This is a genomic window from Methylophilus sp. 5, assembly GCF_000515275.1.
Classification (GTDB): Bacteria; Pseudomonadota; Gammaproteobacteria; order Burkholderiales; family Methylophilaceae; genus Methylophilus.
In genome coordinates this window covers 691,253-919,850 of record NZ_KI911560.1, presented here as the reverse complement: position 1 = coordinate 919,850, position 228,598 = coordinate 691,253, and the positions used below count along the sequence as shown (strand labels likewise).

The 228,598-nt window shown below is 50.7% G+C and carries 228 protein-coding genes and 1 other RNA gene (1 of these 229 only partly in view); 132 read left to right on the top strand and 97 right to left on the bottom strand.

Going from position 1 to position 228,598, the window contains the following annotated elements; genetic code table 11:
* The 4 genes from METH5_RS0104290 to METH5_RS0104275 form a co-directional block, all read right to left on the bottom strand.
* Positions 1–467: the 5' portion of a DUF2490 domain-containing protein gene (locus tag METH5_RS0104290; protein WP_198290678.1), read on the bottom strand. Its footprint begins 226 nt before the window's first position; only the first 467 of its 693 coding nucleotides appear in the window; the start codon lies at positions 465–467; the stop codon falls past the left edge of the window.
* A 208-nt stretch (positions 468–675) separates the two neighbouring features.
* The gene (locus METH5_RS0104285) at positions 676–1,209 is read right to left on the bottom strand and encodes a cytochrome b (protein WP_029147349.1); all 534 of its coding nucleotides are present in this window, start codon (positions 1,207–1,209) and stop codon (positions 676–678) included.
* A gap of 41 nt (positions 1,210–1,250) precedes the next feature.
* A complete protein-coding gene (locus METH5_RS0104280; protein ID WP_029147348.1) occupies positions 1,251–1,661 on the bottom strand; it encodes a hypothetical protein in 411 nt (136 codons plus the stop codon).
* A gap of 254 nt (positions 1,662–1,915) precedes the next feature.
* Positions 1,916–2,251 (bottom strand): hypothetical protein, encoded by a 336-nt coding sequence (locus METH5_RS0104275; protein ID WP_029147347.1) that lies wholly within the window; start codon positions 2,249–2,251, stop codon positions 1,916–1,918.
* Between the two features lie 126 nt (positions 2,252–2,377).
* Between METH5_RS0104275 and METH5_RS0104270 the strand changes: the two genes are divergently transcribed.
* Together METH5_RS0104270 and rnk are read left to right on the top strand one after the other, a co-directional pair.
* Positions 2,378–3,283 (top strand): LysR family transcriptional regulator, encoded by a 906-nt coding sequence (locus METH5_RS0104270; RefSeq protein WP_029147346.1) that lies wholly within the window; start codon positions 2,378–2,380, stop codon positions 3,281–3,283.
* Between the two features lie 240 nt (positions 3,284–3,523).
* Entirely contained in the window at positions 3,524–3,883 is a 360-nt protein-coding gene (gene rnk / locus METH5_RS0104265) for a nucleoside diphosphate kinase regulator (protein ID WP_029147345.1), read from the top strand.
* Between the two features lie 74 nt (positions 3,884–3,957).
* Here the strand turns inward: rnk and METH5_RS0104260 are convergent, their stop codons facing one another.
* On the bottom strand, positions 3,958–4,419 hold the full coding sequence (locus tag METH5_RS0104260; protein WP_029147344.1) for a YccF domain-containing protein: 462 nt from the start codon (positions 4,417–4,419) through the stop codon (positions 3,958–3,960).
* A 302-nt stretch (positions 4,420–4,721) separates the two neighbouring features.
* On the opposite strand from METH5_RS0104260, the gene METH5_RS15395 reads away from it, so the two are divergent.
* Together METH5_RS15395 and METH5_RS0104250 are read left to right on the top strand one after the other, a co-directional pair.
* Positions 4,722–4,874 carry a DUF3309 family protein gene (locus METH5_RS15395; protein ID WP_081726701.1) on the top strand — a complete coding sequence of 51 codons (153 nt, stop codon included), beginning with the start codon at positions 4,722–4,724 and terminating at the stop codon, positions 4,872–4,874.
* A 33-nt stretch (positions 4,875–4,907) separates the two neighbouring features.
* Entirely contained in the window at positions 4,908–5,798 is an 891-nt protein-coding gene (locus METH5_RS0104250; protein ID WP_029147343.1) for a membrane protein, read from the top strand.
* Positions 5,799–6,085: 287 nt separating this feature from the next.
* Here the strand turns inward: METH5_RS0104250 and METH5_RS15735 are convergent, their stop codons facing one another.
* From METH5_RS15735 to METH5_RS14730, 15 genes are all read right to left on the bottom strand, one after another.
* A complete protein-coding gene (locus METH5_RS15735; RefSeq protein WP_051412847.1) occupies positions 6,086–6,769 on the bottom strand; it encodes a hypothetical protein in 684 nt (227 codons plus the stop codon).
* A 485-nt stretch (positions 6,770–7,254) separates the two neighbouring features.
* Positions 7,255–8,883 (bottom strand): pilus assembly protein TadG-related protein, encoded by a 1,629-nt coding sequence (locus tag METH5_RS0104240; RefSeq protein ID WP_029147342.1) that lies wholly within the window; start codon positions 8,881–8,883, stop codon positions 7,255–7,257.
* A complete protein-coding gene (locus METH5_RS0104235) occupies positions 8,861–9,130 on the bottom strand; it encodes a DUF3613 domain-containing protein (RefSeq protein WP_029147341.1) in 270 nt (89 codons plus the stop codon). Before METH5_RS0104235 ends, METH5_RS0104240 begins: the two co-directional genes overlap by 23 nt.
* Entirely contained in the window at positions 9,127–9,831 is a 705-nt protein-coding gene (locus METH5_RS0104230; RefSeq protein WP_029147340.1) for a M48 family metallopeptidase, read from the bottom strand. Before METH5_RS0104230 ends, METH5_RS0104235 begins: the two co-directional genes overlap by 4 nt.
* On the bottom strand, positions 9,828–10,745 hold the full coding sequence (locus METH5_RS0104225; RefSeq protein WP_029147339.1) for a type II secretion system F family protein: 918 nt from the start codon (positions 10,743–10,745) through the stop codon (positions 9,828–9,830). Before METH5_RS0104225 ends, METH5_RS0104230 begins: the two co-directional genes overlap by 4 nt.
* Positions 10,746–10,747: 2 nt before the next feature.
* Positions 10,748–11,665: a type II secretion system F family protein gene (locus METH5_RS0104220; protein WP_029147338.1), complete on the bottom strand. Its 918-nt coding sequence runs from the start codon at positions 11,663–11,665 to the stop codon at positions 10,748–10,750.
* Positions 11,662–12,927 carry a CpaF family protein gene (locus METH5_RS0104215; RefSeq protein ID WP_232410948.1) on the bottom strand — a complete coding sequence of 422 codons (1,266 nt, stop codon included), beginning with the start codon at positions 12,925–12,927 and terminating at the stop codon, positions 11,662–11,664. Before METH5_RS0104215 ends, METH5_RS0104220 begins: the two co-directional genes overlap by 4 nt.
* A 10-nt stretch (positions 12,928–12,937) precedes the next feature.
* Positions 12,938–14,146 (bottom strand): lipoprotein, encoded by a 1,209-nt coding sequence (locus METH5_RS0104210; protein WP_029147336.1) that lies wholly within the window; start codon positions 14,144–14,146, stop codon positions 12,938–12,940.
* 5 nt (positions 14,147–14,151) lie between these two features.
* Positions 14,152–15,510 (bottom strand): type II and III secretion system protein family protein, encoded by a 1,359-nt coding sequence (locus METH5_RS0104205; RefSeq protein ID WP_232410947.1) that lies wholly within the window; start codon positions 15,508–15,510, stop codon positions 14,152–14,154.
* 18 nt (positions 15,511–15,528) lie between these two features.
* On the bottom strand, positions 15,529–16,476 hold the full coding sequence (gene cpaB / locus METH5_RS0104200; protein WP_029147334.1) for a Flp pilus assembly protein CpaB: 948 nt from the start codon (positions 16,474–16,476) through the stop codon (positions 15,529–15,531).
* 24 nt (positions 16,477–16,500) lie between these two features.
* A complete protein-coding gene (locus METH5_RS0104195) occupies positions 16,501–16,992 on the bottom strand; it encodes a TadE/TadG family type IV pilus assembly protein (RefSeq protein WP_051412842.1) in 492 nt (163 codons plus the stop codon).
* Positions 16,989–17,438 carry an A24 family peptidase gene (locus tag METH5_RS0104190; protein ID WP_029147332.1) on the bottom strand — a complete coding sequence of 150 codons (450 nt, stop codon included), beginning with the start codon at positions 17,436–17,438 and terminating at the stop codon, positions 16,989–16,991. Before METH5_RS0104190 ends, METH5_RS0104195 begins: the two co-directional genes overlap by 4 nt.
* Positions 17,439–17,490: 52 nt before the next feature.
* Positions 17,491–17,670, bottom strand: coding sequence for a Flp family type IVb pilin (locus tag METH5_RS0104185; protein WP_029147331.1), 180 nt, complete (start codon positions 17,668–17,670; stop codon positions 17,491–17,493).
* 387 nt (positions 17,671–18,057) lie between these two features.
* Positions 18,058–19,203, bottom strand: a complete 1,146-nt coding sequence (locus tag METH5_RS0104180; RefSeq protein ID WP_029147330.1) for a GGDEF domain-containing protein — start codon at positions 19,201–19,203, stop codon at positions 18,058–18,060.
* Between the two features lie 213 nt (positions 19,204–19,416).
* Positions 19,417–19,824 carry a helix-turn-helix domain-containing protein gene (locus METH5_RS14730; RefSeq protein WP_029147329.1) on the bottom strand — a complete coding sequence of 136 codons (408 nt, stop codon included), beginning with the start codon at positions 19,822–19,824 and terminating at the stop codon, positions 19,417–19,419.
* A gap of 77 nt (positions 19,825–19,901) precedes the next feature.
* On the opposite strand from METH5_RS14730, the gene METH5_RS0104170 reads away from it, so the two are divergent.
* Genes METH5_RS0104170 through METH5_RS0104160 form a run of 3 tightly spaced genes read left to right on the top strand, consistent with a single transcriptional unit; the run spans position 19,902 to position 21,252 of the window.
* Positions 19,902–20,408 (top strand): DUF2938 family protein, encoded by a 507-nt coding sequence (locus tag METH5_RS0104170; RefSeq protein WP_029147328.1) that lies wholly within the window; start codon positions 19,902–19,904, stop codon positions 20,406–20,408.
* Between the two features lie 19 nt (positions 20,409–20,427).
* Positions 20,428–20,661, top strand: a complete 234-nt coding sequence (locus METH5_RS0104165; protein ID WP_029147327.1) for a DUF2798 domain-containing protein — start codon at positions 20,428–20,430, stop codon at positions 20,659–20,661.
* Positions 20,662–20,697: 36 nt separating this feature from the next.
* Positions 20,698–21,252 (top strand): pyridoxamine 5'-phosphate oxidase family protein, encoded by a 555-nt coding sequence (locus METH5_RS0104160; protein ID WP_029147326.1) that lies wholly within the window; start codon positions 20,698–20,700, stop codon positions 21,250–21,252.
* Positions 21,253–21,255: 3 nt separating this feature from the next.
* Here the strand turns inward: METH5_RS0104160 and METH5_RS0104155 are convergent, their stop codons facing one another.
* Entirely contained in the window at positions 21,256–21,588 is a 333-nt protein-coding gene (locus tag METH5_RS0104155) for a multidrug efflux SMR transporter (protein WP_029147325.1), read from the bottom strand.
* Positions 21,589–21,605: 17 nt separating this feature from the next.
* On the bottom strand, positions 21,606–22,082 hold the full coding sequence (locus tag METH5_RS15875; RefSeq protein WP_232410946.1) for a hypothetical protein: 477 nt from the start codon (positions 22,080–22,082) through the stop codon (positions 21,606–21,608).
* A gap of 5 nt (positions 22,083–22,087) precedes the next feature.
* On the opposite strand from METH5_RS15875, the gene METH5_RS0104145 reads away from it, so the two are divergent.
* From METH5_RS0104145 to METH5_RS15870, 3 genes are all read left to right on the top strand, one after another.
* Positions 22,088–22,507: a hypothetical protein gene (locus METH5_RS0104145; RefSeq protein ID WP_029147323.1), complete on the top strand. Its 420-nt coding sequence runs from the start codon at positions 22,088–22,090 to the stop codon at positions 22,505–22,507.
* A 132-nt stretch (positions 22,508–22,639) separates the two neighbouring features.
* On the top strand, positions 22,640–23,428 hold the full coding sequence (locus METH5_RS0104140; RefSeq protein ID WP_029147322.1) for a hypothetical protein: 789 nt from the start codon (positions 22,640–22,642) through the stop codon (positions 23,426–23,428).
* 212 nt (positions 23,429–23,640) lie between these two features.
* Positions 23,641–26,295, top strand: a complete 2,655-nt coding sequence (locus METH5_RS15870; protein WP_081726700.1) for a methyl-accepting chemotaxis protein — start codon at positions 23,641–23,643, stop codon at positions 26,293–26,295.
* A 67-nt stretch (positions 26,296–26,362) separates the two neighbouring features.
* Here the strand turns inward: METH5_RS15870 and METH5_RS0104130 are convergent, their stop codons facing one another.
* A complete protein-coding gene (locus tag METH5_RS0104130) occupies positions 26,363–28,528 on the bottom strand; it encodes an EAL domain-containing protein (RefSeq protein WP_232410945.1) in 2,166 nt (721 codons plus the stop codon).
* A gap of 366 nt (positions 28,529–28,894) precedes the next feature.
* Between METH5_RS0104130 and METH5_RS0104125 the strand changes: the two genes are divergently transcribed.
* The 5 genes from METH5_RS0104125 to METH5_RS0104100 all read left to right on the top strand — a co-directional run bounded on the left by METH5_RS0104125 (position 28,895) and on the right by METH5_RS0104100 (position 31,951).
* Positions 28,895–29,467, top strand: a complete 573-nt coding sequence (locus METH5_RS0104125; protein ID WP_029147320.1) for a PEP-CTERM sorting domain-containing protein — start codon at positions 28,895–28,897, stop codon at positions 29,465–29,467.
* A 161-nt stretch (positions 29,468–29,628) separates the two neighbouring features.
* Positions 29,629–30,090: a hypothetical protein gene (locus METH5_RS0104120; protein WP_029147319.1), complete on the top strand. Its 462-nt coding sequence runs from the start codon at positions 29,629–29,631 to the stop codon at positions 30,088–30,090.
* Positions 30,091–30,365: 275 nt separating this feature from the next.
* Complete coding sequence (locus tag METH5_RS15385) at positions 30,366–30,521, top strand: DUF3309 family protein (RefSeq protein WP_081726699.1); 156 nt, start codon at positions 30,366–30,368, stop codon at positions 30,519–30,521.
* A gap of 57 nt (positions 30,522–30,578) precedes the next feature.
* Complete coding sequence (locus tag METH5_RS0104105) at positions 30,579–30,977, top strand: PA2779 family protein (protein WP_029147318.1); 399 nt, start codon at positions 30,579–30,581, stop codon at positions 30,975–30,977.
* 14 nt (positions 30,978–30,991) lie between these two features.
* Complete coding sequence (locus METH5_RS0104100) at positions 30,992–31,951, top strand: PA2778 family cysteine peptidase (RefSeq protein ID WP_232410944.1); 960 nt, start codon at positions 30,992–30,994, stop codon at positions 31,949–31,951.
* Between the two features lie 46 nt (positions 31,952–31,997).
* Here METH5_RS0104100 and METH5_RS0104095 read toward each other — a convergent pair whose 3' ends face one another.
* Both METH5_RS0104095 and METH5_RS0104090 read right to left on the bottom strand, forming a co-directional pair.
* Entirely contained in the window at positions 31,998–33,602 is a 1,605-nt protein-coding gene (locus tag METH5_RS0104095; protein WP_029147316.1) for an EAL domain-containing protein, read from the bottom strand.
* Between the two features lie 254 nt (positions 33,603–33,856).
* Positions 33,857–34,336 (bottom strand): DUF421 domain-containing protein, encoded by a 480-nt coding sequence (locus METH5_RS0104090; RefSeq protein ID WP_232410943.1) that lies wholly within the window; start codon positions 34,334–34,336, stop codon positions 33,857–33,859.
* Positions 34,337–34,590: 254 nt separating this feature from the next.
* Between METH5_RS0104090 and METH5_RS15380 the strand changes: the two genes are divergently transcribed.
* From METH5_RS15380 to METH5_RS0104055, 7 genes are all read left to right on the top strand, one after another.
* Positions 34,591–34,746, top strand: a complete 156-nt coding sequence (locus METH5_RS15380) for a DUF3309 domain-containing protein (RefSeq protein ID WP_369758897.1) — start codon at positions 34,591–34,593, stop codon at positions 34,744–34,746.
* Positions 34,747–34,983: 237 nt separating this feature from the next.
* The gene (locus METH5_RS15375; protein ID WP_081726697.1) at positions 34,984–35,148 is read left to right on the top strand and encodes a DUF3309 family protein; all 165 of its coding nucleotides are present in this window, start codon (positions 34,984–34,986) and stop codon (positions 35,146–35,148) included.
* A gap of 211 nt (positions 35,149–35,359) precedes the next feature.
* Entirely contained in the window at positions 35,360–36,643 is a 1,284-nt protein-coding gene (locus METH5_RS0104075; RefSeq protein ID WP_232410942.1) for a diguanylate cyclase domain-containing protein, read from the top strand.
* Between the two features lie 105 nt (positions 36,644–36,748).
* A complete protein-coding gene (locus METH5_RS0104070; protein ID WP_369758896.1) occupies positions 36,749–37,504 on the top strand; it encodes a hypothetical protein in 756 nt (251 codons plus the stop codon).
* A gap of 108 nt (positions 37,505–37,612) precedes the next feature.
* Positions 37,613–38,272, top strand: a complete 660-nt coding sequence (locus METH5_RS0104065; RefSeq protein WP_029147312.1) for a pyridoxamine 5'-phosphate oxidase family protein — start codon at positions 37,613–37,615, stop codon at positions 38,270–38,272.
* Between the two features lie 223 nt (positions 38,273–38,495).
* Positions 38,496–41,123 carry an EAL domain-containing protein gene (locus METH5_RS0104060; RefSeq protein WP_232410940.1) on the top strand — a complete coding sequence of 876 codons (2,628 nt, stop codon included), beginning with the start codon at positions 38,496–38,498 and terminating at the stop codon, positions 41,121–41,123.
* Positions 41,124–41,259: 136 nt separating this feature from the next.
* Positions 41,260–42,186 carry a choice-of-anchor A family protein gene (locus tag METH5_RS0104055; protein ID WP_232410939.1) on the top strand — a complete coding sequence of 309 codons (927 nt, stop codon included), beginning with the start codon at positions 41,260–41,262 and terminating at the stop codon, positions 42,184–42,186.
* A gap of 66 nt (positions 42,187–42,252) precedes the next feature.
* Here the strand turns inward: METH5_RS0104055 and METH5_RS0104050 are convergent, their stop codons facing one another.
* From METH5_RS0104050 to pip, 7 genes are all read right to left on the bottom strand, one after another.
* Complete coding sequence (locus tag METH5_RS0104050; RefSeq protein ID WP_029147309.1) at positions 42,253–43,713, bottom strand: porin; 1,461 nt, start codon at positions 43,711–43,713, stop codon at positions 42,253–42,255.
* A 191-nt stretch (positions 43,714–43,904) separates the two neighbouring features.
* Complete coding sequence (locus METH5_RS0104045) at positions 43,905–45,179, bottom strand: OmpP1/FadL family transporter (protein ID WP_036307586.1); 1,275 nt, start codon at positions 45,177–45,179, stop codon at positions 43,905–43,907.
* A 77-nt stretch (positions 45,180–45,256) separates the two neighbouring features.
* Positions 45,257–47,332 (bottom strand): EAL domain-containing protein, encoded by a 2,076-nt coding sequence (locus tag METH5_RS0104040; protein WP_029147307.1) that lies wholly within the window; start codon positions 47,330–47,332, stop codon positions 45,257–45,259.
* Between the two features lie 6 nt (positions 47,333–47,338).
* The gene (locus tag METH5_RS0104035; RefSeq protein ID WP_029147306.1) at positions 47,339–47,866 is read right to left on the bottom strand and encodes a YfiR family protein; all 528 of its coding nucleotides are present in this window, start codon (positions 47,864–47,866) and stop codon (positions 47,339–47,341) included.
* A gap of 273 nt (positions 47,867–48,139) precedes the next feature.
* Complete coding sequence (locus METH5_RS0104030; RefSeq protein ID WP_029147305.1) at positions 48,140–49,645, bottom strand: tetratricopeptide repeat protein; 1,506 nt, start codon at positions 49,643–49,645, stop codon at positions 48,140–48,142.
* Positions 49,646–49,759: 114 nt separating this feature from the next.
* Entirely contained in the window at positions 49,760–51,061 is a 1,302-nt protein-coding gene (locus tag METH5_RS0104025) for a YhjD/YihY/BrkB family envelope integrity protein (protein ID WP_051412841.1), read from the bottom strand.
* A gap of 33 nt (positions 51,062–51,094) precedes the next feature.
* A complete protein-coding gene (gene pip / locus METH5_RS0104020; RefSeq protein WP_029147303.1) occupies positions 51,095–52,039 on the bottom strand; it encodes a prolyl aminopeptidase in 945 nt (314 codons plus the stop codon).
* A gap of 307 nt (positions 52,040–52,346) precedes the next feature.
* On the opposite strand from pip, the gene METH5_RS0104015 reads away from it, so the two are divergent.
* From METH5_RS0104015 to METH5_RS0103995, 5 genes are all read left to right on the top strand, one after another.
* Complete coding sequence (locus METH5_RS0104015; RefSeq protein ID WP_029147302.1) at positions 52,347–54,212, top strand: PQQ-dependent dehydrogenase, methanol/ethanol family; 1,866 nt, start codon at positions 52,347–52,349, stop codon at positions 54,210–54,212.
* A 244-nt stretch (positions 54,213–54,456) separates the two neighbouring features.
* Positions 54,457–55,335, top strand: a complete 879-nt coding sequence (locus METH5_RS0104010) for a quinoprotein dehydrogenase-associated putative ABC transporter substrate-binding protein (protein WP_029147301.1) — start codon at positions 54,457–54,459, stop codon at positions 55,333–55,335.
* Between the two features lie 222 nt (positions 55,336–55,557).
* Complete coding sequence (locus tag METH5_RS0104005; RefSeq protein ID WP_029147300.1) at positions 55,558–56,040, top strand: cytochrome c; 483 nt, start codon at positions 55,558–55,560, stop codon at positions 56,038–56,040.
* Positions 56,041–56,180: 140 nt separating this feature from the next.
* Complete coding sequence (locus METH5_RS0104000) at positions 56,181–56,690, top strand: c-type cytochrome (protein ID WP_029147299.1); 510 nt, start codon at positions 56,181–56,183, stop codon at positions 56,688–56,690.
* 75 nt (positions 56,691–56,765) lie between these two features.
* Positions 56,766–58,091, top strand: coding sequence for an NAD(P)/FAD-dependent oxidoreductase (locus METH5_RS0103995; protein WP_029147298.1), 1,326 nt, complete (start codon positions 56,766–56,768; stop codon positions 58,089–58,091).
* A 64-nt stretch (positions 58,092–58,155) separates the two neighbouring features.
* On the opposite strand, the gene lplT is transcribed toward METH5_RS0103995, so the two are convergent.
* The 8 genes from lplT to moaA all read right to left on the bottom strand — a co-directional run bounded on the left by lplT (position 58,156) and on the right by moaA (position 66,522).
* A complete protein-coding gene (gene lplT / locus METH5_RS0103990) occupies positions 58,156–59,322 on the bottom strand; it encodes a lysophospholipid transporter LplT (protein WP_029147297.1) in 1,167 nt (388 codons plus the stop codon).
* Positions 59,323–59,342: 20 nt separating this feature from the next.
* On the bottom strand, positions 59,343–60,737 hold the full coding sequence (locus tag METH5_RS0103985) for a PhoH family protein (protein WP_029147296.1): 1,395 nt from the start codon (positions 60,735–60,737) through the stop codon (positions 59,343–59,345).
* 12 nt (positions 60,738–60,749) lie between these two features.
* A complete protein-coding gene (locus tag METH5_RS0103980) occupies positions 60,750–61,211 on the bottom strand; it encodes a peroxiredoxin (protein WP_029147295.1) in 462 nt (153 codons plus the stop codon).
* A 97-nt stretch (positions 61,212–61,308) separates the two neighbouring features.
* Positions 61,309–62,790 carry a HAMP domain-containing sensor histidine kinase gene (locus METH5_RS0103975; protein ID WP_036307579.1) on the bottom strand — a complete coding sequence of 494 codons (1,482 nt, stop codon included), beginning with the start codon at positions 62,788–62,790 and terminating at the stop codon, positions 61,309–61,311.
* Positions 62,790–63,500 (bottom strand): energy transducer TonB, encoded by a 711-nt coding sequence (locus METH5_RS0103970; protein ID WP_232410938.1) that lies wholly within the window; start codon positions 63,498–63,500, stop codon positions 62,790–62,792. Before METH5_RS0103970 ends, METH5_RS0103975 begins: the two co-directional genes overlap by 1 nt.
* Before the next feature lie 171 nt (positions 63,501–63,671).
* Positions 63,672–64,937 (bottom strand): gephyrin-like molybdotransferase Glp, encoded by a 1,266-nt coding sequence (gene glp, locus METH5_RS0103965; RefSeq protein WP_029147292.1) that lies wholly within the window; start codon positions 64,935–64,937, stop codon positions 63,672–63,674.
* Entirely contained in the window at positions 64,934–65,512 is a 579-nt protein-coding gene (mobA, locus tag METH5_RS0103960; protein WP_029147291.1) for a molybdenum cofactor guanylyltransferase MobA, read from the bottom strand. Before mobA ends, glp begins: the two co-directional genes overlap by 4 nt.
* Positions 65,512–66,522 (bottom strand): GTP 3',8-cyclase MoaA, encoded by a 1,011-nt coding sequence (moaA, locus tag METH5_RS0103955; protein WP_029147290.1) that lies wholly within the window; start codon positions 66,520–66,522, stop codon positions 65,512–65,514. The genes mobA and moaA overlap by 1 nt, the downstream gene beginning before the upstream one ends.
* Before the next feature lie 129 nt (positions 66,523–66,651).
* On the opposite strand from moaA, the gene METH5_RS0103950 reads away from it, so the two are divergent.
* The 5 genes from METH5_RS0103950 to METH5_RS0103930 are packed head-to-tail and all read left to right on the top strand — an operon-like array spanning position 66,652 to position 72,770.
* A complete protein-coding gene (locus METH5_RS0103950) occupies positions 66,652–67,131 on the top strand; it encodes a formate dehydrogenase subunit gamma (RefSeq protein WP_029147289.1) in 480 nt (159 codons plus the stop codon).
* Positions 67,124–68,689 (top strand): NADH-quinone oxidoreductase subunit NuoF, encoded by a 1,566-nt coding sequence (locus METH5_RS0103945; protein ID WP_029147288.1) that lies wholly within the window; start codon positions 67,124–67,126, stop codon positions 68,687–68,689. Before METH5_RS0103950 ends, METH5_RS0103945 begins: the two co-directional genes overlap by 8 nt.
* Positions 68,690–68,709: 20 nt before the next feature.
* Positions 68,710–71,631 carry a formate dehydrogenase subunit alpha gene (gene fdhF, locus METH5_RS0103940; RefSeq protein ID WP_029147287.1) on the top strand — a complete coding sequence of 974 codons (2,922 nt, stop codon included), beginning with the start codon at positions 68,710–68,712 and terminating at the stop codon, positions 71,629–71,631.
* Positions 71,631–72,536, top strand: a complete 906-nt coding sequence (fdhD, locus tag METH5_RS0103935) for a formate dehydrogenase accessory sulfurtransferase FdhD (protein WP_029147286.1) — start codon at positions 71,631–71,633, stop codon at positions 72,534–72,536. The genes fdhF and fdhD overlap by 1 nt, the downstream gene beginning before the upstream one ends.
* A gap of 15 nt (positions 72,537–72,551) precedes the next feature.
* The gene (locus METH5_RS0103930) at positions 72,552–72,770 is read left to right on the top strand and encodes a formate dehydrogenase subunit delta (RefSeq protein WP_029147285.1); all 219 of its coding nucleotides are present in this window, start codon (positions 72,552–72,554) and stop codon (positions 72,768–72,770) included.
* Positions 72,771–72,826: 56 nt separating this feature from the next.
* Here the strand turns inward: METH5_RS0103930 and METH5_RS0103925 are convergent, their stop codons facing one another.
* The 4 genes from METH5_RS0103925 to trxA all read right to left on the bottom strand — a co-directional run bounded on the left by METH5_RS0103925 (position 72,827) and on the right by trxA (position 76,596).
* Positions 72,827–74,506, bottom strand: coding sequence for a glycosyltransferase family 39 protein (locus tag METH5_RS0103925; protein WP_029147284.1), 1,680 nt, complete (start codon positions 74,504–74,506; stop codon positions 72,827–72,829).
* Between the two features lie 119 nt (positions 74,507–74,625).
* Positions 74,626–74,826, bottom strand: a complete 201-nt coding sequence (rpmE, locus tag METH5_RS0103920) for a 50S ribosomal protein L31 (RefSeq protein ID WP_029147283.1) — start codon at positions 74,824–74,826, stop codon at positions 74,626–74,628.
* A gap of 103 nt (positions 74,827–74,929) precedes the next feature.
* Entirely contained in the window at positions 74,930–76,189 is a 1,260-nt protein-coding gene (rho, locus tag METH5_RS0103915) for a transcription termination factor Rho (RefSeq protein ID WP_029147282.1), read from the bottom strand.
* 80 nt (positions 76,190–76,269) lie between these two features.
* Positions 76,270–76,596 (bottom strand): thioredoxin TrxA, encoded by a 327-nt coding sequence (gene trxA, locus METH5_RS0103910; RefSeq protein ID WP_019883507.1) that lies wholly within the window; start codon positions 76,594–76,596, stop codon positions 76,270–76,272.
* Positions 76,597–76,823: 227 nt separating this feature from the next.
* Between trxA and METH5_RS14720 the strand changes: the two genes are divergently transcribed.
* The gene (locus tag METH5_RS14720) at positions 76,824–77,324 is read left to right on the top strand and encodes a TlpA disulfide reductase family protein (RefSeq protein ID WP_051412840.1); all 501 of its coding nucleotides are present in this window, start codon (positions 76,824–76,826) and stop codon (positions 77,322–77,324) included.
* Between the two features lies 1 nt (position 77,325).
* Here METH5_RS14720 and METH5_RS0103900 read toward each other — a convergent pair whose 3' ends face one another.
* From METH5_RS0103900 to METH5_RS0103890, 3 genes are all read right to left on the bottom strand, one after another.
* The gene (locus METH5_RS0103900) at positions 77,326–77,613 is read right to left on the bottom strand and encodes a DUF3579 domain-containing protein (RefSeq protein WP_019883505.1); all 288 of its coding nucleotides are present in this window, start codon (positions 77,611–77,613) and stop codon (positions 77,326–77,328) included.
* Between the two features lie 27 nt (positions 77,614–77,640).
* Entirely contained in the window at positions 77,641–78,225 is a 585-nt protein-coding gene (locus tag METH5_RS0103895; RefSeq protein ID WP_029147281.1) for a BON domain-containing protein, read from the bottom strand.
* 75 nt (positions 78,226–78,300) lie between these two features.
* Entirely contained in the window at positions 78,301–78,657 is a 357-nt protein-coding gene (locus METH5_RS0103890; protein ID WP_029147280.1) for a YraN family protein, read from the bottom strand.
* 78 nt (positions 78,658–78,735) lie between these two features.
* Between METH5_RS0103890 and rsmI the strand changes: the two genes are divergently transcribed.
* From rsmI to METH5_RS0103875, 3 genes are read left to right on the top strand one after another with little or no spacing between them, the layout of a single operon-like run.
* Positions 78,736–79,590, top strand: a complete 855-nt coding sequence (rsmI, locus tag METH5_RS0103885) for a 16S rRNA (cytidine(1402)-2'-O)-methyltransferase (RefSeq protein ID WP_029147279.1) — start codon at positions 78,736–78,738, stop codon at positions 79,588–79,590.
* Between the two features lie 14 nt (positions 79,591–79,604).
* Entirely contained in the window at positions 79,605–80,639 is a 1,035-nt protein-coding gene (gene pyrC, locus METH5_RS0103880) for a dihydroorotase (protein WP_029147278.1), read from the top strand.
* Between the two features lie 25 nt (positions 80,640–80,664).
* On the top strand, positions 80,665–81,162 hold the full coding sequence (locus METH5_RS0103875; protein WP_029147277.1) for a BON domain-containing protein: 498 nt from the start codon (positions 80,665–80,667) through the stop codon (positions 81,160–81,162).
* Between the two features lie 23 nt (positions 81,163–81,185).
* On the opposite strand, the gene ung is transcribed toward METH5_RS0103875, so the two are convergent.
* Entirely contained in the window at positions 81,186–81,872 is a 687-nt protein-coding gene (gene ung, locus METH5_RS0103870) for a uracil-DNA glycosylase (protein WP_036308127.1), read from the bottom strand.
* A gap of 66 nt (positions 81,873–81,938) precedes the next feature.
* Here ung and rnpB point away from each other — a divergent pair.
* An RNA gene (rnpB, locus tag METH5_RS15280) (RNase P RNA component class A) lies at positions 81,939–82,273 on the top strand.
* On the opposite strand, the gene METH5_RS0103865 is transcribed toward rnpB, so the two are convergent.
* Positions 82,268–82,636: a glutaredoxin family protein gene (locus METH5_RS0103865; RefSeq protein WP_232410936.1), complete on the bottom strand. Its 369-nt coding sequence runs from the start codon at positions 82,634–82,636 to the stop codon at positions 82,268–82,270. The two genes, rnpB and METH5_RS0103865, sit on opposite strands and share 6 nt — an antisense overlap.
* Before the next feature lie 347 nt (positions 82,637–82,983).
* Between METH5_RS0103865 and mraZ the strand changes: the two genes are divergently transcribed.
* From mraZ to METH5_RS0103760, 21 genes are all read left to right on the top strand, one after another.
* Positions 82,984–83,430 carry a division/cell wall cluster transcriptional repressor MraZ gene (mraZ, locus tag METH5_RS0103860; RefSeq protein ID WP_029147274.1) on the top strand — a complete coding sequence of 149 codons (447 nt, stop codon included), beginning with the start codon at positions 82,984–82,986 and terminating at the stop codon, positions 83,428–83,430.
* Positions 83,427–84,416, top strand: coding sequence for a 16S rRNA (cytosine(1402)-N(4))-methyltransferase RsmH (rsmH, locus tag METH5_RS0103855; RefSeq protein WP_036307577.1), 990 nt, complete (start codon positions 83,427–83,429; stop codon positions 84,414–84,416). The genes mraZ and rsmH overlap by 4 nt, the downstream gene beginning before the upstream one ends.
* A gap of 11 nt (positions 84,417–84,427) precedes the next feature.
* Positions 84,428–84,706, top strand: a complete 279-nt coding sequence (ftsL, locus tag METH5_RS0103850) for a cell division protein FtsL (RefSeq protein WP_029147272.1) — start codon at positions 84,428–84,430, stop codon at positions 84,704–84,706.
* Between the two features lie 19 nt (positions 84,707–84,725).
* A complete protein-coding gene (locus METH5_RS0103845) occupies positions 84,726–86,459 on the top strand; it encodes a penicillin-binding protein 2 (RefSeq protein ID WP_029147271.1) in 1,734 nt (577 codons plus the stop codon).
* Positions 86,456–87,901, top strand: a complete 1,446-nt coding sequence (locus tag METH5_RS0103840) for a UDP-N-acetylmuramoyl-L-alanyl-D-glutamate--2,6-diaminopimelate ligase (RefSeq protein ID WP_029147270.1) — start codon at positions 86,456–86,458, stop codon at positions 87,899–87,901. The genes METH5_RS0103845 and METH5_RS0103840 overlap by 4 nt, the downstream gene beginning before the upstream one ends.
* Positions 87,898–89,280, top strand: coding sequence for a UDP-N-acetylmuramoyl-tripeptide--D-alanyl-D-alanine ligase (gene murF / locus METH5_RS0103835; protein WP_029147269.1), 1,383 nt, complete (start codon positions 87,898–87,900; stop codon positions 89,278–89,280). The genes METH5_RS0103840 and murF overlap by 4 nt, the downstream gene beginning before the upstream one ends.
* Positions 89,281–89,288: 8 nt before the next feature.
* Entirely contained in the window at positions 89,289–90,392 is a 1,104-nt protein-coding gene (gene mraY, locus METH5_RS0103830) for a phospho-N-acetylmuramoyl-pentapeptide-transferase (protein WP_029147268.1), read from the top strand.
* A gap of 27 nt (positions 90,393–90,419) precedes the next feature.
* Entirely contained in the window at positions 90,420–91,790 is a 1,371-nt protein-coding gene (gene murD, locus METH5_RS0103825; protein WP_029147267.1) for a UDP-N-acetylmuramoyl-L-alanine--D-glutamate ligase, read from the top strand.
* Positions 91,775–92,941 carry a putative lipid II flippase FtsW gene (ftsW, locus tag METH5_RS0103820; protein ID WP_081726696.1) on the top strand — a complete coding sequence of 389 codons (1,167 nt, stop codon included), beginning with the start codon at positions 91,775–91,777 and terminating at the stop codon, positions 92,939–92,941. The genes murD and ftsW overlap by 16 nt, the downstream gene beginning before the upstream one ends.
* Positions 92,938–94,038: an undecaprenyldiphospho-muramoylpentapeptide beta-N-acetylglucosaminyltransferase gene (murG, locus tag METH5_RS0103815; RefSeq protein ID WP_029147265.1), complete on the top strand. Its 1,101-nt coding sequence runs from the start codon at positions 92,938–92,940 to the stop codon at positions 94,036–94,038. The genes ftsW and murG overlap by 4 nt, the downstream gene beginning before the upstream one ends.
* Positions 94,035–95,429, top strand: coding sequence for a UDP-N-acetylmuramate--L-alanine ligase (gene murC / locus METH5_RS0103810; protein ID WP_029147264.1), 1,395 nt, complete (start codon positions 94,035–94,037; stop codon positions 95,427–95,429). Before murG ends, murC begins: the two co-directional genes overlap by 4 nt.
* Complete coding sequence (murB, locus tag METH5_RS0103805) at positions 95,426–96,331, top strand: UDP-N-acetylmuramate dehydrogenase (RefSeq protein ID WP_029147263.1); 906 nt, start codon at positions 95,426–95,428, stop codon at positions 96,329–96,331. Before murC ends, murB begins: the two co-directional genes overlap by 4 nt.
* Positions 96,328–97,248: a D-alanine--D-alanine ligase gene (locus METH5_RS0103800; protein WP_029147262.1), complete on the top strand. Its 921-nt coding sequence runs from the start codon at positions 96,328–96,330 to the stop codon at positions 97,246–97,248. The genes murB and METH5_RS0103800 overlap by 4 nt, the downstream gene beginning before the upstream one ends.
* A 16-nt stretch (positions 97,249–97,264) precedes the next feature.
* On the top strand, positions 97,265–97,969 hold the full coding sequence (locus tag METH5_RS0103795) for a cell division protein FtsQ/DivIB (protein ID WP_029147261.1): 705 nt from the start codon (positions 97,265–97,267) through the stop codon (positions 97,967–97,969).
* Positions 97,970–98,004: 35 nt separating this feature from the next.
* Positions 98,005–99,243: a cell division protein FtsA gene (gene ftsA / locus METH5_RS0103790; RefSeq protein ID WP_029147260.1), complete on the top strand. Its 1,239-nt coding sequence runs from the start codon at positions 98,005–98,007 to the stop codon at positions 99,241–99,243.
* 82 nt (positions 99,244–99,325) lie between these two features.
* A complete protein-coding gene (gene ftsZ, locus METH5_RS0103785) occupies positions 99,326–100,489 on the top strand; it encodes a cell division protein FtsZ (RefSeq protein ID WP_029147259.1) in 1,164 nt (387 codons plus the stop codon).
* Positions 100,490–100,606: 117 nt separating this feature from the next.
* A complete protein-coding gene (gene lpxC, locus METH5_RS0103780; RefSeq protein WP_029147258.1) occupies positions 100,607–101,542 on the top strand; it encodes a UDP-3-O-acyl-N-acetylglucosamine deacetylase in 936 nt (311 codons plus the stop codon).
* A gap of 18 nt (positions 101,543–101,560) precedes the next feature.
* Positions 101,561–101,743, top strand: a complete 183-nt coding sequence (locus METH5_RS0103775; RefSeq protein ID WP_029147257.1) for a hypothetical protein — start codon at positions 101,561–101,563, stop codon at positions 101,741–101,743.
* Positions 101,744–101,776: 33 nt separating this feature from the next.
* Entirely contained in the window at positions 101,777–103,753 is a 1,977-nt protein-coding gene (locus METH5_RS0103770; RefSeq protein WP_232410935.1) for a transglycosylase SLT domain-containing protein, read from the top strand.
* Between the two features lie 88 nt (positions 103,754–103,841).
* The gene (locus METH5_RS0103765) at positions 103,842–104,804 is read left to right on the top strand and encodes a complex I NDUFA9 subunit family protein (RefSeq protein ID WP_029147255.1); all 963 of its coding nucleotides are present in this window, start codon (positions 103,842–103,844) and stop codon (positions 104,802–104,804) included.
* A 21-nt stretch (positions 104,805–104,825) separates the two neighbouring features.
* A complete protein-coding gene (locus METH5_RS0103760) occupies positions 104,826–106,037 on the top strand; it encodes a multifunctional CCA addition/repair protein (RefSeq protein WP_029147254.1) in 1,212 nt (403 codons plus the stop codon).
* Here the strand turns inward: METH5_RS0103760 and METH5_RS0103755 are convergent.
* From METH5_RS0103755 to METH5_RS0103700, 11 genes are all read right to left on the bottom strand, one after another.
* Positions 106,034–106,984, bottom strand: a complete 951-nt coding sequence (locus METH5_RS0103755) for a sensor domain-containing diguanylate cyclase (protein WP_029147253.1) — start codon at positions 106,982–106,984, stop codon at positions 106,034–106,036. The genes METH5_RS0103760 and METH5_RS0103755 overlap by 4 nt on opposite strands.
* A gap of 356 nt (positions 106,985–107,340) precedes the next feature.
* Entirely contained in the window at positions 107,341–107,682 is a 342-nt protein-coding gene (locus tag METH5_RS15170) for an excalibur calcium-binding domain-containing protein (RefSeq protein WP_198290677.1), read from the bottom strand.
* Between the two features lie 39 nt (positions 107,683–107,721).
* Positions 107,722–107,946 carry a DUF2788 domain-containing protein gene (locus METH5_RS0103740; RefSeq protein WP_019883468.1) on the bottom strand — a complete coding sequence of 75 codons (225 nt, stop codon included), beginning with the start codon at positions 107,944–107,946 and terminating at the stop codon, positions 107,722–107,724.
* A 24-nt stretch (positions 107,947–107,970) separates the two neighbouring features.
* Positions 107,971–108,564, bottom strand: coding sequence for a nucleoid occlusion factor SlmA (gene slmA, locus METH5_RS0103735; RefSeq protein WP_029147251.1), 594 nt, complete (start codon positions 108,562–108,564; stop codon positions 107,971–107,973).
* Positions 108,565–108,629: 65 nt separating this feature from the next.
* Positions 108,630–109,286 carry a pyrimidine 5'-nucleotidase gene (locus tag METH5_RS0103730; protein WP_029147250.1) on the bottom strand — a complete coding sequence of 219 codons (657 nt, stop codon included), beginning with the start codon at positions 109,284–109,286 and terminating at the stop codon, positions 108,630–108,632.
* 35 nt (positions 109,287–109,321) lie between these two features.
* Positions 109,322–110,203: an acetylglutamate kinase gene (gene argB / locus METH5_RS0103725; RefSeq protein WP_029147249.1), complete on the bottom strand. Its 882-nt coding sequence runs from the start codon at positions 110,201–110,203 to the stop codon at positions 109,322–109,324.
* 69 nt (positions 110,204–110,272) lie between these two features.
* The gene (gene argA / locus METH5_RS0103720; RefSeq protein WP_029147248.1) at positions 110,273–111,841 is read right to left on the bottom strand and encodes an amino-acid N-acetyltransferase; all 1,569 of its coding nucleotides are present in this window, start codon (positions 111,839–111,841) and stop codon (positions 110,273–110,275) included.
* Between the two features lie 312 nt (positions 111,842–112,153).
* Positions 112,154–113,326: a cyclopropane fatty acyl phospholipid synthase gene (gene cfa, locus METH5_RS0103715; RefSeq protein ID WP_029147247.1), complete on the bottom strand. Its 1,173-nt coding sequence runs from the start codon at positions 113,324–113,326 to the stop codon at positions 112,154–112,156.
* A gap of 202 nt (positions 113,327–113,528) precedes the next feature.
* Entirely contained in the window at positions 113,529–114,467 is a 939-nt protein-coding gene (locus tag METH5_RS0103710) for an AEC family transporter (protein ID WP_029147246.1), read from the bottom strand.
* A gap of 7 nt (positions 114,468–114,474) precedes the next feature.
* The gene (locus tag METH5_RS0103705; RefSeq protein WP_029147245.1) at positions 114,475–114,942 is read right to left on the bottom strand and encodes a nuclear transport factor 2 family protein; all 468 of its coding nucleotides are present in this window, start codon (positions 114,940–114,942) and stop codon (positions 114,475–114,477) included.
* A 29-nt stretch (positions 114,943–114,971) separates the two neighbouring features.
* Positions 114,972–115,706, bottom strand: a complete 735-nt coding sequence (locus METH5_RS0103700; protein ID WP_029147244.1) for a 16S rRNA (uracil(1498)-N(3))-methyltransferase — start codon at positions 115,704–115,706, stop codon at positions 114,972–114,974.
* 113 nt (positions 115,707–115,819) lie between these two features.
* Here METH5_RS0103700 and METH5_RS0103695 point away from each other — a divergent pair, with 113 nt between their 5' ends.
* A complete protein-coding gene (locus METH5_RS0103695) occupies positions 115,820–116,371 on the top strand; it encodes a thioredoxin family protein (RefSeq protein WP_029147243.1) in 552 nt (183 codons plus the stop codon).
* Positions 116,372–116,374: 3 nt separating this feature from the next.
* On the opposite strand, the gene METH5_RS15865 is transcribed toward METH5_RS0103695, so the two are convergent.
* Complete coding sequence (locus METH5_RS15865; RefSeq protein ID WP_232410934.1) at positions 116,375–116,518, bottom strand: NnrS family protein; 144 nt, start codon at positions 116,516–116,518, stop codon at positions 116,375–116,377.
* Positions 116,493–117,359: an NnrS family protein gene (locus METH5_RS14715; RefSeq protein ID WP_232410933.1), complete on the bottom strand. Its 867-nt coding sequence runs from the start codon at positions 117,357–117,359 to the stop codon at positions 116,493–116,495. The genes METH5_RS15865 and METH5_RS14715 overlap by 26 nt, the downstream gene beginning before the upstream one ends.
* Positions 117,360–117,446: 87 nt before the next feature.
* Between METH5_RS14715 and METH5_RS0103685 the strand changes: the two genes are divergently transcribed.
* The 3 genes from METH5_RS0103685 to METH5_RS0103675 all read left to right on the top strand — a co-directional run bounded on the left by METH5_RS0103685 (position 117,447) and on the right by METH5_RS0103675 (position 120,255).
* Positions 117,447–117,887 carry an Rrf2 family transcriptional regulator gene (locus METH5_RS0103685; protein WP_029147242.1) on the top strand — a complete coding sequence of 147 codons (441 nt, stop codon included), beginning with the start codon at positions 117,447–117,449 and terminating at the stop codon, positions 117,885–117,887.
* A gap of 77 nt (positions 117,888–117,964) precedes the next feature.
* Complete coding sequence (locus tag METH5_RS0103680; RefSeq protein ID WP_029147241.1) at positions 117,965–119,164, top strand: globin domain-containing protein; 1,200 nt, start codon at positions 117,965–117,967, stop codon at positions 119,162–119,164.
* Positions 119,165–119,241: 77 nt separating this feature from the next.
* Positions 119,242–120,255, top strand: a complete 1,014-nt coding sequence (locus METH5_RS0103675; RefSeq protein ID WP_029147240.1) for a Gfo/Idh/MocA family protein — start codon at positions 119,242–119,244, stop codon at positions 120,253–120,255.
* A 60-nt stretch (positions 120,256–120,315) separates the two neighbouring features.
* Here the strand turns inward: METH5_RS0103675 and METH5_RS0103670 are convergent, their stop codons facing one another.
* Positions 120,316–121,239 carry a LysR family transcriptional regulator gene (locus METH5_RS0103670; protein ID WP_029147239.1) on the bottom strand — a complete coding sequence of 308 codons (924 nt, stop codon included), beginning with the start codon at positions 121,237–121,239 and terminating at the stop codon, positions 120,316–120,318.
* Between the two features lie 133 nt (positions 121,240–121,372).
* Between METH5_RS0103670 and METH5_RS0103665 the strand changes: the two genes are divergently transcribed.
* Positions 121,373–122,164 carry an SDR family oxidoreductase gene (locus METH5_RS0103665; RefSeq protein ID WP_029147238.1) on the top strand — a complete coding sequence of 264 codons (792 nt, stop codon included), beginning with the start codon at positions 121,373–121,375 and terminating at the stop codon, positions 122,162–122,164.
* Positions 122,165–122,215: 51 nt separating this feature from the next.
* Here the strand turns inward: METH5_RS0103665 and fae are convergent, their stop codons facing one another.
* Positions 122,216–122,767 (bottom strand): formaldehyde-activating enzyme, encoded by a 552-nt coding sequence (gene fae, locus METH5_RS0103660; protein WP_019883452.1) that lies wholly within the window; start codon positions 122,765–122,767, stop codon positions 122,216–122,218.
* 270 nt (positions 122,768–123,037) lie between these two features.
* On the opposite strand from fae, the gene tkt reads away from it, so the two are divergent.
* The 5 genes from tkt (at position 123,038) to METH5_RS0103635 (ending at position 127,229) form a co-directional block, all read left to right on the top strand.
* On the top strand, positions 123,038–125,023 hold the full coding sequence (gene tkt / locus METH5_RS0103655) for a transketolase (protein ID WP_029147237.1): 1,986 nt from the start codon (positions 123,038–123,040) through the stop codon (positions 125,021–125,023).
* A 148-nt stretch (positions 125,024–125,171) separates the two neighbouring features.
* Positions 125,172–126,047, top strand: a complete 876-nt coding sequence (locus METH5_RS0103650; protein ID WP_029147236.1) for a PA4780 family RIO1-like protein kinase — start codon at positions 125,172–125,174, stop codon at positions 126,045–126,047.
* Positions 126,048–126,235: 188 nt separating this feature from the next.
* Positions 126,236–126,574 (top strand): zinc ribbon domain-containing protein YjdM, encoded by a 339-nt coding sequence (locus METH5_RS0103645; protein WP_029147235.1) that lies wholly within the window; start codon positions 126,236–126,238, stop codon positions 126,572–126,574.
* Positions 126,575–126,702: 128 nt separating this feature from the next.
* Complete coding sequence (locus METH5_RS0103640; protein WP_029147234.1) at positions 126,703–126,957, top strand: type II toxin-antitoxin system Phd/YefM family antitoxin; 255 nt, start codon at positions 126,703–126,705, stop codon at positions 126,955–126,957.
* A 5-nt stretch (positions 126,958–126,962) separates the two neighbouring features.
* On the top strand, positions 126,963–127,229 hold the full coding sequence (locus METH5_RS0103635; RefSeq protein ID WP_029147233.1) for a Txe/YoeB family addiction module toxin: 267 nt from the start codon (positions 126,963–126,965) through the stop codon (positions 127,227–127,229).
* A gap of 50 nt (positions 127,230–127,279) precedes the next feature.
* On the opposite strand, the gene METH5_RS0103630 is transcribed toward METH5_RS0103635, so the two are convergent.
* A complete protein-coding gene (locus METH5_RS0103630; RefSeq protein WP_029147232.1) occupies positions 127,280–128,086 on the bottom strand; it encodes a hypothetical protein in 807 nt (268 codons plus the stop codon).
* Positions 128,087–128,502: 416 nt separating this feature from the next.
* Here METH5_RS0103630 and METH5_RS0103625 point away from each other — a divergent pair, with 416 nt between their 5' ends.
* From METH5_RS0103625 to pepN, 3 genes are all read left to right on the top strand, one after another.
* Positions 128,503–128,733, top strand: coding sequence for an AbrB/MazE/SpoVT family DNA-binding domain-containing protein (locus tag METH5_RS0103625; RefSeq protein ID WP_029147231.1), 231 nt, complete (start codon positions 128,503–128,505; stop codon positions 128,731–128,733).
* Positions 128,734–128,741: 8 nt separating this feature from the next.
* A complete protein-coding gene (locus METH5_RS0103620) occupies positions 128,742–129,137 on the top strand; it encodes a type II toxin-antitoxin system VapC family toxin (RefSeq protein ID WP_232410932.1) in 396 nt (131 codons plus the stop codon).
* 63 nt (positions 129,138–129,200) lie between these two features.
* Positions 129,201–131,807: an aminopeptidase N gene (pepN, locus tag METH5_RS0103615; protein WP_029147229.1), complete on the top strand. Its 2,607-nt coding sequence runs from the start codon at positions 129,201–129,203 to the stop codon at positions 131,805–131,807.
* Between the two features lie 55 nt (positions 131,808–131,862).
* Here pepN and asd read toward each other — a convergent pair whose 3' ends face one another.
* The 4 genes from asd to ilvB form a co-directional block, all read right to left on the bottom strand.
* The gene (gene asd, locus METH5_RS0103610) at positions 131,863–132,711 is read right to left on the bottom strand and encodes an archaetidylserine decarboxylase (protein ID WP_029147228.1); all 849 of its coding nucleotides are present in this window, start codon (positions 132,709–132,711) and stop codon (positions 131,863–131,865) included.
* Between the two features lie 172 nt (positions 132,712–132,883).
* Positions 132,884–133,900 carry a ketol-acid reductoisomerase gene (gene ilvC / locus METH5_RS0103605; RefSeq protein WP_029147227.1) on the bottom strand — a complete coding sequence of 339 codons (1,017 nt, stop codon included), beginning with the start codon at positions 133,898–133,900 and terminating at the stop codon, positions 132,884–132,886.
* 56 nt (positions 133,901–133,956) lie between these two features.
* Positions 133,957–134,448, bottom strand: a complete 492-nt coding sequence (gene ilvN / locus METH5_RS0103600; protein WP_018987330.1) for an acetolactate synthase small subunit — start codon at positions 134,446–134,448, stop codon at positions 133,957–133,959.
* Complete coding sequence (gene ilvB / locus METH5_RS0103595; protein WP_029147226.1) at positions 134,448–136,211, bottom strand: biosynthetic-type acetolactate synthase large subunit; 1,764 nt, start codon at positions 136,209–136,211, stop codon at positions 134,448–134,450. Before ilvB ends, ilvN begins: the two co-directional genes overlap by 1 nt.
* Before the next feature lie 218 nt (positions 136,212–136,429).
* Here ilvB and METH5_RS0103590 point away from each other — a divergent pair, with 218 nt between their 5' ends.
* From METH5_RS0103590 to METH5_RS0103460, 27 genes are all read left to right on the top strand, one after another.
* Positions 136,430–136,753, top strand: coding sequence for a hypothetical protein (locus tag METH5_RS0103590; protein ID WP_036307576.1), 324 nt, complete (start codon positions 136,430–136,432; stop codon positions 136,751–136,753).
* Between the two features lie 62 nt (positions 136,754–136,815).
* On the top strand, positions 136,816–137,433 hold the full coding sequence (rpsD, locus tag METH5_RS0103585) for a 30S ribosomal protein S4 (protein WP_029147224.1): 618 nt from the start codon (positions 136,816–136,818) through the stop codon (positions 137,431–137,433).
* A 194-nt stretch (positions 137,434–137,627) separates the two neighbouring features.
* Positions 137,628–137,852, top strand: a complete 225-nt coding sequence (hemP, locus tag METH5_RS0103580) for a hemin uptake protein HemP (protein WP_029147223.1) — start codon at positions 137,628–137,630, stop codon at positions 137,850–137,852.
* A gap of 80 nt (positions 137,853–137,932) precedes the next feature.
* Positions 137,933–138,799, top strand: coding sequence for an energy transducer TonB (locus tag METH5_RS0103575; RefSeq protein ID WP_029147222.1), 867 nt, complete (start codon positions 137,933–137,935; stop codon positions 138,797–138,799).
* A 45-nt stretch (positions 138,800–138,844) separates the two neighbouring features.
* Positions 138,845–139,588 (top strand): MotA/TolQ/ExbB proton channel family protein, encoded by a 744-nt coding sequence (locus METH5_RS0103570; RefSeq protein ID WP_029147221.1) that lies wholly within the window; start codon positions 138,845–138,847, stop codon positions 139,586–139,588.
* The gene (locus tag METH5_RS0103565; protein ID WP_081726693.1) at positions 139,588–140,004 is read left to right on the top strand and encodes a biopolymer transporter ExbD; all 417 of its coding nucleotides are present in this window, start codon (positions 139,588–139,590) and stop codon (positions 140,002–140,004) included. Before METH5_RS0103570 ends, METH5_RS0103565 begins: the two co-directional genes overlap by 1 nt.
* Positions 140,005–140,028: 24 nt before the next feature.
* Positions 140,029–141,165: a PepSY domain-containing protein gene (locus METH5_RS0103560; protein ID WP_029147219.1), complete on the top strand. Its 1,137-nt coding sequence runs from the start codon at positions 140,029–140,031 to the stop codon at positions 141,163–141,165.
* Positions 141,166–141,222: 57 nt separating this feature from the next.
* Positions 141,223–141,414 carry a hypothetical protein gene (locus METH5_RS0103555; protein ID WP_232410931.1) on the top strand — a complete coding sequence of 64 codons (192 nt, stop codon included), beginning with the start codon at positions 141,223–141,225 and terminating at the stop codon, positions 141,412–141,414.
* 224 nt (positions 141,415–141,638) lie between these two features.
* On the top strand, positions 141,639–142,187 hold the full coding sequence (locus METH5_RS0103550) for a HugZ family protein (protein WP_029147217.1): 549 nt from the start codon (positions 141,639–141,641) through the stop codon (positions 142,185–142,187).
* 17 nt (positions 142,188–142,204) lie between these two features.
* Positions 142,205–143,281: a hemin-degrading factor gene (locus tag METH5_RS0103545; RefSeq protein WP_029147216.1), complete on the top strand. Its 1,077-nt coding sequence runs from the start codon at positions 142,205–142,207 to the stop codon at positions 143,279–143,281.
* Position 143,282: 1 nt separating this feature from the next.
* Positions 143,283–144,203 carry a hemin ABC transporter substrate-binding protein gene (locus tag METH5_RS0103540; protein WP_081726692.1) on the top strand — a complete coding sequence of 307 codons (921 nt, stop codon included), beginning with the start codon at positions 143,283–143,285 and terminating at the stop codon, positions 144,201–144,203.
* Positions 144,200–145,261 carry an iron ABC transporter permease gene (locus tag METH5_RS0103535; RefSeq protein WP_051412833.1) on the top strand — a complete coding sequence of 354 codons (1,062 nt, stop codon included), beginning with the start codon at positions 144,200–144,202 and terminating at the stop codon, positions 145,259–145,261. Before METH5_RS0103540 ends, METH5_RS0103535 begins: the two co-directional genes overlap by 4 nt.
* Positions 145,262–145,263: 2 nt before the next feature.
* Positions 145,264–146,067, top strand: coding sequence for an ATP-binding cassette domain-containing protein (locus tag METH5_RS0103530; RefSeq protein ID WP_029147213.1), 804 nt, complete (start codon positions 145,264–145,266; stop codon positions 146,065–146,067).
* A 145-nt stretch (positions 146,068–146,212) separates the two neighbouring features.
* Complete coding sequence (locus METH5_RS0103525; protein WP_051412831.1) at positions 146,213–148,360, top strand: TonB-dependent siderophore receptor; 2,148 nt, start codon at positions 146,213–146,215, stop codon at positions 148,358–148,360.
* A gap of 401 nt (positions 148,361–148,761) precedes the next feature.
* On the top strand, positions 148,762–150,909 hold the full coding sequence (locus METH5_RS0103520; protein ID WP_232410930.1) for a TonB-dependent siderophore receptor: 2,148 nt from the start codon (positions 148,762–148,764) through the stop codon (positions 150,907–150,909).
* A 16-nt stretch (positions 150,910–150,925) separates the two neighbouring features.
* The gene (locus METH5_RS0103515; RefSeq protein WP_232410929.1) at positions 150,926–152,224 is read left to right on the top strand and encodes a PepSY domain-containing protein; all 1,299 of its coding nucleotides are present in this window, start codon (positions 150,926–150,928) and stop codon (positions 152,222–152,224) included.
* Positions 152,225–152,366: 142 nt separating this feature from the next.
* On the top strand, positions 152,367–153,041 hold the full coding sequence (locus tag METH5_RS0103510; protein ID WP_029147209.1) for a response regulator transcription factor: 675 nt from the start codon (positions 152,367–152,369) through the stop codon (positions 153,039–153,041).
* Positions 153,034–154,299, top strand: coding sequence for a HAMP domain-containing sensor histidine kinase (locus METH5_RS0103505; protein WP_029147208.1), 1,266 nt, complete (start codon positions 153,034–153,036; stop codon positions 154,297–154,299). Before METH5_RS0103510 ends, METH5_RS0103505 begins: the two co-directional genes overlap by 8 nt.
* 142 nt (positions 154,300–154,441) lie before the next feature.
* Entirely contained in the window at positions 154,442–156,634 is a 2,193-nt protein-coding gene (locus METH5_RS0103500; protein WP_029147207.1) for a TonB-dependent receptor domain-containing protein, read from the top strand.
* A gap of 8 nt (positions 156,635–156,642) precedes the next feature.
* On the top strand, positions 156,643–157,323 hold the full coding sequence (locus METH5_RS0103495; protein WP_029147206.1) for a Fe2+-dependent dioxygenase: 681 nt from the start codon (positions 156,643–156,645) through the stop codon (positions 157,321–157,323).
* A gap of 5 nt (positions 157,324–157,328) precedes the next feature.
* Positions 157,329–158,372 carry an alpha-hydroxy acid oxidase gene (locus tag METH5_RS0103490; RefSeq protein ID WP_029147205.1) on the top strand — a complete coding sequence of 348 codons (1,044 nt, stop codon included), beginning with the start codon at positions 157,329–157,331 and terminating at the stop codon, positions 158,370–158,372.
* Positions 158,373–158,388: 16 nt separating this feature from the next.
* Positions 158,389–158,667, top strand: coding sequence for a PepSY domain-containing protein (locus METH5_RS0103485; protein WP_029147204.1), 279 nt, complete (start codon positions 158,389–158,391; stop codon positions 158,665–158,667).
* Between the two features lie 18 nt (positions 158,668–158,685).
* On the top strand, positions 158,686–159,213 hold the full coding sequence (locus METH5_RS0103480) for a cytochrome b/b6 domain-containing protein (protein ID WP_029147203.1): 528 nt from the start codon (positions 158,686–158,688) through the stop codon (positions 159,211–159,213).
* Positions 159,214–159,409: 196 nt separating this feature from the next.
* Positions 159,410–160,837, top strand: coding sequence for a TolC family protein (locus METH5_RS0103475; protein ID WP_198290674.1), 1,428 nt, complete (start codon positions 159,410–159,412; stop codon positions 160,835–160,837).
* 14 nt (positions 160,838–160,851) lie between these two features.
* On the top strand, positions 160,852–162,087 hold the full coding sequence (locus METH5_RS0103470) for an efflux RND transporter periplasmic adaptor subunit (RefSeq protein ID WP_029147201.1): 1,236 nt from the start codon (positions 160,852–160,854) through the stop codon (positions 162,085–162,087).
* Positions 162,088–162,102: 15 nt separating this feature from the next.
* Entirely contained in the window at positions 162,103–162,807 is a 705-nt protein-coding gene (locus METH5_RS0103465; protein ID WP_029147200.1) for an ABC transporter ATP-binding protein, read from the top strand.
* A 36-nt stretch (positions 162,808–162,843) separates the two neighbouring features.
* Positions 162,844–164,070: an ABC transporter permease gene (locus METH5_RS0103460; RefSeq protein ID WP_029147199.1), complete on the top strand. Its 1,227-nt coding sequence runs from the start codon at positions 162,844–162,846 to the stop codon at positions 164,068–164,070.
* Between the two features lie 27 nt (positions 164,071–164,097).
* Here METH5_RS0103460 and METH5_RS0103455 read toward each other — a convergent pair whose 3' ends face one another.
* Together METH5_RS0103455 and nadC are read right to left on the bottom strand one after the other, a co-directional pair.
* Complete coding sequence (locus tag METH5_RS0103455) at positions 164,098–165,888, bottom strand: GspE/PulE family protein (RefSeq protein WP_051412990.1); 1,791 nt, start codon at positions 165,886–165,888, stop codon at positions 164,098–164,100.
* A gap of 845 nt (positions 165,889–166,733) precedes the next feature.
* Positions 166,734–167,606: a carboxylating nicotinate-nucleotide diphosphorylase gene (nadC, locus tag METH5_RS0103445; protein ID WP_029147197.1), complete on the bottom strand. Its 873-nt coding sequence runs from the start codon at positions 167,604–167,606 to the stop codon at positions 166,734–166,736.
* A gap of 177 nt (positions 167,607–167,783) precedes the next feature.
* On the opposite strand from nadC, the gene METH5_RS0103440 reads away from it, so the two are divergent.
* From METH5_RS0103440 to METH5_RS0103425, 4 genes are all read left to right on the top strand, one after another.
* The gene (locus tag METH5_RS0103440; RefSeq protein ID WP_029147196.1) at positions 167,784–168,407 is read left to right on the top strand and encodes a glutathione S-transferase family protein; all 624 of its coding nucleotides are present in this window, start codon (positions 167,784–167,786) and stop codon (positions 168,405–168,407) included.
* A 261-nt stretch (positions 168,408–168,668) separates the two neighbouring features.
* Positions 168,669–168,857: a hypothetical protein gene (locus METH5_RS0103435; protein WP_029147195.1), complete on the top strand. Its 189-nt coding sequence runs from the start codon at positions 168,669–168,671 to the stop codon at positions 168,855–168,857.
* Positions 168,858–169,014: 157 nt separating this feature from the next.
* On the top strand, positions 169,015–169,671 hold the full coding sequence (locus METH5_RS0103430) for a PEP-CTERM sorting domain-containing protein (protein ID WP_029147194.1): 657 nt from the start codon (positions 169,015–169,017) through the stop codon (positions 169,669–169,671).
* A gap of 78 nt (positions 169,672–169,749) precedes the next feature.
* The gene (locus METH5_RS0103425; protein ID WP_232410927.1) at positions 169,750–172,101 is read left to right on the top strand and encodes a TonB-dependent receptor domain-containing protein; all 2,352 of its coding nucleotides are present in this window, start codon (positions 169,750–169,752) and stop codon (positions 172,099–172,101) included.
* An 87-nt stretch (positions 172,102–172,188) separates the two neighbouring features.
* Here the strand turns inward: METH5_RS0103425 and METH5_RS0103420 are convergent, their stop codons facing one another.
* The 7 genes from METH5_RS0103420 to METH5_RS0103390 form a co-directional block, all read right to left on the bottom strand.
* Complete coding sequence (locus tag METH5_RS0103420) at positions 172,189–173,124, bottom strand: PEP-CTERM sorting domain-containing protein (protein WP_029147192.1); 936 nt, start codon at positions 173,122–173,124, stop codon at positions 172,189–172,191.
* On the bottom strand, positions 173,121–173,933 hold the full coding sequence (locus METH5_RS0103415; protein WP_232410926.1) for a PEP-CTERM sorting domain-containing protein: 813 nt from the start codon (positions 173,931–173,933) through the stop codon (positions 173,121–173,123). Before METH5_RS0103415 ends, METH5_RS0103420 begins: the two co-directional genes overlap by 4 nt.
* A gap of 320 nt (positions 173,934–174,253) precedes the next feature.
* Positions 174,254–174,583 (bottom strand): hypothetical protein, encoded by a 330-nt coding sequence (locus METH5_RS0103410; RefSeq protein ID WP_029147190.1) that lies wholly within the window; start codon positions 174,581–174,583, stop codon positions 174,254–174,256.
* Positions 174,584–174,663: 80 nt separating this feature from the next.
* Positions 174,664–175,758 (bottom strand): tRNA 2-thiouridine(34) synthase MnmA, encoded by a 1,095-nt coding sequence (gene mnmA, locus METH5_RS0103405; RefSeq protein WP_029147189.1) that lies wholly within the window; start codon positions 175,756–175,758, stop codon positions 174,664–174,666.
* Positions 175,755–176,186, bottom strand: a complete 432-nt coding sequence (locus METH5_RS0103400) for an NUDIX hydrolase (protein WP_029147188.1) — start codon at positions 176,184–176,186, stop codon at positions 175,755–175,757. Before METH5_RS0103400 ends, mnmA begins: the two co-directional genes overlap by 4 nt.
* A gap of 154 nt (positions 176,187–176,340) precedes the next feature.
* Positions 176,341–176,982 carry a YchE family NAAT transporter gene (locus METH5_RS0103395; protein WP_029147187.1) on the bottom strand — a complete coding sequence of 214 codons (642 nt, stop codon included), beginning with the start codon at positions 176,980–176,982 and terminating at the stop codon, positions 176,341–176,343.
* Positions 176,983–177,056: 74 nt separating this feature from the next.
* Positions 177,057–178,991 (bottom strand): U32 family peptidase, encoded by a 1,935-nt coding sequence (locus tag METH5_RS0103390; RefSeq protein ID WP_029147186.1) that lies wholly within the window; start codon positions 178,989–178,991, stop codon positions 177,057–177,059.
* Between the two features lie 109 nt (positions 178,992–179,100).
* Between METH5_RS0103390 and METH5_RS0103385 the strand changes: the two genes are divergently transcribed.
* The 7 genes from METH5_RS0103385 (at position 179,101) to METH5_RS0103355 (ending at position 183,948) form a co-directional block, all read left to right on the top strand.
* The gene (locus METH5_RS0103385; RefSeq protein ID WP_029147185.1) at positions 179,101–179,385 is read left to right on the top strand and encodes a CopG family ribbon-helix-helix protein; all 285 of its coding nucleotides are present in this window, start codon (positions 179,101–179,103) and stop codon (positions 179,383–179,385) included.
* The gene (locus METH5_RS0103380) at positions 179,382–179,675 is read left to right on the top strand and encodes a type II toxin-antitoxin system RelE/ParE family toxin (protein ID WP_029147184.1); all 294 of its coding nucleotides are present in this window, start codon (positions 179,382–179,384) and stop codon (positions 179,673–179,675) included. The genes METH5_RS0103385 and METH5_RS0103380 overlap by 4 nt, the downstream gene beginning before the upstream one ends.
* A complete protein-coding gene (gene bioA, locus METH5_RS0103375; protein WP_029147183.1) occupies positions 179,672–180,985 on the top strand; it encodes an adenosylmethionine--8-amino-7-oxononanoate transaminase in 1,314 nt (437 codons plus the stop codon). The genes METH5_RS0103380 and bioA overlap by 4 nt, the downstream gene beginning before the upstream one ends.
* Positions 180,985–182,394, top strand: a complete 1,410-nt coding sequence (dacB, locus tag METH5_RS0103370; protein ID WP_029147182.1) for a D-alanyl-D-alanine carboxypeptidase/D-alanyl-D-alanine-endopeptidase — start codon at positions 180,985–180,987, stop codon at positions 182,392–182,394. Before bioA ends, dacB begins: the two co-directional genes overlap by 1 nt.
* 112 nt (positions 182,395–182,506) lie before the next feature.
* A complete protein-coding gene (locus METH5_RS0103365) occupies positions 182,507–182,920 on the top strand; it encodes an FKBP-type peptidyl-prolyl cis-trans isomerase (protein ID WP_198290708.1) in 414 nt (137 codons plus the stop codon).
* Positions 182,921–183,091: 171 nt separating this feature from the next.
* Positions 183,092–183,517, top strand: a complete 426-nt coding sequence (locus METH5_RS0103360; protein WP_029147180.1) for an OsmC family protein — start codon at positions 183,092–183,094, stop codon at positions 183,515–183,517.
* A gap of 26 nt (positions 183,518–183,543) precedes the next feature.
* A complete protein-coding gene (locus tag METH5_RS0103355) occupies positions 183,544–183,948 on the top strand; it encodes a VOC family protein (RefSeq protein WP_029147179.1) in 405 nt (134 codons plus the stop codon).
* Between the two features lie 69 nt (positions 183,949–184,017).
* On the opposite strand, the gene METH5_RS0103350 is transcribed toward METH5_RS0103355, so the two are convergent.
* From METH5_RS0103350 to METH5_RS0103340, 3 genes are all read right to left on the bottom strand, one after another.
* Positions 184,018–184,335, bottom strand: coding sequence for a DUF2322 family protein (locus METH5_RS0103350; RefSeq protein WP_029147178.1), 318 nt, complete (start codon positions 184,333–184,335; stop codon positions 184,018–184,020).
* Between the two features lie 26 nt (positions 184,336–184,361).
* Positions 184,362–185,006 carry a 2-polyprenyl-3-methyl-6-methoxy-1,4-benzoquinone monooxygenase gene (coq7, locus tag METH5_RS0103345; protein ID WP_029147177.1) on the bottom strand — a complete coding sequence of 215 codons (645 nt, stop codon included), beginning with the start codon at positions 185,004–185,006 and terminating at the stop codon, positions 184,362–184,364.
* Between the two features lie 62 nt (positions 185,007–185,068).
* Positions 185,069–186,496 carry a S41 family peptidase gene (locus tag METH5_RS0103340; protein WP_029147176.1) on the bottom strand — a complete coding sequence of 476 codons (1,428 nt, stop codon included), beginning with the start codon at positions 186,494–186,496 and terminating at the stop codon, positions 185,069–185,071.
* 173 nt (positions 186,497–186,669) lie between these two features.
* Between METH5_RS0103340 and METH5_RS0103335 the strand changes: the two genes are divergently transcribed.
* The gene (locus tag METH5_RS0103335) at positions 186,670–186,966 is read left to right on the top strand and encodes a SelT/SelW/SelH family protein (RefSeq protein ID WP_029147175.1); all 297 of its coding nucleotides are present in this window, start codon (positions 186,670–186,672) and stop codon (positions 186,964–186,966) included.
* A gap of 22 nt (positions 186,967–186,988) precedes the next feature.
* Here the strand turns inward: METH5_RS0103335 and METH5_RS0103330 are convergent, their stop codons facing one another.
* Positions 186,989–187,543, bottom strand: coding sequence for a C40 family peptidase (locus tag METH5_RS0103330; protein WP_029147174.1), 555 nt, complete (start codon positions 187,541–187,543; stop codon positions 186,989–186,991).
* Positions 187,544–187,728: 185 nt separating this feature from the next.
* On the opposite strand from METH5_RS0103330, the gene METH5_RS0103325 reads away from it, so the two are divergent.
* Together METH5_RS0103325 and arfB are read left to right on the top strand one after the other, a co-directional pair.
* Positions 187,729–189,681 (top strand): ATP-dependent DNA helicase, encoded by a 1,953-nt coding sequence (locus METH5_RS0103325; RefSeq protein ID WP_029147173.1) that lies wholly within the window; start codon positions 187,729–187,731, stop codon positions 189,679–189,681.
* Positions 189,678–190,079 (top strand): alternative ribosome rescue aminoacyl-tRNA hydrolase ArfB, encoded by a 402-nt coding sequence (arfB, locus tag METH5_RS0103320; protein WP_029147172.1) that lies wholly within the window; start codon positions 189,678–189,680, stop codon positions 190,077–190,079. Before METH5_RS0103325 ends, arfB begins: the two co-directional genes overlap by 4 nt.
* Positions 190,080–190,881: 802 nt before the next feature.
* On the opposite strand, the gene argJ is transcribed toward arfB, so the two are convergent.
* On the bottom strand, positions 190,882–192,108 hold the full coding sequence (gene argJ / locus METH5_RS0103310; RefSeq protein ID WP_029147171.1) for a bifunctional glutamate N-acetyltransferase/amino-acid acetyltransferase ArgJ: 1,227 nt from the start codon (positions 192,106–192,108) through the stop codon (positions 190,882–190,884).
* A 43-nt stretch (positions 192,109–192,151) separates the two neighbouring features.
* Positions 192,152–193,513 (bottom strand): cysteine--tRNA ligase, encoded by a 1,362-nt coding sequence (gene cysS, locus METH5_RS0103305; protein ID WP_029147170.1) that lies wholly within the window; start codon positions 193,511–193,513, stop codon positions 192,152–192,154.
* Between the two features lie 261 nt (positions 193,514–193,774).
* Between cysS and METH5_RS0103295 the strand changes: the two genes are divergently transcribed.
* The 6 genes from METH5_RS0103295 to METH5_RS0103270 all read left to right on the top strand — a co-directional run bounded on the left by METH5_RS0103295 (position 193,775) and on the right by METH5_RS0103270 (position 201,077).
* Entirely contained in the window at positions 193,775–194,869 is a 1,095-nt protein-coding gene (locus METH5_RS0103295) for a tetratricopeptide repeat protein (RefSeq protein ID WP_029147169.1), read from the top strand.
* A gap of 113 nt (positions 194,870–194,982) precedes the next feature.
* Positions 194,983–196,215, top strand: a complete 1,233-nt coding sequence (locus METH5_RS0103290; protein WP_232410925.1) for a L,D-transpeptidase family protein — start codon at positions 194,983–194,985, stop codon at positions 196,213–196,215.
* Positions 196,215–196,784, top strand: a complete 570-nt coding sequence (locus METH5_RS0103285; RefSeq protein WP_029147167.1) for a peptidylprolyl isomerase — start codon at positions 196,215–196,217, stop codon at positions 196,782–196,784. The genes METH5_RS0103290 and METH5_RS0103285 overlap by 1 nt, the downstream gene beginning before the upstream one ends.
* A 46-nt stretch (positions 196,785–196,830) precedes the next feature.
* Entirely contained in the window at positions 196,831–197,325 is a 495-nt protein-coding gene (locus METH5_RS0103280) for a peptidylprolyl isomerase (protein ID WP_029147166.1), read from the top strand.
* Positions 197,326–197,328: 3 nt separating this feature from the next.
* Positions 197,329–198,075 carry a UDP-2,3-diacylglucosamine diphosphatase gene (locus METH5_RS0103275; protein ID WP_029147165.1) on the top strand — a complete coding sequence of 249 codons (747 nt, stop codon included), beginning with the start codon at positions 197,329–197,331 and terminating at the stop codon, positions 198,073–198,075.
* A 161-nt stretch (positions 198,076–198,236) separates the two neighbouring features.
* Complete coding sequence (locus tag METH5_RS0103270; protein WP_029147164.1) at positions 198,237–201,077, top strand: diguanylate cyclase domain-containing protein; 2,841 nt, start codon at positions 198,237–198,239, stop codon at positions 201,075–201,077.
* Positions 201,078–201,145: 68 nt separating this feature from the next.
* Here METH5_RS0103270 and nusB read toward each other — a convergent pair whose 3' ends face one another.
* Genes nusB through METH5_RS0103255 form a run of 3 tightly spaced genes read right to left on the bottom strand, consistent with a single transcriptional unit; the run spans position 201,146 to position 203,694 of the window.
* Entirely contained in the window at positions 201,146–201,625 is a 480-nt protein-coding gene (gene nusB / locus METH5_RS0103265) for a transcription antitermination factor NusB (RefSeq protein WP_029147163.1), read from the bottom strand.
* On the bottom strand, positions 201,622–202,071 hold the full coding sequence (ribH, locus tag METH5_RS0103260; protein WP_029147162.1) for a 6,7-dimethyl-8-ribityllumazine synthase: 450 nt from the start codon (positions 202,069–202,071) through the stop codon (positions 201,622–201,624). Before ribH ends, nusB begins: the two co-directional genes overlap by 4 nt.
* Positions 202,072–202,131: 60 nt before the next feature.
* Positions 202,132–203,694: an OFA family MFS transporter gene (locus tag METH5_RS0103255; RefSeq protein WP_036308115.1), complete on the bottom strand. Its 1,563-nt coding sequence runs from the start codon at positions 203,692–203,694 to the stop codon at positions 202,132–202,134.
* Between the two features lie 266 nt (positions 203,695–203,960).
* On the opposite strand from METH5_RS0103255, the gene phoB reads away from it, so the two are divergent.
* From phoB to lnt, 6 genes are all read left to right on the top strand, one after another.
* Positions 203,961–204,665 (top strand): phosphate regulon transcriptional regulator PhoB, encoded by a 705-nt coding sequence (gene phoB, locus METH5_RS0103250; protein ID WP_029147160.1) that lies wholly within the window; start codon positions 203,961–203,963, stop codon positions 204,663–204,665.
* Positions 204,666–204,784: 119 nt separating this feature from the next.
* On the top strand, positions 204,785–206,407 hold the full coding sequence (locus METH5_RS0103245; protein WP_029147159.1) for a hypothetical protein: 1,623 nt from the start codon (positions 204,785–204,787) through the stop codon (positions 206,405–206,407).
* Positions 206,408–206,454: 47 nt separating this feature from the next.
* Positions 206,455–207,432: a glycosyltransferase family 2 protein gene (locus METH5_RS0103240; RefSeq protein ID WP_029147158.1), complete on the top strand. Its 978-nt coding sequence runs from the start codon at positions 206,455–206,457 to the stop codon at positions 207,430–207,432.
* A gap of 8 nt (positions 207,433–207,440) precedes the next feature.
* Positions 207,441–207,815, top strand: a complete 375-nt coding sequence (locus tag METH5_RS0103235) for a GtrA family protein (RefSeq protein ID WP_029147157.1) — start codon at positions 207,441–207,443, stop codon at positions 207,813–207,815.
* A gap of 8 nt (positions 207,816–207,823) precedes the next feature.
* Positions 207,824–208,669 carry a ChbG/HpnK family deacetylase gene (locus tag METH5_RS0103230; protein WP_029147156.1) on the top strand — a complete coding sequence of 282 codons (846 nt, stop codon included), beginning with the start codon at positions 207,824–207,826 and terminating at the stop codon, positions 208,667–208,669.
* On the top strand, positions 208,666–210,144 hold the full coding sequence (gene lnt / locus METH5_RS0103225) for an apolipoprotein N-acyltransferase (protein ID WP_029147155.1): 1,479 nt from the start codon (positions 208,666–208,668) through the stop codon (positions 210,142–210,144). Before METH5_RS0103230 ends, lnt begins: the two co-directional genes overlap by 4 nt.
* 650 nt (positions 210,145–210,794) lie before the next feature.
* On the opposite strand, the gene METH5_RS0103220 is transcribed toward lnt, so the two are convergent.
* The 4 genes from METH5_RS0103220 to METH5_RS0103205 all read right to left on the bottom strand — a co-directional run bounded on the left by METH5_RS0103220 (position 210,795) and on the right by METH5_RS0103205 (position 216,736).
* The gene (locus METH5_RS0103220) at positions 210,795–213,869 is read right to left on the bottom strand and encodes an efflux RND transporter permease subunit (RefSeq protein ID WP_029147154.1); all 3,075 of its coding nucleotides are present in this window, start codon (positions 213,867–213,869) and stop codon (positions 210,795–210,797) included.
* Positions 213,870–213,872: 3 nt separating this feature from the next.
* Positions 213,873–214,961: an efflux RND transporter periplasmic adaptor subunit gene (locus METH5_RS0103215; protein WP_029147153.1), complete on the bottom strand. Its 1,089-nt coding sequence runs from the start codon at positions 214,959–214,961 to the stop codon at positions 213,873–213,875.
* Positions 214,958–216,238 (bottom strand): TolC family protein, encoded by a 1,281-nt coding sequence (locus METH5_RS0103210; protein ID WP_029147152.1) that lies wholly within the window; start codon positions 216,236–216,238, stop codon positions 214,958–214,960. The genes METH5_RS0103215 and METH5_RS0103210 overlap by 4 nt, the downstream gene beginning before the upstream one ends.
* 63 nt (positions 216,239–216,301) lie before the next feature.
* A complete protein-coding gene (locus METH5_RS0103205) occupies positions 216,302–216,736 on the bottom strand; it encodes a hypothetical protein (RefSeq protein ID WP_029147151.1) in 435 nt (144 codons plus the stop codon).
* 153 nt (positions 216,737–216,889) lie between these two features.
* Between METH5_RS0103205 and glyQ the strand changes: the two genes are divergently transcribed.
* From glyQ to METH5_RS0103180, 5 genes are read left to right on the top strand one after another with little or no spacing between them, the layout of a single operon-like run.
* Positions 216,890–217,831 carry a glycine--tRNA ligase subunit alpha gene (gene glyQ / locus METH5_RS0103200; RefSeq protein WP_029147150.1) on the top strand — a complete coding sequence of 314 codons (942 nt, stop codon included), beginning with the start codon at positions 216,890–216,892 and terminating at the stop codon, positions 217,829–217,831.
* A complete protein-coding gene (gene glyS, locus METH5_RS0103195; protein ID WP_029147149.1) occupies positions 217,828–220,011 on the top strand; it encodes a glycine--tRNA ligase subunit beta in 2,184 nt (727 codons plus the stop codon). The genes glyQ and glyS overlap by 4 nt, the downstream gene beginning before the upstream one ends.
* A 25-nt stretch (positions 220,012–220,036) precedes the next feature.
* Complete coding sequence (gene gmhB / locus METH5_RS0103190; RefSeq protein WP_029147148.1) at positions 220,037–220,579, top strand: D-glycero-beta-D-manno-heptose 1,7-bisphosphate 7-phosphatase; 543 nt, start codon at positions 220,037–220,039, stop codon at positions 220,577–220,579.
* Entirely contained in the window at positions 220,579–221,292 is a 714-nt protein-coding gene (locus METH5_RS0103185) for a 1-acyl-sn-glycerol-3-phosphate acyltransferase (RefSeq protein ID WP_036307565.1), read from the top strand. The genes gmhB and METH5_RS0103185 overlap by 1 nt, the downstream gene beginning before the upstream one ends.
* Positions 221,289–222,002, top strand: coding sequence for a M48 family metallopeptidase (locus tag METH5_RS0103180; protein ID WP_029147146.1), 714 nt, complete (start codon positions 221,289–221,291; stop codon positions 222,000–222,002). Before METH5_RS0103185 ends, METH5_RS0103180 begins: the two co-directional genes overlap by 4 nt.
* 34 nt (positions 222,003–222,036) lie before the next feature.
* On the opposite strand, the gene METH5_RS0103175 is transcribed toward METH5_RS0103180, so the two are convergent.
* A complete protein-coding gene (locus METH5_RS0103175) occupies positions 222,037–222,636 on the bottom strand; it encodes a short chain dehydrogenase (protein ID WP_029147145.1) in 600 nt (199 codons plus the stop codon).
* A 123-nt stretch (positions 222,637–222,759) separates the two neighbouring features.
* On the opposite strand from METH5_RS0103175, the gene METH5_RS0103170 reads away from it, so the two are divergent.
* Positions 222,760–223,629, top strand: a complete 870-nt coding sequence (locus METH5_RS0103170) for a LysR family transcriptional regulator (RefSeq protein WP_232410924.1) — start codon at positions 222,760–222,762, stop codon at positions 223,627–223,629.
* Here METH5_RS0103170 and METH5_RS0103165 read toward each other — a convergent pair whose 3' ends face one another.
* The 5 genes from METH5_RS0103165 to METH5_RS0103145 form a co-directional block, all read right to left on the bottom strand.
* Positions 223,630–224,535, bottom strand: coding sequence for a DMT family transporter (locus tag METH5_RS0103165; protein WP_029147143.1), 906 nt, complete (start codon positions 224,533–224,535; stop codon positions 223,630–223,632).
* 103 nt (positions 224,536–224,638) lie between these two features.
* Complete coding sequence (locus tag METH5_RS0103160) at positions 224,639–224,866, bottom strand: bacterioferritin-associated ferredoxin (protein WP_029147142.1); 228 nt, start codon at positions 224,864–224,866, stop codon at positions 224,639–224,641.
* Positions 224,867–225,000: 134 nt separating this feature from the next.
* On the bottom strand, positions 225,001–225,477 hold the full coding sequence (bfr, locus tag METH5_RS0103155) for a bacterioferritin (RefSeq protein WP_029147141.1): 477 nt from the start codon (positions 225,475–225,477) through the stop codon (positions 225,001–225,003).
* 9 nt (positions 225,478–225,486) lie between these two features.
* Complete coding sequence (gene bfr / locus METH5_RS0103150) at positions 225,487–225,975, bottom strand: bacterioferritin (protein WP_029147140.1); 489 nt, start codon at positions 225,973–225,975, stop codon at positions 225,487–225,489.
* A gap of 167 nt (positions 225,976–226,142) precedes the next feature.
* Positions 226,143–226,733, bottom strand: a complete 591-nt coding sequence (locus METH5_RS0103145; protein WP_029147139.1) for an SCO family protein — start codon at positions 226,731–226,733, stop codon at positions 226,143–226,145.
* Positions 226,734–226,863: 130 nt separating this feature from the next.
* Here METH5_RS0103145 and METH5_RS0103140 point away from each other — a divergent pair, with 130 nt between their 5' ends.
* Together METH5_RS0103140 and METH5_RS0103135 are read left to right on the top strand one after the other, a co-directional pair.
* Positions 226,864–227,781, top strand: a complete 918-nt coding sequence (locus tag METH5_RS0103140) for a branched-chain amino acid transaminase (protein WP_029147138.1) — start codon at positions 226,864–226,866, stop codon at positions 227,779–227,781.
* Positions 227,782–227,829: 48 nt separating this feature from the next.
* Entirely contained in the window at positions 227,830–228,018 is a 189-nt protein-coding gene (locus tag METH5_RS0103135; RefSeq protein ID WP_029147137.1) for a zinc-finger domain-containing protein, read from the top strand.
* Positions 228,019–228,598: the final 580 nt, after the last annotated feature.

The window sequence follows — 228,598 nt, the reverse complement described above, 5'->3', positions numbered from 1 at the left end:
TGATTTTTAAGCGGCGTTGAGGATTTAATCATTTCACGCAACCGGTATCCGACATCGTGAAAACCTTCACGTTCGCGTTCTTCAACACGCGTACGGTTGGTAAAAGTGATCGAAGCGATGGGGTCAAACTGATACTGAAATTGCTCCCACCAGCGATTTTCGTGATAGGCGGATTTGCCTGCCGGATGGCCAATAATTGTATCGTGCCCTAACCAAAGGCTGGTTTTGGGGTTAGGTTTATAAAAGATTGCAGGGCGGTAGTATAAGTAGTCAATATGTTTACCTTCATTGCGATAACGTGGATTAAAGTCCATGTTCCAGTACAAGTTTTGCGCAGGCAATGTGCCTTGTAGGCGTAATGTATGCCAATAGCTGCCATCCTCTTCTGGCCCTGCCCATGCCTGAGCGCTGACTCCCAATATTAAAATGCACAAGTAGCAATAGGGGTGTAAGTTTCGGTTAGTCATGCTCATTCACCTTATCTGTGAGTGTTGCGTGTGAATTAAGATTATTTGGTGGGTCATTCAATGTATGACCTGATGGTTTAGTTTAACCTTGCCAGATAAATTGAATCTGAATGCTATCAGCCAATGGATGCGTGGGCAGTGTTGGCTTGGCGTGGAGGGTGTTTGAATCAGATGCCTACTTTAAAACCGATGCTGCTGGCGCTAACACTTATGAATGGTCTTCTATTAAGCCAAATATTTGATGGTAGATGGCTGCGGTAATGTGGACGGCGAACAGGGGGTAAATCATCACCGACATTAAATAGTGAAAGCCTAATATTGTTTGGTGAGTGGCGTGCGTTTTCTCAAGCAATGGCGGTAATTCAATGGCATTAAAAAAATGCAGTGTTTGGCCGCTAGTGAGCAACATCAATATGCCTAACAAGCATTGCGCAATGATGATGATATATATTGATCTATGCAGGGAAATCGCCAGCAATTTTTGCCAGGGCTTGATGCTATAGGAGTGAATCGGGTTTGGATTCAGGGTGCGCCATGTCACTCTGGCAAGCATCAACATCAGAAAAATAATCCCAGTGGATGCATGCACGGTGGTCAACTCTACCTTTTCAGGGCCGGGAGAGCTGCCTTCGAACTGAGTGGCGATCACAACGATAGTCAATAGCATTGCAACACTGGTCCAATGCAATATTCTGGCGATTAAACCGTATTGCGTTGTTGAGTTTTTAAGATTAAGACGCATACAGATCTTGAACCCCATTTAGCCTAGAGAGGACGTTTGCGCTATTTGAGTGAGTATCTGAGCGTTTTTATCGCCGCCATGCCAAACCCAAACGTCGTCAGTGATAACGTGGTGTACAAAAATAGAATGTAGGTTGCTGAGTGAATTTTTGGGTCAATCGCTAGCACGACAAAAGCGGTTGGATTGCCTATTGAGCCTAGCGCCATTGGCCAAATCACAAACTTGGGTAATCTAATTTTTGACGCGTAAAAACCTAATAACAGCATCGTCATCATTAAAAAGTCTAGATGACCTGATAACAGGTTGGCGGTGCTGGTGAATATATTCAGCATGTATGGAATTTTCATGCCGCGGGTCATGACCAGGCACCATGCGAGTACCAATCCTAACAGCAATGTAATACAGGCTGTTCTAAGTAAAATGACATTACCTGCATGTTTATCTTCATTCATTTTTATTTCCCCTTGAATTGTTCGTGATCAACGAACTGCAACCCCAAGACAGTACGCTCACCTTTATTTAACACTGTCTACCATGATTAAGTGCAATAGGTAGACAGGTCTGTATGTTTTTGTAGTCTATTTATTTTTGAGGGGTAATGCAAGCGGGGAATAAAAAGTTTTTTCGATGCAGGGCGTTTATCGAAACCCGTGAAGAGGCGTGCTCGATAGCCATACAGCACATGCATGGCTCTTTAGGCCTTCATTTATCTGGTGTTATAGCTATCAGTATGAGTAATAGCGTCTGATGTGCACAGTGCGCCCAAGACGATGGCCAATAAATGATACAAATACGGCACAAATGAAATCACCGCCAGGGCTGGCGTTAAGTCGAACACAAACGCGACAGTAGGAATGAGCACTAACCAGCGTTTGCCGATGATGGCGCCTCTGCTTAAACAGATTGCCCATATACCGACCATCGCCAAGACATACAGTATAGAACCGTGTTCGATCATGCCTGCGTCAGCTAAATAAGTGGGTAGTACCAGAGTGAGATAAGTCATCATGAATAGTTTGGTATTAGAAAATGCTTTATACATGGCTCAATATCCTTAACTGACGCTGCACTTTTAAAAATCATCCAGACCATATGTTATACATTTCTGTATATAAAATTAGTCCTTCAAAGCGCATATAACTGTTTCCATTTGGGATACAATCAGGTGATGTATGATTTAAACCTGATGATTATTTTTGCCAATGTGGTGAATGAGCAAAGCTTTTCGGCGGCCTCCAGAAAGCTGGGCATGACTAAATCGTCAGTGAGCAAGTCGGTTGCCAAATTAGAGCATGCGTTAGGCGCCAGCTTGCTTAATCGGAGTACCCGGCATTTAAGCCTGACCGAAATTGGCGCGAGCTTTTATGACTATTGCACCCGCATAAGCTATGAGGCCGAAGAGGCGCAGCAAATGATAGAAAGCTTGAATGCACAGCCTAGAGGCGTGCTTAAAGTGGCTGCTTCAGTGGCTTTTGGCACCTTGCATATTGCGCCTGCCATCGGTGAGTTTATGGATAGATATCCGCAATTGGAAATCGACATGACCATTACTGATCGCTTGGTTGATTTGACTGAAGAGGGCTACGACGTTGTTATTTCGATCACCAGAGATTTGCCGCAAAGTTTAGTGGCCAGACGGTTAGCGCCTATTCGCAGAAACCTGTGTGCAACCCCTAAATACTTTGCGCACCATGGTATACCGGTCATCCCGCAAGACTTGGTGAACCATAATTGTTTGGACTACATTCACTCCGGCGATAAAGGCCTGTGGCGCTTTAACGGGCCGCAAGGAGAGGTGACGGTGAATGTCGCCGGAAGGTTGCGTATTAATGACGATGAAGCATTGTCGCAAGTGGTGTTAGGTGGCTTTGGGTTAGCGCTATTACCGACGTTTATTATTGGTAAAGACCTGCAAGCAAAGCGCCTGAAGTCTGTGTTGTCTGAATACATTCCTATAGAACAACACGTCTACGCATTGTATTTGCCCAAGCGAAACTTACCATTGAAAACCCGCGTCTTCATCGACTATTTATCTGAGAGATTTGGCGCAGAACCTTACTGGGATAAAGAGTAGCAAACCGACTCGTATTAAAAGCGCATCTTAACTGTGGCCGCAATGTGCTGTGTATTGGTGATGCTGTATGTGCACCTTTAAATTAAAGCCTCGCTCTGTCATCCCCACAATATAGATTAATTGTATCCACTTGGGAAACAGTGATGTTCAATTGAACAGGCTTATTTTTCCTGTCCAAGCAGACTATTCTGTCAGCTTGCCCTCACGTATCGCTCGCATTCATTTTATGGCTGGAAAAATATGGACTCTGAAATCTTAATATTGTCGGATCAAGACTATGCGCGCTTATCCATGTTTACAAACGATCAATTATTGCGCGATGAGCTAGGCAGAGCAACTGTTGTTGCCGCCGATCAAGTGCCGGTGGATGTCGTTAAAATGAATTCACGGGTGATTTACTTGGATAAAAGCAACGGCTTAAAAAGAGAGGTCGAGTTGTGTTTTCCTGAAGAGGCAGATTTTAAACTTGGGAAGATTTCTGTATTTTCACCTGTTGGCAGCGCTTTACTGGGTTTAAAAGTTGGGCAAGAAATTGATTGGCCATTTCCTGATGGCGAATGCAGGCGGCTGAAAGTGGTAAGTGTGATGCCTGCCTCTTGAAGCCATCTGGGTTCAAAACACACATACAGCTTACTCATGGCGTCATAGCCAAGCAAATATGGCCGTTCGTCTTGTTATAGGCCGCGCCTATCTGCGGCTAAGCTTGCCTCTGCATTTGCCTTTCTCGCCGCTGCGGCAACTTCTTTCGTGACGATTATTTTGCCAATGGGTGCCAGCGCAATGCCTGCCAGTTTGAGGTGTTGAATCCCAAACGGGATGCCCAAAATGGTGATGAAGCAAGCCACGGCAGAAACAACATGCCCAATGGCTAACCATACCCCGGCAAAGATAAACCAGATAATGTTGCCAATGAGTCCGAGCCCACCGGTGCCAATGTCGTCTTTTTGATGCAGTTCTTTGCGGCTGATGGCTTCACGGCCAAATGGGAAGAACGTAAATTGACCGATCACAAAGCATGCCTTGCCCCAAGGAATGCCGACGATAGTGATGAACGCCAGCAGGCCTGCCAACCACCATGCGAGGCCGAGCAGGATGCCGCCAAGAATAAACCAGAGAAAATTACCAATTGCGCGCATTGTGACCGCCCCTGACGGTTGAACGAATATAGTGAGAATGCAACCGCAGTGTATTCTAGATTTACAATCAATGTTAGCACTAGCTTGTTGCCGCACACTAGCGTGTGCTGTTTGGTTGTCTCCCCTCCAACGTCAACATCGTTTCAATTGCATCTTCATGCCGTGATCACGGCCTGTTCGTGACTTCGTCCGACAATTCCTACAGAAATTTCAGTGCAATTTGTATAGAGTCTTTGCGGCCAAATTAGCATGATTGAGTCACCTCGTATTTTCTACAATTAAAAATAAATTGAGGAGACGTCATGGTAGAGATTGCTCTTATTGTGATTGTTTTTGCTTTAATTGGCACGTTGCCAACCTGGCCTTACAGCAGCCAATGGGGATATTACCCTAGTCGTTTATTAAGTTTCATGCTGATTATGTTGCTTATTTTTTCACTCACCGGCGGGGTTTAGTTCGTCGTGGTGATTCAACCAAGGAGAGCCATCATGGCGCAATCAAGTCTATCGAACGCAACGATTAGTGCAATCTCGTGGGGCGCCATTTTGGCAGGTGCTGTCATTGCATGTGCACTCTCTCTGGTCCTTTTTCTGCTCGGCACCGGCTTAGGCTTGTCGTCCATCTCACCATGGTCGCACCATGGGATTGAGGCCTCTACATTCGGATTGTCTGCAATTGTATGGATCACCGTTACTCAGCTGATCGCTGCCGGCATGGGCGGATATTTAACCGGCAGGTTACGCGTTAAGTGGGCTGATGCGCCTGCAGATGAAGTTTACTTTCGCGATACGGCGCATGGCTTTCTCGCTTGGTCTGTCGCCACACTGGCGACGGCTGCATTATTAACCACCACTGTTGGGGCCATCGTTAATAGTGGCGTGCAGGCAGCCTCACATGTGGTGGGCGGTGCCGTTCAGGCTGTCGCCATGACAAGCAACGGCTCGCCCGGTGCAAAGCCTGATCGCGCCAGCCATAAAAAACAGGATACAGCTTATTTTATTGATGCATTGTTTCGTAAAAACACAGATAGCCATGCGGCCGCAACCATAGAGCAGGCGCCACCCTCAGCCGAAGTGACGCGTATTTTTGCGCACGCAAACGCACTGCAGTCACTGCCTGACGATGACGCTCGCTATCTTGCCCAGCTAATTTCAACACACACCGGGTTGGCTGAGCAAGAAGCAGGAAAACGTGTTAATGAGATTTATGCGGCTATGCAGTCAGCAGCAAAAGAGGCCGATACAAAAGCCGCAGAAGTCGCGGATAAGGCACGCAAGGCGTCTGTTTATATGACCTTGTGGCTGTTTGTTTCTTTGCTTATCGGTGCATTTTCGGCAAGTTTGGCGGCTACCTGGGGTGGTCGTTGCCGTGATGCATAAATTTCAACCATTCATTTTTAGTTGATTCAGGAGGCATTATGCGTTCGTTATTATTATATTTTCTAGGCATCCCTATCCCGCTCATTATATTGATCGCTTTATTCGTGCACTAGTTTTCACCTCTGAACACGTTACCCACCGGTTTACAGCGTATTGCGACGACGGTGCGAGTGCCTGATGTTTTTGTTTTGTGGGCATGCGTGCATGTGTATTTACTCAACGCATATTGATTTAATAAACAGCCAATGGCATTGATGACCGCTGAGAGTGGTTGTTAGTTTGAAGCGTTACTTTTCCAATTTTCTTTCGCCTTCGCATTGTTCGCGATGCGACGCAATTAAGGCATTAAAATCTTGCTTGCGCTCATTGAGTTTGGTGGTTTTCTCGTTTAATTGGTCAATGCTGGTTTTCAATTGGGTCACCGACTCGTTGTAGCTTGTTTGCGCTATTTGAAACTGTTGAATGCGTGCATTTAAGGTGGCGGCATTCTCATTCTGGGTTTTTATTTCTTTATTAAATTGATCGACCTGGTTATTTATTTTTTTTGCTGTCGCTGCGTCTACTTTTTTTGCCGTGAGTGCAGAGAGTTCTGTTTTTGTTTGATCAAGAAGTGCTGCGCGGGTATGTAGCTTTTCTTTTGCCTCGTTGATCAATAAGGCTTCACTCTCCAGTGATTGCCGGGCAGTCTGGTTTTTATTGACCTTTTCTTCAGCCAGCGGGATTTCATCGTTAATGCTTTTCGAGTCTTGCAGAAAGCTTGCATACTGCTGCTGAAACTCATGGTCATTGATGATGCATTGCTCTAAAGCGTCGATGGTGATGCTTGGCATGTCTTTCGTTTGCGTTTTCCAAACGCTGTAGATACCAGGCAGTTTGATGGCCGGCTTCAGGGGCTCTTCACACCAGGCAAGCGTGCTGAATAAGAAGGCGAGCAATAAAAGCGTTAACTTGAAGCGAGGCTGAGTGTGCATGTGATTAGCTGCGATTAGCGTTGTTTGTTAAGTGGGCGGTGATGCGTCACTTTGAGTTTATAGTATTTAAGTGTCACATTGATTAAACAGGACTCATTTCAACGATGATCATCCCGGCCCAGACTGTTGGTTATTATATGGGCTTAATCATCGGATTCAAGATTTTACGTATGGCTTTCAGCAAGTCACCATGTGCTGACACTCGACGGCGGGATGCTGTGTTATGTAGCAGTCGCTGAGCATGATGCACCAAGCTAGCCATATATTCGGGATAAACTCCTATAGGCAGAAAGCGGGCTTCGCATCATGATGGCGGTCAGGACTTGATTTACCACTAGGACCGTTAAAAGTAGGGTCACTTATTTTTAACGGGGTAGAGCAAGGCCTAAACCCATTCGACAATTTGCATATTGATCCAATGTTAAAAAAGGCATCTCCTCCGAGGTGCCTTTTGCTTTTTTCTCGCCTATTGCCTGGTGCTCTCTTTATATTGCCAACGGTTTAGCCTGCCGATATTGCAAATCATCCAGGGTGACGTCCATCCCGCCGACGCGGATGCCTAGTAAATCCAGCAGCGGGTCTAGCAAGACTCGGCCAATCTCTGACAGTAGCGGGCTAACGATGGTGGAAATCACATTATTCACTAGCCCCAGATTAAGAATACTCAAAATGGTCACACTCAATACATTTTGTTTGGACAGGGCATTTTCCAGGCTACTCCCAATCGGGCTGGCAACCGATTGTGTTTGTGGCAGGTGACTGTCAACCGGATGTGCAACTGAGTATTCAAGCGTTTGTGAACCGGGCGGTTGCAACGGCAGATTTAAGCCTATATCTGCCACCGGAATACTCAATAAGGTAGACACTCTTGCTGGCCCGCTGCCGGCATTGTTGGTGAGTGTGAGCGCGGCGATGCCAGGGCTGGCTTCTACTTCGACCACCGAGACGCCATCATTTTGCTGAATGCTACGCAACCCGGCTGAGCCTTGTGCCACTTCGGTATTCAAGGCCAGGTCTATGCGTGCAAGCAATGGAATATTGACCAGCACGCCCACCCGCGCTCTGATTTGTGCCGTTCGCGCGATGGTGCACAAATTGCCACTGCCGGCAGCAGGGCCAACGGTCAGCTGTGGCGGCTCAATCACGGTGACCTGTGCGTTAACATTGGCGATAGAAGCGACATTGAGCGCCAATGGTAGGCTAATGGCATTGGTGCCGTTGGCGATCATCGCTGCAGTCGTAATCAATGACAACGCATTCAGACCGATGATGGCGGCTGCATTGGTGTCGGGCGTGGTCACGGCCAGTACATCGCCTAGCTTGATCGGGGCATTTTTCACCGCAATCGCGGCAATATTTTGCAGGGCCGTAATCGCTTGTAAATTCGCAGCGCCATTTTGGCTGGCGGCATTGGCGATCAGTTCCAGCAAATCTCCAATCTGCATATTGGTATTCAGCAAGCCTTCCAGGGTGCCCGCCTGGCCAGACACGGCCAGAATGTCGTGCAGGGTGACTTTGGTCGTTGCGATACCGCGATAGGTCAAGGCGTCTAAATTAAGCGGCCCGCCCAGCATGCCACCTAGCAGCCCATTGAGTAGCACAGACTGTTGGCTACTGAGACTGCTAGTAAAACTGCCCACGCCAAAAACAGCTATTGGCGGGTCAGACACCGATACCGCCTCGGCACGCAAGGTGATCGTGCCACCTATAAGCCCACCGGCGATCAGGCTTTTTGCGACCTCTTTGGTTGCCCTGACATAAATCGCCTGATGACTGCCATCGGCGGTGAACTGCCGTATGCCTTGCACGGTATCTAGCCGGCCTAGCAAGACCTGATTAGGGCTATCAGCCAGTTGCCCACCAAAGCCATTATTCACGGCAGCAAGTTGTGCCATTTGGATAATATTCTGCAGATTGGCGTCACAACTAAGATGGCGCGCAGCATGAATGGCAGACATATCGGCAATAGATTGCAGCTGTTTTTTTTGCATCCAGAGGCGACCACTGTCTACCACCAGGGCGGTCAACAGCAAAGCCATCAGCAGAATCAACCCACCAGCGAGGCCAATGGCTCCGCGCTGAGCGTGCGCGTTAGCGGGTGGTGGGCATCTCATGCTCGTAATACTCTGGAATCGGCTTTTCAAAGCTCTTCAGGTAGCGTTTATGCACTCTATCCATCACCTCGCCCGACATGGGCTGGGCTTGCGTTGAGGCGGCTTTGTTCGAGCGTTGCAGTTCTAGCCATTGCTGCGTTGGCGACAGCGCACGCGCTGGTGTCGATGGCGGGCTTGGCATGTCTTCCGCCATGGCGTAATGCATGCTTAAAAATCCACTTAGCATGAGAATAATGAGGCGTTTCATAAGGGGCTCCTGGCTGATTCAGGGCTGGCTCGGTTGCTTTCTGGCGTCATTTTTTGCAGTTGTTGCATTTCATCGGCGGCGATGCCGAACTGCTTGGCAAATGCCTCTGCCCTGGCGGTATCCCCTTGCCGGTAAAGCAGCAAAATAAGGTTGTGAGCGGCCTGTCGATAACCTGGTGCCAGCTCTACCGCGGTTAAAAATTCATGTAAAGCAGGCTCAGGCTCGCCCGACTGCATCAACACATAACCATGATCATTGCGGATGGTATGTTCGGTTGGCAGCGCCGTACTGGCGGCTTTGAGATAGCGCAGCGACTCCCGCAGATGACCGGCGTTGCTGGCAATTAAGCCCAGGCCACGATAAGCCTGCCCGGAGACGCAGCTATTGACGAGCTGTTCATAAATGACCTGTGCCTGCAAGGCGCGTCCGGTTTGGCGTAAGCCATGTGCGCGCAGTAACTCGGCCTGTTCATTTTTGATTCTTGCTGCCTCCAGATGTGCAAGTGCCGCATGCGGCTTGCCTTCTGCCAACATTTGCTGAATCAGGCCAAGCTTGGTCGTTTCTTCAGGAGACACCTCTGTGCAGGCCTTATTGGCCGGGATTTTTAGTGGCCGTGCTGTTTCGGTGTCGGCGGCTAATGCATGCGGTAAGCCATGCAATAAGCTGGCCGCCAATGCCAGCATGATGGTGATTGTTTTCATAAACCATTTACCCCTTTCAGTGCCTTGGCCAGCCCCACAAACCCTGGCCCTGCCAAAAATATCATCAGTGCCGGGAACAAAAATAAAATCATGACAACCGTCATTTTGGCAGAGAGCTTGCTCACATATTCGCGTAGCTCAGACACCTGGCGTTGCTCGATCAAGGTCGTATATTCGCTAAGGGAGTCGCGGATATTGCCGCCGTAACGCGTGACTTGTTTAAGCATGGCGATGGTGTCGTTCAACTCTACCACTTCTAACGGGGTGGCCATTTCAACCAGCGCATCCGCCCGGTCTTGCCCGGTTTGTATGCGTTTGATTACCAGCTGCAGCTCTTGCGCCAGGTGAGGAATCAGGTCTCTCCCCTGTTGCTCGATCACCAGCAGAATATGCTCCATGGCAAGACCTGCATCAAACAGCATGCGGAGCAAGTGCAAAAAGGGGATCACTTCTTTGCGAATGGCATCACGCCGGTGTTGCGCTTTCCAACGCAGCAAGCGGCGAATCAGTACAAAGCTGGCCGCAAATGCAAACAGCAAATGAAACAGCACATTGAGCCAGGTGTCCTGGTTGACGATGGCATAAATGGCCGCCAATACACCGAGTGCCACCGGCAGTAGCCATGCAAACAGCAGAAACATACACTTTGCCTTGGCACCGGGCCAACCGGCTTGTACCAGCAAGCGTTGCATTTCTTCTATTTCACCGCGTGACGCCTTGCCCAGCATGTCTTGCACTGCTTCTTCAAAATCCAGGGTGCCCAGTTGCGCTGGCAGGTGAATTCCTTCTTGCTGCAGGGCTGCACGAAAGCGGCGTTGGATATGCCTTGGGTGGCTATTTTTTTGCGCGCTGTAAAATAATAGCCCGGCCGCCAGTAGCATGAGTAATATGGAGATTGACCACGCAATATTCATGGTTAAACGCTCCGCAGCATGCGCCAAAGAATAAGGGCTCCCAGCCCTTCGAGCACAAGCGCTGTGGTCACCATGGTTTGCCCGGCGGCATCTTCTAGCAGCATGTTGAGGTAACTTGGGTTCATGAGCATGATGTAGGCTGCGATGGCGATGGGTGTTAATCCCAGCACCCAGGCTGACATTCTTGTTTCGCCAGTCATTGCTGCCAGCTCGCGCCGTGCCAGCTCCTGCTGGCGTATCATTTTCACCACGCTATCGAGCATGTCGCGCGGGCTACTGCCGTGGTGGTTGCTGATGCGCATGGCCAGTGCAATCAGGTTAAGTTCGCGCAGGTTGTGGAGCTTGGCCGCCTCGGTCAGGCTTTCAATCATGTCGGCACCCAGATCTGCTGCGCGAATCACGCGATCCAGCACGTCGCGCAATGGGGGCAGCGCTTCTTCTGCAGCAAACCGCATTGCGCTTTCCAGGCTGCGGCCTGTACTCAGGCTACGCAGTACCTGGTCAATAAACAACGGAATCTGGGCAACGGTTTGTGACCGACGATGATGCAAGCGGCTGTATGGCAATAAAAAGCCGAAAATAAACACTGTGGTGCTAAAAAACAGGCTGGCGCCCACCAGGCCATAGATAAGCCAACCCACCAGGCCGGTGCACATAAAGGCCAGCGGGATAGCAAACAGATGTTTTTTTTGCAGCTCAAATCCGGCATAGATAGAGGCACGTACCTTAAGCAGGTGCCAGTAAGTCTGCTCGACCGCAGAGGCCCCCCCTGAAACGGTACTGCCATAAGGGAGCACCTCTCTAAAGTGATGCATCATGCGCTCGCGTAAATGGGCCTCTTTGCTATGCCTGAACATCCACACGGCCAGGAGCAGCATCACGATGGCGCCGACGATAAACGAGGCTGCCAGCGTTTTCATGCCAGCCTCCTAAGCGCCAGGTCTTGTAGTTTTTTATTGCACGGGCGTACCATCGGGTGGGCAAATTGCCCGCTTGTTGCGTCATAGGCATACAGCTCATTGAGCACGAATTGGCCATCACGTACGCCAGCAATTTCGGTAATTGATATCACTTTGCGTTGCCCGTTGGGCATACGGGCGATTTGCACGACGATCTCAATGCCGGCAGCAATCATTTTGCGCAAGGTCGCTTCTGTACCATGAAACTTGGCTAAGCCTGCCAGCATTTCAAAGCGCAGCATGGCGTCCTCAGGGCTGTTTGCATGCACGGTGCTCATACAGCCATCATGGCCGGTATTCATCGCCTGCAGCACATCCATCACTTCTTCGCCACGCACTTCGCCCAGCACAATACGGTCAGGCCGCATGCGCAACGCATTTTTGACCAGCTCGCGTGCCGTGATTTCGCCATGGTCATCTATATTGGATGGCCTGGTTTCAAGCCTCACCACATGGTCGTGCTCCAATTGCAGCTCGGCGGCATCTTCAATTGTCACAATGCGCTCACTGTGCGGAATAAAGCGGCTCAATACATTTAATAAGGTTGTTTTGCCTGCGCCGGTGCCACCACTGACAATCAGGTTGCAGCGCCGCTCGACTGCCGCGGTCAGAAACGCCAGCATGTCGTTGTCTAGCGTGCCGTATTGCAGCAAGTCACCAGAAAGCAAAGGTTGTTTACGAAACTTACGAATAGACAGGCAAGGGCCATCGAGTGCTAGCGGCGGGATAATCGCATTGACGCGGCTACCGTCCGGCAGGCGTGCATCGACCATCGGGCTGGCTTCATCAATCCGGCGCCCCAGGTGCGCGAGAATACGGCGGATCACACGCAGCACATGCTCATTATCAATAAATCGTAATGAGGTGATTTCGAGCCGCCCATCACGTTCTATAAAAATTTTTGTCGGACCATTCACCAGAATATCGTTAATACGATCATCTTTGATCAAACTCTCCAGCGGGCCATAACCCGCCAGCTCGTCGACCACTTCTTCTACCAGGTTTTCCAGATCGTAGCCGCTGATCGGCAGGTGTCGATCAGCCACGTAGGCGATGACCTTTTCTCTGACATAAGCGGCGATGTCACTGCGTGCCAGCTCTAACAGGCCAATATGGTCGCGTTCAATTTCTGCAATCAGGTGCTGATGCAGCTGAAACTTAAGCTCCTGATAGTCTTGTGCTTGTTTCAGGCCATAATCAAATCCACGCAGTTGAAGGTTCATGATTATTCCTCTATCGTTTTTCACGCGCGGGTGTGATTGCAGAAATCAGCCTGTGCAGCAGGCCGTCTTTTTTCTCAGTACTTGCGGTCGGTGCGTCCAGCAGTTTTTCGGCCAGGTTGCGTACGCTCACGCTGTAGGGGTCATTGGGCGACAACTCAAACATGCTCTCGCCTGAGTTCATGGTTGCCAGGCGCGCCATCCCCGAGGAGGATAAGGTCGCCAGCAAAGGCAGGCCAAACGACTGCGCAATGCTCTCGGCGTCTGGCGGCATTTTTGATAAATAATGATCCACCACCACGCCTGCGCCCTTTAACGGCACTTTTTCTTCACGCAGATGTTTGATCAGTTGCATGTTCTGGCGGCAACTCGGCACGCTTTGCTCAACCAACAGCACTACCTGGTCGACATTACCTAATAGCAGCAGCAGGAAGTCTGAGCCGACCATCCCGCCAAGATTGACCACGATTCTGGGAAAGTGCCGACGCAAGCTGCGTAATAGTACGCAGACATCGGCGGCAGTAAATTGTGCGCCTGCCCAAGGGTCTTCTGGCATAGACAGCACGGTGAGGCCGCTCTTGTGTCTGCCAAAGCCGGTTTGAATCAGTGTAGAGTCGATTCTGCGCAGGCTGCGGATAGCATCAATAAAACTGTAAGACGAGGTCAGGCCCAGGTATAACATGGCGTCGCCATGCGGCACACCCAGGTCGAGCAACAACGTGGGTTCTGTCTCTTGCACCGCCAGCGCCAAGTGCAGCGCCAGCATCGGCGAGTCACTGCCTGGTCGGGCACTGATCACGGCCGTGATTTTGCCGCCACCCTCGCCTTGTGTGGCATGCAGGGCGGCATCGCGTGGTTTCAAGCGTTTGATTTCGGCGACCACTTCGCTGCCGCGTGTGTCGGTCTTGATAAAGTCGCGTGCACCCAGGCGCATCACGGTTAACAACAGGTTCTGGTCAAAAGAATCTGCCACTACAATCACCGGCAAAAACGGTTTGGCCGCAATGATGCCTTCAATCAGTAATGCTTCTTGTCGATAGTCTGCTGGATTCAGCTGTATAAAAATAGTGGCCGCACCTACCGCATCCGAGAGTTGGACGATGCGATCCACAGTCGGTGAGTCGGCAGGAATCACGTCGCCCTCATCTCTGAGGGATTGGCTCAACCATTGCAGGCAGTCTTGAGTCAGGGTGATGGCAATAAAGCAGTCGCGTTCACTCATCTTGATTACCTCGAAAAACCGGTGGTCGGGATGCCGGTTTCTGGCTGGGGCCCTTTTTGAAAGAATAAGTCACTAAAACTGGGGTTGTAGTCGCGCAGATTACCGCCGGGCAACGCGGGCATGGCGGCATCTTTGGCGATGGGGCGCACCAGGTGCGGGGTGACAATCATGAGTAATTCTTTATCTTCACGCTCGAATCGGGTTGAGCGGAAAAAAGCGCCGATAATCGGTAAGTTGCCTAGCCCTGGCACTTTGTCGAGGTTTTGCAGCGTGTTACGGCTGACCAGGCCGCTCAACACGAAGCTTTCGCCATCGCCAAGCGAGACGCTGGTATCTGTTCTACGCACACGCAAGCCTGGCACCGAGACGCCACCGCTTTGCACCGCGTTAGAAAAGTCTATTTCACTGACCTCAGGCGAGACTTTCAGGAAAATTCTGTTGGCATCCAGCACCGTTGGCGTCAGCATCAGGCGCACGCCATACTCTTTGTAGCGTATGGTCACGCCGCCCAAACCGCCAGCGCCTGACTGAATGGGGATGGGAAACTCACCGCCGGCTAAAAAGCTGGCACTTTGACCAGACAGCGCCGTCAGGCTAGGTTCTGCCAGCGTGTAGGCAAATCCGTTGGCCTCCAGAATACTCAAGGTGCCGAGCAAGCCGCTGCTGGCATTGCCTGCCACAAAGTTGAATGCACTCGATGTTGGCAGAAAGCCTGAGGCGCTATTAAGCGTAAACCCATTATCGCCAGATTGCACGCCACTCAGATTGCCCGGGGAGCCGATGGCAATGGTCGAGTTGCGGCTATTTTTGCCAAGGAAAAATCCGGCACGCATCATATTCTGGCGGCTCACTTCGACCACCTTGATATCAATTTGCACCTGACTGTTAAAGCTGCTTTCGGTGGTATCTATGGGCGTCGGGGTGGCATTTTTATCAATCGCCTGCCGTGCTAATGCGTGGTCTTCCAACGAATCAGCCTCACCAGCAATTGCAACCTGATTGCCCGCAGGTAATAACTTGATTGATTTTGAAAATTGCAGCCTCTGCGCTTCAACCGCCGTGCTGATACTCACGACCAGTTTGATTTTTTTAGCGGGGGCGGCTGCCTGTTCACTTTCCCAGATTGAGAGCTCGGTCACGCCCACTTGCTTGCCTGTGATCATGATATTGCGTGATGTCAGCATGCTGATGCCCGCAATGTCAGGGTTGCCTATGGCGACACGTTTGACTGGTTTGGCATGCACATACACTTGCTGATTACCCACGACCAGGCCTAAGGTATCCGCCTCTTCGGCCTGCGCAAGTAGTGTCAGGCTGCACAGGCAGGTAAACAGCATTGACCAGACATAGTTCATCGTTGACATGATTAGCCCTTGGGTTTCTTATTGTTGTTTTGCCGCATGTTGTTTCATCACATTGACCACTTCGATCTGGTCGCCGCGATGCACAATTACCCGTTCTCGCTTGGCAGCAACATGTTTTTTCACGCTGACCTTGGCCGGGGCCGCTATTGTTTGGGCAGGTGCTGCAACCGTTGCGCTCGATGGCCGGGAAACCTCGCCTAGCCGCACAAAGTGGTTGTCTGTCGTTGCTGGGGCATCGCTACCTGGTAGTGACTCCCCCCGTAACGCCAAACGTAGAGTGCCTGAGCTATCCGCCAGCATCAGTTTTGAAGTGTCTTCTGCGCGCACGGCTAAAATAGCAGAGCGGCTGTCTTTTCCGTTTTTGTCGTCCAACCGACTATTGGAGATACCTAGTTTTTGGGAGGCTGCCGGGGTAGTCTCATCGACTGGCTCGGCTTCTGGTTCGCTGGTGAGCGTGCCGTAGGCCAGCACTTTCACGTTTGCCAGCACCACTTGGCCAGAGCTCACATCGCCGGTTTCACGGTCGGTGCGCAAATACAGCAGTACGTCGACATGGTCGCCAGGCTTGATAAAACCGCCAACGCCAACCACCTCGTTGACCTTGATTGCAACTGCACGCTCATGCGCTGCAAGCGCTTGCCCCAAGTGGTTACCCACCGGGAAGTGTGTGGCCTTGAAGGGAGTATCTTTCAACACGGCCGTGGCGCTTACTTTGCCGATCAGGCTTTGCGGCTCGCTGAATGTCCGCTTGTCATATTGCTGCGTGGTCGTGACTTTAAGGTCATCAACTGTTAACACATGGCCTGCCGCAATATTGTTTTGCGCCACCACCTGCGAATAGGTGGGCACAATCACTTTTAAGCTGTCCACAGGCGCTTTGTTGCTGATCCGGTAACCGAGATACGCCGTCACCAGGCCCGCAACCATCATCAATACCGCCAAGACACGCAAGAATGTACTGTTCATGATGCCCTCATTATTAGTCTTATTTTAAAGTTCGATCACAGCCGTGCCGGCCAGGTCGGCAGGCACCTTGGGAATCTGCCCGATGATGGGTAATGTCAGCATGGGGATCAGCGGGTCATTGACATAGCCGCTGTAAATCACGCGTACAGTGAGCTGATTACCGCTCATAGACAATTGCACTTTGCTGTTGCCAGAGCCAAGCACTTTGTCTTTTGGTTTGGCCGGTAGCCAGTTCAGCGAATTGCCAACTACGCTACGCACTTTCGGGTCAACGCCATTACTTAAGTACACCAGGTTATTGGCATATGCCAGCCGATCTACGGCAATCGCAGCACGTGCGCCTTCTTCTACGGCATGCACAAAAGCCGATTGCATGAGCATCACCAATGCATAGTTCACCATGGCGTAAAACAGCGCAAAAAAAATCAAAAACAGCATCACAAACTCAATCGCGACCGATCCTTGTTGTGCGCGTAATCGCCAGGGGTATAAAGCGTGTTTGAGGGATGGCATCATGGCGTTATCCTGAGGCCGCAGAGTAGGCCGGCACTTAAGGCGGCACCAAACGGCAGCCATCTGCCTGACTTTGCCGGACGGGCACTTAATCGAATGAACAACATATATGCAGCCCCCAATATCAGTGCCAAGATAGCGGCAATCACAAACGCCAGCAGTGTTGCGAGCCAGCCACCAAGCAGCGCCATCGCCAGCAATAATTTGACATCGCCAGCGCCCAGCATGCGTGCGGTATAGGCGGGCACGGTCAACAGCAGGCTGGCGAGAACCCCAATGGCCACAGACTGCCAGTGCGCACCAAGCATGGCATGGCCAGTAAGCAGCAACCAGCCTGTCGCCATCAGGCATGCCCCAAGCGTCAAGTAATTAGGGATGCGCCTTGCGTATAGATCGGCCAGGCTGACACTTAAGCACCAGGCCACCACGATCATTTCTGCGATAGTCATAGTTGCACTCAGTCTGTAATCGCCATAGGTGCGCAGCGATTACATGCGTGGGCTATGGGGTGAGTGCTGCGCTGATTTTAGTAAAGATATCTACAATGAGGGCATTGATCGGCTTGACGAAGCTGACCAGTGCAATAGCGACCATCGCTGCAATTAATGCATACTCAATGGCGCTTGCACCTTCCTCGTCGCGAGTGAAGGCTGAAAGAATGGCTTTAATCGTATTTTGCATGTTGATTCCCCGTTTGTTTTTGGGTACTTGCCTGGACTAATCTTGGCGGCATAGGCCCAAATTAATTTTACAAAAAACAACTTCTAAAAAAGCGACTTCATGGCTTAACTCAAGGGTGAGTCATCAGCCAGTACAGCTTACGCTGCTTTACCCAAAAAAACATTTATATAATTTTTATAGCAACTAATGTGCCCGTTATTGAAATAATATCGGTTTTTTAGCTATTTATTTAATTAAGTGTTTGATTTTAAATATATTTAATAGATGTTTGCTGGCGTTTTTTTAACATGTAATCACGTTGTGAAGTTTACAATGTTTGTCCACTCGATGACAAAAGATGACAGCGATGTATAAGTTTTTGTAATATTTAGGTGCGTTTTAACAACATCAATCTGTTTTTACATTGCCCAGTATTTGCCATTCAGCGCGATTTCGCCCGTTTTCCTTGGCGCGATAAAGCGCTTTATCTGCCTCTTCTACCAACTGTTGCATATCACTTTCAGCGGTCGGCACAATGGTCGCAATGCCCATAGAAATAGTGACGATGTCATGTGACGATTGCTCGTGGCGGATATTGAGTTTTTGGATCGCGCTCAACATGCTTTCGCTAATATTGCGGGCTTCATTCAATGGGGTATGAAACAGCACCACCGCAAACTCTTCGCCGCCGTAACGGGTGATAGAGTCGCCCGCCCTGCGTGCGCAACTATCGAGCGCCGACGCTACCTGTCGCAGGCAGTCATCTCCTGCCTGGTGCCCATAGCTGTCATTGAATTTTTTGAAAAAGTCGACATCAACCATCATTAAAGAGAGGGGCACTTTGGCACGCGATGCCTGCGCCCAGGTGTTGGCCAGGTTGGCATCAAAGCTACGCCGGTTGCCAATGCCCGTCAGGCGATCCTCCCAGGAGGCCTGTTCTGACGATATCTGTTTGAGCAGCACATCAATCAAAATTTTGCGTACCTCGCGTGCCGAGGCCCAAAGTGTTGCGCCAACCACCACCAGAATGACCAGCACCATATGCAGGGTTTCAAAATCCAGAAATGGCGTGGCAAGCAAAAGCGGAACATATACGCCGGCCGCGAAGGCAAAGAAAATTGGCAGAAACACCACCAGCCGTGGCAATGCTACGATCACCGCGATGAGCATGATAATCAGAATGGCGGCCTTGCTTGGGCGGCTGAGCAAAGGTAGCGCGATAGAGAGTGCGCCCCAGCCTAACCCAGCCATGCCAGCGGCCATGACATGGCGGTTGATCCGTGCCAGCTCAATGCTGACATTGGTTGAGAGGAAGTCTAATCGCCCCAGCCACCAATGCCAGGCGTGGGCCAGCAAGAGCCAGGCATACCAGGCAGAAGCATATCCGCCGCCGATATCCCAGGCCAGCATGGCCGCCGCCACAAATCCGCTAAACAATACAATTAACTTGCTACTGTTTTTGCCGCGGTAAACGTGGCGCAACTCTTCGCAGGCAAGATCATGCGGATTAAACGCCAGAGTCTTGATGGTATTTTCTTTTGTTTTATTGACCAAGTTCGATCCTGTTCTCATACGTTTATTGATTGAACGCATGCTCATGCAATGTGCAGAACGCTGAACAATCCTACTGCCTATGGTGTATGGCCGGCGTGTGTAATCATTATGCTGTATTTTATGCGGCTGTGCCTGCCAGGCGTGCGCAAATTGTGAGACTAGTCCGGCCCAGGTTAGCCAACTGGGCGCCACAAATGAGTGATGTTGAGTTGGCTACTTAAGTGTTGCGTTGGTGAGCCTGCCTTTGATTGCTGCCTGCATGAGCCGCCTGAACGAGGGACATTCTAAATGCGATGGCGCCTGACAGACTGCTGCGTGCTTGAGGCACTTGCTCATGATGGTGAGGCGTTTGATGGTGGCGTCTATGTGTTCGGCTTTGGCCAGCAGCGGCTGGCGATCTACGAGCGGCTTGTCGTTTGCGGCAAACATGGCTGTGATTTCTTGCAAGGAGAAATCAGCACATTTAGCCAGCGATATGAGGGCGAGCTGGTCTATCACATCTACCGCAAAGTATCTTTGCAGCCCTCTTCTGCCCAGTGATTTTATCAAGCCTATTTCTTCGTAGTACCTAAGGGTTGATGCGCGAATCCCGGTCTTTTTGACGACTTCAGAGATATTCATTTTAATGCTTGACCTCAAGTTAACTTGAGCTTGTATAGTGCTTTAAACACTGTGCAGTCGTCAATCAAAGGAGAGATATGAATATACAGCAGACTGTTCTTATAGAGGGGCTGTGGCTTGGTTTGTTGGCCACCGCATTGTTTGATGGCGGGCTGTTTTTACAGCGGCAATGGGGGGTGCGCACACTCAATTTTGCTTATCTTGGTCGCTGGATCGGTCATTTTAAACAGCTGAAATACATGCATGACAATATTGGGCAGGCGCCAGCGTTGGCGCATGAGTGGCTGATTGGCGTGCTTGGGCATTATGCGATTGGTGTTTTTATCGCAGAACTGCTGTTGCTGGCTGAAGGCGCAGCATGGATGCTCACCCCGGCAATCCTGCCTGCCCTTGTCGTCGGCATGCTCACGGTTGCTTTTCCGCTACTCATTATGCAGCCCGGCATGGGGGCTGGTGTTGCCTTTAGCAACACACCACGTCCCTGCAGCAACAGCCTGAAAAGCCTGCTTAACCACACTGTGTTTGGTGTGTGTTTGTATGCTGCAGCTGAGCTGATTCGCGTCATACGTTTAATCTGGTTTTAATCAAAAGGAGTCGGTCGAGATGCAATACAAATTAGCCCGTAAATATACACCGCTGGTGTTTGCTTTTTATATGTCAGCCGTGATGGCTTTGTTGATGTGTATGGTGATTGTCGCCATCAATACTGGGCTGGCTGGCGACTATGTCAGCAGAGTCATCAACGCCTATATGCTGGCGATGCCAAGCGCTTTTGTGTTTCTGCAATTGGTGCGGCCATTAGTGATGAAACTGGTCAACGCAACGGTCGCAACCTAGCCATATAATGGCTGCATACCAAAACGGAGAAGTGTCATGGGGAAGCAGTTTCAAGCATTAAGTGAGGCGCATACAAGCTTTATTGCCGCACAAAAAATATTTTTTGTTGGCACCGCGGCTGACCAGGGGCGGGTCAACATTTCGCCCAAAGGCATGCATACATTGAAAGTGCTGTCGCCTAATCGGGTGATTTGGTTAAACGTGACCGGCAGTGGCAATGAAACTGCAGCGCATGTGCAACAACATGCCAGGATGACGCTGATGTTTATGGCATTGGTAGGCGATCCACTTATTTTGCGTGTATACGGTCAGGCCAGGGTCATCCACAAAAAAGACCCTGAGTGGGGTGGCTTGATTAACCAGTTTGATCGTCTGCCAGGCGCCAGACAAATATTTGAGTTAAATGTTGAGTTGGTACAAACCTCTTGCGGCATGTCTGTGCCTTATATGGATTATGTCGGCGAACGGCAGCAGTTAAATAATTGGGCCGAGGCTAAAACCGAACAGGGCATTGAAGATTACTGGCTGGCAAAAAACCACACTAGCATCGACGGCTTCCCCACCTTGATTAAAGAAAAAAGCCTGGGTTAGGGCTTAATGGGCGACCGTTTTCGAAAACACATTCATGATAATGACGCCTGCCAGAATCAGCGCAATGCCAATGATGGCGGGCGTATCCAACGCCTGACCAAACACCACCCAGCCAACCAGGGCCAATAGCACAATGCCCAGACCTGCCCACACAGCATAGGCAATGCCGATAGGAATCGCTTTTAATACCAGTGACAAAAAGTAAAACGACAGGGCATAGCCCACCACAACGATGACAGACGGGATGGCTTTGGTGAAGCCAGCGCTCGCTTTGAGTGAGGAGGTCGCCGTCACCTCACTCAAAATGGCCGCGAATAAAAATAACCAATATTTCAGCATTTAAACAAACTCCTCTATTGTTTTTTTGCAAAGGCTGATTTTTTCCAGCCAGTCGATTTTTTCCAAGTAAAAGTACCGCAGGTGATCAGGTACAAAATGGCCGAGAAAATATTGAGCACGGGCACCATGCTTCTAAAGGCAAGAAAAAACGCTTTGCTCAAGGCATGCTTGGGCGTATCAAACTCACAGTTTTTAAATTCGATTAAACCGCCGATGGCCGAAATAAACAGCGGTATCAGATAGAACGCAGAAAGAACGTTGAAGTCCATGGTGTTTCCTTGTGAACATGTTTTTTGTTGCCTGATTGTTTGCATTATAAAACGATCATGACGCTGCTGGCATAGCGTCAATCTCTCGCTGCCACTGTGCCTGGCTTGTCCGATAATTCCTACAACAGATTCAGTCTGAGTGGGATACGGAACGAGCGGGCGGTGCGGCATCATGGCAGCTGTAAAACATTGATTAGACCAAATATCTAAAAAAGAGGCCATTCATCATGAAAAAATCCAAGCCAGCGCATACTGCTACCAGCGCCTTATCTTTAATTGCGATTACGGCGGGCACCGTTTCCGCAGCGCTGGTCATTATGTTTATGGGGTTTTTTATGACTGTCGTCTCTATTGGATCTACTACGCAGGCAGAGATGCACACGGCCGAGAACACAAGCAACGCTCTGGTTGCAGGCCATGTGCTGGTGGCGAATGCGGCTATCAGCCAGGCGGCGCGTGCAGGCAAGTCAGCGCATCCGGCTGAAAAAGGACATTTTATGGATGCTTTACTGCGAGATGACATGCATTCTTCTGCTGCAACGGCCGCTGGCGGGCAGCCACAGTCGGCCGCAAAAGTGACGCGTATTTATGCAAATCCGCTGTCTATGCCGTTTGTGCCGGCTAAATCACGTGTGACCAAGGTTTAGCGTCGTGGTTTAGCGTCGTGCCCTGTGGCCTGGCAACCCGAAGCAAATTGGAATTCTTGAATCTTGAGCATTTTTAGTGCATTGTTCGACATTGAACGAAATATTGGTATCAACAAACCATAGACTGAACTTATGAGAACTACGCTTTATCCTGGAAACACACATGCCCACCGCGCGCAAACGCCGTGGTTGGCGAGAGATGAAAAACGCTCTGTGAAGTCGCCAAGTATTGAGCGCGGTTCGGTGGATATTGGCAAAGTAAACGTTATTTTAATTGGCCTGATTGTGCTGATTTTGGTTGGATTGCTTTCCAAAGAGGACACGAATGCCGGGTTTTCTAGCCAGGCGATGCGTATCCAGACGCAGGTCGTGTCAGATGCCGGGCCCGACGAGAGCGAAGAGGCGCCTGCAAGTGTGGCGCAAGTAGACGCCAACACAGCGCCAGCGCAGGTGGCCCCCGCCAAACCTGGGGCTAAACCAGAGCTTAAGCCTGGCAATAAAAAGTCTAAAAAAATGGAGGTGGCAGAGCCCGAGCCTGCTTATTCGCCGGTGGTAGAAATGCATGCCAGCCAGGCACTGCCGGTTGTTGAGCCTGTGCAGCAAAAAGAGACTTCGCGAAAAATGCTGGTGTTTAATATCTGGAGTGTGTCGGAGCTGCGGTTAAGGAGTGCCTACACCACATTGATGAACGATAGTTCTATCCCGGCGCTGCAACTGGAAGCCAGAAAAAAAGACTATTTGAATTTTGTGGCTAAACGCACGCGTAAATGCGGTGAACTTGATAACAAATTTGCCAGCAATATTAACTCGGTAGAAAAACTGAGTTTTAGTAAAGGCGAGGTAGAAACTTTGGAGTGCCACGCCTCAGAAAATAATATAGAGCTCGATAAAATAAACGCGTTAAATACACGCGAATTGTAATCTTTTTTACAAGCAAATAATTTGATCTAAATCAATTGGTTGCCAGCTTGGCAAGCGATATGCAGATTGAGGCCCGGGGTCACTACCTTGGGCTTTTTTTATTGTTTAAATTGCACACGAATAGGTCATTTTATCCGCACATGCTAGTAGGCAAAAGCAGCGTAAATTAAGCGCTTGATTGTTGTTTTATTTTGCTGACCGAAAGCGCTGATATGAAGATAAATTTACCCGTGACACAGCAAGAGATCCTCTTGCAACAAGGTGTCTCGATTGTGTCCAAAACCGACTTAAAAGGCGCGATTACTTATATCAACCGCGACTTTATCGAGGTGAGCGGATTTTCTGAGCTGGAGCTGGTCGGCAAAAACCACAATATCATTCGTCACCCGGATATGCCGTCGGCTGCATTTGCCGATTTGTGGCGCACGGTTAAAGCGGGTAAGCCGTGGAATGGCATTGTCAAAAACCGCTGTAAAAATGGCGACCATTATTGGGTCGAGGCCAACGTCGCGCCGATTCGTCAAGGTGCTACGGTGGTTGGCTATATGTCGGTGCGCTCTATCGCGACGCGTGACCAGATTGAGCAGGCAGAAAAACTTTATCAGTTGATGCGGGATGGCAAGCAGCCAAAAGTGCGCTGGGCCGACAAGCTGACCGCACGTCTGCATGATGTGTCGATTACTTATAAATTGATGGCGGCGGTGTTGGGCCCGGTGCTGGCCATGACCGCAGCTGATATGTATGCAGGCCATGGCAAGGGATGGTTGGCGGCAGGTGTTGGTGTCGGCACTGCGCTGGTGGCGATTGCTTTGTTTTCGGCCAAGTTGAAAACGACCTTGCGTGTGATGAGTGAGGCTATCAATGGTCTGGCCGGGGGCAATCTGGAGGTACGGGTCGACACGCGTGGCGACGATGAGTTTGGTAGCCTGATGAAGATGCTTAAATCCATGCAGATTAAACTCGGGTTCGATGTGAATGACGCCAGGAAACTGGCCGAACAGGCTGGCCGTTTACAGTCTGCGCTGGATCAAAGTGCAGTTGCCTTGATGTTTGCCGATAGCATGCATCATCTGGAATATATGAACGATGCTGCGAAGCGTTTGTGGGGTGAGATGGCAACCAGCATTGGTGACGCTTTCCCCGGTTATAGCGTCGATCAGATGCTTGGCAGCAGCATAGGTAAGTATCTTGCGCATGCTGATGAACATGCATTATTTAGCCAGCAACTGACACAACCGCAGTCTGCAGAAATAAATATGTATGGCAAAAAAATACAGGTGCTGATCGTGCCGGTGTTTAGTGCTAAAGGCGAGTATCTGGGCCGGATGTCGCAATGGACCGATAGAACGGCCGAATCTATCGGCGAGCAGGAAGTGTTTCGCCTGGTGCAAGAGGCCGCACAGGGTAACTTGTCGCAACGGGTAAATACTGCGCAGTTGCCCGAGGGCTTTGTCAAGCAAGTGGGTCAGGGCATCAATCAGATTCTGGATGCGCTGATCAAGCCACTCAATGTGGCCGCGAAGTATGTAGAGCAAATAGCCAAAGGCCAGATTCCGGCAAAAATCACAGACGAATATCATGGTGATTTTAATACCATTAAGAATAACCTGAATCGGTGTATTGATGCCGTGAATGCGCTGATTACAGACGTGAACCAATTATCACAAGCGGCTATTGAAGGCAGATTGTCTACCCGTGCTGATTTGACGCGCCATCAGGGCGATTTTAAAAAGATTGTGACCGGCGTGAATGCGACGCTCGATTCGGTGATCGGTCCGTTGAATGTGGCCGCGCAATGTGTGGCGGATATTTCAAACGGTCAGATTCCGGCAAAAATTACCGCGCCTTACCAGGGCGATTTTAATGCGATAAAACATAATTTGAATACCTGCATTGATGCGGTGAATAATCTGGTGGCGGACGTTAATTTGCTGGCGGAAGCAGCCCGTGATGGCCGCATTACCGAGCGCGCAGATGCGACTAAGCATGCAGGCGATTTTCGTCAAATTGTGGCTGGTGTCAACAATACGTTGGACTTGATTGTGGCGCCGATTGTGGCCGTGACACAAGCGATTGAAACCATCACCACCGCCGCCAATGAGATCTCCAGCGGCAATGCCGATTTGTCGTCTCGTACCGAAAATCAGGCCTCCAGCCTGGAGCAAACGGCGGCTAGCATGGAGGAGCTGGCCTCGACCGTTAAGCAAAATGCAGGCAATGCGGTACAGGCAAATGAGTTAGCGCTCACTGCCTCTGAAATCGCCATTAAAGGCGGAAAAGTGGTGAATGAGGTGGTATCGACCATGGGGGCGATTAATGACAGCGCCAAAAAGATTGAAGACATTATTTCAGTGATTGACGGCATTGCGTTCCAGACTAATATCCTTGCCCTCAATGCTGCTGTTGAGGCGGCGCGGGCAGGTGAGCAAGGCCGCGGGTTTGCGGTGGTGGCGGGTGAAGTGCGTACCCTGGCGCAGCGATCTGCCAGTGCGGCCAAAGAAATAAAAGCGCTGATTACCGACTCGGTGACCAAGACTGCAGAAGGCACCAGGCTGGTAGAAAATGCGGGCATTACCATGGATGAGGTGGTGAGCGCCGTGCAACGGGTGGCTGATATTATTAATGAAATTTCAGCCGCGTCTACCGAGCAAACTGCGGGTATTGATCAGGTCAATCAGGCCGTGACCAGCATGGATGACACCACGCAGCAAAATGCCGCTTTGGTTGAGCAGGCCGCTGCGGCGGCTGAGTCGTTGGTAGATCAGGCCAATCAACTGGCAGAAGTGGTGAGTCAGTTTAAGCTGGATCCGCACAAACGCGGCACGACAGACCGGCACCAGCGGTTGCTGCAAAGAACAGGCACTTAAGCCCACTCGGTGAGTGCTCTTATATAAAAAGCCCGGCAATTTGCTGGGCTTTTTGCTGGAGCGTCATCTATAAATCATCCAGGTCAGTTGGCCTCGCCCGGTAATAGCCTTGCGAATATTGGCAGCCCATCTCTTTCAATAAGTGCTCTTGCGCCAGCGTTTCAACGCCTTCGGCAATCAGCTTGATATTGAGCTGGCTGCCCATGAAAATAATCGTTTTGCATAAGGCTTGGTCATTGAGGTTGTCGGTAATATTTTTAATAAACGACTGATCAATTTTAACGTAATCAATTTTAAATTTATTGAGGTAGGCGAGTGAAGAATAACCGGTGCCAAAGTCGTCGATTGCCAGTTTAATGCCATGCTCGTGAATGCTGTTTAGCGTTTCAATCACATTGCTGGAGGGTTCTAGCAATAGCCCTTCGGTGATTTCAAAGCAAAAATGGTCGCCAGAAATGCCGCGCGCGGCCAGGTTGGAAATAAAGTGATGAATGGGTGCAGATTGCGAGAATTGCAGCGGTGAAATATTGATACAGATTTCTACCTGCCCAAAGCGTTGGCTAATCTGCTCGAAGTCCTTAACGGTTTGCTGGAACACCCATGCGCCAAGTTCGGTAATGTAGCCGTTCTCTTCAGCGATGCTGATAAATACCTCTGGCTCAATGGTGCCAAATTCGGGATGTTGCCAGCGTAACAACGCCTCTACTTTTTCACACTGCAGATTATTTAAATTGAAAATGGGCTGATATTGCAGATGCAACTGGTTTCTTGGTACGGCATATCTTAATGCATTGCTTAAATGCGTTCTTCTGGTAAAGGCATCGTGCATGCCCTCATTAAATAGAATGAACTTGTTCTTGCCGGTGCGCTTGGCCTGATAAAGCGCCTGATCGGCAAACATGATGAGTTCTTCTGCCTGCTGGCTGTTATCAGGAAACAGCGATACGCCAATGCTGATTGAGACAACAAAAGACTTTTGCGCAATCGTGATCGGTGGTGCCATGGCGTTAATCAATTGTGTGCACAGGCTGCGCAGCTTCTCTTCATTGGCCTCTTGCTGAATCACAATCAAAAACTCATCTCCGCCAAATCTGGCCGTGAGGTTGGGTGCCACGATGATGGACTGAATGCGTTCAGCTACGTTGATCAGTACTTGATCACCAACGGCATGGCCCGCCGTATCATTAATCTCCTTAAAATTATCCAGATCAATAATCATCACGCCCAGGTTGTTAGGGTGTTGCGTGGCGGCTTGTAGCGCCTGGTCCAGCTCATGTTTGAGCTGGAACCGGTTCGGTAGCTTGGTCAGAAAGTCATGGTTAGCCTGAAACCATATTTCATGTTGTGCGGCTACAGCTTGTTTTTTGTTGGTTTTGTACAGCTTAAAGAGTTGAATCAGCAACAGCACCGCAAAAAACGAGAGGGCAGACACCAGATATTTGGTGAGTGGGTGCTCGGTTGTTCTGCGCCAGGCGTCCAGAATGTCCTGCGGATTGGTGCCAATTTGCAGGGTCGCTTTATTTAAAATACTTCGCAGCATCGGGTCGGCATCGCTGGCGGCCATAAACACTTTGCTGGTAATGGGGGTGATGCCATTTTTTCTGACGGCTTTGATTTTGTGAAAATCCAGATGGTAATCAAGCACCAGTTCGTTGCCAATGTAAGCATCGACCAAACCCGAGTCAAGGTATTCAAACGCTTCGTCCGCAATATCGACCGGCTTGATTTTGATGTCGGGTACTAACTCTTTGAGCCTTTGTGACACTGGCCCACTTCGGAAAACCGCCACCGTTTTATTGGCAAGCTGGTTCAGGGTGATCTCGCTTTGGTAAAGCTTGTTATTCGATGCGACATAAATAGCATTGGGCGTTTCCAGGTAAGGTGTGGCCAGCAGGTTGAACCCCATTGGCACCATGTTGCCGCGGATGCCGGTAATCAGTGTCACTTCATTGGTTGTGATGTCGTTGTGGTAATCAACGATGGTGAATGTGAAGCCCGTGAGCTGGCTGATTTTTTGCAGATATTGAATCGACACCCCTTTATGTTTTTGATTCTCCAGCTGAAATTCAATCGGCATCCAGCCATTTCTCACCGCGACGCGTATATTTCTATGCTGTTTTATCCAGTCGACTTCTTGGGCTGAAAATTGCAAGCGTTGCAAATTGTCTGCGGCGTACAGCTTGCCGAGCAGTATTTCTTGCGCGGGCAGTGACCATGACAGACACATTGCCATGAGTAAAATACACTGTTTAGTCATGCTTAAACTGGATGTGGTTGAGCGATTCAATCCCCTCAGTCCTTTCCCTAAAAATACATTCTTTTATACAAATTAAATTGTATGTGATAGTAATGCATTGCATGGCGGAATGAGAGGACTGTTTGCGTACTTATTATTTTTTGTGTGCGATAAGGGCCTCCGGCGGCCAAAAAAGCAGGGTGTGGCCTTGCAGGGTAGGGGGTATTTATTGCTGTAAATATATTTTTATTGAAATGTCAAGAAAATTTGCAATTTTTCTCAAAGAATGTAATATCGATAACGATGGGAAAGTGTTAGGTGCTTTGTAGTTATTTTTATTATTAAACTTAAGAGGAGAAGCAAATGAAACAATTTAGTAAGTTTGCAGTAGCCATGGCCATGGCAGTCGGATGCACGCAAGCATTTGCGGCGGCTTCGATTTTTGTGACAGAGCCAGGGGCGGATGGGTTTAACATCCAGACCGTTGCATTTAACGGTTCCAGTTACGATATTACTAAAATTGTGTTTGATTTTAGTAGTACCCTCACTGGGGATGGCAGCCATGTCGTCATCGACGGCTCACCATTCTCAGTGAGCGCACCTGCTGGTGGTACGGCCACGTTTTTTGGTAGTGGAGCAGTCTTCGGCTTTGACTTTACCAGCTTCAACTCATTTGATGTCTTTACTTTCAAATGGGATCCAGACTCTGCCATTAGCGGCGCTTATGGCGCGACCGGTCTGGATTTTATTGGCGGAACCGTGACTGCGTTTACAACCAGCGGCTTGTATAAAGGCACATTTGAGTTGGTGGGTAACGGGCCAGATGTTTCAGCCCAGTTGTCACCTTATGTGCCTGTGCCAGAGCCACTCACCAGCGCAAGCTTGCTGGCGGGCCTTGGCGTATTAGGGTTGGCTGGTCGCCGTCGTCGATCATAAATTGATTGTTTGTAGAGCTTAAGCCCATCGAATTTATGGTGGGCTTTTTATTTTGAGTCAGCATGAGGTGGTTCACTGGCAAGTTGTTTTAAACGGTTGCGGCCATAAAGAAATAGCCATCAGATGGCGTCATGAACATGCTGGGCATAGGGTTAAAGTCAATGAGAAATTTAGGTGTGTTTGTTGTGATTGTTAGCGTGTTGTCTGCATGTTCAGTCAATATGGTGAGGCTAGGTGTTTATAAAAATAAAGCGCAATTAATCGGCCTGGACGGCACTGTGTATGTAGGCAGTATCCTGATTAATGATATTAGCAATGATGGTGATATTGAATTTGAAACGTCGCCTTATGGTGCGCTGGCTGGTAAGTGGACAGCAACTAGCGCGGCGGCGCCAGTAGTGGTAAGGCCAGGTTCGACTGACTCGCCAGCGGTGGATGCGGGAGTACGTCGTGCATATTCAGGAAAAAGTTTTTTGGTGGCTAATCAAAAAGCGGTACTCAATTGTGACTTTAAAGCCAATATCGAGGGTGATGGCTTATTGGGCAGTGTGTTTGTGATTGGCGATGGCGTGTGTGTGGATGACCAAAAGCGCGTTATTCCGATTCAATTTTTCAAATCGTAATAGCAGTAGTGCATTAGCACATTGCTGGCAAGCACTTGCTCTTTGGTACCAATGCCCACACGTATGGTGGGCTTTTTTTCGGGCATGCGCATAGAGAGTGAAGTGCTTTTATTTTGATATTTAAAGGGTCTGTATCAGACAATTCCTACAGTAAATTCAGCCATTGTGACATGGCGTCACGCCTCACACGTCTGCAAAATTAAGCCTCACGCATAAAATATCAACACACGGAATTGCCAGTGCCACTGGCAATATTTGTTTGAGGAGAGCATGCCATGTTGAGAACCATTTTGCTGGTCATTCTGATTTTAGCTTTAATCGGTGCATTGCCTGCCTGGCCTTATAGTGCGGCTTGGGGTTATTACCCAAGTGGTGGCCTCGGTTTAATTGTGTTGATATTACTGATACTTGCACTCACGGGCAGGTTGTAGCCGGCCTCTGCTGTTGTGTGTGCGCAACTTAATTTTTAAATATAAAGGAAACTCATCATGATGTTGGCTAAACGTTTTTTAAGCGCTTTTTTAGTGGCTTCAATGCTATTCACTGGCTCTATGCAAGCTGTTCAAGCCGCTATGATTGGCACAGATCAAGTTGCTGAATCAACCATCTCGGCAAAGGGGGCGCAAGACCGGGCGAAGATTGTGACGATGCTGTCTCGTGATGAAGTGCAATCTGAATTGGTGAAGCGTGGCATTGATCCAATGGAGGCGCAGTCACGCGTCGCAGCATTAAGCGATGACGAGGCAAGCAGTTTAGCCTCTCAGCTTGATAAAGCCCCTGCTGGCGGTGGCATTATTGGCGCCATTGTGCTGGTGTTTTTTGTATTGTTGCTGACAGATATTTTAGGCTTTACAAAAATCTTTCCATTCACACGTTCAGTGCGTTAATTGATTTGCTGTCTATGCCTATGGATGTCATCAAAGCCAGCTTGCGTCGAATCGGCCTGCTGGCTTTTTTGTGCCTGCTGAGTGCGTGTGCGGCCACCGGTGTGCGTGAAGCGACGCACAATACACAACTACCTCGCTATGCAGAGCTCACAAACACGCTTTTTTTTCCACAGCAACAATATCAGTGCGGCCCTGCGGCATTAGCGACGGCGTTGAGTGCAGCCAATATTCAGGTCAGCCCGGAGCAACTGACGCCTGAAGTGTATGTGCCCAGCCGTCAAGGCAGTTTGCAGATAGAAATGCTCGCCGCAGCCAGGCGACATGGCGCGCTGGCCGTGCAAATTCCGCCACAACTGGATGCTGTCATGCAGGAAGTGGCTGCCGGCAATGTGGTCGTGGTGATGCAGAATCTAGGATTTTCATGGGTGCCGTCCTGGCATTATGCCGTGGTGGTTGGCTATGACCTGGACAAAGAATTGTTGTGGTTGCGCTCTGGCACTTATCAACGTTTTGAAATGTCCTTAAGTGCGTTTCAACGCACTTGGGCGCGTAGTGAGCATTGGGCATTTGTGGCATTGCCACCAGGCAAGTTGCCGGCAAGTGCAAGTGCAGATGATGTTGCTAAAGCATTAGTCACTTATGAAAAGAACGCAGCAGTGGTGGCAAACAAGCTAGCTTATCAGGCGGCGGTCAATCAATGGCCAGACCATCCGGTATTGTTGATGGGCTTGGGTAATGCGGCTTATGCCGCGCATGATTTGCCTTTGGCAGCCGCCACATTGCGGCACATGACTGAGGTGCACCCGACCTCGGCCGCAGCCTACAATAATCTTGCTAATGTATTGTTGGCGCAGAAAGACACGGCACAGGCAGAGGCTGTCGCACAACAGGGTTTGCTATTGGCTGGGCAAAATGAGCAGTTAAAAGCGCAAATTGCCCAGACCTTGGTCGAGATTGGGCAAGCTAAAAAATAAGACGCTTGTCTGTGAGCACTCGCTTACGCTAGCAGGTTTTTAAGGGCTATGGTTTGGCTTGGCTATGTTGTTCCAAATAGGCATAAAAGTCTTTACGCTTGAGTGACTTGGAGAATAGCCAGCCCTGCACATGTTTCACCCCGCGCGCCTGCAGGATTTTTGCTTGCTCTGCCGTCTCTACCCCTTCGGCCACCATATCAAGTTGGAGGGTTTTTGCCATTTCAATGATATGAAAAGCGACATGACTGGTGACTGCATCGGTGCCGACCGAATCAACAAAGGTTTTGTCAATTTTGAGATAATCGAGCTGAAACTTGGTCAGGTAAGACAAGCTTGAGTAGCCGGTGCCAAAGTCATCAATCGCTACCCGCACGCCACAATCACGAATATCCTTAATGGTGGTAAGCGCTTCATCATCATCAAGAAACCCACGCTCGGTGACTTCAATTAAAATTTGATTGCCGACGGCACCAGCGGTTTTTTTCAGGTTTTTAATCAGTGTTAATAGGGCACCTGACCGAATGTCGTGCGAAGAAATATTAATGCCGACATGAAAGTCTTTGTGCGTATTAAAGGCATTGCGCATATCCTTAGCCACCAGTTCAAACACACGTTGTGTGATCTGACAAATGACGCCAGAAGCTTCGGCAGCAGGGATAAACGTGTCGGGACTGATCAAGGTGTTGTCAGGTGTACGCCATCTGATCAAAGCCTCAGCACCGACACACGTATGATTGTGCAGGTTGATGATAGGCTGATATTCAAGATAAAACTCATTGTTTGCCAGCGCTCTTAAAATGGCCGATTTAGTCGAGTAGCGGGTACGCTGCATATAGATAAACAGCCCGCTTAGTAACAGCCCTACGATCAACGACAGTGGAATAAGAATCTGGATAAAGGTGACGATATCGTCGTTGATATCCTTGAGTGGTATGGCAGCGACCACCGCAGTCACATTCAACTGGTTAGGGGCAATATACACCAGCATCTGGCGCTCTTTATCAATGAAAGTAAGCGCTTGCTTACCTTGGTATCTTTTTAGCCAGTCGGTCGCTATTTCACCCTTGGCGGTATATAGCCGGTGTGATTGTATGCTAAACACGCCAATGGCAACCTCAGAGTTGCCAAGCGCTTCGATCGCGTGACTAGGCACAAACATGATGGCCCAGCCTGATTTTTCAAAGATGACCAAATGCCTGTCTTGCCAGTCGGCAATTTTAATGTTGGACCAGACTTTGGTCCCATCCGGCTCAATGCGGTAAGGCTTGCCCAACAGCATGCCATCCAGCAGTTCTGAGATCGAGGAGCAGACAATCTGGTTGTCGCGGATGTGTGCCACGCCTTGCAGAAAAAAGCCTGAGACATTGAATTCCTGCATTTTTTGCACTTGCCTGGGCAGGCAGGCGTCTTTTTCGGCCACGGCAGAAAAGTGATTCACCACATTTGCAAACTGTGCACGCGTGGTACTCATGCGCATCAGCACGCCGTTGGTCACCTCTCGCAGATGTTTGGTTTCTTTTGAAACAGCCTGGTTATGCGCAATGATTAAAGATAAAAAGATAGAAATCGAAGCGGTGATGATAATCAGCAGAATGGCGATGCCCGTCACAATCTTCTTGTTACGCCAGCTTGTCTTTAATACGTGATCCATTTGATGCCTCTTTCCAAAAGTCAGTCTCACCGCTATCGGGGCCAGATTGGCCAGCGAATAGTTACTGGCCGACAGGCATCAGGGGATCAGCGTATGCCACTTGGAAGTCATCGAACGTGTACTGATTACAAAAGTGATAAGCATAATTTTTCTTGGTTATTATTTGAATATCGCACTTGATACTGAGCGGCGCGCTTTAAGGTTTGTTTATTTTAACAACGTGAGAATAAACGTTAGTTTGCAGAAAGTCATTGTTACTTATCGTCGTGAATAATACTGAGCTGACCATCTGACTCTAATTGCATGCGTTTCACTGCCGAAAGATGCTCAACACCGTCTTCGCGCAGCTTGGCCAAAATATCCTCTTTGGTAATAAACTCGCGCCGCATGGCGCGGGTTTGCAGCACGCCATCACGCACCAAAACAAGTGCTGGCGCTTGCATCAGGCGCCTGACCCATTGGTTTTTATAACTGAGCCAGTCTATAAACACATTCCAGAACACCAATACGCTGATGAGTAGCAAGCCATCTGTAATGGATTTGGCGTCGCCACTCATGGCATTTTGAGAGGCGTCGGCCACAATCATGACAAATAAAAAATCGCCTACGCCAACGTTGCCTATATCGCGGCGCAAGATAGACCTGAAAATTAAAAACAGGAACCAGTAAACGATGGATCCTCGAATCACAATTTCCCATAAGGGAACGCTCAGTTTGAACGCTGCCGGATCCATCACTCACCTCAATTCATTCTTGTGTGTTTAGCCTACAACACGCAAAAAACTTTAGTCATCAGCGAGGGATGCTCTTGCTGTAGGATAAATTAGCGCTCTCCGTGCTTTGGTTTGCCGTGCGTGATTGATTCCTACAGCTGTTTCAGACGGAGTGTGATGGTCAGCCAAGGGCGATGACGGCATGATGAAACCTTACTCGCCTTGGTATTCAGGCCTGCTGCTTGCGGGCTACCCTGGGAAAATGATTGGAGCGCATGATGTTTAGCACCATTCTTATTGTTATCCTTGTTGTTGCCTTAATTGGCGCCTTGCCGGCCTGGCCTCACAGCGCACAGTGGGGGTATTTTCCAAGTGGTGGCGTCGGCTTGTTGCTGCTGGCATTATTGTTACTGACATTTTCTGGCGGATAACGCAGGCACAGCAAGATACAGCGCAAGCAATAGGTGCGCTAAAGCAGACAACAAAGCACATATTCAGTGAAAGCCAGCGCGCCTGATGTTAGATATTTTTGTCCGATCATTCCTACAAAACATTCAGTGTAAATCACCTGGCTTTTGGTTCTGCCATGCCGCATGATTAAATCTCTACTGACTTCAACCATTGATGACCGCTGAGGATGCGTGGTCAATTGATTGCAGGAGAACGACATGCTTGGTACGTTGCTCATTGTGATTTTCACGCTCGCTTTCATCCATGCTTTTCGTGCGGGCCTCTACCGTGTAAGTTGGGGTATGGACCCTGGTCGAGCGTTAACCGTGTTGATTGCGGTATTGATCATGATGGCGTTCGCGATTGGCTTTGTTGATTTCTAAATGGTGATTTTTTGTGTGACAAATATTCTCGGATGTATATTGATCGCGTGAATAATTTTAAAAATAAACAGTAAACCTGTTGTTCTTTCTCAAAAAGACCTCGCTTGGCCTGACGTAAAATACACCCTGGAATCTTTTGTAAAGTCAGCCAGTGCGTCCAACACTTAGTCAAACATTTAAAAGCCAACTGATTGCTGTGCTCGCAGCCATCTTGGCTTTTTTGTTTTGGCATTTTCTGCTCGATTACCAGCGCCAAAAGGCGGAGAGCGAGGCGTATCTCGAGGCGGCGTCTTACGGTAGCTTGCTGCGCGCAGCGGTAGATCGTGAATTAAACTCTTTGCTGTTTATTTCTAATGGCTTGTCCAGTTTTATCAAGGTGTACCGTGACGAACTGGAGCAGGATAAGATGCAGGCGATCCTGGCGGATCTCTGGTCCAATGCACACCATGTGAGAAACCTTGCCGTGGCGGTGAATTACACGCTCACCTATGTTTATCCTGAAAAGGGTAATGAGCAAATCATAGGCATAGACTATCGCGAGGTGGCCACTCAGTGGCCCAAGGTTAAATTGGCGATTGCCTCTCACCAGGGCGTGCTCGATGGTCCGTTGGAACTGATACAGGGCGGTAACGGCATGATTTATCGCTTTCCGATTTATGTCGATAACCACTATTGGGGCATTATGTCGACCGTGATTGATACCGATAGTTTTTTGCAGGCCGCGTTTAACGATGTGCAAAACCCTCACTTTTCATTCGCTATCAGGACGGCTGATCAAAAGCGTGTGTTTCAAGGCGATGCCGCGCTGTTTGAGCAGAAAAATATTTTTATTCAGCAAAGTCATGTGCCTAATGGCACTTGGGAGTGGGCGATCGAGAATAAAAAAACGCATGAGTTACCGGGGCGCGGCATTGGCATTGGCTTGAGCCTGTTTTTAAGCCTGTTGGTGGGTGCCGGAGCTTACTTTTTTGCCCAAGAGCGCTATTACTTGTCTGAAGGCGCGTTGATGGACAGTCTGACCGGGCTACCGAATCGTCGCTTGCTCGAAAGTCGCTTAAACTATGCGCACTCGGAAGCCAAGCGAGATCACAAAAGATTTGGCCTGATGGCATTAGATGTCGATCATTTTAAAGCGATTAATGACCAGTATGGTCACGATGTGGGCGACGAAGTCATTAAAGCGGTGGCGGCCAGGTTGAAGTCCAATATTCGCGACATGGATACTGTCAGCCGCTTAGGCGGTGATGAGTTTGTGGTGGTGGTCAAAGATCAGTTATCAGAGCAAGGGTTGGTCAAAGTAGCGACTAAGTTGCTGGATATTTTCAGTGTCCCCATGTTGATTAACGACCACGAAATTGTGGTGCATCTCAGTATCGGACTCACCTTGTTTGACCCTGTTTCCGATGTCACCTTAAAACAACTGCTCAAACAAGCCGATATGGCGTTGTATCAAGCCAAGCAAACCGGCAGAAACACTTACAGCGTCTGGAAGTAAACCGGCTTGTTCGCTCTGGCTTGGGCACTGTTGATTTGCCCTGAAGTGACGCACCCGACGTGTTAGTATGGCATTTTTATTTATATAAATATATTAATGAAGTGCGTGCATACTGCTTTGGTTTTCTGGCTGCATTTAGCCGTCATCCCTCTTTCTTTTGCTTCAGAAATCATGCCTGCGCCCGGCTTTGCCGAGCCCGATGCGGCACATAGCGATCGTGTGTTAAAGATTCCAGAACCCATGGTCTATGACCTGGTACGCCCATTGGGTGTGAGGCAGGGCGACATGGAGATTAACGCGCTGGGTGACTATAACCCTTATACCGGCGATATTAATTGGGCGCCAGAATTAGAGTATGGCCTGGCTGACGACCTGGCGATTGAAATCGAACTGCCGTTTGAGAATGCCAGCCATGAACGCTATAAAGTCGCGATTCAGCACACATTGGCGGTTGATATTGCGCAAGGCGTGGCCAATGGCTGGCAGGCATTTGTTGACATCAATAAACATACCAAAGCGATGTCTGCTGATGCGACGTATATCCATGCTCAAAAATGGGCCGACCAATGGTCTTCATTAAGTATGCTGGGCATGCGCGTGCATCATATTAACCGCAGTGCGCAAGTCGACTATTTGCTGAATAATACGGTTTTTTATGACGTCTCATCACGCTTGACGCTGGGGCTGGAGCTTAATCAGGAGGTTAGTGCCGGCGGCACCTGGCGCTATCGGCTGACACCACAGATGCATTATGATGTCAGCCAGTATTACACGGTGCAGATGGGCGCCGCCTGGTCCACGCTGGAACACCCGGACAAGACGCAACGCTTGTGGAGTATGCGTCTGATCAGGGTGTTTTGATGACAGCGCGACATGAACGCCCTACAATGGTCGCGCGCGGGGTCATGTTTTTCGCCCGCTCGCCGTCATCGCTTTAGTGCGTACAGCCATCCATAAACAGGGGGAAATATGAGTCGTTTGTTTGGAGAAACACACCGTCAAGTCCAGGACCAGCAAGGCACCAGAAAGCTGGCAGACCGTATTGAAGAAATCGCCTGCAAGACCGAGATAGATGAGGACGTTAAAGGCTTTATTGAGTCGCTGGACATGTTCTTTTTGTCGACGGTGGATCATCACGGACGACCAACCGTTTCTTACAAAGGTGGTTTTACCGGGTTTGTGCGTGTGGTGGACGACAAAACGCTGATTTTCCCGATTTATGATGGCAACGGTATGCAGCTATCTGTCGGCAATATGGTAGAAAATGCTGAGATCGGCATGTTATTTATTTCTTTTGAGCGCCCACACCGCATTCGCTTGCAAGGCGTCAGCAGTGTATCAAACGAGCCTGCTTTACTGGCCATGTATCAAGAGGCTGAGTTTGTGGTCAAAGTGACGTTATCGGAGTTGTGGCAAAACTGTCCACGCTATATTCACCGCTATACGCGCGATAGCAGTTCACGTTACGTGCCCGTGGCAGAATGCCAGACACCGTTAGCAGAATGGAAGCGTCTGGAGTTTGTGCAGGATGTGATTTCTGACGCAGATGCTAAAAAAGCCCAGGCCGCCGGTTTTATTCAAGTGGACGACTGGGTCGCCAAAATCAAGGCCGGGGCGCCAGATGTATAGGCACGCTGAAACCGCACGCATCGGCTGCCGGAGATAAGCCTGGCGCTTTTGGGATGAATAAAGTGCCCTGCAAGCGTAGCCTAGAGTCGGTTTAATGCTTGATTGTTGTAAATCTGCACTGACAAACAAGTAGCAAAGACAATTGCCGTAAATATTTGTATTATTCTGTCGATAGTACTTTCAAGCATCTTTTACCAATTGCAGGGTTTACATCCGATTACCCATGAATAAGTTTGCGGCCATGTTTGCGTGGTGCGTGTCTTGTCGCGTCATGACCTTGCTTTATCAATCAGCCGGTTGCGTGCTGTTGATCACCAGCCTGGCTGCGAGCCAGGCCTGGGCCGAGACGATCACCGTCATTAGTGACGATAACTATCCACCTTATTTGTTTAAAGATGCCAACGGTAATACGGTGGGCATCGTGGCCGACTACTGGAAGTTGTGGGAGCAAAAAACCGGCGTGAAAGTGACGCTGGTTTCAACTGCCTGGGAGCAAGCGCAGCAGCAATTGTTGAGTGGCCACGCTGACGTGATCGAGATGATTTTCCGCGATGCTGAGCGGGAGCAGAAATACACGTTTACCCAGGCCTATGCTACCTTGCCCGTGGGTATTTACGCGCATGAGAGTATTAGCGGCCTGGCGGCGCCTGCTGCACTGAGTGGGTTTACCGTCGGCGTGCAAAAAGGTGATGGTTGTATTTTTAAATTAAAAGAAGCAGGCGTGAAATCGTTTCGCCTCTATAACAATTACGAAGAAATTATTCAGGCCACTTTAAACGGCCAAGTCAAAATTGTCTGCATGGACGATTTCCCGGCACATTACTACTTATATCGTTTAAATGCAGATAGCCAGATTCTGCGCGCATTTACCTTGTATCAAGGCCAGTTTCATCGCGCCGTGAAAAAAGGCGATACGCACACGCTGCGTTTGATTGAACGCGGTGCAGCCGCCATTAGCCCGGCCGAAATGGCGTCGCTAGAGTCCAAGTGGAAAGGCAGCTCGCTACAGCGCGATGTGTATTCCAAACAGGTGATTTTGACGCTGGCACTGTTGCTGGTGGTTGGCTCAACCTTGCTACTGCTTATTTTTATGCTGCGGGTAGTGGTGAAGAGAAAAACAGCCGAAATTCAAAGCAAGCGTCAAGAGTTGGAACTTGAGCGCCTGCGCCTCACCGATATTATTGATGCAACCCGTGCCGGCACCTGGGAGTGGGATATGCAAACCGGCATATTTCAATTTAATCCGCGCTGGGCAGAAATACTCGGTTACAGCCTGGACGAGCTGACGCCGCATCATCTGGAGACGGCAAAACGCCTGACACACCCGGATGACTGGCAAACGTCAATGGCGTTAGTGACGCGTCATTTGCAGGGGGAGATTGCGTTTTATGAGTGCGATATCCGCATGCAGCATAAAGCGGGGCATTGGGTGTGGATTGTGGATCGTGGCCGTTTGATTTCACGCACTGCGGCGGGTGAGCCCGCGATGATGCGCGGCACCCACATTGATATTACAGACAAAAAACAAGCCGAGGCCGCGATCTGGCGGCAAGCCAATTACGACAGCCTGACCCAGTTGCCTAATCGGCACTATTTTCACCATCAAATTAAAGAGGCTATCGCCGCCGCCGCGGCTAAGCAACAGCATTTAACCCTGCTGTTACTGGATCTGGACCGGTTTAAAGAGGTGAATGACAGCCTCGGGCACCGGCGTGGCGATGAGTTGCTGATGGAGGTCGGGCAGCGCATCCGCCAGTGTGTGTCGGTGCCCGCCACCGTTGCCAGGCTCGGTGGCGATGAATTTGCCATTATTGTGCCAGAAGGCTTACACATTGACCTGCAGGGCTTATGTAATCAGCTGATGCAAGAAATCTCCAAGGCTTATATTCTGGGCGGCGAGCGTGTTTTTGTCACGGTGAGTATCGGCCTCAGCCAATATCCCGAAGACGCATTGCATGCCGAAGAAATGATTCAGCATGCCGATCTTGCCATGTACGAGGCAAAAAGTCGTGGCCGTAATAGTGCGCGTTTCTTTTCGCTTGCGATCAGAGAGGCACTGTCGCAGCGAGTCAATCTGGCGCGAGACTTACGCTCCGCGCTCGATAATGGCGAGTTGCGTGACTACTACCAGCCGATTGTCAGTTTGGTGAGTGGCCAAATTGTCAAAGCAGAGGCGCTGATGCGCTGGCAACATCCTGAGCGTGGCTTGATTAGCCCGGCCTTGTTTATCCCGGTGGCAGAAGAAACGGGCGATATTGTGGCCATGGGCGACTGGATTTTTAATCAGGCTGCGCAACATGCTATGCAATGGCAGCATTTGATGGCGGATGACTTTGCGATCAGTGTCAATAAATCGCCGGTGCAGTTTGTCGATCAGCCAAGCAATGATTGGGTGCATGCCCTGCGTGCGATGGGGGTGGAGGGTAAGCGTATTGTGGTCGAAATTACCGAAGGCCTGTTACTTAACCCTGATACAGTTGTCGAGGAGCGGCTGTTGCAATTTAGGGATATGGGGATTCAGGTGGCGATTGACGATTTTGGCACCGGTTACTCCTCGTTGTCTTATTTGAGCAAGTTCGATATCGACTATCTCAAAATTGACCAGTCATTTACGCGTAATCTCAATGTGGGCAATGAGAGTTATGTGTTGTGCGAGGCGATTATCGTCATGGCGCATAAGCTTGGCCTTAAAGTGATTGCTGAAGGCGTAGAAACAGCGCTGCAGCGAGACTTGCTGATGGATATTCATTGCGATTACGCGCAAGGGTTCTTTTACTCGCCGCCGGTGCCAGCAGATGTTTTTGAGCAAATGCTGGTGCAACAGTCGCGCGAAGCGGCCGTTGTCAAATAGCCGATATTGACTATCCATTGCCACCGGTATACCCGAATGGGCTATAAGCCCCTACAGGTAAAAGTGTTATAAGTCACTTAAGCAATCATGAAATATTAATTATCATGATCATTATTTGACTATTAAAGGGTGATATATGAGTTGGATGGTAAAAAGCGCGGCGATTGCCGCACTTGCAATGCAAAGCATGGCTGCCTCAGCAGATGTGCTGGATTTCGGTGTTGCCGGTCAGTTTAATGTGTTTGTATTTAACAACTTTACCAGCAGCTACAGCGATGTTGAAGGTGCGGTAGCCGTGGGTGGCAACTTTAATGTGACTGGCTACTCTGTCAATGAGCTCAATAACGCCGTTGCTGGCAATGCGCTGGTGGTCGCTAACAACGTGACCATTAACGGCGGCAGCGTTAAAAATGGCGATATTGATGTGGGCGGCACGCACACGACTTCAAACTTTGGCTTTACCGGTAATTATACCGACAGCGATCCGATTAACTTCGCTAATGAGCGTCTCTATCTGCAAAACCTGTCGACCAGTCTCAATGCGCTGGCAAATACCGGTACGGCGACTTACAACTACAGTGGTTTGCAGCTGACCGCCAGCAACAGCACCGATGCACAGATTTTTGATATTGATGGCAGTTTTTTCAACTCCAGAAACAATACAACATTCAGCGGTTTTTCTAACGGCCAAACCATTATCCTGAATATTTCTGGCAATGGTTTGACCTTTAATGGCGGCACCGGCACTGACTTTAGCAAGTATGGTTTCAATGTGGTGTATAACTTTTATCAAGCCACGGCCTTAAACACAGGCTCCGGTGCAACAGGCACTATACTGGCGCCAGATGCAGATATCACTGGCGGGTTCAGCGCGATTAACGGTAACGTGATTGCCAATAGCTGGAACACCAACACCCAGGTGAATGTGACTGGCATGTTCAAGCCGACAGACATCACCGGCCTGGTCGTGACCCCAGTGCCTGAGCCAGAAACTTATGGCATGTTGCTGGCTGGTTTGGCATTCGTTGGTTTGCTGGCACGCAGACGTCAGTCTCTTGCATGATTAGGTGACCGGTAATAAAAAAGACTCAAGCATATGCTTGAGTCTTTTTTGTTTCAGCGCGTGGCTTTAGAACTTCATACGCAAACCGGCACCATAGCTGGTCACATTGGTATAGTTCGAGGCACTTGGATATTTGTCGCCCGAAAAGTGGTTGGTGGTATACGCCAGATAAGTATCGAAACGCTTATTCAGCTTATAGTCCACCATTGCCGTCCAGGTATCAATTTTACCCTGCGAGTTGGTTGAAACGGTCGGGCCGTCAATGGCATCCGCTTTAGTCAGGTAGTAACCGATAGAAGTGGTCAGGCCCGCCAGTGCAGGCACGCGCTGCGCAAAGTCAAAGTTGGCACCCAGGTAATACACATGGTTATCCTGTTTGTAGCCTGGCTTCAATGCCGAGTTTGCCACGCCGCCAAAGACAGTTTGATCATAAATAGAGTGATAATCAATCGAGGTAGAGGATGACGGTTGCAATTGATACCACTCCGCACCACCGATGATTTTCAGGTCTTTGGTTGGCATCCATCTACCAGTGAGCAATACGGCTTGCGTGTTATACAGAGATACCGCAATGGTGTCATTGGCTAAAGGATTGCCAGCGCCAGCAATCCCTGACTTCACTGAATCGAAAAATCTGTCATAGGCCAACTGCACGCCAAATGCACTGCTTTCGTAGCCCAGTTGTGTGGTGTAGCCATTGCCGTGCGAGGTGCCCGCCGAATTCCCAAACTGGTTGATCACGGCATAATTGATTTTGTCATGGCTCTCCAATTCGTAAGTATTGGCGTACTTGAGCGAGTTTTTCATGCGTGAGTTTTCAGACACGCCACCGCCACCGCCCACGGTGCCGCTCTCACCCAATGGTGAAAAGCTGTCGGCCTTACCGTTAGGATCATAAGTCACAGTGATCTCAAAAAACGGGTTGTATTGCGTACCATAGGTCAATTTACCCAATGAGCCGCCATCAATACCGGCCCAGGCTTGGCGTGTAAACAACTCACCGTTCATGGATGAGTTTGCACTCACGCTGGAGTTAGCATTGGTGCCAGAGTTATCTGCCAGCGTTTGTGCCGCATCATGCAACTTCATATCCAGCGTATTAAAACCGGCTTCCAGTTGATAGATAAATTTGAAGTCGTGATCCCACATTTGCAATTTGGCGACTTCACCTTTAAAACCAATGCGTGAGCCTTGCCAGCCACCATTCACCCAATTGGTTCTAGAGGTGGTTCTGCTGGTCTTTTTTGCGCCTGAATAAGGATAAAAGTTATTCGCTAATTCATAGTTTTCAGGCAACGAGTGATTGATATGGGTCAGGCCGATATCCACCAGGCCGTACACCTGGAAGTAAGAAGGGTGGTCGCCCAGATCGAAGTTGACGCGAAACGGATTGTCGTCATTCATAAAACGCGACACCAGAGAAGGCGTTTCTTGTGAAGTCGTACTGGATGGGTCTGCCTGGGCTGCGAATGCCTGGCTAATCGCCAGCGGCAGTAATGCCAGTTTGAAAAAGTGCTTGATGGTCATCTTCTATCCTAGAAAGCGATGTTGCGGGTTGTTTCAAGACATGCATTTTCAATCTGGTAGATGAAGGTTACATGACAACCGGCTTACACGAAACTTACAGGGTGAAATGAGGCGGGTGAGACACAAGGCAATCAGCCGTGAAAGAGCAATTAATCGCGGCTGATTGCAGGAGTGACTAGGTCTGTGGCGGCCTAGAACTGGTGGGTGAGTTGCATGCTGAGAATATCGGCGCTGCCATCGTATTTGCCGGCAATGATGCCTTTACCGGGTGCGGGTGACTGCTGGTCATCGTAAATAGAGGCTTCTTTAATAAAAAGATGTGCATAGCCGACATCGAATTTAGTCTGCGGACTATATTGCCAACTGGCACCCAATGATAGCCAAATTCGATCATTACCGGGGATACGCGCCGTTCTGTGGTTGTTATCAATCGCTTCTTGGTCATAAGCGACGCCGGTACGTAGTTTTAAGGTGTCTGTGTAACGATAGTTGAGGCCGACAGAGTAACGCAGCGTGTTGTTCCAGTGCTCTTGAGTAGAGCCTACAGCCGTATTGGAGCCATTGTCGCGCATAATGCTGAGTGTTTTAAATTGACTCCAACGGGTCCAGGTAATATCGGTCAGCAAATCCCAGCGCTCATCTAAACGACTAAAGCTACTGAAAGAAAGTGTTTCTGGCAGGGTGAGGTCAGCTGTGATGTCTGTATTTAATGTTCTGCCAGGAATGCCGTTTAATGCTGTAAAAGGCGAGCGTGCGTCCCCTTTTAAGTGTTGCTCGACTTTTGAGCGAAACGCCAGGCCTAATCGGGTGTCAGGTGTGACTTGGTAAATCGCCCCCAAATTGTAACCAAAGCCCCAGTCTTTACCTTTGTTATTGATGGAGGACTCTGCCGCCCCTACATTGACTGCGCTGGTGAGCTCGGCTTGCGCCCACATTGCCGACACGCCAAAGCCAAATGACCATTGATCATTCAATTTCCAGGCTAAGGAGGGGTTGATATTGACGGTTTTGAGTTCAGATTTGATCGCCTGAAAGCGCCCTAGCCAGTTCTTGTCATATTCGGTTTTCAAGCCAAAAGGCGTACCCACGCCAATGCCGATTTTGAGCTGGTCGCTAATATCTTGCTTGTAGTAAAAGTTAGGAATAGCTGCCAGGCTGCCAATCTCGCCGCCTTCATTGCCCAGTGGGCGTGTGCCAGCACGTACACTATCCCTGTCATCAAAGTTGCCATTGGTTTTAATCAAATGCACGGCGCCAACAACCTGACGGCCTTCCAGGTAAGTCATGCCGGCCGGGTTAAAAAAGATGGTACTGGCATCTTCAGCAACCGCAGACGCCCCGGCATAGGCGTTACCCAGGCCGCTAGCCCCTTGTTCAAACAGAGCAAACCCGGCGGCGTAGCTATTGAGGTGGTAGCCGGACAATGCCAGCCCGATGAATAAATAACATGGCTTAAAACGTAACATATGTCCCCCTGATTTTTTATTGTTTGTTGTTATATAACGGCTAAATAAGGCTATTGTTCACTGCTGAGGTTTCTTTTTTAGGCTTCTGACCCTGCAATTTTACGAAAAACGGCCGGTATGCTTTCTGGAAACTCGGCCATAAATGTCGTGGTTTGGCTGGCAGACAAGGCTGCACTGAATAAGTAGCCCTGGACATGATGGCAGAGTTTGTATTGCAGATATTCAAACTGAATCGCACTTTCTACGCCTTCTGCCACCACTTTTAAATTAAGGCTGACAGCCAACGCCACCAGAGCATCGACAATCGCGATGTCGACTTTGTCTTGCGGAATGCCAGCCGTAAACTGTTTGTCAATTTTGAGAATATCGACCGGCAATTGTTTGAGGTAATTCATGGATGAATGACCAATGCCAAAGTCGTCGATGGCAATGCCTATCCCCAATTGCTTGAGTGAATAAAGAATCTGCTTGGCAGATTCAATATTGCGCATGACCATAGATTCTGTGATTTCCAGGTTGAGTGTCCGCGGCGATACCCGGTAAAAGTCCAACGCATGGCGTATTGTGTCCGACAAGCTGTCGTCATCCAGTTGGCGCGACGAAATATTGACGTTCATGAACAGATCGCGGTCAAACATTTCTTGCCACATGGCCAGTTGTTTAAGCGATTGGTGGATCACCCAGGCGCCAATGCTGATAATGAGCCCGGAGCCTTCGGCCAGGTGGATAAACTGGTCTGGGGTCAGTAAGCCTTTGGTTGGGTGGCGCCATCTGAGCAGGGCTTCAAAGCCGATGGTTTTGAGTAGCTGAGTATGGATAATCGGCTGGTAATACAACTCCAGCTCCTGATTCTGCTGCGCAAAGTGTAACTCTTCACGTAGATTGCGTAGCTCTGAGGTGGTAGCTTCGTCGGATTCACTGTAAAACCTAAACGTATTACGGCCGGCATCTTTGGCTTGATACAGCGCAACGTCTGCGTTTTTCATGACCTCCGTTTTTGAGTCAAAGCCTGGCCGCAATAGCGCAATGCCGATGCTGACACCAATATGGATTTCATGGTCGTCGACAATAAACTGGGCAGAAATGGTTTGTATGATGCGTTTGCATACCTGCTCTATCAAGCTGCGCCCTGGCGCATCCAGCAAAATGGCAAACTCATCACCGCCCAGGCGAAAAATAGCATCGTCTTGCGACATATTGCCGCGCAGCCTGTGCGCGACCTGCAGCAGCAATTTGTCACCAGTGTTGTGGCCAAAAGCATCGTTGACGATTTTAAAGCGATCCAGATCAAGTAACAGCAGATAAATATGCTTGCTGTCGTCAGGTGCGGCGGTGATTTTGCGGGTGATGGATTCTTCAAACGCATGACGATTGAGCAACTGGGTATTTTTATCGTAATGCGCTAAAAACTGCAGCTTTTCTTCAATCACCTTGCGATGGTCCAACTCGGCTTGCAGCTGGGCGTCCCGCTGGCGGATACTTTCCAGCATATTGTTAATGTCATGGCTCAGCATGCCAATTTCATCGGCGCTGGTCACGTTAATGCGTTGGTCGTAATGATGATTGCGCGTGATTTTGCTAACGAAGCTTTGCAGCGCATGAATCGGGTCAACAATGTTGCGGTTTAGCCGCCACATAATCAGGCAGCCGACCAAGGCTGCCGCCAGTACGGCAATCGCATTCGACCAGGCAAAGCCGATTAACACATCAACGATCTGATCTTGCTTGATGGTAGCGTGCAAGCTGCCGACTGTTTTTTCATTGACCACAATCGGCGTGGTGACTTCCATGTCGCTAAAGTAAGGATACAGCCACTGCCAGGCCGCCGGGTTTTTGGGGTGTTGCGGATGCAGGCTTTGTAGTGGGTGCTGTTGCTGATTCAGAATGACGACGCTACGGATGTTCTGATTATCGGTCAGCGGCTCCAGGGTTTTAGCGGCGGAGCTCACTTCACCAAACATCACGGCGGGGCCAATAGAGTTTGCCACCACATTCATTTGTACCAGGAGGTCGCGAATCAGGTGAGAGCGCAGGCTGTGGTAGTGGCTACCAAATGCAAAGACAATAAAGACCAGCAGCATGCTCAACGTCATCACCAGCTCGGTGAGCAGCAGTTTGTGTGCAATTTTGAGGTGAGGGAGCAGTCTTAACATACAAAGTTAATTAATGATATTGGTCGCCAGTTTCATCAGTCGTGTGTCAAATACAATGCCGGCCTGTTTTGCCGAGGTCAGATGCAATGCGAACTGGTAATGCTTATCCTGTTCGTTAATTTCTACATGACCGTATTCAGAAAATTTATTGCCGTTATACACCACGGTCAAAACAGATTCTTTTTGAATGATTTGTTGTAATTCTAGCGGCTTTTGTGTGCCGTAGTCTTGAATATATAACAGATTGCAGCGCTTGACGTCGGTGGGTGCTTTCACTGTGACCAAAAAAATCTGCAAATTCTGCAATTTTTGCGATTCTAGCGCGGTGGCCTTCAAATGACCGATGTCTTCTTCAAATGCACAAATGGCGTAAGTGTCTTGTGCCTGGCGGTTAGGCATTTGGCTGAGCAGGGCCAAATTAAACAGTAATTCACTCTTGGTTTCGCGCGCTTGTTCAGGCCCAGCCACTGAGAGCGTGGGGGCGCTTATGCCTAACAGCGGGAGTAATAAGCAGGTCCGGCGCACTGAAATCATATTGATCTGACTCCATCAGGGGTTAGTTGGTGTGACGCGAGATGAGGTGAATAGCAGCGCGATGAGTGCAGAGGATTGCATCACTTGTCTCCTCTGGTCTGCCTACACAAAAAATAGCGACCCCTCAACAAGTATCATACCTTGCGCCATGCAATCTACAATCAGCAATTTTGATAAATTCTGTATCAGTTTGATAAGCCCGCTGTGCCATTTTTGGGCGCCGTTTTGTGGTGCCGATTTATAGTGGCTCAAACGGCTCGGGTATCGTCGGGCTTAATATTGGCTACGCGCAGCTGGCAGGTGTTCGGCGGGTTTTAAATCAAAGGCGACACAAATGCGCTCTGCCTCGGCATGAAAGGGGATGGTTCTATGAAACAGCGACGAAGGAAACAGCACAATATCGCCGACGGCTGGTTTGATAAAACGGGTAGGAAAATCGTCATGTAATTGCGGGTATTGGTCGCCGTGTGTGCCGTACTCAAAGGCGCCTTCTTTCGGGTCTGCGGTCTCAGGCATGGCCAGGTAAACCGCGCCACTGAGCCAGCCAATTTCATGAATATGGGCATCGAGGTGCCCACCTTTTTGCATATTGACATACCAGGAGCTGGTGAATTCCAGCGTTTGCGGAAAGTGGCTGATCAACGCACAATCAGCGTATTTAAAATGCGCCTCGTAGTGGCGAAACTCGCGTTTAACCAACTCGCCCAGCGTTCTAAACGCCGCTTCGGGGCGTTTGAATAAATTGCCTGCGGACTGTTTGCCATTGGTCAGGCGCGCCTGTTTGCGTTCTGCAATATCTGCCTGCGCAATATTCGTTAGCAACTCTGCCAATAACGGGCTGCCAGGTGCCAGCTCGGGCAGGCTGCGGTGGTAAACAAACGACAGTCCGTCCGGACAAAACTGATAAGGGTCTGCCTCGCCATGGTTGAGGCTATAGTGGGTAGACAGGGTCGCAATAAAAGGAGCGGTGTGTGGCCCTTGCCTGATAATGTCATCCCTGCGCTGCTTGAAAGCCTCAAATTTTTCTGCGCGGTATAAACAGTAAAGTACCCGCGATTGCCAATCATCTAATTGTGAAGCCTCAAAGTGAGGGATCGCTTCTTCGAAGCGCTTGGCCAGATATAAAAACTCGCCCATATTGTAATTGGCGCCCGGATGTTGCGGGTTACGTTGTAGTGCCTGCTGGTAATGCTGTACCGCTTGCGTCATGTCACCTTGGTCACGCCAGGTTTCGCCCAGATTATTATAGGCGTCGGTATAGTTGGGAAATAATGCAATGGCGCGCTCATAGCTGTGCACGGCGGCGGCCAATTGCCCTTGGTCGCGCAATACCGTACCCAGGTTGAAATGGCCGCGCGCATCTTGTGGCTGGATGCGCAGCCCCTGTTGGTAGCTGGCTACGGCTTCGTCCAGTTTGCCCTGTTTTTGCAGCACAGTGCCGAGGTTGCCGTGTGCCTCAAAAAATTGCGGATTGAGGGCAATGGCCTTGCGATAAGCTTGCTCGGCAGCGGTGAGCGCATTGAGCTGGGTTTGTGCAATCGCATAGTTAAACCACAGTTCTGTGGCCTTGGGGTTGAGTTGCAACGCGGCTTCATAGGCGAGTGCCGCTTCTCGGTATTGTTGCGTCTGATCCAGCGCCAGCGCCAGCAGGTGATGTAATACGAACTCTCGCGGATGCTGCGCTGCCAGCGGGCGGGCGCGTTGAATGACAGCGTCAAATTGTCCCTGATTTAATTGTTGTATCAGGGTGTTGATCTCTTGCGAAAGTGGGATAGACATAAAGGGAGCAGTCGTACAAAGTTCCAAAGACAGTTACAATTTTGTAACACATCTTACAATTCCGCAATGACTCTGTGACTTGATTTAGCGCAAAACACAGCTAATTGACGCTGTTTATGCGGTCTTTGATGGCGCTAAGGCATTTTTTACCTGTGCATGATGAGACAGTTGTTTGAGCAGGCGCACCGCAATATGCGGGTCTTCTTGTAACAGGTTTTCCATGCACTCGGCATAAATTTCAATCACTGCCGCTTCAGATGACACGACGACTGCGCTGGCCGTCACTGGTTGTGCCGAGAACAGCGCAATATCGCCAAAAAAATCTCCATATTGCAAAATGCGCAGTGTTTTTTCTGTGCCGTCGGCTTGTTGCTGTGTCAAATGCAAGGTGCCATCAACCACCATATAGTAATGGTGGCTCGCATCGCCTTCTTTTAGTACATAGCTACCTTGCGCATAGGTTTTGCCGTATTTCCCCATCAATGCCTGCAAATAGTGCTGCTGGTTGGGGATGTCTTCAAACAGGCCTTTTAGCAGCAGCACATCTTTTTGTCTGAGTGTGACCATTAATTCAATGCCGACTAAAAATACTGCAAAGTTAAGGTATAGCCAGCTAATAGAGACAAACATCGCTTTCATGCTGCCAAATACGGCGCCAAAATTTTTGTTCACGCTCAAAAACAGGCCGAAGGCTGGCCGCATCAGCATCCATACCGTGGCCGTGAGCAGGGCAGAGAGTAGCAAGTGGCGCCAATGCACGTTGAGCGGGCAAAAGGTGTGATAAAAGCCTGCGATCAGTAGCGTGGTCAACATGAGCGATAACAGCGAGCCCACATAATTAATCAACGCCGATGGCAAATGATTGGCCAGAAACACGATCATCGACTCGAGCACGAAGCCTGCTGCGGTAAACAGAAAAAAGACCAGCAACACCCCCAGCACCGCCACGACGTCGCGTATTTTTTTATGCCAGAAAGAAGGAACGTCATTACGGCTGGCAATCAGGTGAAAGCTAGAGCGCATGTGTGCTGCCAGCGGTGTGATGGTCCACAGCAAGACGAAAAAGCCAACTGCGCCCCAGGCGGCTTTGGTGCGCGTGTTTTCATACACTTCTATCATGATGCGCTGGCTAAACTCAGGCAGCAGGTTGCTGGTTAAAATGGCCAGCTTCACAATCGCGTAATCAGACGAATAGACCAGGTGGCTGATTAAAAAGAAAATCAGCACGATCAACGGGATCAATGCAAACAGTGCATAAAAAGACAGCGCGGCCGATAACCCCATCAACCGGTGCCTGGCCACGCCCTGCCAGGTTGTTTTGAGCACGAACATCGGCGTGCAGTAGCTATAAGCCGAGATGTGTTGCCTCAGGCTTTGCCACTGCTTGTGTAATGTCATCCATAACACAGGCTGCATAGATTCCGCTTTCGCTGGCTTTGTCGTTAGGCGCTAAAGTTGCTTGTATTGTTCGGTGGCGTTTAATAAGGCCTGGCAAGTGCCAGGCTCCATGGCCGAATGGCCCGCGTCTGGCACCATGATCAATGTCGCCTGTGGTAAGGCCTGGCTCAACTCCCACGCGGTTTGTGGCGGGCATACCATGTCATAACGGCCCTGCACGATGGTGGTTGGAATCGCGCGCAACTGATTGGCGGCCTCGCGTAACATCTGTTCGCCATCTACAAAACATAAGTGTTGAATATAATGAATTTGTACGCGTGCACGCGCCAACTCTACGGCGCCGTTCACCTCGTTGCTGTCTGCTTTGGGGATCAGGCTCATGATGCTCGACTCAAACGCGTTCCAGCGAATGGCGGCCGGTACGCTGATGGATGTATCGGCGTCAAACACCAGGGTTGCATAGTAATCCAGGACATTCTCCTGATGGCTGGCAGGCACTGGCACCAGCAGTTGTTGCCAGGCCTCCGGGAAAAATAGCGCAACCTGGCCTAAAAACCAGGCGATCTCATGCTGCCTGCTTAAAAAGAGTCCGCGCAGGGTCAAGCTGATCACGCGCCCGGCATGGCTATTGGCATAAGCCAGTGCCAGCGTGCTGCCCCAGGAGCCGCCAAACACATGCCAGCGGTTGATGTTTAAATGCTGGCGTATGGTTTCTATATCTGCCACCAGGTCTGCTGTAGTGTTGTTGCTGGTTTCTCCCGGCGGCTGGCTGCGACCGCATCCGCGTTGATCAAACAATATAATATGGTAGTGCTCGGGGTCAAAAAAACGCCGCTGACCCGGATTGCAGCCGCTGCCTGGGCCGCCATGCAGAAAAATCACAGGCACGCCATGCGGGTTGCCGCACTGCTCAACATAGATCGAATGTAACGGGCTGACTGCAATATGTGTATTTGTAAATGGCTGGCATTCAGGGTAGAGGCAGAGTGTGCTCATGAATTATTTTCTTAACTATATGATTTTTAATGATAATTTATTTTTTCGCCAACGGGCTTAAAAATAGCAAAAAATATTTAGAAATATTTGTAACCGATTTGTAACCAAACTGTTGCAATTGAAAACAAATTGTTCTATATTGCAATCCTCACATGCGACAAGTGATAAATTCTAAGGTGTTTCAGGAGTTTTTCCCTTGTTTCTGGAGTGAAAAAGTATGCGGGAGATTTGGTTTGCCAATCCTAGTGCTGGCAGAATTTAACGTGTACTTAATATTAAACCCTTAGTTCTAACTTTGGAGATCAATATGCAAGTTAACAAAATCAAATTGGCCTTGGGTCTGGTAGCAGCATTGCCATTGGTTGCTTTCGCAGCAGCTGACCAAGAGTCTGCGTTGAAAGATGCCAACAACTGGGCACATCCACGTGGTCAACACAACAACAACGGTTACAGCGCCTTGGCACAAATCAACAAGGGTAACGTTAAAAACCTGAAAGCAGCATGGACATTCGCAACCGGTGTAAACCGTGGTCACGAAGGTTCACCAGTTGTTGTGGGCAACATGATGTACGTTCACACAGCTTTCCCAAACAACGTATACGCTCTGGATCTGAACGACAATCAAAAAATCGTTTGGTCCTATTTCCCTAAGCAAGACCCAAGCGTTCAAGCAGTTCTGTGCTGTGACAACGTTTCTCGTGGTCTGGGCTACGGCGACGGTAAAATCTATCTGCAACAAAACGACGGTATGTTGGTTGCTTTAGATGCAAAAACCGGTGCTAAAGTATGGGATGTTAAGAACACTGACCCAAAAGTTGGTGCAACTAACACTAACGCACCACACGTGATCAAAGACAAAGTATTGACCGGTTGCTCAGGTGCTGAGTTCGGCGTACGTTGCTTTATCGCTGCATACAACCTGAAAGACGGCTCTCTGGCATGGAAAGCATTCTCTACAGGTCCAGACAGCGAAGTATTGATCGGTGCTGACTTCAACAAAGAAAACCCATCTTACAGTGCATTGTCAGTTTACGAAGATGTAAACGGCGGTAACAAACAAGGTGGTTCATTCAAGAAAGCCGCTAACGACAGCCTGAAAATTGGTGAAAAAGAACTGGGTACACGTACTTGGTTGAAACCACAAGCTGTTAAAGATGGCTGGCAACATGGTGGCGGTTCCGTATGGGGCTGGTGGCCGTATGATGCACGTACAAACCTGGTTTACTACGGTACTGGTAACCCATCCGTATGGAACCCAGATGTACGTCCAGGCGACAACAAATGGTCTATGACAATTTTTGCTCGTGATTTGGACACTGGCGTGGCTAAATGGGGCATGCAAATGACTCCACACGATGAGTGGGACTACGATGGTATTAACGAAGTAATCCTGTTCGACAAAGGTGGCAAAACATACGCATGGCACCATGACCGTAACGGTTTCATCTACACATGGCAAGCTGGTAACGGTACATTAGTTGCTGCTGAAAAAGTACACCCATTTGTTAACTGGGCAACTGATGTTGACCTGAAAACAGGCGTACCTAGCAAACTGGCTACCGCTTCTACTCACCAAGACTACAACGCTAAGGGTGTTTGCCCAGCTGCTTTGGGTACTAAAGACCAACAGCCTGCTGCTTACTCTCCAAAAACTGGTTTGATGTACACACCATTGAACCACGTATGTATGACATACGAGCCAGTTGAGTCCAAATACGTTGCTGGTCAACCATGGGTTGGTGCTACTTTGACTATGTTTGCTGGTCCTGACGGCGTAATGGGTGGCTTCGGCGCTTATGATCCAATGACCAACAAAAAAGTTTGGTACAACAAAGAGAAGTTCTCTGCTTGGGGCGGTGCTCTGACTACAGCTTCTAACATCGTGTTCTACGGTACTTTGGATCGTTGGTTCAAAGCTGTTGATGCACAAAATGGTAAAGAACTGTGGAAATTCCAAGTTGGTTCCGGCGTGATTGGTAATGCATTCACATACGGCAACAAGGGTAAACAATACGTTGGCGTACTGTCCGGTATCGGCGGTTGGGCTGGTGTTGCGATGAACCTTGGTATGACTAACGACACCGACGCACTGGGTGCTGCTGGTGGTTACAAAGAGTTGACCAAGTACAACGCTGCTCCTGGCGGCGGTGCACTGAATGTGTTCTCACTGTAATTTAAGCTAGTCTTAAGTTGCACGTAGAAATACGTTGACTCCTCAAACACCCTGCTTCGGCAGGGTGTTTTTTTTCATGAATATCATGATTCAATAGAAGCAAATAAAATTAAATGTGTTTTGGCTACAAATGAAAACGCATTCACGATAAGATGATTAAGTTTGTCGTTGATTGGCAGAACTTTTGAGCAATAACAAGCTCCAAAAACGACAGGAAACAATCATAAAAAAGGATGAAGTCAACATGAGAACTACATGGAATATATTGGGTGCGTTTGCGTTTGCGTTTGCAACACAGAGTGTTGTGTTGGCAGAGGAAATTGATATTCCGTCCATTAATCCCGATGAAGGTCGTATCGGTGAAGTGCGACGTGTCGCGGATGAGTCAGAGTTTAAGGTCTGTTCTGACCCGGATAATATGCCTTACTCCAACATCAAGCTGGAAGGCTTTGAAGACAAGATTGCCAAAGTGCTGGCAGATGACCTCGGTAAAAAATTAACTTTTCAATATGCGTATAATCGCCAGGGCTTTTTGCGTAACACTATCAATGCCATGCGCTGTGATGTCATCATCGGCATGACCTCTGATTTTGATGGTTTAAGAACCTCTAAGCCTTACTACCGCTCGGGTCACGTGTTCGTCTGGCGTAAGGACAGCAACTACGATATTACAAACTGGGACTCACCTGATCTGAAAAAAGGCATTATCGGCATTGTTGATAAAAGTCCGGCAACCATTCCTTTAAACGATTATGACCTGATGACCAATGCGCGCCCATACCGTTTGCAGCGTGACTTGAATTTGCCAACCAGCTTTATTATTGATGATCTGGTAAAAGGTGATATTGATGTGGCTGTGATGTGGGGCCCGATTGCAGGTTATTTTGCCAAAAACTCTAAAGTGCCTTTGGAGGTTCGCCTGATTCCTGAGTACAACAAGGTGAATCTTAAAGGCAAAGAATACTGGAACATTTCTGTGGCGGTGCGTATGAAAGATAAAGACCGCATCAAGATGATTAACGAAGCCCTGGAACGTAATAAAGATAAGATTGATGCAATCCTCAAAGATTACGGTATTCCAACAGTGCCTGTGGTTGAAGGTGACAGTGTGTATAAAAAATAACACACTGTTGAAAAAGTTTTAAAAACAGACAGTTGCTAATGACAAGGCAAAAAAAACACAGTAGAATCGTGGCCTTGTTTTGAGATGGTGGCGTGAACTATTCCGTGATTAAAATCGGAAATATTCGTCAACCATTTCTGGAACGATTCGTTAAATGAGCATACGTTGATTGTTTGGTTTTTCAGTTAACGTCGCTCATTTTGTTTAGGATTAGGAGAAAACATGTTAGGCAACACATTTAAATCAGCATTGTTGATTTCCTTGATGGCATTTGCCACAGGTGCGATGGCTGATATTACTTTTTCAGCTACTCAAGACGGCTCAACCATCAACATCGACAAGGCAATGTTTGATACAGACGCTTCTAAAGAATTTTTAGCGACTGGTAAAAACCCTTACATCGGTAACGAGGACGCCATCAAAAAAGGCAAAAAGATCTTCAATCTGTACTCTTGCGTGGCTTGTCACGGTGGTAAAGGTGAAGGCGCTGTAGGCCCAGGCCTGATTGGTGCAAACTTCCGTTATGCTAAAGATGCCACTAACAAAGGTATGTTTGAAACGATCTGGCACGGTACTAATGGTGGTATGGGTGCTAAAGGCTTTGGTTTGATGGCTCCAGATGATGGTATCAAACCAGATGAAGTGCTGAAAGTCATTGCTTTTATTCGTAGCAATAGCAATGTAGGCACCACAGGCAACGAGTAATTGGTTGCGAATAAAAACGGTCACTGAGGTGACCGTTTTTTGTTTTTGTGGCACAATAAATGCAGTCGGTTTGATTATAAAAAACAATTAAAAACCGTTTTATTTCAAAGAACATGGATATTGGAAAGATGGGGGTAATCATGAGAAGTATGCTTTTAACAACGCTGCTTGCCACAATGCTGGCAGCCTGTAATAACGGTGGTCAATCTGGTGCTGCAGCTGATGCCGCTGCCGACATTAAGGCGATTCAGTTTGTAGCCACACAAGATGGTCAGCCGATGGAGATTGACCTCAAGATGTTTGATACACCGGCAGCCAAGGAGTTTTTAGCGACAGGTAAGAATCCTTATATCGGCAATGAAGAGGCGATTAAAGAAGGTAAAAAAAGATTTAACCTGTATTCTTGTGTCGCCTGCCACGGTGGTCATGGTGAAGGGGCCGTCGGCCCTGGCTTGATCGGTGAGAATTTCCGTTACAGCAAAAATGCGACGAATAAAGGCATGTTTGAAACAATTTGGCATGGCACTAATGGCGGTATGGGTGCCAAGGGCTTTGGGTTGATGGCGCCGGATGACGGCTTAAAACCGGATGATGTATTGAAGGTCATCGCTTTTATTCGTAGTCATGCCAAAATTACTGGTAACGAATAACGGTATAATTGAATTGTTGTGCGCGCTTGGCAGTACGGCAGGCGCGCTTTTTTATTGAAGGATTAAAGCGTGAGCGTGACAGACGAAAATGATTTACACCATGTCATCATTGTAGGTGGTGGTGCAGGTGGCCTGGAATTGGCGACTAAACTGGGTGACTCTCTGGGCAAAAAGAAAAAGGCCAGAATTACCCTGATTGATGCCACCAGGACCCATGTATGGAAACCGTTGTTACATGAAATTGCGGCAGGCAGTATGGATCCTGATCGCCATGAGCTGGAGTATTTGGCACAGGCGCACTGGCATCATTTCAAGTTCCGCCTGGGGCGCATGGATGGACTGAACCGCAGCACGCGTGAGGTGCTGCTGGCGCCCGTCCATGATGAGGATGGCAATGAAATTATTGCGCGCCGTTCATTCAAGTACGACACTCTGATTATTGCCGTCGGTAGTACGACCAATGATTTCGGCATTAAAGGCGCACGTGAGTTTTCAATGGCGCTCGATACGCAAGCACAGGCGCAAAAATTCCATCGTTATTTGCATAATGCTTTATTGCGCGCACAAACCCAGCCAGAGCCACTCAAATCTGGCCAGCTGGAAGTGGCGATTGTGGGTGCCGGGGCGACAGGTGTTGAGTTGGCAGCAGAGTTACATAATACGACGCGTGAGTTGGCGGCCTATGGCCTGGATAAGATTGATGCAGATCGTGACGTGAAAATCTCATTGATTGAAGCTAGCGACCGTATTTTGCCTGCATTGCCAGCAAAACTATCTTACGCAGTAGATGTTGAGTTGCGCAAGCTGCGTGTGAATGTGTTTACCGGCGAGCGCGTGACTGAGGTGTCTGAGAAGGGCATTACTACACACAGTGGCCGCACCATCCCGGCAGAACTCGTGGTGTGGGCGGCTGGTATCAAGGCCCCCGATTTCCTGAAAGATATTGATGGCCTGGAAACCAACCGGATTAATCAGTTGGTCGTGAATCAACATTTGCAAAGCTCGCGTGACGAGAATATTTTTGCCTTTGGTGATTGCGCGGCATGCCCATGGTTAGGCCATGACTCGACTGTACCACCGCGTGCGCAAGCCGCTCACCAGCAGTCCTCCTTGCTGGTAAAAACGGTTAAAGCGCGTGTCGCTGGTAAAGCGCAGTTGCCAGAGTTTCACTATACCGACTACGGTTCATTGGTGAATCTGGGTAAATACTCGACGGTAGGTAGCCTGATGGGTACGGTGGCAGGTGGCAGCATGTATATTCAAGGCTTGTTTGCACGCGTGATGTATCGCTCGTTGTACAAGATGCACTTAATGGCACTGCACGGCATTTTTGCTGTGATCGTGCATACCATTGGTCGCATCATCTCCAGACGTACTGAGCCGCACGTAAAACTGCATTAACGCTGCTGTGATGGCAATAAAAAAGGCGCCCCGGGCGCCTTTTTTATTAAGTGAGTGTATGTGCCTATTGCTTAATTTGCTTGCGATAAATCAGGCTAATCACCGACATGCTGATGATGATAAACACACCAAAAATAGCCACAATCGTGTTGATGTCGAGTTTTGCTCCGACCATCCAGGTATAGGCGCCCAGCAGCAGTAAAATGCCGATATTCTCATTAAAGTTTTGCACCGCGATTGAGTGGCCTGCACCCAGCAAATGGTGCCCTCTATGTTGTAGCAGCGAGTTAAGTGGCACCAGAAAGTACCCTGACAGCACACCAATCACAAACAGCAAGATGCCCGCTAGAATCGGGCTGTGGATCACAATCATGCTGATGACCAGGATACCCATATAAATGCCAGCCGGTAACACTTTCACTGCATTTTCAAGCTCAACATAACGTGACGCAATGATAGAGCCGCCAGCAATACCTACCGCCAGAATGGCAATCAAATAAGTAGCTTGTTGTTGAGAGAAGCCTAATCGGACATCGGCCCATTGCAGCACCACAAACTGTAAGGTGGCGCCTGCGCCCCAAAACAGTGTTGTCACCGCCAGCGATACCTGGCTCTGGGGGTCTTTCCATAGCGTAATAAACGCATGCCAGAAATCCTTGAGCAAAAAGCGCAATGTTTTTTGCTCAACCTTGTGATCAATCGGTACTTTAGGGATGTAATAGTTAAAGCCCGCCGCCAGTAAATATAGCAGCATGATGCAGGCGATGCCCATGTAGGGGTTGTTTATGGATAGCGTAGAGCCTAATACCGGGCCGAGAATGATGGCCGTTACCGTGGTGCCTTCCATCCATGCATTGGCCTTAATCAACAGCTTGGAAGGGAGCATCTCGGTGAGGATGCCATACTTCGCTGGCGAGTAGGCGGCTGCGCCGACACCGACCATTGCATAGGCATACAATGGCGGCACGCCGACCAGCGCCATCAAACAGCCGATAAACTTCAGGCCGTTACTCAAAAACATCACGCGGCCCTTTGGCAAAGCGTCGGCAAAAGGGCCGACAAAAGGGGCCAGCACAATGTAGGAGATGACAAAGAACTCTCGTAGCAGTGGCTCATGCCAACTCGGTGCATTGAGTTGGGCCAGCAGCGCTATCGCTGCAAACAAGAGTGCATTATCAGCGATTGCCGATAAAAACTGGGCAATCAATAAGGTATAAAAGCCTTTAACCATTACATTCAAGCAGACTGTGTCTACAGGACCTCGGCTGCAAAATCTGCCAGGCGTGAACGCTCGCCCCGCACCAGCGTGATATGGCCATTGTGTGCCCAGCTCTTGAAGCGATCCACCACATATGTCAGGCCTGAGCTACCTTCAGTCAGGTAGGGTGTATCAATCTGGGCAATGTTGCCCAAGCAAACCACTTTGGTACCTGGGCCTGCGCGTGTAATCAGGGTCTTCATTTGTTTAGGGGTCAGGTTTTGCGCTTCGTCGATGATTAAAAACTTATTGAGGAAGGTGCGTCCACGCATAAAATTTAACGATTTAATTTTAATGCGTGTGCGGATGAGGTCCTGAGTGGCGGCACGCCCCCATTCACCTACATCTTCATCCGTTTTATTCAATACGTCGAGGTTATCTTCCAGTGCGCCCATCCATGGCGCCATTTTCTCTTCTTCAGTGCCGGGCAAAAAGCCGATGTCTTCACCAACCGGCACGGTGACACGGGTCATGATGATCTCGGAATAGCGTTTTTTGTCCAGTGTTTGGGTCAGCGCGGCAGCCAGCGTCAGCAGGGTTTTGCCGGTGCCAGCCTGGCCTAATAGGGTGACAAAATCAATCTCAGGGTCCATCAGCAAATTGAGTGCGAAATTCTGTTCGCGATTGCGAGCGGTAATGCCCCAAACACTGTGTTTGGGGTTGTGGTGATCGTGTACCACTTCCAGCACGACTGAATTATCTTCTATTTTGCGCACGATGGCATGAAACGGCTTGTTGTATTCATAAAACACAAATTCATTCACCAGCAATGACTTGACGATGGGGCCGCTGATTTTATAAAACATGCGTCCTGCTTCTTGCCAGGAGTGCATGTCTTTGCTGTGCGCTTCCCAAAAGTCTTCCGGCAGCTCACGCAGGCCGGTATACAGCATATCGCTGTCTTCCAGCACTTTATCATTGAAATAATCTTCAGCCGGAACGCCCATGGCGCGGGCTTTAATGCGGATATTAATATCCTTGCTGACCAGGATGACATTGCGTTTGGCAAACTGTTTCTTCAGTGATAAGGCGACGCTGATGATCTGGTTATCGGCCTTGCTGCCTGCCAAGCCTGGCAGGTCAGTCGGCACATGTTCCATCTGGAAGAACAGCTTGCCGGTCAGGTGGCGATTACCCTGGATGCCAAGTGGACAGCCTTCTTCCAGTTTTTCAGTGTCTATGGTGCCGATGATTTCTTCCAGAAAACGGCTGGCCTGACGGGCGTTGCGGGCGACTTCAGTCAGCCCCTTTTTGTTATTGTCTAGTTCCTCCAATGTCACCATCGGCAAATAGACATCGTGCTCTTCAAATCTGAACAGTGACGAAGGGTCGTGCATCAGAACGTTGGTATCGAGAACAAAAAGCTTGGTGTGTGGAGCACTGGCCATAGAAAATCACTTTTATGAGTGGGAAGACTGAATACTGGCGTATACCTCGGCGGCATGCCCATCCACTTTGACACCGCGCCATTCGCGCACAATGATGCCTTGTGGGTTGACCAGAAATGTACTGCGTTCAATGCCACGTACCTGTTTGCCGTACATGTTTTTCATTTTGATCACGTTAAATGCCTGACAGGCGATTTCGTCACTGTCAGCAATCAGCTCAAACGGAAACGTATACTTGGCTTTGAAATTTTCGTGTGATTTCAGGCTATCGCGTGAAATACCAAAGACCACCGCATTCGCCGCAGCAAATTGTTGGTGCAGATCACGAAACTGCGTACCTTGGGTAGTACAGCCGGGCGTGGCATCTTTGGGGTAAAAATAGAGAACGAGAAACTTACCTAAATAGTCTTTGCTATTAAATTGAAGGCCGGATGTGGCCGGTAAGATGAGTTCTGGAACAGGTGAATTCAACATAGTATTCATGACAATCACTTAATCACATTGTTGATAAAAATACAAAATTAAGCAAGCACAAAACGAAAATTCTCATGTTAGTCACAGTGCGAGTCATTTACTGTGGCAACGTGATGGTGATGTGCGTGCCTTTACCGGGTTCGCTGTCAAACGTCATGGCCCCGCCTAGCTCCTCGCATACCTTAAAGGCAAACGGGATGCCTAAGCCTGTGCCAAAGCGTTTAGTGGTTGGGCCTGGAGTGAGCGCATGGGGTTCTGGTTTGAACGGCATGCCTGGCCCTTGATCTATGATGATGATGGTTAACAAGTTGTTTGCAAGCGCACACATTAACTGGATTTCCGTACCCTTGGGCGAAGCCTCTGAGGCATTTAACAGCAGGTTATATAGCATTTGCTCCAGCAAATGTTCATCTGTGAGTATCAGGCGTTTAATCGTCGCGCTGTTTTCAATCACCTTGATTTGTTTTTCATTCAGCTTTGGTTGCAAGGTGGTAATTGCACCCTGCACGATAGAAGAAAGCAGCAACTGGTTAAGCATGGGTTTGATCGGGTGCAGGTAAGACAGCAGGCTGCCGGTCCAACGCTCCAGCCGGTCTACAGTGTGGATAATGCCTTGAATCGACTCCAGCGTGTCTTTATCCAGCAGCGGGTCATCAATCACCTGTGCCGTGGCACGTATGCTGGCCAGCGGGTTGCGGATGTTATGCGCCAGCATCGGCACCAGCAAGCCGAGCGCAGCCTGCTTTTCGTTTTTAACCACGGCGTCACGGCTGGCCGCCAGGTCTTCGGCCATTTTGTTAATTTCTCTGGACAACACGGCAAGCTCTTCAGCACCGGCCTCGGGCACCTGATGGCTGAGATTGCCGGTACTAATGGCATTGGTTGCCTGCATGATGTCGTTAATCGGCCTGACAATAGAGTTTTTCAAAATACGCCGCGAATACACAATCAGGATGCAGGCCAGCAACAAGGGTAATGACAGCACGGCAATCGAGTTGCTCCTGGCGTCATCCAGCCGATGTTTGATTTCGCCTTGTTTCACAAACAGTAAGTTTTCGGCGCGTTTGGAAACCTCTTCATAATGTCTGAAAATGCCGGTTTCGATATCCTGGTAAATAGATTTTTGCGCTTTGCGATCGGGGTTGTTTTGATAGCGGTAAAACAGGGCGGGTGCTTCGTTGACCAGATTACGGTATTTGCGCTCAATGTCCATGAGCGCATCGCGCTCTTCCTGGTCGATGGCGATGTTTTGCAAGCGTTCCAGGTGCTCAAGAATCGACGATGTATATTGATTGTATTCTTGCAAGGCATTCTCTTCTTGTAAGAAAAATGCATCGAATAACTCTTTGGTTTGGCGATAAAGATCACCGCGCACCAAGTAGATTTCCTGAATCACAAAATTAATGCGTTGCGATTGTTTGGATGCCTTGTCCCATAGGTAAATCCCATAACCACCACTGGCGACGGCAAGCACAATCAGTGCAATAAAATACAAGTCATGAAACAGCAGCAAGTGTCTGAGCGGTTTGCCGTGGGCCCGGTGAGCAGCGCCCAAAGATAAAGTGCGTTTGAACAGCATTATTGGCTACCCATCAGTTTAAAACTGACCGGCACGTTGGTGGACTTCAACCTGCCGCGCAGTATGTCGTTAAACAGGGATTTAAACTGCGATTTTTTGATGGTTGCAATAGCCGCCTCGTCCAACGCCTTATTGCCACTGGATTCTGCCACTTCGATGCTAGTCACGTTGCCATGGTCATCAAAGGTAATGTGCAGGTTAGTCACCCCTTCAATGCTGCGTTCCAAGGCGATCCTCGGGTAACGCAAGTTTTTCTGAATTTCACGCTGTGCGGCTTCTTTAAAGGCGTTACGCGCGGCTTCAATGTCGCCTTCACTTGGTCCGCTGGCTTTGGGTGGTTCTGGTGGCGGTGCTGGCTGCGGCGCCGACGGGGCCACAACCACCTCCGGTTTCGTATCGCTGGCGGTTGGTTTGGCTGCAATGATGGCTGGTGCGGGCGACTCAACCGCCGGGCGCGCGGCCTCTGTCGGTGGTTCCGGGGTTGGTGATGGTTTTTGAGGGGCGACAGGTTTATGCTCGACCGGTTTGGGTTCGGCTTTGACTGGCTCTGGTTTTGGTGGCACCGGCGTAGATTGTTTGGGTGGTGGTGTGGGCTCAGGCTCAGCGACCGGTAATGCGGGTGCGGGTGGTTGTTCTTTCACCAGTTCAATGCGGATTTCCTGCTTTTTTGGCGGCGGCAGGTCATAGTCTGGCTTGGGCATTGTAAACATGATCGCGGCATGGATTAACAGTGAAGCGACCAAGCACCACTCTAATACATGATTGAACTGTTTAGATTCTTTTAAAACGGCTTGCACGCCAACACCTTTATGATTAAGCCCCGCTGCGACCCGACACTATAAGCTATTTTTTATGATTCACGCCAGCTTGCGCACGCAATGTTAGCAAGCCCCGCTAAAGGGCTGCACTTCAACCATCGCACCTGCGGCCAGTGCGCCGGTGGCTTCGTCCAGCACAATAAAACAATTGGCCTGACTCATACTGCTCAACATGCCGGAGCCTTGTTCGCCCGTTGTTTTGACTTGCCAGTGCTGGCCTTGTTTGAACAAGATGCCGCGCTGAAATTCGGTGCGCCCAGGCGCTTTTCTAATCGCGCTCACACATTCGACCTTGAACGAAGGTTGGTCAACTGCGCTCGCGCCCATCAAGCTTTTGAGTGCGGCTTGCACAAACTGGTAAAAAGTCACCATGGTAGATACCGGGTTGCCAGGTAAGCCAAAATAATGTGAGTGGCCAAGTTTGCCGTAGGCCAGCGGGCGCCCTGGTTTCATATTGATTTTCCAGAACAAGACCTGACCATGTTTTGCCAGCAATTGCTTCATAAAGTCAGCTTCGCCCACTGAAACGCCACCACTGCTAATCACCACATCGTGCGTGTTGGCGGCTTCTAATAAAGTATTTTCGAGCGCTTGCGGGTCATCGGCGACATTGCCGAGATCATGCGCATCCACGCCCAAGGCCTGCAACATGCCCCACAAGCTGTAACGATTACTGTCGTAAATCTGGCCCGCCTGCAACGGTTGGCCCACACTCACCAGCTCATCGCCCGTGCTAAAAAAAGCCACTTTCAAGCGGCGGTAAACCTGAACCTCTGCAATGCCAAGTGAGGCCAGTAAGCCCATGTCTGCCGGTTGTATTTGATGGCCGCGCGCCAGCACGGTTTGGCCCACGGCAATATCTTCACCGGTTAGCCGGATATTGGCCCCGAATGCCGGGATTTTTAATAGTGAGACAAGCTCACCTTCAGAGTGAGTGTGCTCCTGCATAACCACGGTATCCACGCCTGGCGGAATGACGGCGCCAGTCATGATTTTGACGCAGCCACCTACTGGCAAGACGCCAGTAAATGGATTGCCTGCAAAGGCGGTGCCTGCCAAGGTGAGCGGTTGATTGGCTTCTGCATGCCGAAAGGCAAAGCCGTCCATGGCTGAATTATTGTGCCCCGGCACATTGATGCCGGAGACCACCGGCGCCGCCAGCATACGACCAAGCGTTTGCTTGATGGCCATGGTTTCGGTATCTTGCACTGGCGATAAAAATTGCTGGATGTACTGACGCGCTTGCGTCACCGACATGGCATTCGGATCATAGTCATCTGCGCAAGAAGGATCATTGGCCAGTTGTTGCAAAAGGTCTTGGTTATTCATGGTAGCGAAGCAGGGGGTTGGTTGATGTTAGTAAATGCTTGCTCATCTTCAAAGCTCACAAATACATGGGGGTGCTCGGCTTGCCAGGCACTCACTTTGCGCTGACCTTGTTGCAGAAAGGCATCCAGGTCGGCGCGCAGTTGGCGTGGCATCAAGCAGAATACCGGGTGCGTGCCGCTCGCACTGCGTGCAATGGCCAGCATGGTTGGCGTGTGGTGAATGGCGGATGCTTGCTCTATCGCGCGGCGCAACCGGCTGACTAAATCCAGTGGTAATAACGGCGAGTCGCAAGGCACGCTGAGCACCCAGTCTGTGGTGGCGTGATGCAAGCCTGCCTGCATGCCCGCCAGCGGGCCATCAAATTGATCGTTGGCATCGGCAACAACGGGTAGGCCAAAGTCTTGATACTGATCTAGGTTGCGGTTGGCATTGATGATGACATGGTCTACTTGCGGCTGTATGCGCGCTAACACATGTGCCACCATGGGTCTGCCCTGGTAACTCACCAGGCCTTTATCTGCACCGCCCATCCGCATGCCGCGCCCACCGGCCAAAATCACCGCTGTAATCTGCATTAACCACCTGTGTGTGACATAAAGCGTATCACCGCAGGCGCCGCACGCCGCAAATCAAAGTCGTGGCCTTCTGGCTTGATGTGCATACCATGCAAAATGGCGTCAATTAAAGGTTGATCATCGTTGGGGTGGTTGCGCAGCAGTGGCAGCAAGTTCACTTGGTGGTCTTGCCCCAGGCATAAAAACAGCTCTCCCTGGCAGGTAATGCGCACGCGGTTGCAGCTTTCGCAAAAGTTATGGCTATGCGGCGAGATAAAGCCAATTTTTGTTTGCTCGCCATTGACCTGCCAGTAGCGCGCAGGGCCGCCTGTTCTGTGGGTACTAGGCGTGAGTGAGAACTTACTTTTTAACAAAGCCAGTGTTTCGGTATTGTTGACGCAACTTTGTTCGCGATCGTGGTCGACGGCCCCCAGCGGCATTTCTTCAATAAAGCTGATATCAACCTTTTTTTGAATGGCAAAGTTGACTAAAGCTTCTGCTTCATCGTCGTTGATACCACGCATGAGCACGGTATTGATTTTGATATTGTCAAAGCCAGCAGCCCTTGCTGCGTCCAGCCCGGTGAGCACTTTTGATAATTCACCCACGCGGGTGATGGTTTTAAAGCGTTGTTCTTGCAGGCTGTCGATGGAAATATTGATGCGTTTGACCCCGGCCGTTTTTAGCGTCACTGCATATTTATCCAGCTGGCTGCCGTTGGTGGTAAGCACGCATTCATCCAGACCTGGCAAATGGCCGATTTCTTCAAACAGCCACATCGCGTTTTTGCGTACCAGTGGTTCGCCGCCGGTGATGCGAACTTTACGCACGCCCATACGGACAAACAGTTTAACCAGGCGTGCACATTCTTCGAGTGACAACACGGCATCGCGCGGCAAAAAGGTCATGTCTTCTGCCATGCAGTATTGGCAACGAAAGTCACAACGATCGGTGATCGACAGGCGGATATAGTCCACCCGCCGACCAAACTGGTCGATCAATTGTGAGGGAATGTTGGCCGTGGTTTGCATGACTGTATGAAGGTCTAAAGTAATTCGTATTTTATGCCCTTTTTAGGCTTTCACAAGGCATAAATAGAGGATATGATTCGAGGGTGATAGAATGTAACTAAATTGTAACCAGTTAAATGTGAGGTCGGTTTGGATAACACATTAAGCCATGAGCAACACGCGCAAATACAGGCGCATATTCAAGCACATCAGCATGTGCCGGGCGGGTTAATGCCTTTGTTACATGCGATTCAGGACGATATTGGCTACGTGCCGGAAGCGGTTTACCCTGAGATTGCCAAAGCGCTGGCCCTGTCTGTGGCTGAGGTGCATGGTGTCGTTTCTTTTTATCATCATTTCCGTACCCACCCTATCGGTAAACATGTATTACAGGTCTGCCGGGCCGAGTCTTGTCAGGCCATGGGCTCAGAAAAACTGGAAGCCGCACTCAAGGCCACTTTAGGTGTGGATTATCACCAAACGACTACTGACGGTAACGTGACTTTGTTGCCGGTGTATTGCCTGGGTAACTGTGGTTGTTCGCCCGCGGTGATGCTTGATGACGAAGTCTACGGGCGCATGAGTGCTGAAAAAGTCACCGACTTGATTGCCGAGGTGTGCCATGGTTAAAGTCTATGTCCCGATTGATTCAACGGCGCTCTCTCTGGGCGCTGAGCGTACCGCTAAAAAAATGATGCAAGAAGCGCAGGCGCGTGGCGTTGATGTGACGCTGATACGCAACGGTTCACGTGGCTTGTTCTGGCTGGAGCCGCTGGTCGAAGTTGAAACCGCGCAAGGTCGTATTGCTTTTGGCCCGGTGCAACCTAAAGATGTCGCTGGGTTGTTCGACGCAATCTTTACCGATGCTTTGTCGGACACAGCCAAAGCGCATCCCTTATATTTAGGCCTGACCGATGAACTTGCCTGGTTAAAACAACAACAACGCCTGACATTCGCCCGCGTTGGTATTATCGACCCGATATCGCTAGAAGATTATCTGGCGCACGATGGCTACAAAGGCCTCAACAATGCGTTGGGCTTGTCAGGAGCCGACATTGTCAAAGCAGTGACGGATTCTGGCTTGCGTGGTCGCGGCGGTGCGGCTTTCCCGACCGGCATCAAGTGGAATACCGTGCTCAATGCTCCGTCTGAGCAAAAATATGTGGTGTGTAATGCTGACGAAGGCGACTCGGGTACTTATTCCGACCGCATGGTGATGGAAGATGATCCATTCATGCTGATTGAGGGCATGACCATTGCAGGGATTGCCGTTGGTGCGAGCCAGGGCTACATTTATTTACGTAGTGAATATCCACATGCGTTAAAAACCCTCAACGAGGCCATTCGTAAAGCCAATGTGGCGGGCTATCTGGGTGACGATATTTTAGGCTCAGGCCATACTTTTCATCTTGAAGTACGTCGGGCGGCTGGCGCCTATGTGTGCGGCGAAGAAACCTCCTTACTCGAAAGCCTGGAAGGCAAACGCGGCCTGGTGCGGTTTAAACCACCGCTGCCTGCGATTGAAGGTTTGTTTGGCAAGCCGACCATTGTGAATAACGTGATTTCACTGGCGACGATACCGATTATTTTAGATAAGGGCGCGCAGTATTATGCCGATTACGGCATGGGTCGCTCACGCGGCACCTTGCCTATTCAGTTGGCGGGCAATTTAAAGCAAACGGGCCTGGTCGAGCTGGCCTTTGGCGCCACCTTGCGCGAGCTACTGTATGACTATGGCGGCGGCTCTGCTTCGGGTCGTCCGATTCGTGCCGTGCAGGTAGGCGGCCCATTAGGCGCGTATCTGCCTGAAAGCCAGTTTGATACGCCGCTAGACTATGAAGAATTTACCAAGATTTGGGCGGTACTGGGTCACGGCGGCATTGTTGCGTTTGATGACAATGTTGATATGGCCAAAATGGCGCGCTACGCTTTTGAGTTTTGTGCTGTAGAAAGCTGCGGAAAATGTACGCCATGCCGCATTGGTTCTACGCGCGGCGTGGAGGTCATGGACAAGATTGTGCTGGGTAAAAACCACCCTAACAATGTGCAATTATTGCGCGATTTGTCCGACACTATGTTGAATGGTTCTTTGTGCGCGCTGGGGGGCATGACGCCTTACCCAGTTTTGAGTGCATTGAATCATTTTCCTGAAGATTTTGGTCTAAGTAATAAAGAAGCTGCTGCCTAAAGGCGGCAAAGGATGACGTTATGGATGACATCAAATACGCCTCTTCGCAGACGCCCGCATTGAAGTACGATGCAGATACCGATTACGGCACACCCAAGTCTGATAGTACCACCATGGTGACATTGTCAATTGACGGTGTGGACGTGACGGTGCCTGACGGAACCTCGATTATGCATGCCGCCCAACTGGGCGGTGTGACGGTGCCCAAGCTGTGTGCGACTGACTCATTGGAACCGTTTGGCTCCTGCCGTTTGTGCCTGGTCGAGATTGAAGGCCGCCGTGGTTACCCGGCGTCTTGTACCACGCCAGTCGCACCAGGGCTCAAGGTGAAAACCCAAACACCTAAACTGGCCGATGTGCGCCGTGGTGTGATGGAGTTGTATATTTCTGATCACCCGCTGGATTGCCTGACTTGTGGCGCTAACGGCGATTGCGAGTTGCAAGATATGGCGGGTGCAGTAGGGTTGCGTGAAGTGCGTTATGGTTACGAGGGCGAAAATCACCTCGGTCAGGCCAAGGACGAATCCAACCCTTATTTTACGTTTGACCCGTCTAAATGCATTGTCTGTTCACGTTGTGTGCGTGCCTGTGAAGAAACCCAGGGCACGTTTGCGCTGACCATTCAGGGCCGCGGGTTTGACAGCAAAGTGTCGGCTGGCAACACAGACTTTCTGGACTCAGAGTGTGTCTCGTGCGGCGCTTGCGTACAAGCCTGCCCAACGGCAACCCTCATGGAAAAAACCGTGATTGAAGCCGGAACGCCTGAGCATAAAGTCACCACTACCTGTGCTTATTGCGGTGTTGGTTGCAGCTTTGATGCTGAAATGAAAGGCGAGCAAGTGGTGCGCATGACGCCAACCAAAGACGGTGGCGCCAACCACGGCCATAGCTGCGTTAAAGGCCGTTTTGCCTGGGGCTATGCGACGCATGCTGATCGTATTACGACGCCTATGATCCGTAAAAGTATTCATGACCCCTGGCAAAAAGTGGGCTGGGATGAAGCGATTAATTATGCTGCCAGCGAAATTCAGCGTATTCAGGGGCAATATGGCAAAGAGTCTGTAGGCGGTATTACTTCCAGCCGTTGCACCAATGAAGAGGTATACGTGACGCAAAAGCTGATTCGCGCCGTGTTTGGCGTGAATAACGTTGATACTTGCGCCCGTGTGTGCCACAGCCCCACCGGTTATGGCTTAAAACAAACCCTGGGTGAGTCTGCTGGTACGCAGACCTTTGACTCGGTGATGCAGTCTGATGTGATTTTTGTCATGGGCGCTAACCCGACAGATGGCCACCCGGTGTTTGGCTCATTGATGAAACGCCGTTTGCGTGAAGGTGCCAAGCTCATCGTGGTTGACCCACGTGAAATTGACCTGGTGGACAATTCACCGCATGTGCGCGCTGACTATCATTTAAAACTGCGCCCTGGGACTAACGTCGCCATGATTTCTGCACTTTCACATGTGATTGTGACTGAGGGGCTGGTGCAGGAAGACTTTGTCAAAGCGCGGTGTGAATGGGATTCATTTGTGGCCTGGCGTGATTTTGCTGCCAAGGTAGAAAACTCCCCTGAGGCGCTAGAAAAGGAATTAGGCGTGCCTGCCGAACAGATTCGCGCAGCGGCACGGTTGTATGCCACTGGCGGCAACGCAGCTATTTATTATGGTTTGGGCGTGACTGAGCATAGCCAAGGCTCTACCACTGTGATGGGCATTGCTAACCTCGCCATGGCGACGGGCAATCTTGGCCGCGAAGGCGTGGGTGTCAACCCGCTGCGGGGTCAAAACAATGTGCAGGGGTCGTGTGACATGGGCTCTATGCCACATGAGTTTCCAGGCTACCGCCATGTGTCTGATGATGAAACGCGGGCGCAATTTGAGCAAGCCTGGGGTGTCAAACTGAGTGCTGACCCTGGCTTGCGTATTCCTAATATGCTGGACCTGGCGGCTGAAGGTAGTTTTAAAGCGGTGTATTGCGTGGGTGAGGATATTGCCCAGTCTGACCCGGATACTCAGCATGTGACGCATGCGCTGGAAAGCATGGAGTGCGTGATTGTGCAGGACTTGTTCTTGAACGAAACGGCCAAGTTTGCGCATGTGTTTTTCCCTGGGGCGTCTTTCCTGGAGAAAAATGGTACCTTTACCAATGCCGAGCGCCGCATTTCGCCAGTGCGCAAAGTGATGACCCCGAAAAATGGCCAAAGAGACCATGGCAAGCATGAGGCCGGACTGGAAGATTGGGAGATTACAGCAAAATTTTCAGCAGCACTGGGTTACCCAATGCATTACACCCATGCCAGCGACATCATGGACGAAATTGCTGCTTTGACGCCGACCTTTACTGGCGTCAGCTTTAAAAAACTGGATGAACTGGGCAGCATACAATGGCCATGTAACGACGAAGCACCAGATGGTACGCCCACCATGCATGTGGATGCTTTTGTGCGTGGTAAAGGTAAGTTTTTTATTACCCAATATGTGCCGACCACTGAGCGTGTTAACAAGAAGTATCCATTGATTTTAACCACTGGCCGCATTTTGTCGCAATACAATGTGGGCGCGCAAACACGCCGTACGCATAACGTGGCCTGGCATCATGAGGATGTGATTGAAATCCATCCGCACGATGCTGAAGACCGTGGCATTGCCGAAGGCGATTGGGTAGGCATTAGCAGTCGCGCCGGTCAAACGGTGTTGCGTGCCAAGATCACCGAGCGCGTACAGCCTGGGGTGGTGTACACCACGTTCCACCATCCAGAGTCGGGGGCCAATGTGATCACCACCGATAACTCTGACTGGGCAACCAATTGCCCGGAGTACAAAGTGACTGCCGTACAAGTGTCCAAAGTGAATCAGTTATCAGACTGGCAACAACAGTATCGCTCGTTTAGCGATACGCAAATTGAGTTGTCGGGAATGGATCCGCATACGGTTGTTTCTTGATGACAGTTGAAGTGGTCGATGTTGAAGCGTGCCCGTTGCCTGCCAGCCGCGAGTGGCAAGCAATTGATGCTGAGGAGGCCGTCAGTAGGCTGACGGTGACCCGTTGGCGCGACGGGCAGATAGCCACCGTGCCGGATGCCGTGGCAGAAGAAGTGCCCATTGCGCTGGTGTATAACGGTATTTCACATGTGGTGATGTTGGCGACCCCGGCTGACCTTGAGGATTTTGCCTACGGATTTTCGTTTACTGAGGGCATTATCACGCATCGCAGCCAGATCTATGGCATAGACAGCAAAGCCTTGTTTCATGCCAATGGCCACTTGCAGGGCATAGAATTACATATTGAATTGGCAACCGAACAGTTTGCAGCCCTCAAAGCGCAGCGACGTAATTTAACTGGTCGCACTGGCTGTGGGCTGTGTGGTGCTGAAAGTTTGCAACAAGTATTTAAACAGCCCATGTCGGCTGTTGGGCCTTTGGTTGCGGTGTCACTGTCGGCCATTGAGGCGGCGCTGGCCGGGTTAAGGTTGCAACAACCGCTACAACAATTGACGGGCGCCACTCATGCGAGTGCGATTGCAGATGCCCAGGGCCGGGTGTTGTGTGTGCGGGAGGATGTTGGCAGACACAATGCACTGGATAAGTTAATCGGCAGTTTGTTGCGCCAACAGTGTGATTTTTCGACCTTTTGGGGGCAACACTGGGTGCTGACAACCAGCCGCGCCAGCTACGAAATGGTGCAAAAAGTCGCCATGTCTGGTGGGCAGGCGTTGATTGCATTGTCAGCGCCCACCGCCTTGGCTGTCAATTTGGCGCAGGAATACGGGTTTTTGTTGGTGGGCTTTGCTAAAACTACGCAGTGCGTGGTGTATAGCGGCGCATTGTCTGAACAAGAGTCTTGCTAGAAAGAGTATAGGCGTATGGACGTTGAAAAACTAATCAAGATGGCCAATCAGATTGGCGATTTTTTCGAGGCGAATCCTGATGTGGAGGAGGCCAAGCTGGAAATTGCCAGTCATCTGAAAAAATTCTGGAACTCGGTCATGCTTAAATCGCTGGTCGCGCATGTGCAACAGCAGCAAGGGCTGGGTTTGCACCCTAGAGTTATCGCCGCGATTCAGCAGCACGTACAGGTTTAACTTACCATGCGCGCTGTTTTCACATTGCCGCGCTCATACGCTAGTATTTAGCGCCGTTAGTGGCGTTGCAGTAGTCTGAATGACTCTCTATTTTGGCGCGTTTGCTCGCCTTCCCAAATGACACGCCACTCTTCGCCAGGCAATACATGGCGCTTACCTGGTTGGTCTTCAATCAAATACAAATCACATTGTGTCGATTTGGTCTGTTCATGGTCTTTAAGGTGTATGCCCGTGTGGTAATGCAGCAAGTCCTCTTGTGACGCCCCTATATTTTGGGCGTGGATGCAGTTGTAATGTGCTGGCAGGTGTTTGCGTAAATCTTCAAACAGTGGCTGGTAGGTGCGCGCCGCTTCAATCATCGGCAACCACAAGCTCATAAACACAGTCCAGGCGCAGGTCATGCCTATCGCCCAGTTGGTGGCACTTGAGCGGTTGGAGTGTTTGGCACGCAGGACAATAGACAGCCAGGTTAGCGTCACTGCGACCGCAATCGCACCGTAGAGTAGGCTGAACGGGATGGTTTCCAGCCCGGATAAATAACTGAGGCGTTGGTAAAGTTTGAGCGGTGAGCCGTTGAGCATTGCCCACCAGCCAAGCCAGGCAATAGCAATCAACAGGCCAAACAAAATCAGGCCAAACCAGTTTAAGGCACCAGCAGCCCCGCGCTTGAGTGTTTCAATGCTGCCTGCGGCCAACACTGTTAATGGCACTAATAGAGGCAGCGCACTGACCTCGCTGCGGTCACTCATAAAGCCGATTAATATAAAAGCGATGCTGAAAAAAATCAGCCCGAGTTGAAAGCGGTAGGTGGTGAGCACTGAGTGCCTGAAGCGCCAAACACCCCACATGGCGAATGGCAGCGCTGGCCAGGCATACCAGGCCAGCGTTCTGACAAAGTAGCCATGGTTGCCCGGCAACTGAAATTGCCATTGTGATGACCACCAGGCATGCCACAGACCGGGTGCCCATTGCTGGCATAGCCAGCACCAAAGCCAGATGCCAGGCATGGCAAGCAGTGTGCCAGTTAACATGGCCCGGTAGGTAGGGCGGTGCTGGCGAATGGCGGGTACTAATAACAGGCAGAGTACTGACAGGATAATGGTCAATGCTGGCACCACACCGCCAGCCAAAAATGCGATTAACAGGCCTGTGCATAACAACCACATGGCCCGCATTGGTTTACGCATCACCAGCGCTAATGCATAAAAAGCCATGGTGATGCCGCTTAGGGCGGCGACGGCAGGCATCATGGTGTGGGCGCTAACGACCAGACCCAGGCAGCCGATAAAGATAAAGTTGGTTTGGCGACCAACCCCCAGGTTCCATAACTCTCGGCCACTGAGTCCGGTCATGATTAAAGTCACCAGCATCCAGAGGCCGACGCTTAGCCTGGCAGCATCATGCGTTGGCAATAATGGGGAGAGCAAATGGGCAAAGCCGGTGGCCGCCCAATAAAATAAAGGTGGTGTTTCCAATAATGGATGACCGGCAGAAACCGGTGCGATCCAGTAACCATGTGTCCAGCTGTCTGCAGACAGAAATGGATAGTCGATCAGGGTTTGAATGATGCTGGCCGATTGTGATTCAAACGGCTTCCATGGTGAGTGACCAATCAAGCCAACACAGAGCCAGATCGCGCACAGCAAAATGAGCAGGTGTGTTTTGGCGCGCTCGCCCACCTTGGCCCGCGGGGTGGCCATGTTTTCTTGCCAGTCGTGATCAATGTAAAACTGCATGTTTGAGGTCGAGTCGCAGAATAAAACGCATCATCAAAGTGTGATATTACCTCTGAAATGCCAGCTGATAAAAACAAAAAAGGCAGCTATGCTGCCTTTCTGGACCATATTTGGCGAAATTACATGCCGTATTTTTGGCGGAATTTCTCAACGCGACCAGCAGTATCCACGATCTTCTGTTTGCCAGTGTAGAACGGGTGGCACTGTGAGCACACTTCAATGTTCAGGTTTTTGCCGCTGGTAGAGCGGGTTTGAAATTTGTTGCCACAGCTACATGTGACGTTAATTTCCGGGTAACTTGGGTGAATATCAGCTTTCATGCTTTCTCTCAATCTTTAAGCAGTTGCAGTAAACGCGCGATTATCTATGAATTTAATTGATTTATCAATAGCTGATTGATAAATAATTGCATTCATTGCAGCATTAGCCGCGACGCATGCTGTCGAAGAAATCGTTGTTGCTCTTGGTTGCCTTGATTTTGTCGAGCAAGAACTCCATCGCTTCGAGGTCGTCCATCGGGTAAAGCAGTTTGCGCAATACCCAGATTTTTTGCAGTACGTCTTTGTCCAGCAGCAATTCTTCACGGCGGGTGCCAGATTTGTTGACGTTAATCGCTGGATAAGTACGCTTCTCGGCCATGCGTCTATCCAGATGGATTTCCATGTTGCCGGTGCCTTTAAATTCCTCGTAAATGACGTCATCCATCCGCGAGCCGGTGTCTACCAGTGCGGTTGCGATAATGGTCAGTGAGCCACCTTCTTCAACGTTACGCGCAGCACCAAAGAAACGTTTCGGTTTTTGCAATGCATTCGCATCCACACCACCGGTTAATACTTTGCCCGAAGAGGGGATGACCGTGTTGTAGGCGCGTGCCAGACGCGTAATTGAATCCAGCAGGATCACCACATCTTTTTTGTGTTCGATCAGGCGCTTGGCTTTTTCCAGCACCATTTCGGCCACTTGCACATGGCGCGTAGCCGGCTCGTCAAAGGTCGATGCCACCACTTCACCGCGCACAGAGCGTGTCATTTCTGTCACTTCTTCAGGGCGCTCGTCGATCAGCAGCACGATCATGATACAGTCAGGGTGATTGGCCGTAATGGCATGCGCAATGTTTTGCAACATGACGGTTTTACCGCTTTTGGGGCTGGCTACCAGCAAGGCGCGCTGGCCTTTACCAATCGGCGCAATCATGTCAATAACACGGCTGGTAATGTTTTCTTCACCGCGGATGTCTCGTTCCAGTTTTAATGGCACGGTCGGAAACAGCGGGGTCAGGTTTTCAAACAGAATCTTATGCTTGGTATTTTCAGGCGCCTCGTTATTGACGCTATCGACTTTCACCAATGCAAAGTAGCGCTCGCCATCCTTAGGGGTGCGAATTTCACCCTGGATGCTGTCACCTGTGTGCAGGTTAAAGCGACGAATCTGCGAGGGCGAGACGTAAATATCGTCCGGGCCAGCCAGGTAAGACGTATCCGGTGAGCGCAAAAAGCCGAACCCGTCTGGTAATACCTCCAGCGTGCCATCGCCAAAAATGCTGTCGCCTTTTTTAGCTTTGTTTTTAAGGATCGCAAAAATAAGATCTTGCTTGCGCATGCGACTGGCATTTTCAATGTCATTCGCAATGGCCATGTCGACCAGTTCGGTCACGGGGAGATGTTTTAGGTCGGATAAGTGCATGAGTAACTCGCTAGACTGAGAAACGCCGGAGAGGTTGAAAAGAAAACCCGGTTTCGCAGACTGGAAACCGGGTAAGTAGATTAAATGTTGCTATCAATAAAAGCGCTGAGTTGAGACTTGGACAATGCGCCGACTTTGGTCGCTTCAACATTGCCATTTTTAAACAACATCAGGGTTGGGATACCACGAATACCGTATTTTGGCGGTGTATTCTGGTTATCATCAATGTTCAGTTTTGCCACTTTCAGGCGGCCAGCGTATTCTTTGCTGATGTCATCCAGAATCGGTGCAATCATTTTACAAGGGCCGCACCATTCTGCCCAATAGTCCACCAGTACTGGAACTGTGGATTGCAATACTTCTTGTTCAAAGCTGGCGTCGCTTAAATGGGTAATGTTGTCGCTCATTATTGCCTCTTAAGAATGGTGAAGAATTTAAATCGAATGTAGACTGGATTTAAACAGAATTTTTTTGAAAGTGTGGCTAAATTTTGTTTGAATTAGTAATTTGCTGAAAGATGAAATTACCAAACGAGATAGTAACTAGTATAGCAACAGTTTTCACGCATAATCAAGTTTTTTCCGTCTATGTGATTGAGTATGGGGCGTGTTTTGAATAAAACAAGGGCTGGCCTATGGTGTGTCATCTATTAAAAAGCATGTTGGGCGGTTTATTGAGCATGGTGATTGCGGGCAATTGTATGGCCGCTGACGCTGCTGCAAACTGGGTGATGCAGGATATGGCTGGGCATACCCATCAATTATCCCACTATAAAGGGCAGTGGCTGGTGGTGAATTATTGGGCACCCTGGTGCCCGCCGTGCCTGGAAGAAATGCCGCAACTGGTGACTTTTTATGATACGCATGCCCATGAGAATGTCATGGTGCTGGGAGTGGCCGTGCAATATGACTCGGTGCAGGCGGTCAAAAAATATGCAGATGATATGCTGATTTCTTATCCGATTGTGTTGGGCAATGCCCAAAAGCGCCCGGTATTTACGCCTGAAGTGTTGCCGACGACTTATATCTATGCGCCGGATGGTTCGTTATACAAAGTAAAACGCGGCGCTTTAAGCCGGCAATGGTTAGAAAGCTTGCTTAAAGAGGCCGCGTCAGCGCCTGCAGTGACTCGGTAAACTAAATCGTCACTGCCTCGCCTGCCGGATTAATCACGCTGAGCTGGTTTTCTTTGGCAAATTGAATCAGTTGCTCAAAGCCAGCCGGATTGACGTCTTTGAGCTTCATATCTACCGATAAGCTACGGACGTTATTGACCAGCTTGGGTTTCAGGTAAGGTGAATAGCGCAGTTTTTTGTCATCGCCAAAAGTGGCGTAGGTACTGCACATGCGGTCCACCCAGTCACTCGGGCGAAAAGGCTTTCCGGCCAATGTGATGCCCTGAATAATAATTTCCTGATTTTCCATGCAGATTCCTTAAAGCAACGTTAACAATTAATTGGTGTATTCAAATACTTTGACGACTTTAGTCACGCCTTCGGTGGTTCTGGCGATTTCAACGGCGTCGGTGGCTTCTTTTTCAGAGACGATGCCCATCAGGTAAACCACGCTGCCTTCGGTCACGACTTTAACCACATTAGCCGGGAACAGGCGCTCGCTTACGAAGCGCGCTTTGACTTTGGTAGTAATGAAGGTGTCGTTGCTGCGGTCGCCAATGGAGGAGGCAGGAGCAACGGTGAGCCCGTTATGAATGTTGCGCACATTGGAAATTTCACGCGTCAGCGTTTCTGCTTGCGTTAATTGTGCTTCGGTAGGCACTTCGCCAGACAGCAGCACAATGCGATTGTAACTGGTGACATTAATATGCGCAGCTTTGTCCATGTATTGAGACAAGCGCTTGAGTGTTTTTAGTTCGATATTTTCATCTTCTACATAAATGCCGGATGTGCGGCGATCTGCCGCCATCGCACCACCTGCAGCTGCACCACCCACCACAGCAGGAAAACAGCCGCTCAGTTGAGTGCTGAGCAATAACAAGGCAATGGCAGAAACTTTTCTGGTGAAAATTGGTTGGGTCATGAAACTTCCTTGATCGACGAGAAAAACTAAAGATGCTGGGTGTGACAGCAGAAGACAAATAAAATTCTACGCTTTTTATGTGTCGATTGCATTACGAATCCAGTGCGGTGCGTTGTATTGGGTGTTATCAAACAGGATAGCGTCGAAGCGGCAGGCGGTGTTGAGGTCGTTTGCTTGCAAATAAAACTGGGCTGCGCGGATCAGTTTTTGTTGTTTGCGATGGTCTATGCTGTCGGCCGCGCTAGCGAAGGCACGATGGCTGCGTAAGCGCACTTCGACAAATACCAGGGTTTGTTTGTCGCGCATGATCAAGTCTATTTCACCAAAGCGGCAGCTATAGTTTTGCGTGATCAGCACCAGGCCTTGCTGTTGCAAAAAATGCACAGCAGCCGTCTCTGCGGCCAGTCCTCGGTTGTTTTGGTTGAGTTTCATAATGCGCCTGATGTCTGTTGCGATGCGCGGCCTGCTTTAATGCTTAGCGAAACCGACGCGATGGCATAAAATGCCTGCATGAACGAGATCGGTACATTATATGTGGTGGCAACGCCCATCGGCAATCTGGGTGATATTACCCAGCGTGCTTTAACTACCTTGCAGCAGGTCGATGCGATTGCGGCCGAGGATACCCGTCATAGTGTTGGGCTGTTGCGGCATTTTGGCATTAGCAAGCCGTTATTAGCTGTGCACGAGCATAATGAGCAGCAATCCGCGCAGGGCTTGATCAAGCGCTTACTGGCGGGCGAGTCGATTGCGCTGATTACGGATGCTGGCACGCCTGCAGTGAGTGACCCGGGTGCGGTGGTGGTGCAGGCCGTGCGCCAGGCGGGGGTGAAAATTGTGCCGGTGCCGGGGGCCAGCGCGGTGATTACAGCTTTGTCAGCAGCAGGGATTACCCAGTCTGGCTTTTATTTTGATGGCTTTTTGCCTGCCAGCGGCTCGCAGCGTCGCAAGCGCCTGCAGGCGCTCAAAGTGATTCCGTCTACGCTGGTGTTTTACGAGGCGCCGCACCGTATTGTCGAGTGCGTGCAGGATTTGCACGATACGCTGGGTGGGTCGCGTCAATTGACGCTGGCACGCGAGCTGACCAAAACCTTTGAAACCATCCATACCTGCCTATTGACAGAGGCGGTAGACTGGTTAAATGCGGACACCAATCAGCAGCGCGGTGAGTTTGTGTTGCTGGTGCATCCTGAAGTGCTCGAGAAGGTAGAGGGTCTGGATGAAGAAACATTAAGAATATTGCAGCGTTTGCTGCAGGAGTTGCCGCTCAAGCAGGCGGTGGCGCTGGCGACGGATATTACCGGCCAGAAAAAAAACGAATTATACGAAGCAGCGCTTGCGCTCAAGGCAGCAAACCCAAATTAAAAGGTAACAAACGTATGACCACTGAAATCACCCTGACCCGCCCTGACGACTGGCATTTGCACCTCAGAGACGGGGCTGGCTTGCAGTCTGTGTTGCCGGACACCGCCAAACAATTTGCGCGCGCGATCGTGATGCCGAATTTACGCCCGCCGGTGACGACCGCCGAACTGGCGCTGGCCTATTATCAACGCATCAGGCAAGCGCTGCCAGCCGGGTTAGCGTTTGAGCCGTTGATGACCTTATATTTAACTGACAACACCCCGGCGCAGGAAATCGTCGCGGCGCGCCAAAGTGGTGTGGTGCAGGCGGTGAAGTTGTATCCGGCAGGTGCGACCACCAACAGTGACTCTGGTGTCACCAGTTTGCATAAATGTGCCGCTGCCCTGGCCGAGATGGAAAAACAAGGCATGCCCTTGCTGATTCATGGCGAAGTCACCGATGGCGATGTGGATGTGTTTGACCGTGAGAAGGTGTTTATCGAGCGCCACTTGCAGCCACTGTTAAAAGACTTTCCTGGCCTCAAGGTGGTGTTCGAGCATATCACCACCAAAGACGCTGCCGAGTTTGTGGCAGCAGGCCCGGCCAATCTGGCGGCAACCATTACCGCCCACCATTTGCTGATGAACCGTAATGCCATGTTTACTGGTGGCATTCGTCCACACCATTACTGTTTGCCTGTACTAAAGCGTGAAACGCATCGTGAGGCCTTGGTAAAGGCGGCGATTTCAGGGTCGTCTAAATTCTTTTTGGGCACCGACAGCGCCCCACACCCAAAATCTGCCAAAGAGGCTAGTTGTGGTTGTGCGGGCATGTATACTGCCCATGCAGCGATTGAGTTATACGCGGAGGCTTTTGACGAGGCTGGTGCGCTGGATAAACTGGAAGGTTTTGCCAGTTTTTATGGCGCAGACTTTTATGGTTTGCCGCGCAACACCGGCAAAATCACTTTGCGTAAACAAAGCTGGCTAGTGCCTGAGACGATTCCGTTCGCGGATGATGAGCTGGTGCCTTTGCGTGCTGGCCAAACAGTGGCTTGGACGTTGGTGTAAAACCTTAAACATTGGAGGATGGGCGATGAACAATCAATGGTTGGTTGCAGGATTCGGTGTGATGTTAAGTGCGCAGGCTTTTGCGGTGACAATAGACGAGATGCATGGCGAGCAGGCGCCATATGCGCAAGCGTTTAAAGCGGTAGATGCAGATGGTAATGGCAAGCTATCCAAAAAAGAGGCTGCCAAAGATAAAGATTTTCCGACCGGGGCCTTTGCCAAGGCCGATAAAAACCATAATGGCAGCCTGGATCAGGACGAGTTTGCGGCTTATAAATCTAAGGTGGATAACGCTGAAAACAAACAGACGGCCACCGATAGCGCGATTACCGCCAAAATCAAATCCAAATACCTGGTAGAAAAAGACTTTAGCAGCTTTAAAGTCAGTGTCGAAACTAAAGATAATGCAGTGATTTTGAGCGGGTTTGTCGATAGCGCTGAACAAAAAGCGCGCGCCGAAAAGATTGCCACCAGTGTGGATGGTGTGAAAACGGTTAAAAACGCGTTAGTGGTTAAGCCGTAACGGTCAAGTGTTTGTACTTGGCCTCAAAGTTGCCAGGTAATCGGTGTTTGTCCGTGGGCTGCCAGGTATTCATTAATTTTTGAAAACTGGCGCGTACCGAAAAATCCCCGATGTGCCGACAAAGGCGACGGATGCACCGATTTTAAAACCAGATGTTTATTGGGGTCGATCACGGCCCCTTTTTTTTGCGCATAGCTCCCCCACAGCACAAACACTAATCCTTCGCGCTGTGCATTCAGGGCGGTGATGACGGCGTCGGTAAATGTTTCCCAGCCGCGTTTCTGGTGTGAGCCCGCAGTGGCCATTTGCACGGTCAGGGTCGCGTTCAATAGCAATACGCCTTGATCTGCCCAGGGTGTTAAATCGCCGCTGCCGCTCATGCGGATGTTGAGGTCGGATTGAATCTCTTTAAAGATATTCATCAATGATGGCGGCAATGTCACGCCAGCCTGTACCGAAAAACTAAGGCCATGTGCTTGCCCCGGGCCGTGATAAGGATCTTGTCCGATAATTACCACGCGCACTTGATCAAATGGCGTGTGGTTAAATGCATTGAAAATCAGCGGTCCGGGCGGATAGATTGTTTTGCCTGCGGTTTTTTCCTGCTGCAAAAACGCCTTGAGCGATTGCATGTAAGGCTTGTCAAACTCTGCGCCGATGACGGCTTGCCAGGAAGGGTCTAGCTGGCCGGGTTTTTCTTGTGTGATCATGTCAGCAATATAAATAAAGGGTTTATGCATTATAGGCGCTTAACCCGGGCGTGGTAAAATAGCCATGAAGCCAACCAGACAGTCGCCGCTTGGTGTTTACCAAGGGGAGGAAAGTCCGGGCTGCACAGAGCGGGATGACGGCTAACGGCCGTACGCTGAAAGCTGGTAACAGTATAAGGTGAGGAATAGGGCCACAGAGACGAGCGTATTAAGTTACGGTGAAACGCGGTAACCTCCATCTGCAGCAATATCAAATAGGCTGGCATTTTACGCAAGTAATAAGGCGTGGCTCGCGCTGCCAGCGGGTAGATAGCTTGAGCGTGTGAGCAATTGCACGCCTAGATGAATGACTGTCGCCACGCAAGTGGATACAGAACCCGGCTTACCGGTTGGCTTTATTTTCCTTTGATGGTGAGCGCCTGGCGTGCTTGCCATTGGTCCAGCGCCTCAACGATGCGCTTTTCGTTATAACCACGCACCACTTCCCCCGCAATCAGCAATACTGGCACGCCTTTGCCCGCCAGCCGCTGGTATTGCGCGCTGCCCTCTGCTGAGGTTTCTATATTGAGCTCTTGGTAGGTAATGTGCCGCTGTTGCAGCAAGGCTCTGGTCTTTTCGCAATAAGGGCACCAGTCGGTGGCGTAGAGCACAATCTTGCCATGGCTATAGTCTGGCGGCGGTGCCAGGTAATACAGCCAGGCGCGCCACTCCATAGCCAATAAAATGCCTGCGCCAATGATGAAAAATTTTAATCTGCTGGACATGTGAATGCGGGGTTGTTGCACGCGGGTGGGTGTGCTGGCTTTGACCATGGTTGGCCTTTTTTAATGCGGAAAAAATCATCAAAAAATAACATTTTTTAATTATTCAATATTTTCAATGAGATAGCTATTTTTATTAAACAAATTTATCTGTTAATTGCGCCAATCTCTTGATTTGAATTGCTTTGTTAAAATGCTCTAAGTCTTTGTCTTTAAAAGAGATTTTTTCTCCCAAAGTGCTTGCCAAGCACTTTTTTTTTATCTATAGTGTGCAAAAGGGTGGTTTTGTGTTGAATTGTGGGAGATTTATCCCGCTTTTAAACAAAATGGGTAGATAAAGGTCAATATTGATGTTTCGCGGGGCGGTACAGTTAAGTTTAGATGCGAAGGGGCGGCTCAGTGTGCCGGCCAAGCATCGTGACGCCCTGACGGCTGGTGGGCAGGGTGAGGTCGTACTCACGGCGCACCCGCATCGTTGTCTGATTTTGTATCCCCAGGCAGCGTGGGAGCCGATTGAAACCAAGCTGACCAGTTTGTCCAGTTTTAATCCTCAAACCAGTGGTATTCAACGCATGATTGTTGGTCAGGCAGATGTGATGCATCTGGACTCTGCCGGTCGTTTGCTGGTGAATGCCGTGCTGCGCAAGTTTGCCAAGCTCGATAAAGACGTGATGATGGTCGGGCAAGGTAGTCATTTTGAGCTGTGGGATCTGGCGGCATGGGATCAGCAGTTAGAGAGCCTGATGGCGACCGACCAACTGCAGATACCGCAAGAGCTAGAAGGATTCTCGCTATGACGCGGGGCGCGAAGTCAGCGCCCGCGTCCTTGACGGAAACGTCAGAGTCACCAGTCGCCGCCAGTCATATCACCGTGTTATTGCATGAAGCGGTGGACGGCTTGGGCGTACAGGCCGACGGGGTGTATGTCGATGGCACCTTTGGTCGTGGTGGACATAGTCGCCTCATACTTTCCAAATTAGGTAGCAAAGGACGCTTGATCGGCTTGGACCGCGATCTGGCGGCAGTGGCGCATGGGCAAATGATTGCCGATGCGCGTTTTACGATGGTGCATGCCCATTTTTCTGCCATGGCAACGGTGTTGGCTGAGTTAGGTGTACAGGCGGTAGACGGCATTTTGCTCGATTTGGGCATTTCGTCACCGCAAATTGATGAGGGTGTGCGTGGGTTTAGCTTCCGTTTCGACGGCCCGCTGGATATGCGCATGGATCAAAGTCGAGGCAAAACCGCCGCAGAGTGGCTGGCGACGATGACTGAAAAACAATTGGTTGAGGTGATTAGGGATTATGGTGAAGAACGGTTTGCTAAGCAGGTTGCAAGGGCGATTGTTAAAGAGCGCGAAGATGGGCATGCCATCACCACTACAGGGCAACTTGCCAAGATCGTGGCAGGCGCCATCCCAAAGATTGAGCCGGGCCAGAACCCTGCAACGCGCACATTTCAAGCTTTACGGATTTTCGTCAATCAAGAGCTTGAGGAGCTCTCGCTAGTGCTGCCAGATTGCTTGCAGCTGCTGCGTCCGCAAGGTCGTTTGGCGGTGATCAGCTTTCATTCGCTGGAAGACCGTATCGTTAAACGCTTTATTCAGTCAGAAGTGGATAGAGATAACTTGCCAGCAGGGTTGCCGGTGCGTGCCAGCGAGTTGCCGCAGCCGCGCATGTTGTCTGTTGGGCGTGCGATCAAACCAAGTGCGGCTGAAGTGAAGGCCAATGTGCGTTCACGCAGTGCAGTGTTGCGCGTGGCTGAACGTACAAGCGTGCAGTAAATAGTTTAAATATGATCCGGCTCAATTTGATTTTGTTTGCGTTGACAATCGCCATGGCTTTAGGGGTGGTGACGGCACAATACAAGGCGCGCAAGCTGTATTTTGAGCTGGATAGACAAGAAGTGTTGACCAAGCAGTATATGACTGAATATGACCAGTTGCAGATTGAGCAAAGCACCTGGGCCATGCATTCGCGGCTGGAAGACTTTGCAACCACGCGTTTGCATATGCATAGCCCGAGCATGCAGCAGACGCAGGTGATTATGGTTGATGTGCCGTCAGTGCCATAACCGAAGTCATTGCGAGTAAATGGTCATGCTACTTAAAGAGAGTCAACACAAGCTGGTGAAATTGCCAGCCTGGCGCAGAAGAACGCTGCTGGGGTTGCTGCTGTTGAGTTTTGTCTTGTTGCTGGGGCGCGGTTTTTATCTGCAAACCTTGCATAAAGACTACCTGATTAAAAAAGGTGAAGCGTTTTCGCGGCGCAAGGTGGTGTTGATGCCACATCGCGGCAAGATTTACGACCGCAATTTTAAGCCATTGGCGATCAGTTTGCCGGTGGAGTCGGTGTGGGCTAACCCGACTGATGTACAGATTTCGGCCGGACAATTGAAGCAAATGTCCACCTTATTGGATATCCGGCCAAAAGAGTTGCAGCAGAAGCTGCAGCAAAAGAAAAAAGAATTTGTTTATATCAAACGGAGAGTGGCGCCCGATGTGGCAAAACAGGTGATGGCGATGAAAGTGCCCGGCGTATTCAGTCAGAAGGAATACAAACGCTTCTACCCAGCGGCAGAAGTGACGGCGCATATCGTCGGTTTTACCGGCGTGGATGATACCGGCGTTGAAGGCATGGAGCTTTATCGTAACCACGTGTTGTCTGGCAGCACCGGCAAGCGTGACTTTGTGCGTGACCGCAAAGGCCACGTGGTTGAAGACCTGGTGGCGGTTAAATTGCCGCATGATGGCCAGGATCTGGTGTTGAGCATAGACCGTACCGTGCAGTATGTAGTGCACCGGGAGCTGTCGCGCGCGGTTGAAAAACATAAAGCCAAAGCGGCTGCTGCCGTGGTGCTGGACGCCAAAACCGGTGAAGTGCTGGCGCTGGTGAATATCCCGACTTACAACCCCAATAATCCGGTTAATGTGGCCAGCAAGCTGCGTAACTCGGCAATTGTGAATATCTTTGAACCGGGTTCAACCATGAAACCGGTGACTGCGGCAGCGGCGATGGAGTTTGGTCCATACCAGCCGGATACCAAAATCCAGACTGCGCCTGGCTATTTGCGCATAGGCACTGCCACCATTCATGACGCGCACCCGAATCAGGTGCTGACCGTGGCGCAGGTGATCCAGAAATCCTCTAATGTCGGTTCGGCCAAAATGGCGCTCGATTTGAATCGTGAGCAATTGTGGAACACCTATGTGCAACTGGGGTTTGGTACCGCGACCAAAATTGGGTTTCCTGGCGAGGCTGCTGGCAAAGTGCGTGACTATAAAACCTGGCGCCCGATTGAGCAGGCAACCATGTCTTATGGTCACGGCATTAGCGTGACTTTGCTGCAATTGGCGCGCGCCTACACGGTGTTTGCCAATGAGGGCGAGTTGCTGCCTGTAACATTGACTAAATTGTCCGAGCCGCCAGTTGGGCGCCAAGTCTTTTCTGCCAAGGTGGCTAATTCAGTGAAAGATATGCTGGAACTGGTGGTGCAGCCAGGCGGCACCGCGTTGAAAGCGCAAGTCACTGGTTATCGTGTGGCTGGTAAAACCGGCACTGCGCACAAGCTGGGCGACCATGGCTATGAGCATGATAAATACGTAGGCTCTTTTGTCGGCATGGTGCCTGCGTCTAACCCGCGCCTGATTATGGCCGTGATGATAGATGAGCCTAGCAATGGTGAATATTACGGCGGCACTGTCGCTGCACCGGTGTTTAGCGCGGTCATGAATGATGTGCTGCGTATGCTGGTGGTGCCGCAGGATGGCCATGCGTTGCCAGTCGCTGCGCCTGCTGATGCCGCTGACGTGAAGGAGGCGATGTGAGTAAATATATTATTCCAGCGCCTGTGCATGGCATTACCGCTGATAGCCGCCAGGTGGAAAAACATGGCTTGTTTCTCGCTTACCCGGGTCAGCACAGCGATGGTCGTGACTACATTGAAGATGCGATTGCCAAAGGCGCTAATACCGTGATTTGGGATAGCCAGGGTTTCGAATGGAACCCGGCATGGACCGTGCACAACATCGCGATTGCCGACTTGAAAGCTCAAGTTGGGCATATTGCCAGCCAGTTTTACAAAGACCCTTCTGAGCAGTTGTGGTGCGTGGGCGTGACCGGCACTAACGGTAAAACCACCGTGACGCACTGGTTGGCGCAGGCTTACCGTTTTCTGCAGCAGAAATCAGCCGTGATAGGCACGCTGGGTAATGGCGCGCTGGATGATTTGCGGCCAACGCAAAATACCACGCCGGGGCCGGTAGAGCTGCAGAAAATGCTGGCGACGTTTGTGCTGGATGAAGTGCGTATGGTGGCGATGGAAGTGTCTTCCCATGGCCTTGATCAAGGCCGTGTCAATGGCGTGGCCTTTGATGTCGCAGTGCTGACCAATATCACGCGTGACCATCTGGACTACCACTTGACGATGGAAGCCTATCAGGCGGCCAAACGCAAACTGTTTGACTGGCAAACCTTGTCAGCCGCGGTGATTAATGCCGATGATCCGTTTGGTCGCGCACTGATTGAAGACCTGCGCAAGCAAGGTAAAAAAGTATTGAGTTATGGCCTGCATCAAGAAGCAGATGTGTGTGCAACCGCAGTGACCATGCATGCCACCGGTTTTGAAATTCAGGTGCGCACCGCACAAGACACGGGCGAGATTCAGTTGCATGCCCTGGGGCAGTTTAATGTGTATAACGCGCTGGCTGTGCTGGCTTGTTTGCTGGTGAATGAGGTGGCTTTGCCTGCGGCGCTGCAAGCGGTTTCTGGCCTGGTGCCGGTGGCCGGTCGTATGCAGATGTTTGGCGGTGGTGATTTGCCATTAGTGGTGGTCGACTACGCACATACCCCGGATGCCCTGGAAAAAGCACTAGATACCTTGCGCATGCAGGCACGTGGTAAATTAAGTTGCGTGTTTGGTTGCGGCGGCGACCGCGATAGCGGCAAACGTAGCGAAATGGGCCGGATTGCGGATAGCTTGGCTGATAGCGTCATCGTGACCAATGACAATCCACGCACTGAAAACCCTTATGCGATTATCGCGGCGATTGCCGAAGGCATGGCGCGCGAGGTGACGGTGGAAACCGATCGCGCTAAAGCAATCGCGTTCGCGGTCAGCCAGGCTGGCAAGGGCGATGTGGTGCTGGTGGCAGGCAAAGGCCATGAAGACTACCAGGAGATTCAGGGCATCCGTTATCCGTTTAGCGATGCCGAGTGGGTGCAAAGCGCGTTGAAAAAGAGCGTATTAAAAGCAAAGGTGCCCGCATGATTTCGCTGCAAACCATTGCCGACGTATTGCAAGGCACATTGCATGCTGTGAACGGGCACGGCGCTGAGGTCACTGTGACGTCGGTAGATACCGATAGCCGTCGCGTCTTGCCCGGTCAATTGTTTGTGGCCTTGCCGGGCGACAAATTTGACGGTCATGATTTCTTGCCGCAAGTGGCTGCACAAGGCGCTGTGGCGGCATTGGTGAGCAAGCCGGTGGCTGCCAGCCGTTTACCAATGGTGCTAGTCAAAGACACGCGTCAGGCCTTGGGGCAGTTGGCGAGCTGGTGGCGCCAGCAGTTGGCTCTGCCACTGATCGCCGTGACCGGCAGCAATGGTAAAACCACGACCAAAGAAATGATCGCCGCCATCATGCAGGAGCATGTTGGCGGGGCTGACAACGTGTTGGCCACTGCCGGTAATTTTAATAACGATATTGGTATGCCGCTGACATTGCTGCGTTTGCGTGCGGAGCACCGTTGTGCCGTGATCGAGATGGGCATGAATCATTTGGGCGAGATTGACTACCTGACTCGCCTGGCACGCCCCAATGTGGCCGTGATTAACAATGCGGGTACTGCACATATTGGCGAGCTGGGTTCACGCGCAAACATTGCCAAGGCCAAGGGCGAGATTTTTGCCGGTTTGAGTGATGACGGCATTGCCGTGATTAATGCCGATAGCGAGTTTGCACAAGGCTGGCGTGACTTGAATCAGGCACGTCGCGTGTTGAGTTTTGGTCTGCATGCAGCGGCCGATGTGCGCGGCGAAGTGCTGGGCACCGATTCAACCTTCAGGCTGCATTATCAAGGCGAAACAATCACGCTAACGCTGGCAGTGCCTGGCGCGCATAACGTTATGAACGCATTGGCGGCTGCGGCTGCGAGCCTGGCGGCTGGCGCGAGTCTGGCAGAAGTTGCCCAGGGTTTGCAGGGGTTTGCCGGGGTCAAAGGGCGCTTGCAGCAGAAAACAGCAGCCAACGGCGCCAAGCTGATTGATGACACCTACAACGCGAACCCTGACTCAATGAAGGCTGCTCTCGATGTATTAAAAACCGCAGGCACCAGTACGGTGTTTGTGATGGGCGACATGGGTGAGCTGGGTGCGGATGCCGAAGCCATGCATGCGCAGGTTGGCCATTATGCCAAAGCAAGTGGTATTAGCCGCTTGTATACGTTGGGCAAGTTTACACAAGCTGCTGTGCAGGAGTTTGGTGCACAGGCGCAGCATTTTGCGACTGTTGAAGCCCTGGTGGCCGCGTTACAGGCAGAGACAACAGCAGATGATGTCGTGTTGGTTAAAGGCTCGCGCTTTATGCAAATGGAACGTGTCGTGAATGCGTTAGTGGAATCACAAGCCACTGAATTGGTGGGGAAATAGGAAAGCTTATGTTATTTGAACTGACGAAATGGCTGGCAGCGGATGTACATGGATTCCATGTCTTCAATTACATCACTTTTCGTGCCGTCCTGGCGACGCTGACCGCATTGGCGATTTCATTTATGGTGGGGCCAACCATGATCCGCAAACTGACTGAATACAAAGTCGGCCAGGCGGTGCGCGATGATGGCCCGCAAACACATTTGGTGAAGGCTGGTACGCCAACCATGGGCGGCGCGTTGATTCTGGTGGCGATTTCGATTTCGACTTTGCTCTGGGGCAACCTGCATAACCGCTTTATCTGGGTCGTGTTAATCACCACGCTGGGTTTTGGCGCGGTTGGCTGGGTCGATGATTACCGCAAAGTGGTCTACAAAAACCCTAAAGGCTTGTCTGCTAAAGCCAAATATTTCTGGCAAAGCCTGGTGGGTTTGGGGGTTGCAGGGTTTTTATACGCAACGGCCACCACACCGGTTGAAACCACCCTCATCGTGCCTTTCTTTAAGCATCTGGTGTTGCCTTTGGGCGCCGTGGGTTTCATTGTGCTGACCTACCTGGTGATTGTGGGCAGCAGTAACGCCGTCAACCTGACCGACGGCCTGGATGGCCTGGCAACACTGCCAACCGTGATGGTGGGTAGTGCGCTGGCGATTTTTTCTTATGTGGCCGGCCATGCGGTGTTTTCCAAATATCTGGGCATTCCTTATGTGGCGGGCGCCAGTGAGCTGATGGTGTTTTGCGCAGCCATGGCAGGCGCTGGCTTAGGCTTTTTGTGGTTTAACGCTTATCCGGCAGAAGTGTTTATGGGTGATGTCGGCGCATTGGCACTCGGTGCTGCACTGGGGGTGGTGGCGGTGATTGTGCGTCAGGAAATCGTGTTGTTCATCATGGGCGGCGTGTTTGTGGTCGAGACCTTCTCTGTGGCTGCGCAGGTGCTGTATTTCAAATACACCAAAAAGATGACCGGCACCGGTAAGCGCATCTTTTTAATGGCGCCGTTGCATCATCACTACGAACAAAAAGGCTGGAAAGAAACGCAGGTGGTCGTGCGCTTCTGGATTATCACCATGATGTTGGTGCTGGTCGGTCTTTCAACATTGAAACTGAGATAACACGGAATAGATTTGTCGGGCTCGAACATGAAAAAACAGTTTGAACAACAGCGTATTGCGGTACTGGGACTGGGTGACACCGGTTTCTCTGCCTTGCGCTGGCTGCACCATATGGGCGCAGACGCAGTGATGTTCGACTCACGTCCGCACCCGGCGGGGCTTGATCGCCTGCAAACAGAGTTTCCAGAGGTGGAGTGCCACCTGGGGCCTTTTAACTACGCTTTGTTATCTGGCATGGACTTGATTGTGGCAAGCCCTGGCGTCTCACTCAAAGAGCCGGTGATTGCGCAATTGCTGGCGCAGGGCAGGCTGGTTGTCGGTGATGTTGAGCTGTTTGCACGCTTTCGTGCCCCTTATGCCAAGGTGATTGCGATTACCGGCTCCAATGGTAAAACCACTGTCACCTCACTGGTAGGTGAAATCTGCAAGCAGGCGGGCTTGAATACCATCGTCGCTGGCAATATCGGCTTGCCGGTGCTGGATACCTTGCAGATGACGGCACCAGATGTCTACGTGCTGGAGTTGTCCAGTTTTCAGTTGGAAACCATCCACCAGCTCCAGGTAGATGCCGCGACGGTACTCAATTTGTCTGAAGATCATATGGATCGCTACGACGGCATGGATGACTATGCGCAAGCCAAGGCACGCATTTATCAGCACGCCCGCATTGCGGTGGTGAATCGTGATGACCCGGCCAGCGCCGCGTTGGCCGGCCAGTTACCGCAAGTCTCGTTTGGCGTGAACCCGGCGCCTACCATCAATGATTATGGCCTCAATGATGCAGGCTGGTTATGTGCCGGCTACCGTCACTATATTGAAGCGGACAGCTTGCAGATTCGCGGCAAGCACAATATTGCCAACGCGCTGGCGGCCATCGCGCTGACACAAGCAATTGGCATCGACAAAGTCTCTATCTTGCATACCGTGCAATCTTTTGTCGGCTTGCCACATCGTGTGGAGTGGGTGGCAAGCATTGAAGATGTTGATTTTTACGATGACTCAAAAGGCACTAATGTTGGTGCCACCTGCGCGGCGATTAGCGGCATGCTCAAGCATGGCAAACCACAAAAAGTAGTGTTAATCGCCGGTGGCGATGGCAAGGGTCAGGACTTTAACCCGTTGCGCGAAGCGGTGTTGCATCATGCCAGAGCCGTGGTGTTGATCGGTCGCGATGCGCCAAAAATCCAGCAGGTCTTGCACAATTTGCAATTGCCTGTGGTCGATGCCGTCGATTTAACTGCGGCAGTACATATTGCCAGAACACTGGCCGAAGCAGGCGATGCCGTGTTGCTGTCACCCGCGTGTGCCAGTTTTGATATGTTCCGCAATTACGAGCACAGGGCCGAGGTGTTTGTTGAGGCTGTTAAAGCCATGGAGGCCGCATGCTTGGCCCGTTGATGATGAACCGTGAGCGCTATAACTCCCCCAGCTACGATGTGTCGCTGCTGTGGGTGGTGTTGTCCTTGCTGGCTTTCGGCATGGTCATGGTGTACTCGGCTTCGATTGCTTATGCTGATTCAAGCAAGATGTTCGGCCATAACAGTACTTATTTTCTGTTGCGCCAGGCTTTGTATATCGTCGTTGGCCTGGTGGCCGCTGTGATTGTGTTTCAGATCCCGATGGCCTGGTGGCAAAAAATGTCGCCTTATCTATTCATCATGGGCATTGTCTTGCTGATCATGGTGTTGATTCCAGGCATCGGTAAAGTGGTTAACGGTAGCCGTCGCTGGATCTCGCTCCTCATCATGAACCTGCAACCGTCAGAACTCATGAAGCTGTTTATTGCCATGTATGCCTCGGACTATGCTGTGCGCAAGGCCAGCAATATGCACAGTATTAAAAAAGGATTTTTGCCCATGCTGGGCGTGATGGTGTTTGTTGGCGTGCTACTGCTTAAAGAGCCCGATTTCGGGGCATTCGCCGTCACCGCCTCAATTGCGTTCTCCATCATGTGGCTGGGCGGCGTCAATCTCAAGGTGTTTATTGCCATGCTGGGCGCTTTGCCATTGGCCGTATTTGGCCTGGTGGTGATGGAGCCTTATCGCCTAGAGCGTATGAAAGGGTTTTTGAACCCGTTTGATGATCCATTTGATACTGGTTACCAGTTATCGCATGCGCTGATCGCGTTTGGTCGTGGTGAATTCTGGGGCGTAGGCCTTGGTGGCAGCGTCGAAAAATTGCTGTATTTGCCAGAGGCGCATACCGACTTCTTGCTGGCAGTGGTGGCCGAAGAGCTGGGTTATGTCGGCGTGTTGGTGGTGGTGTTGCTGTTTGCCTGGCTGGTCATTCGCGCTTTTAGTATCGCCAAAGAGGCAGTGGCGAACGAACGCTATTACGCCGCGTTGCTGGCACAAGGCATTGGCGTGTGGATGGGCGTGCAGGGTTTTATCAATATGGGCGTCAACATGGGTCTGTTGCCAACCAAGGGCCTGACATTGCCGCTGTTGTCTTACGGCGGTAGCGGCATTTTGGCCAATTGCATCGCGATGTCTGTGCTGTTGCGTATTGACTTTGAGAACCGCCGTTTGCAGAAAGGCTTGCAGACATGAGTCGCCAACAGACATTAATGGTGATGGCAGGCGGCACTGGTGGCCATGTGTATCCAGCGATGGCCGTAGCCGATGCACTACATGCGCAAGGCTGGAAAATTGTTTGGCTGGCGACTGAGGGTGGCATGGAAAACCGCCTCATCGCTGACAAGCATTATGAAAAAGCGATGATGACCATGCGCGGCGTGCGTGGCAAAGGCCTGCTGGGCTGGCTGACGTTGCCGGTGAAGCTGGCACGCGCATTTGCACAAGCCAGGCAGGCCATCCGCCAACATCAACCAGATGTGGTGTTGGGCATGGGCGGGTTTGCGGCTTTTCCTGGCGGCGTGATGGCTAAACTGGCCGGTGTGCCGCTGGTGATTCATGAGCAAAACTCCATTGCGGGCCTGACCAATAAAGTGCTGGCCAAGATCGCTAGCCGTGTATTAACCGGTTTCCCAGGTGCTTTGGGCACACAAGGCGAGATGGTCGGTAATCCGGTGCGCGAAGGCATTACGACCTTGCCCACGCCAGAGCAGCGTTTTGCCGAGCATCACGGTGTGCTGCGCGTGTTAGTGGTGGGCGGTAGCCTGGGCGCGGTGGCGTTGAATACATTGCTGCCACAGGCGTTTGCACAATTGCCAGTGAATACCCGGCCGCAGATTATTCACCAGGCGGGCGAAAAACAGTTTGAAGCGTTGAAAAAAGCTTATGCCGATGCTGGCGTGGCCGCAGATTGCCGTGCTTTTATCCATGATATGGCAGAGGTATATGCCTGGGCCGATTTGGTGATTTGCCGCGCAGGGGCATTGACGGTGGCTGAGTTAGCCAATGTGGGCGCCGCCAGTATTCTGGTGCCGTTTCCGTTTGCGGTGGATGACCACCAAACCACCAATGCCGCTTACTTGCAGCAGGCTGGTGCGGCCTTGCTGATACAGCAACGTGATATGGATGTAGCGCAATTGGCAGCCACCTTGCAAACGCTGGATAGACCGACTTGCTTGATGATGGCGCAAAAAGCGCGTGTGCTGGCCAAACCGCAAGCGACTCAACAAGTTGCAGATATTTGCCAGCAACTGGCGGCAGGCAATAAAAAAGGAACACCGGGTTCAGTATGAAACATAAAGTTAAAAAAATTCACTTTATCGGTATTGGCGGCTCAGGCATGAGCGGCATTGCCGAAGTATTGCTGAATCTGGATTTTGAAGTCAGCGGCTCTGACCTGGCCAGCAATGCCACCACCAAGCGCCTGCAAGGGTTTGGCGCGACCGTGTTTCAGGGCCATGCAACCGAGCATCTGAATGATGCCGATGTGGTGGTGGTCTCCAGTGCGATTAATGAAGAAAACCCGGAAATTATTGCTGCGCGTGCGCGCAAAGTGCCGGTGATTCCACGTGCAGTGATGCTGGCTGAGTTGATGCGCTTTAAACAGGGCATTGCGGTGGCGGGTACGCATGGCAAAACCACCACCACTAGCCTGATCGCCAGCATTCTGGCCGAGGCTGATATGGACCCGACCTTTGTCATTGGTGGCAAGCTGGAAGCTGCCAGCGCCAATGCGCGCCTGGGCACTGGTGAGTGGATCGTGGTCGAAGCCGACGAGTCAGATGCGTCTTTCTTGCATCTGACACCGATCATGGCGGTGGTGACCAATATCGACCAGGACCATATGGACACCTATGAACACAGTTTTGAAAAGCTCAAAACTGCGTTCGTTGAATTTTTACAGCAAATTCCATTCTGGGGCATGGCGGTGTTGTGCATTGATGATGCCAATGTGCGTGAAATCCTGCCGCGCGTGACACGTCCGGTGACGACTTATGGCACCCATGAAGAGGCGGCGATTCGCGCTGAAAATATCGTCGCTGATCACGGCAAGATGCATTTTACGTTGGTGCGTAAAAACGGCATTACCGTGCGCAACGAAGTGACGCTGAATTTGCCCGGCCATCACTATGTGCTTAATGCACTGGCAGCGATTGCGATTGCCACGGAGTTGAATGTGCCGGATGCCGCGATTTTGAAAGCGCTGGCTGAGTTTCGTGGCGTGGGTCGTCGCTTTGAGCGTTATGGCGAAATCCCGGTCAACGGTGGCCATTTCACGCTGGTGGATGACTACGGTCATCACCCGATTGAAATGCAGGCGGTGATTGCAGCGGCGCGTGGTGCGTTTCCTGATCGTCGGCTGGTACTGGCGTTTCAGCCCCACCGCTATACACGTACGCGTGACTGCTTTGAAGATTTCGTCAAAGTGTTATCTACCGTGGATGCCTTGTTACTGACCGAAGTTTACAGCGCAGGCGAAGCGCCCATTGTGGCTGCCGATACGCGTAGCCTGATTCGTGCCATTCGCGTCAATGGCAAGGTCGAGCCACGGTTTGTAGAAACCACCGATGAGTTGCCTGTCACCATCCTGGAGAGTGTGCAGCCAGGGGATGTGGTGGTGGTGATGGGCGCTGGCAATATCGGTAGCGTCGCCGCCAAAACCAGGGAGTTGGCCAACGTATGAGCGCCTCAGGGTTAAAAGCAACAGGTCTGCAAGTGCTGCATAACGAGCCATTGGCACGTTATACCAGCTGGCGCGTCGGTGGCCCGGCAGATCGCCTGGTACTGGCCGATAGTGTTGCGCATTTGCAGCAGTTTTTGCAGCAACTGCCTGCGAGCGAGCCGCTCACTTTTATTGGTTTAGGCAGTAACTTGCTAGTGCGTGATGGTGGTGTACGTGGCACGGTCGTCGTCATGCATCAGGCCTTGCAAACGCTGGAAATGCAAGGTGAGCGTGTGTATGCCGATGCCGGTGTTACCTGCGCCAAGCTGGCCCGCTTTGCTGCCAGCCACAATCGCGCCGGTGCCGAATTTATGGCGGGTATTCCGGGCACGGTGGGAGGGGCATTGGCGATGAATGCAGGCTGTTATGGCGGCGAAACCTGGCAGTGGGTAGATGAAGTAAAAACGATTAATCGCACCGGTGAGGTACAAGTGCGGGCGCGGGCTGAATACCAGCCGACTTATCGCCACGTTGAGCATCCGGCGGCGGATGAGTGGTTTTTGGGTGGCTGGTTTGCGGTGCCCGCAGGCGATGGCAAAGCTTCTGCCGAACAGATTAAACAGTTGCTGGCAAAACGCCTGGCGAGCCAGCCACTGAATATGCCGAGCGCAGGGTCGACGTTTAGAAACCCTGAAGGCGATTTTGCGGCCCGCTTGATTGAAGCCTCCGGCTTAAAAGGCAGTACCGTCGGTGGCGCACAAGTGTCGGAAAAACATGCCAATTTTATTGTGAATCTGGGGCATGCCACAGCAGCAGATATTGAGGCCTTGATTGAGTATGTCAAAGCGACGGTGCATACCAAGCAGGGCGTGGCATTAATACAGGAAGTTAAAGTCATTGGGGAAGGTGTTTTAAAAGCATGAGTAGAGGTCAACAGTCATTTGGCAAGGTCGCGGTATTATTTGGCGGCCGTTCTGGCGAGCGCGAAGTGTCGCTCAAAAGTGGCTCTGCCGTATTGGCGGCGTTGCAACGTCAAGGCGTGGATGCACACGCATTTGACCCAGCCAGCCAAGACCTGTCTGCCCTCAAAGCATTTGATCGTGCCTTTATTGCCTTGCATGGCCGCTATGGCGAAGACGGCACCATTCAAGGTGCGCTGGAGCTGATGGATATTCCATACACCGGCAGCGGCGTGATGGCCTCTGCGCTGGGCATGGATAAATGGCGCACCAAATTGCTGTGGACAGCCGCTGGCGTGACCACGCCTAACTATGTGCTGATGGATGACAGCACACATGCCGAAAATGTGGTCACGGCGCTTGGTTTGCCGCTGTTTGTAAAACCGGCCAATGAAGGCTCCAGCATAGGCGTGAGCAAAGTCAAGCAGGCGGGCGATTTAATTGCCGCTTACGCCCTGGCCAAACAGTCAGACCCGCTGGTGATTGCCGAGCAGTTTGTGGGTGGTGGCGAATACACCGTGGGTATTTTGGGCGAGACCGCGCTGCCTATCGTGCGCATTGTGCCTAAAAACGAATATTACGATTACGAAGCCAAGTACCTGCGTGACGACACCGAATATCGCTGCCCGAGCGGCTTGTCTGCCGAGCAGGAAAAGCAGATCCAGGCAGAAGCCTTGCAGGCGTTTAAGGTGCTGGGTTGCAAGGGCTGGGGCCGCGTCGACTTTTTGATGGATGAGGCTGGTAAACATTACTTTTTAGAGGTGAATACCAGCCCGGGCATGACAGACCATAGCCTGGTGCCAATGGCCGCCAAAGCCGCTGGCCTGGATTTTGAAGCACTGGTGATACGTATTTTGCAACAAACCTTGAGCGCGGTGTAACGGAGACAATGGCCTGATGTGGGATAGACCAACATTGCTGAACTGGATTGCCAACCTGCTGTTTTCACTGGCAGTGGTGATGCTGCTCTACGCCATGTTATTTGTGGTGTTGCATTTGCCTATCTTCCCGGTCAAGCAGGTGCAGGTAGAGGGCAATCTGGATCACGTCAATCACGAACAGATTCAGTTGATTGTGAGCAAATACCTCAAGGGTAATTTTTACACGCTGGATTTGCAGCGTACGCGTGCCGCGTTTGAAAAATTGCCGTGGGCGCGCAAGGTGAGTGTACGCCGCCAATGGCCGGACACCATTGTGGTGCAGATTGAAGAACATCAGGCCTTGGGTCGCTGGGGCGGTGTGGCGCTGGTAAACCGCCATGGCGAGTTGTTCCAGGCAGCGTCTGACGAACAATTACCGACTTTTTACGGCCCGGGCGATGCGATAAAAGAAGTGGCACAAGGCTATGCCAGTTTTGCCCAGATGCTGGTGGACACGCCACTGCAAATTCAGCAGTTAAGCCTGTCTTCACGCCGCGCCTGGGAAATTAAGACCGTGGATGGTCGACAAATGATGCTGGGCCGTGAAGCGGCCAAGCAGCGATTACAACAGTTTGTGTCGGCATATCGGCAGCAGGCAAGTATCGCGGAAAGTGACTGGCGTTATGCCGATTTGCGTTATCCCAACGGCTTTGCCTTGCGCATGCCGCGTAGTGGCGCTTAAGAATAAGACTGCCAGAAAAAGGTCAAGGAAGAGACATGAGTAGAGTCAGAGAAGATAAAAATTTAATTGTGGGGCTGGATATCGGCACCTCCAAAATCGTGGCGATTGCGGCCGAGATTTTGCCCGAAGGCACATTGAAGGTGATTGGTGTCGGGCAACATGCTTCCCGTGGCTTGAAAAAAGGCGTGGTGGTGAATATTGACTCCACCATGCAGGCAATTCAGCGTGCGATTGAAGAAGTCGAGTTGATGGCCGATTGCAAAATTAACACCGTGTATTCAGGCATTGCTGGTAGCCACATCAAAAGCCTGAACTCACATGGCATGGTGAAAATTAAAGAGAGCGAAGTCTCGCAAATGGACATCGACCGCGTGGTAGAAACCGCCCGCGCGATTGCTTTGCCAGCCGACCAGCAGATTCTGCACATTCTGACCCAGGAGTTCATTATCGACGGCCAGGAGGATGTGCGCGAGCCATTGGGCATGAGCGGCATCCGTCTTGAGGTGCGGGTGCATATTGTGACCGGCGCGATTGCGGCAGCACAAAACATCGTCAAGTGCATCAAGCGCTGCGGCCTGGAGGTGAGCGACCTCATTTTGCAGCCATTGGCCTCGAGCGAATCTGTACTTACCGACGATGAAAAAGAGTTGGGTGTGTGCCTGGTGGATATCGGTGGCGGCACGACTGATCTGGCGGTATTTAAAAATGGCGCCATTCGTCATACCGCGGTGATCCCAATTGCCGGTGACCAGATCACTAATGACATTGCAGTGGCGTTGCGCACGCCTACGCAGTCAGCTGAGGAAATTAAAGTGAAGCACGGCTGTGCCTTGCGCCAGTTGGCTGACCCGCGTGAAGTGGTGGAAGTGCCTGCGGTCGATGGCCGTGAGCCACGCCAGTTGTCTTGCCAGGCGCTGACTGAGGTGATTGAAGACCGCGTAGAAGAGATTTACGAGTTTGTGCAGCAAGAGCTGCGCCGTAGTGGCATGGAATCGATGATTGCCTCTGGCATTGTGATTACCGGCGGTGCGGCACAAATGCGTGGCATGGTCGAGCTGGGCGAAGAGATTTTTCATACACCAGTGCGCCTGGGCGTACCGCGTTATGTAGAAGGGTTGTCCGAAGTGGTGGGCAATCCACGTTATGCCACCGGCATAGGCTTGTTGCTGATGGCCAAGCAGCAGGTAGAAAAACAAATGGTGGGTAATTTGCAGTCTGGGTCATTCGGCAGGCTGCTGGAGCGGATGAAGAGTTGGTTTACCGGTAATTTTTAGGGTTTGTTGTTTTTTAAAACTGTTTTAGGGCGAGTGTGCGGGGCAAACCAATCACTCAAATAATAGGCAATGGAGGGTTAGTATGATTGAAATTTTTGACAAAGAGAATGACGGCGCCGTAATCAAGGTGATTGGTGTCGGTGGTTGCGGTGGTAACGCCGTGGAACACATGATGACCAAGAGCGTGACTGGCGTTGAGTTTATTTGCGCCAACACGGACATGCAGGCGCTGAAAAAGAGCCATGCCAAAGTGGTGCTGCAAATTGGTTCTGACATCACTAAAGGTCTGGGCGCTGGCGCTAAACCGGAAATCGGCCGCGAAGCTGCGCTGGAAGACCGCGACAGTATTGCAGAAACCATTGATGGCGCTGACATGCTGTTTATTACGGCCGGTATGGGCGGTGGTACGGGTACTGGTGCTGCACCGATTATTGCTGAAGTCGCGCGTGAAATGGGTATTTTGACTGTGGCTGTGGTGACCAAGCCATTTGCGTTTGAAGGCAAGCGCGCCAAAGTGGCACAAGAAGGCCTGGAAGAACTTTCACAGTATGTCGACTCTCTTATCGTTATCCCTAACGAAAAATTGATGGATGTATTGGGCGAAGACGTGACCGTGGTAGAAGCTTACCGTGCGGCCAACGACGTGTTGCATAACGCGGTGTCTGGCATTGCCGAAATCATCAATTGCCCAGGCATGGTCAACGTCGACTTTGCTGACGTACGCACTGTGATGTCTGAAATGGGCATGGCGATGATGGGTTCTGCAGAAGCCAGCGGCCCTAACCGTGCACGGATTGCTGCTGAGCAAGCGGTTGCCAGCCCGTTGCTGGAAGACGTCAACCTGGCCAATGCGCGTGGCGTGTTGGTGAATATCAGCGCCAGTGGCAGTTTCAAAATGCGTGAGTACTATGATGTGATGAACACCATCAAAGAATTCACTGCAGAAGATGCGACCGTGATCGTGGGTAATGTGATGGACGAAAGCATGGGCGATAATCTGCGCGTGACCATGGTTGCCACCGGTTTGAACGGTTCAGTGGGTAAGCGCCAGGCCAAGCCTGAGTTGAAAGTTATGACGACCCTGCGTGATGGTACGACTAACCAGCCTATCTTTAGCACTGTGGTTGAAGAGGATGAGCCTGCCGTATTTACCAGCAACAGCCGTCGTGCGCAGGTAGAAGCAATGAAAAACTCCGGGATCGAAGAATACGACATCCCAGCGTTTTTGCGTAAACAAGCTGATTAGTCGTCTAGCCTTGATTGCTTGATCAATGATGGTCTGGTCTATCCATTGGCTTGACTAATTCATTGGTGATGACGGATTGGCTTATAATAAGAGTGATTAATTAACACAGAGAAAACCATGTTAAAGCAACGCACGCTTAAACAAACGATCAGCGCCACCGGCGTTGGGCTGCACAGCGGTGAAAAAGTCACCCTGACGCTCAAACCTGCGCCCGCCGATCACGGAGTGGTGTTCCAGCGTGTCGATTTGCCCGATACGCCTGCCATGCGGGTCGCCCCGACGGCAGTGAATGACACTCGCCTGAGCTCCGCCCTAGAGTTTTCAGGTGCGCGCGTTGCTACCGTGGAACACTTGATGTCTGCCCTCGCTGGTTTGGGGGTAGATAATGTGTTGATAGAACTGACGGCCGCCGAAGTGCCCATCATGGATGGCAGTTCGGGGCCGTTTATCTATTTGCTGCAGACAGCTGGTCTACAAGAACTGGATGTGCCGAAAAAGTTTGTGCGCATTCTCAAACCGGTAGAAGTCACTGATGGCGATAAATGGGCAAAATTTACGCCGCACCATGGCTTTAAAGCCGAATTTACGATTGATTTTGCACACCCCGTGTTTGAGTTCTCTGGTAAAACCGTGACCATTGATTACGATAGCCAGAGCTATGTAGATGAAATCAGTCGTGCCCGCACGTTTGGTTTTATGCACGAGGTGGAATACCTGCGCGCCAATGGCTTAGCTAAAGGTGGCAGTCTGGATAATGCGATTGTGCTGGACGAATATAAGGTCCTCAATGGCGGCGGTTTGCGCTATGACGACGAGTTTGCCAAGCATAAAGTGCTCGATGCCATTGGTGATTTATACATTCTGGGTTACCCGATTCTTGGTCAATTCACGGCTTTTAAATCTGGCCATGCCTTGAATAACCAGCTATTGCGTGCCTTGCTGGCAGATGAAAGCGCCTGGGAATATTGCACGTTTGACAATGACGCACAGGCCCCGATTGGCTTTGTGAAGCAGCGCGACTATTTTAGTCCGGCGCCACTGTTACCCGCATAATGCGTCAGGCAGATTAATATGTGGTGGATACGTATTTTATTTACAGTGCTGGCGCTTAGTACACTGGTATTGGTGCTACTGGGATGGCAAACCGGTCAGCCACGTTATTGGCGCTGGCTGAAAACCGTCTGGCGTAGTGGCTTTGTGTTATTACTGCTGCTGTTGCTTTTTTTCTTTCTGAGTCGCTTGGCCAGAATTTAATTGTCATCACGTAAGCTACGTGATTGTTGACACATGAAGATTAGACTCACTTCTCTCCTCCGCATTTTGGCTGTTTGTTTGCTAGGCCTCACCGGCACGGTGTTCGCTGGGGATGGCGACATTTATTTACAGGCAAAACAGGCTTACCAGACCAGAAATTTACCGCAGTTGATCGAGGCGACCGAAACGCTTAAGCAGCGCCGTTCGCCATTGCTGCCTTATCTGCAATATTGGCAAATGATCCTGACCATGGATCAATTGTCGTATTACCAGGTGCAAGCGTTTTTGCAGGAAAACAATGAGTCGCTATTATCACAACGGGTGCGCGAATTGTGGCTCAAACGACTGGGTCGCGTGCAGTTTTGGGATCAGTTTGTTGAGATGCGTGCGCAAATGCCGATGTATTACAGCCTCAATGACGTTGGCAACCAGTGCTACCAGGTGCAGGCAGGCATTGCGCTGGATGACCCGAATGCTTATGAAGATGGCAAAAAACTGTTGCTGGCTGGCAAGGATTTACCCGCCGATTGCCAGGGCATGCTGGAAGCCTTGCAGCAAGTGGGCGTGCTGGATGAAAAGCTGCTGCTGACGTTGTATCGCGATGCCTTGTTTAGCAATAAAACCGGCTTGGCAAAAGTATTGGCCAAGCGCAGCAGTAAAACAGATGCCAGCCTGCTGAAGCAAATTGACGATATGGCGCAAAACCCGGCGCTGACCTTAAAAAAAGGCGGCATTCAAGAGCGCTCGCCGTACGCACGCGCATTGTATCTGTACGCCATTCATCGTCAGGCCAAGGCGGATCTTGCCGTGGCCAAAACCAGCTATCAAAAATATAGCGGCTTGCTTGATCACGATGAAAAGCAACTCGCCCAGGCGTATATGGCGCTAGAAGCCGCGCGCAAGCACGAACCCGAGGCACTGCCAGGTTTTGCTAAAGTGAGTGCCAGCTTGCTCAGTAGTGAGCAATGGGAGTGGTATGTGCGCAGTGCCTTGCGCCAGCAAGACTGGGCCACGGTGTTAAAGGTGATTAATGACATGCCTGCAGGCTTGGCGGAAGAATCGACCTGGCGTTACTGGAAAGCGCGTGCCTTGATCGCCAAAGGGCAGGTGGCTGACGCTAACCTGATACTGGCCAAGCTTTCGCAAGAAAGACATTTTTACGGCTGGCTGGCCGCAGAAGATTTAGGGCCGGTGGCAAGTGAGCCGATGACAACCTACCAGCCTACTGACGAAGAAGTGCGCCAATTTGCCAAACAGCCTGTCGTTAAGCGTATGGAAGCGCTGTTTGATGTTGAGGCACGCTATGAGGCTCGCTTGGAGTGGATGTATCTGATGGAGGCGCTGGATGACCCGACCCGCATCGTTGCTGCGCAATATAGCCTACTCAAGGGTTGGTATGACCTCGCTGTGCTGGCGGCTGATAAGACTAGTCGCACGCATAACTTTGAGTTGCGCTACCCGACGCCTTATCGGGATTACTTGCAAAAAGCATCGCGTAGCCGCGCCATTGATGAAGCCTGGGTCTATGGCATTATTCGCCAGGAAAGCCGCTTTATGCACTATGCTAAATCGTCGGTGGGTGCGGGCGGCTTGATGCAGGTGATGCCTGCGACGGCCAAGTGGATCGCCAAAAAACTGGGCTGGAGCAGTTACAACGATGGCATGTTGCATGATATTGATACCAACGTGAATCTGGGGACTTACTATATGCGCTACACGCTGGATACCTTTAATGGCCAGGAAGTGATGGCGACCGCTGCTTATAATGCTGGCCCTAGCCGAGCCCGGCGGTGGGCGGCCAACACACCTTTAGAGGGCGCCATTTATGCCGAAACCATCCCGTTTAGTGAAACGCGCAATTATGTGAAAAAAGTGCTGGCGAATGCGCATATGTACGCGCCAAGGCTCGGTTTGCCTATGCTGACACTTAAAAGACGTTTGGGCACCATCCCTGCTCGTAGTAGCAGCGATGGTGAAAGCGTAACGACGACGATCAGTATTTCAGAGTAAGAGTAATTGTTTGGTTTAAGCAACAGTTAAGTGCCGTTGCGGTTTTTCGGTACAATATCATTCATTGCAAGACGAATCAGGAATAAGCATGATGAAGACAGTCACTGTATTAGGTGGTAGCGGTTTTGTAGGCAGCAGTGTGGTCGCGAGGCTTGACCAGGCAGGCTATCAGGTGAAGGTGCTCACGCGTCGCCGTGAGCAGGCCAAGCACCTGATTTTATTGCCTAATGTGCAAGTGGTTGAGTGCGATATCCATGAACAGGCTGCGCTGAAAACCCAACTGCAAGGCAGCGATGTGGTGATTAATCTGATTGGCATTTTGCATCAAACCAGTGACAACGGTTTTGAACAAATGCACCACCAGTTTCCACGCCGCGTGGCACAGTTATGCGAAGAATTAGCTATTGCGCGCCTGTTGCATATGAGCGCGTTACAAGCAGCGGTGAGTGCGCCGAGTGAATATTTGCGTAGCAAAGCGGCAGGTGACCAGGCCGTGCTTGAGTTTAGCAAAAAACTGCACGTGACTATTTTCAGGCCGTCGGTGATTTTTGGTACGCGTGACCGCTTTATCAATCTGTTTGCCAAGCTGATTCAAGCGATTCCGGTGCTGGCACTGGCCATGCCGCAAGCCAAGTTTCAGCCGATCTGGGTAGAAGATGTGGCCGCGGCCATGGTCAATGCCGTGGATGAACCTGCCACCTATGGTAAAACCTATGAGCTCGGTGGCCCGGCCATTATGACCTTGCAACAAATCATGGAGGCGGTGATGAAAACCATCCATGTACAGCGCCCCATCATGGGCCTCAGCCTCAATATGTCCTTGCTGCAAGGCAGCTTTATGCAGTTGTTGCCCATCAAGTTACTTTCTCGCGACAATGTGAAGTCTATGCAGGTCGACAATATTTGCCAGCAACCTATGGCCAATGAGCTGGGCGTGGTGCCAACCGATATGTTCGCCGTGATTTCAGGTTACCTGGTCAAGAATAATCCCCGCGGTGCTTACGACCAGTTTCGTGCGGCCGCTGGCCGTGTCATTAACGCCAGGCGCTAACGCCTCGCCTTGATACGCACCATGCAAATATATCAGGTAGGCGGTGCTGTCCGCGACAGCCTGCTTGGCTTAGCAGTCAAAGACCGTGACTATGTCGTGGTGGGGGCTACGCCCGAACAGATGCTGGCGGCTGGCTACCGCGCAGTCGGTAAAGATTTTCCAGTTTTTTTACACCCTCACACCCAGCAAGAGCACGCGCTGGCCCGCACCGAGCGCAAAACAGGCAAAGGCTACAAAGGCTTTAGTGTTTATGCGGCGCCTGAAGTCACTCTGCAAGAAGACCTTGCCAGGCGCGACTTCACCATCAATGCCATCGCACAAGACGCAGATGGCAGCCTGATCGACCCTTTTAATGGCCAACTGGATATCCAGAAAAAAACGCTTCGGCATGTGACGGAGGCTTTTGGTGAAGACCCGGTGCGCATTTTGCGTGCTGCGCGTTTTTTAGCACGCTTTACCGAGTTTACCGTGGCGCCGGAAACCATGTTGCTGATGCGTGCAATGGTGGCTGCTGGAGAAGTAGACGCATTGGTGCCTGAGCGTGTCTGGCAGGAAGTTGCCAAAGGCCTGATGGAGAAACAACCCAGCCGCATGTTTGAAATGCTGCGCGAGTGCGGGGCATTAAAAGCCATCTTGCCTGAACTGGACTGCTTGTGGGGCGTGCCGCAAACCGCTGCGTATCATCCCGAAATTGATACCGGCATCCATGTCATGATGGTGATTGATTATGCCGCCAAGCAAGGCTACAGCTTGCCCGTCAGGTTTGCCGCGCTCACGCATGATTTAGGCAAAGGCACCACCCCGGCTGACGTATTACCGCGCCATATCGGCCATGAGTTGCGCAGTGTCGATCTTATCCGCGAAGTGGTTGCACGCTTGCGCGTACCCAATGATTGCAAAGACCTGGCACTGGTGGTGGCTAAATATCATGGCAAACTGCATGCTGCCAGACAGATGAAGGCCAGTACGTTGCTACATTTCTTGGAAGAACTGGATGCTTTTCGTCAGCGCGCGCGCTTTGAGGATTTTTTGCTAGCCTGCGAATGCGACAGCCGTGGGCGTTTGGGCTTGGAAAATTGCCCGTTAGAGGATGCAGAACATTTGACTAAGGCCTTGCAAGCCGCGCTCACCGTGAATGCCGGTGCAATTGCCCAACAATGTAGCTCCCCCTTACACATCAAGCAGGCTGTGGCTGAAGCACGCATACACGCCATTCAGGCCGCGTTGCATTAATCGTGTTGACTCGCTTCGCCTTTCACCACAATACGGTTTCTGCCATTGCGTTTGGCTTGATACATCAGCGCATCCACTGAGTCGACAAATGTTTTAAGGTCGTCGGTTTGGCTGGGCATGATGCTACTCGCGCCGACGCTGATGGTCAGTATCTGGCTCACTTCTGATTTAGCATGTGGAATCTGCTCCTTGAATACCAAATTACGGCAGCGCTCGGCAATTTTACTCGCCGACACTTCGTTGGTTTCAGGCAGAATCAACGCAAACTCTTCGCCGCCAAAGCGGGCAAAAAAATCTTTGGCACGTACCCCGGCATGCGACAGCGTATGAGCTACTTGCTTGAGTACTTCATCGCCTTGCAAATGCCCGTAAAAGTCATTGAACTGCTTGAAGTAGTCGATATCTATCATGATCAATGACAATGGCTGTTGGTGTTGCCTCGCTTCCAGCCATTCACGTTCCAGCACAGTGTCAAACATGCGGCGGTTTGCCACGCTGGTCAAGCCGTCTTTGTAAGACAGCTCTTCCAGTTTTCTTTGCATGATGAGCAATTGCTCTTCGGTTTTCTTACGCTCGCTAATGTCGAACATAAAACCGATCAATGCTTCAGGCTCGCCACTGGGGGTACGCATCACATGCACCACATCACGAATCCAGACAAAGTCACCGGTAGCTGTCAGTGCGCGATAGTCCGCTTCATGATCCAGGCCTTGCAATGATTGCTGCACGCAAAAATGAAACACGCGCTCGCGATCATCTTCATGAATGCGGTTGACCCAGTCTTCAACCGATTGCCAGCTTGCAGGTGCCCAGCCTAACAAGGGCTCGATTTGCGGGCCGATGTAAGTGAATTGTTTGCTCGCCCAGTCTATCCGCCATGGAATCGCCTTGGTCGATTCAAGCAGGGTTTTGTAAGTGTCGCTGTCGTTAGGGGGTGAATTGTCCATATCACACAAGTAATTATCACTATCTATGGTTTAGATTAGCGGACTGCAACAGACACCGCAATAGTCCACTGGCGCCATGCAGGTAATAAAGCGTTAACCAGCCAGGCAAATCGGTTGCTCGAGCTCAGGTGTTGCGCAGCATCTAAAATGATTCCATCTACCATATTAGCACTGACCACCCGCACTCGACTTGCTGGCAAAGTATCTTGAAGCTTCAGCCAGCCCTTAGCTTTGGTGTTAGACAGGCCAGCGTCGCGCCAAGTGAGACGCTGGCGCCGCCTATTGGGGATAATGCCTCACTTGAGTGAATCGGAGTAGATAAGTATCTGCTGCATCGATGTCTCCCAACGGCTGTATTAATGCAAGGCAGGTTGACACCACTGCCGTTCGCAGGGGACGCCGTCGCCATCACCATCCATTTTCTCGTTCGGGCAGCGTGATAACCATTGTTTGGCTTCTGCGCAAGAGTGCATTTGTGAGCAATGCGTGTGGCCCTCGCAATCGCCGCTGAAGCTGTCATGCAGCCTCGGCTCATCCATCACCAAAGGCGCATCCATCGCAGGGTGGCTATGTCTGAGTGGCATTGTGGATAATGTTGGTGGCGTTTGCGACCTTAGTGCAGGCATTAAAATACTGTCCAGAATGACATAAGCGATACATAGCAAGATCAGCATGAGGAAGATTTTGATAATGTTCATCGATGATGTGTGCGCAGTCAGAACATGATTCGACTGGCTTTAATGGATATTCAGATAATGCTGAATCACCAGCTTGGCCAGAAAACCGACCATGCCTAAGGTGAGCGCGAGAAACAGCGCAAATGTGCCGGTTTTACCTGCTTTCGATTTCCAGGCCAGGTTGCCGACAATAAAAACGATAAACAGGATAAGCCCGGCAAGGCCCCAGCTCATGCCAAACTCGGTGAGCTGGGCTTCATTCATGCCAAAAACGGTGGTTTCCATCTATTAAAACTTTCTACATCTCTTTTATTGCAAGCAGCCGGTAATCAGTTGTGTGACGTGCTGCTCTAAATTGTCACTGGGTTTGCGTTTAAATCCGCTTTTGGCAAATGCATGCCAGCGGCCAAGGACAAAGCTGATCATGGTATTAGCGGCGATGCCAGCGTCAGTGATTTTATTGCCTTGCGCTTCTGCAATACGTAATGATTGCTTCAGGCTAGCTTCCAGCCTGTCCAGCAATTGGTTAATGCGTGCTTGCAGGGCATCGTCTTCGTTAACCAGCGCATCGCCAATCAATACGCGCGACATGCCAGGGTTGCGCTCGGCAAATTTGAGCATGGTTTGCAGCATCAGTTGCACTTGTTTGAGGCCGTCAGTTTCGTCGGTGGTGATTTTATTCATCACGCCAAACAGCGCGCCTTCAATAAACTCAATTAGGCCTTCAAACATTTTGGCCTTATTGGCAAAGTGGCGGTATAAGGCGGCTTCCGACACATCCAGCTTAGCGGCTAGCGCGGCGGTGGTGATTTTTTCACCGCGCGGGCTTTGTAGCATGCCTGCCAGGGTTTCCAAGATTTGCTGTTTGCGGTTTGCGCGTGCTTCTTTATTGATGGTTGCCATTGTGATTTCCAGGACCAAACCCAAGTGAGTGTTGTTATTTTGACGGCTATTTTAACCGCATTCGCTCAGCACGGGAATGCATGCGGCGCTTTTTTCAACGCGCTGTGAGTGAGTGCCAACACATGCGGAAACCTATATTGCACAAAGTTTGGTTTATGCAGGCGGCGGCTGATCCACACCGTACGCATGCCTAAGCGCCTGGCTGTCATCAAGGCGGGCAGGCTGTCTTCAAACAAGGTGCAATCTGCAGCCCGGCAGCGCAGCTGGCGTAACAAAAGGCAAAAACCACGGATGCTGGGTTTGGCATGAAAGCGGCTGGATTCGACACTGAACACCAGCGAAAAACAATCAGCAATACCCAGAACCTCCAGCACGCGCAAGGCATAGGCGCGAGGTGCATTGGTAAACACGCATTTGCGCCCGGGCAGGCTGGTGAGCATTTGCCGTAATTGCCGCGTGGTTTGTACCATGTCGTCAGTTAAAAAGGCGTGAGTTTCGGCCAAAAAATGGTGCGGATTAACGCCGTGATGGCGCATCAGCCCTTTTAAAGTTGCGCCATACAGTTGCCAGTAATGTTGGCGTAACTGGTGCGCGGCGGCTTCCTCCATCTCAAGCGTTTGCATGATGTAACGTGTCATGGTTTGATTCATGACCGGGAAAATCTGCGCAGAAGCATTATGCAGGGTGTCGTCCAGATCAAAAATCCACACCCTGCGCGTCATGTGTTTAATACTTTGTGAGAGAAGTAAGTAACCGCTTACTTGGCTTTGATCAAGGTGCCGACGCCTTCATCGGTCAGTACTTCCAGCAATAAAGCATGCTCAACGCGGCCATCAATAATATGCACAGACTTTACACCGCTACGCGCAGCATCTAAAGCCGAGCTGATTTTTGGCAACATGCCGCCACTCAAGGTGCCGTCTTCAACCAGGTCATCAATTTGCTTGGGTGTCAGGCCGGTTAGCAGTTGGCCACTTTTATCCAGTACGCCAGGCGTATTGGTGAGCAGGATCAGTTTTTCGGCATTGAGGATTTCTGCCAGTTTGCCAGCCACTACATCGGCGTTAATGTTATAAGTTTCGCCATCACGGCCGACGCCAATCGGTGCCACGACCGGAATAAAGTCGCCGCTATCTAAAAAGTTGATAATGCTCGGGTCAATGGCGGTAATTTCACCCACCTGGCCCACATCAATCATCTTACTCGGGTCTTTGAGGTCTTCCATCAGCAGTTTGTGCGCATGAATAAAGTTACCATCTTGCCCGGTCAGGCCCACCGCTTTGCCGCCGTGGCGGTTAATCAGGTTGACGATCTCTTTGTTCACCTGTCCGCCAAGCACCATTTCTACCACGTCCATGGTTTCTTCGTCGGTCACGCGCATGCCCTGGATAAATTCGCCTTTTTTGCCCAGCTTATCCAGCATTTCGTTAATTTGCGGGCCGCCGCCATGCACCACCACTGGGTTCATGCCCACCAGCTTGAGCAGCACCACATCTTGGGCAAAACACTCTTTAAGGCGCTCGTCCGTCATGGCGTTGCCGCCGTATTTGATGACAATGGTTTTATCAAAGAAGCGTTTAATGTAAGGCAGCGCTTCAGACAGGGTTTGCGCTTTTTGGCTGGAGGTCGAGATTTGCATAGGTCAAACTTTCATTCAATCATCGGGCGATTGCAGTCAATCGGGTACAGGCTGAATTTTAGCCAAAACTCATAACGGTTTGATGAAAACTTTGGATTTTCTCTGAAAATTATAGAGTTTTTGTTTTTCGTGTGGCAACTGATCAACGTTTTGCTCAGTAAATCCGCGCTCCAGAAACCAGTGTTCAGTGCGCGTGGTCAGGCAAAACAGCCTTTTAAAGCCTTTTTGGCTAGCCTGCTCCTGGCAATAGTTAAACAGTTTATCGCCACGGCCACCGCCACGATAAGTCGGGTCTATGGCTAGGCAGGCGAATTCCACCATTTTTTCATTGGCAAACGGATATAGCGCAGCGCAGCCAATCACGCGGTTGTCGTGCTCCATGACATAGAAATAATTGATTTCCATCTCGATGCGCTCGCGTCCGCGCCGCACCAGAATACCTTCGTTTTCCAGTGGTTCAATCAGCATCAAAATGCCGCCAACATCATCAATATTGGCCTGGCGCATGGTTTCCAGCGGTAGTTCGGTAATCATGGTGCCTATGCCCTGGCGTGTAAACAGCTCCTGAATGATGGCGCCATCTATGTGGCGTGAAATCAGGTGTGTTCTGGTCACGCCGTGCTCGCAGGCGCGCACGGCGGCGGGCAGGTAGTAATTCACGTCTTCAGAGTAATGGATGGGCACATCGCTCTCTTGCACATTGCGCAGCAGGTTTTTGGCTTTGGCCGAGGTCATTTCGCGTAATAACTCACCACGCAGGTTTTGCACACCGCCTGAGTCCATCAGAAAAATCAGTTTTTCAGCATCGAGCGCACTCGCGGCACTCACGGCTACATCTTCCAGAGTTAAGTTGAATGTTTCACCGGTTGGTGAGTAGCCCATGGGCGATAAAAGCACTAACTCGCCGTCATCTAACCGCTTTTGGATGCCAACAGCATCAATCTTGCGCACTTCTCCGGTATGTTGCAGATCGACGCCGTCGCGCACGCCTAATGGTTTGGCGGTGACAAAATTACCACTGGCGACACGGATGTCACTGCCTGCCATCGGTGAGTTGGCAATGCCCATTGAGAGCAGTGATTCGATTTCAACGCGGATGGCGCCGTTGGCTTCTTTTACCGCCTCCATGGCCGCATCGTCTGTAATACGTAAGCCGTTGTGCAATTTGGGCGTCAGGTTGTCGCGTTTGAGGCGTTGTTCAATTTGTGGTCGCGCACCATGCACTAGCACGAGCCGCACCTCCAGGCTGGCCAGCAGGTTAAGGTCGTGCGACAAGGCCACAAATTGCTGCTCGCTGACGACCTCGCCACCAAAGGCAATCACAAACGTGCTACCACCAAAAGCGTGGATATACGGCGCCGCGGAGCGAAACCAATGTACGAAGTCTTTGCTGTTGGCACTAGAGAGAATCGCTGGCGGCGTATTGGTCAGCGACACTGGCGTCAGGTTGGCGTCATACAAACGGCCTGGCGTAGTGTTTAATGCTTGCGCCGCCGCGCGCAGCAATGCTTCGGAGATACCGATCTCACCACGTTCAATGCGCGACAAATTGCTCGCGTCCGTGCCCATGCGCGCAGCGAGTTGTTGCAAGGTTAAATTTTGCGATTTACGCAAATCCCTAATGTTTGATCCGAGCATTTGTGGTTAATTCACGGTTAATTTGCAAAATAATAATTAAAAATGGTTTTTATTGCAAATAATATGAAGGTAAAAGCCTTGTTGGCCGCCGATGAACGCAGATAAAAACAAATCTTGGTATCTCAATCTCTGGATGAAATCCAAGCTAAGCCGTTCGCAAAGAGCCTGTGTTTAAAGATTTTATCTGCGTGTATCTGCGTTCATCGGCGGCTAAATTAGTTTTTTATGATTTTTGTAAGGGTGTGCATAGACAAAAAAATGACGGCAAAAGCCGTCATATAAGGTCAGAGAACACAGAGGACTACGTCAACATCAACTTGCTGGCAACGGGCGCATTGAGCGATACACGCGGTTGCTCTGCCGCTTGCTCAATACCAGTTGCCAGAGTTGCCCTTGCCGGGAGCGAAAATAGCCTGCACAACACATCAGGTAGTATTTCCACATCCGGTAAAAACTTTCATCGTATTTAAATTGCAGTTCTGGCCAGGCACGATTGAACTTCTCCCACCACGCCATCAGGGTGCGGTCATAATCGGGGCCAAAGTTGTGCCAGTCTTCAATCAAGAACTTTTGCTCGATGGCCTGGCTGATTTCGCTGGCAGAGGGCAGTTTTCCATTGGGGAAAATATGACGATCAATCCAGGCGTCGGTATGCAAGGCCGTTTTATGGTTGCCTATGGTGTGCAGTAAAAACAGGCCGTTGTCTTTAAGTAGTCTGTGCGCCGTTTCAAAATACATGGCGTAGTTTTTTTGCCCGACATGCTCAAACATGCCCACTGAGACAATCTTGTCGAATTGACCATGTAGCTCACGATAGTCTTTGAGTTGGATATCGACTGGCAACCCAGCGCAGCGCGCACGGGCAAAGGCCTGTTGCTCGACCGACACGGTAATGCCGACTACCTGCGCGCCATAGTGTTGTGCCATATGTTTGGCTAAGCCGCCCCAGCCACAACCGATTTCCAGCACGCGGTCGCCCGGTTGTAAATCCAGTTTTTGGCAAATCATGTCCAGTTTTTGAACCTGCGCTTCTTCCAGGCTTTGCGCATGTTGCCAGTAGCCGCACGAGTAGCTCATGCTACTGTCGAGCATGGCTTCAAACACATCATTACCAATGTCATAGTGTTGCTGCGCTACCTGATAGGCCCGGTTGGGCGCCTGCAAGTTAAACAGGGTATGGCGGATAATCTCACCCAGTAGTTTTAGTTTTGCTGTACCGCCCATTTTTTCGTCCAGATCGGCCCGCATCACGCGGTGAAAAAACTCGTCCAGACGGGTGCAATCCCAACGGCCTTCAATAAAGGCCTGCCCTAGCCCCAGTGAGCCGTGGGTTAACACGTCGCGGTAAACACTTTCTTCGTATACCTGAATGTCCCACGGCGCATGGCCATTAATAGTAATGCCTGCTTCAGCCAACAGGCTGGTTAGCGTCTCGGGCGGCGTAGGCGGCGGGGCGGTGTAATGGTTTGTCGTGGTTTTCGGCATGATCGTCTGATAATCCCAAATAACACAAAACGAAAGAGTGACTGTTTAACAGCATCTTAAAAACAGTCGCGCATACTGGCAACTCGTCATATGACGTATGACAGCATGCAGCATAAAAATTCACACAATATGCGTGATTTCATGGGTTTTAGGCAGAAAAAGTATGAAAAGCTAATGTTGCGGCATCAGGCGTGGGGCAGCGTTAAAAATCTTGCAATATGGCAAACCAGACTGACAAGCTGCCTATGCTGAGCAAGGTGCTCAGAAACACCGCGGCGGCGTATAGGGCACCATCCAGCCGGTAACGCTCGCAAATGATAATACCAAACACCATGGTGGGCATGGCTGCCAGTAAAACGCAGGCAGTGAGTTGGCTGTCGTGCAGGCCTAGCCCTCTGGCGACCCATAATGCAGCCAGCGGTGCAATACAGAGGCCGATGAGGCACACGGGTAGCAGCAAAGGGATCAATTTAAGTTTAAACGTATCCCAGCGGATGCTCATGCCCAACGCAATTAACATGAGTGGCACCACGCCGCCAGCCAGCGTGTGTAGCGCATGGCCGACCATGATGGGTTGCGGCGTATGACTTAGGTTGAGTATGGTGGCCAGTAGTAAGGCCCATAACGGTGGCACTTTGAGCAACGCTTTTAGCGGGTGCGTTTTGTGTTCAGACTGGCCATAGGTTTGTGCCATTAGCATGCCTAGTGTCAGCAGTACCGGTGTGCAGGCAAACAGGTCAAATTTAAGCACGATTTCGTGCGTCCAGTCACCCAGCACTTCGCTGGTGACAGGCAGGCCCAGATAGGTCGCGTTAGGGAAAGTGGCGGCCAGCATCAATGCGCCTTGCTGTGCACGTGAAATAGTCATCACGCGCTGTAGCAGTTGCAAGCTCAGCCACATGCATAATGCCGCCACCGCCAGGCGACTCAGCGCGGTGAGTGCAAAACTGAGGGTGCTGGCGTCAAACGGCGCTTGCCATAAAATATCGAGCACTAGCGCAGGTAGTAATATATAAAACACCAGGTCTGTCAGCGCGCGCCGATGCGACAACGCCGACATATGGTCAGGCGCCAGCCGCTGCCAAAGCATGCCAGTGGCGATTAACAGCGCCATTTGCAACATCACTATCACTGCTAGCATGTGTAGCTTACAATCCTAATTCGCTCAGGCTGGCATGGTCATCCGGGCGTCTGCCCAGTGGCCAGAAAAACTTGCGATCAGTGGCCTTGATAGGCAAATCATTAATGCTGGCGTGGCGGTGTACCATGAGCCCGGCTTCATTAAACAGCCAGTTTTCATTGCCATAACTGCGATACCACTGCCCGCCATCGTCATGCCACTCATAGGCAAAGCGCACGGCAATTTTGTTATCCAGAAAAGCCCAAATTTCCTTAATCAGGCGGTAATCCAGTTCGCGCACCCATTTGCGGGTCAAAAAGCCATGCACCTCTGTGCGACCAACCGGAAACTCGGCGCGGTTACGCCAAACCGTGTCTTCGGTATACACCTGAATCACCCGGTCCGGGTCGCGGCTGTTCCAGGCATCTTCTGCCAGGCGCACTTTCTGTATCGCGGTTTCTAAAGTAAATGGCGGTAACGGTGGGCGTGTTTCCATGAGTGAGCTCCTTGACTAAGGTGGCAGGGTTAAAAGTCGCCCCACAGCGACTGCATGCTGGCGATGGCTGTGAGCGCGGCGGTTTCGGTGCGTAAAATTCTGGGGCCGAGGACGATAGATTGAAAGTGGTGTTGTGTGGCGAGATCGATTTCGGCCGGGCTTAGGCCGCCTTCCGGGCCTATCAGCAGTTGAATGGTACTCGCTGGTTTGCTTAAAGCGGCCAGCCGTTTGGCGCCTACCGGGTTCAGTAATAGATTCAGGCCATCTGGTGCGGCGTGCTGGCTTAGCCATTGTGCCAGTGTGAGTGGCGCATGCACGGTGGGCACCACCGCACGGCCGCTTTGTTCACACGCTGCAATAGCCACGCCTTGCCAGTGTTCCAGACGTTTTTCTGCTCGGTCACCGCTTAGCTTAGTCACGCAACGCTCGGTGCTGAGTGGGAATATCTCACTCACGCCGAGTTCTACCGCTTTTTGGATGGTGTAATCCATGCGGTCACCGCTGGAAATACCTTGCAGTAACCGAATCGCAAGTGGTGATTCGTTGCTGATTTGCACGCGGCTGAGCACTTCAACCTGCGCGGATTTTTTCTCTATGCTGGTGAGCGCGCACTGGTAGTCAAAGCCATCGCCACAAAACAAGGTCAGGGTATCGCCAACTTTGAGGCGCATCACGCGCACCGCGTGCGCCATGGCATTGTCGCTCAGTGCTGTTTGCTGGCCGACCATTAATGCCGTCGGGCTATGAAATCGTAAATTACTCATGACAGGCATTGTAACCAAAATGCTTCTGTGCGACACGGCGTCTGGCCAAGATTCACCTAGTCGACTTAATCACGTACCATAGTGGTTTGAATTCAATCGCAGGAGCAACTCTGATGGCAAGCATTAGCCCACCCGTATGTGACTTTGGCTGGAAAGCCCCGGCATTCAACTTGCCCGATGTAGACGGCAAACTGGTGAATCTGGAAAACAGCATGGGCCGTAATGGCCTGCTGGTGATGTTTATTTGTAATCATTGCCCGTATGTCAAAGCGATTTTGCCGCGCCTGATTGCCGATGTGAAAGCACTGCAAATGCTGGGCGTGAATACCGTCGCCATCATGTCCAACGACCCGTCTGATTATCCTGAAGACAGCCCGGAAAATATGAAAAAACTGGCAACAGACATGGCGTTGCCTTTTCCTTATCTGCTGGACGAAACACAGCAGATTGCCAAAACCTATGATGCGGTATGTACGCCGGATTTTTTTGGCTTTAACCACCAGTTTGAGTTGCAATACCGTGGTCGTTTTGACGAAAGCCGTAAAGAAACTGCGCCTGACAGCACGCGCGATTTGTTTAAGGCCATGAAGTTGGTGGCTGAGAGTGGGCAAGGGCCCGAGCAACAAATACCGAGTATCGGTTGCTCGATTAAGTGGAAAGAATAACGATTAACCGGGTGAGCCATCAATGCGTGGTTTGCTGAGTATCGGCCAGTAGGTGATGCAAAATAGTCCGAATGCGGTCATCCAGCCGCTGGCGGCCAGCATCACGGATAAGCGGTAAAATTCAGGCAGTACGATAGGCAGTAACACGCGGCTCAGGGTCGCAAAAATCACCAGGCCAAATGCCTGGCGTATGCCAGCGCCATAACCTGAATCCGGCGCTGGTGGCGATAGTGAGTCCTAACACTATATTGATTATTTCAATGTTGATAGTCAGTATGTTGATCAGCAGCGCCGCCAGGCCAATCATCAGCAAGCGGTCTATCCAGGCGCTGTTTCTTAGTGTTACTTCTTCTTTCACGCCACGCTCAATAAACATCGGCAAGATACGGCGGCTGATGACCATAATCAGGCTGACGTTGAGTAATAGGCCTATCCATAAAGCAGCACGTACGCCATGGCTGCTTAAGCCCAGTGCTTGCGTATAAAAAGCTACGTTGCCAACGGTGAGAAATACCACTTTTGAGAGCACGCCAAGTTGCCGCCATTGTTTGACCTTGATGATCGGTTGGGCGACAGCGGCAATCAGCCAGCCGTTAAATAGCAGGTCAAAGGTCGCGGCGACGATGATATTGGCTGGGGCAACCAACATCACACCGCGGGCGATGGCCCAGCATGCGACCAGGCCCATCAGCGGGCGGCCATGCAGTGTTTGTATGCCGGTCCAGTTTTTCACGGCGGTGAGCAGAAATCCTGCAATCACGGCAAAAGCAAAGCCATACAGCATTTCATGCGCATGCCATTGCGACGGTGAAATACTGGTGAGTGGTAGCGTAGAAAGCTGGAAATAGGTCGCCATCCAGACCGCCATCGACAAACTGGCAAAGCCCGCCGCCAGCAGAAAAAATGGTCTGAAACCCAGATTGAATAAAGCAAACCGTTGCGCGGGCAATTTGCGGCTGGGCGGGCTAATTTGAATCAGTGGCTGCATATGGGTGCTCCTGTCAATCTGATAATAGATTTCAGCATAGCAATTTAAAGTTGCATTGTAAATGAAACATATATTAGAATGCACATCATGCAGCTAAACAAATTTACCGATATTGGTTTGCGCGTCTTGATGTATTTGTCGCAGTCGCGCTTTGACCAGCAAGTGACGATAGACGAGATCGCGACCACGTTTGACCTGCCGCGTAACCATTTGATTAAAGTGATTACGCGCCTGAATAAACTGGGTTGGATCAAGGCAACGCGTGGTCGCAATGGTGGTTTGGAGTTGAACCCAGAGTCACTGCAGTTGCGTATAGGTGATATTTTGCGCGAGCTGGAGAATACGACTGAGCTGATTAATTGCGAAAAACCTGTGTGTCAGTTTCATGGCAATTGCATGCTCAAAGGGGCGTTACAAAGCGGTCTCGACGCTTTTTATGCACACATGAACCAACATCGTTTACTGGATATTGTGAACAACAATACCCGCGAGAAAATTATTGCTATGCATAGAGCACACGCCGCGTAAGGTGAAGGTTGGCCTGTATCACAGGCCGTTTTTTTAGTTTAAATGTTTCATTTAAGATGCTAGTTTAAGGAGTGTTTATGTTGTCCAATGCTGCCCGTCCCTATATTCAAGCCAGCGTGCCCGTGTTGCAGGCACATGGTTTGGCCATTACCACCACGTTTTACAGCAATATGTTTGATGCACATCCCGAGTTGAAAAACCTGTTTAATATGGGCAACCAGGCCAATGGCAGCCAGCAGCAGTCACTGGCCGCTGCCGTGTTTGCCTATGCCGCCAATATTGATAATGCCCAGGTGTTGCAGCCCGTGATTGACCGTATCGTACATAAGCATGCGGCAGTTGGCATCAAGCCTGCGCATTACCCGATTGTGGGCCGCCATTTGTTGGGCGCGATTGCTGAAGTATTGGGCGACGCGGCCACACCGCCACTGATTGCCGCCTGGGATGAAGCCTACTGGTTGCTCGCGGGGGAGTTTATCGCCGCTGAGGCCCGGCTTTATCAAAGCACTGGTTATGCGGCGGATCAATGGATTGCGGCGCGTATCGCTGAGGTGACGCCAACGGCAGAGGGTATCCTGTCGATTGTGCTGACGGCAGAGGATCAGGCCTTACCTGCTTTCAAAGCTGGGCAATATATCAGTGTCGCCGTCACCTTGCCGGATGGCTCGCGCCAGATCCGCCAATACAGTTTGTCAGATGCAGAGCAAAAGTCTACCTACCGCATCAGTGTCAAGCGCGAAGCTGGCAATGAAGAGGCGCCACAAGGCACTGTATCCAACTGGTTGCATCAATATGCCAAGGTGGGCGAACAATTACTGATCAGCCATCCTTATGGTGAATTCACGCCAGACCTGCAAGCCAATACACCACTGGTGCTCATTTCGGCCGGGGTTGGCATCACGCCTATGCTATCCATGTTGAAAACGCTGGTACAAGGCGCGTCTAAACGTGATGTCTGGTTTTTGCATGCTGGTCGTACCATGCAGCATGTGCCGCACCTCGATGAACTCATTGCATGCACCGAGCAATTAGCCTCCTTGCAACTGGCGTTATATGTTGAAGGAAAACCTGGTTTTGCATCCGAGCGATTGGTGCATGAGGGGCGCATGCGTGTGGCCGAGTGGCCGTTCAATGCGGCATTAAATGCTGAGTATTATTTGTGCGGACCGCTGCCATTTATGGTCGAGCAATGGCAGGCTTTGTTGGCGCTGGGCGTGCCGCCGCAACATATTCATCGCGAAGTGTTTGGCCCGGAGAGTTTGAATCAGGCTGCCTAGCATGTTAAAGGCAGCATCATTCATAAACTGGCGTTAGAATGTCGTTCTTTAGAGTCGCGCAGATAAAGGAAGCTAGCATGCAAAAAAAACTCAAATGGGGCATTCTCGGGGCTGCGCGGGTCAATGAACGCTTGTTACCCGCCATTGTTGAGGCCCGCAACGCGCAATTGGTGGCGATTGCCAGCCGCCGCGCGGGTGCTGCCCAGGCGGCGCTGGATAAATATGCGCCCAACCTTGGCGGTGTCACCTGTTATGACGACATGGATAGTCTGCTGGCGGATAACAATGTGGAAGCCGTGTATTGCCCGATGGCCAACGAGGAGCACGCCGAGTGGGCACTCAAGGCGATTGCCGCCGGCAAGCATGTGCTGATTGAAAAACCAATGACCACGCACCTGGCCGATATCGACACCATTGAATCAGCTGCAAAAGCCAAAGGTGTGACGGTGATGGAAGGCTTTATGTACCGCTTTCATCCGCAGCATGCCAAAGTGAAAGCGCTGGTCGACAGCGGCCTGATCGGCGATGTGCTGTCCTGCCGCGCCAGCTTTTCTTTCCTGATGGCACCTGCGCGCATGTATCGTATCAACCGCGATATGGCTAACGGTGGCGGTGCCATGTGGGATATTGGCCCTTATGCGATTCACGCTTTGCGCTGGTGTTTTGGTGGCGGTGATGCGCCCGCTGAGCCAGTCAATGTCGTCGCTTACGGCAAACTCAATGAGCATGGGGCAGATGTCGTCGCCAGCGGTGTGCTCGACTTTGGGCCAGACGCACAAGGCCGCGCGCGTTTTGGCAATTTTGATGTGAGCTTTGAGCGTGGCCGCAAGGCCGAGTATGAAATCATCGGCGATAAGGGCTGGATCAAATGCCACAATATGTGGGCTTACCCGGGCGATGACCCAGTGATTAGCTGGGAGGCCGGTGGCAAGTCAGAAACCATCGTATTGCCCAAAGCTAACCACTTCAATTTAGAGATCGAACACTTTGCTGATTGCGTGCGCTACGGCAAAGCGCCATTGCTCACTTTTGACGATGCGCGTGGTAATTGCAAGGCGATTGAAGCCGTGATTACGGCACTCAAAAAATAAAAAAAACGGGGCAGCTAGCCCCGTGATTATTTTGGCCTATTGCATGATTGGTTTGTCTGCTTAAATGGCCGACCATTTTTCAGCGTAGCGTTCAGCCCGAAATTTCTCGACAATAAAATCCACGAATGCCCTGGTTTTGGCTGGCATCAGTTTTTTAGCCGCAAAATATAAAGAAATCACGCCTGCCTCGGTATACCATTCAGGCAATACCCTCACCAAGGCGCCACTTTGCAAATGCCGTAACGCATGTGGCATGGGCACATGCGCAACGCCTAGGCCAGCAATCGCCGCATTGCATAGCATTTCAGGGTCATTCAACGTCACTCGAGCGGTAAGCTCTATGGTTGCTTGTTCACCAGCAGTTGTTTTGAGATGCCATGGCGTGGTGCGATTGGTGGTTTGCGAGTAACGGATCAGGGCATCCAGTCGCGATAAATCAACGGGTGTTTGCGGGATAAACTTGCTGGCAAGATAAATAGGGGAAGCCACTAATACCAAGTGGACTTTAGCCAACTCCCGTACCACTACGCCAGGCGCAATATCAATGCCGCCGCCAATGGCCACATCAAAGCCTTCGCCAATTAAATCCACCTGCCGGTTATCAAAGCGCCAGTCTGGTTTAATGGCGGGGTAATCTTCTAAAAACTGCCCGAGCAACGGCAAAATATGGTCACGGCCAAACGCCATTGCCATGCCGACTTTTAAGGTGCCAGCGGGTTGGCCGGCGACAGTGCTGGTATTGGCAATTGCAGATTGTATAGCGTCTAAGCCGCCCGTCACCTGCGCAAGAAATTGTTCGCCAGCCTCAGTTAGCGTTAGGCTGCGTGTACTGCGATGAAATAATCGCACACCTAAGTCTGCCTCCAGCTTCGCTACATTTTTACTCACCCCACCCGGCGTTAGGCTCAACCTGCGTGCGGCAGCGGAAAAACTGCCAAGCTCGGCGCTGCGTACAAAAGACTCAATACTACTCAGCGTTTCCATCGTGATTAACCTGTTTATCTTATACTTTTAGTATAAAGTATTTGTGTTTATTGATGGCTAATTTTAATTAAATAGAACGCGCATACTGCACTCGTGGTTGCAAGACATCTTTCATTTAATTAAGGAGTTCATCATGACAAACGCTACAAACAAAACAACTTATCAACGTCTGGCCGGTAAAGTGGCTATCGTCACTGGTGCCAGCTCTGGCATTGGCCGTACCACTGCCAAGCTATTTGCCCAACATGGCGCTAAAGTGGTCGTCGCTGCGCGCCGCGAATCCGAGTTGGCTACGCTGGTGGCAGAAATTGCTGCCGATGGTGGCGAGGCGATTGCTTTTGCAGGTGACGTGCAGTCAGAGGCATTTAATCAATCCCTGGTCGAGCTGGCAGTGAAGAGCTTTGGCAAGCTGGATATTGCGTTTAATAACGCTGGCACCTTGGGCGAAACTGGCGCAACTGACAAGGTGTCGCAACAAGGCTGGAACGATACCCTGGCCATTAATTTAACCAGCGCATTTTTGGGCGCGAAATACCAGATTCCTGAAATGGTTAAACAAGGGAGCGGTTCAGTGATTTTTACTTCTACCTTTGTTGGCTATAGCGCGGCATTCCCTGAGTTTGCAGCTTACGCGGCAAGCAAGTCTGGCCTGATTGGTTTAACTCAGGCATTGGCGACTGAATACGGCGCTAAAGGTGTGCGTGTGAATGCAGTGTTGCCAGGCGCGGTTGATACCGATATGTACCGTGAAAAAAACAATACCGCAGAAGCACAGGCGTTTCTTACTGGCATGCACGCGCTGAAACGTGTCGGCAAGCCAGAAGAGATCGCGCAATCTGTGTTGTACCTTGCCTCAGATGACGCTTCGTTTGTGACGGGCACCGCGCATCTTGTTGATGGTGGCTTGTCTATCAACAGAGCTTAAGTGTTGGTGTGTTTAAATAAAAAAGGATGCTCAGGCATCCTTTTTTATTATTTAGATTTTGCCGTCGAGGCCCATCTGGTAATACTTATGCACAATCTTCTCTTGATTCTCTAACAGCCAGTCAATGCTGGGCTCATTACGCAACGCTTTTTGAATCGCCTTAAAAGTCGCTTCGCGGTGAATATCAAACAGGGCTTTATGGTCAATTTTCTCTTGTTCCAAAATCGCCGGGCTTAACCACACCGAGACAATAATGCCTAAGTCGTTGGCTTTTTCTTTTGGGATATCACCACTACGCACCGCATCGAGCACGCCGTTGGCAATCGCGCCTTGTACGGTGCCCATCAATATATTGGTATAACGCGGGTCTTTCACGGTGACTTTGCTCACCATCAGTGTTGCTGGGCGCACCATAATGTCGGTATTCATAATCGCCAGCACGCGGGTGTGGCCTTTCACCTGGTCGCCCAGCAGGTTGGCAAATGCGGTGCCCATCGGGCCGTTCATTTCGCCAATCGCTACTTCCGGCTCAGCCGCCGTGCCCGGTGGGCCACCTGCGACCAGTGCTTCACCCACGCGCATGATAATTCGTTCGTCAGACATGATTACTTCCTTTGCTATCAATGTTTTGCCATGGTAGGGGAAACGCTTGCTGAAAGCTACCCTTGCAGGCAGCAGAACGTCCTTTTTCATGGGCCAACCATAGCAAAACCATCATGAGAAAAAGGTGATTAACGCTTGAAGAAAAACGGGTTCTAGTGAATAATCTAGCCTTTCCGTAAAAGGCGGGTTTTCTGGCCTTTTTAAAGAATTCAATCAAGGTTTTGCAGCATTTTGTGTAAGACCGCTCACTTTCACTCTAGGGAGAAAACAATGGCAACTCGTGTCGACTTGTGCAACGCCATCCGTGCTCTGAGCATGGACGCTGTACAAAAAGCAAACTCCGGTCACCCAGGCGCACCTATGGGCATGGCTGAAATTGCTGAAGTGGTATGGAACCACAATCTGAGCCACAACCCAACTAACCCACAATGGGCTAACCGTGACCGCTTCGTGTTGTCTAACGGCCACGGCTCTATGCTGATTTACTCCTTGCTGCACCTGACCGGTTACGATGTGTCTATCGACGACATCAAAACTTTCCGTCAACTGCACTCCAAGTGTGCTGGTCACCCTGAGTACAGCTATGCCCCAGGCGTAGAAACCACTACTGGTCCATTGGGCCAAGGTATCGCTAATGGCGTTGGTTTTGCCATGGCAGAAAAATTGCTGGCTAGCCAGTTCAACAAGCCAGGCCACGACATCGTTGACCACTACACATACGTGTTCTTGGGCGACGGTTGTATGATGGAAGGCGTTTCTCACGAAGCTTGTGCTTTGGCTGGTACATGGGGCCTGGGCAAACTGGTTGCTTTCTGGGATGACAACGGTATTTCTATCGACGGCCACATTGAAGGCTGGTACACAGACGACACCGCTGGTCGCTTTAAAGCTTACGGCTGGCACGTTGTTTCAGTAGATGGCCACGACCAGGCTGCGATCCAAAAAGCGGTTGACGAAGCTAAATCAGTGACTGACAAACCATCACTGATCTGCTGCAAAACCATCATTGGTAAAGGTTCTCCAAACAAGTCTGGTTCACACGACTGTCACGGTTCCGCACTGGGCGACGCAGAAGTTGCTGCTACCCGTGCTGAAATCGGCTGGGCACATGAGCCATTCGTGATTCCTGCTGATGTATACGCTGGTTGGGATCAAAAAGCTAAAGGCGCTGAGCGCGAATCTGCTTGGGACGCTAAATTTGCTGCTTACGCAGCTGCGTTCCCAGCAGAAGCTGCAGAATTCAAACGCCGTATGGCAGGCGAATTGCCAGCTAACTGGAAAGCACTGACTGACGCAATCATTGCTGAAACGAACGAAAAAGCTGAGAAATTGGCGACTCGTCAAGCTTCACAAAAAGCCATTACTGCGTTGGCGCCAATCTTGCCAGAGTTCTTGGGCGGTTCAGCTGACTTGACAGGTTCTAACCTGACAGCCGCTAAAGAGTTCAAACACGTGAGCGGTAAAGAGCCAGGCAACTACATCTCTTACGGTGTACGTGAGTTCGGTATGGCTGCGATCATGAACGGTATGGCATTGCACGGTGGCTTGTTGCCATACGGCGGTACTTTCCACATGTTCTCTGACTACATGAAAAATGGTATGCGTATGTCTGCGTTGATGCATCAACGTGTGGTTTACGTGCTGACCCATGACTCTATCGGTCAAGGTGAAGATGGTCCTACCCACCAACCAGTAGAAAACACTTCTGGTCTGCGTTTGATTCCTCGTATGGATGTATGGCGTCCAGCTGACTCTACAGAAACAACCGTTGCATGGGTTGCTGCAGTAGAGCGCACTGAAGGCCCAACCAGCTTGGTATTAAGCCGTCAAGCAGTGCCAGGCATCAAGCACGACAGCAAAGACTTCGAGCTGATCCGCAAGGGTGGCTATGTATTCTCTGACGTCGCTGGCAAGGCTGATGTGATCATCATTGCTAACGGTTCTGAGTTAGATTTGGCGATTCAAGCGGCTGCAGAATTGAACGCTGCTGGTACTAAAGTGCGCGTGGTTTCAATGCCATCCACCAACGTATTCGACCGTCAAGACCAAGCTTACAAAGACAGCGTGTTGACACCAGGCGTTAAACGCGTGGCTGTTGAAGCGGCTCACCCAGACTTCTGGCGTAAGTATGTTGGTCTGGAAGGTGCAGTGGTTGGTATTGATACCTTCGGCGAATCCGCACCAGGCGGCGTACTGTTGAAACACTTCGGTTTCACAGTTGAGAATGTCGTTGCTACTGTTAAATCTGTTCTGTAATTTAAACAGATTCGCAGTATAAAAAACCGCCTCCTTGTGGGGCGGTTTTTTTATGGTGATTGTGCGATATGTGGGCAACCCAAGGTTCAATCACGGATATGTCACCAGTTTAATGTTACCCTGAGCACAATTATTATTAGCCAGCGTTATGAAAACTCCAAAAAGATTAGAACCTCTGCTTGAAGACGGCATTGTAGATGATGTTGTCCGCCAGCTAATGAGCGGCAAAGAAGCCACGGTATATGTCGTGCGCTGTGGTGAAGAGACCCGCTGCGCCAAAGTATACAAAGAAGCCAATAAACGCAGTTTTCGCCAAAGTGTGGATTACACCGAAGGCCGCAAAGTCAAAAGCAGCCGCCAGGCGCGTGCCATGGCAAAAGGTTCAAAATACGGCAAACAAGCGCAAGAAGAAGCCTGGCAAAGTGCAGAGGTGGACGCCTTGTATAGACTTGCGGCTGCCGGTGTTAGCGTGCCCACCCCGCATCAATTCTACGAAGGCGTATTGATTATGGACTTAGTGGCCGACGCAGAAGGTAACGCCGCGCCCAGGCTCAACGATATCGTGTTTACAGCTGAAGAAGCCCGCCGCTACCATCAAGTACTTATCAAAGAAGTAGTGCGCATGCTGTGCGCAGGTATCGTGCATGGTGATCTTTCAGAATTTAATATCCTGCTCAGCGCCCATGGCCCAGTCATCATCGACTTACCCCAAGCCGTTGATGCCGCCGGTAACAACCACGCCATGAGCATGCTAGAGCGCGATGTTGGCAACCTGGCAGATTTTTTTGGACAATTTGCGCCTGAGTTAATCAACACACAATACGGCAAAGAAATTTGGGCACTCTACGCGCATGGTGCACTCACGCCTGAAACAGTGCTGACTGGCCGTTTTAAACAAGATAACAAGCCGGTAGATTTAAAGAGTGTGGTGCGGGTGATTGATGCCGTACGCGATGATGAAGCCAAACGCCAAATGCGTTTGGCAGAAGCGAAAGCAGCACTGCCCAAGCCCAAACGGCTTTAAACATGAGCCTCTACGAGGCGTGGTCGGTCACCGTTCAAGTATTTACGATCAAGTTTAAATGCCGCCTAATGAGGCGGTTTTTTTACGCCTGCTGTTTAGCCAATTGCTTTGCGCGACAAGCTAACTAGGTCATTCAATAATAACCCTGTAAAATATAAGGCTTTATTGTTTGCACCAAGAAAGTCCGCATGTCTACATTACCCGCCTGCCCACAATGCCAATCCGAATACACCTACGAAGACGGTGACAATTACGTTTGCCCGGAGTGCGCACATGAGTGGAGTAAAGTTGCCGCAGCAGATTCTGATGAAGCTAAAGTTGTGCGCGACGCCAATGGCAATGTACTGCAAGATGGCGATACGATTACCGTGATTAAAGACCTTAAAGTGAAAGGCTCTTCGTCAGTGGTCAAGGTCGGTACTAAAGTGAAAAACATCCGCTTAGTCGATGGCGATCATGATATCGACTGCAAGATTGATGGTTTTGGCGCGATGAAGTTGAAGTCGGAGTTTGTGAAGAAAGCCTGATTCGCTAGACTACATTTAATTTAAAGCCGCTTAAACAAGGCGGCTTTTTTCATTCTTGGCTTCGTTGTTTGAAAATCAGATCAAATCGGCATATACTTGCACAATTAATTGAACAAGTTGGAGGCGCTATGCACGTCATCAGTTATTCAGAAGCTCGCAACTCCCTCAAAACCGTGCTCGATCAAGTCGTCAACGATGTGGATGTCACCATCATCAACCGCCGTGACGCTGCCAACGCAGTGGTGATGTCGCTAGACCATTACAACAGCCTGATGGAAACGTTGCACCTGCTGCAAAGCCCAGCTAACGCCGCGCATTTGGCAGAGTCTATTGCGCAGCTAAAAGCAGGCAAAGTCGAGCCAAAAACGCTCATACAAGAATAATCCTCATCATGGCAAGGTTGATCGTTTTCACACCAAAAGCCTGGGAGGATTATCTCTACTGGCAAACGCAGGATAAAAAAACACTCAAACGAATCAATATGCTGATTGAAGCATCCGCCCGCGAGCCATTTACTGGTATCGCCAAGCCAGAGCCGCTTAAGGGCGATTTAACTGGCTTTTGGTCACGCCGGATTGATGATGTGAATCGATTGGTATATCGGGTGACTGAATCAGAGTTGCAGATTGTGGCGTGTCGGTATCACTATGTTTGAAATGTTGCTTTGCAAGACCTGCCCCCGTTTTTGCTATTGAGTGAAATTTGTTATGTGATTTTAAATAAGGCCATATTCTGTTCGATTAGCGTAACCTTACGACCTGGTAGCTCAGGTTCTGTAGAGATGTTTACGCGTTCAATTGATGCCACCTTAAGTGGAGTTGGTTTGTAGGGAACAGTAATGTCTTGTGGGGTTTGTAAAGAATCGATTTTTATATTGTCAGCCCTCTTGTACAGAAAAGTCAGTAACCCGTCTTCCTTTGATCCTATAACGTCAACATGTAAAGTGTTATTACCTACTTTCAAAAAGCAAGACCTTTCAATATTATGAACACGCTCAACGGAAATGTAAGAGTTGGTTTTTTTGCTTTTTCCATTTTCAGTAATAGAAATGCGATGGATGGCATGAAGATAGCAAGCTGGTAGAAAAATACCTGGTCCATAATAGTTGTGTGGAGGATGATCAGCGATTGGCATAATCGCACAGTTAGAGGTCAGTAGCGGGAGATCTACAGCGCGGGCTAGATGGTTATCTTTGTGATCACCTGTGAAACGAATTGCAACTATACAAAACTCTACCTTTGAATCTATCAAATTATCGATATCGGCCAATAGTGTGTCTAGTTTGTCTCTTTTTTCTGCATTAACATACTTCAGTTCAATTTTTCTACCAAAAATTCGAATATCACCAGATCCTGAGCGTGTCGATGGAATTTCAGTATTATTTGGTGAAATGTTTTTGTACAAATGAGAGCAAATTACCTGTCGAAAGTTATCTTCGTCGCGAGTGGAGCGAGTCCATTTAGCCTCTTCAAGTGCTTGCACTAAGATAGAGTGTAGTTCAGATCGATACATCGGCAGTTTATTGGTCGTTAGTTATTCGGTGGAGTGTGGAATAAAAGAGGGCTGTTAGTCAAGTTTTGTAGAGTTGGAGTAAATTAAATTGTATTTATTTTCTTCAATGCTTCATTAATACGTGTTTGCCGCTCCGCACCCATATTCATCGGGGTCGGCTCTTGCAATGTGGCATTTTAGCTTCGACTATTCTAGTAACATGCTACTACTCAATGGTGTCATTAGACCATCCACCCTTTCCCTCGTCTACGACAAGTTCATAGGCGGTCTGCTCGGCCAACCAAATATCAGCCCAGCGGCCTTTTTCAACGCCTAACTATTTTATGAGCGTGCAATGGCTACATTTGAAAAAGTAGTTATTGACACTAATGTTTTAAAGAATATACTTTTAGTATATATTTAAATATGGGGCGCCCATGAAAACTGCCAAGTTATTTCAAAACGGTCAAAGCCAAGCGGTTCGATTGCCCAAAGAGTTTCGTTTTGAGGGTGATGAAGTCATTATCAAGCGTTCAGGGAATGCCGTGATTTTGTTACCTGCTAACCAGTCGTGGGATGTGTTATTGAACAGCCTGGATAAGTTTAGTGACGACTTTATGGACGATCGTGCGCAACCAGTGCCACAAGCGCGTGAGGACCTGTTTTAATGAGGCTCATGCTGGATACCAATATCTGCATTGCTTTGATTAAGCAAAAACCTGCCGGAGTAATTAAAAAATTTAATGATTTTCAAGTTGGTGATATTTGTATTTCGAGTGTCACCTTGGCCGAGTTACGCTATGGTGTTGCTAAAAGTCAGTTTCAGGAAAGAAATCAGGCTGCTTTGGATGACTTTATTTTACCTTTAGAAATTGCGGTATTTGATGAGTCTGCGGCAAACTATTATGGTGTTTTACGCGCAAGCCTCGAAAGAAAAGGCACGCCCATCGGGGCGATGGATTTGATGATTGGTGCGCATGCGCTAAGTCAAAACCTTACTGTAGTTACTAATAATGTCAGGGAGTTTAATCGCATCCCTAATTTGGTTGTTGTTGACTGGTTTAATGATTAAACCTATTCCTCAGTTTTAACTCTCAAATATAATCAAGCTAATACTTATTCAGGTCATTTTTCCATGCGAACCGAAAACGCTGTTGCACCAAAAACCATTTATCTCAAAGATTACACCCCAGCGCCTTATCTGGCCGAGCAGGTGAATTTGAGTTTTAACCTGTTGCCAGGCAAAACCATTGTCACGTCTATCGTTAAGTATGTGAAAAACCCGGCGAGTGCGACTCATGACTTGGTGCTGGATGGTGAAGGTCAGACGATTGTATCGGTCTCCAAAAATGGCCAGCCATTGAGCGATTACACGGTGGCTGATGGGCAAATGACCATCGCGAATCCGGGTGATGCATTCACGCTCACCATCGTCAGCGAGATTGACCCGGCAGCGAACACGGCTCTGGAAGGGTTGTATCAATCGCAAGGCACGTATTGCACGCAGTGCGAGGCCGAAGGTTTCAGGCGCATTACGTATTACCAGGACCGCCCGGATGTGTTGAGCGTGTTTACCGTGCGTATTGAGGCGGATGCCAAGGCGTTTCCGGTGTTGCTTTCCAACGGTAATTTGCAGGATGCTGGCGAATTGGCCGATGGCCGTCATTACACCGTTTGGCATGACCCTTTTCCAAAACCATGTTATTTGTTTGCGCTGGTGGCCGGTGATTTGGAGCTCGTGGCGGATACGTTTACGACTATGACGGGCCGCAAAGTGGATTTGCATATTTATGTGCGTTCAGGCGACGAAAGCCAGTGCAGCCATGCGATGGAATCGCTGAAAAAATCCATGAAATGGGATGAAGAGGTATATGGCCGCGAATACCAGTTGGAGCTATTCAATATTGTCGCGGTGAGCGATTTTAATATGGGCGCGATGGAAAACACCTCGCTCAATGTGTTTAACACTGCGCTGGTACTGGCGCATCAGGAAACCGCGACCGATAGCGACTTTATGAGTGTGGAAGGCGTGATTGGTCACGAGTATTTTCATAACTGGACCGGTAACCGCGTGACTTGCCGTGACTGGTTCCAGTTGTCACTCAAAGAAGGCTTTACCGTATTCCGCGATCAGGAATTCAGTGCCGATTTGAACTCACGTGCGGTGTTGCGGATTGATGATGTGAACGGCCTGCGCCGCTTGCAGTTCCCCGAAGACGGCAGCCCGCTGGCGCACTCGGTACAGCCTGACCAGTTTATCGAGATCAGCAACTTTTACACCAAGACTATTTACGACAAAGGCGCTGAGCTGATCCGCATGCAGCATACTTTGTTGGGTGCAGAGACTTTCCGTAAAGCCACCGATTTGTATTTTGACCGCTATGACGGCCATGCCGTGACCTGTGATGATTTTGTGCAGTGTATGGCCGATGCCTCTGGTCGCGATATGTCGCAGTTCTTTAGATGGTACAAACAGGCCGGCACACCGACGCTGCAAGTGAGCAGCCAGTATGACCCTGTACAGCAAAGCTATACGCTGACCTTTAAGCAGTCACAACCAGATACGCCAGGGCAAACCGACAAGCAGCCGTTGCATATTCCGGTGGCCATTGGTTTGCTGGACGCGCAAGGTAAAGAAATTCTGCCAACCCGCGTGCTGGAAGTAACCGCGCGTGAGCAAACATTCACTTTCAATGGCATCAGCGCAAAACCTGTGCCTTCGATTTTGCGTGGTTTCTCGGCACCGGTGAAACTCGAAACCGATTTAAGCGACGATGATTTGCGCTTGCTGCAAGTGCACGACACTGATGGCTTTAACAAATGGGAGGCGGGCCAGACATTGGCGCTGCGCACTATCCAACGCGTAATGGCTGATCCGGCTGTGGATATTTCACAATTTGTGGCTGATGTTGGCGTATTGATTGAGCAAGGTTTAAAAGGTAAGGGCGATAAAGCGCTGCTGTCACGTGCATTAAGTCTGCCGATGATAGGTGTGATTGGTCAGCATTTGCCAGTGATTGACCCTGCTGCGATTGATGCAGCGCGTACGTTTGTACTCAAGCAAATCAAGAGTGTGCACAAAGAAGCGTTGGCAGCTTTATATGATGCCAATGGAAACACAGGCGACTTCTCAATTACGCCAGAGGCCATGGGCCGCCGTGCCTTGCAACATGCCGTGCTGGATATTCTCACTGTGACCAATGGCACTGGTTGCGCCGCGCGCGCAAAAGCGCATTACGATGCAGCAGACAATATGACAGACCGCGTCACCGCGTTGGCTTGCCTGGCAGATAGCAGCCAGCCGCAGCGTGCCGAGGTATTCGCTGACTTTTATGCGCACTTTAAAAATTACCCATTGGTGGTGGATAAATGGTTCTCGTTGCAGGCGATTGCCAACCGTGACCAGATTTTTGATGACCTCGCCACGTTGCGCAGCCATGCGGATTTTAATATCAAGAATCCTAACCGCGTGCGCTCACTGTACTCGGCTTTTGCCATTAATAATCCGGTGAAGTTCCACGACCCTAGTGGTAAAGGGTATGCGTTCTTGCGGGATGTGATTATTGAACTGAATACGATTAACCCGCAAATTGCCGCGCGCATGGTCACGCCATTACGTGAATGGAAGCGTTACACACCTGAGCTACAGGCAATGATGAAAGCCGCGCTGGAAGCAATACAGGCAACGCCGAACTTATCCGGTGATGTGTTCGAGATTGTCAGTAAAAGTTTGAACGCCTAGTAAAAAAGCGGAGCCATCTGGCTCCGCTTTTTTTGTATCTCCAATCAGGCGAAAGTTATTTCCCCATCGCCTCACCCAAGCGGATCGGTTTGCCTGCATGCCAGCTATCATTAAACGCGAGTACGTCTTTTTCAAACAGCATCACCACCGTAGAGCCGAGCAGGAAGCGACCCATTTCTTCACCTTGTTTTAAGCTGATGTTACGGTCGCTGTAATCCCAATCGATCACTTTGCCCGGGCGTGGTGGGTTGATAATGCGGTCTTTAGCATCGTGCCAAACGGTGGCCATGCTGCCCACAATCGTGGCACCAACCAGCACCAATACAAACTTGCCATGTTGTGCAGATTCAAAGGTACACACCACACGCTCGTTGCGCGCAAACAGGCCAGGCACATTCGCAGCGGTGAGTGGATTCACTGAAAATAAATCACCTGGTACATAGGTCATGTGCAGCAGTTTGCCGTCACACGGCATATGAATGCGATGGTAGTCTTTGGGGCTTAAATAAAGGCAGGCAAAACTGCCGCTATTAAAGTTGGCGGCCAGGGTGGCATCACCGCCGACTAAGGTCTGAGCGGTGTAATGATGGCCTTTGGCCTGGAAGATCTGGCCGTTTTCGATCTGGCCAAATTGGCTGATGGCGCCATCGACCGGGCATACAAAGGCATTATTTGCCAAAGGTCTGGCACCGGCCTGCAGTGGGCGGGTAAAGAACAGGTTAAATGTTGCGTAGCTGCCAATATCGCCGTTGAGCGCTTCTTCCATATTGACGTGGTATTTGTTCACAAACCAGCCGATAAACGCCGTGGTCAGGCGGCCTGCTTGCCAGTGCGCCAGCTTGCCGGCAGCAGCGGTGAGTAATTGTTTGGGGGCGATGTATTGCAGCAGAATGGCGAGTTTCACTTCTATCCCTTTTTAAGCAGTTCCAGTTTGGTGCAGGAACTTGTTTTATCATGTATTTGTTCGTGATTTTACAAATAAAAAAGCACAGGCGATATATCAGCCTGTGCTTTTTACCTATGGTTGGATTAATTAGGCATCAACCCAACGTTAGGTACTGATTCAGTATCTAAAATTAGTTTTTAGATTGATCAACCAGTTTGTTTTTCGCAATCCAAGGCATCATGGCGCGCAGTTTGTTACCTACTTGCTCAATTGGATGCGCAGCGTTCAAACGACGGCGTGCAGTCATTTCTGGGTAGTTAGTACGGCCTTCCAGGATGAACTGTTTAGCGTAGTTGCCGTTTTGGATGTTAGTCAGGCACTGACGCATTGCGTCTTTAGATTGGCTATTGATCACTTGTGGGCCAGTCACGTACTCACCATACTCCGCGTTATTGGAGATGGAGTAGTTCATGTTGGCAATGCCGCCTTCGTACATCAGGTCAACGATCAGTTTCAGTTCGTGCAGGCACTCGAAGTAGGCCATTTCTGGCGCATAACCCGCTTCAACCAAGGTTTCAAAACCAGCTTTAACCAGTTCAACCGCGCCACCACACAGCACTGCTTGTTCGCCGAACAAGTCAGTTTCTGTTTCTTCACGGAAGTCAGTCTCAATCACGCCACCTTTGGTGCCGCCGTTGGCTGCTGCGTAAGACAAGGCGATGTCTTTGGCTTTGCTAGACGTGTTTTGGTAAACCGCGATCAATGAAGGAACGCCGCCGCCTTTGAGGTACTCGGAGCGAACGGTGTGGCCTGGGCCTTTAGGGGCGATCATGATCACGTCCAGATCAGCGCGTGGCACGATTTGGTTGTAGTGAATGTTAAAGCCGTGGGCAAATGCCAACGCTGCGCCTTTTTTCAGGTTAGGCGCGATTTCGGCATGGAAGATTTCTGCCATGGTTTCGTCTGGCAGCAATACCATCACAACGTCAGCTTCTTTCACTGCGGCTGCGATTTCTAAAGTAGTGTGGCCAGCGCCTTCGGCTTTCGCCCATGAGCCGCCGCCTTTACGCAAACCGATGGTGACGTTGACGCCGCTGTCGCGCAGGTTGGCTGCGTGTGCATGGCCTTGTGAGCCGTAGCCCACGATAGTCACTTTTTTGCCTTTAATGATGCTTAAGTCGGCGTCTTTGTCGTAATAAACGTTCATGTCTGCTTTTGCCTTTCAATACAAATGCGTAGGTAATAGGGTAGAAATACTGTCGATTAAACTTTAAGGATGCGGTCGCCGCGACCGATGCCGGACGCGCCGGTACGCACGGTTTCCAGAATCGCGCTGCGGTCTATGGCTTCAATAAACGCATCCAGTTTGCTGCAAGAGCCGGTAAGCTCAATGGTGTAGCTATTGTCGGCCACATCGATAATGCGGCCGCGGAAAATGTCGCACATGCGCTTCATTTCGTCTTTATGGACGCCGGTGGCTTTGACCTTGACCAGCATCAGTTCGCGCTCAATGTGCTTGCCATCGTTGAGGTCCAGCACTTTGACCACGTCAATCAACTTGTTGAGTTGCTTGATAATTTGTTCAATCACGTCATCGGAGCCCGTGGTCACGATGGTCATGCGTGACAGGGTAGGGTCTTCAGTCACTGCAACGGTGAGTGATTCAATGTTGTAACCGCGGGCAGAAAACAGGCCTGCCACACGTGACAGGGCGCCTGCTTCGTTTTCCATCAGCAGTGAAATAATATGGCGCATTATTCTTCCCCTTTCAGGCGGCTGGCGGTGAGCGGGCTTAACACCATTTCGGACAAGCCTTTGCCGTTTTCAACCATCGGGAAGACATTTTCAGTTTGGTCGGTTAAAAAGTTCATAAATACAAACTTGTCTTTTTTATCAAACGCTTCTTTGAGCGCGCCTTCTACGTCAGCCGGGTTGGTGATGTTCATGCCAACATGGCCATAAGATTCAGCCAGTTTGACAAAGTCAGGCAGGCTATCCATATAAGACTCGGAGTAGCGGTTCTCGTAGAAAAACTCTTGCCACTGGCGCACCATGCCCAGATAGCGGTTATTGAGCAGGATGACCTTGATCGGCAGGCCGTATTGGGCACAGGTAGAGAGTTCCTGAATATTCATTTGGATACTGCCCTCACCAGTGATACAGGCAACCTGTGCATTTTTGTCGGCAAATTGACAGCCCATGGCGTAAGGTAAGCCTACGCCCATAGTGCCAAGGCCGCCGGAGTTAATCCAGCGACGTGGCTTGTCAAATTTGTAATATTGCGCCGCCCACATCTGGTGCTGACCGACGTCAGACGTTACATAAGCGTCGCCCTTGGTAACTTCCCACAGTTTTTGCACCACGTATTGTGGTTTGATGACGGTGTCAGAGTAAGCGTAGTCGAGCGATTGCACGCCGCGCCATTCGTTAATTTGCGTCCACCAGTCAGCGGTATCTGTGGTCTGGTTTTCTTCCTGTGCCAGAATTTCCAGCATGTCGGTCAATACAGACTGCACATCGCCTACAATCGGCACATCAACCTTCACGCGTTTGGAGATGCTTGAAGGGTCAACGTCAATATGAATGATGGTGCGTTTTTGGCTGGTGAAATGTTTGGGATTGCCGATCACGCGATCATCAAAGCGCGCGCCAACCGCCAGCAACACATCACAGTGTTGCATGGACATATTGGCTTCATAGGTGCCGTGCATGCCCAGCATGCCAACAAATTGCCTGTCAGTGGCGGGGTAACCGCCCAGGCCCATCAGTGTGTTAGTCACCGGAAAATTGAGCGCTTTGGCCAGTTTGACCAGTTCGGCCGCACCGTTACCCAATACCAGGCCGCCGCCGGTATAAATCATCGGACGTTTCGCACCCAGCAGTAATTTCACCGCTTTTTTAATCTGGCCGCTGTGGCCTTTTAAAATCGGGTTGTAGGAGCGCATTTCTACCGTTTTTGGGTAGATAAAGTCGGCCACGTGCGCAGTGATATCTTTAGGAATATCCACCACTACCGGGCCAGGACGCCCCGTTTTTGCAATGTAAAACGCTTTTTTAATGGTTGGCGCAATATCTTTTACGTGCTTAACCAAAAAGTTGTGTTTTACACAGGGGCGCGTCGCACCCACCATGTCTACTTCCTGGAAGGCATCCATGCCGATGGCGGGCACAGGCACCTGACCACTGATCACCACCAGTGGAATCGAATCCATATACGCCGTTGCAATACCGGTCACGGCATTGGTCGCGCCTGGGCCGCTGGTGACCAGCGCAACCCCAACATCGCCCGTGGCACGTGAGTAGGCGTCAGCCGCATGGACGGCTGCCTGCTCGTGGCGCACCAGGATGTGTTTAAAACCATTCTGTTTATAGAGTGCGTCGTAAATGTGCAAGACCGCACCGCCTGGATAGCCAAATACAAATTTGACTTTCTCTTCATTCAGGCAGGAGACAACGATGTCCGCACCTGTCATGGATTTGGCGTGGGTGTCTGTCGCAGAGTGGGCTGAAGCGTCCATAAAACCTTGATTTTTCGGCTAATAAATGTTGAACCCTATACATTAGCTTGCTTTACTAATTTGGTCAAGATTGTCGATCAATCTGGCGCGGCTATCTGTCCGTGATGTTGGGTGTTTGCCACAGGGGGTGCGCAGCATTGGTGGCGCTGTGTTGAGGGCAATTGCAAACAATAGTTGACATCATAAATGAGAAACATTATCATTTGCATAACGATTAAATGAAAGTCATTGCAATGCAAGTTGATTACGCCGCGCCAGCCAGCAATTTGTTTGATCCCGACTTGCCAACAGCGAGTGCGGTGTTGGTGTCGCTCAGTTGTGTGGCCACTCGTTATGCGGTGAATCCTTCTGAGGATCTGGCTTTATTAGGGTGCAGTCTGGCGCAAACGCTGACCGCACCCGAGTATGCAGAAAGTGGCTTGATTGAATCTGCTGCGAAGCAGTTGTTGCAGGATTGGCAGGCCTTGTTGCAGGCGCATCAGGAGTTTGCACTGCAGCAGGCAGTGACCGATTTTGTGCCGCATTCGACTACGTTACAGTAATGCGCTCGCGGCAACATATTAAAAAGTAGTAATAAAGATAAACCAAGAAAGGCTATAGATTCATGGCAAGAACCACAGGACCCAGACTGAAGATTATGCGCGCATTGGGCGTTGAACTGCCCGGATTGTCACGTAAGTCGATTGAAAATCGTCCTAACCCACCAGGTCAGCATGGGCAGCAGGCATCACGTCGCCGTCGCTCTGACTTTGCAGTCAAGCTGGTAGAAAAACAAAAGATTCGTTTTAACTACGGTGTGAGCGAAAAGCAGATGCGTCGTTTGATCCTCGAAGCGCGTAAAGGCAGCGAGCCGACGGGTGAAAAATTGATGTCTTTGCTGGAGCGCCGTTTGGATAACGTGGTGTTCAGAGCCGGTTTTGCGCCGACTGGCATTGCTGCACGTCAACTGGTGAGTCATGGCCATGTATTGCTTAACGGCAAATCAGCCAACATTGCATCTATTCGTTTGCAAGTGGGTGATGTGGTGGCGGTGAAAGAAAAAAGCCGCAAGATTCCGATGGTGGTTGATGCGATTGCAACCCCTAGCCTGACTGTACCGGAGTGGTTGGCGGTTGAAAAAACCTCTGCTTCAGTAAAAGTCGGACACTTGCCTTCAATTGAAGATGTGCCGTTTCCGGTTGATGTGCAACAAGTGGTTGAGTATTACTCTAACCGCGTTTAATTTCGCTGGCCAGGCGCCGCTGGTGTCGGGTCGCTAAAGCATTTGAGCAATGCTCCTAACCCCAACATGTCATTGCTCAAATTCGGCGTGATGTTTATGCGCCAACCTATCCCTGGTAAGGGTGTTCCTTGAAATCCTATTGCCGCAATGCTTTTGCATATAAGTCGGCCTTTTTTTAGACTGGATGTTAAAGCATGACTAATCGCTTGCCATCATCATTAGGTGAGGCGCAAAATGCGGCCAGTGTTTCATTGGGACGCATGCCGACGATTGAGGCGAAGCAATTGCTGGGTGACGCTGGAATATTGGCGATTGTGCATGGCGGCGACACGTATCAGTTGACCCGTACCAAGCAAAATAAATTACTGTTGACCAAGTGCCATGCGATCATGGCAGCAGCATTGGTGCAACAAGATTAATCGAGGTTTTTGCGTGAAATGTGTGTGTAATGCTGGCAACCTAGGGTTGCCTTTTGTGGTTTTACCAGAGGAGTCTGCACATGGTGCAACGTGAGTCTTTGCAAGGGTTGTCATTAAAGCCCGCGCGCGCGTCAGCGCCACAACTGCCTGAGCTGAGCCTGCATCGTCGCCAGCTGGGTGAGTTGGCGGGTATTTTTCGCTGGTCTGTCCTGGCCACTGAAGATTGGTTGCAGCGTGATAAGCGCCAGGATTGGCATGGTTTGGGTATGTTGCTGGTGGTTGCCTTGCATGCGGCCGTCATTGCCTGGCTGGTGCTGCATCAGGCGCCGGTCATTGAATTGCCCAAGCCTGAGCCGATGACGGTTTCGTTAATCACTTTGCCAGCCAAAAAAGAAGAGGCACTTGCGCCTGAAGTGGTGCCTATCATCAAAAAACAACCCGTGGTTAAACCAGTGATCAAGCCTAAAGACACACCGGTGAAGCCGATAGAGCGCCCGGTGCCTGTGGTTGAGCGCATTGTAGAAGCTGCGCCAGACCAGCCGCGGTTTGAAGCCAGTACACAGGCCTCTGCGCCGCCGTTAGAGGCGCCTGCAGCTGCCGCCAGCAAGCCTGCGCCAGTGGTCTCAGCGCCACCCAAGCAAGAGGTGGTTGAAGAAAAAGAAGAGCCGCCAAAATTTGGTGTAGCTTACCTGAATAATCCGCGGCCTGAATACCCGAGACTCTCGCACCGTGCCGGTGAAGAGGGCAAGGTGCTGATGAAGGTGCTGGTGTCTGTTGAAGGGCTGCCAGAGTCAGTGGATGTGATCAAAAGTAGTGGCTTTGAGCGATTGGACAAAGCTGCGGTGACGGCGGTGAAGCAATGGCGTTTTGAGCCTGCGCGCAAAGGTGGCAAGGCATTGAGTGCTTATGTCAATGTGCCTTTGTCATTCTCGCTCACGCAAAATTAAGCAAGTGTCGATAGTTAGCAAGTTATCAGTGAAGGGAAATTTTTAATGCAATCAACAAGTGGTTTGGCTTTTATCACCGAAGGCGGTGTGGTGTCGGTTTTGGTGGCGCTGATTTTACTAACGATGTCAGTGTTGAGCTGGTATTTTATTCTGGTTAAAACCTGGCAAGTATTTAAACGCAAGCGTGATGTGTCTTCTTATGTGCGTCAGTTCTGGCGTAAGGCCACGTTGCAAGAAGCGCTGCAAGAGCCGCAGTTGCAATCGCCGGCGTTTCGCCTGGCAGTGACGGCAGCCGAGTCGACCCAGCATCACCAGCAATATGCCAGCCAGTCATTAGGCGCGGCTTGCAGCCAGGATGAGTTTATTGCGCGCCAGTTGCGTCGTACCTTGTCGCAAGAGCAAGCCGCATTAGAGAGCGGTTTATCTGTGCTGGCTTCTGTGGGTAGCGTGGCGCCTTTTGTTGGTTTGTTCGGTACGGTGTGGGGTATTTACCACGCATTGAGCGCCATTAGCCAATCTGGCGTTGCCACTATTGATAAAGTGGCCGGCCCGGTGGGTGAGGCGTTAATTATGACGGCGATTGGTCTGGCGGTAGCGATTCCTGCCGTGCTGGCTTATAACGCTTTTATTAAAGCCAATCGCGGCATCATGGCCGAGTTGGAAAGTTTTGCGCAAGATTTGCATACCCTGCTCACCACCGGTGCGCCATTGGTGATAAAAACCAACGGCAAGCCAGCCAATGTGACCGAGCTGCATGTGAAAGTAGCCAATAAAGGTGGCAATGTATGATGGGGCAAAATCCATTCAGTGCGGGTGAGCACACTCAGCCCATGAGTGAAATCAACACCACGCCGTTGGTGGATGTGATGCTGGTGCTATTGGTGATTTTTATTATCACGGCGCCATTGCTGACGCACGCAGTCAAAATTGATTTGCCGCAGGCGACGTCGCAACCGCTGGAAGAAAAGCCGGAAGTGATCGACCTGGCGGTCGATGTGGATGGCAAAATCTTCTGGAACGATAGCGAAATTCAAGTGACTGATTTGTCTGCGCGCATGGCAGATGAGGCGGCCAAGCAGCAGCAGCCTGAGTTGCAGATTCGTGCCGACAAAAACACGCGTTATCAGGTGTTGGCCGAGGTGCTGGCAAAGGCGCAGACCGCGGGCATGAAAAAAGTGGGTTTTGTTAGCCAGCCGCAACCGTAAATCACACGACTAGAGCTTTTTTCTATGACGCAGTCCTCTATCCGTACCTGGGCATGGGTGCATAAATGGTCCAGCCTGGTGTGCACGGTGTTTATGCTATTGCTGTGCCTGACCGGCCTGCCGCTGATCTTTCACCATGAAATTGGGGATTGGCTGGGCGATCATATTGCGACGCCGCAAATAACGCATCAAGGCCCGATGGCCAGCATGGACGCGATGCTAGCCGCTGCCAAAGCAAAGCAGCCCGGCATGGTGCCTTTGTATATGTACCGCGAAGAGGACGAGCCGCTGCAATGGGTCATCAGCATGGCAAAAACCACCACCGCCGAGAGTGGCTTTAAGCAGGTGGTGCTAGATGCGCGCACCGCACAAGTGCTAGGTGAGCCGCCGGTAGAAGAAGGCTTTATGTATGTCATGTTCAAGCTGCATGTTGATTTGTTTGCTGGCTTGCCGGGCATGCTATTTTTAGGCTTGATGGGCTTTTTGTTGCTGGTGGCTATTATCTCCGGCGTGGTGTTGTATGCGCCGTTTATGCGCAAATTGGCCTTTGGCGAAATTCGTCGCCAACGCGGCCAGAAGCTTAAGCGCCTGGATGTGCATAACTTTCTGGGCATTGTCATTCTCAGCTGGGCATTGGTGGTGGCTGCCACTGGCGTCATCAATGCCTGGTCAGATTTGTTGATTAAATACTGGCAGTTTGATCAGATGTCGCAAATGATTGCGCCTTATAAAAACCTGCCACCGCCGACGCAATTTGCGTCACTGCAAGCATCGTTGCAAGTCGCGCAAAAAACCGAACCGGACATGCAATTAGGCTTTATTGCTTTTCCGGGCACCGACTACGCCAGCCCGCACCATTACGGTATTTTTATGCGTGGCGACTCACCACTGACCAAGCGGCTGTTTAAGCCAGTGCTGGTGGATGCGCGGACGGCAACCCTGACCGATAGCCGCGATTTGCCGTGGTATTTAGTGGCGTTGCTGGTTTCACAGCCGCTGCATTTTGGCGACTATGGCGGCATGACTTTAAAGTGGCTATGGGCTTTGCTCGATGTCATCACCATTATTGTCTTGTGGACCGGCTTGATGCTGTGGTGGAAAAAGCGGCATCAGTATGTGCCGGATATCCGTTCAAGAATTACGCTTAGTGAGGCCTATTAAACGCAAGATTACGATGGGTACGCCCATGTGAGGTGAATAATGGTGACACATCTATTTATGCCAAATAAACAACTCTCCCAAATTTTTTTCTGGCCGTTGCTCATCGCCCTGGTGTCTATGGCTGGCTTGATTTTCGCGCTGGTTTTTGACGATGCGCGCGAGTATCTCGCGAATGCTGCCATCGCCATCCCGGTGTTGGTCGCAGTATTTTTCTATTGGATACAGCCGCTGTTTTCACGTCGTAAGTGATCGTGCCGGGCGATAAACGCCTAGGTTCATCGCGCAATTTTCTTTTTTACACCCCTGTTTTTTGCTTACAACACCAGATAGATCAAATCTTTTTATGTAAATAAGAATGATTATCATATAGAATATCATTAATTGCCGTGATGAATAGTCACGGTTTCAGCAAGCGCTGTGTAAACAAAAAAACAATGCGCAGTGGCTTGCATCATGAACTTAGGAGAAGTGACGTGAACGAGAACGAGAAGTTGCAGTCAGTCGGCGAAGAAGCCATTGCTTTTAAAGGGTTGTTTAAATCTGTGCAGTTAGCAACGACTAATGCACAAGGGATCCCCGAGGCAAGTTATGCCGCTTTTGTCGAACGCGATAACAAGTTTTATATTTATGTGAGTGAGTTGGCTACCCATTGCGCCAACTTGCGTGAAACCGGGCGTTGTTCAGCCATGTTCATTGAGAGCGAAAAAGATGCTGGTCATTTGTTTGCCAGAAAACGTCTGGTGTTCAAATGTGACACGCAAGAAGTCGCTAGAACGGACACCAAATTTGATGAGGTGATGGCCTTGTTTTATGAAAAGTTTGGCAAGTTCATGGATGCGATTGGCAAACTGACAGACTTTCATATGGTGGAATTAACCCCGTCGCATGCGAGTTATGTGGCTGGTTTTGCTAAGGCTTATCATTTGAACGGCCAGGATTTACTGCAAATCACACACCGTAATGATCAAGGCCATGCTGCACCAGACCATGCCAGCCAGCAAAAACTGGACGAACTGGCTTAAGTTTAATGGATGCAGTCATGAGTCACACTATTGAGTTTATCCGTCAGCAATTTTTGATTGAGCGCCAGTCGGGTAAGGCGCGCCATCGCGATATTGCAGAAAAACTGCAAATTTCTGAGGGCGAGCTGATTGCTGCGCATGTGGGTGTGAGCAATGAGGGCGCTTTGATGCGTGCGACGCGCCTGCAGCCAGTTTGGCCCGCGCTGATCAAAGCGCTGGAACCCTTGGGCGAAGTGATGGCTCTGACGCGTAATCTCTCCTGTGTGCATGAAAAAACTGGTGTCTATACCAACGTGAGTGATACCAATCACGTTGGGCTGGTGCTGGGTGCTGACATTGATTTGCGCGCGTTTTATGGGCAATGGGCGCATGGTTTTGCCGTGTCAGAACCTGGCGAAAACAGTACTCAACAGAGTTTGCAGTTTTTTGATGCCACTGGCACTGCTATTCATAAGGTGTTTATCAAGCCGCAAAGCAATGTTGCCGCCTATGAGGCGTTGGTGGTGCAATTTGCCGATGCCAACCAGCAGCCTGGGTTAGTGCCGCTGCCAGCTGCTCCGCAGGCAGCCGAAAAGCCTGATAGCAGCATTGATGTAGCAAGTTTTCAGGCGGCTTGGGCAGCGCTGCAAGATACGCATGATTTTTTTGCATTGCTTAAACAATTTGGCGTGTCACGCCTGCAAAGCATGCGGCTGGGTGAAGAGCAGTTTGTGCAGCCGGTTAACCCTGCCAGTGCACGTCAGTTGCTAGAAACAGCTGCCAACGACAATGTCGCCATCATGGTGTTTGTGGGTAATCCGGGCATGATTCAGATTCACTCTGGCCCGGTGAAAAAAATTGCGGTGATGGGCCCGTGGCTTAATGTGTTAGACCCAGGCTTTAACCTGCATTTGCGTGAAGACCATATTGCCAGTGCATGGGTCGTGCGCAAGCCGACGGTGGATGGCGTGGTGACTTCGCTGGAGCTGTTCGACCAGCATGGCGAGGTGATTGCAATGTTCTTTGGTGAGCGCAAACCCGGCAAGCCAGAGCTTGCTGCATGGCGGGCATTGGTTGAAGGCCTGCTTAACAATAATGCGTTATGTCTGAGTTAATATGTCATTTGTAAATATGCCGAAAAACGATTTGGAAACAACACCAGCCCGCCGTCATTTTTTGTTGCAGGCGAGTGCGCTCGCTGCCAGCGTTTGCCTGCCGCACACGATGGCCTGGGCAGCAGATAAAAAATCTGCCCGCCGTATTGTCAGTATCGGTGGTGCGCTGACTGAGATTATTTATGCCTTGGGTGCCAGCCATGAGCTGGCTGGTGTGGATACCACTTCACTGTTTCCAGAGGCGGCAACCAAGCTGCCAAGTGTGGGCTATGCACGCACTTTATCCAGCGAGGGTATTTTGGCATTGGCGCCTAACCATGTGATTGCGACTGAGGATGCTGGCCCGCCCGCGGTGCTGCGTCAAATCAGTGCGGCAGGTGTGCCGGTGACCGTGTTGGCTGCCAATGACAAGTTTGAAGGCGTGCTGGATCGCGTGACTCGACTAGGTGGCTTGATTGATCGCCCAACGCAGGCGGCGCAATTAGTTGAAAAAATGAAAACTGACTGGCAGCGTGCGCGTGAGCCTATTTTGGCCCGTAAATCACCCGCGCCACGAGTGCTTTTTATCCTCTCGCATAGCCCGGGCCAGGTCATGGTTGGCGGCAAGGGCAGCAGTGCTGAGGCTATGCTACATTATGTCGGTGCGCATAATGCAGTGCAGGGGTTTGATGGTTTTAAACCATTAACGCCGGAAGCTGTGATTGCGGCCCAGCCGGATGTGGTGTTGTTTACTGACCAGGGTTTAAATATCGTGGGCGGGATTGATGGTGTGTTAAGGCTGCCGGGTGTGGCACAAACGCCAGCAGGGCAAAAGCGCCGTGTGGCCTCACTGGAGGCGATGTTTATGCTGGGCTTTGGCCCGCGCATGCCGCAAGCAGTGACCGCATTAGATAACGCATTATTGAAGGTGATGAGTACATGAATGCGATTGCAGGTGCGATCTCCTTGACTTCGCGTTTTACCACCGGCCTGCTCAACAGGCCGGTCTGGTTTTTATCGTTAGTGCTGCTGTTGTGTTTTTGGGTGGCCGCATGGGCAGGCGCAGTGCCTGTGACCACAAATGACTGGATGGTGTTATGGCGCCACGAAGAGCCGCTGACCAGTGGCGCATATGTGCTGTGGAACCTGCGCTTGCCGCGTATGTTTTTCGCAGCCTTGGTGGGTGCAGTGCTTGGCTTGTCTGGCGCGCTGACACAAGGCCTGTTTCGTAACCCGCTGGCTGACCCAGGCTTGCTAGGGGTCACCAGTGGCGCAGCTTGTGCAGCGGCCTTGACCATTGTGGTGCTGGCGGGCAGCGGCATTGATATTCCGGTTGCCTGGCGTTTTTGGGTGCTACCAGTGGCTGCGTTTGCGGGTGCGGTTGGGGTGTGTTTATTGCTGGATACTGTTGCACGCTGGCTGACCGCAGATTCGATTGCCGGATTATTGCTGACCGGTATTGCGTTGAATGCATTGGCTGCTGCCATTATTGGCTTGTGTACTTACCTGGCGACCGACGAGCAATTACGTAGCCTGACTTTTTGGACGCTAGGCTCTCTGGCAGGCGGCAGCTGGCCGTTAGTGGCGACACTATCATTATTGCTAGTGGCTGCTCTCTGGTATGTGCGGCGGCTGGTGAGTGCCATGAATGCGTTAGCGCTGGGCGAAGCTGCGGCCGCGCATGTAGGCATCAATGTCCGGCATCTGCGCCGCCGCGTGATCATTCTGGTCGCGCTGTTGTGCGGATTCTCGGTAGCCTGGTGTGGTGTCATCGGCTTTATCGGCCTGGTTGCGCCGCATATTGTGCGCTTGGTAGTCGGCCCTGACCAGCGCCGCCTTGCGCCATTGGCCATGCTGGTCGGCGCTATTATTTTACTGGTGGCGGATACTACCGCCAGAAGCGTGGCTATTCCGGCAGAAATCCCGGTGGGTATCTTTACGGCCCTGTTAGGCGCGCCTTTCTTTCTTGTCCTGCTCACCAGTGTCAGGAAGGGTAACTAAGCATGACCGACGCAGTAAAAAACATCAGTATGTTGTCACTCGATCGTGTCACGGTGAATCTCGGCCAACGTACGTTTGGCCCCTTTTCACTTGCCATTCAACCCGGTGAGCGCGTTGCTGTATTGGGCCCTAGCGGGGCTGGTAAATCGACTCTGCTTAAATTGCTGGCACGAGAGTTAGCCCCCGCGAGTGGTCGCGCAGACTTTTGCCAGAGCCCACTCAAAGATTGGTCACTGTCGGATTTAAGCCGCCGTCGCGCTATTTTGCCGCAGTCGCATGAAGTCGCGTTTGGGCTGCCGGTTGACTTGGTCATCGGCCTGGGGCGCGTGGCACGCATGCACGACCCATCGCTTGACTCTATTGTGCAGCAAGCAGCTGAACAGGCGTGCGCGGCACATCTACTGGGCCGCCGTTTTGACACCTTGTCTGGTGGCGAAAAAGCGCGTGTACAAATGGCGCGCGTGTTTGCACAGCTGTGGGATGTGGAGCAGGGCTTGCTGCTGGTAGATGAGCCGTTGGCCGCGCTGGACCCGGGCTTGCAGTTTAGTTTGATGGAGGCGATTTATACGTTTGCCGCCAAACGCGGTCACGCCATTCTGGCCATTTTGCACGACATTAATCAGGCCCTGCAAGGCTTTGAGCGATTGATCTTTATCAAGCATGGCGCATTGGTGGGCGACTACCGCACACCGCATGTCACCCTGCCATTGCTCGAAGCGCTATACAACGTCAGCCTGGCCTCTGCCGTTACCGAGGACGGCGAAATGATTGTCGCCCCAAGCTTGAAGCCACGGGCTGTGGCTTAAGGTTAGCACCATTTTACATGGTGAGAGCCAGCTAGCTTGGCTCGTCCTCTTGATGTATTGAATGATAATTGTTATCATTTATGGCTTAGTGCAAGCCAACGAGAAAAGCCTCCTGTAGCCAGCAGTTTATTGACAGGGGAGCCTCGTGCGCAATTCACAATTATCATATTCATTCCGCCACCGTAGCCTGGTAGCCGCGCTACTGCTTGCTATTCCTTATCTTGGATATGCTGAAGATTCAGCGCGCAAAGAAGAGGTTGAATCTCTGCCGGAGGTCAAGGTCACCTCCCAGGCGGCAAAAGATCAGCCTTCAGAAAAAACAAAGTCATATACCGTTAAATCTACCGCAACAGCTACACGTCTAAATACAAGCATTCGCGAAACGCCACAATCTATCTCAGTAGTTACACGTGAGCAGTTGGATGATTTTCGTGTCTTGACAGTCAATGACGCGTTGTCTTACGCAACCGGTATTAAAGTGGAGCAGTTTGAAACAGACCGTACCGAATACACCTCACGTGGCTTTAATATTACCAACTTTCAGGTAGATGGCCTTAGCATGCCGATTAGTTTTAGCGGGACGAACTACGGCGATCTGGATATTGCCTTGTATGACCGCATAGAAGTGCTGCGTGGTGCCAATGGATTGGTAACGGGTCCTGGCAATCCTTCTGCCACCATCAATTTTATTCGTAAACGTACAACAAAAGATTTTCAAGCCAAAGCCAACGCCTCCCTGGGTTCTTGGGATAACAGACGTCTGGATGCCGATATTTCAGGCGCTTTGAATGGTGATGGTAGTGTACGTGCACGCCTGGTCGCAGCACACCAGGAGAAGAACTCTTATCTTGACCGTTACAGTAGTACGCGAGATGTTGTCTACGGCATTATTGAGGCCGACCTCACAGATAACACCAGTTTCGCTATTGGCCATACCTATCAAAGAAACGACGCCAGCGGCAATATGTTTGGTGGTTTGAGTTTGCTGTATTCCGATGGCAGCAAGCGTCCTTACAAAGTATCTGATTCGACCGCGCCGAGTTGGAGTTACCGCAATGTAGATACCAATATCAGCTTTGCCGAGTTAACGCATTACTTTAATAATGAGTGGAAAGTTAAAGGTCAGCTCACACAAAAAGCCGTTACCTCTGCCGGGCCTCATGATTATGTCTCTGGTAGTGAAGATCGTGCCACGGGCCTGGGCTTAAGTACCAATCCTTTCTTTTATACCTTTAAGACACAGGACTATGTAGCGGATATTTATGCCAATGGGCCATTTGAGTTGGGGGGGCGCAAGCATGAGTTGGTCGTCGGTGCCACTTTAAGTCGCAGTAATATGAGGGAGTTTTCTCGCAGTGTGGCGGGCGTACCACTTGACAGCTTTGATGCCGCCGGGGATGTTCCTTATCCTTCGTTTAGCCCTGAAAGTAAAAGCTCTGATTACTCAACCAGAACCACTAATCTTTACACGGCTGCCAAGTTAAATCCAATAGATGGACTCAAGGTTACGATGGGTGGTAGCTTGTTAAGTTATAAATTGGATGGCGAGGCTTATGCCGTGGCCCAAAAGGCCAATGAAGATAATAAGTTTATTCCTTACGTCGGTGCAATATACGATTTGAACGATGCGAACTCGTTGTATGCCAGTTATGCGGGTATTTACAGGCCACAAGTGGAGCGGGGGGCTAGCGGGACAGTACTAGCCCCATTAGAGGGCAAAAACTATGAGCTTGGTGTTAAAAGTGAATGGTTTAATAAGGCACTTAATAGTTCGTTTGCATTATTTAAAACCGAACAGGAGAACCAACCAGTGCCTATTCCATCGTCGCCAACTAACCAGTTGTACGAGGGCATAGAGGCGACGAGCAAAGGTTATGAGTTCGATGTGTCAGGTGAAGTGAGTGACCATTTGAGTATGAGTGCTGGCTATACCCGCTTAACCAGCATCAAAGGGCAAAGCGGTGCAAGTGCGAACACCTTCACGCCCAAGCATATGGCGCATTTGAGCGTTGTGTACAAGGTGCCATTTGTCCAGAATCTAAAAGTCGGTGCAAGCGTCAATTGGCAGAGTGACATCTATGTGGATATTGGCACTGTGCGCTACGAGCAGGATAGTTACGCTGTTTTAAATTTGATGGCTAATTATAAAATTGACAAGCAGTGGGATGTGGCCCTCAATTTATATAACGTGACAGATGAAAAGTACTTGTCGAGTTTTAGATATTCCGCATATGGCCAAGCCTTTTACGCAGCACCGTTTAATGGCATGGCGACGCTTACATGGAAATATTAGTGTTGAGCCTACGAGCAAGCTTTCGGTTACTTTGAACGACTGATTCGAAGCTAAAAACAACGCCCTGCCAATCGGTAGGGCGTTGTTTTTTATGGTTGCTCTACTGTTATCAACCGGCTTATGGCTGAGCTTTTAATTGATTTTGATAGTGAGAATTGTTATCATTTAATATTGATTGGGTTGCGCGTAAACACATCTCCCAATCGCCAGCAGTTGTTCGTAGTATTTCTACAATTAGCGGGCGTCAGCACACTTTTGTCGGCGAGCTATCGCGCTAACGCTGAATTTTATATTGATAACCAAGCATATTCTTAAGTGCTTGGTTTTTAACTTTTTGAGGTTATCTTGACATGAACTCGTATAAAAAAATCTTGCTTGCAGTGATATCTGCAATGGTTTTTATGGACGCTTCTGCTGAAGAGTCTGAAGTAGACACGTTGGAAGAGGTAAAGGTAAAAGCGTCGGCAGATGCCAATGCCAAAGGGCTGATGAAGCCGTATGCGGGTGGTCAGGTTGCTAAAGGTGGCCGTGTCGGTGTGATGGGTAACCAAGATGCGATGGATACGCCATTTTCAATCAATGCCTACACCAATGAGCTCATTCAGAACCAGCAAGCTAAAAGTGTGGGTGACGTACTTTTGAACGACCCCTCTGTGCGCGTTGCACGTGGCTTTGGTAACTTTCAGGAATCGTATTTTATTCGCGGTTTTCAACTGTATTCAGACAGTGTTGCCTATAACGGCTTGTATGGCTTGTTACCCAGGCAATATATTGCAGCAGAACTGTTTGAGCGTGTAGAAGTGTTACGTGGTGCCTCTGCCTTCTTAAACGGGTCTAGCCCGAATGGCGACGGTATCGGCGGCTCTATTTCATTGTTGCCAAAACGCGCACCCAATGAGCCATTAAGCGTGGTGAATGCAGGTTGGAGCTCTGGTAACCAGCAATTAATTTCTGCCGATGTTGCTAGACGTTTTGGGCCGGATGATCGTGCTGGTGTTCGGCTGAATGTATCCAAACGTGATGGTGGTACAGCAGTGAATAAAGAACATGCTGATGTGGATCTGGTGTCACTTGCGTTAGATTGGCGCGGTGAGAAGTTGCGCTTGTCTGGAGATATTGGCTATCAGGATAACCACTTGAAGCAAACGCGCACCAATGTCTCTCTGGCTGCAGGTATAGATGTACCTCGTGCACCCAAGAGTGATACGAACTGGGCACAGCCATGGTCGTATTCTAATGAGAGAGATACATTTGGTAGTCTGCGTGGTGAGTATGATTTGACAAGCAAAGTGACGGCTTACTTTGCTGGCGGGTTCCGCGAGTCACATGAAGCGAACTCTTTGGCGAACCTGACAGTGAGTAATTCTGCAACTGGCGCTGGTAGCCTGTATAGATTTGACAATACCAGAGAAGACTCGGTGCGCACGGGTGAAGTGGGTTTAAAAGGTAAGTTTGAGACAGGCTCGATTGGGCACGATGTGGTTTTGAATGCGAACTTATATCATTTTGAAAAAAAAGCAGCGTATACATTTGATTTTAGTGGCACTTCAGTAAATACCAATTTGTATGCGCCAGTTTACTCTTCACTGCCAGCCTTTACTGCAACGGCTGGCTCAGGCGGTGTGTTAAATAATCCGAAGACCACAGGTAGAACGATATTGCGAAGTGTGGCACTGGGTGACACATTGACTATGCTGGATGATCAGTTGTTGTTGACGTTAGGGGTGAGACATCAGCAAATAGTAGGTACAACTTATACCTACGATGGCGTGTTTGACGATGCTTATGATAAGAGTAAGTTAAGTCCGGTATTGGGTGCCGTGGTAAAACCTTGGGATGGCGTCTCTTTGTATGCCAACTATATTGAAGGTTTATCGCAAGGTGCTACTGCTCCGCAATCAACGCTTTCTCAACCAATTACTAACCCAGGCCAGACGCTTGCCCCCTACGTCTCTAAACAAAAAGAAGTGGGTGCTAAGTTTGACTTTGGTAAGATCCGTGTGACTACTGCCTACTTTACAACGGAGAAACCACGTGGTTTTGTGAATGCGGCGGATGTATTTACCTCACAAGGTAAAGAGGAGCATCAAGGGGTTGAGTTGATGGCGTATGGTCAGATGCTACCAGGCCTGCGTGTATTGGGCGGTGTTACTTGGTTAGATGCCAAGCAGAAGAATACTGGTGATGCTGCCTCTGAGGGTAAGCAAACCATTGGTGTGCCTGATAGACAAGCGAACTTGGGGGTAGAGTGGGACGCGTTTATGGTACCAGGCTTAACTTTTGATGCGCGCGTTATTGCTACTGGCAATGTATATGTCGATAGTGATAATACGCAACGTGCTCCAGGTTGGACCCGGTTAGATATCGGCGCTAGATATGCCACAGAAATTAAAGGGCATTTATTTACTGTACGCAGTCGTATTGATAACATAACAGACAGAGATTACTGGGCTTCTGCAGGTGGTTATGCGGGTACTACCTCTAATTCTGGATACCTTGTGTTAGGTGCGCCACGCACTGTGACGATTAGTGCGCAACTGGACTTTTAGTTTGAGGTAATGTGATTTGCGTTCTTACTTGCTGTTGATTCACCGCTGGTTAGGTTTGTTCAGTGCCTTGTTTTTGTTATTAACCGGCCTGACTGGCGCCATCATCTCGTGGGATCACGAGCTGGATGCGTTGCTTAACCCGCAACTGATGCATAGTGAGTCAACGGGAATGCACCAATCTACGCTGGCGCTCGCCAGGCAAGTTGCCGAGCGCTATCCGCAAGTACAAGTCAGTTCAATCCCGTTAACAGTAGAGCCAGGTCACACACTTGCGATTGGTGTCAGGCCGCTGCCCACCCCACCCAATGGCCTGGAGCCTGTCACGTTTAACCAGGTGTTTGTCGATCCTGTGAGTGGCGAAGAGTTGGGTAAGCGCGAATGGGGTGCGGTGTGGCCTGTAGATCGTACCAATGCTGTCTCGTTCCTGTATAAATTGCACTACAGCCTGCACTTGCCTGAGATGTGGGGCATAGACCGCTGGGGCATCTGGTTGTTAGGTGGCGTGGCGATTATTTGGCTGATTGATAGTTTTGTGGGTTTTTACCTCACCTTGCCCAAGTCTGCCAACAAACCCAAGACCAAGCTGCACAAAGCACAACGTCATCCTCATCAAGCAACATTCTGGCAGCGCTGGTGGCCTGCCTGGAAAATGCGCTGGAACAGCAGTACACACAAGCGTTACTTTGACATGCATAGAGCATTCGGTTTGTGGACATGGCTATTGCTGATTATTCTGGCGTTTTCAGCCTTGGCACTTAATCTGCGGCGGGAAGTGTTTATGCCGGTGATGAAGTCCGCTTTTACGTTGACGCCAGCCCCTTCTGATTTACGTCCGCGCTTACCCGTCGCACAGCAATTGCCACCAAAAGTGAGTTATGAACAGGTATTGGCATTGGCTGCAGAGGAGGCGCGTGTTCAACGTTGGCAAGAGCCTGTGGGGCGCGTTTCATATAGCGCGGCTTTTCAGCTGTTTAATGTCGATTTTTATTACCCTGAGGCGGATCACGGCGTGGCTGGCGCTGGGCATAAACGATTGTATTACGACGGCGTAGACGGGCATTTTGTAGGTAAGCGTATTCCATGGGAAGGCACCGTGGGCGATGTGATCGTGCAGGCTCAGTTTCCATTACATTCTGGCCGTATTCTAGGCTTGCCTGGTCGGGTGCTGATCTCGGTGATGGGGCTGGTTGTTGCCATGCTGTCAGTCACGGGTGTGTATTTATGGTTAAAAAAGCGCAAAGCCAGAAGAGTGTCTGCCATCATCGTGCAAGAGCAGGTGCTTGCCCCCAGGCGCATGCGCTCCAGCACACGCTGATTTGCGCTTTCAATAACAACACATACAGTAGTTATTTCTTAAGCGGGTATGCAATAATTTAACCTTTGATCCCGCCTTAGTATTCTTTCAAATATTGAAAGTCAGCTGTTACCAAATAGGCGGCCAGTGAAGGAAAGCTAACATGCGTATTTTGGTCATTGAAGACAACAAGGATATTTTAGCGAATATTCTTGATTACTTTTCAAAAGAGCATAAGGTCGATTGCGCACAAGATGGCTTGTCCGGGCTGCATTTAGCAGTGACGCAAGAGTTTGACCTCATCATTCTGGATGTGATGTTGCCAGGCATTGATGGTTTGCAATTGGCTAGCCGATTAAGAAACGATGGCAATGTCTTTACGCCCATAATCATGCTGACTGCCCGTGATACCTTAGCCGATCGCTTAAAAGGCTTTGAATCTGGCTCTGATGATTACTTAGTCAAGCCGTTTTCCCTGGCTGAATTAGAAGCCCGCGCCTTGGCGATCTACAGGCGCAGTAAAGGCATCAACAGTAGTATATTAATGGTGCATGACCTCAGCTTTGATATGAAAAGCCTGGTGGTGCGGCGTGCTGGGGTTATTTTGAAGATCCCGCCGTTTGGCTTAAAGCTGCTGGAGGCCCTGATGCAGCAAAGCCCTAACACAGTTAAGCGCGGTGACCTGGAGGAGCAGTTTTGGGGTGATGCAGTCACTCGCGGTGACAATTTGCGTGCGCACATTCACCAACTACGGACTGAAATAGACAAGCCTTTTGAGGTGCCATTGGTCCATACGATACACGGCATTGGTTATCGCATTGGGATAGAGAATGAATAAAGTTTCGATCAGATGGCGGATTGTGATCGCCTTTACCCTGATTACACTGTTTGTAGCAGGTGCCTTTACCTTGGGTATTTATACCATTGTGCATGCCATGGAGGATGAGCTGCTCTCGCAAGAGATGCACGAAAAACTCGAATTGATTGTTGCGAGCCCTGTGCGCCCTAGTGAGACCCTGAAAAGTCTTGGTTTGCATTTATTCACCTCGACCACGCCTGCCGATCCTAAAATTTCTAAATATCTTATCAATCTTAAGCCTGGCTTTACCGAGGTAGAAGCCTCGCCATCCAGCTACTACATTTATCGACAAACGATTCGTGGGCAGGATTACATTCTGGTGCAAGACCAGAGCATGTACGAAGATGGCTTCGAGCGGAATTTATTCATCGCCCTCAAGTCGGGTTTTCTCCTCACCATGTTGGTAGGGGTGCTGGTTGGCTGGTTGTTGGCCAGGCAAATTATCTCGCCGATTATTAAACTCTCAGCAGTATTCTCTCAACGAAAGTTAGGCGCGCTGGACGAGGCGCCGATTGCCAACCATTTTTCCAATGATGAAATTGGCGATCTCGCCCAGGCATTTGAGGAGGCTTATGCCAAGATCAAAGACGCGCTGTGGCGCGAAAGACTGTTCACCAGTGATGTCAGTCATGAGTTTCGTAGTGGATTAATGATTATTTCTTCTAGCTGCGAAGTGTTGATGCAGACCAGAGCCAAGGATGATCCTGATTGCGAAAGAATTCAACGCATTGCACGGGCGAGTGTGGAGCTGCAACAATTAATCGAGTCATTACTGATAGTTGCCCGTGCAGAATACACGGCTATCAACCCGGCAAAAACGCAAACACTGGCGCAAATTGCGCAAGAAGCCTTTAATCGCTGGCAACCTGCGTTTCTGGAAAAGAACATTGTATTTAATCTGATTAGTAAAGACACGCTTGAGTCGCGATTATTCAATGCTGATTTACTCTTAACGGCATTATCAAACCTGCTTAAAAACGCGCTTAATTACACCCACAGTGGCAAAGTTGAATTGATCATTTGCAGTGCGTCTGTGTCGGTTGTTGATACCGGTGTTGGCATTGAAATTGATCAGCAGAGCCAGGTGCTCAAGCCCTTTATTCGTGGTAACCAGCTCCCGTTAGATGGCTTGGGTCTGGGGCTGTCTTTAATTCAGCGCATCTGTGAAAATCAGGGCTGGCAACTGAGTCTACTCTCCGAGCCCAGGCGCGGCTCAACATTTACCATTAATTTGTAAAGTATTCACAAAAAAATCACAAAATACCCACGGAATCCCAACGCGCATTTATTTATTATGTCTGGTTATGAGAAGTATTCTCATTCACAATAATTAGCACTACCAGAAGAGAGATATGATGACAAAAAATAATGCGCTACGCATGCGGCCAATCGCCGTGATGGTGAGCTTGCTTAGCCTGGGTGGGCAAATGGCATATGCTGAAGGCAATGACCAAAGCCAAACACTGCCAGAAGTGAATGTTAAATCAAAACGTGTTCAAGATGCGCCGAACAAAGGCTATCAAGCGACAAAAACCCGTGTAGGTAAAACCTACCAGGATCCACAAGATGTGCCACAAGCCGTGACGACATTAACCAAAGAGCTACTGCATGATCAGCAGATTGGATCATTGCGTGAAGCATTGCGTAACGTGGTTGGTTTGTCTGTTAACGCGGCTGAAGGTGGTCGCGGTGGCGATAACTTTAACTTGCGTGGTTTTTATACCTTCGGCGATATCTATTTGGATAACATGCGTGATACAGCGCAATATTATCGAGAAACATTTAACCTGGAGCAGGTTGATGTATTGCGCGGTTCAGCTGCCATGTTATTTGGTCGCGGACAAGCTGGTGGTGTGATTAACCAAGTCACAAAAATGGCTGAGTTGAAGGACAAGAATACTGTCACAGGCAGCCTGGGTAACTATGATTACCATCAAGTGACGGGCGACTTTAATAAGAAGCTGACTGACACGGCGGCAATTCGCGTGAATGTCATGGACAGACACGAAGAAAGTTATCGTAAGAACTCTGCCAATGGCGATCATCCTGAAACGGATCGCTCCGGCATCGCTGTTAGCTTTGGTGCAGGCATCGGGACTGAAAACGAATTCTTTTTAAATCACGTTTATATTCAGACACGTGATGTACCTGATTTTGGTATTTCTTTCCTCAATAAACGCCCAATTAATACTACCGTCGCGACTGGTAAGATTGATGACAATACCTTTTATGGTAGTAACAAAAACTTTGATGACAGTGATACACGCATCACGACAGGTATTTTTACACATAAGTTTTCTGATGATACACAGCTCAGAACGCAATTAAGACATGCTGATTATGAGCGCGCTTATTGGGCAAAAACGCCAAACGCAGCTGCTGTTCCTACAGCAACAGCAGGCGTGGGCGGTAACCAAACACGTACGATGCATTACGAAACTGATAATTTGCAATCAGACTTTAGTACCAAATTTGACTTGGCGGGAATGAAGCACTCCGCGTTGGCTGGCGCTGAATATTTGCATGAGAAATCTTATCGTAACTCATTGTTCAACCAAGGTACTACAGCTGCACCTATTTACACGGCTGGTGTAGAAACACCGATAACCCCGGCAAATACTCAGTTTGCAAAATTTAATGCAGATAACTATGCCGTCTATCTGCAAGATAGTATCGAATTTATTCCTCATTGGACTGTCCTAGCCGGGATGCGCCGCGATGAAATGAAAGCGGACTACACTGCTGCGAGAGCGCCACATCTTGATTATGGTCAAAACAGTTATCGCAGTGGATTGTCATGGCAGCCGAATGCAGATGAGCACTATTACATTACGTATAGCAACTCGTTTAGCCCGACAGCCGACCTTTACCAACTAACGACGGTGAAGCAACCTCCAGAACGTAGTCGTACGTTAGAGGTTGGCGCAAAATGGTTATTTATGGATGGCGACTTAGCCTTTAGAACAGCAGTGTTTACTACCACTAAAGATTGGGAGCGAAATACTGACTTGGCCGCCTTTGGTAATAACCCGATTCTGAGCAAGCGTCGCCGTACTAATGGGGTTGAGTTTGAGCTGACTGGTAAAGTGACTGAGCACTGGGATATGTTTGCTGGCTTGGCTTTCATGGATGCGTATATTATCAACGTTGCAGAAAATATTAACGCTAACACTGGCCTGCCTACAGTACCGCCAGATGCAAGATTAGCTGGGGAAAATGCAAGAAATACGCCGCGCACCACTGCTAACCTTTGGACAACTTATGATTGGAGCAATGGTTGGAAAATTGGTGGCGGCTTTGAAGCCAAAGCTGAACGTTATGGCTATAATCCAACCGTCACTGCCGTCGCTGCAAACAACCCATTCGTTAACGGACAATTTAAACCGAACGTTGCACCAGGCTATGTGCGTGTTGACTTGATGGCTGCTTACGAACAACCTAAGTGGGCTGTACGTTTGAATATTAAAAACTTGATGGATAAAACGTATTATGATGCGGTTTATGATAATGGTGGATTCACAACGCCGGGTAACCGTCGCCAGGCCATCATCACTACCGAGTATAAGTTCTAGGAGTTAATTTGCTGTTAAGTTTGCCGGGTGTTTTGCTTGATGATGAACTGAAATCCATTCGTGCTTTGTTAAAAAAAGCACAATGGGTGGATGGACGCACAACAGCCGGCACACAGGCAGCACAAGTTAAAAATAACCAGCAACTGGCCGAACAGGACCCGTTGCTGGCACAAATTCGCAGGATCGTGTTGCAGGCATTGCATCGCGATCCTTTATTTTTTTCTGCAGCGCTGCCAGATAAAATTCTGCCGCCGTTTGTGAATCGCTACGTGGGCGACACCAACCATTACGGCTTTCATGTGGATAGCGCCATGCGCAGCATGCCGGATGGCAGTGCACGGGTGCGGGCAGATGTATCGGCCACATTGTTTTTGAATGACCCTGACGAGTACGAAGGCGGTGAGCTGGTGGTGCAGGACGTGTTCGGCGACCAGCGTATCAAGCTTAAAGCTGGCTCAATTGTCATTTACCCTTCCAGCTCGGTGCATGCCGTGACACCAGTCACACGTGGCGAACGCTTGGCCAGTTTTATGTTTATCCAGAGCATGGTGCGCGATGCCGCGCATAGACGCATGCTGTTTGATATGGATATGGCCTTGGTCAGGCTGCGCCAGCAGCATGGTGAAACTGCCGAGGTAGTGCAGCTCACCGGTATTTATCATAATCTGTTGCGTCAGTGGGCGCTGTAATACACATGCAAGCCCTGCCGTTGTTACCGTATTTGGCGCAGCAAGCGCAAGCCAAATTGCCTGTCGATATCTGGCATTATTTGCAGTCCGATGCAGGTTGCGGCGCGCAATTGCAATCTAACGAAGCGGGTTGGCAGATAAAAAAGCTTATCCCACGCCCGTTGACTGCCTTACACCACCCCAATACTCAATGCACGATGTTTGCTGAGCAGTGGGCGCACCCGATTATGCTGGCACCAGTGGCATATCAACGATTGTTTCATGCCGATGGTGAAATTGGCACAGCGGTGGCCTGTAATGCCCAGCAAGGGCAGATGATGGTGAGCAGTCTCGCCAGCCAGTCGGTCAACGAGATCGTGAAGCAGGCACAACAGCCATTGTGGTTTCAGCTTTACTGGCAAGGCGACAGAGCGCGCACAGAGGTCTTGTTACGCAAAGCGTTGGCGGCGGGTGTGAGTGCAATTGTGTTTACGGTGGATGCGCCAGTGAAGCAGGCGTTGATTGATTTGCCCAAGGGTATTTCGGCTGTGAATTTAGCCCAGCCACTGGCTATGCAGGCGTTGCAGGCCGGGCAAAGTCAGGTATTTGATGGCTGGATGACGCAGGCACCAACCTGGGAGGATGTGGCCTGGTTGCGGCAACAAGTGACTATCCCATTGCTGATTAAAGGCCTGATGCATGAGGATGATGCCAGGCGTGTTGTGGCATTGGGTTGCGACGGCATTGTCGTCTCTAATCATGGCGGGCGTGTGCTAGATGGCACGCCAACCGTGGCTGCGGTGTTGCCGGAGATGGTGGCTGCCGTGGCTGGGCAATGTAAGATTTTGGTTGATAGTGGTATTCGCTCGGGTCAGGATGTATTTAAAGCATTGGCCATGGGCGCGGATGCCGTGTGTATCGGCCGCCCTTATGTGTGGGGACTGGCCGCTGAAGGCGCAATGGGGGTGGCTAAAGTCATCCGCACCTTGCGTGATGAACTGGAAATGACCATGGCACTCACCGGCGTGTCTAGCCTGGCAGAGATGCGTCAGGTCAAATTGTATGTGTAACATAAAGGAAGTAAACATGAAAAGAATTGGTTTTTCAATCTTATTGGCCGTTGGCCTGTTGGGCTCTCACGTTGCGGTGGCTGCGGCCGATTGCAAGTCTTATCCTAAAGAAGAGTGGGCCTCGGAAGAAACGCTCAAAGAAGCAATGGAAGCCGAAGGCTATACCATTAAAAAGTTTAAAGTAGACGGTAATTGTTACGAGATTTATGGCCGTAGCAAAGAAGGTAAAAAGGTCGAAATTTATTTTGATATGAAAACGCTGGCTATCGTTAAAGCCATTGGTTTGAAAGACTAAATGCACGCAGGGGCTGACATGCTGTGGCCTTGGTGGGTAAGGTTGAGCCACTGGCTGGTCGCGGCGGGCGTGATTGGTTTGTGGCTCATGAGTTATGTTTGGTATGAAACCGACTGGCTACATCGTACGGTTGGCTATAGCGTGCTGGCGATTGTTGGTACACGCATTGTGTTTGGCTGCCTGACGCAAGTCAGCAGTGCGCGTTTTTATCTACCTGGTTGGCAAGCGATGCGCACGCATATGGCTGAGATGCGGCAGGGCAGTATTGCTCCACATCGGGGCCATAATCCGCTAGGGCAGTGGTCGGTTTACCTGATTTGGCTACTCATCGCAGCGCTTGCGCTGACCGGCTGGCTCTGTCGCACCGATGCGTTTTGGGGTGAGGATTGGCCAGTAGCACTACATGCTGCATTTAGTCTGGCCTTGTTCGGCGTGATCGTTGTGCATGTGTTGGCGGTGATACTGGTGTCGCGGCTGTCTGGCCAGAATTTGTTATCACAAATGATACATGGGCGGGTTGCGCGCCTTAAAAGCAAATCAAATTGAAGCGGGTGCATGCGGCTATGCACGTGCCATTCATCGTCAAATTCTGCATGACTTTTGCCCCGTGCAAAAGTATCAAAATGTATCACTCTCTTTAGTCGCGGCCATTGTTCATTTAAGATGGCGCATCTGCTTACCTAAGTGACGTTTTATGACGATTGTTTTGCTGTGCTGTTTTGTGCGTTAAGTGTGAAATAGCATGCGCACATTGTGTTGGTTAATCATGCTGTTGTCTGTTGCTTGTGCCCAGGTGCAAGCGCAGGAGTCACTGTTTTACAACGATGGTGATCCGTTAGACACGCAAGTACAAACCTTGCCCAAAATCCCGGGTGAGTATTGGGGCACGGGCGCTGGTTGCGCAGAGGTGAACTGGCAGCAAGCGTTAACACTGGCGGATGTGGCTGAGATCAGCTTATGCCATAACCCGCAAACCAGCGAAGTTTGGGCCAGTGCCCGCGTGCAGGCGGCGCAATTAGGCGTGGCTAAATCTGCTTATTTACCCAGTGTCACCAATAGCGTTTCCAGCAATATGGGCGTGTTGAATCCCGAGTCTGCCACGCGTGGAAATCCCAACCTGAATCTTTCTAACAGCCTGGTCGCGAGTTATTTGTTATACGACTTTGGCAACCGCAAAGCCAATGTAGAGAGTGCGCGCCAGTTATTGCTGGCAGCAGGAGCGACGCAAAGCAGCACGGTGCAAACGGTGTTGCTCAATACCATTGTTGCTTATTACCAGGTGCAAGCCAATATGGCGGCGCTCACCGCTGCCCAACAGGCCGAGCGCGCGGCAGAAGAGAGTTTTAAAGCGGCCAATGCGCGCTATCAGGCCGGCGTGGCAACCCCTGCAGACAAATTGCAGGCGCAAACCGCATTTGCCCAGCTGACGCTGCAACGCATTACGATTGAGGGCGCCCTCAGGGTGGCTTATGGTAACTTGGTCAACTTGATGGGCTGGCCAGCCAACCGCAGTGTTATTTTAGCCAGCAGCACCAACGATGTGCCGCCTGGTATTTTAGACGATGTGGCTACGCTGATTGAGCAAGCCGGGCAACGCAGGCCGGATTTACTGGCCAGTGAGGCACAAGTGCGTGCGGCCGAGGCCAGTATCGCCGCCAGCAAAGCAGCCAGTAAACCAACTATTAATGTAGGCCTTGCCAACAACCTGCAAGATGGCTCGCAATATGCAGCCAACAGTGCCACTACCTTGGGCGTCACCGTTTCTATTCCTTTATTTGCAGGCTATGCGCCTACTTACCGGATTCGTGCAGCCGAGGCGACGGCTGACTTGCGGCTCGCTCAACGTGACCGATTGCGTTTGCAAATTTCACTGGATGTGTGGAGCGCCTATCAAAACCTGCGTACTGCATTGCAATCGGTGACTGCCAGTAAAACCTTGCTCGAAAGTGCAGAACAGTCTTATCGGGTGGCTTTTGGCCGGTATACGGCAGGCGTGGGCAATATCATTGATACGCTTAATGCACAAAGCGCACTGGCGACGGCCCGCCAGCAAAATATACAGGCCGGGCTTAATGCGAATATCACGCGCGCGACTTTGGCGCAGGCGATTGGCGTGCTCGACCATGCCATGATTCAATCGTTACCCGGTGCGAAAGCACCGGGTCAATAAACGGACACACATTTATGAAGCGCATCAAAAAAATACTGGTGTTGTTGCTGTTGGTTGCGATAGCCGCGGCAGGCTATTGGTATTACAAACAGAGCCATCAACCCAAACCAGAAGACCTGTATCGGCTGGATGAAGTGACGCAGGGGCATGTTGAGCAAACGGTGTCTGCCAACGGCACACTCAATCCGGTTAGCCTGATCAGTGTTGGTACGCAAGTGTCAGGCATTGTGCGAAAAATGTATGTCGACTTTAATGACGTGGTTAAGCAAGACCAGATACTGCTAGAGCTCGATAGCCGGTTGTTTAATGCGCAAATTGCGCAGTCACAAGGCAGTGTTAGAAATAACGAAGCGGCGGTGGAGCTCGCCATTGCCAATGAAAAGCGTATGCGCCAACTCTATGCGCAGGAGTATGTTTCCAAGCAGGAGCTGGATACTGCGGTGCAAGTGTTGAAGTCGGCCAGGGCGCAACTGGAGACTGCGCGTGGCTTGCTGGCGCGCGATGTGACCAATCTCAACCTGAGTATTATCCGCTCGCCAGTGTCTGGCGTGGTGGTCAATCGGGTGGTGGATGTCGGCCAGACCGTGGCCGCCAGTTTTCAGACGCCAACGCTGATTCAGATTGCGCAAGACCTGGCCAATATGCAGATTGATACCAGTTTTGCCGAAGCGGATATTGGCAAAATTAAAGAGGGGCAAAAGGTCAATTTTAATGTGGATGCCTTCCCCGACCGCAGTTTTGAGGGCGTGGTGAAACAGCTGCGCCTGAACTCGACCAACACCTCTAATGTGGTGACCTATAACGTGGTGGTATCGGTGAATAACCAGGATTTAACCTTGCTGCCGGGCATGACGGCCTACGTGAATATTATTGTCGACCGTGCGCGACACGCCTTGCTGGTGCCGAATGCCGCTTTACGCTATAAACCAAAGTTGAGTGCTTCTGCGAACCCGGCTTCATCGCAAGACGCTGGTGGTGAGGGCAAACGCGGTGGGCGCAAACATGGCGCAAAAGGCGAAGGGCGGGGTGCCTCTGCCAGCAGCACTATGGGCAAGATTTATGTGTTAAGAGCTGGTCAACCTGTCATGGTGCGTGTACACACCGGCATCACCGATGGCCGCTCAACGGCAGTGTCTGGTGAGGGTTTGGTGGCCGGAGATAAAGTGATTGTCAGCGAGTTGCAAGCCGATAATGCGCCCAACAAAGGCCAGGGCAATAATAATGGCCCACGTGGCCCCAGAATGTTCTAGGCTGGGTAGAGCGCCATGCAAAAGTCAGTCATTGAGGTGAGTCATCTTTACAAGGCTTATCAGACCGCCGCAGGCGACTTTCCGGTATTAAAGGAAGTCAATTTGCAGGTGTTGCCCGGTGATTATGTCGCCATCATGGGGCCCTCCGGCTCTGGTAAGTCGACCTTTATGAATATATTGGGTTGCCTGGATATGCCAAGCGCAGGCAGTTATGTGCTCGATGGCTATGCGGTCGCCACCATGACGGTGGATCAAGTGGCAAAAGTGCGTAACCAGACTATAGGCTTTGTGTTTCAGGGGTTTAACTTGCTGGCGCGCGCCAGCTTACTGGATAACGTGGCGTTGCCGCTGGTGTATGCAGGTGTTAGTAAAGCCGAGCGTCATGCACGGGCTAGCGTGTTGCTGGAAAAGGTCGGGTTGAGCAAGCATATGCACTCTCACCCCAACCAGATTTCTGGTGGCCAGCAACAGCGGGTGGCGATTGCACGTGCGCTGGTGAACCAGCCGCGGCTGATTTTAGCCGATGAACCTACTGGCAACCTGGACAGCACTACCAGTGAAGAAATTATGGCTATTTTTGATGGTCTCAATCAGGAAGGCATCACTATTGTGCTGGTGACGCATGAAACCGATATTGCCGAGCATGCCAAGCGACAGGTGCGTTTTTTGGATGGGCGCATTGTGCAGGACAGCAGGCAGTTACACGAGGCTGGTGTATGACGATGCCTGCTAGTTTTGTGATCTCAAGGAGCCGCCATGTTTAGCGCCATGCTGGGGGAGGCCTGGCATGCCATGGGCGCCAACCGCTTGCGCACCTTTTTAACCATGCTGGGCATGGTGATAGGCGTGAGTGCAGTGGTGCTGATGATGGCCATCGGCCAAGGCGCAGAAGCCTCAGTCAAGCGCTCTATCAGTGCCATGGGCAGTCATTTGTTTGTCGTGCTTTCCGGCCCACCCAGAATGGGCGGCGCGCGTACGGCAACCGGCAATGCGCCCTCACTGAATGTGCGCGATGCCAATGCCATCAGCGAACTGTACGGAGTGGTCGGCGTCGCCCCCGTCACCATGGGCAAAGGGCAGGTTGTTTATGCCAGCAATAACTGGAATACCGATGTGATTGGCACTACCGCAGATTACATGGATATCCGTGGCTGGGGCTTGTCTGCGGGCTACCCGTTTTCTGCCTCGGATACACGCTCTGCCACGCGCGTTGCCTTACTCGGTAAAACGGTAGTACAAAACCTGTTTGGTGAAGAGGATGTTGATCCTATTGGTAAAACCATACGCATTAACCAGCGTCCTTTTGTTGTGCTGGGTGTGCTCGATAGCAAAGGGCAAACGCTGGATGGGCGCGATCAGGATGACACCATTGTGGTGCCGCTGACCACCGCCCAGCGCAAACTGTTTGGTAACCAGTTACCAGGCACCGTGCGGCAAATCATGGTGCAAGCAGAGTCAGATAACGCCATGACTATGGTAGAAGAAGCGCTCAATAGTCTGCTCAATCAGCGGCATAATATTCGCGAGGGCGCAGACAGTGACTTTTCGGTGCGTAACCTGACGGCAATTGCTAACTCGGCGGCAGAAACTGCGCGCACGATGTCGCTACTGCTAGGGGCGATTGCTTCAGTCTCATTGCTGGTGGGTGGCATTGGCATTATGAATATCATGCTGGTATCGGTGACCGAGCGTACACGCGAAATCGGCATTCGCATGGCGATCGGCGCGCGCGAGCAGGATATTTTGATGCAGTTTTTGCTCGAAGCCATCATGATCTCTATCGTCGGGTGCCTGATCGGCATCGTGATAGGTGTGACTGGCGCGGTGCTGGTGAGTATGTTTACGCAGGCAGAAGTGATTGTTTCAAGCGCGTCTGTATTGATTGCATTTAGTGTCGCTGCCAGTATCGGTGTCTTTTTCGGTTTTTATCCCGCCAGAAAGGCCGCACGTTTAAACCCGATAGAAGCGCTACGTTATCAATAAGCGTGCGCCCAAGTAAGTCGTTGGCCGCTAGTCTATTTCAATCGGCGGCGCTACTTTGAGTACTTCTTCTACCGTGGTCAGGCCAGCGGCCACTTTTTCTGCGCCATTCAGCATCAGTGGTTGCATGCCCGCTTGGGTGGTGGCTTGTTTCAACTGCAATAAATCAGTTTCTGGCGTAATTAGTTTACGTAGCGCGGGGGTCAGCGTCAGCATTTCATAAATGCCGGTGCGGCCGCGATAGCCCGTTTGACGGCACTCCTGGCAGCCTACCGCTTTCATCACTTTGGCTGGTTTTTTTGCTTTAAATGGGCGCGTCACACTGGCCCATTCCTGGTCTGAAATCTCTGCCTCGGTTTTGCAATGCGAGCATAGTGTGCGCACCAGGCGTTGCGCCATAATACCAAGCAGGCTGGAGTGAATCAGGTAGGCAGGCACGCCTAAATCCAGTAAACGTGTCACAGCCGACGGTGCATCGTTGGTATGCAGCGTAGAGAGCACCAAGTGGCCAGTCAGCGCTGCCTGAATCGCCATGTCGGCGGTTTCCTGGTCGCGAATTTCGCCCACCATGATAATGTCCGGGTCTTGCCGCATCAGGGTGCGTATGCCTTCGGCAAAGCCCAGGCCGATATTCTGCGTCACCTGCATCTGGTTAAACGCCGGTTCTATCATCTCAATCGGGTCTTCCACCGTGCACACATTCACCTCGCTGGTTGCCAGTTGTTTAAGTGTGGTGTACAGCGTGGTGGTTTTGCCCGAGCCAGTTGGGCCGGTCACTAAAATAATGCCATTCGGTTGGTGCGTCCATTGCGCCCATTGCTCGCTCTGGCGTTTCGAGAACCCTAGCAGTTGAAAGTCCTGCACCAGAATATCCGGTTTAAAAATTCGCATCACCAGCTTTTCGCCAAAGGCGGTCGGCATGGTGGATAAACGCAGCTCAATTTCTTTACCGTCAGCACTCACCGTTTTGACACGACCATCTTGCGGGCGGCGTTTTTCCACCATGTCCATCCGGCCCAGCAACTTAATGCGGCTGGTAATTGCGTTCATAATGTTGCTAGGCAGCTGATAAACCTGGTGCAGCACACCATCAATACGAAAACGCATCAGCCCCATATTGCGGCGTGGTTCCAGATGAATATCACTGGCACGTTGCTCAAACGCATATTTAAACAGCCAGTCGACAATATTCACCACGTGCTGCTCATTGGCGTCGAGCTGACGGTCTTTGCCCAGCTCGATCAATTGTTCAAAGTTTTGTACGCCAACAATTTGCCCGGCTTTGGCCGCATTGGCCGATTGAATCGCGGCAGATAGCTGGTAAACCTCAGGCAAGTAACGCTGTAAATCCAGCGGATTCACCATCACCACTTGTATTCGCAGCTTGAGCAGCCGCTCCAGATCGTGCAGCCATTCCTGGTGGAATGGGTCAGCCGTCGCAATTGTCGCAATCCCGTCTTTGACCGTAATCGGCATAATGCGCAAACGCTCAGCATAGGCTTGCGACATGATTTGGGCGGCGGCGCTAAAATCTAGCTTGAGCGGATCAATTAAAAAGTAAGGAACGTCGGCCTTGTCCGCTACATAGCGGCTCAGGCTGTCAATCGTCAGCAATTGTGATGGCTGGCGCTGGTCGGGCCATTTTTGTTCGGCCACAATCACCACCGGGTGGATCTTGGAGCTATCGCGCTTGCGATCCTGATGCAATTTTTCTGCCCATGCTTTTTCGATGCGGCCATCTGAAACCAGCATACGCAATAAATCGCCCAGACGCAGGCTTTCTATGGTTTTAGGCAGTGAAAATGGGATTGGACTATTCATGTCATATTTGGGCAGGAGTACCAGCATATGGTGCAAAAATCATGCCATGGAAAAGTGGCAGAAATGGTCACTTTCTCTTGTGATTTAAGTGCCTATACTGCGCTGATGTTTTCGTCATTCTGGCGTCGGCTGGTATCAAGGCGTGGCGGGATTGCAATAAAAAGTTATTTTTTAGATTGGTCGTCGTAGGGAAAGCATTGATGGCCACGCGTTTGTGGTTGTTTGTTGTGTTGTTTTTCGCTTTTTTAGCGAGTTACTTTTCTTTGCTTGCACAAAGAACAAGTAACCAAAAGAAAGTGCACCCCAGCTTCCGCTTGTTCCTTGCGCTACTCGGCTTGCCGGGCGGCTATCGAAACTCAACCTGGTAGCTCACACAAAGCGTGAGCTACTGCGGGATTCGGACAGCCGATGGCCGACAACTCCCGCCAATCCTGCGTTGCTCGGCGCGGCAGATGGGGACCCCGAACACCATGCGACTGCCATCACTCGATGGGTTTAAACAAATGAATCTTGTTTTTAAACCGTCCAAATTGAGGCGCGGCTACTTAAGTGAGATAAATCCCATCCCATCACGCTGAGTAGCGGAGACGAAGTGGGAGTTTTCGGCCATCGGCTGTTCGAGTTCCGCGGCGGCTTGCGCTTTTTGCAAGCCGCTAGGGCGAGTTTCGATGGACGCCCACTTTGTTGAGCAACGCAAGGGAGCCGAAGGCCGTGATGGCTGGGTGCCCTCTTTTTGGTTACTTTTTTGGGGCAAGCAAAAAAAGTAACTCGCCAACAAGGCGAAAGAACTCTGTAATAATCAGCTAATGTGAAACTACTCGCCAAAGAATTACTTTCCCAATCATCTACAATTTCATCTGAATCCGCATACTCAAATCCACCGCCTGAATATTCTTAGTCAGTGCCCCAATCGAAATTCTATCCACCCCAGTTTCGGCAATTGCCCGTACCGTCGTTAAATCCACATTGCCTGAGGCTTCAAGTAAAGCGCGCTTCTGGTTAATCGTCACAGCTTTACGCAGGTCTGCCAGCGCAAAGTTATCCAGCAAAATACTGGTCGCGCCAGCCGCTAATGCTTGCTGTAGTTCATCCAGGTTTTCCACTTCAATCTGGATATTATTAGTCTGCTTTAAGGCGAATGCGGCCGCAAGTACGGCAGCGATAGAGCCTGCTGCGGCGATATGGTTTTCTTTGATTAATATGCCGTCGTATAAGGCGAGTCTCTGGTTGGCGCCTCCACCGGTGAGTACGGCGTATTTTTGCGCTAAACGCAGCCCTGGCAGGGTTTTACGGGTGTCAAGAATCTGTGCGGGTAATCCAGCAATCGCATCGACATAGCGGCGCGTATGCGTCGCCACTGCAGAGAGTGTTTGCAGAAAGTTAAGCGCCGGGCGCTCAGCGCTCAGCATGGCACGCGCATCGCCTTGAATCTTGACTAGTGCTTGGTCAGGCTGCACGCGGTCGCCATCGTTGACTAGCCATGTTAACTGTATCGCTGGGTCTAGCTGAGTAAAGCATTGCTCTAGCCAGCCACAACCACAAATTACAGCTTGTTCGCGGCTAATGATAGTGGCGGTGGCTTGTGTGCCTGCCGGAATCAGGGCCGCAGTCAGGTCGCCATTGCCCATGTCTTCTGTGAGCGCAGCGGTGACCTGTTCAGCGATGATGGCTGGCGTCAAATAGTCGGGTAAGTGTTGGTAAAGCGGGAATGTGCGCATTTGGTTGCCAGCAAGGTTAAAAAATATGCATGTGACCATTCTAAGCCCATGCCAAAAGCTATTATAATAAAAGCGCCCCAAAACAAGCGATAAGATCAGCGATTTTTAGTCATTAGCTTTTCGTCATGGGGTATTTTTTTCGGGTAAAAGTCTCAATCTTCTGGCTCACATCACACTATGCAGCTTTTATATACGGTAAACAGTCCCTACGCACGCAAGGTGCGTATTGTGGCCATCGAAAAACATGTTGATCTGACGTTAACCGAGGTGGTGTTGTCAGCCCCGGATTGCCCGGTCAGCCAACATAACCCTTTAGGTAAGGTGCCTGTGCTGGTGCTCGACGATGGCGATGCCCTGTATGACTCGCGCGTGATTGTCGAGTATCTGGATCACCGTACGCCGGTCGCACACCTGATTCCGCAAGATCATTCAGCCAAAATTAAAGTGCGCCGCTGGGAAGCCCTGGCAGATGGCGTGTGTGATGCGGCGGTGGCTGCCATGCTGGAACAGCGCAAGCCAGACGCGCAACAGTCTGCCGCCTGGATTGAAAAACAGTTTGCCAAAGTGACTGCCGGGCTGACTGCGCTGGATGATGACCTGCTCAAAAAGAAGTGGTGTGTGAACGAAACCTTTAGTTTGGCAGATATTGCCTTGGGCACGGCGCTGGGCTATCTGGACTTACGCTTTAAGAATATCCAATGGGAAGGTAAATACTGGCAAGAAAAGTTTCCCAACCTGGCCAAACACTATGGCGTACTGGTTAAACGCCCCAGTTTTAAACAAACCATGCCGCAGCCATAGCTGTTAGGCTTTGCCGGCGCAGATAAACATTTCTGCGTCGGCCTGATGTTGTTTCCTCTCTAATTCTCTCCTGCTTTTACTGCGTTTTTCCCCGCCAATCATTGTCTGGGGCGGGCATCGTGCATCTTACATTTCTTGTTATCTTTTTTTTCCAAGTGTAAATATTTCTTTACCCTGTTGTTTTTACTGATTTTTTATTGAAAAACTAAATGATAATTGTTATCATTTAAAAAATAAACAAAGCAATGATGAATAAACTCTATGCAAGCGATAAATATGCCCGTTAAAAAAAGATTGCTCGACTTACTGGATGAGCTGATTGCGCATGATGGTTTTGGCAGCATCAAGGTCGATATTCGTTTGCTAAAGCGCGGACAAAAAGAAGTCATTATTGATTGCGGCAAACAATACCGCTTTGTGGTTGACTTTGACGCTGCGATAGAAAAATAAGCTTCATTTATTCTCTCAATTTCAGTTTTACAACCATGCGTATCCAGCATGGAGATTGAAATACTCAACGGTGTGGGTCCGTGAGACTTATTTTAGAGGTAGCGCAATGGCCTTCGAGAGGAAGGGGAACAAGCGCTTGTTGAGGAGATTTAAAATCATGAAAGTTTCAGTATTAGCACTTACTTTGGGCATGGCATTTAGCAGCTCTGCTTTTGCAACACAAGCGGTATGGGATTCAGCTACCCCATGGGGCACAGCGACACCAACCAGCTACGCTGAGTGGAATCTTTTTAACGGCACGACCGATACATCACCAGAAGTTGCTTTGACTGCTGGCACCACGGCTTCCGTAAAAGAAACATCAGGTGGTTCTTTCATTACTGGCGGCGGCAATATTTACAGTTTTTCTGGCGCAACTTCTTTCACAGCAACATTGAGCGGTGCAACCAGTGGTTTGTTTGATGTTTACCTGCGTATTGGTACGCTGGGCACATTGGCCAGCGCGACTGCGACATTGAACGGTGTTTCTGCCACTTCTGTGCTGCAATTCAATGAAGATCAAGGCACTGTCATGGGCGGCGCCACTGCTGAGCAAGAGCTGTTCTGGAAATGGACCAGCGTTAGCGCAGCCAGCCTGTATACCTTTAAATTCAACTCTACTTCATCAAGCATGAGCCTGGATCAATTGGCACTGGCTGCTGTTTCTGTACCAACAGTGACACCAGTACCAGAACCAGAAGCTTACAGCATGATGGCATTGGGCCTGGGCTTGATGGCTTTCGCTGCACGTCGTTCTGCTAAAAACAACGCCTAATTTTAATTAGTGCGGCGACTACAAAGGGGCGTTCGGCCCCTTTGTTTCTATCCAACCCTAGAATAAAAGTGCTCCCTTATGGCAAGCTCTGACCACTCCTGGCAACAACGTTTTAAAAAGCCTGATTTATCGCGCCGACCTGTCGGTATCATCGTTATTGTGTATTGGCTAGCCATGGCTTCATGGAGTTTGCTGGCACAGGCAGATGAGCAAATGGTTGCAGAGACTGTGAGTGAAGAAGTGCCTGCCCAAGCAAGCAAGCCGCAGAAAAAAGCCGATTCTGAGCAGGTAGATACCTTGCCTGAAGTGTCGGTGACAGATACTAAAGTAAAAGAACCTGAGACGGGTATCAATAGGACGTTGCCGATTACCACCATCACCAGTGAGCAACTGCAACGTGCCCAGCCCAGCAATATTTTTGATGCGGTGCGATCTGTGCCTGGTGTGTCTATTTCTGGTGGTCCACGACCTAGCGGCATGACATTCAATATTCGCGGTTACGGCGACAATGAAGATGTCATGGTGAAAGTGGATGGCGTACCTAAAGGGTTTGAAAAGTACCGCATGGGCGGCACATTTATTGAACCAGAGTTATTGAAAAGTATTGAGGTGCAGCGTGGCCCGCAAATCACCAGTGGTTCAGGTTCATTAGGTGGCACCATTAATGCCACCACGAAAAATGCAGAAGACTTTTTGAAGCCCGGCCAGAAATATGGCGGCAAAGTTAAGTTTGGCTATGGTAATAACAGTGATGAATATTCGCGCTCTTACATGTTGTACGCGCGGCCAGATGAGCGGGTGGATATTTTGTATAACTACTCCAATCGCCAGGCGAATAACATGACTTTGGGAGATGGCACCAAGCTGGATAGCTCGGCCATTGAATCCGTTTCGCATTTGCTTAAGGTAAGTTTGTTTCCCACTGAAGACCTGCAATTAGTCACCTCTATCGTCAAATTCGATGATACTGGTTTGCAGCCATATGATGCGACCGGTGGCCAGCCTGGTTTTTTTGGTAACGTGATTCGCACGGTAGACGACCTGACCTGGTCTGAAACCGTGAATTATGACCCAGAAAGTCCGTTGATTAATTTAAAAGCGACAGTAGGTGCCGGACATACGAATCTGCATGATTTAATCGGGCAGGGGCCTTCGTTTGGTTCTACATTTAATCCGCGGCAATCTCAGTGTAATGGAGTTGTTAATACCTCGAATCCTGCTGATACAACGACTTGTCGCGGTAATCTGAATGATACTTACGAGTATAGGACCAAGACGGTAGATATTAGTAACCGCGCAGTGCTTTTTGAGTCGGATTCATTGACCGCTTCATTGCTGGCGGGTTATCAATACAACTCGAGTGAACGGGAAATTTCAAGGTTTTATGATAACCTCAATACGTTCATGCAATCCTTATATCCCAATGGATTCAATGCCTCAGCACCGCCCGGGCGCAAGTCGTTTGAGGCAATGTATGTTCAGCCAAAGCTGGAGATCGGCCAATTCACAGTTACTCCTGGCTATCGGCAAGACCGTTATAAAGTAGAGGCTGCTGGTGGGACACTTGATTTACTGGAGCCGTATGATCAGAAAAGCACGATCAGATTTAAAGAAGAGACCTGGAGCTTGGGGCTGGCTTATGATGCTTTTGCTAAAACTAACCCGGACAAGCTGACCTTTTATAGCAACTATGGCCAGGGTTTTCGTCCGCCGTTGATTGATGAGTACTTTACTCAAGGCGCTTTTAGCCGCTGCCGTAGTGGGTTGATGCCTGTCAATGGACCTGCATCGTTCATTTGCGGTGACTTGTACCAGCCGCAACGATCCGAAACGACAGAAGCCGGGGTGAGCTATCAAACGCCACATCTACTGAATACCGATGTCTGGTTTTCTGGAAAGCTTAACTTTTACCATACCTATACTTCACATCTGTTGATCTCGCTGCGAGGAGATACGGATGGCAATATCACCCAAAATGGCTGGGAGCGCCGCAACGGTGTAGAGGTGGAAAGTTTTATGCAATATCACGGATTGTATTTACGCACGGGTTATTCGAGATTAAGAGGCGAGATGTTCACCGGCTTAACTTATGCGCCTTTATATACTGCGCCAGGCAATGCATTGAATGTTAACCTTGGCGCCGAACTGACTAAGAACCTGGATGTTAATCTGACCTACCGTAAAGTGTCGGAAAGAAATATTCTGCTGAGTGGGGATGGTACGAACAATAGCCCTTATCAGTTTGGTGTGCAGGATGCATTTGAGCTATGGAATGCGGGGGCGCGCTTTAAAGTGAATGAGCAGCTCACGTTGCGTTTAATTGGTGAGAACCTTAAAAATGAGATCTATCGTCTTGATGGTTCTATGGGCGGCATTGGTATCTACGGGCCCGGCAGAAACGTAAAGTTTTTGGTGGAGTTAACTTATTAATACGCCCGGCACCGCTCACTAGCTTTTCTTTTGAGCATAAAAAACGCCCCGTTGTTAAGCGGGGCGTTTTTACATTCAAGCTGTGGTTTAGGCAACCTGTTTGCGGCGGGATGCACGTGCAACCAGCATGAGCCCCGCCATGAGTAGGGCGTAGGTTTCTGGCTCAGGCACGGCAGTTGCCGTCACTTGCCAGCCGATGTCTGCAAAGGCTGCGTAGTCTAGCAGTGTGGGTAGCTCACGGTTACCTGCCGGTGTGCTGGGGTCCATCATGGTGGCTTGTGGCACACCTTCGACCGTACTCATGGTGCCAGTGGCCCAATGCGCGCCAAAGCGATCCAGTGGAATGGCATCACCATAAGCCGTGACGGAATTTGTGCCAGTGAAGTAGCCATTGTCAGTCTGTGCCCACCAGGAGTCTGCCGAGCCAAAACCAAGGATATGGCCGATCTCATGCGTGGCCGTGGTTAGAAAGTCTGGTGTTCCTGGCATCAGGCCTGCCGCATCGCTGCCAAAGTGCCAGCTGTTGTTGGCGTTAAACCAGATCATGCCGCCCCAAACGCCATAGTCAGTCGCGCTAGCCCCAATGGCATTCTCCTGCCCACGGGTGGCGACTGCATCAGTAAATGCCTCTGAGCCGCTGGCGATGAGGTTGTATCCGCTATCAGCAAAACCGAGTACGCCTGGGGCCGAGTTTGAGCCGCCAACATAAATGCGCAAGGTGTCTGCAGCAATGTCGAGGTTGTTAAGAGTGATGGCGCCGCCGCCCAAGCTGGGGTGGGTGATTTGTACCGACCACTGATCGCCAGTTTGTGGCGTAATGGCGCTGAGGCTGTCGGTGAATCCACTATAAAATGAAGCTGCCTGTGTGAGTATTGCACGGCGTTCAATGATGGGCGCACCTGTTAGCAAGTCGGTAAAAAAACCTTTGGTGTCATAGGTGTAGTCAAACTCAATGGTTAATGCTTGTGCTGGCTGCGTGAGCATCAGACCAGCTAGCACTAATGCATGATGTAATCGCTTCATTTGTATTTTCTTTCTCTGCTAAAAAAGAGCAGGGATAAGCCTGCGAGCCATAATGCGCTGCTGCCAGGTTCCGGCACGGCAGACAGTGGAGTCACAGACCCCGTGCCTGCGCCATAGACCGCTTGCAGGGCGGAGATCGTCAGGCTGTTCAAGGGTAAAATCGGGCCGTTGTAGGCAGCGTTGGCAAACGTTGTCTCGGTGGGGGCGTCATCGTTGATGTAGTGCCCCATGCCCAGTGAATGCCCTAGTTCGTGTTGCGCGACCGCGTAGAAAAATATGGGCGACCAGCCTAGCCCAAAGCGCTCACCGTTAAATACCACATCGCCTGCCAGACCGCTGGTTGCAGTATCTTGCGGAAAGTAAGCATAGGCGTTGGCATCGTCTATAAATGGCACCACACCAATACGAATATCTGCCAGGCCTGTGGGGTCATATTCGCCGGTTTCCGGTAGCGGACCAGCGTCGGCAACTTCTATAAAGTGTATCGGCAGCACTGTGGCGTAGTCGGTAAAGGCTTGCTCAAAAGCGCTGCGCATAATGTCTACCGAGAATGGATGTCCGTTAGCATCGACCACGTCGCCATCAAACAGGTTGCTAAAGCTGTACGTCAGCGTGATGTCTGAGCCTGGGCCATTGGGTTGGTCCCAACTGGCATACATGGGGTAGTAACCAGCCCACGCCGCGTTTGAAAACAGGCATGCCAAGAGTGTGATATTTCTTACTCTTTTAAACAAAGGTGTCATGGCGCCACCTCGGTTTGCTGGGTAGTCAATCTGTATGCCCGTGTGATTAAGACGCTGCTTGCGCATGTCATATGAACCTCTCCTCTTTTTATTAATTGTTTGGGAGTTTATATGCTAATTGATAATGAGAATGATTGTCAATTTCATCTTAAGTTGAAGCTTCAAGCATTAGGGTTGTCGTTGTCTTCATGGCCAACGCCATTACGTGTAAAACTGGGCTTGATGGTTAAAGCAGCAAGCTAAGTGAGTGAGCACTTTTGCTTGTGGCTAGGGCTAGCCAGCACATATTAGTGAGGTGAAGCTAAAGGTGGTGGGAGTGGGGCAGAGGGTAAAGCGTGTGACACGCAGAAATCATTTACCTTAAGCGGAGATTTCTGCGCACTGTATTATAGTGGCGGCATGTCATCATCAGCCAGCAGCTGAAGGTTGTTTTTATGACGCAAGGTTTGGCGTTCGTTCAAGCGTTTTTGTGCCGGGCTAGGAAAGTCGGTAAAACTGATCAGGCTGCGATCGATCAAAATACTGATTAAGTCCTCCAGCACGCGTGCCAGCTGAATATCGCTTTCACGAAAGGTGTGGTGCTTTTTCAGTTCATCATCCAGAAAACACAGGTATTCAGTATCTGCATTATCAATTTCAACCCAGTCCGCGGCCACTTGCGTGTCTGGGCTTGTTGCAATAATTGCACCTTCTTGATTTTTTAATACGTAGGCCATCAGGTGTCATTCCTCGTCACTTGGTGTTGATTATGATTATATTATGCAAGCAGAAGCAATAACCATGCCTTGCAAGTGGATTAAATGGCACCGGTAATAATGCCGCCGCCCAGGCAGACATTGCTTTCATACACCACCACGCTTTGCCCGGGTGTGATTGCCCACTGATGTTGCCCAAAGCGTATGGTTGCTTCTTCGGCATTCACGGCATCGACTTCACACGGCGCGTCTGGTTGGCGATAACGGGTTTTGGCGGCATAGACCCAGTTGGTTTGAGGCTCTTCACCGCTAATCCAGTGTAGTTGGCCCGCTGTTAAACCATCGCTTTGCAGTAACGGGTGGTCGTGCCCTTGCACCACAATTAGCTCGTTATCAGCCATATGCTTGGCCGCAACAAACCAAGGCTCGCCATTACTCTCGCGGCTGCCACCAATTTTAAGCCCTTGGCGCTGACCAATGGTGTAATACATCAGGCCTTCGTGTTCACCCACCACTTTGCCTTCCGGCGTGCGCATCACGCCAGGGTGACGTGGCAGATAGCGTTGCAAAAACTCCTGGAACGGGCGCTCGCCGATAAAGCAAATGCCGGTGGAATCCTTTTTCTCAGCATTGGCAAGGCCATGCTCACGTGCAATTTCACGCACTTCACGCTTTAAATGCTTGCCCAGCGGAAACAATGTTTTTGACAATTGTGCCTGGTTCAGGCGTGACAAAAAGTAGCTCTGGTCTTTGCTGCCGTCATCGGCTTTGAGCAGTTGAAAGTTGCCAGGTTGAATCGGGTTTTCACGTACTTGCGCATAATGGCCGGTGGCGATTAAGTCTGCACCCATGCCCATGGCATGGTCCAAAAACGCTTTAAACTTGATCTCGGCATTGCACAAAATATCCGGGTTAGGCGTGCGGCCAGCCTGATACTCCTGCAAGAAGTTAGCGAACACTCGCTCTTTATACTCAGCGCTAAAATTCACGGTTTCGATGTCGATGCCAATTCTATCGGCAGCAGAAACGGCGTCGATTAAGTCCTGGCGCGAAGAACAGTATTCATCATTATCATCGTCTTCCCAGTTTTTCATAAACAAACCGGTGACCTGATACCCTTGTTGCTTTAACAGCAAGGCAGTAACAGAAGAATCAACACCGCCGGACAACCCGACGATCACATGTGGCTTACTCATAGTGCTTGGCCTAAATGCTTCAAAATGTCTAAAGAATAACGCTTGCCTGCGAGGTAGTCCTGCACACACAACAATACTTGCGGGCTGCGCATCAGCTCACCCTCTGCAGCAATCTCGGCTTCGGTTTTCCATAGCGTACGAATGATGCCATCATCCAATGCCTGCTCTGGGTAATGCGTGCCCAGCTTGCCGGTAAAAGCAAAGCGCAAATAGGTGATACCGTTTAATGGATGCTGCCAGTGATAAATGCCCACCAGCGCCTCTGGCGTGAAATCGTAAGCGGTTTCTTCCAGTGTTTCGCGAATCGCGGCTGCAATAATCGTCTCATTTTCTTCCAGATGCCCGGCAGGCTGGTTAAAGCGGTTGCCGCGGTCTGTGGTTTCTTCAACCAGCAAAAACTTGCCATCCTGCTCAATGATAGCCGCCACAGTGACGTTGGGCTTCCACTGCTGGGAGGATTTAGATGGATTTGAAACGGAGGAATTCAAGATGCGCAGGTTTCGTTAAAAGCGCTATTTTACCGCTAAGTGGTTGATTGGGGGAGGGTTAATTTAACGGTCTTGCTTGTACGCAAGTGCTACGCTATGAGGCGCCAGCAAGCTGTGGAAATAGTCCGACCAACCCATGCGCAATAAACTCGACCGACATGGCAGCTAAAATCAGGCCCATCAGCCGTGTGACGATATTGATGCCGATTTTTCCTAGATAGTGCGTAATGCCGTCGGCGAGTTGTAACAAGCCCCAAATAAATAACGCAATCATTGCCACCGGGATAATCAGACTTAAATGGCCCCAGAATCCCGGGTGTTGCTGCGCAGTGAGTATCATGCTGGAAATCGCACCTGGCCCAGCCAGTAAGGGGATGCTGAGCGGCACAATCGCAATCACTTCGCGCTCGGCCATATCCTGCGCCTCTTCGGCGGTTTGGCGCGTGCCGCCTTGCTTGCCATGCATCATGGAGATCGAAATTAGCAGCAGCAGAATGCCACCGCCGACCTGGAATGACGGAATGGTAATGCCAAAAAAGTCGAGAATCAGGTCGCCGATAAAGGCTGAGACACACAGTACAATCATCACCGTCATGGCGACTGTACGTGCAGTTTTGGCGCGTTCTGATTTGCTCCAGCCGCTGGTGGCGCTGATAAAAATAGGCAGGCAACCGATGGGGTTGACGATGGCGATTAAGGCGATCGCCACTTTGAGCAGATAAGCGTATTCAGTCATGGCCGATAGGAACGTTAACGTGCTTGCAGCTTGCCTGAAAAAAATAACCTTGGCAAATGACCGAAGCCGTTAATTTAGGCTGGGCGTTTGTCGAAAAACGTAATCGGTTGCGGCGGTGCAATCTGCAAGATATGTTTGCGTACTTTGCCCATGACGTGCATTTCGCACGGCTTACAGTCAAATTTGAGCGTATATCTGTCATTGCCGCTAATCAAAGTCATTGGTTCTGCTGTCACCGTACCTTGTACACCAATCACGCCTTTGGCCTCTTTCGGGCACAAGCCGTGGCTAAAGCGCAGGCAATGCTTGGTGATCATCACTGGCACTTCATCCAGTGTTTCATTGGCTTCATAGGCGCTGGCGATCAGTTTGACGCCGTGCTTGTGATAAAAGTCGCGTGCTTTCTGGTTATAAACGTTGGCCAGATAACTTAAGGAGTCTTGCGGATAAATGGCCGGTGGCTCGGCGGCGGCGCGCAATGTTGGGCGCTCGTAGGCAAGTGTTCTGATCGCAATCAGTTGTTCTACCGCATCGCGGCGTAATTGATTGACCACTGACGCTGGCAAAAACCAGCATTGGGTGAGCTCCAGGCTGATTTCTTTTGCTACAAAATCAGTATTACCCAGTTTTGCCAGATTTTCCCTAAGCGAATATTCGGCTTTGGAGGCATCGTTAGCAGCCTGTTTTTCAGCTTCGCATTGGGCGGTGGCGATAAAGCCTTGTTCATCGGTGAGTGTCAGCGCAAAGCCATCCTCGGTTTCATAGAGCACGGCGTCCAGTGCGATTTTGCGGGTGGCAGAGTCTTTCTCCAGCAAGCGCATAAAAGCATGGTCACGGTTGCGATATAGCTGCGTATTATTGCGGATATCGGCAGGCATTTCATTCGGGAACAGGCGTTGCGTATGGATATCCAACGTTTGCACCGTGTTCACCCGCAAGCCCACCAACTCTTTGTGCACATCAAAGTAACAGACGCCGTCACCATTATGTAGCGCAATGTCGGTGGCAACATCAATAAAGTCTTTGCCGACCTTGCGCACGGTGCCCAATGCTTCGCCTGAAAACTTGGGCGTATCAAACGCGCCAATATCCGCCTGGCGCCCATTGGCAAAGTAATCAGTGGCACTGCGATTAAACGTTTTTTCCGGTTGTGGCGTAAAGGTGTAGCTGGCATGTCCGGCAGAAGACTTAGCGTATTGCGGCATGTCTTCAAGAATCTCGTCCAGCAACTGGCGGTAATGCGCCGTGGCATTTTTCACATAAGGCAGGTCTTTGTAGCGGCCTTCAATTTTAAAGCTGCTCACGCCCGCAGCAATTAATGCGCGCAGGTTAGCGCTCTGGTCGTTATCTTTCATCGACAAATAATGTTTGTCTTTGCCGATAATGCGACCTTTCTGGTCCTCTAGCGTATAAGGCAATCGGCACTCTTGCGAGCATTCGCCACGGTTAGCGCTACGGCCGGTATGCGCATGGCTGATAAAGCACTGGCCGCTAAAGGCCACACACAAGGCACCGTGAATAAAATATTCCAGGTTAGCGGTGGTGGCATCGGCAATTTTTTTCACCGTGGCAATATCCAGTTCGCGCGCCAGCACAATCTGGCTAAAGCCCACCTGGTCTAAAAACTGCGCTTTTTCAACGGTGCGAATGTCGGTTTGTGTACTGGCGTGTAGCTGGATAGGCGGTAAATCCAGTTCCAGCAAGCCCATGTCCTGCACAATCAAGGCATCGACACCGCTGTCATACAATTGATGCACCAACTGGCGCACACCCTCAAGCTCGTTATCGTGAAAAATGGTATTGAGTGCGACAAACACCTCGGCATGAAAGCGGTGCGCATGCTGCACCAGTCGCGCAATATCCTGCACGGTATTCGGGGCTTTGGCGCGCGCGCCAAACGCCGGGCCGCCAATATACACAGCATCGGCACCGTGATTGATGGCTTCAATGCCGTAATCTGCATTTTTGGCCGGGGCGAGCAGTTCGAGATGTTTGCGGGTTTTTTGCATGGATTATGCATATAAATCAATAAGATGCGCACTATAACACAAACCCGGTTTGACTGTTCAGGTATTAGGTGTTACCTTGGTAACACTTTTTGAATCGATGGGATACGTGATGGCTACCACGAGCTTAAAATTACCCGATAGTCTAAAGGAGCGTATTGCAAAACTAGCCGAAGCTGCTGGTAAAACGCCGCATGCTTATATGGTTGAGGCGATTGAACAGGAAGCTAGTCGTGGTGAAAAATATCAGGCGTTTTTGGCAGAGGCAGAGGCTTCGTGGCAGGAGTATCAAAAAACAGGCATTGCCTATGCCGCTGAGGATGTGCATGCTTACGTACGCGCCAAATTACGAGGGGATACATTGCCAGAGTTGGTGCCAGTAAAGCGTGATCGATGACCGCGATACAATATACGCCCAAGGCAATAGACGATATATTGCGTTTGGTGTTATTCGTTTTAGAAACTGAACCAGCCTATGCCGAACACGTGACCGATGTGATTGAAAACGGCATACTGGTTTTGCAACATCATCCCCACATCGGGAGATTTTTACGCCAAGAAGACGCAAGAGAGCTGATTATTTCTCAAGGTAAATCAGGCTATATTGCATTATACAAATACGAAGTGTTTCGCGACATTGTCACTATTTTGGCGATTCGCCACCAACGTGAAGTTGACTATCATTGAATAATCATCACTTACTACAACGCTCGCTGCAGGCCGTCTGGCACCCATGCACGCAAATGAAACATCACGAGCGCTATCCGCTGGTGCCTATTGCGCGCGGCGAAGGTGCGTGGCTGTTTGATACTGAAGGCAAAGGCTATCTGGATGCGGTGAGTAGCTGGTGGGTCAATCTGTTTGGGCATAATCAGCCCACCATTAAAGAGGCGATTAAAGCGCAGCTAGACCAACTAGAGCACGTGATGCTGGCCGGGTTTACCCATGCGCCTGTGGTGGAGTTGTCAGAAAAGCTTTCTGCGTTGACTGGCTTGGGGCATGCGTTTTACGCGTCAGACGGCGCCAGTGCTACCGAGATCGCGCTCAAAATGAGCTTTCATTATTGGCGCAATATTGGGCAACCGCAAAAAACCAAATTTATCAGTTTGCAAAACAGTTATCACGGCGAAACGCTGGGCGCGCTCAGTGTCACCGATGTGGCGATTTTTAAAGACACTTATGCGCCGTTGATTCTGCAATCTGCGCAAATGCCTAGCCCGGATAGTCGTTTGGCTGAGGATGGTGAGTCGGAAGAGGCTTATGCGTTACGTTGTGCAGAAGCCCTTGAGCACTATGTGGCTCAACATCACGCTGAGTTGGCTGCTTTTATCATCGAGCCTTTGGTGCAGGGCGCGGCAGGCATGGCGATTTATCACGCCGTTTATTTAAAGCGCGCGCGAGAGATTTGCAGTCGTTATCAAGTGCATTTAATCGCTGACGAAATCGCAGTGGGTTTTGGTCGCACCGGCACTATGTTTGCGTGTGAGCAGGCTGGCGGAAAAGTCAGTGATATTGCCGATTTTATTTGCTTGTCTAAAGGCATTACTGGCGGTTATTTGCCCCTGTCGGTGGTGTTGACGACTGACGCTATTTACCAGGCTTTTTATCATGATCAGACCGTAAAAGGCTTTTTGCATAGCCATAGTTACACGGGCAACCCCTTGGCGTGTGCTGCTGCATTGGCAACCTTGAAACTGTTTGAGGCGAGCGATGTGCTTGGTGATAACCAGCACACTGCACGGCAGTTATGGGCTGCGGCCGCGCAATATGATTTGCCGTTTGGTCCTGTGCGCCAGCGCGGCATGATTACCGCATTTGAAGTCGATACCCCAAACCCTCAATTTGCACGTGACTGCTATGCCGCCGCCTTGAAGCATGGCTTGCTGTTGCGGCCGATAGGCAACACCGTGTACTGGATGCCGCCCTATTGCCTGACAGTAGCAGATATTGAACACCTGGTGCAAGCAACGCGTGCCGCTGTGGTGGAGAGCCTTTAATGCGTTGGCTGCTTGTATTATGCAGTTGTTGGCTGACGTTGGCGCAAGCCGCGCTGCCATTGAATGTGCCAGAAGCATTAGCCAAAGCACAATTGCCTGCCGAGAGCGTGGCAATTGTCGTGCAGCCTGTAGATGGCGGCGTACCCATCATCAGTCACAATGCCACCAAAGCCATGAATCCGGCCAGCGTGATGAAGCTGGTGACCACCTACGCAGCACTTGAAGCACTCACGCCCGCTTATCGCTGGAAAACAGAGGTTTATCGTAATGGTACGCTGAGTCAAGGTGTGCTAGACGGTGATTTAATCATCAAGGGCTATGGTGATCCGGCCCTCAATGTGGCGGATTTCTGGCGTTTGCTACAGTTGGTGCAACAGCAGGGTATTCGTCAGATCAAAGGCAATCTCATTCTGGACTTGTCCGTGTATGCGCCAGAAGTCAGCCAGCGACCCGTGCTGGACGACGAGCCGTGGCGCGCTTATAACGCTAACCCAAGTGCCTTGTTGCTCAATGGCCGCAATACCAGTTTCCGTTTTGCCGTGGCAAATGTGGGCAATAAACCTGCAGTGCAAATCTCACAAGAATTCGAGTTGCCGCAAATCCGTGTGATCAATACCATGCAATTGCGCAAAGGCGCCTGCAACGATTGGCGTAGTGATTTGCACTATAGCGTGACGCCACAAACCGATGGCGTGACGGTGGCTTTTAGCGGCACCTTGCCCGCGCAGTGTGATGAGCGCTACCTGGAGCTAAGCGTGCTCGGCGACACACAATACCTGTTGTTTAGTTTTAAAAAACTGTGGGCGCAATTGGGTGGGCAGTTTAACGGGCAGCTTTTACTGGCGCCTGTGATTGATAATGCTACGCTGGTGACAACCTGGTTATCGCCGCCGCTGGATAGCGTGGTGCGCGATATTAATAAGTGGAGCAATAATGTGATGGCGCGACAGTTGCTGCTCACGATTGCACTGGAGGCCGGGTTTACGCCGGCTGATGAGGCGGGGGCTGCGCTGGCGCTCAAGCAAACGCTACGTCAGCGTGGATTGCAGTGGCCTGAGCTGGTGTTGGAGAATGGTTCCGGTTTGTCGCGCAATGAGCGGGTCAGTGCGGAACATTTGGCACAGTTGCTCGTCACAGCTTACCAGCGCCCGGTGATGCCGGTATTGATGGCATCTTTGCCGATTTTAGGCATGGATGGCACCACCAAAAAACGCTTGGCAGAGGGTAACAGTAAAGGCATGGCTTATCTCAAGACCGGCTCGCTGGAGGGGGTGAGCAGTATTGCAGGCTATGTGCAGGATACGTCAGGCAAGCGTTATGTGCTGGTGGTGATCGCCAATCATGCTCGCGCCTCTGCCGTGCGTGCGGTACAAGATGCCTTATTAAAACAGTTGATTGAAGGGCGCTAGCGAGCGCTTAATCATTTGTGGTTAAAAGCGCGTAAAATAATGATCGTTTTCTGGGAGTAAACAAGTGAAATCTGCAATTAAATTAATCGGCCTGAGTGCCTTGCTACTGGCCATGACAGGTTGCCAAGCGCAATCCAATTCGTCCAATAACAAAGAAAGTACGCAAATGTCTGCCAATGTGACTGAGTTACAAAAAATTGATGCAGTGGTGGGTGCTGGCCGCGAAGCAGAAGTCGGCTTTAACGTCACTGTGCATTACACCGGCTGGTTATATGACGCCAACAAAGAGGACCACAAAGGCCAAAAGTTTGACAGCAGCCTGGATCGTAACTCGCCGTTTAATTTCTTTTTGGGCGGCAGCCAAGTGATTGAAGGCTGGGACGTCGGTGTGCAAGGCATGAAAGTAGGCGGCAAACGCACGCTGATTATTCCGTCAGAGATGGGCTATGGCGCACGTGGTGCAGGTGGCGCGATTCCGCCAAATGCGGCCTTAGTGTTTGATGTTGAACTGCTGGGCGTGAAATAAAAACCTCCGGTTTCGTCGCCATACGTTGTGACAAGATTCAAAAAATATCGCTTACATATTTAATGTATGCCGCGCGATCTTTTTTGAACTTGCGCCTAGTTTGGCTTAGAAACTGAAAATTTTTCCCGTCGTTGGCGGGTACGTTTTTATACTTGTGAAATGAGAGACTAAATGCAAGTCCAAGTGAAATGGATAGATGGCGTCAGTTTTGTCGGTGAGTCTGAAACCGGGCACGCGGTGGTATTGGATGGCGCGCCTGAAAATGGCGGCCGCAATATTGGTATGCGCCCGATGGAGATGTTGCTGATAGGCATGGGCGCGTGTACTTCGTTTGACGTGGTCACTATCCTTAAAAAGTCCCGCCAGCCGATTGTTGATTGTGTGGCAGAAATCAGTGCCGAGCGTGCAGATAGCGTGCCCAAAGTGTTCACCAAAATACATGTGCATTTTGTGGTGACCGGTGAAGGCTTGAATGAGTCTCAGGTTGAGCGTGCAGTTAAATTGTCTGCCGAAAAATATTGTTCTGCCAGCATCATGCTGCAAAAAGCATGTGAAATTACGCACGGCTATGAAATCAAAGCGCCTAGCTTTGATTAATGGCGCATGGGCAAGCGGAGGATGTCATGAGCATTCCTAATGGCATGATAGGCATTCGCCATGTGGCGTTATTTATCAAAGAGCTTGAGTCTGCGGTTGATTTTTATACGCGAATTGTCGGCATGCATATTGAATGGCAGCCTGACCCGGATAATATCTATTTAAGTAATCATGGTGATGTGTTTGCATTGCATCGCGTGGATTACAAGGCAGACCCCTTGCAGCGCCTGGACCATATCGGTTTCGTGCTGAGCGATGAAAAAGTCGTGGATGACTGGTATGCGCATATGGTGGCGAATGGCGTGCGGATTACCGAGGCGCCCAAAAGCCACCGCGATGGATCACGTGGGTTTTATTGCCTGGACAGTGTGGGCCATTTGCTGGAGTTTATTTATCACCCGCCAATTACACGCCACCTGCAAGGTGAGTGATGTGTTTGAAGCGCAAAAAACAAAAAAGCCTCCAGTCTCTGGAGGCTTTTTTATGATCACTATGATTGCTTAATCTGTAATCAGCTTGATTGAAAGTGTTTGTTCTTTATCTAGCACAGTAAGCAAACGGTCAATATTCGGGTGTTTGCCAGGATGATCTTCGGCATCTTCGGTATGCTCCGCATACAGGGCCAGGCCTTCTACTGCGGCATCGGTATTAATTTCACCAAATACTTTAAACAGGTGATGATATACCTTGATAGAACCCTGGGTGCCTGGCTTATTTTCAAGCACACCAACAGGCTGATTATTTTCATCATACAGTTCAATGCGTTTCACATGATCGGCACTGTCCAGTGTGAGAAGGTTGTCACTAAATTTTTGCATGGTTGACTTCTAGGTTACTACAAATCTTACAAGTGGTACGCTGTCCGCGTCATCACTTTGGAGGCCAGTCGCATCGCCAGTTTTACCGGAGCAGGCAATGCCGCGCCACCCAGTTGCTCGGCCGTCTCTGCGTGATGTTCCTCGTCTATTTTCATCTGCGACACAATCGCACGTGAGGCGTTGTCATGCGCAGGCAGTTGCTGCAAATGGCTCTGCAAATGGGATGAGACCTGATGTTCTGTTTCTGCCAAAAAGCCAAGATTCCATTTGTCACCCAACAATCCTGCTGTCACGCCCAGCCCCAAGCTGGCGCCAAACCACAGCGGATTCAATAGGCTTTTGCGACCACCAAGTTCATTCATGCGCTGTTCACACCAAGCTAAATGATCCACTTCATCGCGAGAGGCCTGCTTTAAAGCTTCGACATTGGCCGGGTCACGCGACACCAGTGCCTGGCCGCTATATAGCGCTTGCGCACAGACTTCGCCAACATGATTAATGCGCATCAGTGCGGCGGCATGCTTGCGCTCGCGCTCGCTGAGCGTTGCTTCATTGTCGATGTCTGCCGCAGGGTACGGCCGACTGGCGATGGCCGTACTGAACACTGTGCGCAGACCCATATCCAGCACGTTAATGGCTTTATCTATGCTCAGTGTCGGTAGGTTTAACATGATTCGCTTTCTGTGCGTGGCGCCTGTTTACAAATGCACTTGCTTTGCAAACAGGCGAAACATCATGGTTTAGCGGTGCTTACTTTAGCCGGTTCTTGTGCCTTTTGAACTGGCAAGCCTTTGAGCAAGTTCATGGCCTGGGTAAACTGGAAATCATCTTTGCTGGCAGGCTCAATCGGGCCACGTGTTTCAGCATGTTTCTCTTCTTTGAGTTTTTCAGCCGCAGCACGCGCTTTTGCTTCATCAGCAGACTTACTGTCAGCATTGCCCTTGCCGTCAGTCGGGTTGGACAAATGGCGTTTCAAATCGGCTTCGTGCAAGCTTAAACTTGGGTCAGAGCCGTCATCTACGATCACGTCCGGCACGATACCCTTGGCCTGGATCGAACGGCCATTTGGCGTAAAGTAACGCGCGGTGGTCAGTTTGATTGCGCTGCCATTGTTCATTGGCAAGATGGTTTGTACCGAACCTTTACCAAAACTTTGGATGCCCATGATGGTGGCACGTTTGTGGTCTTGCAGTGCGCCCGCCACAATCTCAGAGGCCGAGGCCGAGCCGGCGTTGATTAACACCACGATAGGCACAGACTTAAACTCCTCTGGCAAATCTTTCAGGTAGTCTGATTTACCGCGACGTGCGTAATCCATCGGGGTCGCGTTCAAGCGCATTTTCGAGTCAACCACACGGCCTTCGGTGTACACCACCAGGTCATCTTTAGGTAAAAATGCGGCAGATACACCGACTGCTGCATCCAGCAAACCACCTGGGTTGTTACGCAGGTCGAGTACCAAGCCTTTCAGAGGCGTTTTGTTTTCAGTTTGCAAGCTTTTCAGCGCTTTGGCCAGATCTTCTCCAGTACGTTCCTGGAACTGGGTGATGCGAACATAGCCATACCCTTGTTCAATCCATTTGTTCTTCACGCTTTGCGATTTAATGATGGCGCGGGTGAGAGTAAAGCTAAGAGGTTTGTCCTCGCCTTTGCGAATCACCGTCAACACGATTTTGGTATCTGGCGTGCCACGCATGCGTTTCACCGCATCGTTCAAGGTCAAGCCACGCACCTGGGTGTCGTCCAGTTTCATGATCAGGTCGCCAGACTTCAAGCCTGCTTTGTAGGCCGGGCTGTCTTCAATCGGCGTCACTACTTTTACCAGGCCGTCTTCCATGGCGACTTCAATGCCTAAACCACCAAACTCGCCTTGCGTGCCTGCTTGCAGCTCTTTGTAGGCATCTGCATCCATAAAGGTCGAGTGCGGATCCAGGCCTTGCAGCATGCCAGACAGGGCTTCATTAATGAGCTTTTTGTCTTCTACCGGTTCAACGTAGTCAGATTTTACTTTGGCGAACACTTCGGCAAATACACGCAACTCATCAATAGGCAGTTGCGACACGGATGTTCTGTCTGCCCAGGCGGAAATGTTGATACTGACCAGGATACCTACAAACACGCCTGCACCCAGCAAGCTGAATTTTTCTAATTTGGAACGCATACCATGCCTTGTGTGATCAATTAAGCGAAGAATATTACTTTAATAAGAGTCAAGTTGCATCTGTTGATGACAGCCTGTTTGCAGAGAGTAGACAGAACGCTGTTAAGTTCATTTTCCGCTATTTCAATAAAATTGACTATACTCTTCACGCAAATAAATGTTTAGAGTGAAATATGCAAAAGCCTATCGTAGAAATTGAATTTTGTACACAGTGCCGTTGGTTGTTACGCGCCGCCTGGCTGGCGCAGGAGTTATTGACAACGTTTGATACTGATTTAAGATCGGTGAATCTGGTGCCGGGCACCGGCGGTATTCTTGAGGTGCGTTGCGATGGTGCCGTGATTTTTTCACGCAAAGAAGCAGGGCGTTTTCCTGAGTCTAAAGAGCTAAAGCAGTTGATTCGTGACCTGATTGATCCAGAGCGCTCTCTGGGCCACAGCGATACGCCAGTGTTGGGCGCAGGCGAGTAACTGCGCTTTGGCGTTGAAGCCGTTATTTTGAGGCTTCTACTTCCAGCCGTTTGGCGCCGTTGTAGCGCGTGCTCCAGTAGCGTTCGTCCATGTTTTCGACGCGTACTTTGGCGCCGGCTCTAGGCGCATGGATAAACTGGTTGTTGCCAACGTAAATGCCCACATGTGAAAACGCTGATTTCAACGTATTAAAAAACACCAGGTCACCAGGCTGCAACTCTTCGCGCTTGACCGCGTCGCCCATTTCACTGATGGTGCGGGCAGATGGCGGTAAAGAAATCTGTGCGGCATGTTTGAACACGTATTGAACGAAACCACTGCAATCAAAGCCGGTTTCGGGGCTGCGGCCGCCGTATTTATAGTCGACGCCAGTCAGGCTCAAGGCGCGAATCATGATTTCTTCTACCTTTTCTGACCAGGCGCCCGCAATGCCGGACTGGCTCTCCATCACTTGCTCTTGTGAGTAGCTATAGGCGTTTTTCCAGCGCGTATCATCGCCTGGCGCGGCGACACTTTTGCATTGGCATAACAGCACGCTGACCAGTAAAGCAGCCAGCCGAATAAACGATTTATTCATCACAATCAAGGGCTTGGAGAAAGGGTTTGGTGGTTAGATAGAAGTGACAACGGCCTAAACCTTGCCATACTTTAGCGGCATGTGCAAGTATTTTGGCCTTTTTGCAGCGTTTGTCGCCATTGTTCGCGCATGCATTTATTGAAAAAGCCTGTCTGATTTATTGTGGCTCGTGGGATAATTGGCGTATGTCTTTTCAGCAGCAAGTCAGTTCCGCCTTTTTAGAGAACGGGTGTTTGGCGCAAGCCATGCCTGATTTCCGTAGCCGTCCGCAACAGCAGGAAATGGCGCAGGCGATTGCCGAAGCCATCGAACAACAGCAGCAATTAGTAGCTGAAGCAGGCACTGGTACCGGTAAAACTTATGCTTATCTGGTGCCCGCCTTGTTGTCTGGCGGCAAGGTGATTATCTCTACCGGTACCAAAACCCTGCAAGACCAACTCTATCAGCGTGACCTGCCCGCTGTGCGCGAAGCGCTTAAAGTGCCAGTTTCTGTGGCCATGCTCAAAGGCCGCTCCAACTACATTTGCCACTACCATTTGCAACGCGCCAGCCAAGAAGGCCGCTTCCAGTCGCGCGAAGATGCGCAATATATCCCCATTTTGCAAAGCTTTGCCGAGAACAGCCAAAGCGGCGATAAAGCCGAACTGGTCGAGGTGCCTGAGCAGGCCACAGTCTGGCAGCAAGTGACCTCAACGCGTGATAACTGCGTGGGGCAGGATTGCCAGTTTTACAAGCAATGCTTTGTGATGGAAGCGCGCAAGCAGGCACTGGCCGCCGATGTGGTCGTGGTCAACCATCACTTGTTTTTTGCTGATGTCATGTTGCGTGACGAGGGCGTGGCCGAGTTGCTGCCTAGCGCCAACACCGTGGTGTTTGATGAAGCGCATCAATTGCCGGAAGTCGCTGGCTTGTTTTTTGGCGAGGATATTTCCACCTCGCAATTAATGGATCTGGCGCGTGATAGCCAGATGGCTTACCTGACCTTGGCCAAAGATTGCGTGCCACTGAGTGAGGCCGTGCCGCCACTGGAAAAAGCCTGTCGTGATTTCAGGTTAGTGTTCCAGTTTGAAGGTGCACGTATGCCGGTGCAAAAAGCACAGGCATTAAAAAACTTTGACACTGCCTATCAGCGCCTGCTGGAGACCTTGGGCACGCTGACTGCTGTGCTCGAAACCCAGGCTGGCCGTGACCCCTTGCTTGAAAAATGCTGGCAACGCGGCGAGGCCTTGCTGGCTTTGCTTGAGGCCTGGTTAAAAGGTAACCAGGCCAACCTGGTGCGCTGGGTAGAGGTATTCAGCCAAAGCGTGCAGTTGCACGCCACGCCGCTCAGTGTGGCCGATGGCTTTGGCAAGCAACTCAATGCCCAGCCGCGCGCCTGGATTTTTACCTCTGCCACGCTGGCAGTGAAAAGTGACTTTAGCCATTATCAAGGCCAAATGGGCTTGCTGGCGGCACAGACCAAACATTGGCAAAGTCCGTTTGATTATGGCCAACAGGCCTTGCTCTACGTGCCATCCGGTATGCCTGAGCCTAACAGTAGTGCCTATACGGCGGCGGTAGCGGCCATGAGTTTGCCGGTGCTGCAAGCCAGCCGTGGTCGCGCCTTTGTGTTATGCACCTCACTCAAAGCCATGCGTGAAGTGCATGCACTGCTTAAGCAAGCGTTTGAAGAGCATGGGCTGGAATATCCGCTGCTCATGCAAGGCGAGAGTAACCGTACCGAGCTGCTGGATCGGTTTCGCGCCCATGGCAATGCCGTGCTGGTTGGCTCGCAAAGCTTCTGGGAAGGCGTCGATGTGCGTGGTGAAGCCTTGTCATGCGTGATTATCGACAAATTGCCATTTGCGCCGCCAGATGACCCCGTGCTTTCTGCGCGGATTGAAAAAATGAATACCGAAGGCAAAAATGCCTTTATGGAGTATCAACTGCCTTATGCGGTGATCACGCTCAAGCAAGGCGCAGGCCGCTTAATCCGCGACGAGCAGGATTTTGGCGTGCTGATGATTTGTGATCCGCGCCTGGTGGATAAGCCTTACGGCCGACGTATCTGGCAAAGCCTGCCACCCTTTCGGCGCACCCGCGTGCAGCAAGAGGTGGATGATTTTTTTACTTACATCAATAACGCCCTGCAACCATGATCACCATCGCCGCCCACGAATACACGCTCACCGCCATACGTGCGCAAGGGGCGGGTGGGCAAAACGTCAATAAAGTCTCTTCCGCCATTCATCTGCGTTTTGATATTCATAGCTCTAGCCTGAGTGATGTGATTAAAGCCCGGTTGTTGCATAGCAACGATCAGCGTATTACAGCTGAAGGCGTGCTGGTGATTAAAGCGCAGCAATATCGCACACAAGAAGCTAATAAGCGCGATGCGATTGCGCGTTTGCATGCCATTGTTGATACCGCCAGCCATGTGCATGCAGTGCGTTATGCGACCAGGCCGACGCTGGCGTCTAAAAAACGGCGGGTAACGGGGAAGATGCAGCGAGGGGTGGTTAAGCAGGGGCGGGGCAGAGTAATGGGGGATGATTGATAAAGTCATTCTTTGATTGCTTGGCGCTCATTGAGCGTTAACCTTCGTTATTCCGGCGTAGGCCGGAGTCCTGGTAGGGCGAGATAGCAATAAAAGATTGTTCAGATTGGTCAGCGTAGTCGTAGTGGGCATTGATGCCCACGCGTTTATGGTTGTTTGTGAGGTTTCTTTTCGCTTTTACAGCGAGTTACTTTTCTTTGCTTGCCCAAAGAATAAGTAACCAAAAGAAATGCACCCCAGCTTCCGCTTGATTCCTGCGTTGCTCGTCAAAGTGGGCGTCCATCGAAACTCGCCCTGACAAGCCACACACAACGTGGCTTGTTGCGGAGCTCGGACAGCCGATGGCCGAAACCTCCCACTTTGCCTACGCTACTCGGCGCGGCAGATGGGGGCCCCGAACACCATGCGACTGCCACCGAAAGCGAACTGAATAAAAAGAATCTGGTTTTTGAACCGTCCAAACTGGGGTGCTGCTACTTAAATGAGAAGAATCCCATTCCATTACGCTGAGTAGCGGAGACGAAGTGGGGGTAGTCGGCCATCGGCTGTTCGAGTTCCGCGGTGGCTTGCGTTTTTTGCAAGCTGCTAGGGCGAGTTTCGATGGCCGCCCACTTTGTTGAGCAACGCAAGGAAGCCGAAGGCCGTGATGGCTGGGTGCCCTCTTCTTTGGTTACTTTCTGAGGGGCAAGCATCAGAAAGTGACTCGCCGAGAGGCGAAATAAAAAAGCCACCCAAACTGCCTAAGAGTTAAGGTGGCTTTCTAGTGTCATGAAGGAACTCAGCGCGAGTTCATTTCTGTGTATTACGATCTGTAATCCGCATTAATCTTCACATAATCATAAGAAAAATCGCAGGTCCATACCGTGGCATCCGCATTACCGCGATTCAGCACCACGCGCACCAGAATGTCACTTTCTTTCATCACGGCTGCGCCTTGCTCTTCAACGTAACTCGCGGCCCGGCCACCTTTTTCGGCGACTAGTACATCGCCTAAATACAATTGCATGGTGTTGACGTCGAGGTCATCAATGCCGGCATAACCAATCGCGGCCAAAATGCGGCCCAGGTTAGGGTCGGAGGCGAAGAAGGCGGTTTTAATCAGCGGGGAGTGGGCGATGGCATAGGCGATTTTGCGGCATTCCTCTACATCTTTACCCGCTTCAACTTGAATGGTCATAAATTTGGTGGCGCCTTCGCCGTCTCTTACGATGGCTTGTGCCAGTTCGGTGGCGACATCAGTTAAGGCGTCGCGCAAGGTCACAAAGTCTGCACTTTGTTCGTTAATGGCTGCATTGCCTGCCTGGCCGGTGGCCATCAGGATTAGGCTGTCGTTAGTGCTGGTGTCGCCGTCGACCGTAATGCAGTTAAACGATTTATTCACGGCGTGCTGGATGATGCTGTCTAGCGCGGCCTGGCTGATGGCGGCATCGGTGGCTATATAACCCAGCATGGTCGCCATGTTAGGGTGAATCATGCCGGAGCCTTTGCTGATGCCGGTGATGGTGACTTGTTTGCCGTCGATAGTCAGCGTGCGTGAAGTGCCTTTGGCGACAATGTCTGTGGTCATGATGGCTTCTGCCGCATTTAGCCAGTTGTCTTCTTGCAAGTTGTCGACAGCCGGGGCGATGCCCGCCAGCAGTCTCTCCATCGGCAGTGTTTCCAGAATCACGCCGGTAGAAAACGGCAACACTTGCTCGGGGCTGATGCTAAGCGTTTGAGCCACGCCAATACAGCTCGCGCGTGCATCGTCCAGGCCTTGCTGGCCCGTGCCTGCGTTAGCGCAGCCGGTATTCACCAGCAGTGCGCGGATGCCTTTGTTCAGTTGCAAATGCTCTTTACAGACGGTGACGGGTGCTGCGCAAAAGCGGTTAAGCGTAAACACGCCAGAAACGCTGCTGCCTTCCGCTAGTGTGATTACCAGCACGTCTTTGCGGTTGGGTTTGCGGATATGCGCCTGGGCAAAGCCCAGTTGTACGCCTTGAACAGGCAGTAAAGCTTCAGCGGTGGGAGCAGATAATTTGACGGGCATCCGTTTTCCTTCAGTTTTTCAAAAGAATGGTGTTTTTTATAAATCAGGCGCGGCGCCAGGTGGTGCCTTGCGCAGTATCTTCTAATACGATGCCTGCTTCTGCTAACTCTTTGCGGATGCGGTCTGCTTCGGCATAGTTTTTGGCGGTTTTAGCGGCGATGCGCGCGCTGATCAGCGCTTCGATATCCAGTGTGTTATTGCTGGTTTCGCCTTGCATAAAGCTTTCCGGGTCGCGTTGCAGCAGGCCGATAATCGCAGCCAATTGTTTCAATAATGCGGCAGTGGCGGCAGATTTATCTTTGTTTAAATCGTTGGCGAGTTCAAACAACACGGCGATGGCTTCGGGTGTGTTGAAGTCGTCGTCCATGGCTGATTTGAATTTGGCGGTTTGTGGCAAGGCCCAGTCAATTGCGCTGTCTGTGGTTTCAATGCCACGCAATGCAGTGTATAAGCGCGTTAAAGACGCTTTGGCATCATCCAGATGTTTGTCTGAGTAGTTGAGCGGGCTGCGGTAGTGTGCGCGCAAAATAAAGAAGCGCACGACTTCTGGGTCGTATTGCTCCAGCACTTCACGAATAGTAAAAAAATTGCCAAGGGACTTGGACATTTTTTCATCATCAACGCGGATAAAGCCGTTGTGCATCCAGTAGTTAGCCATGGTGCAGCCATGGGTGGCTTCGGATTGTGCAATTTCGTTTTCGTGGTGTGGAAACTGCAAGTCCTGGCCGCCGCCATGGATGTCAAAGTGTTGGCCTAAATGCGCCGCACTCATGACTGAACATTCAATATGCCAGCCTGGGCGGCCATTACCCCAGGGTGACTCCCAATAAGGTTCACCGGGTTTGACTGACTTCCACAGCACAAAGTCCAGCGGGTCTTGTTTGTGGTTATCGACATCGACGCGTTCACCGGCGCGCAGGTCTTCCAGTGATTTGCCAGACAGTTTGCCGTAGTCGTTAAAGCTACGCACTTTGTAAAATACGTCGCCGTTGCTGGCCTGGTAAGCAAAGCCTTTGTCTATGAGCTGGCTGATCATCTCCAGCATGCCCTGTACATGCTCGGTGGCACGCGGTTCAATGTCCGGGCGGATAATGCCGAGTTTGGCCGAATCTTCGTCCATGGCGGTAATAAAGCGTTGGGTCAGGCTTTGGATGCTTTCGTTGTTTTCGTTAGCACGTTTGATGATTTTGTCATCAATATCGGTGATGTTACGTACATAAGTGACCTCGTAACCGCTGGTGCGGAACCAGCGTGCCACCATGTCAAACACCACCATCACGCGCGCATGGCCCAGATGACAAAAGTCATACACCGTCATGCCGCAGACATACATGCTGACTTTTTTTTCTGTAATGGGCTCGAAAACTTGCTTGCTGCGGGAAAGGGTGTTGTGTAGTTTTAACATGCTAACGAAATGTAAAAAGGATGAAGGCGTGATAAAATTAGCAGAAGTATTGTAGTGTTTAATTTATGTTAAACGTGTGGTGCTTGTTATTTTGTGTCGGCGAGGCGCGCCACAGCTTGCTCGTTTGTTGTCAGGTAAACCACGCAGGACACAAATTGGTGTTGAAGCATCGCGTAATAATCACCTAAACGCGCACTGTCTCTTGTACAATTCAAGTATAACATACTGCTAAAAATCAACGATTGCTCAGGTAATAAACTCATGAACGCAACATTAAAAAAAACTTTGCTGGTGTTGGGCGTCCTTTTAAGCCAGGTCACCTTGTCTCATTATACTTTGGCGGGTCAAACCAATGTAGAGCTGCGTGAAATTAACCAGCTGTCAGAGCAGGGCAATCAGGCGGCCGCGCTGGAGCGTGTGAATAGTTACTTGTCTGCCAACCCCAAAAATGCTGAAGCCATGTTTATGCGTGGCGTCATTCTGGTGGAGTTAGGCAAGCGCGATGATGCCATCAAGTCGTTTACTGAGTTGACAGAAAAGTACCCTAATTTGCCCGAGCCTTATAATAATCTGGCGGTGTTATACGCAGACCAGGGTCAGTATGACAAGGCTAGAAAAGCGCTGGAGTCGGCCATTAAAACGCATCCAAGCTATGCTACTGCGCATGAAAATCTGGGCGATATCTATGCACGGCTGGCGTCTGAGGCTTATGATAAAGCGCTCAAACTCGACACCTCAAATAGTCGTGCACAAGGCAAGCTGGCGATGATTACCGATTTGTTCGGTGGCAAACGTGCCGTTGCGCGTACGACCAACACCGTGCCGCCTGCGCTAGCTGCCACGCCTGGTGTGACACCACCTGTGAATGCTGTACCAGCTAACCCGCCAGCCACGCCGTCGTCAGTAACGCCAACACCTCCGGTTGCAGTGGCGCCGCCAGTCGTAGCTGAGACCAAAAAGCCTGCTGTGGTTGAATCTAAACCAGTCGAAGCCAAGCCAGCCAATGATCATCAGGAGCGTGCGGTACTGGATGCGGTTAACAGCTGGGCAGATGCCTGGACGGCGCAGAATGTAGATAAATACCTGGATAGCTACGCCAAAGACTTTAAAACGCCTGCGGGTGAATCACGCAAGCAGTGGGAATCTACCCGCCGTGATCGTATCAGCCGTCCAAGCAAAATTTCGGTCAAACTGAGCAATCTGGCTGTGAAAATCGAGAGTGATGCTGCAGCCAAGGTGACATTCCGTCAGGTGTACAAAGCAACTGGCCTGGACGCAAACTCGAATAAAACGCTCAATCTGGTGAAAGAAGGAAGTCGCTGGGTGATTCAGCAGGAGCGCGTCGGTAAGTTCTAAGTTAATTCTAGGCGTGCCGCGATAGGTGAAACACCTGTAAAAACGCTAAATAAGGGGCGAATTTGGCTGGTTAAGCGCACAAGAATTTAATTAAAAAAATGTATAATATCGGTATGAGGAGTTTAAGAAAGTACTGCTATATTGCGTTTGTCAGTGCTGCGCTATTGCCTTGGAATGCAACCGCGGTTAACCATGAGGCGTTAACTGCGCGTTTGTTTGTCCAAAATAAGAACACCAATGCGGTTGAACGCATGCTGGTGCAAGCTCTGCAATCGATTAAAGAAGGCCGCTTGCAACAAGCGCTGGATTACGTTGATCAGTTGTTGACGATCTCCCCCAATTTTGCCCTTGCGCATTTAATTCATGGCGATTTGCTCTCTGCCAAAGCCCGCATATTAAACAATTTTGGTGATGCCAATGTGGCCGATGTCACCAGAATTCAGGATTTCAAAGAAGAAGCGGAAATCCGTATCCGCAACTATTTTGACCGCAATCGTGGCTTGACGCAGCCCAATATGCTGGTCGAGTTGTCAGAAAAACAAAGCCACGTTTTGTTTGTCGATACGGCGCGTTCACGCTTGTATGTGTATGAAAAAGGCGAGGGCGATGTGTTGCGCTATCTCGCCGACTACTATGTCACCATTGGTAAAAACGGCATCGGTAAAAAAGACCAGGGCGATAAACGCACGCCGATCGGTGTTTACTTTGCCTCGCGCAAACTCAATCGCCCGTTGCCGGACTTGTATGGCGATGCTGCCTATCCACTGAATTATCCTAATGAAATCGATAGCTACGAGCGTAAAACTGGCTCTGGAATATGGATTCACGGTACGCCCAGGGATACTTACAGCCGCCCGCCACGTGCCAGTGATGGTTGTGTGGTGTTGTCTAACCCGGACATGAAGGCCTTGCAAGAGGTGTTGCAGGTCGGCAATACGCCGGTGGTGATTGGTGTCAATTTTCAGTGGGTGAATCCTGATGCCTTGCGTCAGCAAGATCGTGCTAAGACTGACTTGAAATCAGCCATTGAGCACTGGCGCAAAGATTGGGCGGCGCAAAATACCGAGGCTTACCTGTCGCATTACACCAGCGACTTCTTCTATTCTGAGGGTGATTTGTCGCGCTGGGCTAGCTATAAGCGCCAGATTCAGGCCGCCAAACCTAAAGTGAGTGTCAACCTGACTGAGGTCAGCATGTTCACTTATCCGAACTCCAAGCGCAATATGGTGGTCGTAGATTTTGAGCAGGAATATGTGAGTGCTGCCTTACGTAATGTCATGAAAAAACGACAGTACTGGGTGCAGGAGAATGGTGAATGGAAAATTTTGTACGAAGGATCAGCCTGATGCGTATGTTGTCTTGGATGTTAGGGTGTTGCCTGCTGGCTGCCGTGGGTGTGGCTAATGCGGCAACGCAAGTGATGTTTGAAACCAATCAGGGTAACTTTGCAGTGGAGGTTTACGCTGACAAAGCGCCTAAAACGGTCGAAAACTTTTTACAGTATGTGAAAGATGGTTTTTATACCAATACCATTTTTCACCGTGTGATTGGCCGCTTCATGATTCAGGGCGGTGGCTTTGATCGTGAGCTTACTGAGAAGCCAACGCGTGCGCCAGTGGTGAATGAAGCCGGTAATGGTTTGGTGAACCAGACTGGCACCATTGCCATGGCCCGCACGCAAGATCCTAACTCTGCGACTGCGCAGTTTTTTGTTAACGTGGCCGACAACCAATTTCTGGATTACAGCAGCCCCGAGCCAGACCGCATCGGTTATTGCGTGTTTGGCAAAGTGGTGTCTGGTATGGATGTGGTTTTTAAAATCAGCAATTTGCCAACTGGCAATCAGCGCGGTTTTTCGGATGTGCCGATTCGCTCGGTCATCATTAAACGTGCAACGATAGTGACTACCAAGTAACTATCATCAAAATAACTAGCATCACCCTCAATAAACGGAGAATATTTTGGTCAAACTGACTACCAATTTCGGCGATATTACGATCGAACTCAACGCAGAAAAAGCCCCGATTACCGTGGCTAACTTTTTGAGCTACGTGGAAAAAGGCTTTTATGATGGCGTGGTGTTTCATCGCGTGATTAACGACTTCATGATTCAAGGTGGCGGTTTTGACACCAACATGAAGCAAAAAGCGACTGATGCCACCATCAAAAATGAGGCTGATAACGGTTTGTCTAACGACAAATACACCTTGGCCATGGCCCGCACCATGGTGCCGGATTCAGCTTCTGCACAGTTTTTTATCAACGTAAAAGATAACGACTTCCTCAACTTCACTGCACCCACCAGCCAGGGCTGGGGATACTGTGTGTTCGGTAAAGTGGTTGAAGGGATGGACATTGTTGATAAAATCAAAGCAGTGCCAACCACTAATCGCGCAGGTCACCAAGACGTGCCAGTGGATCCAGTGATCATCGAAAAAGCCGTTGTGGTTGCCTAAGGCATGACCACCTGGATCATTTCTGATCTGCACTTATGTGCGCAAAGGCCTGCGGTAACGCAGGCTTTTTTGCATTGGTTGCGCACCGAGGTGGTAAAGGCCGAGGCGCTGTATATCCTCGGTGACTTTGTTGAGGTCTGGGTGGGTGATGATATCCTCGACCACCCGCAGCATGGCGCTGAGTTTGTGCCGATTGTGCAAACGTTGCGTGCGCTCGCGGACCGTGGCGTTAAGCTCTACTTTATGCACGGCAATCGCGATTTTTTAATTGGGCAACACTTTGCACTTGCTTGCGGGTTGCAGTTGTTGCCCGATCCCACGTTGCTGATATGGGGAGACACACGTGTTCTTTTGAGCCATGGTGATGCGCTGTGCACTGACGATGTGGCTTATCAGCAGTTTCGTACACAAGTGCGTAGCACGCAGTGGCAGCAGGCTTTTTTGGCGCAGCCACTCACGGCGCGCTTGGCCTTTGCTGAGCATGCGCGTCAGCAAAGCACACAAAACAAAGCCAGCTATAGCATGGACATCATGGATGTGAACGCCACCGCGGTGACCGCCTTGCTGCGCGAATATCACTATCCAGATGTGTTGTTGCACGGGCATACACACAGGCCAGGCAGCCATAGACTGGAAATTGACGGCCATGTCTGTGAGCGCATGGTGCTGGGTGACTGGCATGACCAGGCAGTATGTGCACGCCACGATCAGCATGGATTGCAGCCATATACGCTGTCATTGCTGACCTAGCCTTACGCATGCCTTGCCTGTTGCGATAAGGCAGAAATAACACCAATTAGGGATTTAATTCCTGCCATGATTGGTCAGACTCGCGTGTTACGCTTGTCGTTGAATAGACGCATCTTTTTATTCACCGATTTACTTTGCACCATGATTGAATATTGTTGTTAATGTCGCCAGGACTCTCCACTCACCGTAGACGCATTCTTTTTAGCTTGGCGCTGGTGTTGATTTACATCATCACGGGCAAGCTAGGCTTGATGCTGGCCGTGCCACCTGGCTATGCTTCCGCTATTTTTCCACCTGCCGGTATCGCTATTGCAGTGGCCTATATTGTTGGTCAGCGCGCACTGCCCGCTATTTTTTGCGGATCATTCATACTCAATCTTTGGGTCGGTTATGCTACCCATCATTCTTTCAGCGGCATCGGGCTCGCCGTAGCGCTATTGATCGCGGCTGCTTCAACGATACAGGCCTTATGCGGTGGCCTTTGGCTACGCCGCAACATCGCTTATCCCACCACATTAGATTCGCCCAGAGAGGTCATCTCTTTTTTGCTTTATGCGCCGCTGGTTTGTCTGGTCAGTGCCAGCTTGTCAGTCGCTGGTTTGTTTATGCTAGGCCAGGTGGATCAGCATCATTTATTCACCAGCTGGCTATCATGGTGGGTTGGCGACTTTTTGGGGCTGATGGTGATGCTGCCATTCACGCTGGTGGTGCTTGGCCAGCCACGGCCATTATGGCGAAAACGCCTGCAAACGGTCGCGGTGCCCATGCTGATATTGTTTGCCTTGCTGGTGGTGGCTTTTATCACGGCCAGCAGGTGGGAGCGAAAAGAGTCGTTGACCGAGTTTGATGGCCTTGCCAGCCAATTGTCGGAGCAACTGCGGGTGCGCCTAGAGTCGCAAGAGGCCGTGCTGGCGCAAATCAGCGCTTTGTTTACTTATCCTAAGGCCGACATTAGCCAAAGCGATTTTCGCAGCTTTGTGAAAGTCACGCTGGATAAGTACCCCATGATTTACGCCATTGAGTGGGTGCCTAAAGTCAGCCGGGCTGAGCGCGCCAATTTTGTGGCGCAGATGCAGTCAGAATTGCCTGGGTTTGATATCAGAGAACCAGGCCCGGATAACGAATGGCGTAGCGCAAAAACACGGCCTTATTATTTTCCGTTGACCTATATCGAGCCAAACACGGCCCAGTCACAACGTGTGGTCGGTTTTGATTTGGCCTCGCTGGATAATCGTAAGGTCACTATTTTGCAGGCCTTCAAGCAAAACACCACTGCCGTTACCGAGCCTATCCAGCTTTACCTGCATTCTGGCCATGAAACCGGCCTATTGTTGATGTATCCGGTACGCGGGCACCGCTATGAGGGTGTGGTGCAGACCGTGTTGGTCTCAAAGGATTTTTTTGGGGCTTTGTTTGCACCTACGCAGGCATTGTTGAATGTGCGCCTGGTCGAGGCTGAAAGCCAGGCCGTTGTGTATGCCGCAGTCACCGATGAGCAGTCTGATGTGGTATTTAGTCGTGACTTTAAATTTGGCACCAGGCATTACCGGCTTGATATCTCGCCTTCTAATCACTATTACGCCCGGCATCGGGGCTGGCAAAGCTGGAGCATGCTGGCAGTGGGGATTTTTTGTACCGGGCTGGTGGGGGCGATTTTGCTGATGGGCACCGGCTATACCGCCAGGGTGGTCGCGCTGGTGAATGAAAAGACACTGGCACTCAAGGAGAGCGCCGCCAGATTTCAGGAGATTACCGACACGTTGGGTGAGGGTATTTATGTCACTGATCTTTCTGGTGCGATTACATTTATCAACCCTGAAGCGCAGCGTTTGCTAGGCAGAGATCAAGACACATTGCTAGGTAAAAATGCCCATGTCTTGTTCCATTATAAAAAAGCGGATCATTCGCACTATGCCGAACATGCGTGCTTATTGTGCAATGTCATGAACAGTGGCCAGGTGGTTAAAACATCAGATGAAGTGTTATGGCGACAGGATGGCCAGCCCATTCATATTGATGTGACCTCGGTGCCGATTGTGCGCGATGGCCAGGTCAGTGGTGCGGTGGTGGTGTTTGATGACATCAGTTCGCGCAAAAAAACCGAGTCTGCGTTGCGTGCCAGTGAAAAAAGCTTTCGCGAGATTATGGAGTTTGCACCCATTGGCATGGCAATCGTTTCGCTCGAAGGACGCTTTACCAAGGTGAATCAGGCTTTGTGTAATATTGTCGGTTATCGTAATGAGGTGCTGCTGGCGACCACCTTTCAGGAGATTACGCATGCTGACGATTTAGCCAAAGATTTACAGTATGTACAGCAACTGCTGGCAGGTGACATCAACGCCTATCAAATGGAAAAGCGCTATATTCGTCAGGATAAAACACTGGTGTGGGTGCAATTGTCGGTGTCTATTTTTCGTGATGAAGAGCATGCACCACAGTATTTTATTGCCCAGATCGAAGATATTACTGCACGTAAGCATCAATATGACGAAGTTACCCAAGAGGCTTATTTTGATGCATTGACCGGCTTGCCTAATCGCAGAATGTTGCTCACCAGGTTGCATGAAGTGTATGCCCAGCGACAACATGTTCGTCAGGTTGCGGCGCTGCTGTTTCTGGATATTGACCACTTTAAGCATATCAACGATACGCTGGGGCATGATGTAGGCGATGGCCTGTTGAAAGAAGTGGCGGTGCGCTTGCAAAGCTGCTTGCGCCAGGGCGATACCGTCTCCAGGCTGGGGGGCGACGAATTTGTGATTCTGTTACCTGCCTTAAAGCAGCCCGAAGATGCTGAGCGTGTGGCTCAAAAAGTCATGCAAAGTTTTGTGCAGCCCGTTCACGTCAACGCCCATACCATTCAGATTGGTGCCAGCGTTGGTGTTGCCGTGTGTGCCGAAGGCGTGCAGGTGGCGGTGGTAGAGTGGATGAAAAAGGCAGATCAGGCGATGTATGAAGCCAAAGGCGCTGGCAGAAATCGCTATCACATTGATTTAGTGTGAGCACATGCATCATGCACCCAATAAAAAAGCCCTGTGTTCAGGGCTTTTTTATATTCATGCGTCAGCGATTAGCGCTTGAACTCGTGTGGTCTGACCTGGGCCGCAATTTTATCCAGCACGCCGTTAATGTATTTGTGGCCATCAATGCCACCATAGGCTTTGGCCAGCTCAACGCCTTCGTTAATGGCAACGCGGTAAGGAATGCTCACATCAAACATGAGTTCGTAACCGGAAATGCGCAAAATAGCATGTTCAATCGGGCTCAGCTCTTCTAGCTGGCGGTCAATAAACTGGCTGATCATGGCATCAATGTCGGTGGTGTGATCGAGTACGCCAGTCAGTAGCAGTTTGAAGTAAGTCTCGTCCGCTTTAAAGTAATCAGGGTCGTCCAGGCTATCCAGGCGCAGTTGTTTCACATCACCAGCGTTCATGCGATTGCGATAGAGTGCTTTGAGTGCCAGCTCGCGCGATTTACGACGATTTTTGCTGCCTTTGCTTTTGGCCGGTGCAGCCTGGCCCTGATTTAGCGCTGCTTTATCTTCACTCATAGTGCGCTCACTAAATTTGCCATTTCAATGGCGGCTTGTGCTGCCTCAGCGCCTTTAATGGCAACGCGCACTTCTGCTTGTTCGTCGTTTTCTGTGGTCAAAATAGCGTTGGCAACCGGCACGCCGGTGTCGCGTTGCACTTCTGAAATACCGCGGGCAGACTCGTTAGAGACCACTTCAAAGTGGTAGGTTTCACCGCGAATAATCGCGCCAATGGCAATCAGCGCATCAAACTCTTCTGTTAACGCCATATGTTGCAAAATCAAGGGTGTTTCTAGCGCGCCAGGCACGGTCGCCAGGGTGATATCTTCCGCTTTTACGCCCAGTTTGAGCAGTTCTTGTTCGCAGGCTTGCAGCAAACCTGCGCCAATATTTTCATTAAAGCGAGAGAGAACGATACCGATTTTTTTACCGGCACCGTCCAGATTTTGGGCAATTTTGTTCACTTGTGCATCCGTGGGTTAAAACATAAAGCGCTATTTTAACCCAAACCGCCAGCTTGCGGATTATGCGAATAATGACCAGGCTTTTTGAACCGTCATCCAGATGCCGTAGCTGATTGGAATCAGGACCGCCAGCCAGGCCAGCTTGACCAGGATGCCAGGCGTTTTCTGGTCATTTTGGCCAACACTCACTGTCTCGTTAGCGGTTGTTTTGCCACTACTTTGTTCTGCTGCTAGCTCGCTGTCTGACATGAAATATTTGTCAGCGACTGGCCGCACCAGCAAGTTGGCAACAAAGCCAATCCCAAGGAGTGCCGCCAGCGTCATGAAGATAGGCGCATAAATATCCGCATAAGCGACGTTGGCTTCCAGTCGCACGTCGTGCAGGTAGTTGACAATCACCGGGCCAAGAATGCCCGCAGTGGACCAGGCAGTAAGCAGGCGACCATGAATGGCGCCGACAAACTGGGTACCAAACAAGTCAGCCAGATAGGCTGGGATTGTTGCAAAACCACCGCCATACATCGAGGCAATGATGCAAAACACCAGCAGGAACAAGGCCAGTTGATGGTGGTTGGCCGCGTACGTGCCGCAGATATACATCATGATGCCGAGGACAAAAAAGATGAAGTAGGTTGTTTTACGGCCCAGCTTGTCTGAGGAGGTGGCCCAGCCGATACGGCCAAAAATATTAAACAGTGAAATCAGCCCGACAAATCCGGCGCCTACTGCTGCTGCGGCAGCTGTGAGCGCTTCATCTGCCTTGATGTCGGCAAAACCAAGCGTTGGTTGGCCAATCAGCACGCCGCCAAACGTTTCCTGCAACATAGGCGCGGCGGCACCAATAATGCCAATCGCGGCCGATACATTCATGCATAAAATGAGCCAAAGCAGCCAAAACTGCGGCGTTTTGTGTGCGTTTTTTAAGTGCACGTGCCGTGTGGCGACTAAACGGTTGTGTTGTGTGTCTGGCGGCGTCCAGCCAGCCGGTTTCCAGTTGGCGGCGGGCACGCGATAACCCAGTGAACCGCAGGTCATAAATACCGCATAAATCAAGGCCAGTACGACAAAGGTTTGCCACACTCCAGGGGCAGTTGGCGTGGCAAAAAAGCTCATGAGCTTGGTGGCCAGTGGCGAGCCTATCATGGCGCCGCCGCCAAAGCCCATAATCGCCAGGCCAGTCGCCATGCCGCGGCGATCAGGAAACCATTTAATCAGGGTCGAGACCGGTGAAATATAACCCAGCCCCAGGCCGATGCCGCCAATGACGCCACTGCCTAGCCACATCATCCACAACTGGTGTTGATACACACCGAGGGCAGAAATAAGCAAGCCACCGCACCAGCAAAGCATGGCAACCAGGCCTGCTTTGCGCGGGCCTGCACGTTCCAGCCAGCCGCCCCAAAGAGCAGCCGAGCAGCCGAGCAGCACAAAAAACAGGGTATACATCCAGCCTAAGTCAAACTGGGTCCAGTTACAGTCGGTGGCGGTGAGCGCTTTGGCTGTGCCAGCCAATTTGTCGGCAAATGTGCTGGCGCCAGCGGCGCAGGCAGCAACTGGTTTGCCATCTGGCCCAGTGAGCGCGTTGCCCAGTGGTTTCCAAAACACGCTAAAGCCATAAGCCATGCCGATTGAGAGGTGTACCGCCAATGCCGCTGGTGGGACTAGCCAGCGATTGTAGTGGTTGCCGGCCGTGATATGTTCTTTGGAGAGATTGAGCAAGATTAAAACCCTTTATTTACATCCGTTACATCTTGTTACAATTTGCCTCAAAAGGCAATAACAGCAAAATTAAATTTATGTGATGTTGTCATTAAAATGTCATAATTCATTCATAAACTGGCGAGCATTCAATCAATACTTTGATCTCAATATTGCTTAAAGGGAATGTCATGGCAGCAGCGAATATTTTGGTGGTAGAGGACGAACCGGCGATTCAGGAATTGCTGGCGTTAAATATCAAACAGGCGGGACATCACGCTATCCGTGCCACCAGCGTTGAACATGCACAAATGTTGTTGCGCGAAACGATGCCAGACCTGATTTTGCTGGACTGGATGTTGCCAGGCATGAGTGGCATTGAGTTTGCACGTCGCTTAAAATCAGACAGCCTGACCAAAGAAGTGCCGATTATCATGCTGACCGCACGTGGCGACGAGTTTGATAAAGTGCGTGGACTTGAAGTCGGCGCCGATGATTATGTCACCAAGCCATTTAGCCCGCGTGAGCTGAATGCGCGTATCAAAGCCGTGTTGCGCAGACGTGCACCGCAAATGACCGATGATCCGATTGAAATTGCCGGCTTGCATCTGGACCCCACCACGCATCGCGTGACGGGTCATAATGTGCATATTCCACTGGGCCCGACTGAGTTTAAATTATTACACTTTTTTATGACTAACCCTGAGCGCGTGCACAGCCGCACGCAATTGCTGGACAAAGTCTGGGGTGACCGCGTGTTTGTTGAAGACCGCACGGTGGACGTGCATATTCGTCGCTTGCGTAATGCACTGGTCGCGTCCAAACATGAAGAAATGATTCAAACGGTGCGTGGTTCCGGCTATCGTTTCTCGGTGCATACTGACCCTGGGCACTAATCAGGCAGCGTACCTAGTCTGATCAATATTTTTTTGAGCGTGGCAGGGCTGACGCTCTATCCTCGGGCTGGGTGTCGTGATACGCTTGCGCGTGTTGATTTTTCACGATTAAATAGCCCATGAAACACCTCTTTGCCCACGGTTGCACCGCTGCCACGTATCGCTGGTTGATACGTTTTTTTTGGCTGGCGTTGATCATGTGGGTAGCACTCACTTTCCGCCAGCACGGCATCAGCAACGACGAGTATGTGCAGCATACTTACGGCCAGATGCTGCTTGACTGGTATCAGTCCGGCTTTAAAGACCAGGACGCTTTTCACTACCGCAATCTTTATCTGTACGGTGGCCTGTTCGACATCATCGCCGCGGCGCTGGATCCCTACATCCCCATTATGATCTGGGATATTCGCCACTTGCTGTCTGCACTATTTGGCTTGCTCGGTTTTTACGGTGTTTCAAGATTCGCCCATTTGCTGGGTGGCGAGCGCTTGGCGCTGTTGGCCATGAGCCTGTTGTTTCTCACTGTGTCGTGGTCTGGCACCATGTTTACCCATACCAAAGATGTGCCGTTTGCCACCTGCATGTTATGGGCGTTGTATGCCACGGCACTGGTGGTGCGTGACATGGAAAATGTCAGTGGCAAAGCCATTGTCTTGCTTGGGTTTGCGGTTGGCGGGGCGCTGGGCTTGCGCGTTGGCGGTGCCTTTGCCGTGATTTACCTGGTGCTGCTGGTGATATTGCGTGTCTTGCTGGATTATAAACAGGCACGTACGCCCATCTGGTCACGGCTACTGCGTATGGTGGTGGTCTTGCTGCCGGCGGCCGTGCTGGCGTTTGTTTTCATGGCCATGTGCTGGCCGTGGAGTGTGATTGAGCCTGATAACTTGCTGGAGGCGGCCAAGTCATTCTCCCACTTTGACTTTAACATGCAGACCATTGCCAATGGCGTGGTCTACAATATCAGCGAGGTCCCACGTAGCTACCTGTTTCAATATCTGGCGGTCAAACTGCCAGAAGCTGCCTTGCTCGGTATATTGAGCATTCCATTACTGTGGCTCGCAGGCAGACATGCTGTGTGTCTAGCCGATCAGCCAACACGCATGACCATGCTCACTTTATTGGTCGGTATTTTGTTCCCGCTGGTGTTCGTGATGGATGACCGGCCAGCGTTGTATAACGGCGTGCGCCACTTTACCTTTTTGTTGCCTTTGCTAGCGATTTTTTCGGCCTGGGCAATCGTGGCGGTTTGGCAGGCATTGGCGCAGAGTCGTTTGCATGCGCGTGCCGCTTACCAGGCACTCTGGGCGGGTGTCATCAGCGGTTTAATGCTGGTCACCCTGGTGGATATTGTCCAACTGCATCCATACCAATATGTCAGGCTCAACCGGCTGGCGGGGGAGCATGCGCAGTTCAAGTGGGAGGGCGATTATTGGTCAAGCGCGCTGCGTGTCGCTACCGACCAACTCACCGAGATGAAGTTGCCCGCACGCGACAAACCTTACTGGGTGGCCGCTTGTGTCGATACGCCACAAATCGAACCCTACCTGGATGGCCGTTTTAGTGTGACGCGCCGCTGGGATGAAGCCGATTTTTTCCTCTCCACCACCAATATGCATTGCCATGACGTCATGAAGGGCAAGCTGATCGGCGGCGTACAGCGGCAGGGCATGTGGCTGGCGGTGATTAAAGACCGGCGCCACTTGCAAGGGGCTGACCGTCTGGCCAGCCCGGCCAAAAACTAGTAGCGATTCGCTACAATAAGCGCAGTGAACCTGCTAATGTGATTGCCATGACAACTGTTGACTCTCATCGCTCTGCCACCCAGCCGCATATTACGGTGATGGTGCCCGCTTACAATGAAGAAAAAAATATTGCGCACACGCTGCAAAATATCCGTAGTGTATTGCAACAAATGTCACCCCACTGGGACATGGTGGTGGTTGATGATGGCAGCCGTGACCAGACCTCACAGGTTGTGCAGTCGCTGGTAGAAGATTGCCATGTCACCCTGGTCAGGTTTTCGCGTAATTTTGGTAAAGAAAATGCGATTAGTGCAGGCCTCAGCTACGCCAAAGGCGACGTAGTGATCTGCATGGATGCAGATGGTCAGCATGCTTCTGAACTCATGTTTACCATGCTGGAAAAGTGGCGTGAAGGCTACGACATGGTGTACGCCGTGCGTCAGGACCGTGAACAGGAGTCTTCGTTTAAATTGTGGGGCTCGCGTCTGTTTTACCGCATGATGAGTGCCAGCACGCATGTAGAGATTCCACGTGATGCCGGGGATTTCCGCCTGATGAATCGCCAGGTAGTTGATGCGCTGTGCGCACTGCCAGAGCGTAACCGCTTTATGAAGGGTATTTATGCCTGGGTCGGTTATAAATCCATAGGTATCCCTTACACGCCTTTGCCGCGATTGCACGGCGAAAGTGCCTATTCAAAACTCAAGTTGATTGCCTTGGCGTGGACGGGCATCACCAGTTTTTCTGTTTTACCTTTACGCCTGGCCAGCTTAACCGGCGCGACACTGGCCTTATTGGCTTTTGCCTATGGCGCAGTGGTGGTGATTGATGCCTTGTTTTTCCATGAGTCTGTGCCTGGTTGGCCAACCGTGGTGGCCAGTATGATGTTTTTTGCTGGTGTGCAGCTGTTATTTATTGGCGTGCTGGGCGAATACCTGGCGCGCGTGTATGACGAAGTCAAAGGCCGCCCGCCTTATATTGTGGCCGAAGTCGTTGCACCCGCTTCGTCCAGTCGCCAGCCTTGAGTGTTGATATGCGCGCCTCTGTGTTAGGGTTTGTCAGTGTTGGCGCTTTGGCGGCGGCCGTGCATTATATCGTGGCATTGCTGGCGCACGCCTGGGGCTGGCAGCCTGCGGGCGCTAACTGGTTAGGGTTCTTATGTGCGTTTCCGGTCAGTTATCTTGGCCATCGTCGCTGGTCATTTCGTGGCACGCAAGCCAGTCATATGAGTGCATTCCTCAAGTTTCTGGCGGTGGCTTTGCTCGGTTTTGTGGGTAATCAGGCCTTGTTGTGGCTGGCCTTAACTTACACCGCATTGCCTTTCTGGTTTGTGCTTGGTGTCGTGATGGTGTTGATTGCGGTGAGCACCTGGCTGCTGAGTCGCTTTTGGGCCTTTAAGCATGATTAAGAGGGTTTATGGCTAAGGTCATTATTTGTGCAGATGACTATGCGCAGTCGGCAGAGATCGATGCCGCTATTTTGACCCTGATTGAGCGGGGCATTTTGACGGCGACGTCTTGTATGACCCTGAGTCCGCGCTGGCCTGCCAGCGCCAGACAACTCAGCCCACAGTTGCGCACGAAAGCCGACCTCGGACTACACCTCGACTTCACCCAGTTTTCGCAAACCATACGCGCGCCGCACCCAGTGCTGGTCGTGCGTAGTTTGCTTGGCTTGCTCAGCACACAAAAGGTGATGGCCAATATCAAGCAACAGCTGGATGCTTTTGAAGATGCGTTACATATGCCGCCAGATTACATTGATGGCCATTTACACGTCCATCAGCTGCCAATCATCCGCGAGGCACTACTCACCATTTTGCAACATCGATACAGCCACTTGGCCCCGGCCGAGCGGCCATGGCTGAGGATCTCCAGCCCTCCAGTAGGTAGTGGCCTCAAGGCAAGAATGATTCATTGGTTAGGCGCACAAACATTCAAGCAATTGGCCGCTGCGGCTGGGTTCCGCGTGTCGCCCGTCTTGTTGGGCGTGTATGACTTTCAGGGCGATGCCGCCGCGTATCAGGCGCATTGGCTGATGTGGGCCAGACAGCTCAAGCAACTGCTGCCCGCGTCTGACCACAGCCTGCCGCCAGTGCTGATGTGCCACCCGGCGCGGCCAACACGCGTCATCGACCCGCATGATCCGATTGCGATTGCCAGAATGATCGAGTGGCAAGTGATGCAATCGGCTGATTTTTCTGCCTGGCTAGCCATGGCGGATGTACAGCCGGTAAAAGGGTTGATGAAAGGTGCGCATTGAGTTTGCTGCAAACATGGGCAAGCCATGCCCCACTTTGGCAACGTGCGGTGTTAGCGCTGTTGCTCGGCGTATTCACGGTGCTTGGCTTTGCCCCCTATGGATTATTTTGGTTACCTTGGCTCACCTCAGTCGGGCTACTCTGGTTGTGGCAACAGGCCGCAACACCCGCGCAGGTATTTAAACTAGGGCTGGCTTTTGGCCTCGGGCTGTATGGGCTAGGCATTTACTGGATTTATATCAGCCTGCATACTTTTGGTGGCATGCCGTGGTGGTTTGCCGGATTTTGCACTTTTTGCCTGTGTGCATTTATGGCGCTGTTTCCAGCGCTTGCGGGTTACCTGGCGAAGCGGCTCGGTCATTTATTGTTTGCGGCACCACTTTTGTGGGCCTTGTCAGATTGGGTGCGCAGCTGGATTTTTACTGGCTTCCCCTGGCTCACACTGGGCTACAGTCAGGCCCCGGATAGCCCGCTGGCTGGCTTTTTTCCTGTCATCGGTGTGTATGGCGTGTCAGCGCTGGTGATGCTGTTCGCTACCTGCTTGCTCATCGTGGCTACGTCAGGCCCACGTTTGCGCGCAGCGGGCGGGGTGGCTGTTTTGCTTATCGGCGGTAGCCTGCTCACCCAGCTGCCGTGGACTCAAGCTGTTGGCAAGCCTGTCAGTGTCGCCTTGTTGCAAGGCAATATCAGCCAGACTATTAAATGGTCGCCCGAACATGCAGAGCAGACCTTGCGCCAATATTTCGACATGGTGCAGCAAGCAAACGCACAATTGATTGTCTTGCCAGAAACCGCCTTACCCGTGTTGCTCGAGCAGTTAGCCCCTGCTTATCTGGATGCGCTCAAACAACACGCACAAAGCCAGCAGGCTGACTTGCTGATCGGGGTGGTCGAGAGCAAACAGGGCGAGTATTTTAATAGCGCCATCAGCCTTGGCGCATCACCGACACAATCCTACTCCAAAAGCCATTTGGTGCCGTTTGGCGAATATATTCCGCTTAAAAGCGTGTTTGGCTGGATTTACCGCGACTGGCTGCATATGCCGCTCAGCGATTTATCGCGCGGCACCTCTAAAAAACCATTGTTAATCGCCGGGCAAAAAGTGGGCGTGAATATTTGCTACGAAGACGTATTTGGTGACGAAATCGCACAACAGCTGCCACAAGCCGAGTTGTTGGTGAATATCAGTAACGACGCCTGGTACGGGCAGTCGTTTGCCGCGGATCAGCATATGCAGTTTAGCCAGGTGCGTGCGATAGAAACCGGGCGTATGGTGTTGCGTAGTACTAATACTGGCGCGACGGCGATCATCGATACGCATGGCCAGGTGTTGCAGCATGTAGCGCATGACCAAGCGGTGATATTGACCGGGGATGCGCAAAGTTATAGTGGGCAGACGCCTTTTGTTTGGTGGGGGAACTGGGCGTTTCTGGTGTTGAGTGTTGGTGGGTTGTTGTTGATTTGGCGGAGAAGGTGATTCTTTAGGTGGCGTTTCTTTTCGCTTTTTCAGCGAGTTACTTTTCTTTGCTTGCCCAAAGAACAAGTAACCAAAAGAAATGCACCCCAGCTTCCGCTTGATTCCTGTGCTACTCGGCTTGTCGGGCGGCCATCGAAACTCAACCTGGCAGCTCACACAAATCGTGAGCTGCTGCGGGATTCGGACAGCCGATGGCCGACAACTCCCGTCAACCCTGCGTTGCTCGGCGCGTCAGATGGGGACCCCGAACACCATGCGACTGCAACCGTTAGTGAATTGAATAAAAGAATTTCTTTTTTGTACGGTCCAAACCTTTGAGATGCTAGTTTGGCGAGATAAATCCCATTCCATCACGCTGAGTAGCGGAGACAAAATAAGAGAAGAGGGAGCGACTGTCCGAGTTCCGCAACAAGCCACGAAGTGTGTGGCTTGTCAGGGCGAGTTTCGTGACCGGCTTATGCCTAAGTCCAGCAAAGCATCGGACGAAAGTCCTAATTTGAGCAACGCAAGGGAGCCGTAGGCCGTGATGGCTGGGTGCCCTCTTTTTGGTTACTTTTTTGGGGCAAGCAAAAAAAGTAACTCGCCAACAAGGCGAAAAAATCATTACATTAATCCGCCAATCTCCAGTTTCTTAAGAATTACTTTCCTAGTCAATCCACTTTCTCTTTACCAAAAAAATGCTGATACAAGATCGGCAATACAAACAACGTCAAGAATGTTGCCGTGATCAACCCGCCAATCACCACAATCGCCAATGGCCGTTGAATCTCCGCTCCTGGCCCTGTTGCAAACAATAACGGAATCAAGCCAAATGCGGTAATGCTGGCCGTCATCAGCACCGGCCGCAGGCGTCGTTTGGCGCCTTCATAAGCAATCTTGCTCGCCGCCATGCCTTGCGCCGCTAACTGCTGAAAATGACTGACCATCACTACGCCATTGAGTACGGCGATGCCTAGCAAGGCAATAAAACCAACCGAGGCGGGCACGGACAAATACTCGCCTGACAGCCACAGTGCAAAGACGCCGCCTATCATGGCAAACGGGATGTTGGCGAGTATCAGCAGCGCTTTGGGCAGCGAGCCAAAGGTCATAAATAGCAGCAGGGCGATGAGCGCAATGGCCATTGGGATGACGATGCTCAGACGTGCAGCGGCGCGTTGCTGGTTCTCGAACTGGCCGCCCCATTTTAACCAGTAGCCTTCTGGTAGTTTGACTTGCTGGGCGACCTTTTGCTTTGCTTCTTCGACAAAGCTCACCAAATCGCGGCCTTTGACGTTGGCGGTGACCACCACCATGCGGTTGCCGCGCTCACGGTCGATTTTGACCGGGCCTTCTTCACGCACAATGCTGGCAACACTGGTGAGAGGCACCGTGTCGCCTTGTGGTAAGGCAAGCATAAGCTGACTGAAGTCTGATGACGATTCACGCACGACCTGGCTGCCGCGCAGCAAAATAGGCGTGCGGCGGTTGCCCTCAAGTACGATGCCCAGTAGTTTGCCTTCTAGCTGGCTTTGCAAGAGGGTGTTGATGTCGGCGATGCTTAAGCCCAGCCTGCCTGCGGCCACGCGGTCGATTTTAATCTGCAGGTACTGCACGCCACTGTTTTGTGGCGTGTAAACATCCTGATTACCGGGTACGGCTTCCAGCACTTTGATGATTTGCTGGGCGGTTTGATTAAGTACGTTGAGGTCGGTGCCAAAGATCTTTAGCGCTAAGTCACCGCGTACGCCTAAGATCATTTCATTGACGCGCAATTCAATCGGTTGCGAAAAGTTGTAATCCAGGCCGGGGATGCCCTGCATGACCTGGCGTAGTTTATTGATCAGGGCCGCTTTGTCCGGCACTTGCCATTGCTCACGCGGTTTGAGTATAAGGAAATTATCACTCTGGTTAATGCCCATCGGATCCAGCCCCAGTTCGTCGGATCCCACCCTGGAGTAGACGCCCTTAATTTCAGTGACTTGCTGCAACAAGGTTTGTTGCAGATGCGTATCGGTGGCAATGCTTTGCGATAAGGCGATGGATGGCAGCTTCTCGGTGCCGATAATGACGTCGCCTTCGTCCATGGTGGGCATAAAGGTTTTGCCGATGAGCGGATACACCAGCACTGTGAGTAGCAGTAATAGGCCGGCGGTGGCTAACACCGCGCGTTTGTATTGCATGGCTGTAGACAATGCGCGAGCATACCAGCGATTGAGGTGGCGGATTAGCCATGGGTCTTCAGCGGCATGGTTTTGAATCAGGAACGATGCCAGCACCGGGATAATGGTCAGTGACAGCAGCAGCGACGAGCCTAGCGCAAACATAATGCTGAGCGCGACCGGGGCAAACAGTTTACCTTCCAGGCCTTGCAAGGTCAGCAACGGTAAAAACACCGTAATAATAATCACGATGCCTGCGCTGACTGGCACACTGACTTCACGCATGGCGGTGACAATGATGCTGAGCTTAGTTTGGGCTTGTTTTTCTGGTGCATGTGCCAGGTGGTCGACGATGTTTTCTACCACCACCACGGCAGAGTCGACCAGCATGCCGATGGCAATCGCCAGCCCGCCTAAAGACATCAGGTTGGCTGACATGCCGTAATACTGCATGAGCCAAAAGGTGGCCAGCATCGCCATTGGCAATGCGCAGGCCACGGTGAGTGCGGCGCGCAGATTGCCCAAAAACAACACCAGTAAAATAAGCACCAGGGCCACGGCCTCCACAAGCGCTTTGTTCACCGTGTGTACGGCACGCGCAACCAGGTCGCCTCTATCGTAAAACACCTGGATAGTAACGTCTTTTGGCAAGCTGGGCGCAATTTCAGCCAGCTTGGCGCGGACGCCTTCGACCACTTGCCGCGCATTTGCACCGCGCAAGCCAAGCACCAGGCCTTCGACAGCCTCGCCTTTGCCATTGCGGGAGACGGCGCCATAGCGTGTCAGTTCACCTATACGCACTTCAGCTACATCGGCAATGCGTACCGGGCTGCCAATGTGGCCTTTAATCACCGTGTTGCTGACGTCATCCAGCGTTTTAAAGGCACCTTCTGCGCGCACCAATAGTGACTCTTCACCATCTTTGAGGCGGCCTGCGCCATCGTTGCGGTTGTTGTCGCTAATGGCTTGCTGCAATTCACTCAGCGCGATGCCACGCGCTTGCAGTTTGGCGTTATCGGGCACAATTTCAAAGCTGCGCACTAGCCCGCCAAGGGCATTTACATCGGCCACGCCGGGCACGGTGCGCAGGCGTGGGCGTATCACCCAATCAAGCAACGAGCGTTTTTCTTGCAGGCTCAGTGTGTCAGACTCAATGGTGAACATAAACATCTCGCCCAACGGTGTGGTCATGGGCGCAATGCCGCCGGAGATGTCGGTGGGCAGGTTTGGCCAGGCATTATTGAGCCGCTCGGTGACTTGCTGGCGCGCCCAATAAATATCCGTGCCATCTTCAAAATCAATAGTGATGTCGGTCAGCGCATATTTGGCTACGGCCCGTAAACTGGTCTGTTTGGGGATGCCCAGCATTTCGACTTCAATCGGCGCTGTAATCCTGGCTTCGACTTCTTCCGGTGTCATGCCCGGTGATTTGATGATGATTTTGACCTGGGTAGAAGACACATCCGGGAAGGCATCAATCGGAATGCTTTGATACGCAGCCCAGCCTGCAAACAGCAAACCAATGGCAAACACGCAGACCAGCAAGCGCTGTTTAAGTGAGGTTTCTATTAGCCAATTTAACATGGTTTACTCCCCACCCAGGCCTAGCCAATGGCCTTTTAACGCCGCTACGCCTTGCACGGCGATGCGTTCATTGCCATGCAAAGCAGCTTGCACTATTAATTGCTGGTCTTGCTCGAGGACGATTTTCACCGGCGTGACTGCAATGCCTTTGGCCTGCTGCACAAAGATCACTGCTTGTTCGCCTTGCCTGGCCACCGCGCTTCTCGGTACCGTAAAGCTGGCTTGAGCCGTGTTCTCAACCAATGCCACCTCAACGATTTGGCCGACCGAGAGTTGCTCGGCGCCTTGGCTAATCGACGCTCGCACTTGTGTGGTTTGATTATTTTTATTCAATTGCCGCAATACGGTGTCAATGTTGGCGCTCAGATGTTGCTTGGGTAAGCGCACCATGTTGCCTGGCTTGAGCCGTTGTGCTTGCGCCAGCGGCACTTGTATCATCAGCCATAAAGGTTTGGGGTTACTAATGGTGTAAATCGGCGTTGCCATATCCACCCGTGCGCCTACGGCTTGCTGCTGCTCTATAATTTGGCCGTTGATTGGCGCGATAATCGCCATGCCGTTTTGCATGGTACGTTTTTGTGCCAGCTGCTGAATCTGGCGTTCGCTCATGCCTGCCAGTTGCAAGGTTTGTTTGTGTTCATGCATCAGCGCCTGGCTGGTTTCATAAGCACTTTGAGTTTCTTGCAGGCGTCGCTGGGCAATAATGCCATCCTGAAATAACGCCTGGTCGCGTTTGAGTGCCTGCGCCTGCAGTCTGGCCTGCGTGTCGCTTTGTAAATAGCCGCTTTGTAATGCCACCAAATCCGGGCTGCTCAGCTGGCCAATCACTTGCCCCTGTTTGACCATGTCGCCAACGCTTGCGCTGAGTTGGGTAATGAGCCCGCCTTGTGCTGCGGTGACCACGCGGGTTTGTGTGGGCGGTAGCACCACTTCTGCCGGATAACTGGCAGATAAGCCCTTGTTTTGTGCTTGCAGCGGGCCCCATTGCACTTGCATTTGTTGTAATTGCGCCGCAGAGAGTGGCAAGACGGTGGCTGCTAATGCGTTGCATGACACACCAGCAAACATGATTAAAAAAAGAATTCTTTTCATGGGAGGACTCCTACGGCCTGATTGTATTTGGCAATGTTCCATTGCACTTGTAGCTGCTGGCTGCTCAAACTGCGTTCAGCTTCAAACGCCAGCAGTTGCAGGCGTAATAATTGGTTGAGATCAAGTTCGCCTAAGCGGTAAGCTTTGCGTGCCAGCGTAGCGTTTTCACTGGCGATGGCTTGCTGCTGTTGAATTAGCGCGAGCTCCTGGCGGCTAACGTGCAGGTTATGTTCAGCTTCGTGCAGGTTGTTTTCCAGTTGGCGTCGTAACGTTTCCAGTTGGTTGCGTGCATCGCCTATGGTCTGCTCGGCATTGGCCAGCAAAGGCGCGCGATGGACTTCACTTTGCAGCGGAATATTAATGGCCACGCCCATGCTGGAGTTGTAGGCGTAGTCAAAGCCGCCCTGAATGGTGCGCGTGCTCAGGGTAAGTTGCGGGTTTTGCCGCTGCTCTATCATGGTTAAGTCGCGCTGGCCTTCGGCCAGTTTGAGCCTGGCTTGTGCGGCTTGCCAATAGGGTGAGTCTGCGTAGTCTTCACGGGTAGATAGCGACTCTTCCAGCCTGGCTGGCATGTCGCTTAAGCCCGTGAGTTGCTGGTAGCGAAACTGCGCGTGCATGAGTTCGGCATGGGCTGTCACGCGTTGGCGCTCGGCTTGCAGCGTCTCTTGCTCTACCTGCATGACCTCTAGCCTCGCTACCTCTCCTGCCTTAAAGCGCTTTTGTACATCTTGAGTCAGGCTGTGCATGGTGATGCGGCGGTTTTCAACCACGTTGACATCATTGCGGCGCATGGCAATCTCCCATACCGCGTTGCGTAACAGGTCGGCGGCCAGTTGCTGCAAGCCCGCGCGGTCTTGTGACAGGCTATCGTCCGTCAGGCTTGCTACCTGGCTACGCGCCTGGCGTTGCCCTGGTAACCAGATCGGGATTTGTAGCTGCGCTTGCCATTCACGTTCATCACGATTGCTCATTAAGGCATCGTTTTGATGTGAAAAGCCGACCGATGGTGCTTGCGGCAGCCAGCTGTTGGCCATGGTCCGGCGTGCCTGCACCATCTGCTGGTGCGCAGCTAGCAATGATTGTTGCGGATGGATAGCCACCACCTGCAGCAATACCTCGTGCAAGCTTAATTGAGGGTTAGTTAAAACGGTGTCTTCATGGTCGCTGGCCTGGCTCGCCATGCTTTCGGCCGAGGCGACCGCTGCATAGCCCACCGCAAGCCATGCGCAGCATGCGATTAAGAGGGAGCGACAGACTCCTTTGAGTAGTTGAAACATAGATTCTCCTGAACAAAACAGGCAAGCGGATGGCTAATGCCAACCGATGCAACAATGTGATGTTCAGGCGTGAGGCGGGCCGCGAGGGCTGTGGCGGTTGAGCGGGGATGAATGTCGGGCTTTGTCGTGTTGCTGTTGTTGCAGCTGACGACGTGGTGCCAGTAAGCATGCTGACAGCAGCAATAGCACCGGCAAAATGGCAACAAAGCCCAGATCGGCGTAGCTATCTATTAGCGTCAGCAGTGTATTGTTTTCTGTGATGGCCTGACCCAGGCTGATGATTTGGCCGTGCGACTTGTCAGAGTGCATATGCCAGTGAAACGGATGTTGTGACTCTGCCGCTTCGGTATGCAAGGCTGGAATATCAACCATATGCATATGCGGGCCGTCGTCGGCCGCGGTGTCACCTGCCGCATGGGCGTGCAGCAGTGGCGCGATGGTTTGCAGCAAGGCAAACCACAACGTCAGCAACAATACCCATGTGCGATAAGATTTCATGCGTCTAATTTATCAAATTTTCTGTGATGCCACAATCGCAAAAAACTGTGAAAAAACCATTCAACTCTGAGAGTCGAGCTGCAATGCGATTTCTTAACCCAGTCTGAATCAGGTAAAATATTCGTTTTACAATTAAGTAGATCAGGCGTCATGGTGCTGACCTTTCAACAAATCATTTTAAAGCTGCAGGAATACTGGGACAAACAAGGCTGCACACTGTTGCAACCTTACGATATGGAAGTCGGCGCAGGCACCAGCCACACCGCGACTTTTTTACGCGCATTAGGGCCAGAGCCGTGGAAAGCCGCCTATGTGCAGCCTAGCCGCCGCCCCAAAGATGGCCGCTATGGCGAAAACCCCAACCGTTTGCAACACTACTACCAATATCAGGTGGTGCTCAAACCCGCCCCGGCCAATATTCTGGAGCTCTACCTGGGCTCATTAGAGGCACTCGGCTTTAACTTGCAGGAAAATGACATCCGCTTTGTGGAGGATGACTGGGAAAACCCAACGCTGGGTGCCTGGGGCCTGGGCTGGGAAGTCTGGCTCAATGGCATGGAAGTGACGCAGTTCACTTACTTTCAGCAAGTCGGCGGCATTAACTGTAAGCCGATTACCGGTGAAATTACTTATGGTTTAGAGCGTTTGGCCATGTATTTGCAAGGCGTCGAAAACGTGTATGACCTCGAATATTCGCCTGGCGTGAAATATGGTGATGTGTTCCACCAAAATGAGGTGGAGCAATCGACCTATAACTTTGAGCATTCGGATGTCGACTTTTTGTTTACCGCGTTTAATGCGCACGAAAAACAAGCCAAGCACCTGATGGAAAACAAACTGGCTTTGCCAGGCTACGAGCAAGTGCTCAAAGCCGCGCATACCTTTAACCTGCTCGATGCGCGTGGGGCGATTTCTGTCACCGAGCGTGCGGCGTATATCGGCCGTATCCGTAACCTGGCCCGCGCCGTGGCCGCCAGCTACCTCGATAGCCGCGCCAGACTGGGTTTCCCGATGGCGCCTAAAGCCTGGGCCGACGAAGTGTTGGCAAAACTGGACAGCGAACAAGCAGAACAAAACAAGAAAGCCGCCGCATGAGTACCCGCAATCTGTTAGTTGAATTATTTGTAGAAGAGTTGCCGCCTAAAGTATTGAACAAACTGGGTGAGTCTTTTAGTGGTGTGCTGGCCGAGAGTTTGAAAGCTTCCGGCTTGCTGGCGGATGACAGTGAGGTGACTACCTTTGCATCTCCACGACGTCTGGCTGCGCATATCACGCAGGTTGCTGAAAAAGCGGCCGACAAACAAGTGGCGCAAAAGTTGATGCCAGCGACCGTTGGCCTGGATGCCAACGGCAATGCAACTCCAGCTCTGCTGAAAAAATTGCAGGCATTGGGCGAAAGTGAAAGCGCGGTTGCCAAATTACGCAAAGAGCATGATGGCAAAGCCGATATTCTGTTTTTGGATGCGACTCAGCCCGGCGCTACCTTGACTGAAGGCTTGCAAAAAGCAATTGATGACACGCTGGCAAAGCTGCCTATCCCCAAAGTGATGACTTACCAAATTAATGATGGCTGGGAGAGCGTTAACTTTGTGCGCCCAGCCCATGGATTGGTCGCCCTGCATGGTAATGAAGTCGTGCCTGTTTCTGTGCTGGGTCTTGCAGCCGGTAACACCACGCAAGGTCACCGTTTTGAGGCGAAAAATCCAGTGGTTACCATCACCTCTGCTGATACCTATGCGCAACAATTGATAGAAGAAGGTGCCGTGATTGCCGGGTTTGATGCGCGCCGTGCCGAGATTGTGCAGCAATTGCAGGCCGCCGCGGATAAACAAGGCCTGAAACCGATTGAAGACGATGCCTTGCTGGACGAAGTGACTGCGCTGGTGGAACGTCCGAATGTGTTGCTGGGCCAGTTTGAACAAGAGTTTTTAGCGGTGCCGCAAGAGTGCCTGATTTTGACCATGAAGGCCAACCAGAAATACTTCCCCTTGCTGGATGCAAGCGGCAAGCTGACGAATAAGTTTTTAATTGTTTCCAATATCAACCCGGCTGATGCCAGCAAGGTGATTGGCGGCAACGAACGTGTAGTGCGTCCACGCCTGGCTGATGCCAAGTTCTTTTTTGACCAGGACCGTAAAAAGACGCTGGAAAGCCGTTTGCCAGGTTTGGCGAAAGTGGTGTACCACAACAAATTAGGCTCACAAGGCGAGCGTAACGAGCGTGTGGTGGCCATTGCCAGTGCGATTGCCCAGCAGATTGGTGGCGACGGCTTTGTGGCTAAAGTGGCGCAAGCCGCGCGCTTATCTAAAATTGACTTGCTGACCGATATGGTGGGTGAGTTCCCCGAGCTGCAAGGCATTATGGGGCGTTACTACGCCCAGCACGAAGGCCTGGCCGATGATGTGGCCTATGCCATTGAAGACCATTACCGTCCGCGCTTTGCCGGAGATGAATTGCCGCGTAGCCAGGTCGGTGTGGTGGTAGCGTTGGCAGACAAACTGGAAACGCTGGTCGGGCTATTTAGTATTGGTGAAAAGCCAACTGGCGATAAAGATCCGTTTGGATTAAGAAGGCAAGCTATAGGTGTGATTAGATTAATCATTGAGACAGAGATTAATATTGGACTGGGGCAATTGTTTGACATTGCATCTCATGCGCACAATGACGATGAGCTATGGTACACAGCAAAAGACCATGAGTTAGATAATAAAGTTAATAGTAATTCATCGACTCAATCACAAAGAACAAATAGGTCTTTGGACAAGGATGCACTGTATGACTTTATTAATGACAGACTAACTGTCAATTTAAAAGAGCAGGGATATTCTACGCAAGAGGTTGAGTCCGTTATTGCGTTGAAGAGTGATTGTTTAGTTGAGATTCCGCGTCGCCTGAGTGCGGTGCAAGCGTTTGCCAATTTGCCGGAAGCCCCAGCCTTGGCAGCTGCTAACAAGCGTGTTTCTAATATTCTCAAGAAAGTGGAAGGCGAAGTAAAAGCTGAAGTGAACGCCGAGTTGCTGCAAGAGTCTGCCGAAAAAGCCCTGCATCAGGCGCTGGCAGAAACCAAGCCAACAGCCGACCAGTTGTTTGAAACAGGAGATTACACCGCCTCGTTGCAAGCGCTGGCGGTATTAAAAGCGCCGGTAGACACGTTCTTTGACTCAGTGATGGTCAATGCCGATGACCCGGCGCTCAAGGCGAATCGCCTGGGCTTGCTGGCAACCTTGCATCAGGCCATGAACCGCGTAGCCGACTTATCTAAACTGGCCAGTTAATCGAATTGCCGTCAGGAGTGTATGTATGAAGCTAGTCATTCTCGACCGTGACGGCGTGATTAACCGCGACAGCGCGACCTTTATCAAAAATCCCAATGAGTGGATTCCGATTCCCGGTAGCCTGGAAGCGATTGCGCTGTTAAATCAGCACGGCTATCGCGTAGCTGTGGCTACCAATCAGTCTGGCATTGCGCGCGGCTATTTTGATATGGCGACGCTGAATGCGATACACGACAAAATGCATAAAGCGCTGGCGCAGGTTGGTGGCCGTATTGATGCGGTATTTTATTGCCCGCATGCGGCCGATGCACATTGTGCTTGCCGCAAGCCCAATACCGGCATGATTGAAGAAATTGGCAAACGCTTTAATGTCGAGCTAACCAAAGTACCCGGTGTGGGCGATGCCTTGCGTGATTTGCAGGCGTTTGAAAAAGCCGGTTGCCAACCTTACCTGGTGCGCACGGGCAAAGGCGAAGAAACTTACAATTTGTCTGATATGCCTCAAACGACCATTGTGGTGGCTGACCTGGCTGCGGCAGTGCAAGATATTATTGCGGGTGACCGATAATGCAAACAGCCGTGTTGTATGTGCGTGCCTTGTTGTTTTATGTGGGCCTGTTTGCACTGACTATCCCGTTTTCGCTACTGGCGATTGTGTTGATTCCCTTACCTGCTGTCACACGTTCGCGCTGGGTCAGTGGTTGGGCCTATAGCGTGCTGTGGTGGCTCAAGGTGACTTGCAATCTGCGTTATGAGGTTAGCGGGCGCGAGCATATTCCTGCGCATGCGCATATTATTTTGTCCAAACATCAATCCGCATGGGAGACCATCGGCTTGCAGTGTATTTTTCCGCCGCAAATCTGGGTCATGAAAAAAGAGCTGTTGATGATTCCTTTTTTGGGTTGGGCATTTTGGGCCTTGGATGCGATTCCGATTGACCGCAGTGCGGGCCGTGAAGCCTTAAAAAAACTGGTGAATAATGGCAAAGAGCGGCTCACGCGCGGCTTGAGCGTGGTGATTTTTCCAGAAGGCACCCGCATCGCACCTGGTGCGCGCGGCAAATACCACATTGGTGGTGCCTGGCTGGCAGCGCATACTGGCACGACGGTAGCGCCTGTCGCACACAATGCCGGGCGTTTCTGGCGTAAAAACTCTATTCTCAAATACCCTGGTGTGATTAAAGTGGTGATTGGCCCGCCTATAGAAACGGCTGGCCTAAAGCCGGATGCGGTGAATAAACTGGTCGAAGACTGGATAGAGGCGGAGATGTTGCACCTGTGATCGCGCAACAGCTGCAACTGCCTAACGGGCAACGCATAGATTATCAGCTCGACCTGCGTGCCCGCAGAACCATAGGCCTGAAAATCACCGCGCATGGCCTGGTGGTGCATGCGCCCAAGCGTATTTCTGCCACCCAGCTGCAGCAAGTGCTGTTAGAAAAATCTGGCTGGATACAGCAAAAACTCACCTTGCGTGAGGCTAACCAGGTGACGGCCATGCAATGGCAGGATGGTGAGCCGCTGTTATTTATGGGGCAGGATATTGTGTTAACACTGCAACAGCATGCTACTAACAAAGCGGTGGTGTTACAAGGTAACCAGTTACTGGTCAGGTCGCCGCAGATTGATCAGTCAGCGATTGTTGCGCGCAAGGTGTTGCAATGGTACGCACAACAGGCCTTGCCCGACTTCACGCGCAGAGTAGAGCTCATCGCGGCGCAAATGGGCGAAAAGGTGAGTGCTGTGGGGCTCTCTAACGCAAAGTCACGCTGGGGCAGTTGCAATAGCCGCAAACAGATTCGCCTCAATTGGCGCCTGATACAAGCACCGCCGCATATTATTCAATATGTGGTGTGCCACGAAATGGCCCATCTGCGGGAAATGAACCACTCTGCCAGATTCTATGCCGTGCAGGAAAAACTATTCCCCAATCACCTCCAGGCTGAAAAAGAACTCAAAGCCTTGTCGGCGATTTTGCATCGCATGGCATAAAAAGCACGCGCACGGCGTGCTTTATCAGGGCCAATTACCAAACGCGGTATTGCTGACCGTTTTCAAAGCCTTCTACACTTCTCTGATAAGCCAAGGCGACTTTAGCGCCAGGCACTGACTCACCACCGGGGAACGCGGCACCATACACATGCCATGATTCTGCCAGCACGGCCGGACTAACCACATTAATACGGCGGTCTTGCTTTAACTCCAGGGCTGCGCCAAGCACAAACCCGTCTACCGCGGCATTCACGGTAGAAAAATTCGTGCCGCCAAAGGTCGGGTGATGGCTCAGGCTGCCGCTGGTCAGTGTAATTGAGCCGCCTGCATTCAGGTAATGCTGGCCAATCAGCGTCACATTGACTTGCCCTAACAGCTTGCTGTTAAGCCCTAGCTTGAACTGTTCTTCGGTCATTTCTTTCATCGCGCCAAAATGGACATCACCTGCCGCCACGACAATCGCATCTACATTGCCAACCTGTTCAAACAGCTGGCGGATACTGCTTTCATTGCTGATGTCGACCTGGTACTGGCCGCTGGTTTTACCCGCTTCGATAATGTCATGACGTGGTGCAAGGGTCTGTTTAACCAGCTTGCCTATGGTGCCGTTGGCGCCAATGATTAAAACTTTCATAAGAGTCTCCATGAGATTAAGTAAACAACAGACGCATTGTCCATGATTAATTAATGCGGATAAATCGTGTAATATTAAAAATATATTGTCATTAAACTCATTAATATGGACCGCTTTTTAAGCATGGAAGTCTTTGTATCTACGGTGGAGTCGGGTAGCTTGACGGCTGCGGCCAGTCTGCTCAAGCTGACGCCTTCTATGCTCAGCAAGCATCTCAGTGCGTTGGAAAAACGGCTGGGCACACCATTGTTGCAGCGCACCACGCGTCGTCAGCATTTAACCGAAGCAGGGCAGGCCTATTACGCTCAATGCAAGCAGATTATGACGCAACTGGCCGCAGCAGAAGCCGGGGTCGAGGCCATGAGCAACAGCCCGAAAGGCATGTTGCGCGTCAGCGCATCGGTCTGGTTTGGCTCACTGACATTGGCACCACTGGCTTGTGATTATTTGCAACAGCATCCCGCCGTTAATTTGCAGTTGTCACTGACGGATCGCTTTGTTGATATTGTCGATGAGGGTTATGACGTCGCTATCCGTATTGGCAACCTGGCCGATTCATCGTTGATTGCCCGTAAACTGACGATGTTTGAAGTCGCTATTTGCGCATCCCCAGACTATTTGCAACACGCTGGCGTGCCACAAACGCCAGCGGATTTATTGCAGCACCAATGCCTGGGTTTTAGTCATTGGCATAGCCAAGGGGGCTGGAAACAAATTAACCCAGAGCTGGCGCATGCTTCAATCGTACAGCGTTTTGAGGCGGATAATGGTCAAGCCTTGCGCATCGCGGCACTCAAGGGGCTGGGGATTATCTTGATGCCCAGGGCTTTGCTAAAAGAGGATATTAGTGCTGGCAGGCTGGTGGAGCTGCTTAACGCATATACGCCTCCGGCCAGGCCGATACATGCGGTGTATCCACGCAGCCGACAGTCGCAGCCCAAACTCAGCAGTTTTGTCGATTATCTGGTGTCGGCGTTTAGCGTGGCTGTGTGATCAGCGCATTTTTTTGTTTGCCAGCCAGATGCCGCTAAAAATAGTCAGCATGCCCAATAGTTGATAACCCTGAAAAACTTCGCGCAAAAGCAAGGTCGACAACATTGAGCCAAAAATCGGCATGGCATGAATAAACACGCTGGCACGCACTGAGCCCACCAGGCTGACGGCCCTGGCGTAAGCCAGCAACGCGATCACGGAAGGGAATATGCCGATATAAGCCAGTATCCATAAAGTGTGCGTGCTTTTAATCTGTATGGGGTGCGCCTCGCTCTCCCAAAGGGCTAATGGGGCTAACAGCGCTAATGCAATCAATACCTGGCACAGCATGAGCCCGGTGCGGTTAATGTGCGCGGGGATTTCTTTGAGCCATAGCGTATATAGAGCCCAAAAAATCATGGCGACAAAAATAATGACATCGCCGGGTGCAAAGGCCAGTGTCATCAGTATGTGCAGATCTCCGTGTGAAACGACGACCAATACGCCGGCGAGTGATACCAGCATGGCGAATAATTGCCCCATAGATAACGTTTGCCGGTAAAACAGGTAGCCGAATATTGCGACCAAAAAAGGGATAAATGAATTAAGGATGATGCCATTGGTTGCGCTGGTGGTATGCAAACCCCAATAGACCAGCAGGTTAAAGGCAGCGACGCCGGTGATAGCGGTGCCTAATACGTGCCAGCGGTAAGCCAGGTAATGGCTGTGTTCACGTAAAAAAGGCCGGATGGCAAAAGGCAGCAGGCATAATGCGGCAATGCTCCAGCGTATCAGTGATAACGCGACTGGCGGCACCTCGGCGCTAATGGCGCGTCCGGCGATAAAGTTACCGGCCCAAAGTAGTGGCGGCAGTAACAATAAAAGCAATAGTCGCCAGGGTAATATAGTGGCTGCAGTGTGTGCCATGACGACGCTTGATGAGTAGGAGAGGCTGATTGTAGAGGGCAATCACATGCTTTGGGCAATAAAAAAGGGGCTCATTGCCCCTTATTACTGAAACTGGCGTGATCTAAGCGGCGCCGAGTTGCACCGGGGTGAGCTGAATCAGCTTTTTAACCAGGCCTGGGTGCTGTTCTGCGTGCGCTTCTTTGAGGCAGGCTTTAGCGCAGCTGGCACATTTGCCGCATTCTGCCCCAACGCCTAATTGCTCTTTTAAATGCTTAACGGTTTTTGCGCCATTTCTCACTGCATGGTGAATCTGTCGCTCAGTTACTGCATTACACACGCAAACGTACATATTGCCTCTAGTTAAAATCACTAATGATAATTATTATCATTTAATGAGAGTTTGTCAAGGCGAAATTGGTTCCGTACAGCCATAAAAAAAGCCGCTTTCGCGGCTTAATTCAATGGTTTAGCACAACGGCGTGCTTATTCAGACTCAATCTGTGTTTGCAAGTAATTGGGCAGGGTCACGTCAGTGATCAGGCGCTGCTGGGTTTCCAGCCAGTCTACGGCTTCTTCGCAGGCTTCGAGTAGCTCAGTCAGCAAATCGCGGGTGACATAGTCTTGCAGTTTTTCGGCTTCTGCAATCGCTTCTACCAGTTGTGGGTGTTGCACCTCTTTTTCAAAGCTGAGGTCTCCTTGCAGGCATTCCACCACTTCTTCGCCAATCAATAACTTGCCCAGGTTTTGCAGATTGGGCAGGCCATCAAGAAACAGAATGCGTTCAATCACTTCATCCGCTTCTTTCATTACGCGGATAGATTGCTTGTACTGGTAATCGTTAAGTTTTTCCAGGCCCCACTTTTTAAACATGCGGGCATGCAAAAAATACTGGTTAATTGAGGTCAGCTGGTTTTTGAGCACCTTGTTCAAGGTGACTATCATTTGTTTATCGCCTTTCATGGCTACTCCTTATGCCGCTGCCGGGCTGTTATTCATTTGGCTTTGGCAGTAGTTTTCCATGCCTACCAGTTTAATCAGGCTGAGTTGTTTCTCTAGCCAGTAAGCGTGATCCATTTCAGTGTCGTCCAACTGCACCAGCAGCATTTCGCGGCTGACGAAGTCTTGCGCCTGCTCGCAGGCTTCAATGGCTTTTTTCAGGTGTTTGACCACGGTGTATTCCAGCGCCAGGTCAGACTCGAGCATGGACTTCACATCTTTGCCAATATTGAGTGCATCACGCTTGGCCAGGTTGGGTTTGCCTTCAAGAAACAAGATGCGTTGAATTAGCGCGCGGGCATGCTCACGCTCGTGCAGAGATTCGTGCAGAATGCGCTCTGAGATTACGCCCAGCCCCATGTCCGCATACATTTCACCGTGAATGAGGTATTGGTCAGTGGCGGATAATTCACCCGCCAGCAGGTCATTCAAAATGTCTATGATTTTTTTATCGCCTTTCATTGTCGGCTCCTGTTTACATTTTTGATGCAGCCATCATACAGGAAAGCAGAAATGATGCAATTAAAAAATTAATGTAACTATTTGATTTTAAATAATATTTTAAATAAAAATATAAATGAAAATCGTTCTTGATGCGTTCCGCAGTTGGCGGTTGTGCAGCGGCCGAGTTACAGCAAAAGTTGCAAGTCGTGCGCAATGTTTTCCGGTTTTTCGCCGTATCCGAGGTAGATTCGTGGCGCGCCATTTTTATCAAACACATACATGCCTGCGCTATGATCCATGGTGTAGCCAGACTTGCCCGGTTCACTCACTTTGGCCGCATACACTTTGTATTCACTGAGGTTGGCGGCCACCTCCGCCACGGTGCCGCGCAAGCCGATAAAGCGTGCATCAAAGCCCGGCACAAACTGCGCCAGTACTTCCTGCGTGTCGCGTTCCGGGTCAACGGTCACAAACAGCACCTGCACGTCACTGGCTTTGTCACCCAGCAGTTTCATGGTTTGCTTGAGGTCGCTCATGGTGGTCGGGCAGACATCCGGGCAATGTGTATAGCCAAAAAACAGCACCACCACCTTGCCTTTAAAGTCGCTCATGCTACGCAGTTTTCCGGTGTGGTCGGTCAGTGACAATGGTTTGCCAAACTGGGTGCCGGTTAAATCGGTGCCAGTAAAGCTGGCAGAACCACCTTGCTGGCAGGCTGCTTGCAGCATGGCTAAAAGCATCAGTGCCAGATAAACCCACTTAAAACGCATAGACATGCAAAAAATCCTTGTAAATCATCATCGAAATGGATTCTAGCATAGGCGAAAAGGGTGCAGATTAGTTTACAATACTGGTTTTTGATGATTGACGGATTAAAGGCGAGTTTAAATGGCAATACCGAGTTCGATGGCAGACCGTGACGGCGTTATCTGGTACGACGGCAAAATGGTTAACTGGCGTGACGCCACCACCCATGTATTAACCCATACCCTGCATTACGGCATGGGCGTGTTTGAAGGGGTGCGTGCCTACAAAACCGACAAAGGCACCGCGATTTTCCGCCTCAAAGAGCACACCGATCGCTTGTTCCGTAGCGCGCACATCCTCGGTATGAAAATGCCGTTTGATAAAGAGACCATCTCAGAAGCGCAAAAAGCTGCTGTGCGTGAAAACAAGCTCGAGTCTGCCTATTTGCGCCCAATGGCGTTTTACGGTGCAGAAGCCATGGGTATTTCTGCCAAAACCTTGTCCACACATGTGATTGTTGGCGCATGGAGCTGGGGTGCTTACATGGGTGAAGAAGCAATCACCAAAGGCATTCGCGTTAAAACGTCTTCTTTTGCACGTCACCACGTCAATATCACCATGTGTAAAGCCAAGGCTAATGGCAACTATATGAACAGCATCCTGGCCCACCAGGAAGCTGCACAAGATGGCTACCAAGAAGCATTGCTGCTGGACGTAGATGGTTTCGTGGCTGAAGGTTCCGGTGAAAACATTTTCATCATCCGTAACGGCAAACTATATACACCAGACCTGACCTCAGCGCTCGAAGGCATTACCCGCGACACCATCATCCACCTGGCCAAAGTAGAGCTGGGCCTGGAAGTGATTGAAAAACGCATTACCCGTGATGAAGTCTACAGCGCCGACGAAGCGTTTTTCACCGGCACTGCGGCTGAAGTGACGCCTATCCGTGAACTGGATAACCGCGCGATTGGCGAAGGCGTCCGTGGCCCGATTACAGAAAAATTGCAAACTATGTACTTTGATGTGGTTAAAGGCAAAAATGCCAAGTACGCCCATTGGCTGACACTGGTTTAATCGCTAGCGTTTAATTGATTGCAACTGCCTGTTTGCTGGAGAGTTTAAATGTCTGATGTCAAAGAGTTTGAAGTAGACGGCAAAGACTTGCCATTGCATTGCCCGACCAAAGAAGTTGCATTGTGGGCATCACATCCAAGAGTGTTTCTGGATGTGGCAAAAACCGGCGAGGCTTTATGCCCGTATTGCGGGACGAAGTTTAAGTTGAAACCCGGTACGCAGGTGCATCATCATTAAGTAGAAAAACCCACGCATTGCGTGGGTTTTTTGTTGGTGGATTTGAGATGCGTGGGTTTGGATAACTTGGGAAAGTCATTCTTTCCTCTTCTACTTCCGTATATGCAATCCACCTTCGTCATTCCGGCGTGGGTGGGCGAGGTTTGTGGTTGTTTGTTAGGTTGTTTTTCGCTTTTTCAGCGAGTTACTTTTCTTTGCTTGCCCAAAGAATAAGTAACCAAAAGAAATGCACCCCAGCTTCCGCTTGATTCCTGTGCTACTCGGTTTGTCGGGCGGCAATCAAAAACTCGCTCCTACGGAGCTCAAACAGTTGCTTGCCGACAACTCCCGCCAATCCTGCGTTGCTCGGCGCGGCAGATGGGGACCCTGAACACCATGCGACCGCAACCATTGGCAAATTGAAGAAAGAAAAAAGAATCTGGTTTTTAAATCGCCCAAACTTCTACTATGGGAGTTTGGCGAGATGAATCCCATTCCATCACGCTGAGTAGCGGAGACGAAGTGGGGGTAGTCGGCCATCGTCTGTTCGAGTTCCGCGGTGGCTTGCGGGCTGTGCAAGCCGCTAGGGCGAGTTTCGATG

Bases quoted from the DNA above. Each gene is read 5' to 3' on its own strand.
- METH5_RS0104285 (WP_029147349.1), bottom strand. From the start codon at position 1,209: ATGCGTCTTAATCTTAAAAACTCAACAACGCAATACGGTTTAATCGCC.
- METH5_RS0104280 (WP_029147348.1), bottom strand. From the start codon at position 1,661: ATGAATGAAGATAAACATGCAGGTAATGTCATTTTACTTAGAACAGCC.
- METH5_RS0104275 (WP_029147347.1), bottom strand. From the start codon at position 2,251: ATGTATAAAGCATTTTCTAATACCAAACTATTCATGATGACTTATCTC.
- METH5_RS0104270 (WP_029147346.1), top strand. From the start codon at position 2,378: ATGTATGATTTAAACCTGATGATTATTTTTGCCAATGTGGTGAATGAG.
- rnk (WP_029147345.1), top strand. From the start codon at position 3,524: ATGGACTCTGAAATCTTAATATTGTCGGATCAAGACTATGCGCGCTTA.
- METH5_RS0104260 (WP_029147344.1), bottom strand. From the start codon at position 4,419: ATGCGCGCAATTGGTAATTTTCTCTGGTTTATTCTTGGCGGCATCCTG.
- METH5_RS15395 (WP_081726701.1), top strand. From the start codon at position 4,722: ATGGTAGAGATTGCTCTTATTGTGATTGTTTTTGCTTTAATTGGCACG.
- METH5_RS0104250 (WP_029147343.1), top strand. From the start codon at position 4,908: ATGGCGCAATCAAGTCTATCGAACGCAACGATTAGTGCAATCTCGTGG.
- METH5_RS15735 (WP_051412847.1), bottom strand. From the start codon at position 6,769: ATGCACACTCAGCCTCGCTTCAAGTTAACGCTTTTATTGCTCGCCTTC.
- METH5_RS0104240 (WP_029147342.1), bottom strand. From the start codon at position 8,883: ATGAGATGCCCACCACCCGCTAACGCGCACGCTCAGCGCGGAGCCATT.
- METH5_RS0104235 (WP_029147341.1), bottom strand. From the start codon at position 9,130: ATGAAACGCCTCATTATTCTCATGCTAAGTGGATTTTTAAGCATGCAT.
- METH5_RS0104230 (WP_029147340.1), bottom strand. From the start codon at position 9,831: ATGAAAACAATCACCATCATGCTGGCATTGGCGGCCAGCTTATTGCAT.
- METH5_RS0104225 (WP_029147339.1), bottom strand. From the start codon at position 10,745: ATGAATATTGCGTGGTCAATCTCCATATTACTCATGCTACTGGCGGCC.
- METH5_RS0104220 (WP_029147338.1), bottom strand. From the start codon at position 11,665: ATGAAAACGCTGGCAGCCTCGTTTATCGTCGGCGCCATCGTGATGCTG.
- METH5_RS0104215 (WP_232410948.1), bottom strand. From the start codon at position 12,927: ATGAACCTTCAACTGCGTGGATTTGATTATGGCCTGAAACAAGCACAA.
- METH5_RS0104210 (WP_029147336.1), bottom strand. From the start codon at position 14,146: ATGAGTGAACGCGACTGCTTTATTGCCATCACCCTGACTCAAGACTGC.
- METH5_RS0104205 (WP_232410947.1), bottom strand. From the start codon at position 15,510: ATGTCAACGATGAACTATGTCTGGTCAATGCTGTTTACCTGCCTGTGC.
- cpaB (WP_029147334.1), bottom strand. From the start codon at position 16,476: ATGAACAGTACATTCTTGCGTGTCTTGGCGGTATTGATGATGGTTGCG.
- METH5_RS0104195 (WP_051412842.1), bottom strand. From the start codon at position 16,992: ATGATGCCATCCCTCAAACACGCTTTATACCCCTGGCGATTACGCGCA.
- METH5_RS0104190 (WP_029147332.1), bottom strand. From the start codon at position 17,438: ATGACTATCGCAGAAATGATCGTGGTGGCCTGGTGCTTAAGTGTCAGC.
- METH5_RS0104185 (WP_029147331.1), bottom strand. From the start codon at position 17,670: ATGCAAAATACGATTAAAGCCATTCTTTCAGCCTTCACTCGCGACGAG.
- METH5_RS14730 (WP_029147329.1), bottom strand. From the start codon at position 19,824: ATGAATATCTCTGAAGTCGTCAAAAAGACCGGGATTCGCGCATCAACC.
- METH5_RS0104170 (WP_029147328.1), top strand. From the start codon at position 19,902: ATGAATATACAGCAGACTGTTCTTATAGAGGGGCTGTGGCTTGGTTTG.
- METH5_RS0104165 (WP_029147327.1), top strand. From the start codon at position 20,428: ATGCAATACAAATTAGCCCGTAAATATACACCGCTGGTGTTTGCTTTT.
- METH5_RS0104160 (WP_029147326.1), top strand. From the start codon at position 20,698: ATGGGGAAGCAGTTTCAAGCATTAAGTGAGGCGCATACAAGCTTTATT.
- METH5_RS15875 (WP_232410946.1), bottom strand. From the start codon at position 22,082: ATGGCCTCTTTTTTAGATATTTGGTCTAATCAATGTTTTACAGCTGCC.
- METH5_RS0104145 (WP_029147323.1), top strand. From the start codon at position 22,088: ATGAAAAAATCCAAGCCAGCGCATACTGCTACCAGCGCCTTATCTTTA.
- METH5_RS0104140 (WP_029147322.1), top strand. From the start codon at position 22,640: ATGAGAACTACGCTTTATCCTGGAAACACACATGCCCACCGCGCGCAA.
- METH5_RS15870 (WP_081726700.1), top strand. From the start codon at position 23,641: ATGAAGATAAATTTACCCGTGACACAGCAAGAGATCCTCTTGCAACAA.
- METH5_RS0104130 (WP_232410945.1), bottom strand. From the start codon at position 28,528: ATGGCAATGTGTCTGTCATGGTCACTGCCCGCGCAAGAAATACTGCTC.
- METH5_RS0104125 (WP_029147320.1), top strand. From the start codon at position 28,895: ATGAAACAATTTAGTAAGTTTGCAGTAGCCATGGCCATGGCAGTCGGA.
- METH5_RS0104120 (WP_029147319.1), top strand. From the start codon at position 29,629: ATGAGAAATTTAGGTGTGTTTGTTGTGATTGTTAGCGTGTTGTCTGCA.
- METH5_RS15385 (WP_081726699.1), top strand. From the start codon at position 30,366: ATGTTGAGAACCATTTTGCTGGTCATTCTGATTTTAGCTTTAATCGGT.
- METH5_RS0104105 (WP_029147318.1), top strand. From the start codon at position 30,579: ATGATGTTGGCTAAACGTTTTTTAAGCGCTTTTTTAGTGGCTTCAATG.
- METH5_RS0104100 (WP_232410944.1), top strand. From the start codon at position 30,992: ATGCCTATGGATGTCATCAAAGCCAGCTTGCGTCGAATCGGCCTGCTG.
- METH5_RS0104095 (WP_029147316.1), bottom strand. From the start codon at position 33,602: ATGGATCACGTATTAAAGACAAGCTGGCGTAACAAGAAGATTGTGACG.
- METH5_RS0104090 (WP_232410943.1), bottom strand. From the start codon at position 34,336: ATGGATCCGGCAGCGTTCAAACTGAGCGTTCCCTTATGGGAAATTGTG.
- METH5_RS15380 (WP_369758897.1), top strand. From the start codon at position 34,591: ATGATGTTTAGCACCATTCTTATTGTTATCCTTGTTGTTGCCTTAATT.
- METH5_RS15375 (WP_081726697.1), top strand. From the start codon at position 34,984: ATGCTTGGTACGTTGCTCATTGTGATTTTCACGCTCGCTTTCATCCAT.
- METH5_RS0104065 (WP_029147312.1), top strand. From the start codon at position 37,613: ATGAGTCGTTTGTTTGGAGAAACACACCGTCAAGTCCAGGACCAGCAA.
- METH5_RS0104060 (WP_232410940.1), top strand. From the start codon at position 38,496: ATGAATAAGTTTGCGGCCATGTTTGCGTGGTGCGTGTCTTGTCGCGTC.
- METH5_RS0104055 (WP_232410939.1), top strand. From the start codon at position 41,260: ATGAGTTGGATGGTAAAAAGCGCGGCGATTGCCGCACTTGCAATGCAA.
- METH5_RS0104050 (WP_029147309.1), bottom strand. From the start codon at position 43,713: ATGACCATCAAGCACTTTTTCAAACTGGCATTACTGCCGCTGGCGATT.
- METH5_RS0104045 (WP_036307586.1), bottom strand. From the start codon at position 45,179: ATGTTACGTTTTAAGCCATGTTATTTATTCATCGGGCTGGCATTGTCC.
- METH5_RS0104040 (WP_029147307.1), bottom strand. From the start codon at position 47,332: ATGTTAAGACTGCTCCCTCACCTCAAAATTGCACACAAACTGCTGCTC.
- METH5_RS0104035 (WP_029147306.1), bottom strand. From the start codon at position 47,866: ATGATTTCAGTGCGCCGGACCTGCTTATTACTCCCGCTGTTAGGCATA.
- METH5_RS0104030 (WP_029147305.1), bottom strand. From the start codon at position 49,645: ATGTCTATCCCACTTTCGCAAGAGATCAACACCCTGATACAACAATTA.
- METH5_RS0104025 (WP_051412841.1), bottom strand. From the start codon at position 51,061: ATGCAGCCTGTGTTATGGATGACATTACACAAGCAGTGGCAAAGCCTG.
- pip (WP_029147303.1), bottom strand. From the start codon at position 52,039: ATGAGCACACTCTGCCTCTACCCTGAATGCCAGCCATTTACAAATACA.
- METH5_RS0104015 (WP_029147302.1), top strand. From the start codon at position 52,347: ATGCAAGTTAACAAAATCAAATTGGCCTTGGGTCTGGTAGCAGCATTG.
- METH5_RS0104010 (WP_029147301.1), top strand. From the start codon at position 54,457: ATGAGAACTACATGGAATATATTGGGTGCGTTTGCGTTTGCGTTTGCA.
- METH5_RS0104005 (WP_029147300.1), top strand. From the start codon at position 55,558: ATGTTAGGCAACACATTTAAATCAGCATTGTTGATTTCCTTGATGGCA.
- METH5_RS0104000 (WP_029147299.1), top strand. From the start codon at position 56,181: ATGAGAAGTATGCTTTTAACAACGCTGCTTGCCACAATGCTGGCAGCC.
- lplT (WP_029147297.1), bottom strand. From the start codon at position 59,322: ATGGTTAAAGGCTTTTATACCTTATTGATTGCCCAGTTTTTATCGGCA.
- METH5_RS0103985 (WP_029147296.1), bottom strand. From the start codon at position 60,737: ATGGCCAGTGCTCCACACACCAAGCTTTTTGTTCTCGATACCAACGTT.
- METH5_RS0103980 (WP_029147295.1), bottom strand. From the start codon at position 61,211: ATGTTGAATTCACCTGTTCCAGAACTCATCTTACCGGCCACATCCGGC.
- METH5_RS0103975 (WP_036307579.1), bottom strand. From the start codon at position 62,790: ATGCTGTTCAAACGCACTTTATCTTTGGGCGCTGCTCACCGGGCCCAC.
- METH5_RS0103970 (WP_232410938.1), bottom strand. From the start codon at position 63,500: ATGTTTACAATGCCCAAGCCAGACTATGACCTGCCGCCGCCAAAAAAG.
- glp (WP_029147292.1), bottom strand. From the start codon at position 64,937: ATGAATAACCAAGACCTTTTGCAACAACTGGCCAATGATCCTTCTTGC.
- mobA (WP_029147291.1), bottom strand. From the start codon at position 65,512: ATGCAGATTACAGCGGTGATTTTGGCCGGTGGGCGCGGCATGCGGATG.
- moaA (WP_029147290.1), bottom strand. From the start codon at position 66,522: ATGCAAACCACGGCCAACATTCCCTCACAATTGATCGACCAGTTTGGT.
- METH5_RS0103945 (WP_029147288.1), top strand. From the start codon at position 67,124: ATGGTTAAAGTCTATGTCCCGATTGATTCAACGGCGCTCTCTCTGGGC.
- fdhF (WP_029147287.1), top strand. From the start codon at position 68,710: ATGGATGACATCAAATACGCCTCTTCGCAGACGCCCGCATTGAAGTAC.
- fdhD (WP_029147286.1), top strand. From the start codon at position 71,631: ATGACAGTTGAAGTGGTCGATGTTGAAGCGTGCCCGTTGCCTGCCAGC.
- METH5_RS0103930 (WP_029147285.1), top strand. From the start codon at position 72,552: ATGGACGTTGAAAAACTAATCAAGATGGCCAATCAGATTGGCGATTTT.
- METH5_RS0103925 (WP_029147284.1), bottom strand. From the start codon at position 74,506: ATGCAGTTTTACATTGATCACGACTGGCAAGAAAACATGGCCACCCCG.
- rpmE (WP_029147283.1), bottom strand. From the start codon at position 74,826: ATGAAAGCTGATATTCACCCAAGTTACCCGGAAATTAACGTCACATGT.
- rho (WP_029147282.1), bottom strand. From the start codon at position 76,189: ATGCACTTATCCGACCTAAAACATCTCCCCGTGACCGAACTGGTCGAC.
- trxA (WP_019883507.1), bottom strand. From the start codon at position 76,596: ATGAGCGACAACATTACCCATTTAAGCGACGCCAGCTTTGAACAAGAA.
- METH5_RS14720 (WP_051412840.1), top strand. From the start codon at position 76,824: ATGGTGTGTCATCTATTAAAAAGCATGTTGGGCGGTTTATTGAGCATG.
- METH5_RS0103900 (WP_019883505.1), bottom strand. From the start codon at position 77,613: ATGGAAAATCAGGAAATTATTATTCAGGGCATCACATTGGCCGGAAAG.
- METH5_RS0103895 (WP_029147281.1), bottom strand. From the start codon at position 78,225: ATGACCCAACCAATTTTCACCAGAAAAGTTTCTGCCATTGCCTTGTTA.
- METH5_RS0103890 (WP_029147280.1), bottom strand. From the start codon at position 78,657: ATGAAACTCAACCAAAACAACCGAGGACTGGCCGCAGAGACGGCTGCT.
- rsmI (WP_029147279.1), top strand. From the start codon at position 78,736: ATGAACGAGATCGGTACATTATATGTGGTGGCAACGCCCATCGGCAAT.
- pyrC (WP_029147278.1), top strand. From the start codon at position 79,605: ATGACCACTGAAATCACCCTGACCCGCCCTGACGACTGGCATTTGCAC.
- METH5_RS0103875 (WP_029147277.1), top strand. From the start codon at position 80,665: ATGAACAATCAATGGTTGGTTGCAGGATTCGGTGTGATGTTAAGTGCG.
- ung (WP_036308127.1), bottom strand. From the start codon at position 81,872: ATGATCACACAAGAAAAACCCGGCCAGCTAGACCCTTCCTGGCAAGCC.
- METH5_RS0103865 (WP_232410936.1), bottom strand. From the start codon at position 82,636: ATGTCCAGCAGATTAAAATTTTTCATCATTGGCGCAGGCATTTTATTG.
- mraZ (WP_029147274.1), top strand. From the start codon at position 82,984: ATGTTTCGCGGGGCGGTACAGTTAAGTTTAGATGCGAAGGGGCGGCTC.
- rsmH (WP_036307577.1), top strand. From the start codon at position 83,427: ATGACGCGGGGCGCGAAGTCAGCGCCCGCGTCCTTGACGGAAACGTCA.
- ftsL (WP_029147272.1), top strand. From the start codon at position 84,428: ATGATCCGGCTCAATTTGATTTTGTTTGCGTTGACAATCGCCATGGCT.
- METH5_RS0103845 (WP_029147271.1), top strand. From the start codon at position 84,726: ATGGTCATGCTACTTAAAGAGAGTCAACACAAGCTGGTGAAATTGCCA.
- murF (WP_029147269.1), top strand. From the start codon at position 87,898: ATGATTTCGCTGCAAACCATTGCCGACGTATTGCAAGGCACATTGCAT.
- mraY (WP_029147268.1), top strand. From the start codon at position 89,289: ATGTTATTTGAACTGACGAAATGGCTGGCAGCGGATGTACATGGATTC.
- murD (WP_029147267.1), top strand. From the start codon at position 90,420: ATGAAAAAACAGTTTGAACAACAGCGTATTGCGGTACTGGGACTGGGT.
- ftsW (WP_081726696.1), top strand. From the start codon at position 91,775: ATGCTTGGCCCGTTGATGATGAACCGTGAGCGCTATAACTCCCCCAGC.
- murG (WP_029147265.1), top strand. From the start codon at position 92,938: ATGAGTCGCCAACAGACATTAATGGTGATGGCAGGCGGCACTGGTGGC.
- murC (WP_029147264.1), top strand. From the start codon at position 94,035: ATGAAACATAAAGTTAAAAAAATTCACTTTATCGGTATTGGCGGCTCA.
- murB (WP_029147263.1), top strand. From the start codon at position 95,426: ATGAGCGCCTCAGGGTTAAAAGCAACAGGTCTGCAAGTGCTGCATAAC.
- METH5_RS0103800 (WP_029147262.1), top strand. From the start codon at position 96,328: ATGAGTAGAGGTCAACAGTCATTTGGCAAGGTCGCGGTATTATTTGGC.
- METH5_RS0103795 (WP_029147261.1), top strand. From the start codon at position 97,265: ATGTGGGATAGACCAACATTGCTGAACTGGATTGCCAACCTGCTGTTT.
- ftsA (WP_029147260.1), top strand. From the start codon at position 98,005: ATGAGTAGAGTCAGAGAAGATAAAAATTTAATTGTGGGGCTGGATATC.
- ftsZ (WP_029147259.1), top strand. From the start codon at position 99,326: ATGATTGAAATTTTTGACAAAGAGAATGACGGCGCCGTAATCAAGGTG.
- lpxC (WP_029147258.1), top strand. From the start codon at position 100,607: ATGTTAAAGCAACGCACGCTTAAACAAACGATCAGCGCCACCGGCGTT.
- METH5_RS0103775 (WP_029147257.1), top strand. From the start codon at position 101,561: ATGTGGTGGATACGTATTTTATTTACAGTGCTGGCGCTTAGTACACTG.
- METH5_RS0103770 (WP_232410935.1), top strand. From the start codon at position 101,777: ATGAAGATTAGACTCACTTCTCTCCTCCGCATTTTGGCTGTTTGTTTG.
- METH5_RS0103765 (WP_029147255.1), top strand. From the start codon at position 103,842: ATGATGAAGACAGTCACTGTATTAGGTGGTAGCGGTTTTGTAGGCAGC.
- METH5_RS0103760 (WP_029147254.1), top strand. From the start codon at position 104,826: ATGCAAATATATCAGGTAGGCGGTGCTGTCCGCGACAGCCTGCTTGGC.
- METH5_RS0103755 (WP_029147253.1), bottom strand. From the start codon at position 106,984: ATGGACAATTCACCCCCTAACGACAGCGACACTTACAAAACCCTGCTT.
- METH5_RS15170 (WP_198290677.1), bottom strand. From the start codon at position 107,682: ATGAACATTATCAAAATCTTCCTCATGCTGATCTTGCTATGTATCGCT.
- METH5_RS0103740 (WP_019883468.1), bottom strand. From the start codon at position 107,946: ATGGAAACCACCGTTTTTGGCATGAATGAAGCCCAGCTCACCGAGTTT.
- slmA (WP_029147251.1), bottom strand. From the start codon at position 108,564: ATGGCAACCATCAATAAAGAAGCACGCGCAAACCGCAAACAGCAAATC.
- METH5_RS0103730 (WP_029147250.1), bottom strand. From the start codon at position 109,286: ATGACGCGCAGGGTGTGGATTTTTGATCTGGACGACACCCTGCATAAT.
- argB (WP_029147249.1), bottom strand. From the start codon at position 110,203: ATGCAAATCTCGACCTCCAGCCAAAAAGCGCAAACCCTGTCTGAAGCG.
- argA (WP_029147248.1), bottom strand. From the start codon at position 111,841: ATGCTCGGATCAAACATTAGGGATTTGCGTAAATCGCAAAATTTAACC.
- cfa (WP_029147247.1), bottom strand. From the start codon at position 113,326: ATGCCGAAAACCACGACAAACCATTACACCGCCCCGCCGCCTACGCCG.
- METH5_RS0103710 (WP_029147246.1), bottom strand. From the start codon at position 114,467: ATGCTAGCAGTGATAGTGATGTTGCAAATGGCGCTGTTAATCGCCACT.
- METH5_RS0103705 (WP_029147245.1), bottom strand. From the start codon at position 114,942: ATGGAAACACGCCCACCGTTACCGCCATTTACTTTAGAAACCGCGATA.
- METH5_RS0103700 (WP_029147244.1), bottom strand. From the start codon at position 115,706: ATGAGTAATTTACGATTTCATAGCCCGACGGCATTAATGGTCGGCCAG.
- METH5_RS0103695 (WP_029147243.1), top strand. From the start codon at position 115,820: ATGGCAAGCATTAGCCCACCCGTATGTGACTTTGGCTGGAAAGCCCCG.
- METH5_RS14715 (WP_232410933.1), bottom strand. From the start codon at position 117,359: ATGCAGCCACTGATTCAAATTAGCCCGCCCAGCCGCAAATTGCCCGCG.
- METH5_RS0103685 (WP_029147242.1), top strand. From the start codon at position 117,447: ATGCAGCTAAACAAATTTACCGATATTGGTTTGCGCGTCTTGATGTAT.
- METH5_RS0103680 (WP_029147241.1), top strand. From the start codon at position 117,965: ATGTTGTCCAATGCTGCCCGTCCCTATATTCAAGCCAGCGTGCCCGTG.
- METH5_RS0103675 (WP_029147240.1), top strand. From the start codon at position 119,242: ATGCAAAAAAAACTCAAATGGGGCATTCTCGGGGCTGCGCGGGTCAAT.
- METH5_RS0103670 (WP_029147239.1), bottom strand. From the start codon at position 121,239: ATGGAAACGCTGAGTAGTATTGAGTCTTTTGTACGCAGCGCCGAGCTT.
- METH5_RS0103665 (WP_029147238.1), top strand. From the start codon at position 121,373: ATGACAAACGCTACAAACAAAACAACTTATCAACGTCTGGCCGGTAAA.
- fae (WP_019883452.1), bottom strand. From the start codon at position 122,767: ATGTCTGACGAACGAATTATCATGCGCGTGGGTGAAGCACTGGTCGCA.
- tkt (WP_029147237.1), top strand. From the start codon at position 123,038: ATGGCAACTCGTGTCGACTTGTGCAACGCCATCCGTGCTCTGAGCATG.
- METH5_RS0103650 (WP_029147236.1), top strand. From the start codon at position 125,172: ATGAAAACTCCAAAAAGATTAGAACCTCTGCTTGAAGACGGCATTGTA.
- METH5_RS0103645 (WP_029147235.1), top strand. From the start codon at position 126,236: ATGTCTACATTACCCGCCTGCCCACAATGCCAATCCGAATACACCTAC.
- METH5_RS0103640 (WP_029147234.1), top strand. From the start codon at position 126,703: ATGCACGTCATCAGTTATTCAGAAGCTCGCAACTCCCTCAAAACCGTG.
- METH5_RS0103630 (WP_029147232.1), bottom strand. From the start codon at position 128,086: ATGTATCGATCTGAACTACACTCTATCTTAGTGCAAGCACTTGAAGAG.
- METH5_RS0103625 (WP_029147231.1), top strand. From the start codon at position 128,503: ATGAAAACTGCCAAGTTATTTCAAAACGGTCAAAGCCAAGCGGTTCGA.
- METH5_RS0103620 (WP_232410932.1), top strand. From the start codon at position 128,742: ATGCTGGATACCAATATCTGCATTGCTTTGATTAAGCAAAAACCTGCC.
- pepN (WP_029147229.1), top strand. From the start codon at position 129,201: ATGCGAACCGAAAACGCTGTTGCACCAAAAACCATTTATCTCAAAGAT.
- ilvC (WP_029147227.1), bottom strand. From the start codon at position 133,900: ATGAACGTTTATTACGACAAAGACGCCGACTTAAGCATCATTAAAGGC.
- ilvN (WP_018987330.1), bottom strand. From the start codon at position 134,448: ATGCGCCATATTATTTCACTGCTGATGGAAAACGAAGCAGGCGCCCTG.
- ilvB (WP_029147226.1), bottom strand. From the start codon at position 136,211: ATGGACGCTTCAGCCCACTCTGCGACAGACACCCACGCCAAATCCATG.
- METH5_RS0103590 (WP_036307576.1), top strand. From the start codon at position 136,430: ATGAAAGTCATTGCAATGCAAGTTGATTACGCCGCGCCAGCCAGCAAT.
- rpsD (WP_029147224.1), top strand. From the start codon at position 136,816: ATGGCAAGAACCACAGGACCCAGACTGAAGATTATGCGCGCATTGGGC.
- hemP (WP_029147223.1), top strand. From the start codon at position 137,628: ATGACTAATCGCTTGCCATCATCATTAGGTGAGGCGCAAAATGCGGCC.
- METH5_RS0103575 (WP_029147222.1), top strand. From the start codon at position 137,933: ATGGTGCAACGTGAGTCTTTGCAAGGGTTGTCATTAAAGCCCGCGCGC.
- METH5_RS0103570 (WP_029147221.1), top strand. From the start codon at position 138,845: ATGCAATCAACAAGTGGTTTGGCTTTTATCACCGAAGGCGGTGTGGTG.
- METH5_RS0103565 (WP_081726693.1), top strand. From the start codon at position 139,588: ATGGGGCAAAATCCATTCAGTGCGGGTGAGCACACTCAGCCCATGAGT.
- METH5_RS0103560 (WP_029147219.1), top strand. From the start codon at position 140,029: ATGACGCAGTCCTCTATCCGTACCTGGGCATGGGTGCATAAATGGTCC.
- METH5_RS0103555 (WP_232410931.1), top strand. From the start codon at position 141,223: ATGCCAAATAAACAACTCTCCCAAATTTTTTTCTGGCCGTTGCTCATC.
- METH5_RS0103545 (WP_029147216.1), top strand. From the start codon at position 142,205: ATGAGTCACACTATTGAGTTTATCCGTCAGCAATTTTTGATTGAGCGC.
- METH5_RS0103540 (WP_081726692.1), top strand. From the start codon at position 143,283: ATGTCATTTGTAAATATGCCGAAAAACGATTTGGAAACAACACCAGCC.
- METH5_RS0103535 (WP_051412833.1), top strand. From the start codon at position 144,200: ATGAATGCGATTGCAGGTGCGATCTCCTTGACTTCGCGTTTTACCACC.
- METH5_RS0103530 (WP_029147213.1), top strand. From the start codon at position 145,264: ATGACCGACGCAGTAAAAAACATCAGTATGTTGTCACTCGATCGTGTC.
- METH5_RS0103520 (WP_232410930.1), top strand. From the start codon at position 148,762: ATGGACGCTTCTGCTGAAGAGTCTGAAGTAGACACGTTGGAAGAGGTA.
- METH5_RS0103510 (WP_029147209.1), top strand. From the start codon at position 152,367: ATGCGTATTTTGGTCATTGAAGACAACAAGGATATTTTAGCGAATATT.
- METH5_RS0103505 (WP_029147208.1), top strand. From the start codon at position 153,034: ATGAATAAAGTTTCGATCAGATGGCGGATTGTGATCGCCTTTACCCTG.
- METH5_RS0103500 (WP_029147207.1), top strand. From the start codon at position 154,442: ATGCGGCCAATCGCCGTGATGGTGAGCTTGCTTAGCCTGGGTGGGCAA.
- METH5_RS0103490 (WP_029147205.1), top strand. From the start codon at position 157,329: ATGCAAGCCCTGCCGTTGTTACCGTATTTGGCGCAGCAAGCGCAAGCC.
- METH5_RS0103485 (WP_029147204.1), top strand. From the start codon at position 158,389: ATGAAAAGAATTGGTTTTTCAATCTTATTGGCCGTTGGCCTGTTGGGC.
- METH5_RS0103480 (WP_029147203.1), top strand. From the start codon at position 158,686: ATGCTGTGGCCTTGGTGGGTAAGGTTGAGCCACTGGCTGGTCGCGGCG.
- METH5_RS0103475 (WP_198290674.1), top strand. From the start codon at position 159,410: ATGCGCACATTGTGTTGGTTAATCATGCTGTTGTCTGTTGCTTGTGCC.
- METH5_RS0103470 (WP_029147201.1), top strand. From the start codon at position 160,852: ATGAAGCGCATCAAAAAAATACTGGTGTTGTTGCTGTTGGTTGCGATA.
- METH5_RS0103465 (WP_029147200.1), top strand. From the start codon at position 162,103: ATGCAAAAGTCAGTCATTGAGGTGAGTCATCTTTACAAGGCTTATCAG.
- METH5_RS0103460 (WP_029147199.1), top strand. From the start codon at position 162,844: ATGTTTAGCGCCATGCTGGGGGAGGCCTGGCATGCCATGGGCGCCAAC.
- METH5_RS0103455 (WP_051412990.1), bottom strand. From the start codon at position 165,888: ATGAATAGTCCAATCCCATTTTCACTGCCTAAAACCATAGAAAGCCTG.
- nadC (WP_029147197.1), bottom strand. From the start codon at position 167,606: ATGCGCACATTCCCGCTTTACCAACACTTACCCGACTATTTGACGCCA.
- METH5_RS0103440 (WP_029147196.1), top strand. From the start codon at position 167,784: ATGCAGCTTTTATATACGGTAAACAGTCCCTACGCACGCAAGGTGCGT.
- METH5_RS0103435 (WP_029147195.1), top strand. From the start codon at position 168,669: ATGCAAGCGATAAATATGCCCGTTAAAAAAAGATTGCTCGACTTACTG.
- METH5_RS0103430 (WP_029147194.1), top strand. From the start codon at position 169,015: ATGAAAGTTTCAGTATTAGCACTTACTTTGGGCATGGCATTTAGCAGC.
- METH5_RS0103425 (WP_232410927.1), top strand. From the start codon at position 169,750: ATGGCAAGCTCTGACCACTCCTGGCAACAACGTTTTAAAAAGCCTGAT.
- METH5_RS0103420 (WP_029147192.1), bottom strand. From the start codon at position 173,124: ATGAAGCGATTACATCATGCATTAGTGCTAGCTGGTCTGATGCTCACG.
- METH5_RS0103415 (WP_232410926.1), bottom strand. From the start codon at position 173,933: ATGCGCAAGCAGCGTCTTAATCACACGGGCATACAGATTGACTACCCA.
- METH5_RS0103410 (WP_029147190.1), bottom strand. From the start codon at position 174,583: ATGGCCTACGTATTAAAAAATCAAGAAGGTGCAATTATTGCAACAAGC.
- mnmA (WP_029147189.1), bottom strand. From the start codon at position 175,758: ATGAGTAAGCCACATGTGATCGTCGGGTTGTCCGGCGGTGTTGATTCT.
- METH5_RS0103395 (WP_029147187.1), bottom strand. From the start codon at position 176,982: ATGACTGAATACGCTTATCTGCTCAAAGTGGCGATCGCCTTAATCGCC.
- METH5_RS0103390 (WP_029147186.1), bottom strand. From the start codon at position 178,991: ATGCAAAAAACCCGCAAACATCTCGAACTGCTCGCCCCGGCCAAAAAT.
- METH5_RS0103385 (WP_029147185.1), top strand. From the start codon at position 179,101: ATGGCTACCACGAGCTTAAAATTACCCGATAGTCTAAAGGAGCGTATT.
- METH5_RS0103380 (WP_029147184.1), top strand. From the start codon at position 179,382: ATGACCGCGATACAATATACGCCCAAGGCAATAGACGATATATTGCGT.
- dacB (WP_029147182.1), top strand. From the start codon at position 180,985: ATGCGTTGGCTGCTTGTATTATGCAGTTGTTGGCTGACGTTGGCGCAA.
- METH5_RS0103365 (WP_198290708.1), top strand. From the start codon at position 182,507: ATGACAGGTTGCCAAGCGCAATCCAATTCGTCCAATAACAAAGAAAGT.
- METH5_RS0103360 (WP_029147180.1), top strand. From the start codon at position 183,092: ATGCAAGTCCAAGTGAAATGGATAGATGGCGTCAGTTTTGTCGGTGAG.
- METH5_RS0103355 (WP_029147179.1), top strand. From the start codon at position 183,544: ATGAGCATTCCTAATGGCATGATAGGCATTCGCCATGTGGCGTTATTT.
- METH5_RS0103350 (WP_029147178.1), bottom strand. From the start codon at position 184,335: ATGCAAAAATTTAGTGACAACCTTCTCACACTGGACAGTGCCGATCAT.
- coq7 (WP_029147177.1), bottom strand. From the start codon at position 185,006: ATGTTAAACCTACCGACACTGAGCATAGATAAAGCCATTAACGTGCTG.
- METH5_RS0103340 (WP_029147176.1), bottom strand. From the start codon at position 186,496: ATGCGTTCCAAATTAGAAAAATTCAGCTTGCTGGGTGCAGGCGTGTTT.
- METH5_RS0103335 (WP_029147175.1), top strand. From the start codon at position 186,670: ATGCAAAAGCCTATCGTAGAAATTGAATTTTGTACACAGTGCCGTTGG.
- METH5_RS0103330 (WP_029147174.1), bottom strand. From the start codon at position 187,543: ATGAATAAATCGTTTATTCGGCTGGCTGCTTTACTGGTCAGCGTGCTG.
- METH5_RS0103325 (WP_029147173.1), top strand. From the start codon at position 187,729: ATGTCTTTTCAGCAGCAAGTCAGTTCCGCCTTTTTAGAGAACGGGTGT.
- arfB (WP_029147172.1), top strand. From the start codon at position 189,678: ATGATCACCATCGCCGCCCACGAATACACGCTCACCGCCATACGTGCG.
- argJ (WP_029147171.1), bottom strand. From the start codon at position 192,108: ATGCCCGTCAAATTATCTGCTCCCACCGCTGAAGCTTTACTGCCTGTT.
- cysS (WP_029147170.1), bottom strand. From the start codon at position 193,513: ATGTTAAAACTACACAACACCCTTTCCCGCAGCAAGCAAGTTTTCGAG.
- METH5_RS0103295 (WP_029147169.1), top strand. From the start codon at position 193,775: ATGAACGCAACATTAAAAAAAACTTTGCTGGTGTTGGGCGTCCTTTTA.
- METH5_RS0103290 (WP_232410925.1), top strand. From the start codon at position 194,983: ATGAGGAGTTTAAGAAAGTACTGCTATATTGCGTTTGTCAGTGCTGCG.
- METH5_RS0103285 (WP_029147167.1), top strand. From the start codon at position 196,215: ATGCGTATGTTGTCTTGGATGTTAGGGTGTTGCCTGCTGGCTGCCGTG.
- METH5_RS0103275 (WP_029147165.1), top strand. From the start codon at position 197,329: ATGACCACCTGGATCATTTCTGATCTGCACTTATGTGCGCAAAGGCCT.
- METH5_RS0103270 (WP_029147164.1), top strand. From the start codon at position 198,237: ATGTCGCCAGGACTCTCCACTCACCGTAGACGCATTCTTTTTAGCTTG.
- nusB (WP_029147163.1), bottom strand. From the start codon at position 201,625: ATGAGTGAAGATAAAGCAGCGCTAAATCAGGGCCAGGCTGCACCGGCC.
- METH5_RS0103255 (WP_036308115.1), bottom strand. From the start codon at position 203,694: ATGGCTTATGGCTTTAGCGTGTTTTGGAAACCACTGGGCAACGCGCTC.
- phoB (WP_029147160.1), top strand. From the start codon at position 203,961: ATGGCAGCAGCGAATATTTTGGTGGTAGAGGACGAACCGGCGATTCAG.
- METH5_RS0103245 (WP_029147159.1), top strand. From the start codon at position 204,785: ATGAAACACCTCTTTGCCCACGGTTGCACCGCTGCCACGTATCGCTGG.
- METH5_RS0103240 (WP_029147158.1), top strand. From the start codon at position 206,455: ATGACAACTGTTGACTCTCATCGCTCTGCCACCCAGCCGCATATTACG.
- METH5_RS0103235 (WP_029147157.1), top strand. From the start codon at position 207,441: ATGCGCGCCTCTGTGTTAGGGTTTGTCAGTGTTGGCGCTTTGGCGGCG.
- METH5_RS0103230 (WP_029147156.1), top strand. From the start codon at position 207,824: ATGGCTAAGGTCATTATTTGTGCAGATGACTATGCGCAGTCGGCAGAG.
- METH5_RS0103220 (WP_029147154.1), bottom strand. From the start codon at position 213,869: ATGTTAAATTGGCTAATAGAAACCTCACTTAAACAGCGCTTGCTGGTC.
- METH5_RS0103215 (WP_029147153.1), bottom strand. From the start codon at position 214,961: ATGAAAAGAATTCTTTTTTTAATCATGTTTGCTGGTGTGTCATGCAAC.
- METH5_RS0103210 (WP_029147152.1), bottom strand. From the start codon at position 216,238: ATGTTTCAACTACTCAAAGGAGTCTGTCGCTCCCTCTTAATCGCATGC.
- METH5_RS0103205 (WP_029147151.1), bottom strand. From the start codon at position 216,736: ATGAAATCTTATCGCACATGGGTATTGTTGCTGACGTTGTGGTTTGCC.
- glyS (WP_029147149.1), top strand. From the start codon at position 217,828: ATGAGTACCCGCAATCTGTTAGTTGAATTATTTGTAGAAGAGTTGCCG.
- gmhB (WP_029147148.1), top strand. From the start codon at position 220,037: ATGAAGCTAGTCATTCTCGACCGTGACGGCGTGATTAACCGCGACAGC.
- METH5_RS0103185 (WP_036307565.1), top strand. From the start codon at position 220,579: ATGCAAACAGCCGTGTTGTATGTGCGTGCCTTGTTGTTTTATGTGGGC.
- METH5_RS0103175 (WP_029147145.1), bottom strand. From the start codon at position 222,636: ATGAAAGTTTTAATCATTGGCGCCAACGGCACCATAGGCAAGCTGGTT.
- METH5_RS0103170 (WP_232410924.1), top strand. From the start codon at position 222,760: ATGGAAGTCTTTGTATCTACGGTGGAGTCGGGTAGCTTGACGGCTGCG.
- METH5_RS0103165 (WP_029147143.1), bottom strand. From the start codon at position 224,535: ATGGCACACACTGCAGCCACTATATTACCCTGGCGACTATTGCTTTTA.
- METH5_RS0103160 (WP_029147142.1), bottom strand. From the start codon at position 224,866: ATGTACGTTTGCGTGTGTAATGCAGTAACTGAGCGACAGATTCACCAT.
- bfr (WP_029147141.1), bottom strand. From the start codon at position 225,477: ATGAAAGGCGATAAACAAATGATAGTCACCTTGAACAAGGTGCTCAAA.
- bfr (WP_029147140.1), bottom strand. From the start codon at position 225,975: ATGAAAGGCGATAAAAAAATCATAGACATTTTGAATGACCTGCTGGCG.
- METH5_RS0103145 (WP_029147139.1), bottom strand. From the start codon at position 226,733: ATGTCTATGCGTTTTAAGTGGGTTTATCTGGCACTGATGCTTTTAGCC.
- METH5_RS0103140 (WP_029147138.1), top strand. From the start codon at position 226,864: ATGGCAGACCGTGACGGCGTTATCTGGTACGACGGCAAAATGGTTAAC.
- METH5_RS0103135 (WP_029147137.1), top strand. From the start codon at position 227,830: ATGTCTGATGTCAAAGAGTTTGAAGTAGACGGCAAAGACTTGCCATTG.